This is a genomic window from Rhizobium changzhiense (assembly GCF_013087625.1).
GTDB lineage: Bacteria > Pseudomonadota > Alphaproteobacteria > Rhizobiales > Rhizobiaceae > Rhizobium > Rhizobium sophorae.
On the sequence record NZ_JABFCQ010000003.1, the window covers coordinates 55,713 to 286,398 of the forward strand.

Below are 230,686 nucleotides of genomic sequence, written 5' to 3' on the forward strand. Positions count from 1 at the left end.
AGCTGCTGACCGATCCGGACGAGGCGGTGAAGTTCGTGCGCGAAACCAAGGTCGATGCGCTCGCCATCGCGATGGGCACATCGCATGGCGCCTACAAGTTCACCCGCAAGCCGGACGGTTCGGTGCTGGCGATGAACGTCATCGAAGAAATTCACCGTAAACTCCCGAATACGCATCTCGTCATGCATGGCTCGTCCTCGGTCCCGATCGAGCTGCAGGAGATCATCAACAAGTATGGCGGCCAGATGAAGCCGACATGGGGAGTGCCGGTCGAGGAAATCCAGCGCGGCATCAAGAACGGCGTGCGTAAGGTCAACATCGACACCGATGGCAGAATGGCGATGACCGGTCAGATCCGTCGCGTGCTGCAGGAGGACCCAAGTGAGTTCGACCCGCGCAAATATCTGAAGCCGGCAATGACGGCGCTGACCAAGCTCTGCAAGGAGCGCTTCGAACAGTTCGGCACTGCCGGCATGGCCGGCCGCATCACGCCCCTTCCCGTTTCGGAAATGGCGAAGCGTTATAAATCCGGTTCCCTCGATCCGGCTTTCTCCTGAAACTGAGCTAGAGAATGATGCCGAAAACTGTAAGCGGTTTTCAGACGACATCATGCTCTAACTATTTAATGTAGAACACGATTCAGATTTTAGGCCGACCGGGCCTAAAATCATCCTGTCCTAGCCCAACGCCGGGCGGGGTGTCTTTTCCGGCTCGGTGGCGGCAGGCTTGCCCGTCAGCGTCTGGCCGTGGAAACGGCTCAGCTGGCTGACAACCTCCTGGATTTCGCTTGCCGTTCGTTCGGCACTCCAGCCGAGCGCCGCCTCGGCAACGCCGGCGATTTCCCGCAAGCCTTCCAGCGTCAACCGACCCTCGATCGCAAGCGTCGTGCGGCGCATCACGATGTCCGACAGATGGACGACGAGTTCGTTGCGGGCGATCCAATCGATCTCACGGAGACTGTAACGTGCAGCACCCGTCAGGCGCTGTTCGTCGGAATAGTTTGAAGGGGAGGAAAGCAGGGCCACAGCCGTCGTGCCATAGCGACCGAGCAGTTCGTCGGCACGCTCGGCAGCAACGCCGCCGCGCGCCGCGGTATCGCTGATCCAGGCGTTACGCTGCTCTGCATCAGCCGGAAAGGCCTTGCCGCCGCCGATCGCCAGATAGCGTGTCGACTGGCTGCGGCTGCGCTGTAGCCGGGAGAGAACGGTGTCGGCGACCTCTTCCGCAAAGCCGCGGAACGTCGTCCACTTGCCTCCGACCAGCGAAACGACCGGAAAAGGTCTACCGTCCTCGGGTTCCTTCATCGGCGCGGAGTGGTCGCGGCTGATCAGCCCCGGTGCGGTTGCATCCGATGCTGGCAGAGGGCGGATGCCGCTATAGCTGTAGACGATCTGGTCGCGATCGAAGCGAAGCGTCGGCAGCAGCGAGCGGATGCTTTCGAGGAAATACTCGGTTTCCGGCTCCTCGCAGGAAACATTGTCCGGATCACCTGCCGGAATGTCGGTCGACCCGACCAGTGCCAGCCCGAGATAGTCGTAGACCAGGCAGATGCGGCCGTCGTCGGCCTCGAAGTAGATCATGTGGCCGTTGAGGCTTCGCACCAATTCGGGATGGTCAAGCAGGATATGGGAACCCTTTGTGCCGCCGATCAGCCGCGATGGAGCGCCGAGCAAAGTGTTGACCTGATCGATCCAAGGACCTGCCGCATTGACGACCAGCTTGGGAGCGACGCTGAACTCGCGACCGTCGGGCTGCCGGAAGGTCAAACGCCCTTCTGAAACGGCAGTCAGTGTCGCAAAATTTGCCGCGAGGCTCCCCGTGTTCGCATCGAGACCATCACGCACGAGCTCATAGACGAGCCGCTCCGGCCTGCTGATCTTGGCATCGTAATAGATGCCGCCGGCGACGATGGCGGGGGTAATATGCGGCATCTCCCTGCGCGCCTGTTTCTTCAGGATCAGCCGGTGGCGCGGCATGACCTGGTCGCGCGAACCGAAGAAGTCGTAAAGCCGAAGCCCGATCTTGATCAGAACCGCGCCACGGCTGCGTGGCGCGGTCTTCGACCCAAGGAGCGTCCGGATCGCTGCCCAGATGCCGCGCGTCCAGGAAAAGACCGGAATGAAGGTCGGCAGCGGTTCGACGCAATGCGGCGCGTTTTTGAGCAGGAGGTTGCGCTCAAGCGTCGATTGCGCCACCAGTCCGAACTCACCCGTTTCCAGATATTTCAGGCCGCCGTGAATGAGCCGCGATGGTGCGGCGCTCGTGCCGGAAGCAAAGTCGGCCTTGTCGACGATCAGGCAATTGACACCCTGTAGCGAGAGGTCGCGGAACAGGCCGGCGCCGTTGATGCCTGCCCCGATGATCAAAACGTCGATATCCTTCTCGCCGAGGTTCGAGAAGCGCTGCTGCAAATCGGGGGTCATGCTCATCGTCCTAAATCGCCCGCCGCGGCGGGCATTTGTCTTTTCAATTTGCCGATTGCTCCGGCGCAAGCGCGGCAATCTTCGGCCAAAGGGGGATCATCGCGTCGGCAATGTCGCGGAATACCCGGTAACGCTTTTCATAATCCGCGCTACGCGCCGCATCCGGCCGGCAAGTTTTCGCGATGGAGGCCGTATCGCGCGGATCGCTCTGCGGATCGGCAAAGATACCCGCGCCCGACCCGGCACAAAGCGCAGCACCCCAGGCGGCCGCCTCATCCGTCTCGGTTACCGTGACCGGCATGCCAAGCACATCGGCAAACATCTGCACGACGGCAGGATTGCGCGAGACGCCACCGGCGAGCCGCGCCTGATCGAAGGCAAAGCCGTCGCGAAGCGCGTCGACATGGATGCGATGATTGAAGGCGATGCCTTCAAGCACGGCGCGCAGCATGTCGCCGCGGTCGTGCCATCCACCGAGCCCGAAGAAGCCGGCGCTGGCGGCTGCGCCATAAGGCGAGCCGAACAGATAGGGGTGGAAGAGCGCCGTCGAGGGGCGCTCGAAGGCGGCGTCGATCTCGGGCGCCAACAGGGCATGGATCGAGTTGCCTTGCAGCTCGCCATTCGTCCGTTCGGCAGCGCAGAGCGTGTCGAGAAACCAGTCGTAATTCGCTGTCGATGCAGGGGAGATCGACATGCTGTTCCAGATGCCGGGCGCAATCCCGTTGCGGCAGAACCAGCGCCGGTCGACACGCGGTTCTGACGAAAGCGTCTCGTTGATCGAATAGGTCCCGGCAATGACCGCGACAACGCCCTTGGCATAGCCCCCTGCCCCGAGCGCCGAGGCCGTGACGTCATGCAGACCGGCAACGACAGGCGTTCCTTCGGCAAGGCCCGTCTGCTGCGCGGCTTCACGGGTCACGCGTCCGACGATCTGGTCGGGGCGCGAGGCTGGCGGCAGGGCGTGGACCAGATCCTGCAAGCCAAACAGCCGCAGGGCGTCCTCACTGTAGTTCTGCGTTTTGACATTGGTGAAGGAAGTGCTGGCTTCGGTGCGGTCCGTACCGATGATCCCGGTCAGGCAGAACCGCAGCCAGTCCTTGCAGCTGCAGAAATGGCCAATGCGCTTGTAGCGCTCAGGCTCCATTTCGCGGATCCAGGCAAGCAATGCCGATGGCGCGGAGACATGCGGGATCTGCCCCGTCAGCTCGATCGCCAGGTCGGCGACATCGCTCTCCATCCACCGGTCGACGATCGCCCCTGCCCGGCTGTCCAGCGAGAGAATGGCTCGGCCGAGCGGTTTCCGGGCGTGATCGAGCAGGTAGATGCCGTCTCCATGCGCGGTAGCGGCAATGCCCTGTATGTCGCTTGCCGGTCGCCCGCTAAGGAAAATCGCTTCGCGGATGGCATCGGCCGTCGCGTTCCACAATTCATCCATGTCGCGCTCGATATGGCGGGCCTTCGGAATGAACTGCGTGACACGGCGCCGGGCGACCGCAAGCGGCGTGCCGTCGATATCGAAGATGACGGCCTTGGTGACTGTCAAACCACTATCGATCCCGAGCAGTGTCGGCATTCAGGTTTACCTCACGAGGGGCAACGGGCCGGCGCCGTCAGGAGCGCCCTCCGGCGCCCTTGGCGATGATCACGTTGATATCTCTGGACCGCATGCGGTCGATGTGCACCGGCTGGGTCTTGTCGTCGACGATGACGACGTCGAATTCATCCAGTGCTGCGAAACTGTGGAGTGCACGCCGTTCGAACTTGGTATGATCGGCAAGCAGGATGCGTTTTACGGAACAGTCGAACATGGCGCGCTTGGTATCGACTGTCTCAGGAGACTGGTGCAGCACCGTGCCGTCGCTGATCGCCGACATCGAGATGAACGCGACATCTGCCCTGAGAGCCTTGATCTCGTTGATGGTCATGCGGCCCATGAAGGCATTGCACCAATTGTAATACTGGCCGCCGAGGGCGAGCAGCGTCACGTCGTGCAGGCCCGTCAGCGCATTCATCAGCGTCAGGGAATTGGTGATCGCGGTGACCGGCACCTTCGACGGCAGATGCGCCGCCATCTGAAGAACCGTGGTCGAGTCATCGAAAAAGATCGCCTGCCCCGGTTCGACGAATTGCATTGCCGCCTCGGCGATCAGCTTCTTTTCGGCCGACTGACGGTTCGAGCGATAGACGTCGCTGGATTCGATGAGATTGGTCGCCGCCGCCGTGACGATGCCGCGCGTCTTCCTGAAGAGGCCGCGGCTGACGAGTTCATCGACATCGCGGTGAGCCGTCATCAGGCTGATCCCAAAGCGGTCGGTCAGGTCTTCAATCCGCATCGAGCCTTCACCCATCACGGCCTCTGCAATCATGCGGCGGCGCGCAATCTGGCGCGTCTGCCGGCTGTCGCTGGTGAGCTGGTCCAACAGATCGTCGTCCCGGCTGGTCTTCTGTGTCACGGGTCACCCCTGTCGCTGAATTATGGATCCCAGCTTCGTACAGTGATTGCCGCGCCAAGGCAAAAAGGCGAAGCGCAACCGAGGATTGAACCGCCGACCGTCGCTTCCAGCATGAAAATGAGGGCGCTCTTGCGAGCGCCCTCTTCCGTTTACTGCGCCAGAACGAACGGGCCGGTGTACTTGTCGATGTTGTCCTTGGTGATCAACAGGCAATCGAAGAGCTGTTTTTCGCTCTTGGCGCCCGTGTTACCCGTCTTGATCAGGTTGTCGGCCTGCTTGACGGCTTCTTCGGAGAAGACGGCAACCGGTTGGAGGACGGTGTATTGGAGTTCGCCCGCCTTGATGGCGGCAACGGCATCCGGCGAACCGTCGAAGCCGCCGACCTTCACATTGGCGAGCTTGCCAGCTTCCTTGAGCGCGGCGATCGCACCGAGCGCCATTTCGTCATTGCCCGAGATGACGCCGACGATATCCGGGTTGGCCTGCAGCATGGACTGCATCTTGTTGTGGCCCTGGGTGCGGTCCCAGTTGGCAACTTCCTTGGCGACCTTCTTCAGATCCGGATACTGCGAAAGGACAGTCTCGTAGCCATTCGAACGCGTTGCCGCGTTGTTGTCGGACGGAGCGCCGAAGAGTTCGGCATAGTTGCCCTTGTCGCCGATCGCTTCGACCCATTGCTGCGCGCCGAGGGCGGCACCCTGTGCGTTGTTGGAAACAAGCTGCGCCTTGGCCAGGCCTTCCTGGTTGATTTCGGCGTTGACGAGGATGACCGGGATGCCGGCAGCAACGGCCTTCTTGACCGCTCCGACGGAACCGTCGGCGTTTGCCGGGTCGAGGATGATCGCCACCGATTTGTTGGTGATCGCCGTATCGATCAGGTTGCTTTCGGTATTGGTGTCACCCTTGTGGGCGTTGACCGAGGCCGTGTAGCCCAGCTTTTCCGCGGTTGCCTTGGCGACATTGCCTTCCGTCAGCCAATAGGGATTCGACGGATCGTTGACGATGATCGTCATCATGCCCGCTGCCCAAGCCGAGCTTGCAAGAAGCGGTGCTACGGCCGCAGCGGCCAGAAGTATGCGCATGCCTTTCTTAAACATAGTCTCTCTCCCATTCGTGAGCTCAGTTATTGCCGGTGATCCGGCGTTGCTTTCCCCAATCGGCTTTCCTGGACTCCAGCCTGCCGTCGTGGATAAGTTTCGGTCTCAGCCGTCAGGACGATTTGACCCGGCGGCCGTATTGGATGCTGTTCATAAGGACGGCGAGAACGATCACAGCGCCGGTGAATACGGTCTGCCAGTAGGCCGAGACGCCAATGATCACGAGGCCGTCCGAAAGGAAGCCGATAACGAAGGCGCCGAGCATGGTGCCGCGGACCGTACCGCGGCCGCCGGTCAGCGCCGCGCCGCCGATGACCACGGCTGCGATCGCCGTCAGTTCGTAGGTTGTGCCTGCCGTCGGACCGGCGGAGGTCAGCTGCGAGGAGAGGACCAGGCCGGCGATCGCAGCGCAGACACCCGAAAGCACATAGACGATGATCTTCACGCGCTTGACCGGGACGCCGGAGAGGTCGGCGGCCCGCTCGTTACCGCCTGAGGCGTAGAGCCAGCGGCCGAAGGCGGTACGGCTCAGCACGATGCCGCAAATGATCGCGAGAACCGCAAGCACGATGACGCCGATCGGAATGCCTGCGAGCCGGTTGAAGCCGAGCCAGTCGAAGCCGGTATTGCCGAGTTCCGGACGGCCACCGAGATTGTTGTAGGTCAGGCCGTTGGTCATCAAGAGCGCGATACCGCGGGCCACGTAGAGCACGCCGAGCGAGGCGACGAAGGCCGGCACCTTGAGATAGGCGATCAGCACGCCATTGACCGCACCGACCAGCGCACCCAGCGCACATGTGATGACGACGACGGCCCAGACCGGCGGATAGAGGATGACGCCGAAATAGGTGAGCGTGACGCCCTGCATCAGGAAACCGGCGATGCAGCCTGCAAGCCCAAGCGTCGAGCCGACCGAAAGGTCGATGCCGCCATTCAGGATGACGAGCAGCATGCCGATCGCCAGAATGCCGAAGATCGCGACGTGCGACGCCATGATCAGGAAGTTGTTCAGCGTGAAGTAATAGGGCGACAGGAACGAGAAAACCGCGATGATGACAATCAGCGCGAAGAAGGCCCGGCCCTCCAGAATGAGACGCACGATATTGGTATTGCGCTTCTGCCCACTGGAAACTGATTTCTTTTCGGTGATGTTCGTGACTGACATAATCAGTGCTCCATAATCCAGGCTAGTGCGCGACCACGGCTTCGCCGGAGGCGGCCATGATCTTTTCCTTGGTGACATGCGAGCCGAACTCGGCCGATATCCTGCCGCGATGCATGACGATGATGCGGTGCGCGATGCTCAGGCATTCGTTGACTTCGGACGTCGAATAGATGACCGCCAATCCCTGCTTGGCGCGCTCCGCGAGCAATTTGAAAACTTCCGCCTTGGCGCCGATGTCGATGCCGCGGCTTGGCTCATCGAGCAGGATGACCTTCGGCTGGGTTGCCAGCATCTTGCCGATGACGACCTTCTGCTGGTTGCCGCCGGAGAGCGAGCCGATCGAAGCTGCACCGCCATCGGTTTTCACATGCACCCGCCGGATCGCATCATTGACGAGATCGCGCTCCCGATGGCCGGAGGTGAAAAGCCCTTTGGTGAAAGCGCGGATACTCGCAAGCGACAGATTGGAGCCGACCGTCATCGTCTGGACGAGACCGTCGCGCTGGCGATCTTCGGGCACGAGCACGAGACCGCTGGCAATGCGCCCGGCGATGCTGAGCCCACTGACGTCCTGTCCTTCGAGCAGAACCTGTCCGCCACTTGCGCGCAGACGTCCGGCAACACACTCGAGTAGTTCCGTGCGTCCGGCGCCCATCAGCCCGTAGATGCAGACGATCTCCCCGGCACGCACCTTGAGAGACAGACGATCGACTGCATTATAGGCAGCGCCGGAGGGGCCGGGGACACTGAGATTTTCGATGGAAAGCGACACGTTTCCGAACGGGTGACCTTCCGGCGGGCTGCCGAGGTCGAAATTCTCGCCGACCATGTTGCGGACGATCCACTCGAGATCGATATCCTTACGCTCGGCATAGGCCGTCATGTTTCCGTCGCGCAGAACGACGGCGTGATTGGTGATCTGCAGCGCCTCTTCCAGATGATGCGAGATGTAGACGATCGACACGCCTCGGCTCGTCAGGTCGTGGATGACCTTGAAGAGCACTTCCACCTCGGTCGCGCTCAGCGCCGAGGTCGGCTCGTCCATGATCAGGATGCGCGAATTGACGGAGAGCGCCCGTGCAATCTCGACGATCTGCTGCTGGCCGAGGCGAAGATCCTCGACGCGCGTCAGCGGATCGATGTCTTCCTCGAGTTCCTCCATCAGCGCGCGGGTCTGACGCGCCTCTTCAGCGAAGTCGACGACACCGCCCTTGATGATCTCCCGACCCATGAAAATATTGTCGCGCACACTGAGATTGGGGGCGAGGCTGAGCTCCTGGTGAATAATGGAGATCCCGCACTCGCGGGCATGGGTCGACGAGGTAAAGCTGATCGGCGAGCCGTCGAGAATGATCTCGCCGGAGCTTGGCTGCGCGACACCCGAAAGGATCTTCATCAAGGTCGACTTGCCCGCGCCATTCTCCCCGAACAGCGTTGTGACCTGGCCGCGATGGATGTCGAAGTTCACTCCCTTGAGGGCGTGAACGCTACCGTAGGATTTTGCGATATTGCGGGCCGCGAGGACGACCTCGCCTTTCACCCCGTTGCTGCGTTGCGGCTGGTTCATTTGAGCTCGACCTTCACCGGCGTGACGAGCCAGTTCTTCGGGTTGATGAGCTTGAAGACGCCGACGACGGTCGCCTGCTTTCCGTCCAGAGCGTCAGCATCCAGGCTCGCGAAAACCGCCTTCTTCATCTCGTTATTGATGGCCGAGCCGGCATCCTGATACTGGATCTGGTTGGTAAACTGGCCGAATTCGATGGTGCCGGTTGCATCGCGGAGGTCCGTGCCGTTGACCGCAGGGCCGGTCTGGACACGGACCACCGTCTCGGGAGGCAACCCATCGATCTTCATTTCGTTGGTGTTCGACTTGCGGGCGCCGAAAACGCCGGTCAGCGTGACGGGAATGACCGGTCCGGTGCTCGTCGCGGTACCGTATTTCTCGGCCGCCGCCTTCTTGTCGGCAGCAATGGCAGCCGCGAGATCGGCCGCCGCAACGGCCCGCTCCTCGACATTCGCCTTGATCTTCGGGAACTGCTCGGCGCCGAAGGTTTCCGGAGAGAATGCCTGCTGCCGGACATCGTTTTCGGAACCGATCCTGACGACCGTCGTATCGAACACGATCGCCGCAACGACGATGGCCGCCAACGCCGCGCTGACAAGGAGCGTGCGATTGCCGCTGCTCGGCTTTGATGCTGGATAATCGGGCGAGGTACTCATGTCCGGACGGCCTTTGGCTTGGAATGGCGAGGTGGAGAAGGCTAGCGCGATGATGATCGCAGGCGCGCTGAAGCATTGCGTCGCACCGGAACAGAAGCCGGCGGACCGCTCGCAAGAGCGCAACTCTGGACGAAAATTCGCATTGGAAGCCTCCTCAACAAGACCGGCGGCTGTCTCCTCCAACCGCCTGGGCCTGCATTCTCCATCAGGAAGCGCACTTCCGTGATAGAAGTATGTTATTTATGTCGTAAATGATGTTATATATTTTATAAGCTGTCAACGGCACTTTCGCGGTAACTCGACTGAAATGCACGACCTCACATCTTGTTTATCACGCTGCACTGCAGCAAAAAGGGGTAGAAAATGCAGACGCTTTCACACTTGTCATTCTACCGAGCGTTGGCGCCATCTGTCTGTTTTGAATGCAATATCTCACAGATTGAACATTGCGCACGCTGCGGCTTTTGATGCCGCCCGCTGATGGCGCGGTGGGGCGGAAGCAAACTCCTCACTCTTCTATTTTAAATGAAAAAAATTACATCGCTAGAAAAATCTTACTGGCAATATGGTATCTTTATGTTATCTTTTCGAGTGAAGCTAGGGAGGTTTCGGCTGCGCGCCAAATCTGGGATTTGCCAACGGCGGCGCGCTTGCCGTCATCCGTGAAAGGACCGACGTTGGCAGCCGGATGCATCATCCCAGAGAGTTTAGGGATCGGGAGGACTTCGGATGAATTTGTTGCGCGTATTGCCCGCCGCGGCGCTTGCGATGGTGGCGAGATAGGCCTGCGATGACATCGACCCAGAACATCATCATTGGGATAGACGCCGGCACCTCGGTCATCAAGGCTGTCGCCTTCGATCTGTCCGGACGCCAGATCGCCACGGCTTCCGTTCGCAACCGATACGCCACCGGAGACGATGGCTCGGCAACGCAGTCGCTGGATCAGACCTGGCTCGATTGCGCCAGCGCGTTGCGTGGCCTTGGCGAAAAAGTCCCTGATCTTGCGTCCCGCACCGCAGCCATCGCCGTCACCGGACAGGGCGACGGCACCTGGCTGGTCGGCCGCGGCAATAGGCCGGTTGCCGATGCCTGGCTGTGGCTCGACGCGCGCGCCGCGCCGACAGTCAACTCGCTCGCCGGCGGAACGCAGAATCGTGCCCGCTTCGAGGCAACAGGCACCGGCCTCAACACTTGCCAGCAGGGCGCGCAACTCGCCCATATGGACCGCTTCACGCCGGATCTTCTCGATCGGGCGGAGGCGGCGCTGCACTGCAAGGACTGGCTCTATCTCAACCTCACAGGCGCGCGAGCAACCGATCCATCGGAGGCAAGTTTCACCTTCGGCAATTTCAGAACACGCCAGTATGATGCCGTCGTGATCGACGCGCTCGGCCTTGACCACAGACGCGGGCTCCTGCCCGAAATCATCGACGGCAGCGAGATCAGCCACCCGCTGACATCGGAGGCGGCGAAGGCCTGCGGGCTTCTTGTCGGAACGCCGGTTTGTCTCGGCTATGTCGACATGGTGATGACGGCGCTTGGAGCAGGCGTGCGCAGCGGCGCTCGCAACGCCGCCTGCTCGACGATCGGCTCGACCGGCGTGCACTTGCGCGCCAAGTCCGTTGCCGACGTTCAGCTCAATCGTGAGGGCACCGGCTATGTGATCGCCCTGCCCATTCCCGGCATCGTCACTCAGGTCCAGACGAATATGGGCGCCACGATCAACATCGACTGGATCCTTGGTGTCGCCGCCTATCTGATGGCCGAGGCGGGCAAGCCTGCTTCGCATGCAGACCTCATTGCGCGCATCGACGGCTGGTTTGCAGAAAGCCGGCCGGGGTCGGTGCTTTACCATCCCTATATTTCCGAAGCGGGCGAACGCGGGCCTTTCGTCAACGCCAATGCGCGCGCGGGCTTCACCGGGCTTTCGATGCGTCACGGCTTCCCCGACCTGCTGCGCAGCGTGGTCGAAGGGTTGGGGCTTGCCACCCGCGACTGCTACGCGGCGATGGGCGCGATGCCCGAAGAGTTGCGGGTTACCGGCGGGGCAACACGCTCCGTCGCCCTTCGCCGTTCACTTTCGGCCGCCGTCAACGCACCGATCCGCCAGTCGCGCCGCGAGGAGACAGGGGCGGCCGGCGTGGCGATGATGGCCGCGGTGGCTGTCGGCGTCTATTCCAGCATGGACGATTGCATTGCCGACTGGGTGACGCCGCTGCTCGGCGATCCGGAAACACCGGATGCCAACGAGGCCCACCGGTTCGACCGGCTCTTTTCTGCCTATACCGATGTACGCCAGGCAATGGCGCCCGCCTGGGACAAGCTTGCCGAAGCCGCAACGACGTCGCCACCGGGCGCGTAATTCTGATGCAGCAGGCATCGAAGGAGCATGACATGACCGAACCCGAACTCCTGGATCTCTTCGTCATCGGCGGAGGCATCAACGGCGCCGGGATAGCACGCGATGCTGCGGGCCGCGGCCTGAAGGTCGTGCTGTGCGAAAAGGACGATCTGGCCCAGGGAACCTCGTCGCGCTCGGGCAAGCTGGTGCATGGCGGCCTGCGTTACCTCGAATATTACGAATTCCGCCTGGTGCGTGAGGCATTGATCGAGCGTGAAGTGCTGCTCAATGCCGCGCCGCATATCATCTGGCCGATGCGCTTCGTCCTGCCGCACAGCCCTGAGGATCGCCCCGCATGGCTCGTGCGGCTCGGCCTCTTTCTCTATGATCATCTCGGCGGCCGCAAGAAGCTGCCCGGGACCCGGACGCTCAACCTGCTCCGCGACCCGGAAGGCACGCCGATCCTCGATCAATACACACGCGGCTTTGAATATTCCGACTGCTGGGTCGACGACGCCCGCCTCGTGACCTTGAATGCGGTCAGCGCAGCGGAAAACGGCGCTCTGGTGCTGACCCGCTCGCCGGCCGTGTCGGCCCGTCGCCAGAATGGCGGTTGGACCGTGGTCACGAAAAGCAACGCCACGGGGGAGACGCGAACCTTCCGTGCCAAATGTCTGGTGAACTGCGCCGGCCCCTGGGTGATGGACATCATCAATCGCGTCGCTGGTTCGAACTCCGGCCGCAATGTCCGCCTCGTCAAGGGCAGCCACATCATCGTGCCGAAGTTCTGGGCGGGCGCCAATGCCTATCTGGTGCAGAACCACGACAAACGCGTCATTTTCATCAATCCCTATGAGGGCGACAAGGCGCTGATCGGGACGACCGATATCGCGTACGAAGGCCGGGCCGAGGATGTCGCCGCCGACGAGACGGAAATCGAGTATCTGCTCAAGGCGGTCAATCGCTATTTCAAGGAAAAGCTGCGTCGCCACGACGTGCTGCACAGCTTCTCCGGCGTGCGCCCGCTGTTTGACGATGGCAAGGGCAACCCGTCGGCCGTTACCCGCGACTATGTCTTCGATCTCGACGAGACTGGCGGCGCTCCGTTGCTCAATGTCTTCGGTGGCAAGATCACCACATTCCGCGAGCTCGCCGAACGCGGCATGCAGCGCCTCAAGCACATTTTCCCGAACATGGGAGGCGACTGGACTGAGAAAGCGCCGCTGCCCGGCGGCGAAATTCCGAATGCCGACTACGAGAGCTTCGCCAACAGCCTGCGCGATATCTATCCCTGGATGCCGCGCGAACTCGTGCATCACTACGGCCGTCTCTATGGCGCCCGCGCCAGGAATGTGGTTGCCGGCGCGACAGGCATGGAAGGGCTTGGGCGGCATTTCGGCGGACAGCTCTATGAGGCCGAGGCCCGCTATCTCGTCGCCACGGAATGGGCCGAGACGGCCGAGGACATCCTCTATCGCCGCACCAAACATTACCTCCATCTGAACGAAGCGGAACGCGCGGCCTTTGGCGAGTGGTTTGCTTCCACCCGCCTTGCCGCCGCCTGAAGGATGCCGCCATGCCGCTGACCCTTTCGCTCAATACCAATCCGCTGGTGAACCGCTTCGCCGACCCAGACGATCTGATCGACACGGTTGCGCGTGATTTGCGGATCCGCGACCTCCAGTTGACCCACGAGTTCATCAATCCGAGCTGGCAGGCGCCGGTCATCCGCCGCCTGACGCGCACGATGAGCGCCGCGCTGAAGCGCACCGGCGTGCGGGTTACCTCGGGCATGACCGGCCCCTATGGGCGCCTCAACCATTTCGGACATCCGGATGCCGAGGTGCGCCGCTACTACGTCGACTGGTTCAAGACCTTTGCCGACGTCACCGCCGATCTCGGCGGCCATTCGGTCGGCACGCAATTTGCGATCTTCACCTATAAGGACTTCGACGATCCGGTCAGACGCGAGGAACTGATCAAGATCGCCATCGACTGTTGGGCCGATGTCGCCGAGCATGCGCGCGCCGCAGGCCTCTCCTACATGTTCTGGGAGCCGATGAGCATCGGCCGCGAGTTCGGCGAGACGATCGGCGCCTGTCTGTCGCTGCAGGAGCGGCTGACATCCGCCGGAATGGCCATCCCGATGTGGATGATGGCGGATATCGATCATGGCGACATCACCTCCGCCGATCCCGACGACTACGACCCCTATGCCTGGGCACGCGCCGTCCCGTCGGTATCGCCGATCATCCACATCAAACAGAGCTTGATGGACAAGGGCGGGCACCGGCCCTTTACCGCCGAATTCAACGCCAAGGGCCGCATCCAGCCGGCACCTCTGCTGCAAGCGCTGGCCGAAGGTGGGGCGAAGGACAATGAAATCTGCCTGGAACTCTCCTTCAAGGAACGCGAGCCGAACGATCGCCAGGTCATTCCGCAGATCGCCGAAAGCGTCGCCTTCTGGGCGCCGCACATCGACACCGGCGTCGCCGACTTGAACATCTGAGGCGGAGATCTTTAAAAGGCAGCACTGCATACGGCGGAATCGCCGCATGACCTTCGAAAGGGAGCCGTGATGACGGACGCCGATGATACGCTTGCCGTGCGTGCTGCTTGGCTTCACTATGCCGGTGGCCTGACGCAGTCCGACGTTGCGCGCCGCCTCGGCGTGCCGTCGGTAAAGGCCCATCGCCTGATCGCCAGAGCGGTCGCCGATGGCGTCGTCAAAGTGACCATCGACGGGGATATCGTCGAATGCGTCGAGCTGGAGATGCGGCTTTCGGAACGGTTCGGGCTTCAATATTGCGAGGTCGCACCCGATCTCGGCGAGGAAGGCTTGCCGCTGCGCGCACTCGGCCATGCAGGCGCCGGCTATCTCAAGCGCGAGATCGAGCGCGGCGACAATACAGTCATCGGCCTTGGGCATGGCCGCACGCTTTCCGCCGCCGTCCAATATATGCCGAGGGTGAGCGCGAAGAACCTGCGCTTCGTCTCGTTGCTTGGCGGCCTGACACGAAACTACGGTGCCAATCCCTATGACGTGATGCATCGCATCGCCGAAAAGACCGGCACCCATGCTTATGTCATGCCGGTTCCCTTTTTCGCCAATACCGGCGAGGACCGCGAAGTGCTGAAGGCGCAGCGTGCCGTCAAGGAGGTCTTCGATCTTGCCAATAATGCCGATCTGAAGCTCGTCGGCCTGGGCACTGTCGATGCCGAGGCGCAGCTGGTTTTGTCCGGCATGGTCGAACCCGGTGAAATCGACGACATCGCTGCCGCCGGCGGCGTTGGCGAAATCCTCGGACATTTTTTCGACGCCGACGGCCATATCCTCGACACCGCGCTGACGGCGCGCACGCTGTCTGCGTCTTTTCCCAAAACCAAGAAAGAGCGGCTCGTGGCGCTGGCGGGCGGACAGTCGAAAGTGGCGGCCATCCGGGCAATTCTGAATAGCCGCCGCCTTTTCGGGCTGATCACTGACGAACGAACCGCGCAGGCGCTGCTGAAGTAGCTATGGAAACACAACAACATTTGATCGCAAAATAACATAATAAATGTTGATTATCACGCATATTCCGTTATCTTAACATCAAACGAGGGTGGAGATCGGGATGAGGCGGGAAGAGCGGCAGCAGTTGATCGTCAACCTGCTCGTCGAAAACAAGACCGTCGATCTTGACGACCTTGCCGATCGCTTCACCGTGTCAAAGATGACGATCCATCGCGATCTCGACGATCTCGAGCAGGCCGGCGTCCTGCGCAAGGTTCGCGGCGGTGCGACCATTGACGCCGGAACGCAGTTCGAAAGCGACTTTCGCATTCGCGAGCGCCAGGGCAACGAGGCCAAGCTGGCGATGGCTGAGACCGCGCTGGAACTGGTCGAGCCGGGGATGACGGTGATGGTAAATGACGGCTCCATGGCGGCCGTGCTCGGCGAAATGCTGCTGCAGAAGCGGCCGCTGACCTTGATCACCAACAACGCGGCGATCATGGAGCGGCTGAAAGGCGAAGCCGGCATCACGCTGATCGCGCTCGGCGGCATCTACTCGGCCAAATTCAACGCCTATCTCGGTGTTGTCACCGAGGAGGCACTGTCACGCCTGAGAGCCGACATCGCCTTTATTTCGACGCCTGCCGTCAGCGGCGGGCGCGCCTATCACATGGACGATAACGTCGTACGTGCCAAACGGGCGATGATCGCGTCGTCGACCAGAACCTGCCTTCTGGTCAACCATCAGCGCATCGGCCACACCGCGCTGCATGTTATGGCGGATCTGGCCGACTTCGACGCGATTATCACCGACAGCGCACCGGATGCCGCTGTCCTGGAGGAATTCGAGCAGGCGGGCATTACGCTCACCATCGCATCAACGCAGGATCCGACATGACCGAAAAGCCGCACTTCTGGATTGGCACCAGCTGGAAGATGAACAAGACGCTTGCTGAAGCCGAGCATTTCGCCCGCGGTCTCGAAGCTGCCGATGCCGCGCGCGACCCGCGTATCCAGCGCTTCGTGATTCCACCCTTCACGGCGGTGCGCGAGGTCAAGGCGATGCTTGCCAAGACCTCGGTGAAGGTCGGCGCCCAGAACATGCATTGGGCCGACCAGGGTGCCTGGACCGGCGAAGTCTCGCCGGTGATGCTGAAGGACTGCAATCTCGATCTCGTCGAGCTCGGTCATTCTGAGCGGCGCGAACATTTTGGAGAGACCGACGAGACTGTGGGTCTGAAGACCGAAGCGGCCGTTCGCCACGGCCTCATTCCGCTGATCTGCATTGGCGAGACGCTTTCCGACCGCGAAAGCGGAAAGGCTGCCGACATCCTCGCAACCCAGGTGCGCGGCGCGCTTTCGAAAGTTTCGGGCGCCCAGAAAAGCGCCGAAATCCTGCTCGCCTACGAACCGGTCTGGGCGATCGGCGAGAAGGGCATCCCGGCGACTGCGGATTATGCGGATGCCCGCCAGTCCGAAATCATCGCCGTTGCCGAAGCTGTGCTGGGCCGGAAGATCCCCTGCCTCTACGGCGGGTCGGTCAACCCGCAGAACTGCGAAGAACTGATTTCGAGCCCGCATATCGACGGGCTCTTCATCGGCCGTTCGGCCTGGAATGTCGAAGGTTACCTCGACATCCTGGCCAGATGCGCCGCCAAACTCTGAGGAGAAAGACAATGAAGCTTGCCATTGCAGGAGACAGCGCCGGCGAAGGCCTTGCCAAGATCCTGGCCGACCATCTGAAAGAGCGCTTCGACGTTTACGAAGTCTCGCGCACCAGCGCCGGTGCCGATCCTTTCTACGCCAACCTCTCGGACCGCGTCGCCTCAGGCGTCATCGACGGCACCTACGACAAGGCGATCCTCGTTTGCGGCACCGGCATCGGTGTGTGCATCTCGGCCAACAAGGTTCCGGGCATCCGCGCCGCCCTGACGCACGACACCTATTCGGCCGAGCGTGCCGCGCTTTCCAACAATGCGCAGATCATCACCATGGGAGCCCGCGTCATCGGAACGGAGCTTGCAAAGTCGATCGCTGACGCGTTTCTGGCCCAGACCTTCGACGAGAACGGCCGCTCTGCCGGTAACGTCAAGGCCATGGACGATCTTGACGCGAAGTACAGCGCCCGCTGAAGAATGCTGATGGTGATGCCGGGCCGGGGTGTGTTCAAGCCACTGAGGCCGCACCGGGAGGACCAGCGCGACGACTGCTCGGCCCGATCCACGGGAGGCATCTCCGCGTTAAGTCCTTGAATTGAGATTCGTTTCGACTCGGAACAATCGGCCGATTGATTCGGTTGAGTCGCGTTGTTGCCATCGAAGCGAAGAAGAACCAGATGAAAAAGCTGAGCAGGCCAAAGTCCAAGGCTGGGGAAAAGCAAGAGCCGGCATCGAGCAATATCATCAGAATCATGAGTGCTCGGCGCAAGTCGGTCGACGCCGAAAACCACCCGGGGAGGCGTCAGACCTACTCATGAAGCGCTCGCGCCGCCCCATTCTGCCCTTGCTCGACGAGTCCCGCTCAACGCTGCAGTCTCGTCCGATCCGCAAGCGCGACCCCGACCAACCCAGCCTGCCCTTCGATCCAATGCCGTCGCGCGTCGAGCCCTGCCTTGCACTGCTGAAGCCGACCGTGCCCGTGGGGCCGGATTGGCTCTATGAGGTGAAGTTGCATGGCTATCGATTGGCAATCCACATTGAGCCGAAGGGTGTGCGGGTCATCACCCGCGGCGGCCATGACTGGACCCATCGCTTCCCCACCATCGCCGCCGCAGCGAAAGAACTTGGCGTAACGACCGCCATTCTCGATGGCGAGGCCGTTGTACTCGATGATCATGGCCGATCGGATTTCGGCGCCCTGCAGCGCTCGCTCGGCGGGCGGGGCGGCAAGCGAGTATCGACCGAGTCGATCCTGGTCGCCTTCGACCTTCTCTATCTCGATGGACACGATCTGACCGGCACCGAGCTTGATGTACGCCGGCACCTGCTTGAAGACCTGATACCGGAAGGCGACGATCAGACGATCCGCATCTCCGAGGAGATAGAGCTGCCGGCGGAAGATCTCCTCGAGCACGCCTGCCATCGTCATCTGGAAGGCATCATCGCCAAGCATCGCGACCGGCCCTACGGCAGTGGCCGCACGGGCGACTGGCTGAAGATCAAATGCGTCCAGAGCGAGAGCTTCATGATCGTCGGTTATGAGCCCTCCGCATCCGCCCGCGGCGGCATCGGCAGGCTGCTGCTGGCCGGCAGACAAGGGCTGGACTGGATTTACGTTGGCTCCGTCGGAACTGGTTTCGGTGCCAGCGATGCTGAATACCTGAAAAAGACGCTGGACCGGTTGAAGACGAGCCGGCCGGTCGTTCCCCTGAAAGGCAAGCGCCTCGTCCTCGTGCAGCCGACGCTGATCGCCGAGATCGAGTTTCGCGGCTGGACGGATGACGGCAATCTCCGCCATGCCTCGTACAAGGGACTGCGCGAGGTTCAAGACAACGCCGCTGTCTTCGATATGACCTATATCTGATCGCTTTCAGCAGGTTAAAAAGCCGATCAGAGGCTCTCCAGATGAAGCCCAAAACTGGGCCGCCATTCGAATATATCGACGCTTGCGTAAACACCGGAACGGACGAAGGGGTCTCCTGCGCTGAACGCCTCGAACTCGGCGAGCGTTTCGACTTGCGCGATCACGATTGCGGTGGAACCCTTGCCCTCCGCCGGCGGTGCGGAAGGCCCGGACAGCAGGATGCGGATCGCCGCACCATGAAGATAGGCCTTGTGCTCATCGAGCAGCCGGGAGCGTTCGGCAGCCTTGCCGGGGTCGGATATCGCGTAGCGGGCGACGATCATTGTCTATTCTCCACCGGCGTCAGCACGAAATCGAAATCGGAGCGCCAGATCGTCGGATGATCGACACGCTCAAAAGGCGCGACCAGGCTGTTTTTGACACCAAACACCGTATCGGATTCCAGATAGGGATCGTCGCCGACAAACGTGTGGGTTACGAGCTTCTGATAACCTGAAGCCGTAATCAGGTAATGGGTATGGGCAGGACGATAGGGATGGCGGCCGAGGGACGTCAACATCTGGCCGACCGGGCCGTCATCCGGGATTGGGTAGGAAACCGGCTTTATGCCGACGAAGCTATAGGCGCCATCTGCGCCGGTGACGAAAATGCCCCGGTTGTTCCACTTCGGCTGGATATCCGGCTGCTGGACGTCGTAGAAGCCATCAGAATTATCCGACCATACGTCGATCCGGGCTCCCTCGATCGGATTGCCGTCAAGATCCAGCACCCGGCCGATGAAGAGACAGCTCTCGCCCTTGCCGTCGAGCGAGATGTTTTCTCCCATCTGCCGTACGGGCGCCTCTTCGACATGGAACGGTCCAAACACCGTATTTTCCGTGGCGCCTGGCGGACGCCGGTTGTTGATCGCATCCACCAGCATCGACAAACCCAGCGTATCGCTGAGCAGGATGAACTCCTGCCGCTCATCATGACAGAGATGGCCGGCTCGGGTCAGGAAGCCTATGGCCAGCTCCCATTCCGCCTGGGTCAGGCTGATATCCTTGGCAAAGGCATGCAGGTGCTTGACAAGCGACGCCATGACTTCGGCCAGGCGCGCATTAATGCCCTGCCCCATCCGCGAGTTGACGGCTTCCACGGATCTCTCTTCGGTGAAATATTCAGGCACGTGGCCATCCTCCTCAGCATTAACGCGGCCGCGCGCCCTCCCAGGCGCTCTGCAACAAAGCCCGGATTGCTTCCCGTTCGATCGGGCGCGGGTTCCAGTAGGGGTTCTGGGCGGCGAGTTCCGCCGCGTGGTCCAGATCGGCTTCCTTCATACCTAGATCGCGCAGCGCCAGCGGGGCGCCGATCGAAGCTGCAAAATCATAAAGACCGCTGCCCAGCGAGCCGCCGAAAAGATCGGCAGCGGGTTTTAGCGCATCCGCTGCGGCTGAGGCGTTGAAGGCAGCAGAATGGGGAAGAATGACCGCATGGGTTTCCGCATGCGGCAGATCGAAACTGCCGCCCAGCGTATGGCAAAGCTTGTGGTGCAGGGCCATGCCAACCGCTCCGAGCACCGTGCCGCACAGCCAGGAACCGTAAAGCGCTTCGCTTCGCGGCTCGATGTCCCCAGGGGCATTGACGATTTGAGGCAAAGCCTGCTTCAGCGCGCGCAAGCCCTCGACCGCCATCATTGACGAAATTGGATTGCGATCCTGTGCATAGAGACCTTCGACTGCATGCGCCATCGCATTGAGTCCGCTGCTGACGCTGATGTTGACCGGCAATCCCAATGTCAATTCCGGGTCGTAGATCACCACTTCGGGCAGGATGCCGGGCCCGCGGACCGTCGTCTTCTGCCCGTTCTCTGTCTGGCCGAGGATCGGTGTAACCTCCGACCCCGCATAGGTCGTCGCCACCACGATTTGTGGCGCGTCGTTGCGATAGGCGATTGCCTTGCCGAGACCGATCGTCGATCCGCCGCCGATCGCGACCACGCAATCGGCGCCGGCTGCGTTATATGCCGCCATCGCGCGCTCGGTCACATCGACCGGCGTATGCATCGTCGCATCGTGGAACAATCCCGCCGCAAGCGGGCCGAGGGATGCGGCGATCCGTTCAGCTTCCGCCTTCTGGTGCGGGGTCGAAAGGATCAGGGCGCGCTTGCCGCCCTGCCCTGCAATCGCCTCGGCGAGACGGTTCAACGAGCCGCTCCCGAAGAAGACCTGGGCCGCGCTGGCCGTGTATCTGAAAGGTGCAACCATGCTATCGATCGAGTTTAAAGAGTGAAACCGCGTTGGTGCGACCGATCTTCAGACGGTCGGCTTCGGAGATGGTCGTGCTGTCGAACCAGTTTGCAGCATGGTCGATGTTCTCGAATGGCCAGTCCGTCGAGAACAGAATTCGGTCTGCGCCGATTTCCAGCATAGCATCGATCAGCGATTGCGTGCGGAAGTTCCCCGACGTCGTGATGTAGAAATTCTCGTTGAAATAATCGGCAATCGGGCGTTTGGCCGGATAGTTCTTTTCCACCTTGACCCACGCATTCCGGTTGTCAATGCGCCACATCATGTATGGCAGTCCCTCGCCCATGTGACCAACGATGATTCGCAAAGCCGGATGTTCGTCAAACAGGCCGGATCCCATCAAGCGCAGGGCATGAACTGCGGTCTCCTGCGCGAACGCCCATGTCGGCCCCATCAGCCAGGAATGGCCAGCATAGATCCGGCTATCCTGCGGCAGCGGGTTGCGTGGATGCAGATAGAAGGGAACGTTGAGTTTTTCGACTTCGGCCCAGAACGGACGGTATTGCGGCAGGTCGTAGTAGAGCGGCGTCGTTCCGTCGCCTTCCTGCGAGAAGCCATTGACCAGTGCGCCGACAAAACCCATCGTTGTCACGCAGCGCTGCAATTCCTGCGCAGCCACATCCGGATCCTGCAGGGGCAAAGCGGCAAATCCCAGGAAACGGTTCGGGTTTTTGAGGCATTGCTCCGCCAGAAAGTCGTTGGCGCGTCGGGAAATCTCCAGGGCCTTTGCCTTGTCAGGGATCGCCTGCACAGCCGGAGCGTTCAGCGACAGGATCATTTTCTCGATGCCGTGGGAATCCATCAGCCGCAAACGCTTGTCCTGGATATCCAGAAGACGGGCGGACAGTTCCGTCCAGTAGTCGCCCGGCACGAATCCAGCCGAATCCTGCAGCGTCTCGGGAATGGCGAAATGTTCTTCAAGCGCGATCTTGCCTTGCACGATATGCTCACTTTCCTGTCTTAATCGAAATACTAAGGATGGCGGATCAGAATTGCCCCTTGGGCGGAAGACCGAGCAGCTGCTGGCCGACCATGGTGCCGACGGCATCCCAGTTCATAGAAATGTGGCGCCCGACGGCATTTGCATCTCGCCATGCCCGCTGGACGGGGTTGGACATCTGGAGGCCGAGGCCGCCTGTCGATGCATTGAGTGCTTCCACAGCCCGAAGAGCCAGGCTGACCGCAAAGGACTGGCTCCGCCGGGCAAGAATCCGATCTTCCTCGGTGATCTCGCCGGTGCCATCCTCGCGGGCCTGGGCCAGTTGTTGCGCCCGGGCAATATCGCGCAGCATGATTTCGCGGGCCGCATCCACGGAGGCCGAGGCTTCCGCCACGCGAAGCTGAATCGTCGGAAACTCGGCGATCTTGTTGTTGCCGCCGGCAACTGCACCACGTGTCACACGGGCCCCCATGTGGTCGATATAGCTCTCCAGAGCGCCCTTCGCCGCCCCGACGGCTGCGCTGCCGAGGCAGAACGGAACCCCCATGAGGAGCGGAATGTTGAAAAGGCCGATACCCTTGTAGCCACGTCCGCCCGGCGTTCTGCCCGAAGTCGCATCCGGAAAGCTCAGTATGCGGTATTCCGGAACGAAGACATCCTTGAGGATCAGGCTTTTTGAGCCGGTGCCCGCGAGGCCGACCACGTCCCAGGTCTCGGCGATGGTATAGTCGCTGGCGGGAACCAGAAGAAACGCCGGTACAGGACGCTCCCCCTCGCCGTTTGGCGGAATGATCGCCGCACAGAGCGCCCATTGGGCATTTTCGCATCCGCTCGCAAAGGCCCAATCGCCGGATAGCCGGAAACCACCCTCGACACGTTCAGCCATACGGACCGGCGCATAGGAACCGCAGAGCAGCGCATCCGGATTGCTGCCCCACACCTCCTGCTGAACCCTTTCATCGAACATGGCAAGGAGCCATTGATGCGCGGAAAGGAGGCCGGCAACCCAGCCGGTGGAGGCGCAGGCCGACGACAGCTCGATATTTGCATCGACAAGCTCGGCAAACGATCCTTCGTCGCCACCGAAACGGGCGGGCTTGACGATATCGAAATAGCCGGCGGAGCGCAGCAGATCGATATTGCGCGCCGGCACACGGCCGGATTTCTCGGTATCGCGCGCGCCCGCACGGATTTCGTCCAGCACCGGGGCGATGCGATCTTTAAGGCATGCGTTCTCAACCCGCGCCGCGGCGGGAAACAGGGCAGCTGTATTGTTCATGGAACTACTTTCAGTTCTGGGATGCAGGGAGCGCGTGTTGTGGTGCGCAATATTTGGAGTTCTCGTACATCAGCGCGACGGTGTCGTCGGAATGGCGTGTATCGACCACCTGCCCGATGAAGATCGTGTGCGTTCCATAGGGAACTGCGCCCATGCGTCGGCAGACAACCGAGGCATGAGCGGAGCCCAGCACCATCATGCCGCGCTCATGGCGAACCCAATCGGCAGCGTCGAATCGTCGCTCAGGCGCAATCTTGCCGCTGAAACCTTCCGATACGGCTGCCTGCCTGTCGGTCAGAACGCTGACGGCGAATTCCGGCACCTCGAGCAGCATGTCGTGCAGGTAGGTGCGATTGTTCAGGCAGATGATGAGAGATGGCGGATCCATCGAAAGTGATGTGACGGCGGTGGCCGTCATTCCATGATCCGCACCATTGCGACAGGCGGAAATGACCGTCACCGTCGCCGGGAAACGGCGCATGGTCGATCGAAACGCATCGCTGATCGGCGCGGGGGCCGGCGCTATGCCGAGGGCAGCAGTGGCAGACATGATTTCCTCCCGTGTCTCGTTGGCGTCAAAATTATTGCATTTGCAACTATTGTCAATGCAAATTTAGAAATTGGGCGGGAAAATGCTTGATCTACCCAGCCGTTCTCGGCGGTCGAAAGCCAATCATGTTGTCATCCCGGTCATTTAGGTGCATGTCGGAGAGAGCCCTCAGCAAGCCGAATCCCGCCAGCAGACAGAGACATGTACAAACTTACCGATTCCGTTCCCTATCTTCTCAATCGCGCCGGCGTGCGGATAGCCGAGGTCTTCGCGCAGAGAATCGCCGAAGACAATCTCAGCGTGGCGATGTACCGGGTTCTGGCCATGCTCAAGGAGCGCCGGGAGAGCACCCTGGGGGATCTCGCCGACGTCGTCTCTGTCGAGATTTCGACGCTTTCGCGCCTCGTTGGCACACTGGCCAAGCGCAAGCTGGTGTCGCGAACACGTCCGGAAGATAATGGCCGTATCGTCATCGTGAGACTGACCCCGCAGGGTGAGGCGCTGACGGAAAGGCTCATGCCGCTTGCCGTCGAGCTTGAGCGTACCGCGGTTCAGGACATGTCGGACGAGGAGGTCGCAGCACTGAAGAAGGCGCTGCGCCGCATGCACAGCAACCTGCCGGCAATGTCCGGAAAGGGAAAAGTTGCGGGCTGAAAAGTTTGCAGTTGCAAATATTTTATTCGCAAGTATTTAATAGCATGTCATCGTTGTCTTGACATAGCCCGTTTGCGGGTGAGTCTGGCGCTGGGAGGAACCACGCCGGCAACGATCCAGGAGGATTTGTACACGGATCGACGCGGACCTGCCGCTGGCAGGAGCGTACTTCCTGTACGCAAATGTATGGGGAGGGAAAATTGGCCATACAAGATCTCGCTATTATCAACGAACGTGTTCGCAGCCCGAATATCATCATCGCCCTTTGCGGTCTGCTGATCCTGTTCGACGGCTATGACCTGATCGTTTACGGCGCAGCCGCGCCGGCGTTGCTCGGTGAAGCCAGCTGGGGCTTGACGCCGGGCATGGTCGGACGCGCAGCCTCCATCACCCTGTTCGGTATGCTGCTGGGCGCTCTCGTTGCCGGAACACTTGCTGACAGGATAGGTCGTCGCAAGGTCATCATCGGCAGTCTGCTGAGCTTTTCCGTGATGATGATCGGCAGCGGTCTTGCGCCGGACTTTCTCGTTTTCGAAGGAACACGCTTTCTCGCCGGCCTGGGCCTTGGCGCTCTTTTTCCAACGGTAACCGCTTTGATCATCGAGTTTTCTCCGCCGAAGCGGAAGGCAATGGCCTACTCGATTGCTCTTCTGGGGTATCTGGCCGGCGGCATCATCTCGGGTATCCTCGGAATGCTGCTGGTACAGACATACGGATGGCGTCCACTGATGATCATCGGCGGCGCACCGATCCTGCTTCTGCCTTTCTTCATCCGCCTCATCCCCGAATCCCCCGAATGGCTGGCAACGAAGAACCGCCAGACCGAAGCCAACCAGATTGCAAACCAGTACGCGCTGCCCGATCCCGTAGCCAGGCCTGTTGCGTCCCGCCAAGTGGGCATCCGGGCGCTGTTTTCCGAAGGTCGCCTGCTGCCGACATTGAACGCATGGGGCATCCACTTCTGTTCGCTTCTGCTCACATTCGGCATGGTCAACTGGCTTCCGACCATCATGAACAAGATGGGCTATGACCTTGGTTCCGCCCTGCTCTTCTCCGTAACCCTCAATCTCGGAGCCGCAATCGGCCTCCTGATCGGCGCAAGGATTGCCGACCGCGGAAATGTCAAAATAGTCGTCGCAGGCATGTTTCTTCTCGGAGCCTGCTCGATCTGGTTGCTGACGCAGGTGGATCAGGGCCTCCAGGTCTATGGACTCGTCGCACTTGCCGGTACAGGAACGATCGGCACGCAGATCCTCGCCAACGTTCTCGTTGGAAACCTCTATCCGGTCGAGATCCGTGGAACTGGCCTTGGCTTCTCGCTCGGCATCGGCCGTATCGGAGGCATGATAGGACCGGCCATCGGCGGTGCGGTTCTGGGTGCAGGCCTGGCTCCGCAGTGGAACTTCTACATCTTCGCATCGGTCGGAGTCTTGGGATGCGTCCTCGCGCTCATGACGTTGCTGTATCGCAAAAAGGCTGATTGACGGCCAGATTGCCGGCAGGTTTGGCATCCAGAACCTGCCGGCAATGAAACTTTGTGAAGTCAATGCCTGATCATCGCCGACGGCTCTTGCGCGTTCACCGAGGCGAAAGACCGGAAGCGCAAGGACAAGTGGTTGCTGCCGGCGGCACGCTGGCGATCGAGCAGGTCGGCTAAATCCCCGTGTCGTAAAACAAGATAAATAGTCGACGAAGCGGCCGACATCCCGTATGCCGCTCATATGTCGCTCCGACAGGCAACAGAAAGTGACAACTATGGCAAACCCGCCCCGCAGATCTGTCAATCCAATGGATGCTGCCGAAGCGTTGTTCAAACCCGCGAAGAAGAAGCCGGAACAAGCTGTTGAGCGGCCGGCGCTGCCGAATACCAAGGAGCTTGTTTCGCTCAAGATCGACAGTGATGTGCTTGCCTTTTTCCAGGGAGATGGCCCCGGCTGGCAGGATCGGATCAACGATATATTGCGCGCCGCGATGAAGAACAGGCTCTGACCCTGTTGCGCCGTCTTGTACGCCACGGATGGTCGCTGTGATGCCGAATGCACTGCATCGGCTTCTCCGCAGCGGCGTCATCCATGTTCTCGTCGCCTTGTTGGCGATGGGCAGTTGGGCGGTTTTCGCCAATCGCGCGCACGCCATGCCATTGCCGCTCTATGCCGGCCTTGTGCAGGGTGCGATATCCGCCTGCCTGACGATTTTTCTGAAATCTGTGATCGACTGGCTTTCAAAGCGCTTCGTCGGATCTGCACGATTTTGGGCGCCGCCTCCCATTGCTTGTCTCGGCTCAGCCAGCATTCTCGTGGCAATCCATGCAGCAACCGGCACACCGGAAATACTCAAGACCATCGCATTTCCGCTGCTCGTATCGACGAGCTATGCGGCAATCTACAATTATTCGATCTCGGCAAGACGAGGTTTCGATACATGATGGGCAGGTACTTGATCCCATTTTGCGGACACTCCTCCCGCGCACGGTAACAAGCAGTTGCATGCTGAGGAAGCAAGGGCGTGTCCGCGGTAGACGGTCACTCCTTCACCGCCCCCGTCATCGATGAGACGTAGTAGTCCACGAAGAACGAGTAGAGGATGACCACCGGGAGCGAGCCGAACAATGCGCCCGCCATCAGTGCCCCCCATTCGAAGACGTCGCCGCGCACCAGTTCGGTCAGCACGCCGACCGGGATGGTTTTGTTTTCCGAGGACTGGATGAAAGTCAGCGCATAGATGAATTCGTTCCAGGATAGCGTGAAGGCGAAGATGCCAGCCGAAATCAACCCGGGCACGGCGAGCGGCAGAATGATCTTGGTGAGAATCTGCCATCTGTTGGCGCCGTCCACCAGCGCGCTTTCCTCCAGCTCGAATGGGATCGACCGGAAATAGCCCATCAGCAGCCAGGTGCAGAAGGGAATGAGGAAGGTCGGATAGGTGAAGATCAGCGCCAGCCGCGAGTCATAGATCCCGAGCTTGAAGACGATGAAGGCAAGCGGGATGAAAAGGATCGACGGCGGCACGAGATAGGCGAGGAAGATGACGAGGCCGACCGAACGGGAGCCGGTGAAGCGCACGCGCTCTATAGCATAGGCGCCGAAGACCGAGGCTACCAGCGAGAGAAAGGTGGAGCAGACTGCGATCAGCATCGTGTTCCACAGCCAGCCCGGATAGGAGGTCTCAAGGAACAGGTATTTGATGTGCGCAAGCGTCGGGCCCACCACCCAGAAGGGGCTGTAGTTGCTATAGTCGGTCAGCTGCTCGTTCGGCTTCACCGCGGTGATTGCCATCCAGTAGAACGGGAAGAGCAGCACGAAGACGAAGACGGCCATCGGCAGATAGAGCATCACGATCCGTCGCGGCAAGCGGTTCAGATAGCTCATGCCTTCGGCATTGTCGGTCACGACCTGATCGGCGGCGTTTGAATTTATCGACATCATCACTCTCCCTAACCCCAATTTGGCTCTAACCCTGGCCTTAATCCTGGCCGCCCTGTTGCCATTTGCGCCGCTGCAGACCGAAGAAGCTGAACATGATGGCGCCGAGCAGGAAGGGCACCATGGCGACCGCGATGGCCGCACCCTCGCCGAGCTGCCCCCCTGGAATGCCGCGCTGGAAGGATAGCGTCGCCATCAGATGCGTCGCGTTGACCGGCCCGCCCTTGGTCAGCACGTAGATGAGCTGGAAATCGGTGAAGGTGAAGAGCACCGAGAAGGTCATTACCACGGCGATGATCGGCGTCAGCATCGGCAGCGTCACATAGCGGAAACGCTGCCAGCTCGTGGCGCCGTCGAGCGAGGCGGCCTCCTGCAGCGACGCTGGAATCGTCTGCAGGCCCGCAAGCAGCGAGATCGCCACGAAGGGAATGCCGCGCCAGACATTGGCGATGATGACGGATATGCGCGCATTTATGGGATCGCCGAGAAAGTTGATCGGCCCGCTGATCAGCCCGAGCTGCATCAGCGACCAGGAGATGATCGAGAACTGGGAATCGTAGATCCACCAGAAGGCCAGCGCCGAAAGCACCGTCGGCACGACCCAGGGAAGCAGTATGATTGCCCGGAAGAAGGACTTGAACGGCAGATGCTGGTTGAGCAGCATGGCCAGCCAGAGGCCGAGCGCGAATTTCAGCACCGAGGCAACGGAGGTATAGAGAATGGTGTTGAAGACCGACAGCCAGAAGACGCTGTCGTCCATCAGGAACTGGTAGTTCTCCAGCCCGATGAAGATGCCGTCGCGGCCGATCCTCGTATCGGTGAAGCCGAGCCAGACGCCGAGCCCCAGCGGATAGGTGAGAAAGCAGACGAGGAACACCGCCGCCGGCAGCATGAACAGGAAGCCGAGCACGTTGTTGTTCTGCAGGAGCGAAGAGATCGGCCCGCGTCTATCCTCCGGATTCACCATCGACATTGCTTATCTCCAGATTGCGTTTTGAACTCGCAGAGTGCTTGCGGCATGCCGAAGCCGGCATGCCGCTTGCTTTGAAGCGCGGCTCAGACGCGATAGTAGCGGTTTGCCCGGCGTTCCGCTTCCTTCATCGCATCCTCGGGCGACATCTGGCCGGTGACGGCGGCCGCATACATGTCGACCAGAACGTAGTCGGCCATGGTCGCTGCCGAGGCATAACCGAGCGGGCCGGCATAGCCGTTCGGGCGCAGTTTTTCCGAGGCGCGCGCATAAGGCGCGTGGATCGGGTCGGAGGTCCAGATCGGGTTCTGGGCGAAAGCCTTGAGCGGCTGGCAGCAATAGGCGCTTGAGCCCTGGATCCAGGCATTCATCTGGTCGGCTTCCATCATGAACTTGAGGTAGGCCTTCGCCGCCTCCGGATACTTCGTATGCTTGAAGAGAAGCAGTGAGCTCGTCTGGAAAAGCTCGACGCTCTGGCCAACCGGGCCGACGGGGAAATTCGTCGTGCGGATGTCCTTGGCGATCTCGGCGAGCTTCGGGTCGTTCTTGGCCGTGTAATAGACCGAGACGCCGTTGGCGATCAGCGACACCTGGCCGGCGAGGAAGGCGCGGTTGTTGTTGACGTCCTGCCAGCTTTCCGTGCCCGGAATGAAGGTCGCATAGAGCTCCTTGGCATAGTTGATCGAATCAAGTGTTTCCGGGCTGTTGATCGTCACCTTGCCGCCTTCGTCGACCATCTTGCCGCCGTGGCTCCAAAGCAGCCAATGGGCGTAGTTGTTGCCGTCGCCGACGGCCTTGCCGTGCGGGAAGCCGGCCGGCGTGCCTTTGGCTTTCATCGCCTTGCAAAGCTCGAGGAAGCCTGCCGTGTCTTTCGGGAACTCGCTGAAGCCGGCTGCCTTCACGTGAGTGTCGCGATAGACCACCGCATTGCCGATTGCCGCCAGCGGCATGGCGATGAAGGTATCGCCGCGCGCGGCATAGCCCTTCACACCGTCATACCAGCCGCCATACTTGTTGCCGAGATAGTTGGCGAGCTCGGTCAGGTCGACCAGCTTGTCGGGATACTGATGAGCGTCGTCGAACCAGCACATGATGAGGTCCGGGCCGGAACCGACATTCGCCGCGACAGCAGCCTTCGGGCGGATATCTTCCCAGCTTTCCTTGTCGATGCGCACCTCGACGCCGGTCGCTTCGGTGAACTTCTTGGTGTTGGCAAGCCATGCCTCCTCGTCGCCCTTGACGAAAGGTGTCCAGCGCAGCAGCCGCAGGCTGGCGCCGCTTTCCGGTGTGTAGGTCGGTTCGGCCTGCGCGAAGGTCGGCCGGATGCCGAGGCCGGCGGCGCCGGCAACGGCAGCCGAGGCGGCAAGAAAGTCACGTCTCTTAAACCTCATGATATTCCTCCTCTTCAAAAAAAGCGGGTGCGAACTCCCCGCCATTCACCTCCCGCTTGGTGAACGACGGGCCTTGCATCCCTGAAACGGGGTGCTGCCGGCCTGCGGGCGACGGGGGCTCCTCCGCCCCGCGCAGCCGCCGGACGGCGTCAGTCGGTCAATCTCCGGCCGCTCTCGGCATCGAAGAGATGAACATGCGCGGCGTCGATCGCAACGCGCAGGGTCTCGCCCGGCCGCGCGCTGACGCGTTCGCGGAAGACGCAGCTGAGATCGCTGCCGCCGAGCCGGAGGATAAGATGCGTCTCGTAGCCGGTGGGCTCGATCACCACGATTTCACCGGGCAGGCCATTGGCATCGAGCAGGATGTATTCCGGGCGAAGCCCGTAGACGAGGTCGCGCCCCAGGGCGTCGGCAGGCGGATTGGAAACCGGGAGCGCCGTGCCGTCCGGCGCCTTGAAACTTTTAGGGTTTTCGGGGTCGAGCCTGCCCCTGATCATGTTCATCGCCGGCGAGCCGATGAACCCGCCAACGAAGAGATTGGCCGGTTTGTCATAAAGCTCGAGCGGAGTGCCGATCTGCTCGACGACGCCGTCATGCATAACGACGATCTTGTCGGCCATGGTCATGGCCTCGATCTGATCGTGGGTGACGTAGACCGTCGTCGTTTTCAGCCGCTGGTGCAGTTCCTTGATTTCGGCGCGCATGGCGACGCGCAGCTTCGCATCGAGGTTGGACAGCGGTTCGTCGAATAGGAAGACTTCCGGATCGCGGACGATGGCGCGGCCCATGGCGACGCGTTGACGCTGGCCGCCGGAAAGCTGGCGCGGATAACGGTCGAGCAATTTGTCGAGACCGAGGATGCCGGCGGCATATTTCACTCGCTTCTCGGCTTCCGCCTTCGGCGCCTTGTTCAGCATCAGCGAGAAACCCATGTTCTCCTGTACCGTCATATGCGGATAGAGCGCATAGTTCTGAAACACCATGGCGATGTCGCGGTCCTTGGGCGGCAGCGTGTTGACCACGCGTCCGCCGATCTTGATCTCACCGCCGGAAATATTCTCAAGTCCCGCCAGCATCCGCAGCAGCGTGGACTTTCCACAACCCGACGGGCCGACCAGGATCACGAACTCCCCGTCGGCAATGTCGATATCCACGCCTTTGATGACCGGAAATGACCCGAATGATTTCCGCACATCCGCGAATTGAACGCCTGCCATACCCACTCCTCCCAGAAATCGAGCGCTACATGCTATGTATTCGTATTTTCGTATATCTTGCCGGCGGCCTTATCTTCTCAAGTCCTTCTGCCGCCGCAATCCCGCATATGCGGGTGTGCCCTGGCGGTACTCTCCTCCTATGGGGCGGTTTTAGCCCAGCTCAATCTCATCCGGACGCACCCGGAGCGTCTTCCGCGAGGTAGACCTCGATCAGCTCGTCCACCGTTGTCTCGGCGACGAAACCTAGTTGCGTGGCGCGTTCGGGCGTAAAGGACTTCGGCCATCCGGCAACGATCCCTTCAATGACCTCGTCGCTGCGACGATCGATCAAGTCCGCCGCCTCGGGACCGGCAGCACGGCGCAAGGCGGCAATCTGGTCGGCAACGGTGGCGGCGACGCCCGGCATGGTGAGCGTGCGTCGGACACCCAGCGCCGCCGTGTCGAGCGTCGCAGCATGGATCAGGAACTTGATGGCGGAACGCGGGCTCGCCAGCCAGTGCTTGACCGTTTCCTCGACCGGAAGAACAGCCCGCTGGCCTGCGAGCGGTTCACGCAGGATTCCGGAAAAGAAGCCCGATGCGGCGGCATTCGGCGCACCCGGCCGGATCACGATGGTCGGCAACCGAATTCCGACGCCGTCGATAAAGCCGCGCCGCGAATAGTCGGCGAGCAGAAGCTCGGATATCGCCTTTTGAACTCCGTAGCTTGTGAGAGGTGCGAGCACGTAGTCGTCGGGAATCGGATCCGGAAACGGCGAGCCATAGACCGCGATCGATGAGGAGAATACGAACCGGGGAACATAGGCTTGCCGGCTTCCCTCCCGGCGGATCGCTTCCAACAGCGATCGCGTGCCATCGAGATTGACCCGATAGCCGAGTTCGAAATTGCGCTCGGCTTCGCCGGAAACGATCGCGGCGAGATGGAAGATCACGTCGGCCCGGCGAGCCGCCAGGGCTTCCGCCGCACCACTTTCGGAAATATCGGCAGCCAGGGCTTCCACCGGCCAGGAGACACCTGCGGGCACCGGCGGAGCCGCGACATCTGCGAGCGTCATGCGGGTGATTGCTTGATCGCCGAGGGAACCGCTGCGCCCCAGTGTGGCGGCGAGCTTCCGGCCGATCATTCCTCCCGCCCCGATAATGAGAATATGCATCGTGTTTCGCCTCCCTGCGAACTACGAGAAGAGTAACTTGGTCGTTGTATAAATACGGGTTTCGTGGATCGCGAAGGCAGCGGACGCGGCATCCGGATCCCGCGTCTCCAAACCGGCGAGGATCATCCGGTGATCGGCGATGCTCGTGGCGATCGTTCCGGGCTGCGATACGACGCGCCTTCGGTGGCTCAGCAGATAGGAATAGAGGTCGGCGGCCATGTCAGCCAGCACCGCGTTGCCGCTGGAACGGTAGATAAGGGTGTGAAATTCCCGGTCACATATCAAAAAACGAACAGGATCGTCACAGGCGGTTTCTTGTGCTGCGATCGACTTGCGGAGATAATCAAGAGTTGAAGGCTCCATCTTGAGCGCGGCAGCCCTGACGACCTGTGCTTCGATCAGCAGCCGCGCCTCGTGAACATGGTCGAGACTGTAGGCCGCAATGTCGCGATACCGCGCGGCCTGGACCGCCAATTCGCCGACATCCTCTGATGCCACCACCGTGCGCGTTCCCTGCACGACCGAGAGAATCCCGTGGGTGGAAAGAATAAGGATCGCGCCACGGACGGTCTCGCGGCTGACCGAGAGTGCGGAGGCGAGTTCACGTTCGCTGGGCAAGGGATCGCCCACTTTAAGGATGCCAGTGGCAATGAAGGTCGCAATCTTCTGGACGACGAAGTCTTTCATCGACTTCTTCGGCGCTCCACCGAGCGCTGCAACGTCGTCTTCGAGCATCGCTCGAACATCCATTGCCTGCCCCTCCCCGCTCAGGTCTACTGGTCCGGTAAGTGGACCAGTAGACCTGAGCAAAAGAGGATTGTCAACGCATGATGGCGCGCGATCTACCCAACCGTTATTTGGAGCAGTTTTGTGAATGGCAATATCAGCACGCCGCGAAAACCAGCTGATCACAGCGCCGGACGGAGTGTAGTCGCCGGAACATTCAGTTTGCGCTTCGATTAACCCTCCTCCACAAAGGAGGAACGATCATGGATCACACCAACCACGTACGCTTGACGACTTCAGAACTTACCCCTGCCGTCCTCGAAGGTGCCACCATCTATGGAGCCGACGATCACAAGGTCGGCAAGGTGGATCATATCCATGGCGCGGGCGCCGGCGGCTCCGCGGTCATCGACGTCGGAGGCTTTCTGGGTATCGGCACGAAGCCTGTTGCAGTTCCGATCTCGGATCTTGAGTTCATGCGCGATGAAGACGGTGACGTTCATGCCGTTACGAGCTGGACCAAGGACGAGCTCAAGCAGATGCCCGAGCACCGCGACTGAGCGGAATCAGATGATGCCTTCCGTCCTGGCGTAGTCGTTGACGCTGCAGAGCGGAAGGCCCATCTACTCGTACATGGCAAAACCCAAGACCACCGACGATGCGGAGCTGATCAAGGAGTGGCCCCTATCGACCGCAGCCACGCTCGGATCATCCGTTCGCGCGAAGGGGATTCTGCTGGAAATTCGCGCACGTCTGCCTTTGGCGGTGAGAAAGTCGCTCGAAATCGAGGCGGGTGCTCTGACGTTGGCGATGGCTGAAACGGCTAAGAGTGCGTTCCGTGCTGCTTCGTCAGTCGTTTCCAACGCGCTCGAAGACATCGAAAGCCTGCCTGTGATCCCCCGTGAAATCCAGGATATCCTGACGATCTCTATTACCGAGAGACATCGCTGGCTCAGTGATGGGCGCTTGCCCAGCGCAGGAACCCGCACGGTGAAGCTGCGTGGGCGGGCGAAGAAAATTACCTTCCACGTATTCGACCCGCGCGTGGTGGAGGACATCCTCGACCGAGACCTGGTGACAGTCTGGCGCGAAGAGGATGCTGAAGCTAGGGCCGAGAAACGACGACGGGCAGCCTTGAAAGCGAAGTTGACGCGTTCGCTGAAGACCAAGGCCAAGACCCCTTCGAAACCTGATGTCGACGCCGACGATGCGTCAGGTTCGAAACCTCTCGGCTGGGAAGAGTTCAGTCGCGATGGGTTGCTCCGCTAGGGCGGCGGAACCTCTGCAACGCAGTCTTCGATCCCTTCCTAATAGCCGCCGAAGGCATTTCGGCGACCTTGAAGATCGGGTCGGCATCACAGGCGTGGTGGCCTCCACCCCTCCACCGGCATGCTGCAATACAGCTCTCCGGAATTTCTCCTTCGCGAGGAGGACGAGACAGTTAAGACTGTCACCGAGGGACTTCCGTCTCATCGGCGACGTGCGGACGCCGATGAAGGATCTACATTCCCTGGATGAAAATCTTCGAATCCGGCGACAGCTCTCAGCGGTATTCGCTTCGTCAGGGTACTAAGGCTGGAGAAGCTTTTTGGCGGCGTCAATCCGCAACTCTGTCTAACGGTGTCGATCCACTGATCACTTCTCGCAAAGCTTGGCCAAGTTCTTCTCCAGACTTCGCCTGAGGGCGCCAGAGATTTCAGTCTCAAGTCCTTTGACGATGTCGCCGAACCGGCCACCGGTCTTCACGATCTCGATGGAGGTCTCGGTCATCTTGCAGGTCGTAAGGTCGACCTTCAGCCGAACCTCAGCGGTCGCTGAAAAACCCCCTTCGACCAGCGCTTCGTCCGAGGTCTTGCAAGCAAGCGTGCCGCGGGCGCTCGCCTCCGCGGTGTCGCCATTCACCGACAATTGCAGGTTTTCGATCTTCACGGAATCGAGCTTGTCGACCCCTACCTCCACACTGATTCCGAAGCTCGTTACCTTGGTCTTCAACGACCTGCATGGCTGCGCATCTCCGATGGCCCTCTCCAGGGCATTCGGTGCCTGTGCGTTGGCGAAGGAGCATGGCTGGAGGAGAAAGACTCCTGCCGCTAGCAGGCCTAAACAATTCTGCATCGCTTTCCCATCTCCCTGGATTTCATGCAGGCGCCTCTGAATGATAGGGCGGGATCGGTCTGCGGGAAAGGCAATGGCGGTTGACCGCAGCTCCGCGGATCGCTTTTAGTACACTGATCTGTTCGAAAGAAAGTGATGATTTTTCAGGTTGATATTGGCTTCATGAGCGGCGACTGTGTTCAGGAACCGGTCGAGCATCGAGTTGAAGCTCTCCGGCTTTTCCCAGAAAGGCGCGTGACCAGCACCTTCCATTACATGCGCTTTGCCTTCGAAGAGCAAATGGATGTTCAGGCCCGAAAAATAGCTGAGTTTGACAAAGGGGTCATAAAACCCATTCACAAAAGCAATGGGTATATCAGCCTGTTCGACGGTGCGGCGCTGATCCACCCCCTGCCCCCGCAACATTGCGCGAGAAAAAACGCTCCTTAGTCTTCCGTCTGCACGCGCTATAGCATCGCGAAAGGAGGGGTTGCTCGTGTCTCCAAAGCAAAGAGACTGAAACCGCTCCACGTCACGCGATGTAAAGTTCTCTTTTGATGCCAGAAGAATATCAAATGATGGATGGAATCCCCGCAGCATTCCGAGGAGACCGCTGGGGACCGGTGGCGTGCCGCATAACATCAGGCCCGAAATGCCGTTGCCGCTGCCCGCCATCTCAATCGCGACGTGACCGCCAAGCGACCATCCCAGCACGGGAAAGCGATGAAGCCCCAGGCGGGCTGCCACCTCTCCTATGCAGTCGGCAAGACCGGTGGCGGTGTAAGTTGACTGCGGATCTCGAGCGTCGCTCGATTCGCCATGTCCCGGAAGATCGATCGCAATCAGACGCCAATTCCGGGACAAATGGCTGTGTAGTTGCCGTGAAAAGACCGTCCGTGAGCTGCCCGAACCGTGTATCATAACGAGTGGTGCAGCGCCATCAATAGTGTCACTGATGCGCACAGCGCCGTGGCTGGTGTGGATTGTACAGTGAAATACGTCCATAAGCTGCGACCCCTAAAGCGCAGCCCAAATCTTGCACGAAAATATCTACGGCAGGTGCATGATCATCGTAAACCAGATCTAAACCAGATCGTGCAATCATGACTCGTTTCAGTGCGGTTGCGTATCATACATCAATCATTTGCCTTGGCGTTTTATACGGGTTAGGTCTGTCGCAGCAGCAATTGTAACCAACCTTTCAAGCTGGGTATCGAGATGCAATTTCTTCTGGACTTTATTATTTCGATCACCAGCCTGACTATCGTCGGGTCCTACGCGTGGTCGTTGCGAGGCCACTTCAACTCACCGAAGATGGAAGCCGGAGCAAAGCTGATCACCGTCGGCGTCATCGCGACGACGGCGTTTTTCCTGTACCTGGTTTGGTCCGGGACGCAGATGCTATGGGTACAGGTAGTAGGACTCGGATTTGAAATCGGGTCGGCGGGCTTGTTCTGGTGGGCTGTGTCGGCGTCGCGACAGGCCAGGTTGCGCTTTGTGTTCACCCTCGATCATCCAGATAGTCTTGTCACCGACGGTCCCTATCGCTACCTGCGGCACCCTTTTTACACGTCCTACCTGCTCTTCTGGTCGGGGTGGGCGCTGGCATCATGGTCGATATGGTCGATCCTGCCGGTCTTATTTTTTACGGTTGTCTACGTGATTGCAGCCCGCAATGAGGAGAGGAAGTTCTCCCTATCACCGCTGGCATCCGAATATGAAGCCTATCGGCGCAAGACGGGCTTGCTGACACCGTGGTTCGATTGGCGGTAAACCCGCCTCCGAGGGAAGGCACGCATGGCGGAACCGCGTCAGACGCGATGAAACTTACCACGAGGCGGCGGCCCGATAGACGACTGACCTCTCGACGATGCGATAAAGCAGTCAGCGTCGAAAGCCTCCGACCGATGGACTTTTCGGACTGCTCCACGGAAACTGTCGATCGTGGCCAGGCGAGTGTCGTTACCCGCAACAAATCCAACTTGAACACCGCGGCATTAATCCGACGCCTGGCCCGGCTGTCGCCACGGTGGACCGCCGGGCGCGAACTCCCAAAGCAATTCCGGTTCGGGCTAACTATCACCTCGAACCCGGTCCGCGGATAAGCCCTCAATCAAGCCGCCACCCGCGCCTTGGCGAGCCGCTTGATCGCCTGTTCCAGCGGACGCTTGCCATCACCGTAATCTTCCCAGGCAGAGGATTTCGACAACAGGGCCGGAACGGTGCGGATGGTGAAGCGCTTGGGGTCCAGATCTGATTTGACCTGCGTCCAGCTCAGCGGCATTGAGACGGTGGCTCCCGACCGGGCACGCGGCGACAAAGGTGCAACCGCCGTCGCCATGCGGTCATTGCGCAGATAGTCGAGGAAGATCCGACCGTTCCGCAGGCTCTTCGTCATCTTGATCAGATAGAGATCGGGATTGTCGCGCGCCATCTGCTGGCAGACATCGTGCGCAAAACCCTTCGCTTCGGCCCACGAAAGCGGCTTGCGCTTGTTGACCGCAAGCGGAGTGACGACGTGCAGACCCTTGCCGCCAGTCGTCTTGCAAAAGCTGATCAGGCCGAGCGCGTCGAGACGATCCCGCATTTCGCGCGCTGCCGAAACGATCGCGGAGAACGGCACGTCCGGACCTGGATCAAGGTCGAAGACGAGCCGGCCGGGCACCTCAGGCTGATGCGGTTCGCAATTCCAGGGATGCAGTTCGACGGCGCCGATCTGGGCGACGGCAGCCAAGCCTTCGACGCGGTCGATTTGCAGATAGGGCTTTTTATCGCCGAAGACCTTGACCAGTTCGACAAGGTTCGAGGTGCCGGGCATCGCATGGCGTTGGAAAAACTGCTCGCCGCCGATCCCGTCGGGCGCGCGGATGATGGAACATGGCCGTCCCTTGATGTGATCGATCAGCCAGGAGCCGACGGCTTCGTAGTAGCGGGCCAGCTCTTCCTTGATGACGGGTCTGCCGTCATTGGCATCCGGCCACAGCGGCTTGTCCGGGTTGGAGATCAGCACCCCCATGACCTCGGCCTTGGCGCCCTTTTTGCGGGTAGGTCTGGCCTTCGCCTCCACGGCCGGCTGCGGCACGTCAGTTTGCGCGGGCTTTGCCGGCCGTTCGGCCTTGACCTCTTCGGCCGGCTTGTCGTCCCGCAGTCCCTTGAAGGCCGCCTGCCGGACAATACCGTCGGCGGTCCAGCCTGCGAATTCGATTTCCGCCACGAGCTTGGGCTTCAGCCAGGTGACCTCGGCCTCCTTCTTCGGCGCGCCGATGCCGGTGAAAGGTGATTTTGCCGTCTCGAGCGCCTTCAACTTCGGAAGCAGCGTTTCAACCTTCTTCGCGCCATATCCTGTGCCGACTCGGCCGACATAGACGAAGTGGTCGCCGCGGTAGACGCCGACCAGCAGGGATCGGAATTTCCCGTTGGTCTTGGCATAGGCGCCGATCACCACCTCGTGGCCGGCGCGGCATTTCGACTTCGCCCAGCTTTCGGTACGGCCGGATTGATAGGGGGCATCCGCCTCTTTCGAGATGATGCCTTCCAGCGAGAGCTTGCAGGCAGACCGGAGAACTGCATCGCCGCCGGTGTCGAAATGCTCGACGAAACGGAGGCGCGGATCATTGCCGGCGTCGGACAGAAGGCTTTGAAGCCGCGTCTTGCGCTCGACAAGCGGCAGAGATCGCACGTCCTCGCCACCCTCATAGAGAAGATCGAAGGCGAAATAGACGAGCTCGCCGGTCTTGCCTTCCGAAAGGGCCGCCTGCAGGGCCGCGAAATCAGGAACGCCATTATCGTCGAGGGCGCAGATCTCGCCGTCGATGATCGCATCGGGCAGTATCGATGCCGCCTCGGCGATCTCGGGATATTTTGCCGTCCAGTCGAGCCCTTTCCTGGTCTTCAGCGTTGCCTCGCCATCCAGCACCCGCATCTGGATCCGGTAGCCGTCGAACTTGATCTCGTGAATCCAGCCGGTCCCGGCCGGCGGGCGTTCCAGGGTCCGGCAGAGCTGCGGCGCAATGAAATCCGGCAGATTGACCTTTGTGGCCGGTCTCGATTTTCGACCGCCTCCGGCGTCCTCTTTTCGCTCTTCGGCAGCCAGTCCGTGATTGCTATCCCAGACGGCATCAGCCTGAACGTCGCCACCCTCGACCATGAAAGGCTTGGGCTTTCGTCCCTTGCCGGCGGCAATCATCTCCATGGTTCGGCCGGAGGCGACAGAGGTGTCGTTCTCCTCGAGGATCGCTTCGCCATTGTTTTCGACAGAGAACTCATCATGGTGTTTGATGAGCAGCCAATTTGTCCGGTTGCCGCCGTTGCGATCATTGCGCATGCGCACCAGCACGAAGCTGCCGTGTAGGCGTTTGCCTTGCAGCGTAAACTTGAAATCGCCTTTTGCCAGCGCCTGCTCCGGGCTCTTCTTTCCTTCCGGTTCCCAATAGCCCCGATCCCATAGCATAACCGTGCCGCCGCCATACTGGCCTTTCGGAATAGTGCCTTCGAAATCACCGTAGTCCAGCGGGTGGTCCTCCACCTCGACGGCCAACCGCTTGTCGTGCGGATCAAGAGACGGGCCTTTGGTGACCGCCCAGGATTTGAAGACGCCATCCAGCTCAAGCCGCAGGTCGTAGTGCAGCCGGGTGGCATCATGTTTCTGAATCACGAAGCGACGGCGATTGCTGCGGGCGAGCTGCGTATCGCCGCTCGGCTCCCCCGTCTTTTGAAAGTCGCGCTTCGACCGATAGGTCGATAGTTTGTCACTGGCCATGGTCGTTCCCGAAAGCAACCCCGACAGCGAAATGCCGCCTGGCGGCTGGAAGTTCCATCAGGGTGTTCCTCCAGCGTTCAGCGGATGAAACGGCTGGGATAGACGAGAAAAAATTTCTCCGCCTCGCCGCATCGTTCTCTTGCTTGAAACGTTAATTGCTACCACCGGGATGCAAACATGCGCGCTGATCAATGGCTATCTCTTCTCATCATCGCCCTGATGATGGGCGCGTTCCTGTGGGGTCGTTATCGATACGATATAGTCGCCGTAAGCTCCCTTCTCGCTGCAATCATTGTCGGCATCGTCCCCGCCAAGAATGCTTTTTCCGGCTTTTCCGATGACATTGTTATCATCGTTGGCAGCGCACTTATCGTCAGTGCGGCGATATCCAGATCGGGGATCATGGATGTCGCCTTGCGCAGATTTTCTCCCGAACGACGCGGGCCACGGATGCAGTTGATCATTCTGGTTGCCATTGTCGCAGCCCTGTCGGCTTTCATCAAAAACATTGGTGCGCTGGCGATCATGATCCCGGTCGCTGTGCAAATGGCCCGGAAATCGCGCGTATCACCGTCGATGTTCCTGATGCCGATGTCTTTCGCCTCTCTGCTCGGAGGGCTTATGACGCAGATCGGCACGTCGCCAAACATCATCGTTTCCCGGGTGCGCGAGGAGATCACCGGGCAGCCGTTCATGATGTTTGACTACACGCCTGTCGGCCTGGCGCTCTCGGTCGCCGGCGTTATCTTTCTGGCGCTGTTCTACAAGCTGCTGCCTGAAAGATCACGGGTCGAAACGTCGATGGATGAGGCGGTGGCGATCAAAAACTACACGACCGAGGCCAAGGTCACCACGCCATCAGGGGCGATCGGGCGGTCCGTCAGCTGGCTGCAGAAGCCGGCGGGCGGCGATGCGATGGTGACTGCGATTATCGGTGGCAACGGCCAAAGACGAACGCCCCTTCCCGACACGGTGCTCAAGGATGGCGACCTTCTTATTATCGAGGGGGAGCAGGGCGCTCTCGATAAGATCGTCAGTGAAGCCAAGCTTCAACTGTCCGACCGTAAACACCAGCCTGAGACACGCCAAGACATCAGTTCTGTTGAAGCTATCGTTGGCGAACATTCCCGATTGATCGGCGTCAGCGCAAAAGACGTTTCTCTCTTCCACAATACCGGGCTCAACCTTCTTGCCGTCAGCCGCCGCGACAGGCGCTTCACCGAGCGTCTGGGCGAGATCAAGATCCGCAATGGCGACGTCGTGGTCTTGCAGGGCGACTTGCAGAAACTACCGGATCTTCTACGCGAATGGGGATGTTTGCCGCTGGTCGAACGAGATATGAAGCTCGGCAACGCCCGCAATGGCATGATCCCCGTCATCATCCTGATGGCAACGATGGGGGCGACAGCCTTCGGGGGCATTCCCGTTGCGACAGCGTTTTTCGCCGCCGCTTTTCTGATGGTGGTCACCGGATCCGTTCCTTTGCGGGAAGTCTATCAGCATCTCGATGCGCCCATTCTGATCATGCTGGCCGCTCTCATTCCGATCAGCGACTCGCTCAGGACCACAGGAACCACCGACATCATCGCGGACCTCCTCTCGCGAACTGCCGAAATGCTCCCGCCCTTCGGCGCTTTGGCTCTGATCCTGGTTGCGGCCATGGCGGTAACCCCGTTTTTGAACAACGCAGCGACGGTTCTGGTCATGGCCCCGATCGCCGCGACCTTTGCCGAGAAGCTGGGCTTCAGGCCCGATGCCTTTCTGATGGCGGTGGCAATTGGAGCCGGCTGTGACTTCCTCACGCCCATCGGACACCAATGCAACACGCTCGTGATGGGACCGGGCGGATATCGATTTGGTGACTACGCCCGACTGGGTCTGCCGCTCTCGCTCATTGTGGTAGTCGTCAGCGTGCCGATCCTGTTGTTGGTTTGGCCGATTTGATTAGAACCGACACCGGGCATTGCGGCGACCGATAAGAAGTTTCGAAGCAGAGATCTGTCCCTCACGCAGCGACGTCAGGAATAGGCAAGCCCAGGATCTCGGCATGTTTACAAAGCTTCTGCCAAGCTGCATCGCCGACCGGCACGCCCTCTTCTAACGCCAAGCGGCGCTTTCGCGCTGCGCTTTCGCCCGGCATGCGAACGGGGCCATCGTTCCAGGGCGCCGGTGGATTGCTGCGGCAGGCAGAGGCGAGAAAGTCAGACTGCGCCGTAAAGGCATCCAGCCCGGCAAAAAAGGCGGGATCGATGACCTGAAGGAAAGCGCTTTGCGAAAAGACACCGGACGGCGTGTTGGCCCGTCCCTTGCCGGAAAGCCCCTGCCCCAGCAATTCGACGATCAGCCCGAGCCCAAAACCCTTGTGCCCCTTCAACTGACCGCCAAGAGGCATCATTGTCCCGCCCCGTTCGGTCACCTCGCGCGGATCATCGGTCGGCTCGCCTGCGGCGGTGAAAGCCCAGGCCTCAGGAAATTTCTTGCCGGCCTTCGCCAGGTTTTGCGTCATGGTCGTGGTGGTGATCGAGGCAGAGACGTCGATCAGGATCGGATCCTTAGACGTCGGGAAGCCGGCCGCCATCGGATTGGGCGTCAGGAGCGGCTTCGTGCCGCCATAGGGCGCAACGCGGCTTGCAGCGGGATGCGAGACCGACAGCTGAACGATCAGGCCCCGGTCGGTTACCTGCCGCATGAAAGCCGAAAGAGCGCAGGTATGATGGCAGTTGCGGATTGCGGCGGTGACGACGCCATGATCGCCTACCCGTTCGCAGGCCTGCTCGATCGCCTTGGTCAGCAGCCATGCACCGGGCAAGGATTTGCCTTCCCAAACAAAGGCTGCGCCGCGGTCATTGACGACCTCATAGCTGCCGGACTTCGCCAACGAGCCATCTTCCAACGCCTCGACATACCAGTTCAAAAGGCTGACGCCATGAGTCTCGTGGCCGATCATGTCGCCCTCCACCAGGACGGCGGCGGTCGTATCGGCCTTGTCGGTCTCCATGCCGGCGCGGGTCAATATCTGCTTTGCGAATTGGGTCAGGGCGATGCGGTCAATCAGGGGCATAGGCATTCCTCCCTCACGTCATCGAAAACACGGGCCGCTATTTGCGGCGGCCCGTGCTCAAGTGCGGCATACCGGCTTACTTGAAGCGGATCTGCGACAGCTGCAGTTCGGAATTCGTCGCGATCGTCGGCTTGAAGTCGAGACGCGGCGAGACGCGGGTGAAACCGACCATATGAAACATCGGGATGTCGGCGATGATTTCGGTGTTCACCTTGGCGAATAGTTCCTTCCAGAGTTTTGTGCGCTCGTCGCCGGTGGCAGACGTCGCCTTGGCGATCAGTGCGTCGACGGCAGGATCGCGAACCATGGAGTGGGAGCCTTCGGTCGCGTATTTCACGAATGCGGTGAAGACGGGGTCGCCGGTCGCATTGTCGTGCTGCGACTGGGTCAGCGTCGGACCGGAGTCGGCGACAAAGGGTGCAACGAAGTAGCCGTTCCACACGGAAACGTCATACATGTCGAGCTTTACGTTCAAGCCGACTTCCTGAAGCATTGCCATCATCGCTTCCATTGCTTCGGTGGCATTGGGATATTGCCCATTGCGACCGATAATGCGGATCTCGCGATCGACCGGGACGCCGTCCGCTTTCGCTGCTGCGACCAGTTCCTTTGCTTTTTCGGGATCATAGGGCCAGGCGGGGATATCGGCATTGTAGCCGATCGTGGTCGGCACGACGAGCTGCGTCGCGATCTTTGCCTGTTCGGGGAACAGCGTTCCGAGCATCGCCTGACGATCGATGGCGAGGTTCATCGCTTCGCGGATGCGCCGGTCGTTAAGGGGTGCGGCGCGCGTATCGATGCGCAGCGATGTCGTCTCCGAATTCGGATAGGCGAAATCGGTTTCCTTGTTGGTGGCATCCTGTACGGATACGGCCGGAACGATATCGGCTTCGCCGGCATCGACCATGGCGGCAGCAACGGCGCTGTCGGAGCGGAACAGATAGGTCGCCTGTTCCACCTGCGGTTTCTCCCCCCAATATTCCGGATTGCGCTTCAGCACGATTGACTGGCCGATTTCCCATTTGTCGAACGTATAAGGGCCGGTGCCAATCGGCTTGCGGGTGAATTCGTCGGCTGGTGTCGCCTCGGCCGATTCCACCGCCATCACCGTCATCAGAAGCGGGAGAATCGGTTGTGCTGGTTTTGTCGTAATGCGGATAGTGTTGGCATCCGGCGTTTCGAAGCTGAACTCCGTGCCGCCGAAATATTTGCCGCCGGTCTCACAGCTGAGCTTCTTGTTCTTGTTGCGCTCGATGGTGAATTGGACATCTTTGGCGGTGAACGGCTTGCCATCGTGCCATTTGACATTCTGGCGCAGCTTGAACTCCCAGGTGTCGTCGTCGATCTTCGACCATTCCGTCGCCAGGCGGGGTTTGAGGCCGCCATTGACGTAGTCGAATTCCACGAGCATCTCGTTGACGTTTTCAGAAATGACCCGGCCGACGTCCTGGCGCGCCGCCATGCAGGGTTCGACGACATCGACGGTTTCGGCAAGCACGACAGTGACGTTGCTCTTGGCATCCTGCGCCTGAGCCGTGCCGCCGCTCAGCGCCAGCACCGTTGTTGAAAAGCAGGCAGCTAACAAATGCAGTTTCATTTCGTTCTCCTCCCATGCGCCTTTGGCGCTCCTCACAGTCAATCTGCGTCCCGTTTCCGGTGCTCCGGCATTCATCTCCTCATAGTTCTGCAAAGCACAAGTGCACTAATATACTAGTTGACGACACCCTTCAACCGTGGCGCTCCGAAGCGCGGAGCTCTCAACCGTGTCTGGAACGCCTTATTTTAGCTGGCCGAAGCAATCAGTTCGCGCATCATCTCGACTTCCTCATCGGTAAGATCCGTTAGCGGCGCCCGCACCGGACCGGCATCAAAGCCACGCAAACGCACGCCTGCCTTAACGGCGGATACCGCATAACCGGCCTTGCGATCACGAATACGGGCGAAGGGATAATAGAAGTCGCGCAGCATCTGTTCACAGGCCGTGTCGTCACCGCTAAGGAATGCCTTGTGGAACTTCAATGCCGTTTCAGGCACGAAATTGAAGACCGCCGAGGAATAGGTCGGCATGCCGGCTCCGCGATAGGCCTGAGCAAACAGTTCATGTGTCGGCATGCCGCCGATATAGGAAAGGCGGTCCCCAAGCGCGATCGTCACACGGCGCACCGTATCGATGTCACCGGTACCGTCCTTGAAGCCGATCAGATTTGGGCATTCGTCGGCAAGCTGGGCCAGCTGCTCGGCCGAAACCCGCGCCTGGCCGCGATTATAAACGATGACGCCCATATTGGTGGCCTTGCAAACGGCCCGTACACGCGCGGCAATGCCATCTGCCGGCGCCTCGGTGAGGTAATGCGGCAGCAGAAGAATGCCGTCGCCACCGGCCGCCTCGATCTCGCGCGCCATGTCGCAGGCAATCCGCGTGCCGTAGCCGCATCCGGAAATGACCGGCGCGTCGCCGGACACGGCGCGGGCGGCCTTTACCACCTCGACCACCTCACCCGGTGTCAGCGAAAACAGCTCACCGGTGCCGCCGGCAACGATCAGGCCGGCAACGGGATAGGATGACAGCCATTCCAGATGCGCTGAAAAAGGCCTGGCGGCAAACCGGTCCTCCGCATCGAAAGGAGTGACGGGAAAAGACAGCAGGCCGTTGCGAATGATCTCGCGAAGTTCCGTCGGGGCAATCAATTTGGTACTCCTCGGTTTCAGTTGCGCAGGTCTTGCGGCAACAGGTCGGCGGGGAAATTCTGATAAGCGACGGGGCGCAGAAACCTGCGGATCGACATGGTCCCGACGCTGGTCGCGCCGAAATTGGTCGAGGCCGGGTAGGGTCCGCCATGCACCATGGAATCGACAACCTCGACGCCGGTTGGGAAGCCATTGACCAGCAATCTGCCCGCCTTCCTTTCGAGGATCGGCAGCAGGTCGCGGGCAAGGCCCAGATCGGTGTCGTCCATATGGATCGTCGCGGTCAGTTGCCCCTGGAAGCTTTCGGCAAGGGCGAGCATCTTTTCAGGCGAGTCGACGCGTACGACGAGGCCGAGAGGACCGAACACCTCTTCGCTGAGCGAGTGATCGGCAAGCCAGGCCGAGCCGTTGGTCTCGAACAGGCTCGGCTCTGCGTCGCGGCCGGCACTCTCTGCAGCGAGAACCGGCGCGACGGCATTGCTTGCCCGCATGCGGTCGACACCTTCGTGATAGGCAGTGGCGATGCCTTTGGTCAGCATCGTCTGCGGCGCCACCTTTTCAAGAGCCGATTTGGCGGCACTGGTGAATTTGTCCGCCTCCGGCCCGTCGACGACGACGGCGATACCGGGTTTGGTGCAGAACTGGCCGGCACCAAGCGTCAGTGAACCGGCCCAGCCTGAACCGATTGCCTCCGCCCGGGCAGCGGTAGCGGCCGGAAGGAGGAACATCGGATTAACGCTGCCCAGTTCCCCGAAAAAGGGGATCGGCTCAGGGCGCTGGGCGCAAAGGTCAAAGAGCGCCCGTCCGCCGGCAAGCGAACCGGTAAAGCCGACGGCTTTGATTGCCGGATGCGTCACTAGAGCCGTTCCGACATCACGGCGGCCGCCCTGGATCAGGCTGAAGACGCCGGCCGGCATTCCAGTGCGCTCGATAGCGGCTGCAACCGCCTCGGCGATGATCTCACCGGTGCCGGGATGGGCTGAATGTCCCTTCACAACGACCGGGCAGCCCGCGGCAAGCGCCGCTGCCGTATCGCCGCCGGCCGTCGAAAATGCCAGCGGAAAATTCGAAGCGCCGAAGACGGCGACGGGGCCGATCGGCCGTTGCACCAGACGGATCTCGGGCCGCGGCGCCGGTTGCCGATCGGGTTGGGCCGCATCGATGCGGGCGTCAAGATGCGCGCCCTTGCGGATATGGTCGGCAAACAGTCTGAGTTGGCCGGTGGTGCGAGCACGTTCGCCGTTGAGCCGGCCCTCTGGAAGTCCGGTTTCCTGCGTTCCGATGAGGGTGACGGCCTCGCCGCGCTTGTCGATCTCCTCGGCGATTGCCTCGAGGAAAATGGCGCGTTCCTCGCGTGTCGTTGCCGAAAATGCTGCAAAGGCAGCTTCAGCAGCGCGGCAGGCGCGGTCGACCAATTCCGTTGTGCCGACAGCGAAGTCATGCGCCTGCCCATGCGCCGGCTCTGACCGAAATGTCGTCGTTCCGGCAATCCATTCGCCGGCGATGAAATGCTTGCCTGAAGGGGTCCAGCTCATTGTCATTCTCCTCGGCGGAGCTTTGCTCCGTCCTGATTCCGTTGTTCAAGATGCGCCGCCTTAGCGGCCATTCACCTTCCGCCATTCGGCAAAGAGCGTCAGATTGCTTTCGTCGGTGGCCGGGTAGAGGCCAATGATCGTATGACCTTGCTTGACGCGTTCCGTGACGAAATCCTCGTAAGCGGTCATCTCCACCGCTTCATCAGCGATCTCGTCGGCAATCTCTGCCGGGATGACGATCACGCTATCGTCGTCGCCAACCATGATGTCGCCCGGGAAAACCGCCACATCACCACAGCCTATCGGCACATTGATGTCGATTGCCTCGTGCAGCGTCAGGTTCGTCGGGCTGGAGGGGCGATGGTGATAGGCGGGGATATCGAGGCCGCCGATCGTCATGGCGTCCCGGAAGCCGCCATCGGTGACGACGCCGGCGCCGCCGCGCATCATCAGGCGGGTAATCAGGATGTCGCCGGCAGAGGCCGCGCGCGGATCCTTGCGGCTGTCCATCACCATAACAGAGCCTTCCGGGCACGTCTCGATGGCAAGCCGTTGCGGATGTTTCGGGTTCCGAAAGACGTTCATCGCGTTGCGGTCCTCGCGCGCCGGCATGTAGCGCAGCGTGAAGGCCGGTCCGACCATATTGCGGCCCTTCGGCTGGACCGGCCGAACATCCTGGATCGTCTGGTTTCTCAGGCCGCGCTTGAACAGGGCCGAGCAGAGCGTCGCGACGGAGACACCCATCAGTTTTTCACGGGTTGCGGGGTTCATTTTTCCTCCTCCTCGTTCTCGTTCACGCGCCGAAGCTGCGGGTTTCCGCAGTCCAGTCACGGGCTTTGCCTGTCAGGCTGCAGCCGAGCCCAGGACGAGCCGGCACGATCATCCGGCCGTCCTTGATGTCGAGTTGTTCGTTAAACAGGGGCGCCAGCCAATCGAAATGCTCGACCCATGGCTCATGCGCATAAGCGGCCGCCAGGTGCAGATGGATTTCCATGGCGAAGTGCGGGGCCAGGCGCATACGTTTCGCCTCGGCGTGCGTGCAGATGCGCAGAAAAGGGGTGATGCCGCCGACACGCGGCGCATCCGGCTGAATGAAGTCGACCGCATCGGCTCGGATCAGCGCCATGTGCTCGTCGGCGCTTGCCAGCATTTCGCCGGTGGCGATCGGCGTGGCGAGTTCGCGTGCCAGTGCCGCATGGCCTTCGGCGTCATAGGCATCGAGCGGCTCTTCGATCCATTCGAGATTGAGCGGCTCGACCAGCCGGCCGAAGCGCAAGGCCGTCGTGCGGTCCCATTGCTGGTTTGCATCGACCATCAGCGGAACACGGCCATCGATATGGCTGGTCACCGCGTCAAGCCTGCGAAGGTCGATCATCGGATCCGGCTGCCCGACCTTGATCTTGATGCCGCCGATCCCGGACGCGATCGAGTGGTCGATGGCATCGCGGATTTCCTCGACGCTCGATGACAGGAAGCCGCCGGAGGTGTTGTAGCAGGCGACACTGTCGCGATGGGCGCCAAGCAGTTTTGCGAGCGGCAGGCCGGCGCGTTTCGCCTTCAGATCCCAGAGGCAGATGTCGATGGCGGCGATCGCCTGGGTCGCGATGCCGGAGCGGCCGACCGAGGCCCCGGCCCAGCAGAGCTTGTCCCAGATGCGCGCGGTATCGTTGGGATCTTCGCCGATCAGGTTGTCGGCAAGCTCGCAGGCATGTGCATAAAGCGCAGGTCCACCTGCCCGCTTCGAGTAACTGAAACCGAGACCGCTGTGGCCAGCCTCGGAGACTATCTCGCAAAATAGAAAGGCCACCTGCGTCAGCGGCTTTTGCCGGCCTGTCAACACCTTGGCATCGCTGATCGGCCGCGCCAAAGGCAGGTAGACGAGCGATAGGGTGACCGATCGGATGGCGTCCAGCTTGGACGGACCGGCAGCGAAGCCAGCCTTGGGAGGCTGTGCGGGAATCGTACGTCGATCGGGATCAAACATCGTAGTGCCTCAGTTGATGGCCGGTTCCGGCGTCTTGCCACCGAATTGCGTCGTCAGGAAATCAAAGTCGCAGCCTTTGTCGGCCTGCTCGATATGGCCGGAGAACATAAAACCGTAACCGCGCTCGTAATGCCGCGTCGGCGCCACCCAGGCGGCCCGCCGTGCTGTGATCTCTTCTTCGGAAACCAGCATATTGAGGTTGCGTGCCGGAATGTCGAGCTCGACCATGTCCCCCGTTTTCAGCAGCGCCAGAGGCCCGCCAACATAAGATTCCGGTGCGACATGCAGCACGCAGGCGCCAAAACTGGTTCCGGACATGCGGGCGTCCGAGATCCGCACCATGTCGCGCAGGCCGAGCTTCAACAGCGCCTTCGGCATCGGGATCATGCCCCATTCCGGCATGCCCGGTCCACCCTGTGGGCCGGCATTGCGGAGCACGAGAACCGTGTCCGGCGTCAGCGGATAGTCTGGATCATCGATGATCTTCTTCATCTCCGCATAGCTGTCGGCGACCAGCGCCGGGCCGCAATGGCGATGAAATTTCGGGTCGCAGGCCGCCGGTTTGATGACCGCGCCGTCCGGACACAGGTTCCCCTTGAGCACGGCCAGCGAACCTTCGTGATAGACCGGGTTCGACAATGGCCGGATAACGTCGTCATTGTAGATCTTCACCTGGTCGAGACCGTCCACCAAGGGTTTTCCCGTCACGGTGATCGCGGTGGGATCCAGCTTGTCGCCGAGCTGCTTCATCAGGGCGCGCAAGCCGCCCGCATAAAAGAAATCCTCCATCAAGTAGGTCGAACCGGAAGGCCGGATGTTGGCGAGAACCGGCGTCGTGCGACCGATGCGATCGAGATCATCGAGCTCCAGCGGGACGCCGGCACGCCGCGCCATGGCGATCAGGTGAATGATCGCATTGGTGGAGCAGCCGGTCGCCATGGCGACCGTGACTGCGTTGTCGACGGCCGCGGACGTGATGATCTGGTCCGGCGTCAGATCCTCCCACACCATATCGACGATGCGGCGGCCGCAGGCCGCCGACATGCGCTGGTGATTGGCGTCGGCTGCCGGGATCGAGGATGCGCCCGGCAGCGTCAACCCCATAGCCTCGGCGATCGCCGTCATCGTCGACGCCGTGCCCATGGTCATGCAATGGCCGTAACTGCGGGCAATCCCGCCTTCGATGCCCTGCCATTCCTCCTGGGTGATCGTGCCGGCGCGGCGCTCGTCCCAATATTTGAAGCCGTCGGTACCAGAGCCCAGCGTCTTGCCGGCATAGTTGCCGCGAAGCATCGGGCCGGCCGGGAGATAAATGAAGGGAATGCCCATGCTGACCGCGCCCATGACAAGACCTGGTGTCGTCTTGTCGCAGCCACCCATCAGGACGGCGCCATCAACAGGATGGCTCCGCAACAGTTCCTCGGTCTCCATCGCCAGCATATTACGATAGAGCATGGTGGTCGGCTTGACGAAGTTTTCGGAAAGGGAAAGAGCGGGCAGTTCCATGGGAAACCCACCCGACTGAAGAATTCCGCGCTTTACCCATTCGGCGCGTTCGCGGAAATGCATGTGGCACGGCTGCGCATCGGACCAGGTGTTGATCACGGCAATGATCGGCTTTCCCTGCCAATCCTCCGGCGCGTAGCCCATCTGCATGGTCCTAGACCGGTGGCCGAATGAGCGCTGATCATCCGGCAACATCCATCGGGCGGACCGCAATTGCTCGTAGGTTTTCCTCGCGGTCACGGCTTCCTCCCACATTTTCGCTTGCTTCTCTCAGCGTTTACACCAACTGATATTTTAGTTTGACATATATATCAATGGAAAGTTTGCGTTCTTGTGCATTAGGTCGTGCAAAGCTATGAATGGAGTCGAAAAGGACGCCTCACATGAATTCCCAGTTCGCCTCTACATTTGGCCTGACCGCGCCCGGCTTTCCGGTCGTCGCCGGCAGTACGGTCCAGCGGGTCTATGATGATCTGCGAAAGCGCATCATCACTATTCAGCTGCCGCCGGACACCACGCTGTCGCGCACCGAACTCACCGAGACTTATGAAGTCAGCCAGACTCCCATCCGTGACGCATTGCAGCTTCTCAAACAGGAGGGTCTGGTTCGCATTTACCCGCAGTCCCGCACTGTGGTGACCAGGATCGACGTCCTGCAGATTTACGAGGCGCATTTCCTTCGCGTTGCACTGGAAACGGAAGTTTGCCGTCGCCTCGCAACCGATCCGGATCCGGATCCGAGCGTCATCACCCGCGCCCGGTCGATCATCAAGATGCAGTCGGCGGTCGCCGACGACGCCGATCAGATCGCGATCTTCCAGGAGCTCGACGAGCTCTTTCACCAGACATTGTTCGCAGGCGCCAAGCGCAGCAGTCTCCACCAATTGATACGCGAGCGGTCCGGCCATCTCGAGCGCATTCGTCGCCTGCATCTGCCCGAGAAGGGCAAGATCATCAGCATCCTCGATGGGCACCACGCCATCATCGATGCGATTGCCGCCCGCGACGAACAGGGTGCCGTCGACGCGATCCGTGAGCATCTCAGCCAGACCGTCGCAAAAGTCGAAGAGCTCAGGAAGGAGTTCCCGGATTACTTCGTCTGAACCGGCCGCGCGGGTTTCAGCCGGGATCAATTGACCGGCGTCAGCAGCGGCCGGCCTGCGAAGAAGGCGGCAAGGTTGTCGACCGTCAATTGCGCCATCCTGTCGCGCGTTTCCTCGGTACCGCTGGCATGATGGGGATAGAGCACAACATTGTCGAGCGCCGCGAAGCGCGGATCGGGATTGGGTTCGTTGAGGTAGACATCGATACCGGCCGACGCGATCCGCCTTTCCTGCAAGGCCTTGATCAAGGCCGGCTCGTCGACGACGGTGCCGCGAGCAATATTGATGAAGCTGCCCGTTGGTCCGAGCGCATTCAGCACGTCCGCCGAAATCAATCCTTCGGTCGAGGGGCCGCCCGGGGTCGCGACGATCAGGATATCGGCCCAGTCCGCCAGTTTTACCGGCGTGTCGAAATAGGCAAAATCGTTGCCGGCTTTCGTCGTCCTCCCATAATAGCCGACCGTCAGCCCGACAGCTTCGCATCGCTTGGCGATTGCCATCCCTATGCGGCCGAGGCCGACGATCCCGGCCTTCTTGCCCGACGTCGATGTCGTCAGCGGCATCATGCCCTTCTGCCCCCAATCGCCGGAGCGCACATAGCGATCGCCTTCCGGCAGGCGCCGGCGTGCCGCTAGCATCAGAAGCAGTGCCATGTCGGCAACGTCGTCGCACAGCACCTCGGATGTGTTGGTGAGCTTGATGCCGCGCCGTGTCATCGCCTCGACGTCCATCTGGTCGTAGCCAGCCGAGGAACAGGCGGCGAGCTTTAATGCCGGCAATTTTGAAAGCAGGGCTTCGTCGATCGTCACATGGCCGTTGCAGACCAGCGCGGAAGAGATCGGGCCGGCTTCCCGCAAGAGAGCATCCCGCTCTTCGCCTTTGACAAGATCCAGCCGGTGCAGCGTGTAGGTCTCCTCCAGCATTGCCATCTGATGGGGCCGGAGCGGATAGGCGACGATGACATCGGGCTTCATGCGGAAACGAGTCCTTCCTGTAATTGGCGGGCGGCGCGTCGGGTGGCCTGGATTTCCGGATCGGGATCGAGGCTCGCGGCAAGAAGCGCCTGCGTGTAAGGGTGGGAGGGCGCGTTGAAGATCTGTTCCACCGGCCCCTCCTCGACAATCTCGCCGGCCTTCATGACGATGACGCGATCGGCGAAATCGCGAACCACCGGCAGGTCGTGTGCGATGAAGAGGTAGGACAGGCCGAATTCACGACGCAGGCCCTCAAGCAGGGCAATCACCTGTGCCTGGATCGACACGTCGAGCGCCGACACCGCCTCGTCGCAGATAATCAGTTTCGGCTCCATCGCGAGCGCACGGGCAATCGCGATGCGCTGGCGCTGGCCGCCGGAAAACTGATGTGGATACCGGTCGGCCATATCCGGTTTCAGGCCGACTTTGACCAGCAACTCGGCCACTCTTTCCTTCCATCTTGCCTTCGGCAGGATATCCGGGTGAATGACCCAGGCCTCGGAAATCAAACGGAATACGCTCATCCGCGGGTTGAGTGACTGCGTCGGGTCCTGAAAGACCATCTGCAAATCGCGACGCAGCCCGAATATTTCCCTCGGAGCCATCGCAAGCAGATCGTTGCCGCGGTAGAGAACCTGGCCCTCCTGCGGATCATCGAGGCGAACGATCGCCCGGGCAAGGGTTGACTTGCCGGAACCGCTCTCGCCGACAACGGCAACCGTCTCGCCGGGCATGATGACGAAGTCCACGCCCTTCAGCGCGTGGAATGCACCAAAACTCTTTTTCAAGCCGATGGCGCGCAGCAGCGGTTCGCCCTGCCGGTCACGCTCCTGCGCCATCGCACCCTTCCCCGGTGCGGCGGCAATCAGCTTCTTCGTATAGGCGTTCTGCGGGTTGCGATAGACTTCGGCCGCATTGCCGGTTTCGACGACACAGCCGGAATTCATCACCACGACCCGGTCGGCGATCTCGGCAACAACGCCCAAATCGTGGGTGATCAGCAACAGGCCCATGCCGGTTTCCTGCTGCAACTCCTGCAGAAGTTCGAGCACCTGCGCCTGCACGGTAACATCAAGCGCGGTGGTGGGTTCATCCGCGATCAGGATATCGGGCTTGCAGGCTATTGCCATGGCGATCATCAGGCGCTGCCGCTGGCCGCCGGAGAACTGGAACGGATATTTTCGCATCGCCGCCGGCGGATCGCTTATGCCGACGCGCCCGATCAATTCGAGCGCTCTCGCGCCAGCGCGTTCCGCCGACTGACCATGCGTCGTCATCATCTCGGTGATTTGCCAGCCGACCGGATAGACCGGATTGAGGTGGGCGAGAGGGTCCTGAAAGATCATGGCGATCTTGGCGCCGTTGATCGAGCGCCGCTCCTCGGGCGTCATTTTCAGCATGTCGCGGCCGTTGAGGAGAATGGTGCCGCTGGTGATCTTGCCGGGTGGCATGTCGATCAAGTTCATGATCGCCGAGGCCGACACGGACTTGCCCGAACCGCTTTCCCCAAGGATCGCCAGCGTCTCGCCGCGATCGAGATGCCAGCTGACATCCTGTACCGCCTTGACGGTCCCGCTGGCGGTGTGAAACTCGACCGAGAGGTCACGCACTTCCAAAAGATGTTCAGCCATTTTTCCTGCCCCTCATTTCAAGGCGCCAGCGTTGTGTCGGATCGAGCGCGATGCGCAGCCAATTCGACAGAAGGTTCAGCGACAGCGTCGTCAGGATGATTGCAAGGCCCGGCCAGAAGGATAGCCACCAGGCATTGGTGAGATAGGGCCGTCCTTGAGCAACCATGAGACCCCAGGTGATCTCCGGCGCCTGAATGCCGATGCCCAGGAATGACAGGGAGGACTCCGCCAGCATGACGAAAGCGAAATCCAGCGTCGCGATGGTCACCAGCGTCGGGAAGATCACCGGCAGGATATGATGGAAGACAATGCGCCAATACGATGCTCCCATGACCTTCGCCGCCTGCACGAACATCCGCTCGCGCACTTCCAGCACTTCGGCGCGCGTGGTGCGCAGATAGATGGGAATGCGGGTGATCGCCAGGACGAGGACGATATTGGTGACCGAGGGCTCGAGCATGTAGAGCACGATCACCGCCAGAAGCAGCGACGGAAAGGACATGATGACGTCGCCGAAGCGCATGATCCATTGAGCCGCGGAGGAGCGGCTGTAACCTGCCACCAGACCGAGCGCCGTCCCGACGACGGATGATGCGAACACGGCTGCCGCGGCAACCAGGATGGTGTTTTGCGACGCCACGATGACGCGGGCAAGAAGCGGCCTGCCCAGCGCATCGGCGCCGAGGACATAAAGCATTCCGCGGGTGATATCGAACGGCGGCGCGTTCCGGCCCCGCAGGTTCTGCTTGGTGGCGATGGCCTCCAGCAGGAACGGGCCAAACAGCGCACAGAGCAGAACGATCAAGAGGAACAAAGCCGCGAAAAAAGCGAGCTTGTCCGCCCACAGCATCGTCAGCCAACGCCCGATCGGGCCGCTTGGTTTTTTCTCGGCGAGGATTTGTGTGTCGGCCATCGTCATCGCTCAATACCGGATGCGCGGATCGAGCAGCGCATAGGCGATGTCGATCAACAGGTTCATGATAAAGATCGCCAGTGCCGAGACCATGATGACGGCCAGTACGACGGCGAAATCGCGAAGCAAAATGGAATCGATCATCAGCTTGCCGATGCCCGGAAAACCAAACACCGTCTCGACGACAACGGCACCGTTCAAGATGGCGGCCGCCTGGTCGCCGATGACTGTGATCACCGGCAGCATGGCGTTGCGCAGTCCATGAATGAAGATGATCGAGTTCGAGCGGACCCCCTTGGCGCGGGCCGTCTTCACATAGGCGGAAGACAGAACACTGATCATCGAGCCGCGGACCACCTGCAGGATCAGGCCGAAGGGCCGGATGAACAGCACGCTGACCGGCAGGACCCAGTGCCAGAAAGTTCCCGTTCCCGATGTCGGCAGGACATGCAGTTTGACGGCGAAAATGACGATCGCCACGATGGCCAGCCAGAAATCCGGCGCCGCAGCGCCGATCAGCGAGAAGAAAGTGGCAAGACGGTCGAAGACGCCGCCGACGCGAAAGGCCGCCAGCGAACCGATGACGATCGCGGCGACCGTGACCAGCGCCATGGTGATGGCAGCCAGCCAGAAGGTCCAGACGAAGGCCTCCAACACGACATTCATGGCCGGACGGGCCTGTCGCAGTGACTGACCGAAATTGCCTTGGGCAAGATCCGAGACATAACGGCCGAACTGGATGATCAACGGATCGTTGAAACCGTTCATCTCACGGAATTGCTGGCGCATTTCCGTAGTCGCATCGATCGGCAGATAGAGGTCGGTCGGATCGCCCGTCAGCCGGGACAGGAAGAACACGATGACGATAAGCACCACGAGCGATACGCCACTGGCGATCGCGCGCTTGCCGATGAAACTCTTCATGCCACTCCTCCCGAGTGACCCCCATAGGGGCCGTGATGTCCGGTTTCGTCTTCGTCTGTGCTGCCTGTCATACCCCTCCGGCAACAGGCACGGCTCGACGAACGTCGCTATAACTGAAATATTAGTGCATCTAAAATTTTTGTGAACCCCAAAAATCGTCAGGGCTTATCAACCGGCGGCTTGCGTCGCCATGTCATGCCGCGGGTTCCAATAATGGCCGCCCCGATGATCACCGCCGCGCCGATCCAAGTCTGTGCGGCCGGAACTTCCGCGAAAAATGAGAAGGCCATCAGGGCCACGACGGGCAGTCGGAGAAAGTCGAGCGGTGCCAGAACGCTTGCGGCCGCCATACCGAAGGCGCGTGTGATCAGCGTCATGTTGAGTGCGCCGAGTGCCCCTTGCATGGCAAGCAGTCCGAGTTGGCTCCAGGTTGGCATTGACCAGACCGGCAGCATGACGATCAGGCCAAGCGGCACCGTCGCTATCAGATTCCATGCAACCAGCCGGTCGGCACTATCCTTCAATGCCATCCGCCGCAGCATCAATTGGCTGGCCGCCGTCAAGACCGCTCCTGCCAGCGCAAAGAGCAGCCATTGGTCGAAACCGGACGCTCCAGGGCGAATGATGATCATGACGCCGACAAAACCTGCGACAATGCCAGCCACACTGGAGATGCCGACATGTTCCTTGAGCACTAGCCACGCACCGAGAACGAGAAACATCGGCATGGTGAAATTGATCGCCGTGGCATCGGCGAGTGGCGCGTGCGCAAAAGCAACGAACAAAGCAACCAGTGAGGCAAGCTTCAGACCCGCACGCACGACATGCAGAACACGATAGGGAGAGGCTTTCAGGTCGACCCGTGACACGATCCAGGGCGTGACGACAAGAAGTCCGAAAAACGACCGGAAAAACCCGATCATCAATGGATGCACGTCACCGGCCAGCAAACGCACGATGACTGCGTCGAGACTATTTAAAAAAGCGGCGGCCACCATCATGCCTACCGCAAGGCCTGTGCGACCAGGCTGCATCACGCTTCTCCTGATCGAACAAAGGTGAACCCTGCTATATCGGCCATTCGATACGGCTGCGCGTTGAACCGGCACTCCATTGGAAATAAAGCCTTCCTGGCGTGTCTGCTAATCTCCGGGCTCCCAACGGTTTGCCGCGGCTGAGACCGCTCGTTCTCATCAGGGGCCGGCAGCATCCGTTATGCCGGCGCGGATTAACGGCTTTATCTCCATCCATCAGCCGCCGTCCACACTGACAGAGCGCATTGCTGACAGGGTCGCCTCGCCCCCGCTAGTGGATCACTCCGTTCGTTTTCGCCCGGTTCGAAAACTGGTGAACGAGCATGATGCCCTGCTCAAGGAGCAACTCCGCTGCCTGCAGATCGCGCGGCGTGAGATCGCCGGATAGTCCGCGAATCGTATTGGCGACGCAGATAGAGTTGGCGACGAAGCGGGCGTCGCCCTCACCTTCCGCCTCCTCGGCCGTTGCTTCCAAGGCGTCGGCAACGGTGTCGAGCAGGCTCGAGCGTTCGACAAGCGTCATGTCGTTCAGGGTTTTGGAAATGCCGTTCATGATTGTCTCCTCGCGCGTGCCCAAGGTGGATCGCAGCTCCAATTTCTCGATTTCAGTCACATGGCGGTGACTGTCAGATAGGATGGCTGTGTTCAGAAGCAACTCATGGCTGCCGCGCACCTGACGCATAGTACAGCCAGATGGGACGGCTCAATCAATAACTTCGGCCCGATTGTTCCAGCTGCGTCAGGAGGCCGGCAAGCATTGGTCGCTGCCCTTTCAAGAGCTTTACGGCTGCGTCGGGCAGGGAAAACCACCCCGCGCGATCAACCTCCGGAAAGCTCTTTACCCGGCCTGACCGTGGCGGCCATTCCATTTGAAATTCGGAACTCTGTATCGCATTCACGTCCAGTACCGGATCGGCTTCGATCGACCACGCGACAACTATCTTTCCGCCAGATTGTCGGTATTCGCCCAACGGTGTGAACCTGCCATCGACTGCTACACCCAGCTCTTCGGCAGTCTCCCTTATTGCCGCCGCGAGCTCATCTTCTCCAGACTCGATCAATCCCTTCGGGATCGACCACGCAGCCTCGTCTTTCCCAGCCCAGAAAGGACCGCCCGGATGGACGAGAAGCACTTCGATGTCCCTGGAAACACGCCGGTAGAGCAGAAGTCCGGCGCTACGGATTGCCATCGCGTTGTGCCCTTCTTGTGTGTCGATCACGAGGCTAGGCATTCCTCACAGATGCCGCAGCCGTCATCGTCCATCCACTGACGCCGGCGCTTACAGCAAAGGCAAGCACGACTATCGGGTTGTTCCTTTGTGTCTTCCGGTGGAATAATCTCGATCGTCGTGTCGATTAGAGTGTCGGCCACAAGTTCCGCCATCTCGTTTCTCCATCAGTCTATTCTAAATAAGATAGGAGCGGCGATCGATACCGGCAAGCTCTCGACGCCGGTCGGAGGGCCAAATGGCATGCCGAACCACATTCGGCGGTCTCAACATCGAGCGCTGGGCCTTCTTGCGACAAGTGATATAGTTGAATTTCGGTCGTCCACCTGGACGATACGACAAAGGAATCATTCCATGGGAGACCAGAATCGCCCGCTGCAACCAGGAGAAACCGCCCCCGCCTTCGCACTAGCCACGGCCAACTTCGACGGAACGGTCTCATTTGCCGATTTGAGCGGTCGCCCGTTCGTGATCGGGTTCTTTCGCGGGCTGCACTGCCCGTTCTGTCGGCGCCAGGTCGAACAGCTTGCTGGCATACAGCCCACCCTGCGCGCCTCCGGAGTGGAGACCGTGGCTGTTATCAACACTCCGGTGGAACGCGCTCGCCTGTATTTCCGCCACCGTCCGACGCCAGTAACGCTGCTATGCGATCCCGACTGCCACACACATCGGGCCTATGGTGTGCCCCATGCTGAGTTCCTGCCCGATGGGAGCAGCAAGCAGCCCGAATGGCCTTATAGCGCGACGATGGCGCAGTTCCAGGCGGCGCGCATCAACCCCACGGGCGAGTTGCCGGAATTGCTACAGCCGATGGAAGCCAATACGATACTCAACGCCAAGGACCGCTTCGAGCTTGATGAAGCCGATTTGGCGATCTTCTCGAACCACGCTACCCAGCTCGTCGGGCACTTCCTGGTCAATGCGAACGGCACCATCGCCTGGTCGCAAATTGAGGCGCTGGACGGACCGAACAGCCTTTGCATCTTCCCGACTGCGGCGGAGATAATCGCCGCCGCCGGCAGCCTTGAACGCTGACCTCCAGCGAACCATTCGCCAGCGTTGGCGAACTCGTCTCCGACCTGTCATCAGCTTGACCTCCACATTCCGCCAGTCCGAAAAAATTGTCACGTTAGACAGACTTCAACCGTTGTTCGGTTTTTGCGTCGAACAGATGCAGTTTGCTAAGGTCTGGGGCAATGACGATTTGGTCGCCGGCGCGCAGATCAAGGCGCTCTCTTACCGTCGCAACGAGATGATCCTCACCAAACTTCGTGGTGACCTGGATCTCAGCACCGGTAGGCTCAACGAGCACGACCTCAGCGGCAACAGGACCTTGTCCGATTGCGAGATGTTCAGGGCGAATGCCGTAGATAAGCTGCGCGCCGCGTTCCAGTGACGCTGCTTCCGGCAGCGGCAACCTGCCTCCGCCGTCCGCGATCAACTCCAGCGGCCCCGAAGTGCTGACCTGGCCTCGAATAAGGTTCATCGCCGGCGAACCGATGAAGCCCGCCACGAAAAGGTTTGCAGGCCGGTCGTAGAGATCGAGCGGCGAGCCTATCTGCTCGACGAAGCCGTCCCGCATCACAACAATCCGATCGGCCATCGTCATGGCCTCGATCTGGTCGTGGGTGACGTAAATGGTCGTTGTCTTCAGTCGCTGATGCAGTTGCTTGATTTCCGACCGCATCTGGACACGCAGCTTTGCGTCCAGGTTCGACAATGGTTCGTCAAACAGGAAGACCTGCGGATTTCTGACGATGGCACGGCCCATCGCCACACGTTGGCGTTGGCCACCCGACAGGTTTTTCGGATATCGATCGAGCAGATGCTCGAGCCCCAGAATTTCAGCGGCTGCTCGAACACGCTGCCTGGTCTGTTCCTTGGGTGCTTTCGCCAGCTTCAGCGAAAAACCCATATTCGCCTCCACTGTCAGATGGGGGTAGAGCGCATAGGACTGGAAAACCATCGCGATATCGCGTTCTTTTGGCGCGACATTGTTCACGACCTTGCTGCCGATCGATATCCGGCCAGCTGAAATCTCTTCGAGGCCGGCGATCATCCGCAACAATGTCGACTTCCCGCACCCGGACGGACCGACGAGGATAACGAATTCGCCGTCTTGGATATCAATATCCACCCCATGCAGAACTTCGAAGTGACCGTAGCTCTTGCGGGCATTCGCCACGCTTACTGACGCCATAATTTTCTCCGGCTGAATGTTGGTATCTTCGGATGCAGCCGCTCGTCTGACACGGCTGTCGATTGCTCATCGGATTGCCGTGGCGGCTGAATAGGGTGCCAATACCGCGTCGATCGCAGCAAGGCAGAGTTCGCGGGCCTTCGGAGCGACCCGCTTTGACGCCACGTCAGAATACAGTCGGCCGAGATATTGGCTGATCAGAGTTTCGGGAATTTCATCGGGGAGCCGGGTGAACAATTCGCCGACCGCGGCGGATGCGCGAGGATCCGGCCAGTAATATCGAATTCGATCACTATAGCTGAAATGCCGTTGCAGTCGCTCCTCATCGGGACTGCCGCCATAGTGGCCCGCCCAGCTTGCCGGTTGCTCGACCATGATTTTTTCCATGGTCGTCACCAGTCCGGTTCCTGGCGTCCTCCCCGCAAGCACGTCAGCGATCGCATCGAGACCGTAGAGCGCTTCGCGCAGCGCGAAAGTCAGCCCTGGTCCGACCTTGAGGATCGCAAAGCCGCCGTCAACGAGAGCAGACAAGGCTTCGGCCGGTTGGTAGTCGGTGGAATGTGCCTCGAAAACCAAGCCCGGCATGTCGCTCAGCGAACGAATGAGGCTCTTGGCTCGTTCAGGCTTGTAGAGCGCCACGTCCGTGTTGCCAAATTCCACCCCCGGCTGAACCACGATTCCAATGACCCGCTCCATCGCCGACGCCAAGCCGGCTTCGGCAAACGACGCCCGGTGAACTGCCAGCGTTTTCATCGCCGCATCGGCCCGCGTAATTTCGATTTCTTCGAGTGCGTGCGTTGCACCACCTGGAGGCGGCACTTCGGTTCCGATGATATAGACCGGCGGACGGCGGCCTGAACGAAGAGCGGCCTCTTCAGCGGCCTTTGCCAATCGAGCGGCCCGCGCCGCGGTCAATTCGTCATCGAGCGCGGTTGGTTCACCGGCACAGCCCATTGACGTGTCCAGGTGAATCTTTTCAAACCCTGCCTCGACATAGGCCGTCACCATAGCCGCGGCGCGCAGCATTGCCTCCTCGGCCGCCAATTTTTTCCATGGGTTGGGGCCGAGGTGATCACCTCCCAGGATGACGCGTTCAGTTGGGAAGTCAGTCGCTGCGGCGATGGCCTCGATGAACCTGCGAAAGTCCGCCGGCGTCATCGCGGTATAGCCGCCCTCCTGATTGACCTGATTGCAGGTGGCTTCGATGACTACTGCCCGGTGCTCTATGCCGGCACGCCGAAGCGCTGCCTCGATGACCAGCGGATGAGCCGAGCAGACCGAAGTGACGCCATGGGGAAAAGGCAGGTTTCGGGCATCGAAAAGCTTTCGCAGCGCGATCTGCCGGTTCTCTTCGATCGGCGTCATGCGAGCGTTACAACCTTCGTCAGGTGACGGGGAGAGACCGTGTCGATTTGCCGAGCCTGCGCGGCGCGTTCGCCGAGGACCTGCAGCGCCGGAAGGACAACGAGACCCGCAAGCGACAGATCGACATCAACGGCGAGTTCCAGATCGCCTGGACCACCCACACCGATGACGACCGCGCCTTTTTCTCTCAGTTCTCGCACCAGTTTCGTCTCCGCCTCCCTCTGGTCGGAGCTGTACAGCATGACCGCAACCGTCTTCCCGTCAACGAGGCTGATCGGACCGTGGCGGTATTCCAGCGGGTGGAAGGCCTGGGTCATGATCTGGCTCATTTCCATGAGCTTGAGCGCTCCTTCCAGGGCGACGCCGAAGAGAGGCCCCCCACCGAGAAAGACGAAGTGCGACCGGTCGGCGATAAGTCCAGGAAGTGCCGCATCGAGAGCGCTCGCGAGCTGGCGGGCCGAATTCACGACAGAGGCAGGAACCTTCTGCCCGATCATCTGCAAACCGAGAAGGACCATGAGACTCGCCGAGACCGTCATGACGATACCTTCGTCCGGATGGGTTTCGGCCGTGACCATCCGATCGCAATTTTTCGCCAGAGAGCTTTCCGGTTCGACGGTTATCGCCGTCACGAAGGCGCCGGCGGCGCGGCTTGCCTTTGCTGCAGCGACTGTTTCTGTCGTCTCGCCGCTCCGGGAAAGCGCAACGACGTGTGTGTTGCGCCACTCCGGCCAGAAGGCCGAGGGTCGGTTCTGCCATTCGGCACCAGGGACCGCGATTGCCTTGCGTCCGGCCATATTGGCATAGGCTGCCAGCGAGAGTGCAAGATTGAAGGATGTGCCGCAACCGACGAAGACGAGCAGCTCCGCGCGGTCGTCGGCTGAATTCAATTCAATGGCCTTCTCCCAATAGGGAAATTGCTCGAAAATAACCTTTTCGGTCGTGCTCATGAAGTCTCCGATTATTTGACAGAACCAGCCAACAGGCCGCTGACGAGGTAACGGTTGAGAAAAATGACGACGAGGGCGGGGATGACGATGGCGATCGAGCCGCTCGCTGTGATGAGGCCGTAGTCGATGAAGTTCTTCGTTACGAATTCCGGAATCAGAACCGTTAGCGGCTTCGTCGCCTGCGGCGAAAAAATGAGCGGTACGAGATACTGCCCCCAAGCACCCAGAAAGGTAAGGATTGCCGCTGCCGTCAGACCCGGTCCCGCCAGCGGCAGGACGATGTTGAAGAAGATGTAGAGCCGGCCCGCTCCGTCGAGTTGCGCCGCCTCTTCCAGTGCAATCGGAAGAGCTTCGAACACGCTCCGCAACAGCCAGAGCGACAGCGGCAGGAAGGCCGAGACATAGATCAGCGAAACACCCACATAGGTATCGACGAGATGCAGCTTGATCATGATCTGATAGAGCGGGATCAAGACAGCGTAGGCGGGAATGGCCAGGGTCGCGACCACAGCGACAAAAAGCGCTTTGCGGCCGGGAAACTGCAGCCTGGTGAAGGCGTAAGCCCCAAGAGAGGATATTGCGACGCAAAGCAGCGTGGCGGCGATTGATGTCACCACGCTGTTGAGCAATGCGGCACGGAACTGTTTGAACACCTCCACACCCCCGATCCGCGCGATATCGATGCCGAGCAGCCGCGAGTAGTGATCGAGCGTAAAGTGCTTCGGAAAGAAGTTGATCGGTCGGGTCGAAAAGTCTTCGCTGGGCGTAACCGAACTCGCGATGGTCCAGTAGATCGGCCCCAAAGACCAGATCAACAGGACGACGACACCGGTCCAAATCATCATTCGATAGGCAATAGTGGATCTCATCAGTCGAACCGTGTGTTGCGATAGACACGAAGGACGTAGACGAGCGAAATCAGCAGAGACACGAGAGTGATCACGACCGATAGCGCCATGCCATACGAGAAGCGGAGATTCTGGAAGGTTTCGAGGTAGATTTGGACGAGCACCGGTCGGGTCTCGAGGCTGGCACCCGCCAGAACCCAGGCCTCGTCGAAGAGATTGAAGGCGTTCACGGTTGCGTTCGTCATGGCGACCGCAATCGCACTGCGAACCAGCGGAAGGGTTACCCATCCGAACATCTGAACGCGGGTGGCCCCATCGATCCGCGCAGCCTCATAGAGATGCGCAGGGATGCTCTGCATCGCGGCAAGGACGATGACGATCGTCAAAGGCATCATGCGCCAGACATGGACGATCGTTACGGCGACGATGGCGCTGGTGCGATCGTTGAACCAGACGTGATTTTCGAAGGGGAGCCCGAGTGCGGAAAGAATGCCGTTCAACAGACCCGCACCCGGTTGATAAATCCAAAGCCAAATGACCGAATTCACAACGCCGGGCAGCGCCCAGGGCAAGATCACCGCTGCGAGCACCCACTGCCGCCCGACCTTGATCTGATTGATGAGAGCGGCGGCAAGAACGCCGAACACAGTTTCGGCGACGACGGCCAGAACAACGTACATGAGCGTGTTGCTCCAGGTCGTCGCGAGCTGGCCATCCGACAGCATTCGGCTGTAGTTCTCAAGACCGACGAATGGCGTGCCGGCCTGCATGGGGTTGACCCTGTGCAGGCTGTCCCAGACGGTTCTTCCCATCGGGTAGAAGACCAAAGCTGCCATCGTGATAATGATGGGCGACACCAACAGCAAGCCGAGTGTGGCGTCGGCGTTGAAGCCGACCCCACGGTTGCTCGTGGCCCCTTCGGACGCCAAAGCGGTCATTGCGCCATTGCCTGCTTTGCGGCGTAAGCGATGGCCTCCATCGCCTGATCGACACTCATCTGTCCCTTGGCAGCGCTGTTGATCGCCGTGTTTACGCCGCTGGAAAATTGCGGGTACCAAGGCGGCGTGCCTTGCGGGAACAGGGGCTCGACCGTCTTCGACTGCGCCACCAGAGCGTCGCCGCTGTTCAGCTTTCCGGATTCGTTGAGTTCGGAAAGGGCTGAAGTGCGTGTCGGCAGGAAGCCGTTCACGGCATTCTTCTTCTGGAAGTCCTTGCTGGTAAACCATTTGACGAAGGCGATCGCCGCCTCCTTGTTGGGAGAGACGTTTGGAATAGCCAGCGCTTCCGGAAGGCCGAAACTGCGCGTTTCACCGCTTGCCGTCGGCACGAGGATCGCTTCAACCTGGCCCGCGACTTTCGACTGCTTGGGGTCGTTCATCTGGCCAAGACGACCAGGCTCACCGGAGATCATAATGCTGGTGATGCCCTGCCCGAACATGCTCTCGTTGATCTGGCTGTCCTTCAGGCCGGTAGACGCTGGATCGACCAGCCCTTCCTTGAGGAGCATCAATTCGAAAGCAAGCGCCTTGTAACCAGCCGAATCCGGCGAGGTGAACAGCGGATTGAAGTCCTTGTCGAAGAGTTCGCCACCGAAGGCCTTGGTCAGCAAGTACCAGCTCGTTGACGCGCCTTCCGTCGCTGAAACCGGCAGGCCGATCGGATACTCGACGATGCCCTTTTCCTTGATCTTCTTGGCTGCAACGACAAGGGCGTCCAATGTTTTCGGCATCTCGGTGATGCCAGCATCCGCGAAATGCTTCTTGTTGACGAGCATCACCCGGAAGTCGTTGGTGTAGGGAATTCCCAGTAACTTGCCGTCAACCGTGAAGATCTTGGCGACGCCGATATCTTTCACCGTATCGGCATCGATCACGTCGTTGAGCGGCATATACCAACCGGCCGCGCTGAACTGACCGGTCCAGGACCAATCGAATTCGGTCACATCCGCTGGTGCTGTCCCGGCAACCAAAGCTGTCACCAGCTTCGGGCGGATGTCGTCCCACGACAGCGTCTGCAGGTCGACGTGAATGCCGGTTTCGGCTTCGAAGTCAGAGGCGATGTTCGGTCCCTGCGGCGATGGCATGAGCACCGTGATCGACTGACCGGCAAGCGGCTTGGCGTCCTGGCCAAGAGCCGGTGCGGCGATTGCCAAGGCCACCGATGCAAGTAGAGGCAAGATCAATTTATGCATGTTCCCATCCTTCATTATTCTTGAGCTCAATTCACTGGGGTGCGCGGTCACCACCTTCGGCCGTGGCCGCGATTTGCCCGAACCAGCCGTCGTCCAACGGCCAGTCGAGAAGTTGGGCGGCAGCCAGGAGCGCGCCGCCAATGGGGGGAAGTTTCGGCAAAGCCGGAGGCCTGCCAATTCGCCGTTCAAGCGCCTCCAAAAGAAGCCGGCTCGAAAAAGTACCGCCGGCATAGGTCCAGTCGGCATCCGGATCACAGTGGCCGGCAATTGCCTTATGATGCTTCGCGAGTTCATCGGCGGCCTGCTCGATCAACCCGACCGCCCCTTTATCGCCGCCAAGTGCGACCTGATCGACAAGGATCGAAATTGCTGCAATGTCCGCCCGTTCATTCGCCAGGGAGCTGGCCCAATCGCCGAGCCCATTCATGGGATTGTTCAAGTCGATGCGAAGGTGGTCAAACAGCGCCTTTGCGAGAGCCGTTGCCGGAGCACGCCCGTCCAAGCTTTGGCTGACGAGATTGAGCGCCCTCTGCCCGATCCAATGGCTGCTGCCCTCGTCACCGATGAGATCTCCCCATCCGCCGGTGCGCGCCGACTGGCCTTTGGAATTACGCGCCCATGCCATTGAACCCGTGCCGGAAAGAATAAGGATACCCGGCTCGCCCGCAAAAGCACCGAGGTGCGCCGCGTCGACGTCGTTGAGGACGCGACGGTGGACGTTCGGGAACAGGCGCTCGATCGCATCGCGCTGTAGAGCCGACAGGCGCTCAACCTCGCCGTAGGCGGGCAGCGCTGCGGCGACGGCCGCCAGATTTCCTTCATCGCGAAAGGGAAGGAGATACTGCTCCAGCTCCTGGAGCCAATTCGGATTGTCCATGGGATTGACGCCATGGCCGCGGGAACGCCGCAATATCCGCCCACGCTTGTCCGCGAGGGCAACCAGCACCTTGCTTCCGCCACCGTCGATGCCGAGGATCAGCGCGTCGCTCACTCTTTCGCCCTCACATCCGCGATCGTTGCGTCGACGCCGAAGTTGACGAGCTCCTCGCGCCAATGCCGCGAAAGCCCGGAATCGGTAATGACTTTCGCAGTGTCCAGCGGCGCGACCTTGTAGGTCGCCATGGTTCCGAATTTCGAGGAATCGGCCAGGACGAAACGGTTGGCCGACCGAGCCAGCATGCGCCGGTTGAGGCTCGCTTCCGCACTGTCCACGCTGTAGATCGCACCGTCGGAGCTGATGGCGCTGGCGCCAAGAAAGAGCTGGTCGAACCATAATGTTTCCAGCATTGTCTCCGCCTGAGGTCCGACAAGCGACGCATTCTCGCTGCGCAGCTGACCGCCGAGAAGCACCACTTCCAAATTCGGAATGTTCAGGAATTCCTGCGCTACCGTCAGGCCGTTGGTGAATATCCTGAGCGGCATGGGGTTGATGCGAACGAGGCGCGCAAGCTGCAGGACGGTGGTTCCCGCGTCGAGAAAGATTGCCGTACGCGGATGAAGCAGGTCGTAGGCCGCGGTGGCAATCGCCCGTTTGGCCGATAAATGGCGCTTTTCGCGCTCCTGAAAGGCAACCTCAACGGACGATCCTTCGGCAATGCGCGCTCCACCATGCACGCGATCAATGGCGCCCTCCTGCTCAAGGATCTGCAGGTCTCTACGAACCGTGGCAAGCGATGCTCCGATCGCATCGGCTAGCGCCTGGATGGTCGAAAAGCCGTTCGCGTAAAGGTGGCTGCGAATGGCATCCAGCCGATCGACCTTCACTCCGACTGCCTGGCTCAACGAAAACCTCCCTCGCGATCGATCTCAATTTCGGTCACATTTTCATTTCAAATGATCAGTGTCAATCAATTTTCTGACGTTTTTTGATTTATTGGAGTGAAGGCTGGAATGAAAAAGACGCGCCGTGAATTCACGGCGCGCCTAAACGAACGAACTGCCATGCGCTTGTGGCTAGTTTATCCGCGGGATCTCACTGATATCTCGGCAACAAATCGCCGTGCGCGTCGATCAGGTCGTCGACAAGGTCCCAGATTTGGTCTGGAGACAATTCCGCAGACGTATGCGGATCGAGCAGAGCGGCCTGGTAGATGCGCTCGCGGTTTCTTGTAAGAGCCGCCTCGACCGTCAACTGCTGAACGGAAACGCTCAAGTTCATGACGGCGGAAAGCTGAGAGGGGATCCGACCGACCCGGACCGGCTGAATTCCGTTTCTGTCGACATGGCAAGGCACTTCCACGATGCATTCATCGGGCAGATTCTCGATCAGGCTGTTGTTTGGAACATTGCCGTATATCAGCGCCGGGTTGCCAGTGACCGCGGCATGAATGATGCCGGCCGCGTATTCGTTGCTGCGGCAAACCTCGATCGGCTTGTCGCCTTCCAGTTCCTTGCGCAGGGCATGCCACTCTTCGATCTGCACCTCGCAGCGCCGGATGTATTCGTCCAGCGGAATATTGAGCTGATCGATCAGATCCCCTCGTCCCTCCTTGATGTACCAGGAGGTATATTCGGAGAAATGCTCGCTGGATTCGGTAACGAAGTGGCCGAGCCGTTTGAGAACATCGAACCGCACCCGATCGTCCGGCGGAATGCGGCCATCGGCGGCGAGAGCCTTCAGTCTCGGGTAAAGGTCTTCCCGCCGCCCGTCGCCATGAACTTTCTCATATTTCAGGAAGAAGGCGATGTGATTGATCCCAGCCGAAACGTAGTTCACGTCGGCAATATCCTCGCCGAGGCATTGCGCGAGATGCCCGGCTGTGTGCTGCACACTGTGACACAAGCCGACGGTGCGGATTTCCGGGGCCAGATCCTTGATCGCCCAGCAGTTGATGGCCATCGGGTTGACGTACTGCATCAGAAGAGCCTGCGGGCAAACCTCCTGCATGTCTCGGCAGATCGCCTCAAGGACTGGTATCGTCCGCAAACCGCGGAAAATGCCGCCGATGCCAAGGGTGTCGGCGATCGTCTGACGCAAGCCATATTTTTTTGGAATGTCGAAGTCCGTGACGGTCGCCGGTTTGTAGCCACCGACCTGCATCATGAGGATGACGAAATCAGACCCGCGCAGCGCTTCTCGCCGGTCGAGCGTGGCGTCGATCCTGACGTTTGAAAGCTTAAGCGACTCGCAGATCCGGCGAGCGACGATCTCTGACGTCTTCAGTCGCTCTGGATCGATATCGAAGAGGCTGATGACGTAATCGCCGCCTCTCTGCGAGGACAGGACATCTCCCAGAATGTTCTGTGCAAAAACGGTGCTACCAGCGCCTACCAGGCAAATCTTCGGCATTGCAATCTCCCTATCGGTTGTGATTGCTTATTGCTCCTTCTGGATCAGAATTTCTTCCTGACATCGGCCTATTAAATCCGGAATTCGAGTCTCAGACACATGAAACATCCCCAAAGCCGTGGCGAATGGATTGGATCCCGAGGGGAGTTCCTGATCGAGCGTCACATCGCTGATGCGATGGCCGCACCGCATTGGCACGACCACGTTGAAATAAACCTGCTCATGGCAGGCCAGATGACCTACCTTTTTAATGGAAGGCAGGAACAGGTGGAGGCCGGCCGCCTGGTTTTATTCTGGGCGGCAATTCCGCATCAGACGATCGCTGTTAGCGAAAACGCCCCGCTGGTATGCGTCTACCTTCCCCTTATCGATTTCCTAGGTCTGCCGGTGGACAGGAAAGCAAGGCAGTCGATCATGCAGGGGAGATTTCTGGCGCAGGCAAATCAGGAAACGATGGATGCGTCGACCCTCCCACGGTGGGAAAAGGAATGGCAGTGCGGCAGTGCGGCAAGACGGAAATTGGTCGTGGAGGAAGCACGACTGCGAATAAGACGTCTGATCTTGGACAATGCTGAAAGCGACAATTCGCCAACCCATGTCTCTCCGACATCGTTGGCCGGCCAGGCAGTGCGACACGTCGAGCTGCTGATCGACCTCATCAATTCCCGCTACGCAGATCCGGTAAGCGTACCTCATCTCGCAAAACTCGCGGGCATGCATCCAAGCACCGCCAACAGCGCTTTCCGAAAGGTTCTGGGAATATCAGTCAACGAATACCTGACCCGACATCGGATTGCCCGGGCGATGCAGCTTCTGACAGATACGGACGATCCGGTCCTCCAGATCGGCTTTGACTGCGGGTTTGGTTCCAGCAGTCGCTTCTACGAGATTTTCAAGGAGCGAACGGGGACGACCCCCCGTCATTTCCGGGAAGCGGTGAACTCCAAGAACACTCCAGCGCCTTGACGGGATATGACCAACGACCTGTTATTCCATGTCTGTCCTCCCTCACAGTTTCAATTGCCAGACGCAGGCCTCGGCGACGCCGCCGGTGAGCGCTGCCGAACGTGCGGCGGCAAAGCCCGGAATGCGTTTGGACCCCGTCCAGCGGCCGTTGTCAGCGAAGACCTCGATGGAGCCGGCATCGAGGAAGACGCGCAGGCTCGACGGTTTCGCGCCGGTGGCGACGTAACGTGGCGGCGTCACACCGGTGCGAGCGTCGAAGACAATCGCCAGACCATCGGCATCGAGTTTCACGCCTAGATCGACATCCGGATGATCGAAGGTGAGATCAAAGGCGGCACCCGGCTCGGTGAGATCAAGGACGATCTCGACGGCGCCGGTGCCGAGCGGCACGGTCTTGCCGGCGGCAAGCGCGGTGTCATCCAGCAACTGATGGCGCAGGCTTTCGACGGCTACGACCGGCGGGGTCAGCACGGTGTCGCCGTCGAGAAGCACGCGGCGCGGCAGGGTCATGGTCGTCGGGAAATCGTCCTTCTTGGAAAAGTCCGTCCAGTTGGCGAGCCAGGCAATGCCGACCGGCTCGTCGCCATCAACGAAGGCCTGGAAGGCATAGGCATCCGAACCGAAATCCAACTCCTGCACGAACTCCGCAGTGAAGGTGCGGCCATCGAAACCGCCGACGGTGACGGAGGTGAGGTTGCGGCGGCCAGTGGCCGGGTCGCGGCTGGTGAGCAGACCGAAGATCAGCGCCCAGCGGGTTTCTGCGTTTTTTCCGGAAAGCGGCACCATGCAGGGGCATTCCGCCGCCGTCATGCCGAAACCGTCCTCGCGATGGATGATGCCGAGGAAGGTCCATCCATCGGCGCCTTGCGCGTCTGCGGTTTCATAGAGCAGTACGACGCCGCCCTGCCTGTCGCGGCTGCCGAGCAGCATCTTCCAGCGGCCGTCCGGGCCTTTGAAGACATAGGGGTCACGGAAATCGGTGGTGAGGTTCAAGCCTTCCGGGCGCAGCGGCATCACGGTTTCCGACGGGCCGGCGACGATGCCGTCGCGGCTGACGGCGGAAAGCTGGATTTGCTCTTCCGGTTGCCGATCACGCACATGCTCGGTGTAGAAGACGCGGATTTCCTCGCCTTCCGGGCCGGTGCCGGGGATCGCCGAGCCGGAAAAGGCGCCGCCGCGCCCATCGTCCTTTTCCGACAGATGCGCCGCCGGGAAGAGGAACATGGGCAGATGTGTCCAGTGGACGAAATCCTTCGAGACGGCATGGCCCCAGTGCATAGTGTTCCAGCGCGGCTCATGAGGATAATGCTGGTAGAAGAGGTGAGCATTTCCGCCAAACCGTCCAAAACCGTTCGGATCGTTCATCCAGCCGAAGGGCGGGCGGAAGTGGTAGCTGTCGGGCACGTCGGGGGCGGCGGTGCGGGCATCGCTGTGCAGGACGCGGATGCCCTCCTTCATCACGGTGTCCGGCCGGAAGGCGTAAGCGACGGAGAGCGCTGTGGTTGTCGCATCATAGGACAGCGTGGCACGACCGCCCTTCGCCAGCGTCACAGCGAAGAACTCAAATTCCCCGGTGCGGCGGGTCGAGGGCTCGCCGATGTCGTTGCCATCAACGGCGACGAAGAGCTTCGCCTCGCCGCCGGCATGGCGCGCCTTCAGCCAAAGATGCAGCACCGTGCCTTCGGGCAGTTCCGCTTCAATGGTTTCAGGTGCTGACGTTTCGGACTTTGCCTGCAGAGACATGATCAACCTTTCACGGCGGAGCCGACGAATGAACTGACGAACCAGCGCTGGAAAGCCAGATAGAGAATGAGGACGGGGATCATCATCAGCACCGAGGCGGCCATGGCGCGGTCCCAGTAGATGCTGTCCTGTCCGAAGAAGGTGGCGATGGCGACGGCAATCGGCCGAGCATAGTCGGTCTGGGTGACCAGCGTCGGCCAGAGATACTGGTTCCAGCTTTCAATGCCCATGAGGATCGAGACCGTGGCGAGCGCCGGCAGGCTGAGCGGCATGTAGATCGACCGGTAGATGCGGAAGACCGATGCGCCATCCATTTCCGCCGCTTCATAGAGTTCCTTCGGCAGCTGCGCGAAGAACTGGTAGAAGAGGAAGACATAGAGCGGGCTTGCCACCCAGGGCAGGATCTGCACCGCGAAGGTATCCGTCAGCCCCGCCCGCGACATCATGACGACGAGCGGCATGATGATGCTTTCCTGCGGGATGACATAGAGCGCGACGACCAGCGCCAAGAGCGCCGCCTTGCCGCGCAGCGAGCCCCAGGCCAGAACGAAGCCCGCCATGGAATTGACGACCAGACCCGAGACGACCGTGGCGACAAGGATCACCAGCGAATTGAAGAGATATCGGCCATAGGCCAGCTCGCCGGAAAAATGGGCGATCTCTTGGTAGTTCGACAGCGTCGGGTCGCTGACCCAGAAGGCGCGGAAGCTGCCCATGTCGGCGAGGATGCGGAAGCGGTCGTCCTTCAGGCTGGCGATCAACAGCATGAACAGCGGCGAGATCATCACCAGCGCGATGACCAGGATGCAGAGGCTCTGCACGATGCGCAGGCTTCTCTTGCCGTTGCCCCTTGCGATTGCCAGCGGGGCGGGCCGGCTCAAAGCGATATCAGACATCGAAGCGCCTCAGGAGTTTGCGTTGCAGGAGCGCGATCAGAAGAACGATGACGAAGAGGATGACGGAAACGGCCGATGCGTAGCCGAGTTTCTGCTCCTCGAAGCCGGCGCGCACCATGTAGTGGACAACGGTTTCGGTGCTTTCCTTCGGGCCGCCCTGGGTGAGGATCGCCACCTGCGTATAGAGCTTGAAGGCCTGGATGGTCGTGATAACCAGCACGAAGACATGGGTCGGGCGAAGGCCGGGCATGGTGACGTGCCAGAAGCGGCGCAGTGCGCTCGCCCCGTCGATGCGGGCGGCATCGTATAGTTCTTCGGGAATGCCCTGCAGGCCGGCGAGATAGATGATCATCTGAAAGCCATAGGCCTGCCAGGCTGAAAGCAACACGATGGAGAACATCGCCCAGTTGGGGTCGCCGAGCCAGTCGATCGGCTGGATCGTGCCGCCAGAAAGGAAACCGACGATCTGGTTGAGCGGGCCGCTTGGATACTGGAACAGCGTGCCCCAGATGACGCAGACCACCACCATGGAGGTGATCGCCGGCAGGAAGAACAGGCCGCGCAGCAGGTTTTGCATGGGCAGCTTCTGATGCAGGAGTAGCGCGGTCAGGAAGGCGAGGCCGCACTGCACCGGCAGCACCAAGATGGTGAAGCGCGCAACGTTCCACAGCGAGGTCCAGAACAGCGGATCGGTGAAGACGCGCTCGAAATTCAGGAGGCCGACGAAGCGCACCGGCGTCGGGCGCGGCACGAGCGGCTGGTTGGTCATCGCCGTCCAGAAGGACAAGAGGAATGGCGTGATCAGGAAGATCGTCAGAAGCAGAACGGCAGGCGCGATCATCGCTATTTCCTGCCACAGCCGCTGCTTGTCGCGGCGTTTCGCCGGACGCCGCAAAGCGCGTGTGGAGGTCTGTTGCAAAGTCATTGTTTCCTCCTCATCGGTCATCCTCCGAGATAGTCCGGGGCCGGCGGAGAACCGGCCCCGTCAAAACCCTTACTGCTGCTCGTCGAAGGGCGGGTAGCCGGCGTTGTCCTCGATATCCTCGTCGATCTTCTTGGCAGCGGCCGTCAGCGCTTCCTGCGCGTCACCACCGTTGAAGATCTTGTCGACGGCCTGCATGAAGGCCGAGGTGATCGTCGGATAGGCTGGGTGCGGCGGACGAGCGACCGCGGTCTTGGAAGCCTGCTCAAAGGCGATGGCGAGCGGGCCACCTTGCGCATAGAGCGGGGATTCGGCGGCGAAACTCTTCAGGCCCGGATAGGCGGACTGGGTCTTGGCGTACTCCCGGTACTCCTTGTCCTTAAGCAGGAAGCTCAGGAACTTGCCGGCGATCTCAGGGTTTTCCGAGGTCGCGGAAATGCCCCAGATCCAGGTGCCGTTCGGGCTCACGCCCTTGTCGCCGATCTTCGGCAGCGGCATGACGACGATATTATCCTTCATCGCTGCCGACGCCTCCGCGTAGAACCAGTGGCCGCCCATGGCGAGCGCGGCCGGCTGTCCCTCGGCGTAGAACTGGTTGGTGCCCGACGACGTCGGTACGATCCAGCCCTTCTTTACCCAGTCCTGCATCATCGTCAGCGCCTTGACGCAGGCCTCGCCATCGAGCGTGCCGCTGGCCTTCCAAGTCTTCCGGTCGATCAGATCGCAGCCGGCGCTTTCGAGCAGGGGGCCGTAGGCATAGGTGATCCACTCGGTCTTGATGCCGTAACCCCGGAAAGTGTCGATCGGCCACTTCACGCCTTCGAGCTTGGAAAGCTTTTCGAGATAGCCTTCGAATTCCTCGCGGGTCCAGGCATCGTCGACCGATTTCGGAATGCGGGCGCCGATGGCTTCAAGATATTTCTTGTTGCCGTAGAGCACGACCGAGGAGTCGGTGAGGCCGATCGCATAGAGATCCTTGTCGATCGGATAGGTGCCCTGGGCGATATTCGAATCCGTCATGTCATCGAGCAGGTCCTTGTCAATGAGCGGCTTGACGGGCTTGAGATAGCCGGACCAAACATAATTGGCGAGGAAGGGAGCATCGAGTTCCATGATATCGGGCAGCTGCTTGGCCATGACGGCGGCGCTGAACTTCTCGTTATAGGCATCGTGCGGCGCGTAGATCATCTCGATGTCGACATCGGGATTGGCGGCCTCAAAGCGGGTGGCAACGTCGCCATAGGCCTTCACCCAGCCGGGATCGCCCTGGTGCATAACGTGGATGACGGTCTTCGCCTCGGCAAGACCGGCGGTCGCAGCCAGCGCTGCGGACGCTAGGAGTGCGGAAGGTAAACGATTACCCATTGAAATCTTCATTAGTATTCTCCTCCTGTTGGACTCTATCGATGTTCAGACGGATGCCCGTTCGACCAGATGGAACGGCAGTTTCCGCAGATGCGGCGGTTCGGGCTGCTCGGCCAGGAGGATCTCCATGGCAAGGCGGCCCAGGGCGCGGTGCGGCAGGGCCATCGTTGTCAATGGCGGGTCCAGCCGCGAGGCAAGCTCGACCTGGTTGTCGAAGCTTGCCACCGCGATATCATCCGGAATGCGAAGGCCGGCGCGGGCAAGCGCCGCATAGACTTCCATCGCCACGCGATCGTTGCCGCACAGGATGGCGTCCGGCCGTTGACCGGATTTCAGAAGCGCCTCCACATGAGAGGCAACAAGGCTTGGCGCGCGGTCGCTGTAGACGCTGCGGCGCACCGCCGGCAACACGCCGACGGGCTCGATGCCCCCCTCCTCGAGCGCCGCACGAAACCCCGTCTCGCGCAGCGTGCCGGCGAGAATGCCCGGCAGGTTGATGAAGGCGATGCGGCGGCGGCCGGCGACGAGGAGATAACGCACGATCTCCCGCGCACCGCCCTCTTCGTCCGGCACCAGCGCGGTGACGCGGCCGGCAGCCTCGCGGCAGTTGATCATGACGCCGACGGCGCCCGCCAACTTGTCCGACAGGGCGACATCCTTGTGGTACATGGCGGCATAAGCAACGGCGCGCGGCCGGAACTGCTGTACCTCGTCGAGCACCGAGCCGATAGACTGGCCGCTGCTGTGGTTGACCGCAAAGACCGCCATGCCGGCGGCGCGGGCCGCCCCGTCGAGGCCACGCACGATCTCGGTGGCGAAGGGCGAAGTGATGAGGCCGTCGGAGACGACGCCGACCAGCGGCAGCCAGCCCTGACGCACGCCACGCGCCGCAAGGTTGGTCACATAGCCGAGTTCTTCCGCAATGGCTTTGACCTTCTGGCGCGTATCGTCCGACATGCGGGCGGAGCCGCCGTGCAGTGCGCCGGAAACCGTCTTTACCGAGACGCCCGCACGTTCCGCGATGTCAGAAAGAGATGCTGCCACGATCTTCGCCATCCCCTTGGGTGATCGATTACCCAATAGTGGCAGCGGACGCGTTTTGTCAAGCGGCTTTACGCGCACGGCTCGGCGTTTCCGAACACCTATCTGTCAATAGGCGCACAAAACTGCCCCCTGTCGGCGCGCAATCTTTACCCCTGTAGACGATCAGCGCTTGGCCTGCCCGGCGCTGGCCGGGGGTTGCCTCTGCTGCCGAAATGACCGCCGATCCGGAGCGGACTTGCAATTGACGTTGGCCGGTACGACGCGCCGTCCGGTAAATGATGGCTCTAGTGGAGCGTGCCGCTGATCACCATTTTTGACACGAATGCGGAAAGAAGCTGGCTATCGAAATGGCCGGGCGAATTCATCATCATGTTGATCGCCTCCGCTTGCGAGAAGGCGCGCTTATACGGCCTGATTGTGGTCAGCGCTTCATAAACGTCACAAATCGCCGCAAGCCGGGCGACGTAAGGGATCTTCTTTCCGGCGAGCCGACCAGGATAGCCGGAGCCATCGAACTTTTCGTGGTGGTAGCGACAAATGTCGAGCACCGGCTTCGGGATATGCGCGACATGAGAAACCAGCTCATATCCCCGCTCAGGATGCCCGCGGACAAGATCCATTTCCTCGGCAGTCAGCTTACCGGGTTTCGTCAAAATTTCGTCCGGGAGTGCCATTTTTCCCAGATCGTGAACCAGTCCGCCCAGCCCCAAGACCCGCACATCCTCTTCTCCATGACCGAGGCTGCGCCCTAGGGTGATCATCAACGCGCTAACCGCCAGCGAGTGGAGGAACGTCAGCTCATCTTTTTCCTTCAGCTTTGCGACTGCGATCAGCGCTCCGGCGTTGTCGAAGGCTGCCGACATGATCCGCTCCACAGCTGCGCTTGCCGCATCACTGGCAAAAGAGGCTTTGATCCTGGCGTGGGCAAGCATTTGACGGATCTGCGGTCTCGTATCCTCGACGCATTCCCTCGCCTGCTTGATATCATTTGCCGAAAACACGGCACGAAGCTGGGCGTCAAACGCAGCCCGGTCGATGTCCTGTGCCCCGCCCGGATCGACATCCGCGCCTTTTCCGACGTCGATAACGACTGTCATCAGGCGGTTTGCCATCAAACTCTCGACCTGACCGGCGGCCGAGATCAGGAACGGCTTGAACCGGCGTGTCCTGTCTTCCCCCTCGATTTCGACGTCCTCGACATACATTCCGACCCGCAATTGGCTGACATGTATCCGTTTTCGCATCTCTGATCCGTTCAAAATAATCTTGGTACTCAAGCGTTGTCTGAGGTATCCGGGGCTGGCCCGAGCGCGAAAACCTCGCTCAGGCTATAGGGCTCCGGCACGGGTCTTGTCTTGGCTGAGCCGTTGTCCATGCTGCTCTAAAATGGCCGCGGCAACCGTTCGATCGACTGCTTTCGAGAACAGATAGCCCTGTCCGAGCTTGCAGCCGAGCTGGCTCAATTGAGCAGCTTGGGGTTCTGTTTCAATCCCTTCTGCGACGACCCGAATTCCCAGCTTGTGAGCTATTCCGATCAGGCCCTCAACGATGAAGGTCCCAGCGTCGCCCGGCACCATGCGGTCGATGAAGGACTTGTCGATCTTGATGATGTCGACCGGCACCGTCAGCAGGTGGGTCAAAGACGCGTAACCCGTGCCGAAATCGTCGAGGGCAACCCGCAAGCCCTTGGACCGAAGAGCCTTTATCTCGTCCGCCACGACATAGTCCCGTTGTCCGAGATAAACCGATTCCGTCACTTCGAGGATGATGTGCTTGAGAGGAACCTCCGCTTCCCCGAAAATTCGGCACAGCCTGTCTTGCAGGTTACCGCCACGAAAATCTGCGGCGGACAGGTTGATGCCGACATGCTGGAGAGGAAGGCCCCGGGCGAGCCAACTGCGGATGTCTGTCGCAACCCTCAGCAACATCCGTTGGGTTAGCTCAGCAGCAATATGCGCGTCTTTCGTCGCCTCATGGAAATGCGCTGCAGCTATGATTTCGCCGGAAGGCGTGGTCATTCGACACAAGGCTTCGAAACCTACGATTTCCCGCGTATCCAGGCGCAAGATCGGTTGGTAATGCGCATCGATCCGATTGTCTTCCAGGGCGACGCCCACGTCCCGAACCGCCCTGAAGCGTCTGGTGAGGGCGGTGCCCAGGCCGGGATAGTGTTGCACGTACCGGCCGCGGTTGTGTTCCTTCGCATGATAGAGCGCCACATCGGCGTTCTGGCGGGTCTGGTCGGGGTTTGTTTCCGTCTCCGCCAACGCGCCGCCAATCGTCGCGGCGGGAAAGACGACATGACCGTCGCACGTTGCAGGAGAGGACAGTGCTTCGAGGATGTCGGTTGCCCTCGCACTCAGATCAAGCTCTTTGTCGTCCGATACAATGACAGCAAACTCATCTCCACCAAGCCTGAACGTGTCTTTGGCGCCTGCTGTCGCGGAGATCCGGTCTGCAACCACTTGAATCAATGCGTCGCCGGCTGCGTGCCCGAACGTGTCATTCACGAGTTTCAAGTTGTCGATGTCCACCAGCAAGATGCCCCAGGCGCGCCGGGATCGAGCCAGCTCTTCGGCGAGAAGCTGGTTGAAACGAGCGCGATTCGACAGTCCCGTCATAGCGTCGCTGTATGTCAGCCGCTGACGTTCCATCACCCGTTCTTCGCGATCGATAGCGATTGTGCAGAGATGGACACAAGCCTCGACGAGGTCCCGTTCGACGGCCTTCGGACCGCTCCGGTCTCGATAGTAGAAGGCGAAGGTGCCGATCACCCGCTCGCCGCTCTTGATCGGGCTCGACCAGCAAGCCCGTAACCCTAACGGAAGGATCAGGGACTTGAAGTCCTGCCAACGAGGATCGGTCTCGATATCGGTTACAACGACCGCTTCTCCGAAATAGGCAGCAGCGCCACAGGAGCCCGCAAGAGGACCGGCTTCAAGATTGTCGACAGCCGCTGAATAGTCAGGCGGAAGGGAGGGGCCAGCAAGCGTGTGAAGACGGCTCCCGTCGAACGTCAGCACCGAAGCGATGATCCCGGGAACGGCGGCCTCAACCTTGAGGCAAAGTTGCTCGATCGTTGCTGCCAGCGGTTCCCCTTTGGCAATCATTTCCAGAATGGCATTCTGCAACTCAAGGATCATAACGTCACTTCCCGGAAGGAGACCCTCCGTACCAAACCGACTTTCAAATCAGGTTACGCCGTTGATTAGATTTTGATCGAATAGACGCACTCGCGAGCCATCAACGGCCGAGCCCCCAAGCGGGTGGAAGGTCCAGACCCGAGGCCGGGTCGATCGGCTCACGCAGACCTTGAATAATCGATTGTGGGACTCATCTCCTTTTGCTCGTGGAGCAGACGTTCCAGGCTGTGAACGGGTAATGCCCGGATTGGGTGCATGCCCTGCGCATAATCGCTTCTGATCGGCGCGGCTTGGTGCCCTGTTCCACGATGCCCATGCCGTTTGAGGCAGACGTCCTCGGCCGTCGGCTTGCTTCATTCAAATGTCACGGAGAGCAGAACATGACGAAAGTTCCAACTATCGCCCGTATCTGGCGCGGTCGCACGAAGCCGGAATTTGCTGATGAATACGAAGTTTACAATCGCGCTGAGGGAGTTCCGCCACTGCTAAAGACGGCACTCGGCGTCCAATTGCTGCGCGAAGATCGAAAGGATGAAACCTGGTTCACGACGATCTCCTACTGGGCCGACATGCAATCGATGACAGCGTTTACGAAAGGTGATCCGGAGCAGGTTCATCATCTGGCGCGAGATGCAGAACTGCTGTGCGAACTTCCGGAGCGTATCCAGATACACAAGATAGTGGTCCCGCCAAACCTGCGTTGAGTGTCCCGAGCTGTCTCCTACAGCTCCCGCGCTTTTACCCCGGCCAGAGATAATCGTTCCAAAACGTTTTGGCTTGACTCCCAAAACGTTTTGGAGAATCTTTTCTCACTTCGGGAGGAAGGTCTTGGCCAATCTCAAACAACTCGCGCAATCGCTGGGACTGTCGATCACCACGGTGTCGCGTGCGCTCGACGGTTATGCCGATGTGTCGACCACCACGCGCGAGCGGGTTCGCGAGGCTGCCGACAAGGTCGGCTATCGGCCGAATGCTTCGGCCCGCCGCCTCCGCAAGCAGCGCGCCGAGCTCGTTGCCGTCACGCTGCCGAGCGATCCTGGTCATATCGGCCCTCCGCATTTCCTCGATATGTTGTCGGGTTGCGCCGAACATCTCGCTGCTGCCGGCCTCAATCTGGTGATTGCGCCGGTGCCGCGCGGCGAGAGCGAACTCGACATCTGCCGCCGCTTCGTCGATGGCCGCCGCGTCGATGCCATGCTTCTCGTTCGCACCAAGCGGAAGGACGAGCGCGTCGAATTCCTGCAGTCGCGGGGCATCCCCTTCGTGACCAACGGCCGCACAGAAAGCCTGCTGCCTCACCCCTCCATCGATGGCGACGGCTTTGCCGGGTTCCGTGCCGCGACGCTGCGCTTCCATGCCGCCGGCCACCGCCGCATCGGCCATATCGCCGGCCCCCAGGAATATTACTTCGCACATGACCGCTGCCGCGGCTGGCGGGCGGCAATGGAGGAATGCGGCCTGGCCACCGATCTCTGCGCCGAAGGTGCGCCGTTGGAACAGGGCGGTTATCTGGCAGCACTCGAACTTCTGCGCCAGCCGTCACGTCCGACGGCACTCGTCTGCGCCACCGACGAAATGGCGATCGGAGCGCTCCGGGCACTGCGCGAGGTCGATGGCGGCAACCAGATCAGCATTGTCGGCCATGACGACCTGCCGATGGGCGCCTTCACCAGCCCGCCGCTCTCGACCATGCGCATGACCGGCGAACACCTCGGCGCGAGCTTCGCCTCGCTGCTGCTGCGCGCCATTGCCGGCGAACCCGCCGAAGAACTCCAGGAGCTTCACGCGATCGAATTCGTTGATCGCGACAGCCACCGCCGTCCGCTTCGAGCGGCATAGACAGCAGTGCATCTCAAACAAAGAACAATGAAGGAGGAGAAGATGAAACATATCATGTCATTTGGGATTCTGGCTTCCACCGTGCTGGCCTTCGCCTCGCCGGTGCTCGCCCAGACGGTTTTCGTGTCCACCCAGCTTCGTCCGATCGAGGAGGCGACGGTCGTGCGCGAGGAACTCCTGAAGGACGTCGGCTCGGTCGATTACGTGGTCGAGGAGCCGCCGCAGTTTGCCGTCCGCATGGAAGCCGAACGCCAAGCCGGCAAGCATACCGTCAGCCTCGTCGGAGCGCTGCATGGCGAGCTTTCGCCGCTTGCCGACAAGGACACGCTCGAACCGCTCGACGATCTCGCCAAGAAGCTGGCAGCGAGCGGCATGCCGCAGTCGCTGCTCGACCTCGGTAAGCTCGGCAAGTCGACCCAGCAATATATCCCGTGGATGCAGGCGACCTATGTGATGGCTGCCAAGAAGGAAGCCCTGCAATACCTGCCTGACGGCGCCGACGTGAACGCGCTGAACTACGATCAACTGATCGAGTGGGGCAAGAACATGCAGGAGGCGACGGGCCAGCCGCAGATCGGTTTCCCGGCCGGCCCGAAGGGGCTGATGGCGCGTTACTTCCAGGGCTATTTCTATCCGTCGTTTACGGGAGGTGTCGTGCGCACCTTCCAGAGTGCGGATGCGGCCGCCGGCTGGGAGAAGCTGAAGGCGCTATGGGCCTATGTGACACCGAACTCGACCAGCTACGACTTCATGCAGGAGCCGCTGGCCGCCGGCGAAGTCATGGTCGCCTGGGATCATATCGCCCGCCTGAAGAATGCCATTTCCGCAGCACCGGATGATTATGTGGTCTTCCCGGCTCCCGCGGGTCCCAAGGGTCGCGGCTACATGCCGGTCGTTGCCGGTCTCGCCATTCCGAAGGGGGCGCCCGACAAGGCCGGCGCCGAAAAGGTCATCGAGCACCTTTCCATGCCGGAGACGCAACTCCTGACCGCCTCTAAGGTCGGCTTCTTCCCGACCCTCAATGTCAAGCTGCCGCCGGATCTCGACGCCGGCGTCGCCCTTCTCGCCGGTGCGGTCACCGCCACCCAGGCTTCCAAGGACGCCGTCATCTCGCTGCTCCCGGTCGGCCTTGGCGACAAGGGCGGCGAGTTCAACAAGGTCTACATGGACAGTTTTCAGCGCATCGTGCTGCAGAACGAGCCCATTGCGGACGTGCTGAAGGCCCAGGGCGCCACGATGGCCAAGCTGATGACCGACACGAAAGCTGCCTGCTGGGCGCCCGATGCTAAGAGCGACGGCCCCTGCCCGGTCGAATAAATCCGCTTAGCAAGCGTCCGGGCGAAATACCCGGGCGCTCCTTTACCACTCTGCTCGTCAAGGCGGGAGCCGATGACCAATAGCCGACCCTGGATCCCCTATCTGCTGATCCTGCCATCCGTCGCCTTCCTGGCGCTGTTGTTCGTCGTGCCGCTGGTGCAGACGATCTGGCTGGCGGTTTCGGACAATGGCGCGCCATCGCTCGCAAATGCTGAGCGCATGATAACCGATATCAATTTCACCCGCTCGGTGAAGAACACCTTCCTGCTGACGATCGCGGTCGTGCCGGTGCAGATCGCCATTGCGCTTGCCATGGGCACGATGGTCGCCAAGGTCGGCCGCGGGCGCGAGACGATCCTGTGGATATGGACTATCCCGCTCGGCATTTCCGATCTCGCCGCCGGTCTCGTCTGGCTGTCGATCCTGCAGAATACCGGCTATCTGAATTCGCTGCTCTTCGGCCTCGGCATCATCGGCAGGCAGGCAAGCTGGCTCTCCTACCAGACGCCGGTCGCGCTCTTCATCGCGATTGCGGTTGCGGAAGTCTGGCGCGGCACGGCGATCGTCATGGTCATCATCGTCGCCGGTCTCAACCAGGTGCCGAAGGAATTTAAGGAAGCCGCCGAAATCTTCGGTGCTGGTCCGTGGACGCGCTTCTGGCGCATCACCCTGCCGCTGATCCGCCCGGCCCTGCAATCGGCGCTGATCCTGCGCACCGTGCTCGCCTTCGAGGTCTTCGCGGTGGTCTATGCGCTCGGCGGGCGCAATTTTCCGGTCCTCGTCGGCGAGGCCTACAACTGGCAGAACCAGAACCAGAACTACAGCGTCGCTGCTGCCTACGCGGTGCTGATCATGATCATCTCGCTTGCCGCCACGCTCATCTATCTGAAGGCCCTGAAAGTCGATCCGGAGCGCCTGCCATGACCACGGACACCATCAGCACGGCCGCAGACACACCCAAAGCCGCCGGCTTCGTCTCTTCACGCCGATGGCTGCTCTGGAGCGGCATTGCCGCACTCTGTGCCTGGGTGCTGGTGCCGATCTATCTGGTGGCACTCGGCGCACTCGGTGGTCGCCAGGGCGTCTACGTCTGGCCGAAAACCGGCCTTCCCACCGGCATTTCACTGGAGCCCTTTTTTCTCTTCCTGAAGACCGAAGGCGTCCTCCAGTCCTTTCTCAATTCGCTGGGGGCAGCCGGCATCACGGTGGCGCTTTCGATCCTGCTCGGCGCGCCGGCCGGTTATGCGCTCGCCCGCTACGATTTCCGCGGCAAGGACAGCTACCGCCTCCTGGTGCTGCTGACCCGCGCTTTCCCGCTGGCGATCCTGGCGCTGCCGCTGACGGTCTCCTTCATCCGGCTCGGCCTCTACGACACGATCCTCGGCGTCGGCCTCATCCATACGGTTCTGGCGCTGCCGTTTGCCGCACTGGTCACACAAGGGATTTTCCTCGGCGTTCCGAAGGAATTGGAGGAAGCCGCCTGGGTGTTCGGCTGCACCCGCATCCAGGCCTTCTTCAAGGTGGTGGCACCCTTGGCGCTTCCCGGCATCGTCGCAACCGCGGTCTTTGCCTTCGTCATCTCATGGAACGAGGTCTTTGCCGCCTCGGTGCTGACGGTGCGCAACCGCACGCTGACCGCCTACCTGCTGACCGTGCTTTCGGAAAGCCCGATGCACTACCGCTTTGCCGGGGGCCTGATGCTCATCCTTCCCTCGGTTGTCTTCATCTTCGCGGTCAGGCGCTACCTCTTCGCGATCTGGGGCATTTCCTCCAAATAACGGGACCAGAGATATGGCCAATATTGTCATCGACCGCATCCGCAAGAGCTTCGGAGCCTTCCAGGCGCTGAACGAGGTCTCGCTGACGATCAATGACGGCGAATTCGTCTCGCTGCTCGGTCCATCCGGCTGCGGCAAGACCACGCTGCTGCGCATCATCGCCGGCCTCGAGACGGCAACATCGGGAGATATTCGCATCGGCGACAGGTCGGTAATCGGCCTGCCGCCTAAGGATCGCGGCCTTGCAATGGTGTTCCAGAACTACGCCGTCTTTCCGCATATGACTGTTTACGAGAACGTCGCCTTTGGGCTGCGGATGCAGAAGGCCGACGACCCACGCGTGAAGGCGCAGGTCGAAAAGGCCGCCGGCCTGTTGCATATCGAACAATATCTCGACCGCTACCCGAACAAGCTTTCCGGCGGCCAGCGCCAGCGCGTGGCGGTCGCTCGCGCCCTTGCCGTCGAACCGAAGGTTCTCCTCATGGACGAGCCCCTTTCGAACCTCGACGCATTGCTTCGCTTGGAAATGCGCACCGAACTCAAGACCGTGCTGCAATCGGCAGGCACCACGACGATCTATGTCACCCACGACCAGACGGAAGCGATGGGCCTTTCCGACCGCATCGCCGTCATGCATGGCGGCGTGGTCGAGCAGGTCGGCCATCCGGTCGAGATCTACAATCACCCGGCGACACGTTTCGTCGGCGGCTTCATCGGCAATCCGCCGATGAACTTCATCCAACTGCCGGTTTCGAACGGTCAGGTGGCGGCCGGTACAGAACGGCTTGTGGCGCCGCAGGAATCCGGCAATCAAATCATCCTCGGCCTGCGCGGCGAGGCCGTCGAACTCGCGCCATTGCCGCAGGGTCTCGAAATGCGGGTGCGGGTTGCCGAGCCGATGGGCTCGCACCTGCTTTTGACCGGTTCGATCCACGACCAGCCCGTCCGCGTCATCCTGCCGGCCTCGGAGACCGTGAAGAGCGGCGAGACGATCGGTTTGAAGCTTGACCAGAAGCGCATCACCTGGCTTTCGCCCGAAAGCGGCAAATCCTTTCCGGCCGTCCTGGCCTAAGAATACCGGAGCATTCAGAATGAACACGCATATCGACCAGGCGAAGCGCATCCTCGCCGCCAACGATCGCGGCGGCTATACCGTGCCGACCGACCGGCTCTACCCCTTCCAGTGGAACTGGGATTCCGCCTTCGTCGCCATGGGCTTTGCGCTCTACGATATCGATCGCGCCTATCGGGAGCTGGAGCGGCTGGTCGAGGGCCAGTGGGCGGACGGGATGATCCCGCATATCGTCTTCCACGCGCCCAGCGATACCTATTTTCCGGGGCCGAACGTCTGGCGCACTGAGCATACGATTCCGACCTCCGGCATAACCCAGCCGCCGGTCTTCGCAATCGCACTGCGCAAGCTGCATGAAGCCGCCGGCAAGCTTGGCGAAGCGCGCACACTGCCCCTCTACGAGGCGGCGCTGAAATGGCACCGCTGGTGGTATTCCGCCCGCGATCCTGATGGCACCGGGCTCGTCGCGCTGCTGCATCCCTGGGAAAGCGGCAGCGACAATTCTCCCGCCTGGGACATCGCGCTCGCCCGCGTGCCCGTTACCACGGATACGCCTGTTATACGCAAGGATACCGGCCATGTGGATGCCGACATGCGCCCTCGCGACGAGGATTACCGCCGCTTCATCCATCTCGTCGATACCTATGCCGCTTGCGGCTGGGAGCCGGCGCGGCAATGGGAAAAGGCACCCTTCAAGGTCGCCGAGATCCAGACGACCGCAATCCTCCTCAAGGCGGGCGAAGATCTGGAACACCTCGCCCGCCTGTTTGGGCGCACGGAGGACGCGATCGAGATCGCGGCCTTCAACAACCGCACTCGCAAGGCGATGATGGCCCAGTGGCGACCGGAGCTTTCGCGCTTCGTCTCGCGAGACCTGATCTCTGGCAAAGATGTCGAAGCCGCAACGCAGGCGGGCTTCATCCCCCTCCTCTCGCTGGACCTCGACAAGCAGGTTGCCAATGCTCTGGTTTCGGAAATGAAGGCCTGGTCCAAGGATCTCAAGGTCGCCTTCCCGACGACCAAACCCGGCATCGCCGGCTGGGAGCCGAAGCGATACTGGCGCGGCCCCGCTTGGGCGATCATCAACTGGCTGCTGATCGACGGACTGAAGCGTAACGGCCATGCGGATGTCGCCGAAGAGCTGCGGAAAACCACCATCGCGGCGATTGAGACGGAAGGTTTCGCCGAATATTTCGACCCGGTCACCGGCGAAGGCTGCGGCGGCCTCGGCTTTTCCTGGACGGCTGCAGCCTATCTGTGGCTTGAGCGTGGCAGAGTGCTGGCCTGAGCATCGATCCTCATCAATCCGGCTGCCATGGCTGCATGGTGAGCACGTTGCCGCCAAGCTTGGCGAAGGCGCGCTGGCGGCAGGAGAAGACGAGGATCTGCTGGTCGCGTGATTGGCGGTGCAGCGCGTCGAACATCCGCTCGATCCTGTCGTCGTCGGAATAAACAAGCGCATCGTCGAGGATGACCGGCGCCGGCCGGCCGTCGCGGGCAAGCAGCCTTGCGAATGCGAGGCGGGTCAGCACCGAGAGCTGCTCGCGCATGCCGCCGCTCAGCCGGTCGACATCCTCGTCCAGGCCGTTGCGGCGCACGATCTGCGGCAGCAAGGTGTCGCCGTCGAAGGTAATCGAGATGTCGTCGAACAGCAGGCCGACCAGCGGGGCGAGTTCGTTCATGACGGGCTTGAGATAGAGGTCGCGCGCGGCTGCCCGCGTCGCCGTCAGCGCCTTGCGCAGGCGATCCAGGACGGCGACCTCGGTCTCGAAACGCTTCACCTGCTCCCGCGCCGCGTCAAGCAAACCGCGAGTTTCCAACCAGTTTTCTTCCACCGCACTGTCTGAGCGGGTGCGGATCTGACCGCCGAGGTCGGCAAGCTCCTCGCGTAACCTGGCAATTTCACGTGCTGCGGCGTCGGCGACCGAACGTGCCCTGGCAAGGGCGGCTTCCGCGCCGGCGAGGTCCCGCCCGGCTCTGCGCAAAGGCCCGGCCCGGAGCTCAACCGCATCGCATTGTTCTTTGGCGCTGGAAAGCCTTGCGGCAAGGTCCCGTTGCAATTCCGGTCGGCCGGCTTCAGGACCGATGATCGCCGCGATGGCCTCGAGGTCCTGGCCAAGTTTGGCGTGCTCCGTCTGCGCTCGCAATATTGCCTCGCCGGCCTCCATGCGCATCACCGACGCTTCCCGCGCCCGGTTTCGCGCCAGTTCGATACGCTGCGTCGCATCCGCGAGACGGGCGCGCACTTCTTCCGGGTCGGCGTCGAGTTCGACTGGACCCTGACTGAGTTCCGCAAAGCGTGCGGCATCGAAGTGAAGCTGGTCGATGCCATTCGGCGCCACGTCGGCGAACCGCTGGCGTGCCCGCACCAGTTCCTCTTGCTTGTTCCGGGCGGCAATATCGCGCTGTCGCGCCGCTCGCAAACTGTCGACACCGAGCCTGGCAAGCAATGTTTGGCGCGTCGCTTCCGCGGTTTCGAGCGCGCCGTCCTGTTCTGCCTGCCGGCTGGAATGGATGGTCAGGGTGCCGACGCCTGCTATGTCGAGCCTCGCCACCCCGGCAAAACTCCTATCTTCGCCGCCCGGCAAAGGCTGGCGGTCCATGCTCACCGATCCGGAGGCGTCCTTCAGATAGTCGATCCTGAGCCTGGGAAGACCGACTTCGGCTGCTGCACGCAAGCCAACGATCTTGAGATCCAACGCTTCGAGCCGTTCGATCGCATCGGCTGGAATGGCGAGCAATGCATGCGCGGCCTCCGCGTCCTCGATCTGCCGCCGCGCCGCTTCCGCCTGTTCGAGATGCAGACGAACCTCCGCCAGCCGCTCTGCGGCATGGCGCGAACGGAGTGCTGCCTCCAGCCGGGCCAGCAATTCGCGGTTAACCCGCTCTTCCTCTTCGGCCGCCTGAACCTCCGCTGTTGCGGCCTCGCTTTCGGCCAGCGATGCCGCGCGTCGCTCGGCTGCATTTGAAAGCTCTTTTTCCGTTACGGTGAAACGCCGCGCGAGTTCGTCACTGCGGTTCAATGCCGCGTGGAAGCGGTCGAATGCCTGCTGCGCCTCATCGCGGCGACTGGCGGCCAGGGCAGCTTCGGCATCGAGTGCCTTGAGCTCCCTATCGTGCAGTTTAGCGGCCTCGAGCACCGACTCGGCATTGGCAATCGCCGCCTTCCGGCCGGCCTCTTCGTCCGAATTTTCCAGTTCGCTGAGTCTCGCCTGCACTGAGCGGCGGCGGTCGAGCGCGCCGTGCAGCATCTCCACCTCCTTGGCCAGCCGCGCCTCTTCCTCCTGCAGCCGGTCACGATCGTCGAGTGCGGCGGCAAAACGGCCTCCGGCCTTTGGCCGGAGCGTCGCGGTGACCAGGCGATTGAGTTCTTCCTCGCAAGCTTCGAGCACCGCCGACATGCGCCGTCCGCCCGTCAGCGCCTCCACCTCGCCCTGCACCGAAGACAGCAGGCTTTCGCGCACCCGCTTGTCGTTTTCTTCCTCGCTCTTGCTGCGATTTTCGATGCCGGTGATGCCCTGGCGCACCCAGAGCAGACCTGCCGGGCCGGCAGTTCCGCCGGAAATGAGATCGCCGATGAAAGCCTCGGCCTCGTCGGCCTGGGCGACGAGGCGGCCGCTGGCGAGATCGGTGACGCTGGCGCGCCGTCCGCCATAGAACTGCTTGGTCAGGCGGTAGCGGCCGGCTTCGATCGTGATATCGGCCTCGACGATCGGATTGCCGCCGCTATAGGGGCGCAGCATCTGCACGCTCTTTGGCGTGCCGCCGTGCGGCTGGAAGAACAGCGCATGCAGCGCCTCGAAACAGGTCGATTTGCCGTGCTCGTTGGCGGCGCTCAGCACATTGACGCCGTCGGCGATTCCTTCGACGGATATGCCGCGGCCGGCGAAGCGTTTGACATTGTGAAGGCGAAGAGCGTTGAGTTTCATCGATCGATCGCCTCGCAATAGGAAAACAGGCGGATCAACGCCTCGCGCGCCACGCCCCTGTCATCGCCCGAGCGGGATTGGTCGAGGCTTTCGGCAAGCAGCAACTCCGCTGTATCGCGCAGCGCACCGGCTCGGTCGATGATCTCGAGATCATCGCTCTCACAATCGGTCCCCAGCAGTTCCGTATCGATCTCCAGATGCGCAAATTCCGGCGCGACCTGTTGCAGCAGGCTGGTCATTGCTGTGCGTCCGTTCAATCGGGCACGGCCGGACAGCGTGACGCGCAACAGGGTTTGTCGCCGCGCGAACGGTTCCGGCAGTGCGGCCTTCAGCGCTTCAACACCGTCTTCAGATGCCAGCAGCGGAAGCTGCAATGTCTGCCAAGAAAAGCTGGCGGTCACTACTGCCGTGGTCGTCGGCATCGCTCCCTGCCCGGCAATGGAAACGACCATCGCCTGTCCCGGCCGGTCATGTTTGAAACGGTCCGGCTCGGGAGCGCCGCTGTAATATGTTCTGGCGTCGACCGCGACCGATCCGTGCCAATCGCCGAGCGCCATATAGTCGAGGCCGGCCAGCGCCGCGCGGTTCGGCGCAATCACGTTGGTGGCCGTGGCATCCTCCGAAAATTCCTGGATCGGGCCATGGGCGAGGCCGATGCGGATCGAGCCGTCCGGTGTCCCGGCACCGGTCATCCATTCGGTCAGGTCGCGGCCCGGCCGCCTGGTCGTGCAAGGCGCCGGCAGCAGGTTGATATCAGGTCCAAGCGAAAGAGGCGCCGCTTCCGTCGCCAGGATGACATTGTCGGGCAGCACGCCACGCGCAGCACTCCAGAGCTGGTCTGCCAGCAGCGAATCGTGGTTGCCCGGAAGCAGAACCCAGCGCAGCGGCGTATTCCGGGCCATTTCGCCAAGCGCCTGGCGAAGCACGGCAGGCGTTGGCGTCTCGGTATCGAACGTGTCGCCCGCAAGCAGGATGACACCAGCCCCATGCTCTCGTGCCGCACCGGCAAGCCTGGCGATCACGCCATGCCGCGCCTCGCGCAGGCGCCCTCTCAAATCCTCCGGAAGATTGCCAAAACGCTTGCCAATATGAAGGTCCGAACTGTGCAGGAAGGAAAACATTAACCAGCCATGTTTGCGATGCGCCGCGAGCTTTCGAGCATGGTCTACAGCGCCGCGCGTCATTCAGATGCGCGGCAGTAGGCCTCGTCCGCAGCCTCGTGATTCCGCTGTTCCGGGACAGACCATGCCTCCCGGCAACAGGCGAGGCAAGCCTATCCTGGCCGAACAAGCCGTTATCCAATACTTGTCTAATTTTGAGTGATGTTTGACACCGTATCCACACCCGTTCACGGATGAGGACCGCTGCTGATACCGCCCCAGAACCTCCGGGCGGAATGCCGCCTGATCCTAGATAACTCCGTTGAGTACCATCATCGTGTCGTCGCCCATCTCTTCCATCGTGCCGCGTCTCGCAGTCGAACGCCTATGGACCTTCATGGCAGGCGGCATCCTCAGGCCTCCAATATCGCGGGGAGCCGTTCGCGAAGCTCCTTTACCAGCACGCGTTCATTTTCCGAGTAGTCGACCGGGACGTTCACCAGATGGACGCCACCTCCTGAGAATGCCTCTTCGAGAACCTGTTTGAACTGGCCGATATCGTCGACCCTGGTTCCCCTGGCGCCGTAGGATTCGGCATATTTCACGAAGTCGGGATTGCCGAAGGTCATCCCGAAATCCGGGAACTCGTCCACCGCCTGCTTCCAGCGGATCATGCCGTAAGCATTGTCCTCGATGACAAGAACGACGAGGTTGAGCTTCAACCGGACGGCGGTTTCGAGTTCCTGGGAGTTCATCATGAAGCCGCCGTCGCCGCAGATCGCCATAACCCGCCGCGCCGGATAGAGCATCGAGGCAACCATCGCCGAAGGCAGCCCTGCTCCCATCGTTGCAAGGGCATTGTCGAGCAGCAGCGTGTTCGCCATCCGCGTCCGGTAGTTGCGGGCAAACCAGATCTTGTACATGCCGTTGTCGAGCGCCAGGATGCCGTCATGCGGCATCACCTCTCTTATGTCGTGGACCAGCCGCTGTGGCGTAAAGCGATCTTCTGTTGCCCGCGCGGCAATGCGCTCGAGAATGCGCTCCCGGAGATGGAGAAGCGCCTGCGCGTTTGGCAGCTTGCCGTCGAGGCGATCCGCCAGCGCCTTCAGCGAAGGGCCGATGTCGCCGATGACCTCCGACTGCGGGAAGTAGACCTGCTCGACGGTCGCCGGCTGATATCCGACATGAACGACCTTCGGGCCGCCCTTGCCCATGATGAACGGTGGCTTCTCGATCGTGTCGTGCCCGATCGTGATGATAAGGTCTGCCTGTTCGATGGCCTCGTGGACATAATCTCGCTCCGACAGCGCCGCGGTGCCCATATAAAGTTCGGTTCCACCGGGAACCGTTCCCTTCCCCATCTGAGTGGTAAAGAACGGAATGCGCGTACGGATCACAAACTGCGCGATGTCGGAGGTCGAGCGGGGGCGCGAGGCCGCTGCCCCGAACATCAGAAGCGGACGTTTGGCTGCGGCGATGAGGGCGGCAGCGCGATCGAGGGCCGCATCGCTTGCCGTCGGCAGTTCGAGTTGATGCGGCGCAATCAGCGCGACCTCCTGGCACTCTTCAGCCGCGATATCTTCCGGAAGCTCGAGATGCACCGGCCCCGGTCTTTCCTCCTGGGCGATGCGGAACGCCTCCCTGACCGTCGTCGGGATCATCTGCGGCGAAACGATCTGCCTTGCGAGCTTGGTCAGCGGCTTCATCGACGCGACGACGTCGACCACCTGGAAACGCGCCTGGCGGGACGAGAGGATCCCCTTCTGACCGGTTATCATCACCATCGGCATCGCGCCGAGCAAGGCGTAGGCGGCACCCGTCGAAAGGTTCAGAGCACCGGGCCCGAGCGTCGTCAGGCACACGCCCGGCTTACCAGTCAGGCGGCCATAGGTCGCGGCCATGAAGGCCGCCGCTTGTTCATGCCGGGTGAGCACGAGCTCAATCGACGACTTGCGGATGGATTCGACAACGTCGAGATTCTCTTCGCCGGGAATGCCGAAGATGCGGTCGACACCTTCGTTCTCAAGCGCTGCCACTAGAAGATCGGAGCCTTTGGTCATGGATCGTTGCCCCTGCTGTTTGGTTGGAGGCTTTCAGAAAGGAAGGCCCCTCGAAGATATGTTCTTTTCCTGGCCTGTCCATGCGTTCGGCGGCATCGGCGGCTTTTCGGTGGTCGCACGATGAAATCGTCGACGTTCAGCCACAGTTCCAGCTTGATTTTGGACTGTGACGGGTACTTGCGACGTCATTGAGCGCAATTGGCTGATATGGACGTCCCCAAGCGCTCCCTGAGAATGAAGTTCGCAGGAGTACTGCGGGCATTCGTAGCCAGCGCTCAGTCGAAAAATACGTCTTGGTCTTCACCTGCGAACTTGAAGTCGCCTTAAGACCAAGAACAAAATTAAAGATATTTGCGCTGCCTGCTTCGCGCGTGAAGCTGAGATAGGACCCGAATCGTTCGTATTCGACATTTCGAAGGTTTTGGATCGAGGCAAGAGTATCTTCGAAATCACGCCAGCAGGCCTGCTTCACAATGATCTCGAAAATGCGCAAAACGGCCGGGGCGAGACGTCCCTGAGCGTCGGTCGTCGGCCCAATGATCTTGGCGCGGATCTCAACAATATCGCCCATTTCATCTCCACGAACCTTAAGGAAGGTTGAGCTGAGGGGACGCACCTCGTCCCGTTCGTAGATGCGCTGAAAATAACATTCATAGCTGCGATTTCGCATCGATGCGGCTTTCCATTCGCTCATCTCGATGCCGGCCCCTCGAAGAGCACCGCAAATATTCGGCCCCGAGATGCGCCACATGCGCAGAAACTGACTTGCCAATTCCAGCTTCGGGACCTCGATCAGCTGCAGCGATATCGACGTCGGCGGGAGGGAAGAAGGAGCTTCCGGATCGGGGCGGGCGGCTATGCCAGAAGATCGGGCAGCCTTATTGAGAGCTCGATTTTCAAAGACCCCGACCGGATCTTCGAGGTGGTAGACTTGACGATAAAAAACAACCATGCCTGCAAGAAGCAAAACAGATATCAAAAGCCCCGCCCAAAGCAGAGACCGGCCGTTTCTCGGCAATGGGAAATTCCGGTTCCAAAGTGGGCTGTCGCGAGGAGGATCGACTGCTGATAGCACTTTATCCACGGCGCGACCTCACAAGCAAAATAGGAGCGGCTGCGAGTTCGAACTCAATCAACCTCGATCCTATTTGCGACCCACCCGCGTCGGTCGGCGCTTGGACCGATCAGCCCCTGCTGGCGACTCCTTCTAAGGTGAGCGACGGATGTGAAAAACGGTATAGTCTGTCCGACTCACCTTCGATACTGTAAGTGTGAAGTTGCGGTTGTCGAGCGTCAAGCGGCAATCCCAGTGGACGGCGTTCGCCCTCTAAAATTGGTGCGGAAGAGCGCACGGGCGGCCGACAAGTGCACTGGCCCAGCATTGTGATCCAGCCCGTCAAGGAAGTGCTCGCCCGCCCGATGATTATTTTCCGTCCGTGTTTCCCGATTGTTTTGCGGCTGCCTTGAGCACGCCTTCCTGCAGATCCGCCTCGTCTGCAAGAATGGCGGCGGCCTCGTTCAGCAAGACGTCTTTTGCATTCTTGCGGGCATTCTCGATGGCAATATCGGCACTCAGGCTGCGCTCGCCTGCCTCCAGGCCATCATCACTAAGATTCTCGCCATCCCCTGCTTCCGCTCGATCCTTGAACCGTTTCTCGCGAGCAGCTGCTTCTTTGCGACGTTCGGCTTCATTGAGGGAGATAACCCCTTTTTCGCGCTGCACCTTGAGGTCGGCAATGTCTTGTAACAAGCGTTGGAAGTCCGGATCGCTTTCAACACGCGCATCATGGCGGCTTTGCAATGTCGGCAGCAACGTCGTGACCGTGTCGACAGCCGTGTACTTCGCAGGTTTGATCTGCGCCCACGGCAGGGCATTGTCATAACTGGTCTCGCCGAAGCTCGCCGGATCGAAAAGTCCTGGCAAGCTGATATCGGGCGTCACGCCGTGCAGCTGCGTCGTACCGCCGTTGACCCGGAAAAACTGGGCAATCGTCACCTTTAGCTCCCCGAACTCGGGTTTGCTGTTGCGGACGATCCGGTCAAGATCGACGACGGTCTGAACGGTGCCCTTCCCGAAACTGGATTCGCCGACGATCACGCCTCGGCCGTAATCCTGGATTGCCGCGGCAAAAATCTCCGAAGCCGACGCCGACCCGCGATTGATCAGGACACCCACCGGGCCAGTCCAGACAGGCGCTGCAAGATCCGAGCTCCTGACCTCGACCTTGCCATCGCTGCCGCGTTGCTGAACGACCGGACCATTGCCGATGAACAGGCCAGTCAAATCAATTGCCTCGTCCAATGAACCGCCGCCATTGTTGCGCAGGTCGATGAGAACGCTGTCGACTTTTTCTTCCTTCAGTTCGTCGAGAAGCTTGGCGACATCGCGGCTTGCGCTTTTGTAGTCCTCATCCCCTTTGCGCTTGGCTTCAAAATCCTCATAGAATACCGGCAGGGTAATGATCCCGACTTTACGCGTAGCGTCGCCCGCTTTTACGGATAACACAGTCTTCCGGGCGGCCTGCTTGTCGAGACTGATCTTATCGCGCACCAGGCTGATGACGCGATGCGTGGCATCAGCTCCGGCATCTGCCGGCAGGATGTCCAGCCGCACGACGGAACCCTTTTTGCCTCGTATCATCTGCACGACTTCATCAAGGCGCGTGCCCACCACGTCCTTGATCGCGCCGTCCTTGCCTTGACCAACGCCGGTAATTCGGTCTCCGACCGAGAGCTTGCCGGACAGCTGTGCCGGTCCGCCCGGCACGAGCTCGCGGATCGTCGTGTAGTCATCGCGCTCCTGCAGGACCGCACCGATACCAAACAGTGAAAGCTTCATCGAGACATTGAAGTCGGCTGAAGCGGCCGTACCGAAATAGTCCGTGTGCGGATCGATCGACGTTGCGTAGGCATCCATGAACGATTGGAAAACGTCGTCGCTTTTAAACTTGTAGACGCGCTCGAGCGTGTTTTCATAGCGTTTGTCGAGCGTTTCGCGAATGGCCGCGTCATTTTGGTTGCCCAGTTTCAACCGCAACCAGTCGCTCTTGACGCGCTTGCGCCAAAGCTCATTGCTCTCGGCTTCCGACTGCGGCCACGGCGCTTTATCGCGCAGCAGAGAATAATCTTCCTGCGCGCTGAAATCGAAGCCCTGCTTAAGCAGGTTGCGCGCATAGTTCATGCGGTCGACAACGCGCTGCTGATACGCTTTGAAGATCGCAAACGGGATCTTCAAGTCTTTCCTCTCGATGGCATCATCGATTTCGCTGCGGTCGGACATGAATCCGTCGATGTCGGCTTGCAGGAAGAGCATGCGGTCCGGATCAAGTGACTTGATGAACCCATCCATGATCCTGGCCGACAAGGCGTCGTCGAGTGGGACAGGCTTGTAGCTATACCGCGAAAGAAATTGCGCGCTCAACTCGGCGGCTTGCGCCTGTCGCTTTAGAGGCGCCAGTGCAGGCGGTGATGCAACTTCAGCATATGCGGACTGTGCAATTGCAAGAAATGCACCAAGGAAAAAGTAGGCTATGCGCATTCAGCGTTGATCCAATTCTTCATGCCGAGTGTCGATGTGCGATCTATGTGACGCAATCATGGTTTTTTGGCAACCAAATGGCAAACGACAAGACTTGCAAAGCCGCGGAAACATATCCGGCGCGTGATCGGCGTCGCCGCAGCCGGCGCTCAATCCGCCTGCATGTCTTGCCAGGAATCGAATGTCGCAGCTTGACCGCGACGGCATCCGCTGCGGTCGACAAGATCCCAGACGATGGCTTTCTCGATATAGAAACGCCGCCGTGATTTGGCGATGCGAAGTCCGCGGTAGTCGGCGATAAAGCCGTTGGCCGCCACGGCACTCAACAACCTGTCACGTTCCGCGCGATCGGGCGCCTCCGCCGAAAGACGCGATGGCAAAGTGATGAACTCGTCCCACGAATATTCAAAGCAGGCCTGGGCAGCGCGGTTTGCGTAGATGAAGCGCGGATCAGCGTCGGTATTGTGGGCAAGGACAACTGCCGGCGACTGGTCGTAAAGCCATTCAGCACCCTGGCCTTCCGGCGTCAGGCTGCGCCCCACGCTTCGTTCGAAGCTTTCCGCTATCAGTGCGTAAAATTCGAGATCGTAAGCCAAGTCGAGGCCGGCGTCGTTATAGTTGGCAATCATGCTGTGCATCCTGGATTGCGGCGAGAGATGTTGACGTGATGGTCTCGTTACAAAATCCTTTGCGCTACAGAAAGTGCAAGCTCCAAATGCGACGCGTCAAGCTGGGCGATCGGGACTTCAGGCGTCATCCTGGAGGTAGCGTTCCGCGAGCCTTGCCCACATGGCTGCGCCAACCGTCAGGCTGGCATCGGCGAAATCATATTTGGCGCTATGCAGGATGGCGGAATTCATGCCGTTGCCGAGACGCAGAAAGCTGCCCGGCTTGTGCTCGAGAAAGTGCGAGAAATCCTCGCTACCGGGAATGAGCGGGCAGGTCGCGACCTTGTCTTCGCCGACGAGTTCTGCGGCGACGATCCGGGCAAAATCCGTCTCGGCAGGCGAGTTGACGACGACAGGATTGCCGCGATCGTAGTCGATCTCGATGGAAGCATTGTGCCCTTCTGCCACCGAGCGGGCGAGCTTGGTAATGCGTTCCTGCAGGAGGTCGCGAATGCCAGGCTCGAAGGAGCGCACGCTCAATGCGAGCTTGGCATATTCCGGAATGACGTTGACGGCATCGCCGGCATGGATCGTGCCGACGGTGATGACCGCCGTCTGGGTCGGATCGAGGTTGCGCGAGATGATGGTCTGCAGCGAGACGACGAGGTTGCACGCCACGACCACGGGATCGACGGTCAGGTGCGGCCGCGACGCATGGCCGCCTTTGCCCTTGATCGTAAGCTCGACGGTGTCCGACGCCGCCATCATCGGGCCGGATCGCAGCAGGATGGTGCCTTCGGGAGCGCCGGGGTGGTTATGGAGGCCAAAGATCGCGTCGAACGGAAAGCGTTCGAACAGACCGTCGGCGATCATCGCCTGGGCGCCGCTATTCTTGCTTGCCTCTTCCGCCGGCTGGAAGATCAGCGTCACTGTGCCGTTGAAGCGGCGGGTGCGGGCGAGATATTCGGCTGCGCCGAGCAGCACGGTCGTGTGGCCGTCATGGCCGCAGGCATGCATCTTGCCGGGGGTGCCGCTGGCATAGACAAGTCCGGTTTCCTCGACGATCGGCAGCGCATCCATATCGGCGCGGATGGCGATGCCCTTGCTGCCCTTGCCGGCGCTGAGCCGGGCGACAACGCCATGACCGCCGACATTGCGGGTCACGTCATACCCCCAGCCTTCCAGCTTTTCCGCGACGTAGCGCGCCGTTTCCGCTTCCTCGAAAGAGAGTTCCGGATGGGCATGCAGATACTGGCGGGTCGCCTTCAACTCCGCCTCCATGGCTTCGAAATCGGAAACGCGGGCATAGGCATTGTCGAGCGTGGGCATGAAAACATCCAGTCTTGATCGAAAAGGGCATTGCTCCGGCCCAAGGGTCGAAGCAGAAGCTGACATCAGTTAGAGAAAACGGGCGAGAAAAGCCTGAGTCCGGGGATGTTGCGGATTGCCGATGACATCCTCGGGTTTGCCCATCTCGACGACATTGCCGCCGTCCATGAACACCACCCGATCGGCCGCTTCACGGGCGAAACCGATCTCATGGGTCACGACGATCATCGTCAGGCCCTGTTTGGCCAGATCGCGCATGGTGGAGAGAACTTCACCCACCAGTTCCGGGTCGAGCGCAGAGGTGGGCTCATCGAACAGCATCAGCTTGGGTTTGATCGCAAGGGCGCGGGCGATGGCGACGCGCTGCTGCTGCCCGCCGGAAAGCTGACGGGGATAGCTACTTGCCTTTTCCGACAGGCCCACTCGCTCCAAAAGCCGCAGGGCGTTCTCGGTCGCGGCCTTGCGGCTTTCGCCGTGCACGCCGATCGGGGCCTCGACGATATTTTGCAGCACCGTCATATGCGGATACAGATTGAACTGCTGGAACACCATGCCGATCTTGCGCCGCTGGCTGGCGATTCCGTTGCTGGACAGCTTTTCCAGCCGGTCCTTGCGAAGGCGATAGCCGATCTGCTCGCCATCGACTTCGATGAACCCCTTATTGATCGCTTCGAGATGGTTGATGCAGCGCAGGAAGGTCGATTTTCCCGACCCGGACGGGCCGAGCACCACGACGACTTCCCCCGGCATGACATCGAGGTCGATCCCCTTCAGCACTTCGAGCTGGTCGAAGGACTTGTGGACGTTGCGGGCTCTGACGAGAGGCTTTGCAATTTCGGCACCGGTCAATGGCTTGCCTCCTCGGCAAGGGTCTCGGATTTGGCGGCAGCGGCATTGTTGCGCCGTTCGCTGCGGCCGTAATAGGCCTCGATATAGCTCTGGCCGAGATTGAGGATGGAGGTGATAAGCAAGTACCAGAGGACCGCGACCAGCAGCATCGGCACGATCTCGAAGGTGCGATTGTAGATCGACTGGACGGAATAGAGCAGATCGGCCATGGCGATGACGCTGACGAGCGACGTTGCCTTGATCATGCTGATCAGCTGGTTGCCCGTTGGCGGCACGATCGAGCGCATCGCCTGCGGAATGATGATCCGCCACAGCGCCCTCGCCTTGGTCATGCCGAAGGCTTCCGCCGTCTCGAACTGGCCGCGATCGACCGAGAGCAGGCCGCCACGAATGATCTCGGCCATGTAGGCCGCTTCGTTCAAGGCAAGGCCGACGATTGCCGCCGTCATCGGCGTGATCACCGAATTGGTCTCCCAGCTGGCGAGCGTCGGGCCGAACGGAATGGTGATAGAAAGTTCGGGAAAGAGGGTCGAGAGATTGTACCAGAAGATCAGCTGCACCAGCAGCGGCGTGCCGCGAAAGAACCAAATGAACAGCGATGCCAGCGAACGTGCGAGCCGGTCATTCGACAACCGGGCGATCGCCAGTCCGAGGCCGAGAACGATGCCGATGGCCATCGCCACCACTGTCAGGCCCAGGCTGACATAAAGGCCACTGATGACAGTCGGATCGAAGAAATAGGCCGCGACGACCGGCCAGCCGAAATTCTCGTTATGGGCGACGATCCACAGGAAGTTCGCGGCAATCAGGAGCACCACTACCCACAGGACGAGCCGGCCCGTTTGAAAGGGCTTGTGGGCGTGGGCAACATCCCGGAAGTCCGCACCGCCCGAAGGCGGTGCGGCAGTCGTGCGGTCATTGCTCATTTCGGCAGGACTCCACCAAGATTGAGACCGGGCTGCTTGATCATGTTGTTCTCAAGACCCCACTTCTTCATGATGGCGGCATAGGCGCCGTTATCCATCAACGCCTTGATCGAGTCGAGCAGAACGGGGCCGAGCGGCGAGCCCTTCGGGACGACGGCGCCCTGATAGAGATCCTCGAACCCGTTTTTCTGGCCGACGCCGCTCAATTCCAGCTGGCCGTTTGCCTGAGACACGAAATAGGTCAGCGGTGCCTGCGAGGAGAAGAAGGCATCGGCACGTTTGGAGCGGACTGCCAGGATCGAGCTCGGCTGATCGGTATAGGACTGCACTTCGGGCGCAGGCTTGCCGTCCGTCTTGCACTTTTCAACCTGGGCCTGGATCACCTTTTCGGCGGAGCCGCCGGCCATGACGGCGATGCGATTGCCGCAGGCGCTGTCGAGCGAGGTGATGGCCTTCGGATTGCCCTTCTGGACGGAGAAGACCACGTATTCCTGAACCCAGTCGACGAAATCATTGGCCTCTTCACGGCTCTTGAAGTCACCGATCGGGCCGAAGGCGAACTGGTATCGGCCGGAATTGATGCCGGCGAGCAACGCGCTCAACCCGCTGACGGTTTCGTGCTCGATCTCGACGCCGAGCATCTGGCCGATTGCATCGGTCAGATCGGCGCTGGCGCCGGTCAATTTCGTACCGGTGACGATCTCATAGGGAGGAAAGGAACCGTTGTTGACGGAGATCATCTTGCCGTCCGTGCGGATCTTCTCCGGCAGGCGGGCGCGAAGAGCGTCGTTGACGGTCTGCTTTGGCACGGCCGCCTCCTGGGCGAAGACTGACGTCGTCATCATCAGACCCAGCAGAGCGGCGGAAGCGATCAGTTTCGAATGCATGTCATTCCCCTTTTTGGTTTTGCGAAAATGGTAATTCCACGATGATGCTTGCGAAGGGTTTCCCTAGGCCTTGTTCATCGCGCTTTGGCGTGCCACGGAAACAGATCGGCGGGCGTCAAAAGGCGCGGCATGATCTTCTGTTCGTAGAGTTCCTCGGCAAAGTCGGCGATCATTGCCTCGTTCTCAGCAAGCCCGCTGGCTCTCCAGGTCGGCGGCAGATCAGCCGCGCAGCGGCGCAGTTCGTCGATCATCCAGGGCGTGGTGTCGGCGTATTTCTCACGCTTTTCCAGCCAGATACGCTGGGACTCGTCGATCAATTCGCTGAGTTCATCCATGATCCAGGGATGCTCCTGGACGATGTCAGCCTTGAAGCCGATCAGATGCATGCCCGGGATGTAGCCGACCTCATGGAAGTAGGCGACTTCAGCGGCGCGGAAATCATCCAGCACCTGGCGGAGCGGCGATTCCTGATCAAAGAAACCTTTCGGCATGAAAGGCGTGAACACAGCATCGAGCCCGCCATCCAGCAAAAGATCGACCATCGGGCGCTCGCCGCGAGCAGCCTCGATGCGGCCAGGCCGTCCAAAACCATCGAGACGGTCGACGATCGGATGAGCCTCCGTCAGGCGCCCGGCATACCACATGGCATCCTCAACCCCGACGCCTTCCCGGCGCAGAGCGGCACGGGTCCAGGTATTTCCGGAATCACGCCAGCCGGTCACGCCGATGTTCTTACCGGCCAAATCGGACAGCTTGCGGATCGGGCTGGCCTTGGCGGTGATAATGCAGCGATGGCGGAAGCCGCGCATGATGAAGTTCGGCATGCCAATGACCCGATCATCGCCGTCATGACGCATCTGCGAATAGCGGCTGAACGACATTTCCGCGGCGTCATGCGCTATGTCATCGGCAAGGCTGGAGACCAGCGTGCCCACACGATCCGCTTTAATATCGAGACGGGAAGAGCTGACATCACCGAGCACAAGCGGTGTCATGTAATCCCAGTCTCTAAGGGCGATGCGAAGCGTCACAGGCATGCAAAAACTCACTGAAATGGCTCGACGAGGGGCAAATTAAATGTTCAAAATGGTGAGTACAAATGTTATTACGTTATTGAACATTTAAAGTGAGAAAAAAATGGGCGACGCCGTCGAAGCCTCCTGGTTTGCCGAAAAAATAGCCGACCGGAGCATCAGGGGGATCGCTCTCGAAACGAGCGCGCTGATCCGTGCCGGTGTCCTGCCCATTGGGACGCGCCTGCCGGCGATCCGCGATATCGCTTACGAATTGCAGGTTAGTCCGGCAACGATCTCCGAAGCCTGGAGCGAATTGCGGCGGCAGAAGATCATCAGCGGCCGGGGGCGCAACGGCACCTGGGTCAGCGGCGACCGCTTTGTCGCCAAGCCGGAGCGTCTCGCCAGCTCGGGAAATTATGCGGCAGGTGTGCTCGACCTTACCTTAGCGGGACCGGATGCAGCACTTCTTCCTCGTCTCGCCGAAGCAATGGCCTATGGCGCGTCCGTTGATGACCTCAACAGCTATGAGCGCAGCCGGATCGTCCCTGAGTTGAAGGACGCCGTTTCAGCGCGATGGCCTTATGAGGCGGAAGCCTTTCTGGCTACCAATGGCGGTTACAACGCCGTCTATACGATATTGCATGCACTGGTTTCCTCGGGTTCGTCGGTCGCGATCGAACATCCGACCGCGATGCGGCTGCTCGATATTCTGGAAGACCTCGGCGTAAAAATCATCCCTGTCGCCTGCGACGGCGAAGGCCCCTTGCCGGATTCGCTACACGAAGTGTTGCAGCAACGTCCAGCGGCTTTTCTATTCCAGCCGCGGCTGCATTCCGTGACCGGCGTTGCGGTCAGTTCCTCCCGCCTCGGTCAGCTCGGAGATGTGCTGGAAGACAGCGATACGCTTATTATCGAGGATGACGGCGTCGGCGACGTGTCGGCGGCACCTCCGCAGTCGCTGGGCGGCCGATTTGCAGAGCGGACGATCCATATCCTCTCACTTTCGAAAAGCCTCGGCCCGGATCTGCGTCTTGCGGTTTTGTCGAGTTCCGCGCCGATCGTCGATCAGATCCAGTCTTACCGCTCCTTCAGCGCCGGCTGGACCAGCCGTATCCTGCAAGGTGCCACCGCCTGGCTACTGCGCGATCCGGCAACCTGGCGGCTCATCGCCGAGGCGCGCGAGATCTATCAGCAGAGGCGGGACGCTCTTGCCGTTGCGCTCGGCGAACGGGGCATAGCGATACCGCCAGGCCAAGGCCTGTGCCTCTGGGTGCCCGTCGTCTCCGAACCATTTGCGATGGTGACGCTCGCCGCACGCAATATCGCTGTCAACCCGGGCAACAAATTCTCCGTCTTGCCCAGCAGTCATATTCGAGTGGCGACCAGCACGCTTAGCGATCGCTGCGAGGAAACCGCCGATGCGATCGCTCTGGCTCATGCGCCGTGAAGGTAGCGGCCTGCACCTCGCGTACTTACTTTCCCTCGAGCCATTCCTGCAGCTCTGCCTCCGCCCGCTCCAGAGCGCTGTAGTTCAAAAGTTTGCGCAGGAACGCGACCGTGACGGCGCGGGCGCGCAGATTGAAGCGGCCGTCCTCGTGGTCGTCGCCGGCGCTCTGGTAGACGTCGAGCTTGTCGTAGAGCTGCTGCAGGCGGTTCTGCACGCTGCGCAGCGAGAGACTCCGGCGTTTGGCGATGGCCCGGTCTGTGAGGCCGAGCGCGATATCGACGAGGATCTCGTATTCGGAATCGGTAAAGCCGTTCGTCTGGCCGAGGCTCTTCTGCTGCAGGCCCCGCACCTCGCGGTCGATGACGCACTGGCTCTCGATGAAGATCGAGCGCAGCGCAAGCTTCAGCCGCTCGTCGGAAGCGGATTTCAGCACGTAGCCATAGGCGGCGCCATCCGGCACGATGCGGGAGACGCCGCGCACATAGGCCTCGTCCGAGTAATTCGACCAGAACAGGATGCGGGTTTCCGGCCGCTCCTTCCAGATGGTGCGCGCCGCCTCGATGCCGTTGCGGTTGGCCATCTGCAGGTCCATGACGATATGCGCCGACTTGTGGTCGCGGGCGAGCTTCTCGCCGGCGGTTCCGTTCTCCGCCTCGATCACCGTGTCGCATTCCGGCAGGGCCGCGTTGACCGCCTCGTGCAGATAGGACCGGTGTAGCGGGTCGTCCTCGACGATCAGAACCTTCATGGTGCCCTTCTCCTCAGTTTGGCCCGCTCGGCGGGTCGTGCGGTGCGAGCGGTAGCACGACGCGCACCACAGTCCCGCGATTGTTGTGGCCGGGCCCGGTCGTGAAGCGCGCCGAAATCAGCCGCGCACGGGTCTTCATATTGTCGATGCCGCCGCCGATCCGTCCCCGCGCCTTGGCGAGCCCGGTCCCGTCGTCGGAGATTTCGATCGACAGCCGATCGTCGTCGGCCTCGAGCCGCACCATGACGGCCAGCGGCGCGGCATGGCGCACCGCATTGTTGATCGCCTCCTGCGCGATCCGGAACAGCGCGACACTGACGGTCGGTTCCAGTCGCTCCAGCGCGCCGTGCGTCTCGTCGACAAGGCCCCATTCGATGCCCGATCCGGTGTCGCGGGTCGATCGGTCCAGATGATGCTCGATCGCCTGGGCGAGGCCGAAGAGCTGGAGCACGGAGGGTTTTGCCTGTTCGATGATCTGCCGCAGATCCTGCATGCAGTGCTGCAGGGAGCGGGAGATCGGTTCCAGCGTCTCGGGCGCCAGCTCGCCGTTGCGCGACAGCCGATCGATCCGGCGGGCGAGCCGCGTCAGGTCGGCGAGCGTCTGATCGTGCAGGTCCATGCCGATGCGCTGGCGTTCCTGCTCCAGCGCTTCGGTAAGTTTCAGCGCACCTTGCCGTAAGCCCTCCTCGCGGGCGCGGGCCTCCGCCTCGACGATCGCCGAGCGTTGCGCCTGCTCGGCCGCCTGCAGCGCGAAGAAATAGGGCGTCAGCAGGTCGGCGATGATGCGGGCGCGTTCGATATCCTCCATCGTATAGACACCCGCCCTGTGCGACGAACAGGAAAGCGCTGCGATGATCGTGCCCTGCACCTTCATGGGCACATGCAAGCGGCTTCTCAGCGACTGTTCGACGATCGGCCGCTTGAATGCGCCCTCGAAGTGGAAACGCGGATCGGTCATGGCGTCGTCCGCCAGCAGAAAATCAACCTCGCCCCGGAGCAGCGAGCGGATTGGGCTGTTGACAACAGGCGCGCCGGCCAGGCCGCCCCAGGCAGTCTCGATGCCCGTCTCATAGGCGGTGTGGTAGTTGCCGCCCTCGAGCAGCACGCAGACATCGAGATGGTCGTGCGGGATGATATGGGCGACCTCTGCCGCGACGGAACGGATAGCCGAGCGAAAGTCGAGCTGGCCCGCGAGCAGCCGGGAAATGCCGAGATAATGGTCGAACATGGCTGCGGGTACGAGATGCAGCATCGTCAGTTCCTCCCGAGACGGCGCCGGGCTCCTCAACCCGCCGCGACTCCTTCCCAGTAAGCGCCTGCGGGAGCGCCGCCGTCTTGCGTAAACCCGCAGCTTGTTGCGCAAAACCCGCAAACGGATTGCCGCCTTGCCCCTGTACAGGCCGATCGATCTCCCGCATCCTGCCCTTACTGAGAGGAGGAAGCTCAGTGCAAGAACAATTTTCACTCGGACCCGATTTGGCCGGCAGGAGTGAAGCGATCCGCCGACCGGCGCGATCATCAGGGAGGAAGACATGACAATCCGCAAGATGCTTCTGGCATCGGCCGCTATTGCTTGCGCCGCGATGCCCGTTTCCGCCTTTGCCGACACGTCGGCCAAGAAAATTGCCCTATCAAACAATTATGCCGGAAACTCCTGGCGCCAGGCCATGCTGACGAGCTGGGGCAAGGTGACGGGCGAAGCCGTGAAGGCCGGCACCGTTGCCGCAGCCGATCCTTTCACCACCGCCGAGAACCAGGCGACGGAACAGGCCGCGCAGATTCAGAACATGATCCTGCAGGGCTATGATGCGATCGTGCTCAACGCCGCCTCGCCGACGGCGCTGAACGGCGCGGTCAAGGAGGCCTGCGACGCCGGCATCACCGTTGTTTCCTTCGACGGCATCGTGACCGAACCCTGCGCCTGGCGCATCGCCGTCAACTTCAAGGAAATGGGTCGCAGTGAGGTCGAGTACTTGTCGAAGAAGATTCCGGACGGCGGCAACCTGCTCGAGATCCGCGGCCTTGCCGGTGTCTTCGTGGACGACGAGATCTCTGCCGGCATTCACGAGGGCGTCAAGCAGTTCCCGCAGTTCAAGATTGTCGGCTCCGTTCACGGAGACTGGGCGCAGGACGTGGCGCAGAAGGCTGTTGCCGGCATCCTGCCGAGCCTGCCCGACATCGTCGGCGTGGTGACGCAGGGCGGCGACGGTTACGGCGCCGCACAGGCGATTGCCGCGACCGACCGGAAGATGCCGATCATCATCATGGGCAACCGCGAAGACGAACTGAAGTGGTGGAAGGAGCAGAAGGACGCGAAGGGTTACGAGACCATGTCCGTCTCCATCGCGCCTGGCGTTTCCACGCTCGCTTTCTGGGTGGCCCAGCAGATCCTCGACGGCAAGGAAGTCAAGAAGGACCTCGTCGTGCCCTTCCTGCGCATCGACCAGGACAATCTCGAAACCAACCTCGCCAATACCCAGGCCGGCGGCGTCGCCAACGTGGAATACACGCAGGCAGACGCAATCAAGGTCATCGAGCAGGCAAAGTAATTCTCCCGGCGACTGCCGCGCGACCGCAGAAGGTCGCGCGGCATTTTTTGCAAGCAGGCATGGCGGGCAGCATGGATGACGTTTTGAATGCGGTGATCGCCGTCGATGGCGCCAAGGTGAGTTTCGGCGCAGTCAGGGCACTCGATGGCGTGACCCTTCGCGTCATGCCGGGAGAATGCGTCGGGCTTGTCGGGCACAATGGAGCCGGCAAATCCACCATCGTCAGCGTGATTAACGGCGGTCTCACACCGCACGAAGGAAGTGTGGCGAGCGACGGCGAACGGCTGGAGCGCTATGGCATCAACGCTGCGCGTGCCCGCGGTGTGCGCTGCGTCTTCCAGGAGCTTTCGCTCTGCCCCAACCTTTCGATCGTCGAGAACACGCGCATCATGCATCGCCATCTCGGTGGCTTCGGTTGGCGGAAGCGCGCCGCGAAAATCATCGAGACGAGTCTCGACGCCGTCTTTCCCGGCCACGGCATCGACAGCAGCCGGACCGTGGGAGATCTTTCTATCGCCGAACGGCAGATGGTCGAAATCGCCATGGCCTTTTCCGACGCCGGCATTGCGCCGAGGCTGGTGATCCTCGACGAACCGACCTCGTCGCTCGATGCAAGCCTTGCCCGGCAGATGCTCGACCATGTCCGCCGCTTCATCGCCACGGGCGGGTCCGTTATCTTCATCTCGCATATCCTGCACGAGATCCTCGAAACCGCCGACCGCATCATCGTCATGAAGGACGGTCGCGTCGTCGCCGAACGTCCGGCGCAGCGCTTCGACCATTACGGCCTCGTGGAAGCGATGGGCACCGTTGCGAAGGAGGAGACCAAGCAGCGCTCGGGCCGTCAACAATCCACCGCTCCGCTCATTCTGTCCCATCAGGTGAAGGGCCTTTCCTTTGCGGCCCGCAAGGGGGAGATCATCGGACTGGCGGGTCTGGCGGGCCATGGGCAGACCGAGCTCCTGCTCGCGCTGCATGCCGCCCAGTCCGGCAATTGGCTGCCGGAGCGCGATCCGCGCGTCACCTTCGTCGCCGGCGACCGCCGTCTCAACGGTGTCTTCGAGCTGTGGAGCATCCTACGCAACTTCTCCATCGCCTCGCTCGGTGACCTGTCCCGGCGCGGCCTCATCCTCGCGGACGAAGAGCAGACGAAAGGCGCCGACTGGAAGCGGCGGATCGAGATTCGCACCCCCGATATGGACAACCGCATTCTGTCGCTTTCCGGCGGCAACCAACAGAAGGTGCTATTTGCCCGCGCGCTTGCGACGCGCGCACCTGTCGTGCTGATGGACGATCCGATGCGCGGCGTCGACGTCGGCACCAAGCAGGAGGTCTACGCGATCATCCGCGAGGAAGCGGCGCGCGGCCGCACCTTCATCTGGTACTCGACGGAGATGGACGAGGTCCGCCTCTGCGACCGCGTCTACGTCTTCCGCGAAGGCCGCATCACGACCGAACTCGCCGGTGATGCCGTCAACGAGACGAATATCATCGCCGCCTCCTTCGAAGGGGTCGCCGCATGACGTTTCGGCTGTCGTCCGACGCCATGCGTCTTGCTATTCCCGCCCTGTCGCTGACGTTGCTGCTCGCCGCCGTCTTCTGGCTGCAGCCGCGCGCCATGAGCTATGTCGGGCTCAACCTGCTGTTCAACCTGGCTGTGCCGATCGCGCTTGCGACGATCGCTCAGATGATCGTGATGGCGGTGAACGATCTCGATCTCTCGATGGGCGCCTTCGTCAGCTTCGTCGCCTGCGTCACCGCGACCTTTCTGCGGGATGCTCCCGTGATCGGCGTGCTGATCCTTGCCGGCGCGATCGCCACCTATGCGGCGCTCGGCGTCGTCATCTATCTGCGCAACCTGCCCTCCATTGTCGTGACCCTCGGCATGAGCTTCGTCTGGGGCGGCCTTGCCGTATTGCTGCTGCCGGCACCGGGCGGGCAGGCGCCGGACTGGGTTCGCTGGCTGATGACAGTCAAGCCGCCGCTGGCGCCGATGGCGATCGTCGCCAGCATCGTCATCGCCGCCGTAGCCCATCTTCTCGTCATGCGCTCCTCGCTCGGCGTGCTGATGCGTGGCATCGGCGGCAACCAACGCTCGGTCGAGCGCGCCGGTTGGTCGATCGTCGGGGCGCGCGCGAGCGCCTATGGTCTTGCCGGCCTCTTTGCGGTGCTCGCCGGCATTGCCCTCGTCGGCCTGACCACCTCGGCTGATGCCAATATCGCGCTGCGCTACACGCTGCTGTCGATCGCCGGCGTGATCCTTGGCGGCGGCGAGTTCATCGGCGGCCGCGTCTCCCCGATCGGCGCCGTCATCGGCGCGCTGACACTGACGCTCGCCGGTTCGTTCCTGTCCTTCCTGCGCATCTCGCCGGACTGGCAGATCGGGGCTCAGGGCGCAATCCTGATCATCGTGCTGGCACTTCGCCTGATGCTGAATCGCCTGGAGAAGCGGGAGAAACGCCGATGACCCCACTCCTGCGCCTTTTCGGCAAACCCTGGATCTGGTCGTGGCTTGCCGCCTTCGTCGTCTGGTTCCTGACGATCATGGTGACGCTCGGCGCCAGCACGCTTGGCCTGTCGCAGGCAGCGCTGACCTTCGCGGCCTTCTCGGTCATCGTCGGCATCGGCCAGATGTTCGTCATCACGCTCGGCCCCGGCAACATCGATCTCTCGGTTCCCGCCACCATGACGCTTGCCGGCACGGTGGCGCTGAAGCTGATGAATGTCGAAAACGGTATGATCCTGCCGGGCCTTCTCGTCGCCATCGTCATCGGCCTTGTCGTCGGCCTCGGCAATTATGCACTCATCAAGGCGCTGCGCATTCCGCCGATCATCGCCACACTGTCCATGAGCTTCATCGTGCAGTCTGCGGCGATCTGGACGAACCGGGGATTGCGTATCAAGCCTCCGAGCGTGCTGGCGGAGTTCACCACGTCGAACACGCTCGGCGTGCCGAACGTGGCAATCGTCGCACTCCTCATCTCGCTGCTTGCCTGGTTCCTGCTCGAGAAGTCGATCTACGGGCGCTGGATCTCGGCGATCGGCCAGAGCATGCCGGCCGCGCGCATGGCGGGCATACCGGTCGACGGCACGCGTTTTGTCACCTACCTTTTCTGCGCCGTGCTCGCCTCGGTCGCCGGCTATCTGCTCGCCTGCTTCTCGGGCGGCGCCGCACTCAACATGGGCTCGGAATATCTCTTGATGTCGATCGCCGTCGTCGTGATCGGCGGCACGGCGGTTGCCGGCGGCGATTCCAACGTGCCGGGCATCTGGGGCGCATCGCTCTTCATGTTCCTGGTCGTCTCCATGCTCAACACGTACGGGCTCGGCGCGGGTATCCGCCTGATCATGACCGGCCTCATCATCATCAGCGTCATCATGCTCGCCGGCGGTCGCCGAGCCGGCATGCGATAATTAGGAAGACAGCCATGGCCGAGGCCAGCATTTATGAAATCCACGACCCGCGCTTCCGGCAGATGATCGTAACCAGCGCCGGCCTCGACGAACTCTATTCCGGCTGCCGCTGGGCGGAGGGTCCCGTCTGGTTCAACGACGCGAACCAGCTGCTCTGGAGCGATATTCCCAACCAGCGCATGCTGCGTTGGACGCCCGAGAGCGGCGTTTCCGTCTATCGCCAACCGTCGAACTTCACCAACGGCCATACGCGCGACCGGCAGGGACGGCTGATCTCCTGCGAACATGGAACGCGCCGCGTCACCCGCACCGAGGTCGACGGCTCGATCACCGTGCTCGCCGACCGCTTCGAGGGCGCCAGGCTTAATTCGCCGAACGATGTGGTGGTGAAATCAGACGGCATGATCTGGTTCACCGATCCGACCTACGGCATCATGTCAGACTATGAAGGCTATCGCGCCGAGCCGGAGCAGGCGACCCGCAACGTCTACCGGCTCGATCCGATGACCGGCGCGCTTGCGGCGGTCGTCACGGATTTCACCCAACCGAACGGTCTCGCCTTTTCGCCCGACGAGACAATCCTCTATGTGGCGGATTCGGCCGCCAGCCATGACGAAAGCCTGCCGCGTCACATCCGCGCTTTCGACGTGGTCGATGGCAACAGGCTGACGAACGGCCGCGTCTTCTGCCTCATCGACAATGGCATCCCGGACGGCATCCGCACCGACGTCAACGGGAACCTATGGTCGAGTGCCGCCGATGGCGTGCATTGCTTCGACCCGGCAGGCAAACTGATCGGCAAGATCCGCGTACCCCAGACCGTCGCCAACCTCACCTTCGGCGGGCCTCAACGCAACCGGCTGTTTATCGCGGCGACGCGGTCGGTTTATTCGGTTTACGTTGCTGTGAGCGGGGCTCAGGTGCCGTGAGGTTGGTCGCCTTGAACAGGTTCGAACGAGCGGCACCTTGGGGACAATAGAGCTGTTGAAAAGCCGGGGCCGTCGGGTGCAGCAATATCCGTTTCGAAAACCTTTAAAAACAAACCCGGTTCATTCGATTGCCGAAAAAAACGCCGGGATCTGTTGCTCGAAGAACTTTGAGAACGAGGCGATACGCGGCGGTAGTGCCTGATACGGGGGGTAATAGAGTGTCAGCCACAAGTCCGGCGGCGACCAGTCCGGCAGGACGTGGACAAGCCGTCCGGTCCGAAGATGCTCGGCCACATGGAACTTGGGTAGCATGGCGACCCCGGCGCCGTCGGCGGCCATGCTCGCCAGCACCTCTCCGCTATTGGCGCTGAATGCCCGGCCCGCAGAAAACGTGGCGCTACCACTGCCGTCCGACAGCGCCCAGGTTTCCCGCTTGCTGTCACCGCTGTAGGCCAGGCAATCGTCGGGAATGAGCTCGTTCGGATGCTTCATGTCGGCAAACCGGCTGCCCGGCGCTGCGACGAGGATACGGCGCACGACACTGATCTTGCGCCAGATCGTGAACTTGTCCGAGGGTGCCGCGGAAATGCGGATTGCCAGATCATAGTCGTCATCGATGATGTCAACGAGTCCATCCGCAAGCGAGATCTCGAAGCTGATCTTCGGGTAGCGTTCCTTGAATGCCGAAAGGATGGGCGGCAGGACCTGCCGGCCGAACCAGGTCGGCGCGCTGATTCGCAGGCGGCCATGATCCGCCTTGTGGGTATTCATCACGTCCTTGCGTGCGTTGTCCAACGCCTGCACCGCCGGCTGTATCTGGGCGGCGAAGATCGCGCCGTCGGTCGTCAGCGATACCTGGCGCGTGGTCCGCACGAAGAGTTGCACGCCCAGGTCTTCTTCCAGGGCCGCGATCGCCCGCGTGACGGCTGCGGGGGTCATGTCGAGTTCGCGCGCGACCTGCGCGAAGTTCCGTTTCTCGGCGGCCAGCAGAAAGGTTCGCAGCAGCTTGTAGTCGTTCATTGATTATTTCATCCATGGCAATTCACTAACAATTATTATTGCAATTCTGACCGATGATCAACGGGCGTAGGTTTTCAATCACACCAGACAAACCAACGCCGCCGCGGAAGGGCAAGCATCATGATCAAGGATATCAAGGGACTGCATCATATCACGTCGATGGCATCGGATGCCCGCCAGAACAACGCATTCTTCACAGACACGCTCGGCCTGCGCCGCGTCAAGAAGACCGTGAATTTCGACGACCCCAACGTCTACCACCTCTATTACGGTGACGAGGCCGGCACCCCCGGCTCCGTCATGACCTACTTCCCTTTTCCCGACGTGATGCGCGGCCGCCCGGGCGTCGGCGAAGTCAGCGAAACACAGTTCGCGGTGCCTAAGGGCTCACTCTCCTTCTGGCAGGATCGCCTGTCGGTAAAGGGAGCCGGTGACCTGCATACCGACACTGCCTTCGGCGCTGCCCGCCTCCTGTTCAAAGGGCCGGACGGCGAAGGGTTTGCCCTTGTCGAAACGGAAAACGATGGCCGCAAGGCCTGGAATGGCGCCGGCATCGACGAAAGCGTCGGCATCCGCGGCTTCACCGGTGCCAAGTTCCGCCTGCATGACGCCGCTGCCACGTCCGAACTGCTCGGTTTCATGGGCTACCAGCGCGCTGAGACGGATGGCGATGTGACCCGCTTCATCATGCCCGGCGGCAATGGTGCCGATACGATCGACCTCGAGGTTCTTGCGAAAACGCCTTTCGCAAGGCAGGGCGCGGGTTCGGTGCATCACATCGCCTTCGCCGTCGAGAACCGCGCAAAGCAGCTCGAAGTTCGCAAGGCCCTGATGGATACAGGATACCAGGTGACACCTGTCATCGACCGCGATTACTTCTGGGCTATCTACTTCCGCACACCCGGCGGCGTCCTGTTCGAAATCGCCACGAACGAACCCGGTTTCGACCGCGACGAAGACACGGCACACCTCGGCGAGGCTTTGAAACTGCCGGCTCGTTACGAGCCCTATCGTGACCAGATCGAAGCCGGGCTAACACCGCTCGCCGCCTGAGGTCGCTTTCCAACAATAAGGCGGCATAACTTTCAAGACGTGCCGCCTTCCCTGCCCCATTACCTACCTTCAACCCAGTCAAAGGAAGACACGAGATGTCCAGCAAGCTTCAGGTCCTCACCCCGCAGAACAGTCAGATCATCTTTATCGATCAGCAGCCGCAGATGGCCTTCGGCGTCCAATCGATCGACCGCCAGGTCTTGAAGAACAACGTGGTCGCTCTTGCCAAGGCAGCCAGGATCTTCAACATCCCGACCACCATCACCACCGTCGAGACCGACAGCTTCTCGGGCAACACTTTCCCGGAACTGCTCGCTGTCGTCCCGGACAATGATATCCTTGAGCGCACGTCGATGAATTCCTGGGACGACCAGAACGTCCGCGACGCGCTTGCCAAGCAGGCTGCCGATGGCCGCAAGAAGATTGTCGTCGCCGGCCTCTGGACGGAGGTTTGCAACACGACCTTCGCACTCTCCTGCATGAACGACACCGACTATGAGATCTACATGGTTGCGGATGCTTCCGGCGGCACGTCCGTCGATGCGCACAAATATGCGATGGACCGCATGGTGCAGGCCGGCGTCGTTCCGGTCACCTGGCAGCAGGTCCTGCTCGAATGGCAGCGCGATTGGGCTCGCAAGGAAACCTACGATGCGGTCACGTCGCTGGTGAAGGAGCATTCCGGCGCCTACGGCATGGGCATCGATTATGCTGTTACGCATGTCCACGGTGGTGCCGAACGCGTCAAGCACGGCAAGCGGATCGGCCCGAACCCTGCCAAGTAAGCCGTCAATCACTCCGGCCGGCTGCGTCCTGCCGGAGTGATTTTCTTTCACCACGCGAGGTTCCCCCATGAAACTCTATCTTCTTTCACTTGGTGCCGGCCTGCTGGTGGGCGTGATCTACAGCCTGCTCAATGTCCGCTCGCCTGCCCCGCCTGTCGTCGCGCTCATCGGGCTGCTCGGCATCCTTGTCGGCGAGCAGCTCGTACCGCTGGCAAAGAGCATCTGGGCTCGAGAGGCTGTCGCCGTCTCCTGGTTTCATCAGGTCAAGCCGCACATGTTCGGTCACCTGCCGAAAGGTGGGGAAACCGTGGTGGCGGTGAACCCACCCCATGAAGATTTAACATCGGGGAAAAGCTGATGACGACGCGCCGCACATTCCTGGGCGCAGCATCGAGCCTCGCCTTTTCAAACTTGTTTTCACAGGCCGATGCCGCCGATCCCATCAAGACCGGAGACGCTTCCATGTATGCAGATATCGTTCTTCACAATGGATTGATCACGACGCTTGATCGCGCAAATCCGAACGCCACCGCAGTCGCCGTCAAGGACGGCCTATTCATGGACGTGGGTACCGACCGCGACGTCATGGTGCTCGCCGGACCGGATACGAAGATCGTCGATCTCAAGGGCAAGCGTGTACTGCCTGGTCTGATCGACAATCACACCCACGTTGTGCGGGGCGGTCTCAACTTCAACATGGAGCTCCGCTGGGACGGCGTCCGCTCGCTCGCCGATGCGATGGACATGCTCAGACGGCAAGTCGCCATCACGCCTGCCCCACAATGGGTGCGTGTCGTCGGCGGCTTCACCGAACACCAGTTCGCCGAAAAACGCCTGCCGACGATCGACGAGATCAATGCTATTGCACCCGATACGCCTGTCTTCCTGTTGCATCTCTATGACCGCGCACTACTCAACGGTGCCGCCCTTCGCGCCGTCGGCTATACCAAGGACACGCCGAACCCTCCGGGCGGCGAGATCACGCGCGACGCCAAAGGCAATCCGACGGGACTTTTGCTTGCCAAGCCGAATGCGGGCATTCTCTATTCGACTTTGTCGAAGGGCCCCAAGCTTCCGTTCGAATATCAAGTCAATTCCACCCGCCATTTCATGCGCGAACTCAACCGGCTGGGCATCACCGGCGTCATTGATGCCGGCGGCGGATTTCAGAATTACCCGGACGACTATGCGGTGATCCAGAAGCTTTCGGACGAGGACCAGCTTACGGTACGTCTGGCCTACAATCTCTTCACGCAGAAGCCGAAGGAAGAGAAGCAGGATTTCCTCAACTGGACGCAGTCGGTCAAATACAAGCAGGGTAACGACTATTTCCGCCACAACGGTGCGGGGGAGATGTTGGTCTTTTCCGCCGCCGACTTCGAAGACTTCCGTCAGCCCCGCCCGGACATGCCGCCGGAAATGGAAGGCGAACTGGAGGACGTCGTTCGGGTGTTGGCCGAAAACCGCTGGCCTTGGCGGCTTCACGCCACCTATGACGAAACGATCAGCCGCTCGCTCGATGTGTTCGAGAAGGTCAACAAGGATATCCCGCTCGAGGGCCTCAACTGGTTCTTCGACCATGCCGAGACGATTTCCGATCGCTCGATCGACCGGATCGCAGCGCTCGGTGGCGGCATCGCCACGCAGCACCGCATGGCCTATCAGGGCGAATATTTCGTCGAGCGATACGGCCACGGCGTTGCAGAAGCGACACCGCCGATCAGGCGCATGCTTGATAAGGGCATCAACGTCTCCGCCGGCACCGATGCGACGCGCGTCGCCTCCTATAACCCCTGGGTCTCGCTTTCATGGATGGTGACCGGCAAGACCGTTGGCGGCATGCAGCTCTATCCACGTGCCAACTGCCTCGACCGCGAGACGGCGCTGCGCATGTGGACCGAGAAGGTCACCTGGTTTTCCAACGAAGAAGGCAAGAAGGGCCGGATCGAAAAGGGCCAGTTCGCCGATCTCGTCGTGCCGGACAGGGACTTCTTCACCTGCGCAGAGGACGAGATCTCGTTTCTCACCTCGCAGTTGACCATGGTCGGCGGCAAGATCGTCTTCGGTGCGGGCGACTTCAAGTCTCTCGACGAGAACGACGTGCCTCCCGCCATGCCGGACTGGTCTCCCGTGCGCACGTTCGGCGGCTACGCGGCATGGGGCGAACCGCAGGGCGCAGGCATGAACTCGTTGCGCCGTACCGCGATCTCAACGTGCGGTTGCGCCAGTTCCTGCAACGTTCATGGTCACGACCACGCCGGTGCCTGGACATCGAAGCTGCCGATTGCCGATCTCAAGGGCTTCTTCGGTGCGCTTGGTTGTGCCTGCTGGGCCGTCTGACCCCGCGCGGTTAGCGATCACATTGAGTGGGCAGCGGCCTCCGCTGCCCAATTTGCTCTACCAGATCGTTTATTGCGATAATCGCAACTAAATCGAAATAATTAATGTAATTGTTGGCGGTAATCTTTCTGGCCAATATCGCTCCACTAACGGCAAACAAAGCCGCTTGTTTCGATCGACTACACGACAGGAGCAGACATGATTGATCATTTTTCGTCCACCCGCCACCGGGACTCGCTTCTTGCGCGGATCATCGCTGCACCAGCGACACGGTTCATCGCGCTCCTTGCTCTCTGTGCGGCCTATATCCAGGGGCCGCTCACCAAGCTCTTCGATTTCCAGGGCGCAATCGCTGAAATGAACCATTTCGGCCTGCGTCCCGCGGCACTCTTCGCAGTCACCGTTATCGCCTTCGAATTGGCGGCCTCGGCCATGGTGGCGTCGGGGATCCTTCGCTGGGCAGGAGCGCTGGCGCTCGCCGGGTTCACGCTCTTTGCCACCTTTATCGCCCTTCGTTTCTGGGAGCTGCCCCCAGGCATGGACCGCATGATGGCAACCAACGCTTTCTTCGAACATCTCGGGCTCGCTGGCGCTTTCATCATTGTCGCCGCAAATGATCTGACCAAGGGAGCTGGCAAATGAGCGCTACCAAATCCTCCGGGGGCAGCTTTGCTCCCCTTGCCCAGCCAGTCTTCGCAGTACTTTGGGCTGCAACCGTCCTCGGAAATACCGGCAGCTTCATGCGCGATGTCGCCAGTTCCTGGCTGATGACCGATCTATCGGCCTCCCCGGCCGCCGTCGCGCTGGTGCAGGCGGCCGGAACCCTGCCGATCTTCCTCCTGGCAATACCTGCGGGCGTGCTCACCGATATTCTTGATCGTCGCAAGTTTCTGATTGCCGTGCAGATTTTGCTCGCGTCAGTCAGTGTAAGCCTGATGATCCTGGCAAATACCGGCATGCTTTCGGTCAGCGCGCTGATCGGCCTGACCTTCCTTGGCGGGATCGGCGCCGCGCTAATGGGGCCGACCTGGCAGGCGATCGTGCCGGAGCTGGTGAAGAGAGAGGACGTCAAGAGCGCCGTCGCGCTCAACTCGCTCGGCATCAATATCGCGCGGTCGATCGGACCGGCCGCCGGGGGACTTCTCCTTGCAGCCTTCGGTGCAGGCGTCACCTATGGCGCGGATGTTGCAAGCTATCTCGTCGTCATTGCGGCGCTCGTCTGGTGGCCGCGGGCAAAGAATGCAAATGATACGTTGGCTGAAGGCTTCTTCGGCGCGTTCCGTGCAGGCCTGCGCTACACCCGCGCCAGCAAGCCCTTGCATGTCGTACTTTTGCGCGCTGCGATCTTCTTTGCCTTCGCCAGTGCCATCTGGGCACTCCTGCCGCTCGTCGCCCGACAATTGCTCGGTGGTGACGCAGGCTTCTACGGTATCCTGCTTGGCGCCGTCGGCGCTGGCGCAATCGGCGGCGCATTGCTCATGCCTAAACTGCGCGAACGTTTTAATGCCGATGGCCTGCTGCTCGGTGCCGCTGTTATCACAGCACTCGTCATGGGCGCTTTGTCGCTCGCGCCGCCGAAATGGGTCGCCATCATTGTTCTGCTCTTTCTCGGAGCTGCGTGGATCACGGCCCTGACCACGCTGAATGGGGCAGCGCAGGCCGTGCTACCGAACTGGGTCCGCGGTCGCGGTCTGGCGGTCTATCTCACCGTCTTCAATGGCGCGATGACGGCAGGTAGTCTTGGCTGGGGTGCCGTTGGTGAAGCTGCTGGAGTGCCGGGAGCGCTGCTGATCGGCGCGGCGGGACTGCTCATCGCGGGCTTCATCATGCATCGCTTAAAGCTGCCGGCCGGCGACGCGGATATGGTGCCATCCAATCACTGGCCAGAACCCTTGGTCGCCGAGCCGGTAGCCCATGACCGTGGCCCTGTCCTGATCCTCATCGAATACCATGTCGAAAAACATCATCGCACAGCCTTCCTGCATGCGCTGGATGAGATGTCCCACGAGCGGCGGCGGGACGGGGCCTATGGATGGGGGGTGACCGAAGACTCCGCCGATCCGCAAAAGATCGTCGAATGGTTCATGGTCGAATCCTGGGCCGAGCATCTTCGCCAGCACAAACGGGTTTCAAATGCCGATGCTGATCTGCAAGGCCAGGTCCTCGCCTATCACTCGGGAACGGACAAACCGGTCGTGCGGCATTTCCTGACAATCAACCGGCCGGGAGCCGCCTAACAACGCGGGATAGTAGCATCCCCCCTACCCTCGAATCATAGCCACTAAAGGATCACGGTACCCGAAAATGACCGAGAACATCCCCTCCATCACCCGCCGCAGCGCATTGCTTTCCGGAGCTGCCGCCGCAGCCACCATGGTACTTCCCACATCGTTTGGCCTAGCGGCCAACGCTGCTTCCACCACCACCACCTCAATCAAAGGAGACAATAGAATGGGCTATATCACCACCAAGGACGGCGTCGAAATCTTCTACAAGGATTGGGGTCCGAAGGATGCCCAGCCGATCGTCTTCCACCATGGCTGGCCGCTCTCCTCGGACGATTGGGATGCGCAGATGCTGTTCTTCCTGGCAAGGGGCTTCCGCGTCGTGGCACATGACCGCCGTGGCCACGGCCGCTCTGCTCAAGTTTCTGACGGTCACGACATGGACCACTATGCCGCCGATGCCTTCGCGGTCGTAGAGGCGCTCGATCTGAAGAACGCCGTTCATATCGGCCATTCGACTGGCGGCGGCGAAGTTGCTCGTTATGTTGCAAAATTTGGCCAGCCTGCCGGCCGCGTCGCCAAGGCCGTTCTGGTCTCCGCCGTTCCGCCGCTGATGCTGAAGACCCCAACAAATCCGGGCGGCCTGCCGATCGAAGTGTTCGATGGCATCCGCAAGGGCGTCGCCGAGAACCGCGCACAGCTCTTCGTCGATTTCCCCACGGGTCCGTTCTATGGTTTCAACCGTCCTGACGCCAAGGTCTATCCGGGCGTTATCCAGAATTGGTGGCGGCAGGGCATGATGGGCAGTGCGAAGGCCCATTACGATGGGATCAAGGCCTTTTCCGAGACGGACCAGACGGAAGACCTGAAGGCAATCGCCGTTCCGACCCTCGTCATGCACGGCGACGACGACCAGGTCGTGCCGATCGACAACGCGGGCAGGCTGTCCGTGAAGCTGGTCCAGAACGGCACTCTGAAAGTCTACAAGGGTTATCCGCACGGCATGCTGACAACCCACGCTGACGTCCTGAACGCCGACCTCTTGGCATTTATCCAAGCTTGATTGGACTGTCCGGGTGTGACTGCCTTCGCCGCACCCGGATCCGGCCGAACAAACCCGACGAAGCTGGCTGTCACCAGGACAGTCCTGAGCGATCTGTTCCGAAGTTGAGCTCAAAGCCGAGCGGCGCTGCTTGACGGTTTTCTGTTAGTGTCGGTTACGCAAGCGCCAGTCTGCGGGAGGCACTCCGACGGCCTTCGTGAAGGTTGCGACGAATTCATTTTCCTCCGGAAACCCACACTCTGCAGCGATCCGGGCAATAGTTTCACCGGTTCTGCTCAGTTGCGATTGGGCTTTGCTCATTCGATATGATGCAATCCATTCCGAAACAGACTGCCCGGTCGTGCTCAAAAATCCGGAACAGAGCTCATCGACTGAAAACCCGCATGCTTCGGCGATCTTATCGACCGGAGTGCCGCCTGACAGGTTGGCAGCTATGTACGCCTTGATGCGCTTTTCCTGCAGCGGAGACAACTGACCGGTGCCCGAAAGGTGCTGGATGGGGGACCGCCCGTAACGATGCGCAAGATGGGCGCTTAACGCTAATCCGATATGAGGAAGCAGTGTGTCCCTGACCTCTTCCGGCATGTCGAACATCGGTATCAGCGCACCGCCGATATTGCGGACCACCTGATCGCTTATCCCGCGGCAGGTTGTCAGGTCATCAATACGCGGCTCGCCTGCTTCCTCAAAGAGCTCGATAAAAAGCGCGCTTGGGATATGAAACACGAGTGCTTCGAAGCAGCCACGAATCGAAATTGCGGCGCCATTCCTCAGACTGATGAGACACATAGAGCCTCTGGAATAGGTCTTCAGAGGTGTCCGTGTTCCGTCGGGCAGAATGTCGCGATGATCAACGTCGACGAGATAGAGCATGAGCAGAAAAGCGTCATCAGCCGGCAGGACGATTGTATGTTCGCCATTGCCATAGGAATGCTCGAGATGGACGACAGCCAGCTTGGCTTCGCAAAGGGGCCTGATTACCAGCGCCCTTGCGGCCGTAATCTCAAAACATGCCGCAATTCTCTCACTGACCGTCAACGCTTCACTCACATGTGTCTCGATCATCCTGGCTGGGGACTATATAGCCGTACCGACGAGATGCCGCGCTTCCAAATTTCCTACACAGGTTTCAAACGGCAATCTTGAACAAAAGGATCCTTGCGGAGCCGATTGGACAAATTGTCGTGAGGCAAGCATAGCGTGGGAAAGCTACCAAAACCGGTAGGTCCCGTGTTCGAGTGTCTAAAAATGAAAGAACTGCGTCGTGGTCCAAGTTCTCCCCCTCCGCCACCAATCTTCCACTCGAAACTCGATCGACGGGTTCGGGTGCTCGTTGAAGCAGTTGTCGATCAACCAAAGCCTGCCTGGTTCAGACATTGATATCTTTCGGAAGGCGACAGCCAAAACTGAACTTGATCAGGTCACGACGCCGGCAAGCGATCGAGGTTTTGTCGTCGGGGTTTCCTCGCTCGGTGGCCACACGCGGCGCATCTTCCACGAACATCACGCGACAACCCACGACTTTGCCGAAAACTCGATTTATATCCGTGATCTCTCGGAACCGTACAAGGCAGACCTGGGCGGGCCCTTCGATTTCGTTTTATTTGAAATCTCGCCAGCGTCTCTCATCAAAATTGCCGATGATGCAGAGACACCACGCGTGACCTCCCTGTCAGCCGAAACCGCATCGAAAGATGTCGTGCTTGCCAATCTTGCTCGGGCGCTCATTCCGGCACTCGAAAAACCGGAAGAAGCCAACGCGCTGTTCGTCGACCAGATGACGACAGCCATCGGCACCTATCTGCTCCAGCGCTACGGCGGCCAGCCCGTTAAAGTTTCCGATAGGTCGCAAAAGCTTTCCCGCTCACATGAGGATTTGGCGAAAAGTCTGCTTCTCGAAAACCTAGATGGCAACGTGTCAATTTCCGAGGTTGCGCAGCTCTGTGACCTTTCACGCGGATATTTCATTCGCGCATTTCGCGACACAACCGGCATGACGCCTTACCAGTGGCTTCTTCGTGAGCGAATAGACCGAGCCCGTGACCTCTTGCGGACCTCAAATGCTCCGCTCGCCGAAGTGGCCATCGCCTGCGGTTTTGCGGACCAAAGCCATTTCACGCGCGTCTTTGCAGGTATAGTCGGCACTACGCCTGGCAATTGGCGCCGTAACGCCTGATCCAGACAAGCCCTTGGTAGGGTTCTGCCCAATAGAGGGTCTTGACCCAATACGAACCGTCGTCCCGGCACTGTGCAAAAAAAGCTCGGCGGCCCGCGTATGCTGGCCGCTGAGCTCCACGTAAATCTCTTCATCAAGTGGGCTGAGTGAGTCCTCCGCTCAGGTCTGGCAGGCTATGCATCTTTCGGATCAGATCAGCCGCCCGCTCTCCAATGACAACGCAGGGCGCCATTGTATTACCGGTGGTGATCCTCGGCATGATCGAGGAGTCTGCGATGCGCAGGCCATCGACGCCGTACACCTTGAGTTCGTTGTCGACCACCGACATGCTGTCGCGTCCCATTTTGGCTGTGCAGGATTGATGCCAGTAGGTGACCGCCGAACGCCGGATAAAGTCGATCATCCCTGACTTGTAGCGCGCGCCCGGAGCCGCCTCGCCTGTCACCAGTGGCGTGAAGGCATCGCTGTTTCCGAGTTCGCGACACAACTCGACCGCAGCCAAGGCGGCCGCCATGTCTTCCGGCGCGCTGAGAGAATTCGGTTCGATCAGGATAGGGTCATTCGTATTGGGGCCGGAGAGCCGCAATCGACCACGGCTTTTTGGCTGGGCGAGACCGTTAAACATCGTCCACCCATGTTGCGGGGTTTCGAGGCCCGTCTCGATCGGTGACGGCACAGCGAACTCCAACTGGCACTGAAGAATGTCCGGCTGCGCAAGACGCGAGTCGCTTTTCCAGTAGAGTTTTGCCTCGCAGCCGCTACCACCGACGGCTTCTGGTTTTCGATATGCCCAGGTGCACCCGAATGCGAGATGATCCTGATGATTGCGCCCAACGCCAGGTAAGTGTTGAACCACGGGAATGCCGTGGGCTTGCAGCTCATCTTCTGGACCTATGCCCGACTGCATCAACACTTTCGGAGTATTGATCGCGCCTAGCGACAGTACCGTTTCGCAACGCGCAGTGAATTGACGCAACTGATCATCGACGAGAACCTCGATCCCCGTCACGCGCTTGCCATCGAAGATGAGGCGCGTGACCAGTGCGTCGGTCAGCACAGTCAAGTTTGGGCGCGACATGAGCGGGCTGACATAGGATCCAAAGACAGACTCCCGCTTGCCATCCCGGATCCGCAGTTCAGCGATAGATGCGCCGCCCGGGCCCTCCATCATTTCACCGTTCGGGCTATCGTAGACGGGAATGCCGATAGTGGATGCCGCACTCAACAAGGCCTCTGCGATCGGTTGGGGCGCCTGCGGCTGCGCTACGTAGGCCGGTCCTCCCATGCCGCGACGCGTTGGGTCCGGAGCGCCCTGCCAATCTTCGATCCGGCGATAGTAGCCGAGGATAGACTGATAGCCCCACGCGTCATCGCCGGCTTCAGCGGCAAAGTGGTCCCAATCCCCCTTGTGTCCTCTGGCCCACACCATGACATTGATGCTCGAACCGCCGCCGAGCCCCTTGCCCATGCTGAGAGGAAGACGTCGGCCGTCCAGGCCAGGTGCCGGTTGTCCGATAAAACCCCAGTCCCGGCTCGAGCCGAGATTGAGCGGCCACTGCGCAGGGTTTGTAACGGTCTCGGCCGCATCGTCACCGCCTGCCTCGAGCAGTAGGACGCTTGCATTTCCATCCTCTGCCAGTCGTGCGGCAACGACGGAGCCGCTGGACCCGGCGCCGCAGACGATGAAGTCGAAAACACCACCGACCTCGCTCTGAGGAACGGGCGGATTTTCGGGTGCATTCTGGTCATGACTATTCAGCTTCACGTGGTTACCTCCGTGAATGTATTGAGAAAAAAGTGCTGGGATCCCGGTGCCAAGCCACGCGATGGAGGTCATTTAGAAATCGAGCGATCTTTTACGTGTTCGCTTCGGCCCTACCGCGCCTGGTTCGACGGACTCTGTTTGTTGTCATGGGACAGTGCGGGCTGTCCCGATGACCTTGCATCAGTCATTGTTTCTTCGCCGAGACAGCCTTGGCAGCCTGATCAATGGTATCTGCGACCACCTTCGGTTGCGTCATGAACACGGCGTGGCTTGCCGAAACCTTGGTGATCTTCGCCTTGATGCGCTCTGCCATGTGGATCAGCATCGCCTGATCGAATGCCTTGTCTTCGGTAGCGATGACGGCCCAGCTCGGCTTGGTGCGCCATGCAGCATTTTCCAACTTCGTGCCGAACGCCGACATGTTGATCGGGACCTGCGCATCCCTCATGAATGCAACATCCGCATCGCTGACGTCATGAGCAAAGCCAGCCTTAAACTTTTCCGGGCTGACATATCCAAAGCCATCTTTCGTGGTCTCAATGACGAATTCCGATGCAGGAGCAAATCCTTGGTATTGCTGTGCCGTTGTCTCGCCGGCATCGGGGGACAGAGCAGAAACATAGACGAGGCCAGCAACCTTTGCGTCGACGCCCGCTTCCGTGATGACCGTGCCGCCCCAGGAATGTCCAACGAGAATGACCGGACCATCCTGCCGTTCCAGCGCACGTTTGGTGGCGGCAACGTCGTCTTCGAGGGAGGTCAGCGGGTTCTGGACGATCGTAACGCGATAGCCGCGCTTGGTGAGATTGTCGTAAACACCCTTCCAGCCAGAACCGTCTGCAAAGGCGCCGTGGACAAGCACAACGTTTCTGACGGACTGGTCTTGAGAGATGGTGTCCGCTGCGTTCGCCGGCAATGCGGCAGCGGACAGTGAGGCTGCAGCAACAATTGCGGCTACGGTGGTCGTGGTCTTGCGTGTCATGGCTATCTCCTCGTTAACTGCGATAATTGTTATCGCGATAAATATAAGCTCGCAGACTTTAGATTACTCGTCAAGATAATTCTTATCGCGATATTTAATTTTGCTATTGCATAGGCTATATGGAGGTCTACAGGAGCTCAGAATGACCGACCGCCACAACGACCCGCCCGCTCTGCACGACCAATTGTGCTACGCAATTTATACAGCTGGTATTGCCATCCAGCGTGCTTACAAGCCCCTTCTCGATGAGCTGGGCCTGACATACCCGCAGTATCTCGTGCTCAACGTGTTATGGAGCGAAGATGGACAAACGGTGGGTGCCATTGCCAACGCCCTTGCCCTGGAATCCAGCACGCTGACGCCGCTTCTAAAGCGCCTCGAGGTATCCGGCCTCCTGCGTAGGACCAGAAACCTGAGCAACGAGCGCCAGGTGTTGATTGCATTGACCGACGAAGGCCGGGCATTGCAGCACAAGGCAGGCTGTCTCAGCGATACCTTGCTTGCTGCCTCGACCCAGAAACCGCAGGACTTGGCCGCTCTGAACCGCGACGTGCGTTATCTCCGCAACGCGATCTATTCCCACATCGGCGGATGGGACGCGCCGACCTGATTTGCCGTGCATGCCGGCGCCTAGGCTGTTGGCACTGTCCCTCCATCGATCGTATATTCGGTACCAGTGATTGAAGCAGCCCGGTCGGAGGCGAGGAAGGCAATCAGGTTTGCGACCTCTTCCGGTTTTGCCGGACGACCGAGCGGAATGCCGCCCAGCCCGTCCATGATGATCTTTTTGCCGCCCTCGAGGTCAGTACCGGCCTGCTTCGCCAAGCGCTCTGCAAGGTGGACCGAAGCTTCCGTTTCGATCCAGCCTGGCGACACCCGAACGACCCGGACACCTTTGGGCGAAACTTCCTTCGAAATTGCCTTGCTGTAAGTGGAAAGCGCTGCCTTCGCCGCAGCATAGGCCGTCGTCGATTCCGGAAGCGGCAGGACTCTCTGGATGGATGTCACATGCACCACCACACCGTTTCCTTGAGCGACCATGTCCGGAACCAGTTGCCGATCCAGGCGAACGGCTGGAAAAAGGTTGAGCGACAGCTCCTTATGCCAGTCGTCTTCCGACAGTGCAGAAAATCCACCGCCGGCCGCTGACGAACCGCCTAGCATGTGCAAGATGATGTCAACGCCGCCGAGACGTTGGCGCGCGGCATCCGCGACGATTGCACAGCCTTCCTCGGTGGTCAGGTCCGCTTCAACGAACAATTCATCCGGCAAGGCTTCCGGACGCGCCCGCGCTGTCGTCAGCACCTTCGCGCCGAGTTCCCGAAACAAACTGACGGTCGCAGCGCCGGCGCCCTTGGTCCCAGCCGTAATGAGGACGCGTTTGCCTTCCAAATTGAGAAAGTCAGTCATTATTGGATCTCCAGCCTGACGATCTTGCCGTCTTTGATGGCAAACTCGTAAGCGAGGGTCACCGGACTACCGGGAAACTGGCCGCTCACTTTGGCTCGGATGAGCGCTTTGTCACCGTCGACCGTGCATTCCAAAGGTTCAGCAACGTACTGAGCCGACTTCTTCGCAGCCACCCACCATTCTCGGATTGCGGCGACGCCTTGATGGCGCGCTCGTTCGTCTTCGACGACGGCTTCGACCGCAAAGGTGTCCAGCAGCGCATTCGCGTCATTGCGACGATCTGCTTCAAAGTACGTGTCAATGATACCGGGCATATCCATTGTGTTCTCCTCATAACCTAACCGATACTTATCCCTCGACCATTGCATAAATAAGTGGGATAAACCGGCATGCGATGATGAACAGATCGGGACAATGGAACTAGCCAGCCTGAAGGAACTTGAAGCGGCCATTGCAATTGCCAGGCGCGGGACTTTTCGAGCAGCGGCCATTGATCTCGGCATGTCCACGACCGCGTTGAGCCACACGATTAGCAGGCTCGAGGCGGGACTTGGCGTGCGGTTGTTCAACCGCACCACCCGCAGCGTGTCGCTGACGGACGCCGGCCGGTTGTTTGTGCAGCAGGTCAGGCCCTCGCTGCAGGATCTCCATGCTGCTCTGGATCTGGTACGCTCCCACCGCGAGACTCCTTCCGGAACCATACGGATCAACGCAGCGCCGTTTGCGGCGCGCGCCATCATCTCACCGCTCGTGCTGGAGTTCCTGCGCCGCTATCCGGACATGAATGTCGATATCGTTACCGAGGGTAAGATGGTCGATATCGTCAAGGAGGGGTTCGATCTAGGCGTCAGGGTTGAAGGCCTCGTTCCCAGCGATATGATTGCCGTTTCGCTCGGCCGGCCTCAGCGACACGCAGTGGTTGGGTCTCCCGAGTATTTCGGGAAACATGGTAAGCCCATGGTCCCTCCGGATCTTCTCAATCACAGGTGCATTCGTGTGCGCCTGCCAGACGGCTCCTTGTTTCGATGGCGGTTCGAAAAAGACGGCGAGCCGGTGCAGATAGACGTGCGGGGGCCAATCGCACTCGATGAGGCCAGCCTTACGCGGACAGCCGTGCTCGAAAGCGCCGGCGTGGGCTATCTCTTCGAACAGGACATTCTCTCGGACATAGAGGCGGGGCGCGTTGTTCGTGTTCTCGAAGATTGGACGCCGCCGTATCCAGGGTTGTGCCTATACTATCCTGGACGCCGAAATCTGTCGGCCGGCGTCAGAGCATTCCTCGACTTAGCTCGTGAGTTCTCCCGAAATGCGACTTGACCCACTGCCTTCACCTTGAACGGTTTCGAACCGTTCAAGGTGAATCCTCCTGCATCGCTCCTGTCTACCGCCCGCCCTGTTACTGCGCTGGCTCCAGCATGGCGCAATCTTCACCGCCGGTGCACTCGCCCGACAGGGTGCGCTGACCAAGGGCAATGATAAGGACGGTCGCGGCCCCGGCCGCCGCAGACACCCAGAATCCGCTCTGGGGACCGTAGGTGTCGACGACCCAGCCCGAGACGAAGGCGCCAAGCGCCATGCCGATGCCGATGCCGGTCATCACCCAGGTGACACCTTCCGTCAGCACCGATTCCGGCACGCGACGCTCAATCAGTCCGAAGGCCGTTATAAAGGTCGGCGAGATCGCGATGCCGCTGACGAAGACGGCGATAGCAAGCAGGGTTACCGAGCTGCCGGCGACGAGCAGCGGCAGCGAGGTCAGTGCGAGAATAGCAACAGCGATCAGCAATTGACGATGCAAGGGGATGCGCAGATTGAGCGCGCCGAGAGTCAAACCCAATAGGAAGGAACCGAGGGCATAGACACCGATGACCAGGCTTGCCGCATTCGGCTGACCAAGCTCCTTGGTAATGGCGACAACACTCACTTCAGCGGTTGCGAAGATCGAGCCGACGAAGATCAGCGCGAGTGTGATGATCTGCACCGGACGCTGCCGGATCGCCGAGCCAACCGAAGCCGCGCCGGCGACATAACGCACCTTCGGCTCGGTGCCGCGCTGCACGATGAAGGCGGCCGTCCCGAGCGCTAGAAAAGCTGTGCTCACCATCATGCCGGCTTCCGGGAAAAGTGACACGGCGAGCCCCACCGACAGCGAAGCGCCGGCGATATAGACCAGTTCGTCCGCGGCACTTTCGAACGCGAAGGCCGTGTTGAGCTCAGGCTGGTTGCGAAACAGTTCCGTCCAGCGCGCCCGCATCAGCGCCGGGATGCTTGGCATGGCTGCCGCGAGGAAGGCTGAGGCAAACAGCGTCCACACCGGCCAGTTCTGGTTGGCCGCCGCGATCAGCGCGATGAACGCCAATACCGATACGATGGTTGTGGGAACGACCACTGCCGTCTGGCCCAGCCGGTCGACCGCTCGCGAAATCTGCGGCGAGATCACCGCATTGGTGAGCGCATAGGTCGCCGACACGGCGCCTGCCAGCCAATATTCACCATGTGCCTGGGAGAGCATGGCGACGATGCCGATCGGTGCCATGGCGATGGGAAGGCGTGCGAAAAAGCCGGCTGCGGAGAAGCCCTTGGCCCCAGGTGCCGCGAATATTTGTTTATACGGATTTGACATGCGACGATCCTTCCAGCTATCGGATAGAACACTTATATACGGAGCGTATGTGTTTAGATAATGCATACGTCCCGTATGTCAATGAAAAAGATACGCGGCGTATGCCAATGGAGAAGCCATGCGCAAACCGCGCCAGGAGATGATCGCAGAGACCCGCGGCAAACTTATCGCGGCCGGGCGGCGTGCCTTTGGCACGATCGGCTATGCGGAAGCCTCGATGGACGATTTCACCGGCGAAGCGGGATTGACGCGAGGGGCACTCTATCACCACTTCGGTGACAAGAGGGGCCTGCTCCAAGCCGTCATCATGGAAATCGACGCGGAGATGACTGAACGGCTGAACGAGGTCTCGGCCGCCGCTCCCACGCGCTGGCAGGGCTTTGTCGACGAGTGCTCAGCCTATATCGAAATGGCGCTTGAGCCCGAAATCCAGCGTATCATGTTTCGCGATGGTCCGGCGGTACTTGGCGATATCTCGCAATGGCAGAACGCCCCCGGCTGCATCGCCGCCCTCTCCCGCAGCCTCGACCGTCTCAAGGCCGATGGCGAGATCATCGACATCGACACCGAAACCGCCGCTCGCCTCATCAATGGCGCCAGCAGCCATATGGCGCTTTGGATCGCCAATGCCGAGGATCCGGAGGCGGTTTCGAAGCGAGCGGTCGCGGGATTCAAGGCTATGCTGGGCAGCCTCCGCAGGCAGCATTGAAGTGTTTGATTTCCTATTCAGGCTTCGATAGCGGCGCGACACCGGGGCTGCGCGCTGTCTTCCGCGCGTCAGTTCATTGCGCCGCCGGCGGCCAATACCTCGTCCGGCGTGTCGACGTCGAGCAAGGCCGCGTCGCCAACATCCACATCGAGCACAAGCAAGCCTGACGTCGCAATGATATCGCGCGCGCCGACATCGCCTTCAAGTCTCAGGACTGCCGGATTGAGAGAACGTGGCAGGATAACGGGATTGCCGGGCTTGCCCTGCGAAACGGCGCGCACGATGGCCTCGCCGCCCGCGTTGCGGAAGGCGGAAATCAGGGCATCGAGATGCGTCTTGGAAATGCCGGGCATATCGGCGAGCATGACGAGAATGCCTTCGGCGCTGTCAGCGTCCCTCGATGAGAATCCGGCTATGAGTGAGCTCGCCATGCCGCTGGCGTAATCGGGATTATCGATGAAAGTCAGAGCGAGCCCATCGAGCGCGGCCTCGATCTCGCTCCTGCGATGACCCGTGACGACAATAACGGACGCTGCATCCGCAGCGAGCGCGGTCAATGCCGACCGGCGCACGAGCGGCACGCCGTCGAACTCGGCCAGCAGCTTGTGCTTCCCGCCCTCACCCATCCGGCTTGCCTTGCCGGCAGCGAGAATGACGATCGCGACTGACGCCTTACGCATAAGCCACCAGTCTTGCCGCAGCGATATCGGCCAGAACCGACAGGGCGAGCGAGGTTGCATCCCGCGTCGGGCCGAACATCCCGATGGGCGCCTTGATACGACCGATGTCGTTCTTTCTGAAAGCCATGGCTGTCAACCGCTCGACACGCCGATGATGCGTCCGGGTGCTGCCGAGTGCGCCGATGTAAAAGGCAGGCGAGTGAAGCGCGGTCTCGAGAATGGCGGCTTCGGCGTCGAGGTCATGATGCAGGAGCACGACGGCCGTGAAGGGGTCGATGATGTCGGCTGCAACCCTGCTCCCCTCGCTTTGTCCCCTGACGATCACGTCGTAGCCGGAAGCTTCGGCCAGCCGTGCGACGGCCTGCGCTTCGATCGTCTGCCCGGAAAGGACGACGCGGGTGCGGGGACGGTAGACGGTCAGGAAATCTCGCTCGAGCCAGCACGCCCGTGGCAGGGGATCTACCGGTTCGATCGTCTGCCGCTCTGGCGAATAGGCAAGGCCGGCTGCCTGCCGCCGTCGGAGACGATCCAGAACATGCTGCAAAGCTCCAACATCTTTCAGGACATGGATTGCGACCGAGATCCCGCCGCCGCAGGGAAGGACAATGTCGAAGAAGGGAGAGCCGTCGCCGAACTTGACCGTGCGGTCCTGTCCTTGCGCCATTGCCAGAAGCGCTTCGGAAGCGACGGCGGCTTCGACGCATCCGCCGGAGACATAGCCGCAGAACCGCCCATCTGCGGCAACCGCCATATGAGCGCCGAGCGCCCGCGCGGCCCCGCCGCGGATGTCGACGAGGGTTGCGAGCGCCGCCGCGCCAAGACGATGGGCGTCGATCGCGAAGCGAAGCAGATCCGCAGGATCGTCGGTGGAAGAGGCCCTGACGGGAATTGGCGCCGTGATGGGCGCAAGTGTCTGATCCATCGGAAATCCTACAGGAAGTGACGGCGGTCCGCTTTCGAGACCGCCGCTAAAATAATCACGCCACGTCCGGCAAGCCGCCGATCAGCTTGTCAAGCGTCAGCGGATAGTGCCGAACCCTGACGCCGGTCGCGTTGTAGACGGCGTTAGCGATTGCTGCCGCGACGCCGCAAAGGCCAAGCTCGCCGACGCCTTTGGCCTTCATCGGTGAGGACATCGGATCGGTCTCGTCCATGAAGATCACCTCCTGGTGCGGAATGTCGGCATGCACCGCCACTTCGTAGCTGGCGAGATCGTGGTTGACGAAGAAGCCGCGGCGGGTGTCGACCGCCAATTCCTCGGATAGCGCGCCGCCGGCCCCCATCGTCATCGCGCCGATGACCTGGCTGCGGGCCGTAATCGGGTTGAGGATCCGACCTGCCGCGCAGACTGCGAGCATCCTGCGAATACGGCTTTCTCCCGTGGCAATGTCGACGCCAACCTCCACGAAGTGCGCGCCGAATGTCGATTGCTGATGCGTCTCGGTAAGCTCACCCCACTTGATGGTGTCCTCGCCGACGAGACCATCCGGACCGGCAGCCTCGGCAAGAGGCACCGAACGATTGCCCGAGCGGACCTCGCCATTCTCGAAGACGATGTCTTCGGAGTTGAAGCCGAGCTTCTTGGCGATGGCCTCACGCAGCTTGACACAGGCTGCATAGACACCGGACGTGGAAGAGTTCGCACCGAACTGTCCGCCGGAACCCGCAGAAACCGGAAAACGCGAGTCGCCGAGTTGGACGGCGACCTTGTCGATCGTCACTCCCATCATCTCGGCGGCCGTCTGGGCGATGATCGTGTAGCTGCCCGTCCCGATGTCGGTCATGTCGGTTTCGACAGTCACGACGCCTTCCCGGTCGAGCTTTACCCGTGCGCCGGAGGGAAGGACGAGGTTGTTGCGGAAGGCAACGGCGACGCCCATGCCGACCAGCCAGCTGCCATCCCGTCTGGAACCCGGCTTTCCTCTTTCACGCCAGCCAAACCGCTCCGCACCGAGCGTCAGGCACCCGACGAGATTGCGCTGGGAAAAAGGCCGCTGCGGCTTCTCCGGATCGACCTGCGTGTCGTTGACGATCCGAAACTGCACAGGATCGATCCCAACTTTTTCGGCAATCTCGTCGATGGCGATTTCGAGCGCCATCAGTCCGGGGGCTTCGCCCGGAGCGCGCATGGCATTGCCCTCCGGGAGATGAAGCGTCGCCAGCCGCATCGCGGTCATCCGGTTTGCACCGGCATAGAGAAGCCGCGTCTGGTTGACGGCGGTCTCCAGTCCGCCGCCCGGAAGGTCGCCGGACCAGCTTTCGTGCGCAATGGCGGTGATCTTGCCGTCACGCTCGGCTCCAATACGAATCCGCTGGATCGTCGCCGGCCGGTGGGTGGTGTTGTTCATCATGAACGGTCGCGGCAAGGCGACCTTGACGGGCCGCTTGACCGCACGCGCGCCGAGAACGGCCAGCACGGCATCCGCCCGCAGGAACAACTTGCCGCCGAAGCCGCCGCCGATGAAGGGCGACATGAGATGGATCTTCTCCTTGTCGATGTCGAGCGTCGTCGCAAGGTCGGACCGCCACCAGTCGATCATCTGGCTTGAGGTCCAGACGGTCACCTCGTCGCCGTTCCAGGCAGCGATCGATGCGTGCGGTTCCATCATCGCATGCGACTGGTCGGGCGTCGTGTAAGATGCGTCAACAGTGACGGGAGCTGACCTGAAGGCAGAATCGAAGTCGCCGACCGCGGTATCGGGCTGCTGCGATTCATCCGGCTTGACGGCCGAATCCTTTGCCTGGCCGAGGTCGAATGCACCCTTTTCTTCGGCATAGTCGACCTTGACCAGGGAGGCTGCGGCGCGTGCCTGCTCGAAGGTCTCGGCGACGACGACCGCGATTGCCTGGTGATAGTGCTGAACCTCGTCGCCACCGAAAAGCTTGGCGGTGTTGAACCTGCCCTTCTTCCGCTCGCCGATGTCGAGCGTCGTCACAACGGCAAGCACACCTGCAGCCTTTTTGGCGGCGGAAACGTCCATGGACGTGATGCGGCCCTTGGCGATGGCCGCGCCGACGGGATAACCATAGGCGTAGGACATGTTCGGATCGTGCCATTCATAGGCGTACATCGCGCGGCCGGTCGTCTTGAGCTGGCCGTCGATGCGGTGGATCGGCTGGCCGACGACCTTCAGATTGTCTATCGGGTTGGTTGTCGCTGGCGTATCGAACTGCATGGCTCAACCCCTTGCTTCGGCAATGACCGCGCCGAGCGTGCGCTCGACCAGTTCCACCTTGAAACGGTTCTGTTCGGTCGGACGGGCGCCGGCAAGAAGGACGCCCGCCGCCGCGCGCGCACCTTTCGGCAGTTCGGCTTCGGCTGCCTCGACGCGCCACGGCTTGTGGGCGACGCCGCCGACGGCGACCCGTCCTGTGCCGTCCGGCTGGATCACAGCTCCGACCGAGACGAGTGCGAAGGCGTAGGAGGCGCGGTCTCGGACCTTGCGATAGATGTGCTTGCCGCCGATCGGCGGCGGCAGCAGGACCGCCGTGATGAACTCGCCGCGCTCAAGAACGGTTTCGATGTGGGGCGTGTCGCCGGGCAACCGATGAAAGTCGGCGATCGCAATCGCGCGGCGACTGCCGTCGGCTTTGACCGTTTCCACAACAGCATCGAGCGCCCGCATGGCGATGGCCATGTCACTCGGATGCGTGGCGATGCAGCTCTCGCTTACCCCGACCACTGCATGCTGGCGGCTGAAGCCGCCGATGGCGGAACAGCCGCTGCCCGGCTGCCGCTTGTTGCACGGTTGGTTCGGGTCATAGAAATAAGGACAGCGCGTGCGCTGCAGGAGGTTGCCGGCCGTCGTCGCCTTGTTGCGCAGTTGCCCGGAGGCGCCCGCGACAAGCGCCCTGGAGATCAGGCCGTAGTCACGGCGAACGGTTTCATGAGCTGCAAGATCGGTATTGCGGACCAAGGCGCCGATGCGCAGCCCGCCCTCCGGCGTGGGTTCGATCTTGTCGAGGCCGAGACCGTTGACATCGATCAGATGCGCTGGCGTTTCGATCTCGAGCTTCATCAGGTCGAGGAGATTGGTGCCGCCGGCGATGAACTTGGTTTCAGGATTGGAGGCTGCCGCCTTGGCCGCGGCCTCGACGGATGAGGCGCGTTCGTAAGTGAAGGCTCTCATGCTTTTATCCCCGCGACTTCCGAAATGGCATCGACAATGTTGGAATAAGCGCCGCATCGACAGATATTGCCGCTCATGCGTTCGCGGATCTCGGCCGCAGTGACTGCCGCCTCAGCCGTAAGATCGCCGGTGACGTGGCTCGGTATGTTCGCCTTGATCTCTTCGAGCACCGCCACGGAGGAACAGATCTGTCCCGGCGTGCAGTAGCCGCATTGGAACCCGTCATGCTTGACGAAGGCCGTCTGCATCGGATGAAGGTTTCCTGGCTGGCCGAGGCCTTCGATCGTGGTGATTTGATCGCCTTCGTGCATGACCGCCAGCGTCAGGCAGGAATTGATGCGGTGGCCGTCGACAATGACGGTGCATGCACCGCATTGGCCGTGGTCGCATCCCTTTTTCGTGCCGGTCAGATGCAGGTGTTCGCGCAGTGCGTCGAGCAGCGACGTTCTATTGTCGACCTCGAGATCGCGTTTCTCACCGTTCACCGCGAAGGAAACTTTGGATGTATAGGCCATGTCATTTCCTGGGGACTGCGCCGCCGCGGGCGCGACGGCTCCGGTGACCGCAATCGTTGCGGCCGACGAGATAAGTAGATCTCGACGGGAAAGTTCCAGTTGTATCTGACTTGGCATGAACTGTTCCACCTTGCTCGTTGGACATAGGCGCGCGTCAACGCCGTCTGCTGAGGTAGTGCAACTCCACCTTCTGATTAGACCCTATCCGTTGCATACGGTTATCGATCTGGCTCATGAATTCCCCGAGCCGCGGTCGCGAGATGCCGCGAGCCACAACTTCGATGAAGTTGCCTCGGACTCGGAAAGCCAGCGGAGTAACGCCCGCCGATGCGCGCGAAAAAAAGCAGCGCCATGCGCAAAAAATGATGCTTTTCGGGCCCATCATTATTCCCTACTCCCTGTCGAAGCAGGTGACGAAAGGGGAAGACAGCATGCCCACGCCGTTTTACTGGAACGAGCTCAATACATATGATTTTGCCGGCCTCTCCCCCGAGACAACGATTGTTATTCTGCCCATCGCCTCGACGGAACAGCACGGCCCGCATCTGCCGATCGCAACGGATGTCGCCATCGCGACCGGCATGCTGGCGGAGCTGAAGAGGCAGCGGCCGGAGGATCTGGACATCCTGGTGCTGCCGACACAGGAGATCGGCAAGGCCAACGAACATATCTATGGGCCCGGCACGCTATCGCTCAGCGCCGAGCTGCTCATCCCCGTCTGGACGGCAATCGGCGCAAAGGTTGCCGAAGCTGGCTTGCGAAAAATGGTGATCGTCAATTCCCACGGCGGCAATGTCGACATCATGAGCATCGTCGCGCGTGAACTGCGCGTGCACCATCAAATGGCGGTGGTCTCCACGCAATGGGGCCGTTTCGGCCATCCGGAAGGCATGGTCAGCGATCACGAGAGCAAATACGGCATCCACGGCGGCGATGTCGAGACGTCGTTGATGCTGCACTTCCGCCCCGAGCTGGTGCGGATGGACAAGGCCCAAAACTTTGCCTCGAAGGCCGAAGGGATGCGGGAGCAATCCAAATTTCTTCAGCCTCTGCCGCCGCATTCGCTGGCCTGGATCGCGCATGACCTCAATCCCTTCGGCGTGGTCGGCGATGCCTCGATTGCCACTGCCGAAAAGGGCGAGGCGATCTGCCGCCATCAGGTCAGGGGGTTCGTCGAGCTGCTCCGGGACCTCAAGGTCTATCCGCTTTCGAATCTCTATGTGAAATAGGCTCAGCCGCGGGTTTCACATCCGCTGGGATATGACCCTTGGCCTGCAATTCCTGCACCAGGCCGAGCAGTTCGGCGAGCAGATATTCAACGAAAAGGCTGGTGGCTGCGTCGAGGGGCGCGCGGGCGCGGGCAAACAGCTTCATCTGCTGGTAACGCGCGTGCGGCTCGGCGATCGGCCGGAAGACGAGTTCACCACGCCGGCATTCGGTGATGACGTCGAGCGGATTGAGCAGCGTCAGCCCGGTGCCGCATTTGACGAGCTGTTTCAGCATCTCCGATGCATTGGTTTCCAGCACCGGCTCGACCGAGATGGGCAGACGCGCAAAAGCAAGGTTGATCACTTCGCGCAGGCTGGTGCCCGGCTGCGCCAGAACCAGTTTTTCCTGAGTGACATCGGCGAGGTTGATCGGCCCGGGACCGATCAGGTGATGCCCCGGCGGCAGCACGACACCGATCGGGATATCGAAGTTTCCGAGCGTGCGGATGCCGGGCATGGCGGGGATGTTGAAGCCGAGACCAATATCCACCTCGCCTGATACAACCGGGCTGGCCGTCGTGCCGCCGGTATCGTTGCGCAGTTGGACGAAGACGCGCGGATGCTCTGAAAGAAAGCGCGCGATGATTTCGGGCAGCGGCCCGGCGGCAAGCCCGACCGTCGTCACCATGCGCACCTTGCCCGCCTGCTGCATCTTGAGGCTGCGGATGCGCCCCTCCAGCCGCTCGTAGTTCTTCAGCACGTCCCGAATATGCTCGATGCAGAGTTCGCCGGCAGCCGTCAGCCGCAAGCCACGCGGCAGCCGCTCGAAAAGCGGCGCTCCGATTTCCTCCTCCAGCGCCAAAATCTGCCTGTTGACCGCCGACGACGCCACGTTGAGGCGCGCGGCCGCCTTGCGGATCGAACCGCAACGGGCGATCTCGTTGATGTAAAGAAGGCGTCTGGAGTGCAACATGATCTCTCCGATGCATAAATCTTGCGCAGGGCGCACAAATTATCTTCAGCTTTCCCAGAGATGCCGAAAAGGCATCAATGTGCACGAATTTTGATGCTTTTCAAAGCGCATGGCAATGGCTCAAATTCCCTCAAAAGGGAGCCGAGCAAGGCCTCCCTCGGCCACAAAAGGGGAACTGCCGACCATGTTGAAAGCACAGACGAAGACCCAATTCCTGAGCTGCTTCGGCCTCGCCTCGATGCTTGCCGCCGCCTCGCCGGCGCTTGCCCTCGACAAGGTGAGCTACGGGACGAACTGGCTTGCCCAAGCGGAACATGGCGGCTTCTACCAAGCCGTCGCCGACGGCACCTATGCGAAATACGGCCTCGATGTCACCATCGTCCAGGGCGGCCCGAATGCTGCAAACAGCGCGCTCTTGATCTCCGGCAAGCTGGATTTCTACATGGGTGGTCCTCAGGGAGAGATATCCGCCGTCGAGCAGGGCATTCCGCTGGTCGATGTCGCCGCGATCTTCCAAAAGGATCCACAGGTACTGATCGCCCATCCGGACAATGGTGTCGACAAGTTCGAGGACCTCGCCAAACTGAAAACGCTGTTCCTAAGCAAGGACGGCTACCTCACCTATTTCGAATGGATGAAGGCCAACTTCAAGGGCTTCAAGGACGAACAGTACAAGCCCTATAACTTCAGTCCCGCCCCCTTCCTCGCAGATAAGGACTCTGCCCAGCAGGGGTACCTGACCTCCGAACCCTATGAGATCCAGAAGCAGGCAGGCTTCGAGCCAAAGGTCTTCCTGCTCGCCGACAACGGCTATTCGCCCTATTCGACGATGATCACGACGACGCAGGCGATGATCGACGGCAAGTCCGACGTCGTGCAGCGCTTCGTCGATGCCTCGATCGAGGGCTGGTACAACTACCTTTATGGCGACAACGCCAAGGCGAACGCGCTGATCAAGAAGGACAATCCTGAAATAACGGACGGCCAGATCGCCTATTCGATCGCCAAGATGAAGGAATACGGCATCATCGAATCCGGCGACAGCCTCGACAAGGGCATCGGCTGCATCACTGACGCTCATTACAAGAAGTTCTTCGACGAGATGACGGCCATCAAGGTGTTCAAGGCCGATACCGACTACACCAAGGCCTTCACGACGAAGTTCGTCTGCAAGGGCACCGGAATGTCGCTGAAGAAATAAGCCTCCCAGGCTCGGTCCGCCGCCCGGTGGCGGACCGCATCCCTTTCGATAAATGAGCGAGAAAATGTCCCTAGCCGAAACCAAGGCGGCGCCTTCGAAGGAAACGAAAAAGCGGCCACTGGTCGTCATGCAGGCGGTTTCGAAGGTCTTTTCCAGCGGCACTGTCGCCCTTTCGAAGATGTCGCTCACCGTTGAAAGCGGCGAGTTCGTCAGCCTGCTCGGCCCTTCCGGCTGCGGCAAGTCGACGGCGCTGCGCATCATCGCCGGTCTCGGCGATGTCACCTCGGGAACGATCGACTGGCCGAGTTCGCGCATCAATTCCAGAGGTCTGCCGGAGGGCGATATCGGCTTTGTCTTCCAGGAACCAACGTTGATGCCCTGGAAGAACGTGTTCGACAATGTCCATCTGCCGCTGAGGTTGAGGCGCGTTTCGAAGGCAGCCGCGCATGATCAGATCATGGAAGTGCTGACCACCGTCGGCCTTCAGGATTTTGCCAAGGCCTATCCGCGCGAACTTTCCGGCGGTATGAAGATGCGCGTCTCGATCCCCCGTGCACTGGTGACGAAGCCGAAGCTGCTGCTGATGGACGAGCCTTTCGCCGCGCTCGATGAGATTACCCGCCAGAAGCTCAACGACGACGTGCTGCGGCTGTGGAAGGCGACCGGCATTACGGTGATTTTCGTGACGCATTCGGTCTTCGAGTCCGCCTATCTCTCGAACCGCATCGTCGTGATGAAGGCAAGGCCCGGGCGCGTGCATGCCGACGTCCCGCTGATCACCAGCCTCGAACGCGACGCGCACTACCGCACCTCGGAAGAATACCGCAAGGCCTGCGAAACGGTATCGTATTCGCTGATCGGGGCGATCAATTCGGCAGGGGATCATTGATGAGTGACGAAACAGACACATCGCCGCTGCTCGTTAAGGGTACCGCAAGCGCAAGGCGCCGCAATCTTGCGCTGCGCATCGCCATCCCCTTTCTCGTCATCGCCCTGTTGATCCTTGTCTGGTACGCCTATGTGAAACTGTCCGGCGTGCCACCCTATATCCTGCCAGGACCGGCCGCTGTGGCAAACGCCTTCGTGACGGATTGGGGTACGCTCGCCCCTGCCCTCTGGGTCACGACCAAGATCACCTTCATGTCGCTGATGCTGGCGCTTGTCGGCGGCGTCGGCTTTGCGATCTTTCTCGTGCAGTCGCGCTGGGTCGAGCTTGCCTTCTATCCGCTCGCCGTCATCCTGCAGGTGACGCCGATCGTCGCCATCTCGCCGCTGATCCTGATCTACGCTCCCTCCACTCAGGTCGCGCTGCTGATCTGCGCCTTCCTCGTCGCATTCTTCCCGATCCTGTCGAACATGGTGCAGGGCCTGAAGAGCGTCGACCATAACCTCATCAACCTCTTCGAGCTCTATGGCGCCTCGCGCTGGCAGACGCTGATCCATCTGAAGATCCCGGCCGCCCAGCCCTACTTCATGACCGGTCTTCGCATCGGCGGCGGGCTTGCGCTGATCGCTGCCGTCGTCGCCGAATTTGCCGCGGGCTCGGCCGGCGCCGGCTCCGGCCTCGCCTTCCGCCTGCTCGAAGCGCAGTACCGGATGAACATCCCGCGGCTCTTCGCGGCGCTGTTGATGCTCTCCATGCTCGGCGTAGCGATCTTCGGCCTTACCACCCTCCTCGCCTGGCTCAGCCTCCATCGCTGGCATGAAAGCAGCATCAAACGGGAAAACTGATGACCTATTCCTTCATATCCCCGCCGAATGCGGCCCGCTTCGTGCTGAGCAACGCGACAGTGCCCGCCGTCACCGTCGAGCCTATCGGCCTGCCGGTGACGGAAGGGTTGGCCACGGTCGATATCGTCATCAGCGACGGTACGATTGCCGCCATCCGGCCGGCCGGCGCCGCACCCGCCGACTATGCCAGGATCGATCTCAAGGACGGTATGGTGTGGCCGTGTTTTGCCGATATTCACACCCATCTCGACAAAGGCCATATCTGGCCGCGCCAGGCCAATCCCGACGGCAGCTTCATGGGCGCACTCGATGCCGTCAGGGCAGACCGGGAAGCCAACTGGTCGGCCGCAGACGTCAAACGGCGCATGGAATTCTCGCTCCGCTCCGCCTATGCCCATGGCACCAGCCTGATCCGCACGCACCTGGATTCGCTTGCACCCCAGCATCGCATCTCCTTCGAGGTTTTTGCCGAAATCCGGGATGCCTGGAAGGACAGGATCGCGCTGCAGGCGGTCGCCCTCTTCCCGCTGGATGCCATGGCAGACAGCATCTTCTATGCCGATCTCGTCACGGTCATCCGGCAGAACGGCGGCCTGCTTGGCGGTGTCACCCGGATGGGGCCGGAGCTTGTCTGGCAGCTCGACACGCTCTTCAGGACTGCCGCGGAGCATGGCCTGGATGTCGATCTGCATGTCGACGAGACGGATGATCGCGGCGCCGAGACGCTGAAGGCAATTGCCGAGGCTGTGCTGCGCAACAGGTTCGAAGGCAAGGCGACCGCCGGCCATTGCTGCTCGCTCGCCCGCCAGGACGAAGACACCGCCGCGCGCACCGTCGAATTGGTCGCCAAGGCAGGCATCGCGGTCATCGCGCTGCCGATGTGCAACATGTATCTGCAGGATCGCTATCCCGGCCGCACCCCGCGCTGGCGCGGCGTCACCCTGTTCAAGGAACTGGCCGACGCCGGTGTCGCGACCGCGGTCGCATCCGACAATACCCGCGACCCCTTCTATGCCTATGGTGATCTCGATCCGGTGGAGGTCTTCCGTGAGGCCGTGCGGATTCTGCATCTCGACCATCCGCTCGATACCGCCGCCCGCGTCGTCACCACCTCGCCCGCCGCTATCGTCGGACGGCCGGACAAGGGTCGTATCGCCGCCGGCGATCCGGCCGATCTCGTCCTCTTCAGCGCGCGGCGCTGGAGTGAATTCCTGTCCCGTCCGCAGTCTGACCGCGTCGTGCTTCGCCGCGGCAAGGTGATCGACCGCAGCCTGCCGGATTACCGTGAACTCGATAGCGTCGTTGGAGCCTGACATGGCCGATTATCAGAAGATCAAAAAGGAACTCGAAGGCATCGCCGTTGAGGACAATCCGGCGCTGGTGCGCCAGAAGAGCCGGGATTTCTATTGGTACTCGCCGATTCTCAAGGCGCAGCTCGACAATGTGACGGCCGATCTCGTCGTCACGCCGAAGACCGAGGGCGAGGTCATCCGGACGCTGAAGGTCGCCTATGCCCATGGCGTGCCGGTCACGCCGCGTGGCGCCGGCACCGGCAATTACGGCCAGGCCATGCCGCTTTCCGGCGGCATCGTCCTGAACCTTGCGGCGATGGACAAGATCAAGGAGATCCACCCCGGCCGCGTCATCTGCGAACCGGGTATCGTGCTTGCCCAGCTCGACAAGCAGACCAAGGCCCATTCCGGCCAGGAGCTGCGTTTCCACCCCTCCACCGCCCAGATGGCGACAGTCGGCGGTTTCATCGCCGGCGGTTCCGGCGGCGTCGGCTCGATCACCTGGGGTGGCTTGCGCGACCTCGGCAATATATTGCGCCTGCGCGTCGTCACCATGGAAGCCGAGCCGCGCGTGCTCGATCTCACCGGCTGGGATCTGCAAAAGGTGAGCCACGCCTATGGCACCAACGGCATCATCACCGAGATCGAGATGCCGCTTGCACCTGCCTATGACTGGGTCGATGTGCTGGTCGGCTATGACGACTTCATGGAAGCGGTGCGCTTCTCCGACGCGCTGGCGAAATGCAACGGCATCCTCGTCAAAGAGATCGCGCCGATCGCCGCTCCCATTCCTTACGACTATTTCACCCGCCACAAGCCCTACATCCGTCAGGGCCAGTCGATCGTCGTGCTGATGATCGCGCCGCACTCCATGGATGCCTTTCTGGCTTTCACTGCGGCGCAGAAGGGCGAGATCATGTTCCGCTCCGACACGGTGGAAAGCATGCGCGGCATCCCGCATGCCTACGAGCTGGCCTGGAACCACACGACATTGCGCGCCCTCAAGGTCGATCCGAATTTCACCTATCTGCAGGTGCAATATCCCGGACCCGATCATGTCGCCAAGGTTCGGAAGATGGTCGAAATCTTTGGTGACGAAGTGCCGGGGCATCTCGAATTCATCAAATTCGACGGCCAGATCCAGTGCTCCGGCCTGCCGCTGGTGCGCTATACCACCGAAGAGCGGCTGGAGGAGATCATCAAGATCCACCAGGACAATGGATGCCCGATCTTCAACCCGCACCGCTATACGCTTGAAGAAGGCGGCATGAAGCGCACCGACACGGTGCAGCTCGCCTTCAAGCAGGAAACCGATCCGAAGGGCCTGCTCAATCCCGGCAAGATGATCGCGTGGGAAAATCCCGATTTCGATTTCAACGCCGGCAAGAACTATCTCTTTCCTGGTCTCGCGGCCCTGATGGAGGCCTCATGAGGGTTCTCGTCCTCCACGCTCACCCGGTCGAGGAAAGTTACGGCAAGGCGCTTTACCGGCAGACGGTCGAGAGCCTGCAGAAGGCCGGGCATATGGTGGACGCTTGCGACCTCTATGCAGAGCAGTTCGATCCGGTGCTCTCGCGTCACGACCGGCTCGTCTATCACGACTATCCGGAAAACCTGAAGCTGGTGGGATCGCATGTCGAAAGGTTGAAGGCGGCCGAGGGGCTTGTCATCTGCACTCCGATCTGGAACTTCGGCTTTCCGGCGATCCTGAAGGGATATTTCGACCGCGTATGGCTGCCGGGCGTTTCCTTCGAACTGGTCAATGGCAAGGTGGAATCGCGGCTGCGCCACATCCGCAAGCTCGCAGCCGTCCTGACTTATGGCGCAACGCCCTTCCGGGCGTTTGCCGCCGGCAACCCGCCGAAGAAAATCGTCAAGCGCGTGCTGAGGGCGCAGATCAATCCGGTAAGGCCGGTGACGTTCCTCGCCCATTACGACATGAACAATTGCACGCCGGAGACGCGGGCAAAATTCCTCGCCCGTGTCGGAGGGGCAATGGAGCGCTTTTAAAAGATCTTCGCAGCCGTCACCTCGACCTCAACGAGGAATTCCGGGCGTGTAAAGCCGCCGACGACGATCAGGGTGGAAACCGGCTTCGGATCGAGCGTATAGCGATCCCGCACGGCCATATAGGCCGGGAAATCCTCACGGCGGGTGACGAACCCCGAAATGCGGATCACATCGGCAAAACTCATCTCCGCCTCTTCGAGGATCGCTTTGATCGCCTCGAAGCACAGTTCCGCCTGAGCAGTGATATCGCTCGGAACAATATCGTCGAGACCGATACCAAGCTGGCCCGACGTGACCAGCAGCGATGCCCCGGGCGGCGCCAGCAGGCCGTGATTGTAATTTCCAAAAGGCCGGCGCACCGAGGGAGGATTGAAGGTCTTCTTCATCGATTTGAAATTTCCCATAGATCTGCAATGCCGACCCTACAAGATGCAGCGGAATATGAGAATATCGCGTTGCCCATGCTGTCTTGTGACAAAAGGCAGGATGACCGCCTTGAAAGGAAATGAACCGGCGACCCTCCCGGTCCCTGCGCGACCGCCGTCCTAAGCCACTGGGAAAGCTGACTTTTGAGGCGTAAGCCTATTTATGGAGCTTAGTCGTTAGGCTCGCGCGGCATGTCGACGGATCGCTTCAAGTCGATACCGACCAGCCGGAGAAACCAAGCGAGCAACCGAGACTACATTCCGGTTTGAAGTGAGGCGCAGGTGGATGGACAAACACGGCTTGGTCGGAAGGATCGCAAGGAGCGTCTGTTCCCATCCCTCTGGCGAAACCGCTCTTATGGAATATTCGTTTCTGGCACCCCGCGCGGCCTCTAGGAGATAAGAAGTAGGCGTGCGCTCCGTGAAATCCTGCGCGAGGTAAGCAGGAACGGCGCTCGGAAGTACGAAGCGATCTTCCAACTGCACCGGAACGTTGTCTTTGTGATGCAGGATCACGGAATGAAAAACTGTGGAGCCGACCTCAACCCCGAGTTCATTGCCAATCTCGAAACTGGCTGGATTTTCAGACAATGTGATAACATTGGCCGTATGAATTTTCCCACGCTGGCGAATATCTTCAGCAATATCGAGCATATCGAAGACCGCCGGGAAGCATTTTGGTTTGGCTACGAACGAACCGATTCCGGGTATCCGCCGCAGTACGCCTTCGCTGGCAAGTTCGTACAGCGCGCGCTCAGCGGTGGTCTTGCTGACTCCATACGATACCACGAGTTGATTTTCGGACGGCACACGGTGGTGTGGCGGCCATTTTCCGGTACGGATGCAGGCAAGAATAAATTGTTTAACGTCCTTGTAGGTTCGTAACCTTCCTGCCGGAGTTGGACCGCTTATGTGGTGGTTATCCTGCCCGCGCGGCGTCTCCACGGCTTACCGTCCCTTGAACTGCGGCCGTTCCTTTGCGGCAAAGGCACGCATCCCCTCCGCCCGGTCGTCGCTTGCCGCAATCAATGCGGACAGCGAACGCTCGTAACGAATGCCCGCGGACAGCGGAGTCTCGAAACTTTCGAGAACAGCGGCCTTGGCCATGGTGACTGCGATGGGGGCAGCTTGAGCGATACGCTCGGCGATCGCGCAGGCTAGATCGTCCACCGTCTCGCCATCGACGGCGATGCTGCTGATCAGACCGCAGGCCCTTGCCTCTTCCGCGTCGAGCTTTCGCCCCGCCAGGACCATCTCCATCGCCATAGACTTGCCGACGGCGCGCACGAGGCGCTGGGTTCCGCCGGCGCCGGGTATGGTGCCGATCGCGGTTTCCGGAAGGCCGAGCACCGCCGTGCGATCGGCGACGACGATGTCGCAGATCAGCGCCAGCTCAAGACCGCCGCCAAGGGCATAGCTCGAGATCGCAGCGATGAGCGGCTTGGTGATGGCCGCCACCTCGTCCCATTTCTCGCTGAAGCCGCTAGTATAAAGCTCGATGGGACTGGCGGCGGAAAGCGATCCGATATCGGCGCCGGCGGCAAAGCCGCGCTCGCTGCCGCTGATGACGATCGCCCGTATCGCCGGATCCGCCTGACAGTCGCGAAGCGCATCGACAAGCCCGGTCAGCATCTCGATATTGAGCGCGTTTCGCTTGGCCGGACGGTCGAGGATGACGCGCGCGAAGCCGCTTTGCTTCTCGGTTTTGACGAGAGATGATGTCATGGCTTGCGCCTTTCCGTCAGCAGGCGGACGGTATCGTCGCGGCGCGCGATTGCAGCCGCGATCTCTTCAGCCGTCCAGTCGTAAAAGCCACGACCACTCTTCGTTCCGAAAGCACCCTCCTCGCATAGGCGGCTCACCAGGGAGGGTATGGCTTCGTTGCGGTCCAGTGCCGGCATCAGAATACTCGACACTTTCTCGACTGTGTCGAGACCGGCCAGATCCATCAGCCGCAGCGGCCCCGCCGCAGACCAGCGCGGCGCAAGCGTCGTTTCGACCGCCCGGTCGACATCCTCAATCGAGGCGGCACCCACTTCGACGAGATGAAGTGCTTCTCGCAGGATCGCATATTGCAGCCGGTTGACGACGAAGCCCGCTATATCGGTCTTCACCTCGATCACTTCCTTGCCGATATCGGCGCAGAGTTCGCGGGCGCGTTGGACGACCTCATCCGAGGTTTTCTCGCCGCGCACGATTTCGACAAGCGGCATGACGGCCGGCGGATTGAACCAGTGAATGCCGACAACCCGCTCCGGTCGGGCAAGCCCCGCCGCGATCAGGGTGATCGGAACGCTGGAAGTATTCGTCGTCAAAAGGCAATCGACCGGCGCCATGGCTTCGATCTCGCCGAAGACGCGCTGCTTCAGCGTAACGTCTTCCGCGAGATTCTCACTGACGATGCCGGCGCCGGCAACGCAATCCTCCATCGAGGTCGTGTACGTGACCGCCGCTTCGCCAGCGATGGCGACGATCCGGCTCCGCGCCTTATCGAGCGTCTCCGCGCTGCGGGAATAAATGGCGACGGGATAGCCTTTTGCTGCAAATACGCCGGCGATGCCGGCACCCATCGTGCCCGCACCGAGGACGGCGACCTTCGGCCGGATGCGGTTCTTGTGATTGATGTCCTGCGCCATGGTCAGATGACTCCTCGCAACCTGAGATTTTCGATATCGGGGCCAGCCAGCCCCAACTCATCGCTCAAGACTGCATCAGTATGTTGACCCAAGGTCGGCGCGGCATAATCTCTGCCCGAGGCAATGCCGCTGAAACGGACCGGCTGGGGCATAACCTGAAATTCACCGGCATTGCGATGCTGCACGGTATGCAATAGCTGGCGGTGCTGCGCATGCGGCGTAGCGAGCGCCTGGGCGAGATCATAGATCGGCGCGGCCGGGACGCCCGCCTCATCGAGCAGCTGCGTCACCTCCTCCGTCGAGCGGCAGCGCGTCCAAGCCTCGATGAGGGCTCGCAGCTCCTCCTGATGGCCCTGCCGATCCGGATCCGTCTTGAAGCGGGGATCCGCGGTCAGGCCCGGATTGCCGAGCGCGCGGGCCAGTCGGGCAAAGAGCGCGTCGTTGGCAACGGCGATGACCACATAGCCATCGGCCGCCTGATAGGAATCCATCGGCGCACTGATCGGATGTGCGTTGCCGACGCGGCCGGGAGCGCCCTTGCCGCCTGTGATCTGTGACAGCGAGACCATTTGCAGGGACATGATGGAATCGAGCATGGCGACATCGACATGCTGACCCTTGCCGGTCCGATCGCGCTGAAACAGCGCCGCAAGCGCGCCCCAGGAGCCGTAGATGCCGGCAACAACATCGCCGACCGCATCGCCCACGCGGGTCGGCGGCCCATCCGGCCAGCCGGTGACGGTCATGATGCCGCCCATCGCCTGGACGACATGATCGTAGGCGGCACGGTGGGCAAGCGGCCCGTCCTGGCCGAAGCCGGAAATACTGACATAGATGAGGCGCGGATTGAGCGCTTTTACGGCCTCGTAGTCGATGCCCAAACGCGCTGTGACGCCCGGCCGGAAATTTTCGACGAGAATATCGGCCTGCTTGATCAGTCCGAGCAGCAGTTCGCGGCCCTCATCCGATTTCAGATCGAGCGTAACGCTCTTCTTGCCGCGATTGACCAGCATGAAATAGCTGCTCTCGCCGGCGATATGCGGAGAGAAGGCGCGGGAATCGTCGCCATGATCGGGGATTTCGATTTTAGTCACCGTCGCGCCGAGATCGCCGAGCATGGCGGAGCACAGAGGCCCCGCAAGCACGCGCGCCAGATCCAGCACCTTTATTCCATCGAGCGGCCGCACGGCCCGCGTTGCTTCGGTCACGGAAGTCTCCAAGCTATTAAACGTTGATTGCGAGGGCACGGTCGACGGCCCCGGCGATAGTGCCGTTGTCGATAAGGTCGCGGACGGCCTGCAATTCCGGATACATGGCGCGGTCGCTGTCGCGCGGCGGAACGACCTGCCGGATCGCGTCATAGGCGGCACCCGTGCCCCTGCCAGGCCGCAAAGGCCGGTGAAATTCCAGCCCCTGGGCGGCACAGATGAGCTCGATCGTCAGGATATCTGCGAGATTGTCGGCCGCTGTGCGCGCCTGCATTGCGGCGGAGACGCCCATGCTCACATGGTCCTCCTGGTTGGCGCAGGTGGTCACCGTATGGACCGAAGCCGGTGCCGCAAGGCTGCGATTGTCGCCGGCAATGGCAGCGGCCGCATAAGGCGGGATCATGAAGCCGGAATTGGCGCCGCTCGCGCCCATGAGGAAAGGCGGCAGCTCGCTGATATGGCCATTGGTCAGGCGGTCCGATCTTGCCTGCGACATGGTGCTCACATGCGCGATTGCGATCGCCAGCACATCCAGCGCGAGCGCCGTTGGCGCGCCATGGCCGTTGCCGCCGGGCAGAGGTACAAGCTCCTCGTCTTCGATGACGAAAACGGGGTTGTCGGTCACGGAGTTGATCTCGATGGTCAGGACATCACGGCAATAGGCGAGCGCGTCGCGCACACCGCCATGAACCTGCGGAATGCAGCGCAGGCTGAGCGCATCCTGAAGGCGATGATCGCGGTGCTTCGCCAGTACCTGGCTATCCGACAACAGGCTTCGCAGCCGGCTCGCCGTCTCGGCCTGTCCGGGATGCGGCCGCATCCGCTGAAGGCGCTCGTCATAGCCCCGGCTGTTGCCTTTCATCGCTTCCAGGCTCATGGCGCCGGCGACATCGGCAATCGCCACCAACTGCTCAGCCTGATGGACGGCGAGTGCGCCGATGCCGGTAATTTCATAGGTGCCGCTGATCAGCGCATGCCCTTCGCGCGGACCGGGCGCTTCGATGGCAATGCCGGCGCGGGTCATCGCCTCGCGTCCCGAAAGCAGCTCGCCTTCGTACCAGGCGCGTCCCTCGCCGAAAATGACGAGACCGATATGCGAGGTGGCGATCAGATAGCCGACCGAACCTTTCGCAGGCGACCAGGGGATGACGCCGCGGTTGAGCATCTCGCTCATGGTCTCCACCAGCCCGGCGCTGACGCCGCTGCAGCCCTGCAAGAGCGCCTTGATCATCGTCGCCATGATGGCGCGCACGGCTGGCGGATCAAGCGGCGTGCCCATGCCGCTCGCGTGGCTGAGCAGCATATTGAGCTGCGTACGGGAAATATCCTCGGGCTGAAGCTTCACGGTGTAGAGGTCGCCGACTCCCGTCGTCAGGCCATATATCGGCCTGTTTGCCTCAATGGCTTGGAGCAGAAGAGTCTGAACTTTGCGCATGCCGTCTACTGCATCGGGGCAAAGGGTTACTCTTGCTCCGGCGGCGATGTCCGCGATATCCTGGATCGTGGTCGGCGACGCGCCGAGCCGAACGGTCGCGGAGCTCTGTGAACGTTTGTTGCTGTGCGGCATTTCCGGTTTCCTTGGGCGGACGCCGGCTTTCCCCGTCTGGAGAAAGCGGCATCTCTACTTCCCTCTGTCCAGGTGCCGGCGGCCGAACACGGGCTCGGCCGCCGTGATATCGATTAGTTCAGCTTGTTCTTCGCCAACCAGTCGCCGGCAACGGTGTCGAAGCTTTCCTGATTGGCGAGGCGGCCGTTCATCTCGATCAGATCCTCGGTCGTCAGCGCGGCGGAGACGGCGTTGAGCGTCGCGGTGACCTTGTCGCTGACCTTGCTGGTAGCGATGATCGGCAGGATGTTCTGCGCCGGGAATAGGTTCTTCGTATCCTTCAGCGCGACGAGCTTGCTCGCCTTCATCGCCGGATCGGTCGAGGTCATGTCAGCGGCATGAACCTGACCGTTGATCAGAGCCGAAAGGGTCAGCGGACCGGCCACGTCAAGGGTTTTGAAATCCTTGAATACCAGGCCATAGACGTCCTTCAGACCGACGACGCCTTCCTTGCGGGTCTTCCATTCCGGCGGACCGCCGAGGATGAATTCGCCGGCGACCGGCTTCAGATCCTCGATCGATGTCAGGGAGTATTTCTTGGCGGTCTCCTCGGTGACGGCAAGCACGTCCGAATCCTGGGCATCGGATGCGGTCAGCATCGACACGCCCTTCGGCAGCACCTTGCCGAGCGCCTCGACGACATCCTTCGGGGCATGCGCGGTCGCGCTCTTGTCGAGGTAGCTCAGCGTCGCGCCGGCATATTCGGGAAGAAGATCGATCGAGCCGTCGAGCAGCGCCGGCATGTAGACTTCACGGCTGCCGATATTGAGCTTCGTGTCCACCTTCATGCCCTTGGCAGCGAGCGCCAGGGCATAGATCTTGGCAAGAAGCTGGCTTTCCGGGAAGTCCGCGGATCCGATGATGATCGTATCCACATCCGAGCGTGGCGTGCTCGAGGACAAGGGGTCTTCAGCCCGCGCGAGCGGAGCGACCGCAAGAAGGGCAGAAATGGCAATAGCGCCGATTGCAAGCATGTTTCGCTTTATCATCATCGTTCTTCCTAGCTGTTCCGTTGTTTTTCGTTTGCAAGCTGGCGCCGGATGGCGACGCCTTTCACAGTCCGGCGCGTCAAGCCGGGCGAGACTGCGATCCTGGATGCGAGGCCGAAGAACAGGTCGACGATCAGGGCGAGAACACCCACGAGAACGGCGCCAGCGGCCATCTGCATGTAGTCGTTTTGGGCGCGGCCATCGATGATGAGCCGGCCGAGGCCACCAAGCGAGACATAGGCAGCGATTGTCGCTGTCGAAATCACCTGCAAGGCCGCACTGCGGAAGCCCGAAAAGATCAGCGGCAATGCACAGGGAAACTCGACGGTGAGCAGCAAGGCGAGTGGTCTGTATCCCATGCCTCGGGCCGCATCGACAGCCGCGGGATCCACCGAGGTGATCCCGGAATAGGCGCCCATCATGATCGGCGGCACCGCAATCAGCACCAGGACAGCGATGCTTGGCACCAGATAGGCCAGGTCCGTTTTGAAATAGGGTCCGACGAGGATGACGAGCAGGACGATCAGGCCGAGGCTCGGCAAGGCGCGCGTGGCGTTCGCAAGCCCGGCGATCAGGAATGTCCCCTTGCCGGTATGCCCGACATAGAGGCCGGCAGGCAGGCCGATGAGCGCCGCGATGAAAAGAGAGATGAAACTGTATTCCAGATGCTGGGCGAGAAGGTTCGGGATGCCCTCCGAACCGTGCCACTGCGCTGGGTTGAGAAACCATTCGATCATCAGCTCACACCTTTCTCGGCCGCCAGGGCGTCAGCCAACGATTGAGCAGGATCACCAGACCGTCGAGGACGACGGCAAGCAACAGGCAAAGCACGACGCCGGCGATCAGCGGCGTGACGAACCGAAGCTGAAGACCTTGCGTGAACAGCAGCCCGAGCTGCGGCGTCCCGATCAATGCCGCGACGGAGACGATGCTGACATTGGACACGAGCGCGACGCGCAGGCCCGCCGCGATGACAGGCACAGCAATGGGTAACTCGACCATGAAAAACCGCTGGAAAGACCGGTATCCCATGGCGGTGGCTGCTTGCAGCGTATCCGGGGGCACGGCGCCAAGGCCGTCGCTGACGGTGCGGACAAGCAGGGCAAGGGAGTAGACCGTCAGCGCCACGACCACGTTGAGCGGATCGAGGATCTTCGTGTGGAGCACCAGAGGCAGAAGAACGAAGAGCGCGAGCGACGGGATGGTGTAGAGCAGACCGGCAACGCCAAGGATCGCCGATTTGAACAACCCGCTCTTATGCGCCAGCCATCCAAGCGGCAGCGAAAGAATGAGGGCGGCGATGACGGGAATGACAGAAAGGCCGACATGCCACCAGAACAGGTTGGCAATGTTCCCGGACTCACGCAGCAGCCAGTCAAACCGCATGGTCCACTCCCTTCACCGGAGCCGCCGGATCTTCCGATCCGTCGAGCAGCGCAACCAAATCCGCAACCCCGATGGAGCCCATCAGCTGGCCCTTGTCGTCGACGACGACACCGCGGCGGCTGGGCGAGCTCAAAGCCGCGTCGAGAAGCTGTCGCAGCGACCCATCAGCCGAGGCGAGCGTGCCGCTGAGATTGAGGTCGCCCATCCGGATTGGCCCCTGCAGGCTGGCCGGTTCCGTCCAGCCAAGCGGCTCTCCGCGCTCGTTGGTCACCAGCAGCCACCGATCCTTGGTGGCGCCTCGCGCCACTTCCGGCGCGTCGCCGATGCGCCCGGTCGGCTCGGTCTTGACAGCCAGCCGTCCATTGGCGCCGACGAAACCCAGGAAACGATAGCCTCGGTCGCGGCCGACGAAATTGGCGACGAAGGCATCGGCCGGTTTCGTCAGCAGCTCCTGCGGCGTCGCGATCTGCGCGAGCTCGCCGCCGACGCGCAGGACGGCGACCTGGTCGCCGAGCTTCAGCGCCTCGTCGATATCATGGGTGACCATGATGATGGTCTTGCCCATCTCTCGCTGAAGACGCAGGAATTCGTCCTGTAGCTGCGTCCGGACGATGGGATCGACCGCGCTGAAGGGCTCATCCATCAGCATGAATTTGGGATTGGAGGCGAGCGCGCGCGCCACGCCGACGCGCTGCTGCTGGCCGCCCGAAAGCTGCCAGGGGTAACGATCCGCAAAGCTTTCCGAGAGACCGACACGCTCGAGCAGCTCCAGCGCGATCGCCCGGGCCTGCTTCTTCGGCGTGCCGTTCAGGCGGGCGGTCGTCGCGACATTGTCGATGATCGTCCGGTGTGGGAAGAGACCGGCATGCTGAATGACATAGCCGATCCGCCGCCGAAGCAGCGCCTCATCCATCCGCGATGTCGGCTCGTCGCCCAGCCGGATCGTGCCGGAGCTCGGAGCCACGAGACGATTGATCATGCGCAGCGATGTCGTCTTGCCGCATCCGGACGGCCCGACAAGCACCGTCAATTTACCGGTCGGCGCCGTGAACGACAGGTCGTTCACCGCCACAACATCGCCGTGATAGCGCTTCGTCACATTTTCGAAAGTGATCAACCTAGCTCACCATACATATATGTACCTGTATATATAGGTTACACAAAAGTGAGGGGCGCGCAACCGGGCAAGGCCAGTTTTTAGCCTTTATGCCGCACTGCACATAAAATGTGCGATTGGAGGAGGGGCCGTTTAAAGACGCGCCAGACGCTGCATCAAATGCGCCACCACGAACGCCAGGTCTCTCCCGGTCGATGCGCCAATGCTTGGATTTGGATGGCCAGCAGCGCTCGTTTCAAGATCAAAGCTGCCGCCTTCGCGCCGCTCATCAGCGGCTATCTTGAGTGATGAAGGTATGGCGGGTCCCCGGATGGATGAAACGTGTGAATGTTGTGACATCATCACCGACCCAAGTCTTTCTCGTGACAACAAGGCAAGGATCACTCTCGTTGAGTTCGAGAAGCTGTGCTTCTCTGGCAGTTGGAAGGACGGCCTGAATTTCGTTCTCCGTGCGCGTTGGAAGCGCAATCGACTGAAGATAATCTGTCGTGGAATAACTGGTGAAGTTCTGGTTGAGATAGCCGGGAGCGAAGCCAGGAGATACAAATCGGTCTTCTAGCTGCACCGGGCTGCCGTTTGCACAGTAGACGATAAGCGAGTGGAAGACGGGAACGCGAGCTCTTGTTCCCATTCGCTGCGCAATGTCGGGCGGGACACTTGTCTGCTCGACGGCGTGCACGCGAATCGATAGAACTTCTCCGCGGTTTCGTATGTCGTCCGCAATGTTGTGCAACAACACGAAAGTAGACGAAGCCCTGGGCGGAGCAACAAACGTTCCAACGCCGGCAATCCTCTGCAGCACACCGCTGACGGTCAGCTCACGCAGCGCGCGATTGGCGGTCAATCGAGATGATCCCAACTCGGCGGCAAGCTGGTTTTCGCTTGGTATTTTCGCGCCGGGGCGGAATGTGCCATCCGCGATTCTTTCTAGCACATGGAGTTTGATTTGTTCGTATAAAGGCTGCGGCTGCGAGAGCATGCAATCTCCATGTAAAAATTCAAGGCGAGCGCTTACGCCAGCGAGTTCTTTTCTTTTTCGCTGACATTGCGAACTTATAGCACGTGAACTTGTATAGGCGATGGCTCTTGGAGAACGACCCAATGACGACCACCCCTCGATTGTTGAAGGCTAGCCTTGGGTGGAACGTGTGGATTCATGGCCCAGCCATAGCGAAGTCACGGTGCTGTCTACGCAGGAAACCGACATGCTCGTGTCGGTTCGGCGCTTAAATTGCCAAGCAGGCAGCCTTTTGTGAATACCGCTTCTCTGAATGCCTCTATCCGCTCATCGAAATAAGCTTCCAGTTTGACGGGGCGCGACATCTTGATCGCACAGAAGTCACGCAACTTGCCCTCGTTGCGATCGAAACAGGCGTCCATCACTTCCGCCCCAAAAGCCTCCTTGCTTGCGAAGTGATTGTAGAAAGAAGCTTTCGGCACGGCTGCGCCATCCAGATTCCCTGGATGCCTGTAGCGGCATAACCATCGACATGGATCATTCGCACCTCACGCCTTGAACGATGGTACGTCGCGGCGAGATGATGCTGCCGCTCTGATACATCACGACGAATGATGGATGGCGGTCGTCCAGGCGCTAGTTCAACATCTTCAGTACCTGATCTGACGTCAGCCGCGTTTCATCTTTGCGTCACGCGCCGCGAAACGACCAAGTGGATTGGCCTGTTGCCTTCAAAGGCCGGTCCGCTGCGCTGCCTGTCCGCAGCACTTTTGTCGCCGTCCAATTGAAACTGATTGACCAGATCCCGCAGGCGGCCTGCCTCGGAGGACAGTGAGGCAACGGCAGCCGTCGACTGCTCGACCATCGCCGCATTTTGCTGGGTCGCTTGGTCCATCTGATTGACGGCCGTATTGATCTCGGCAAGTCCAGTCGACTGCTCGCGCGCCGATGTGGCAATGGCATCCATGAGTTGGTTGATCTGGACGACGTACTCACCGATCGACTTCAGCGACGTTCCGGTTTCGAGAACCAGTTTCACGCCATTTTCGACGTCAGTTGACGATTTTTGAATAAAGCCCTTGATCTCCTTGGCCGCTTGAGCGGCGCGCTGGGCAAGCTCACGGACTTCCTGGGCGACGACGGCAAAACCTTTGCCAGCCTCACCCGCACGGGCAGCCTCAACGCCGGCATTCAGTGCCAAGAGGTTTGTCTGGAAGGCGATTTCATCAATTGCACTAATGATGTTCGAAATCTGCTGTGAACTGTCCTCGATGCGGCGCATCGCCCCTTCCGCCTCCGAGACGACCTTTGCCGATCGCTGGGCGCTGATATCGGCTTCTTTGGCGACATTGCGCGCCTCGTCGGTGCGTTTGGTCGCCGTCGTCACATTCGACGTGATCTCGTCCAGGGCTGCGGCCGTCTCCTCGAGGGAGGCGGCTTGTTGTTCGGTACGTTTGGAAAGATCCTGCGCGGCAGATGCAATTTCACCCGTACCATTATCGATGCTGTGCACCGTCTCGAGCACGGCGCCGATCGTCGCGCCCAATTGCCGGAGCGAAGCGTTGAAGTCTTCGCGCAAGACTTCGTATTCGGCCGCAAATTGCTCCGAAAGCTGGAAGGATATGTCGCCTGATGCAAGCCGCCGGAGACCTTCGCCCAATGTCGTGGTCGCGAAGCGCAACTGTTCCGCCTCGCGTTCGGCGCGCTGCTGGGCTGCGGCACGCGCTGCCTCGGTCTCGCTGCGGGATTCGGCGGCTTCCTTTTCGAGCCTGACGACGTTGAGGGCATTCTGACGAAAGATTTCAACCGCACCGGCCATTTCGCCGACTTCGTCGGCGCGACCGGCATAAGGAATATCACTGTCAAGATCGCCATCCGACAAACGCCTCATGGCGGAGGCGATGCTTCGGATTGGATTGGCGATACCCGATATCGCAAATAAGATGCCGGCTACGGCAAGAAGCACGGCCAGTGCTGCGATCATGGCCGTCAGCGTGAAAGCGGATTGCGCGGAAGCACCGCTTGCGGCCACAAAGCCTTCGGCCTGGCCGAGAATGAAAGCGACAAGGTCCGCCACCGCCTTGTTGACCAGTTCTGCTTGTGGCTCCATCTTTTCCTTGAAGAGGCGGATTGCTTCAGGCGTCTTCCCATCATTTTCAAGCGCGATCATTTGTTCTGCCAGCGCGCGATATTTGGCGAGTTCCGGCTTCATCTGATTGATCAGTTGGCGTCCACGCTCCGTACGAACGCTTTTTTCGTATTCGCCAACAACCGTGTCCAGCGCAACACCAGCGGCGTCGATCTGTTCCTGTCCGACATTCCGCTCCTGCGCTGTATCCTCCAGGAGGTACTGGGCATAGACCAATTTCAGGTCGAGGAAGTCATCCTTGATCTCGCGAGCCGTCACAAGCCGCTGCATCCAGAAGGTCCCGATCTGCTCGGTATTGGCGCGAAGTGTCGAAATCGTGCTCAACGAGACATAGGACAGGCTAACCATGAACAGAGTGATGATCGACAGCTTTAAGATCAGGGCTTGCTTGATGCTCGGGCGCTTCATGCGGGTCTCCTCGAAGGTACCTGGGACGACCGGCGTGCCGGCTGATATAAGATCTCGCACCGGATTCCATAATTTAGTATTAACTAAACAATGTTCCCGCCGCATTTGCGATGATCTTCTGAGTTGACCAATACTTCCGCGATCAATTAAACGCGCTGCGACCCAGAGTTCTTGAAAATTCAGGGAAATAGCAGCCACGGCGAGCGAAAATGCACCAACCTGAAGATCAAGCTGCCGGCATTGAAATCGCGCTCTGGCCGTATTCCGAGAATGAGGGTGACTGGAGCCGCTGGATGCAGTCGCTTTCACCGGATGAACGGGAGCGCGCCGCGACCTACCGGTTTGACCAGGATCGGGCCTCGTTCATTGCCGGTCGCTATCTCTTGCGGCGGCTGTTGAGCGAGCATATCGGCACACCGCCGAACAAGGTCCCGTTGTCCCCGGACAACCGCGGCAAGCTGAGGCTTGAGGGGCGTGAGAGGCCGCAATTCAGCCTCGCCAATGCCGACGGGCTTGTGGCGGTCGCTGTCGCTTCAGGATGTGATCACGTGGGAATAGACTGCGAACGCGTCGATACCGAAATCGAAGCGGCGGCAGTGGATACCTATTGCAGTGCAGACGAACGGCGCTGGCTCGCGGAATTGCCTGCGCCCGAACGCGCGCGCGCGGCCGTTGCACTCTGGACGCTGAAGGAGAGCCATCTGAAGGCACTCGGCGTCGGGCTGCGCGAGGATCCCCGCAACGTCGCCTTTTCCTGGAAGGATGGCATCCCCGACATGGTCGATGGCGGCGATCGCGATCGGCGCTGGCATCACCGTCTGGTCGAAAGCGGCAGCCAGCACGTCGTCGCGCTGGCTGCCTGCTCTCGATCCGGGTTCCCCCGTATTTCGACACGCCTATTTCAGGACGATAACATGCCGTCCGAATAGCCGGCTCGGAGCTGATGAGGCATTGCGGAAGAGGTCTCCGTCGCCCAGGCGAGTTGCCCGTTGTCGGGTTCCGCATCGAAGTGCGGCCGGCCGAGAAGCGTATTGACGATGGTTGCGCTGCGCCAGGCCATGAGGCTGAGCTGAGAGTCGGCGATACCGTGCGAATAGCGCCCTGCATTCTGCGCAAACAGCCGGTTGGTCCGCGGACCCGTCCACTGCATCGTGTAGTCGTCATTGAGCAGAGGATAGCCGTTTCTGTCGAGCGTTATCCTGTCGCCCAGCGAGCCGAGAGCGTCCGGCAATCGGAACCGGTAGCCGGTTGCCAGAACCACTGCATCCGCATGAAGCACCTCGATCCCGCCGTCGAACTGGTTCCTGACGATGAGCCGATAGGCATTGCCGTTCCGCTCCATCTGGATCACATCGCGATTTGGCGCCAGGGAGGCGTTGAGCGTGCTCGGTTCGAGATAGCGCAACGCATAGAGGCGGCGATAGATCGCGTGAATCGTCGAAATCGACAAGCCGTCGCTGGTCAGGATCGAGTTCTTCAAAGCGGCCTGCTTCTGCTCGCCGCCGAGCTTCAAATAGGCCTGCACGTATTCGGGTGAGAAGACCTGGTTCGAAAACGGCGTATCGTTGATCGGCTCGAAATTATGACGCCGGCTGATCCATGTCAGCTCCGTCATGGAACCAGGATCGGCAAGCAGGGCTTCGACGACCTCGCCGCCGCTTTGACCGCCGCCGACCACGACGATGCGGGCGGCGCCGAGATCGCTGAGACGTGATTTGGCCTCGCTGTTATGAAAGCAATCGGCGCCTAGAAACGGTTTTGCCCAGTCGGGCACAAAGGGTGAAGACCCTGTGCCGATCACCAGGTTTCGCGCCTCCTCCTGCCCGTTGTCGAACCGCAGGAAGAAGCGGTCGTCGCGATGCTCGACGTCACGAATCTCCGTTGCGAAGCGCAGGCCGTCCACACCATTGGCGACCCAGGCCAGATAGCGCGCAAACTCCTGCCGGGGAACGGCGTCATAATTGGCGTTCAGGAAGGCGTAGAGCCTCTTATGGGCAACCAGGTAGGAGACGAATGACCAGCGGCTGGTCGGCAGGACCGGGGTGACGAGGTCCTTCAAAAAGGACGATTGCAGCTCGACGCCAGGCATCATCATGCCGGGGTGCCAGTCGAACGATGGGCGCCGCTCGAAGAAACGGCTTCTGATCTCGGGCACCGACTCAAACAGGCAGGCGAGGCTCAGATTGGAGGGGCCGATGCCGATGCCGGCAATATCCAGCGGCTCGGCATCCCTGCGGGCAAAAGCGACGGTCATGCGATATCCTTCTCTGTTTCCTTGAGACGCAGGGCGAGCCTTGAGTGGAAGGCGGGAGACCCGATCATGTGCAGATGGTTGGTGCCGGTGATGATTTCGGCCGCCCGCGCCCGCGGCGACAGCCGGCGCCAGTCGATCAGGTTGAGGCCGCGGTTGAGGCTGTCGTCGGCAGCCCAGGGATAGATCGGCACATCGTGGGGAACGAGCCGGTGTTTGCGGAAGATCAGGGCATTGTCGATGAGCACCCAAAACGTATGCTCGCGACTGCTGATATCGGGCCCGTCGTCTGGAAGCGGGTCCTTTTCGTCGCCGACAAAGCGCAGGAACTGATCGTAAGTATCCGCGTCCATCGTCGACAGCAGCCGGTCCCATTCAGGACGCATAGCCGTTCTTCCAAGCCATGCCTTTACGTCTCGATGAAGCTCATCGCGCTCGCCCGGCCGGAACCTCGGCTTTGCGCCGATCGCGAATTCCGATCCGAGATCGCAAACGTCGACCATCGCCATCATCCTGACGTCGACCTGGTCACCGAGGGCGCGGGCAGCCTCATAGGCCAGAAGCCCGCCCCACGACCAGCCGAGGAAATAGCAGGGCGCTCCCTGGCTATGCGTCCTGATATAATCGACATAGCTCTCGATGATCTCTTCGACCGGAGCGCCGACTGCCTTTTTCTCGGAAAGCGAGTGGCAAATGAAGCCGGTCGCCGGCTGATCGGCTCCGAGATAATCGACGAGCTTGACGTATTCGCGGGTGCTGACGAGAAGGCCCGGGAAGCAATAGAGCCGCGGCTTGGCGCCGGAAGCGCGCAGCACGATCACCTCAGACAGATCCCGCTGGTCACCCTGCTCGATCACGCCGGCAAACGAACGCACGGTCGGATTGTTGAAGATATCGGCGACGGTGAGCGGGGTTTTCGGCCGGCGCTGCCGCAACTGCGACAGGATGCGGATCGCGCCCAGCGAATTGCCGCCGATCGCGAAGAAATTGTCCTCGACGCTGATTGCTTCCAGCTTGAGAACCTGCCGCCAGACATCCAGCACCTCCTCTTCGAGCACGGTCGCCGGCTCGACGATTGTGCGTTTGACCGGTTGTGGCGCCGGCAGCGCGAAGCGATCGAGCTTGCTGTTCGGGTTGGTCGGCATTTTTTCCAGTTCGACCACGGCAGACGGCACCATGTAGGATGGCAGGCTGCGTTCGAGGCCGGCGCGGATCGCCTCGACGTCCAACGTCTCGTCTTTCTTCGGAACGACATAGGCAACGAGCGCCTTGTCGCCACCGGCATCGTCATCGCGCAGGACCACCAGGGCTTCGCCGACGCCGGGCTGCTGGAGCAGTGCCGCTTCGATCTCGCCGAGTTCGATCCGGTAGCCGCGAAGCTTCACCTGATGGTCGACACGGCCGACGAATTCGACGGTTCCGTCATCACGCCAACGCGTCAGATCGCCGGAGCGATAAAGCCGGCCGCCGTCATTTGAGAACGGATCGGGGATGAAGCGGTCCGCCGTCGTGTCCGGCTTGCCGAGATAGCCGCGTGCGATACCCTCGCCGCCGATATAGAGCTCGCCCGTCACGCCGATCGGGCACGGATTGAGATCGGGGTCGAGCACATAGACGCGCCTTAACCCGACAGCGCGGCCCAGCGGAGCATAGACCCCCTGGAATTTCGTGCCGGCCCTCACCTTCCAGACCATCGGCGTCATGATCGTTTCGGTCGGACCGTAGCCGTTGATCAGCCATTCCGATTTCAGCGCCCGCGACAGAAGATCGAAGGTCGGCTGCGCCAGCCCCTCGCCGCCGAAGGAGTAAAGCCGCATCGGCGGCGCGCCGTCCGTCACATCTGCCCATTCCGCCAGTTGCTGCAGATAGGTAGTCGGGATACTCGCATTGTTGGCGCCGTGCTTGCGCATCGCCGTCAATGTCTCTTCCGGTGTCCAGAGCGGCTGATCGGGAAGGATGATGCTGCCCCCCTCCATCAGCGGGTTCATCCATCGCTCATGGCCGCCGTCGGAACTGAAGGGAAGGAACGGCAGCTCGCGGGAGTCAGAGCTCATGCCATAGACACGCGAGGTGTTTTGCAGATGGTGCGTCAGCGGCCCGTGCTCGACAGCCACGCCCTTCGGCAATCCTGTCGATCCGGAGGTATACATGACGTAGGCAAGCTGGTCCTTGTGCGTGGGAATATACAGCGGCGTATCCGGCTCGCTTTCGAGATCGATCTTGTCGAGATCGAGAACGATCGCGTCGAGTTTTTCCGGCAGGCGATGGCGCAGCCAACTGTGCGTGAGGACGATCTTGACGCCGCCATCGCGCAGAATGTGGTGGTTGCGCACCGGCGGATGGTCGGGTTCGACCGGAATATAGGCGCCGCCAGCCTTCAGGGTCGCGAGGATGCCGACGATGGCCTCCGGCGAGCGCTTGATGAAGATTGCGACCGTCACTTCGGCGCGAACGCCGAGCTGCCGCAGCCGATGGCCGAGGCGGTTGGTGCTCGTCTCCAGCCAGCCATGGGTCCACTCTTCGTCACCATAGACGATCGCTGTTTTCTCGGGCGTCCGGCGCGAATGGGCCGAGATCAGCTCGTGCACCGGCCTGTCGTCGTTGACGACGTCGTCCTCGTAGGGTGCAGACAACCAGTCGAGCTCGTCGCTGCCCATGAGTTGGATATCCTTGATCCGGAGATCCGGCTGCGCGACGATCTGCTCGAGTACCAGGCTAAAATGCCTGGCGACACGGGCAATCAGGGCGCCGTCATAAAGATCCTGCGCATAATCGATCAGCCCGGCTGCGGCACCATTCAGATCTGCCTCGATCACCAGGGAAAGCTCGCTGTCGGCGCGCGCGCTCAGAGGTTCCAGATTGGTTGCGTGCCTGGGGACCGGATACGGCTCGCGGAATTCGAACAGCGCCTTGACCACAGCTTCCTGGGCAGCCGCTTCGTCGACGACCAGTTCCTGGGTGATGCGCTCCAGCGGCACGAGCCGGGCAAGCCCCTCCTCGGTCGCCGATGAGATCGCTGCGATGACATCGTCGAGAGAGCTTCTTGATGTCAGCGACAGGATGAGGGGAAGGACCTGTTCGGCACGGCCGCGGTTCGCAAGATGCTCCTTCTGCGGCCGCGCGATCAGCAGCCCGGTCAGCAAAGCATAGTTGCCGCTGTAGCGCGCCAGCAGCGCGCAAAAGGCGGCGTGAAGCACGCGCTCGACCTGATACCCCTTATGCTGCGCATGTCGACCGAGCTTTTCCCAGAGCTCGGGCTCGATCGAAAATCGATGCTGCGCGCGCGCCACACCTGCCAGCCCGCCGCTGTTGAAGCGGGTGGGAAAGGTCGAGGCCGAATAATCGAGACCGATCGTGTTCCGCCAATAGGAGAGGGATTCCTGGGCCAGCTTCGTCTGCAGCCACTCAGCCTCCCGCGTTCCGGCCAAGATTTCGGCCGGCTGCGTGTCGCCGGCAGGTGCGCCATCGAGAATTCGCGTCAGGGAGCCGGCGAGAACAGACTTCTCGCGATCGTCCGAGATCACAGGATGAAGCAGGATCGTCAGAAGCGACTGCCCATCGGCAAGCAAGATAATCTGAACACGCGTCGGCGGACCAGCAAGGAGGTCGAAGCGCCGGTCGCGGAAGGCTTTCTTGGCGGCCAACGCATCCGGCTCCGCAAGAGCGATACCTTCGCCGACAATCTCGATCGGTACTGCGTTCAAAGCGCCGCAGTATTGCTCGACGCGGCCGCCTGCCAGCCGGCGGAACCGGGTGGCAAGGAAGGGATGTTGCGCCACGAGCGTCCGGCAGGCGCCGGCAATCGTCTTGATGTCGACCGCCGGGCTCAATCGCAGCGAAATGACCTGGTCGGGAAACACCGTGTCGTTGCCGATCTGCTCCAGCGACCAAATACGCTTCTGCGCGATCGTCAGCGGGAAGCTCTCGAAGACCGTGTCCGTTGCCACATCGGTCGGGGTGGCATCTGCGAAGTTTGTGATCTGTTTGTTCATCCGTGCCATCCAGCCGTTTTCAGAGACGCGCATCGCCGGCGATTGCCGAGCGCAAAGAGAGGGGGCGCGGATCCGCCCAGACGTCAGCGATATGCGCCAGGCATTGCTGGCGCGAACCGGCAAAACCCGCCGGCTCCCAGCCCAGTGGAATCCGCTTGTCCCGCGGCCAGACCGAGTAGCGATGCTCGGTGTCGATGACGGCGATCCAGAGATCGTCGTGAGGTTCAAGATTATCCATTCGCAGCTCCTGCGGTGATGATGGTCATGCGCAAGTGACGGATCCGGCAGGCTGCAGTTTAGAAAATTGATGAGAATTTTTTTCTTCGCTTATCCCTAAATCCGACGGGAGATGGATCGTCATTCTACTAAATCGGCGCAAGAGTACGCTTCATGCTCGCCGCGCCAAAAGCCCGGCCGGTCCTCGACCGGCCAAGGAGAACGTCATGGATTTCGACGCAGTCAAACAAAGGCGCGCTCTGCAGTCGCGTAGCTACGTCAGCCTCGCCCCCAATCTCATCCACCTCAAGACCGCTTACGGCCACCACGAAGCCGCATTCGAGGTCGAGGCCAGCATCGCGTCGGTGACCTTTTACCATGGCGATCCCGTGCAATCGGCAGAGCTTCTCATGGCGGCCGCCGAAGCCGTAACGGCAGAAGATCGCTCGATCACCTCAGTCGTCTTCGAAGGGCATCAGACAAGCCTCCCGCCGCACATTGCGGATGCAGGCGGAAGGCTCAATTCGGCGATCCTGTGGCAATGGCCCTCGCTCTGGCTGCCGCAGCTGTCCTATCCGCTGCCGCCCGTGCAGGAGATGACCGCGGGCCGGTATCATCCGCGTCGACCCGCAAAGCCGAAGGGTACGATCTACAGGCGTTTCATCCCTTGGCTGGAACGGGAAATCACCTTCACGGTGGCCGATCCCGAGACCGATCTTGCAGCATTTCATCGCTGGATGAACGACGAACAGGTCAACACGATCTGGGAGGATGCGGGTTCGATCGACAAGCACCGGGTGATCCTGGAAAAAAGGATCGCAGATCCGCATGTCCTGCCGCTGATAGGCAGTTTCGCGGACATTCCCTTCGGCTATTTCGAAGTCTATTGGGCAAAGGAGGACCGGCTCGGCCCCTTTTACGATGCCGACGACTATGATCGCGGATGGCATGTGGCGATCGGCGAGCCCGGCTATCGCGGCAAGAAATGGATCAGCGCATGGCTTCCCTCGCTGATGCATTTCATCTTCCTCGACGATCCACGCACGAAGCGCATCGTCGGCGAGCCGCGCGCCAGTCACGAACAGCAGATCCGCAACCTCGACCGTTCGGGTTTTGCCAAGGTCAAGCACTTCGATTTTCCGCATAAGCGGGCGCTCCTGGTGATGCTCGGCCGCGAGCGTTTCTTCGGCGATCGTCTCTGGGTGCCTGCGTCATGAACGATATGAGCGACGCGAGCGGCAGCTTTCGGAGACGGCAGCGTCTCGCACCGGAAGACCTTGCCAGTCCTGAGCTTCTCAGGCTGCTGCTTCGGCTCGGACTGCCAGCCATGTTCGGCCTGTCGATCAATGCCGCCCATCATACGATCAACATGATCTTCGTCGGGATGATCGGTGAAGACCAGATCGCGGCGATCATGATCGTCCTGCCGGTCCTCATGCTCATCGCTGCCTTCGGCGAGGGGATCGGCGTCGGTGTCGCAACGGAGGTCGGACGCACGCTCGGAGCCGGCAACCGATCCCGGGCCGGCGCCATTGCCTCGATCAGTCTTGCTGCCGGCGTCGTTTTCGGCGCGGCAAGTACCATCGCAATCATCGCATTTCCAGATTTGCTGCTGTTCGGCGCCACACCTGCCCTTCAGCCGCTCGCGCAACATTATCTGATGATCATTGCGGTCTCGGTGCCGCTGACGATGGCGCAGATCATTCTCGATTTCCTGGCGATCGCAGAGGGCAATGCCCGCTTCAGCATGTGGACGCTGGTCGTCTGCTTTGCGCTGAACATGATCCTCGACCCGATCATGATCTTTGGCTTCGGCCTCGGGCTGCAGGGCGTTGCAATCGCAACCATCCTGTCCCAACTGGTCGCGCTTTGCATCTATGCTGCCTACCACGCCAGGCGACTTGGGACGGTCCGGCTGACATTTGGCTGGCGGTGGCGAGATATCGGCTATCTCAGGCCTGTCCTTGCTGTGGGCGCACCGACGACGCTGACCAGCCTCGCAACCGCAGGCGCGATTGCGGCCGTGGTATCGCTCGCCGGCACCTATCACGGAGAAGCCGGCATCGCCGGCGTCGGGATTGCCTTGCGGCTGCTCGCTGTCGGAACCCTCCCCGTCATCGGCATCTCACTCGGAGCCCAGTCGATCCTGAGCTTTGCCTGGGGTCGGGGCGATACAGCCCGGATGCTATCGGCAGCCCACATCCTCACAGTGGTCACGACTGCCGTGAGTGGCGCCTATGGATTGGCCGCGCTGGTTTTCTCCGAAGAACTTGCCTCATTCTTCACCGACGATTCGTTGGTGATCGGGATAGCAGGGCAAGCGATCATCGCGACCCATCTTCCGCTTCTGCTTTTCGGCCTACGGCAAACGGTGCTGATCCTCTTTCAGGCTCAGGGCAGAGCGAAAGCGGCGGTTGCCATCGGTCTGGCGCAGAATGGCTATGTTCTCTTTCCGCTGCTTGCTCTTCTGCCGCCGTTCTTCGGCTTTTCAGGCTTACTGGCAGCAATATTCCTGGCCTCGGCGTTGACCGGCCTGCTGTCGGCCGTCTGCCTGGCGAGGACGCTCAGCGCGCTCCGGCAGCGCTCTGCCGACCATCTGACCTCCATCCGTTCATATCCCAGCTTTTGTCCATGAGAGGATGACCATGAACCAGTCGATCAACCCGCACGACCTTGGCGCCCATGCGGTCGCTGACGATCTCTTTACGCCTGTCGATCCGGCGGCATTCAACGCTGTGTCTCCGCCGATCTTCCAAACGTCGCTCTTCACTTACGACAGTTACGAGGCGATGGAGGATGTTTTCGCCGGCCGCACGCGCAACTACATTTATTCGCGCGGCGACAATCCGACGGTCCGCGAATTCGAACTCCTGGTTGCCCGCCTCGAGGGCGCAGAGGACGGACGTGCTTTCTCCAGCGGAACGGCCGCCATTACATCGACAATTCTGAGCCTCGTTGAGGCGGGAGACCGGGTCGTTGCGGTCCGCCATCTCTACAACGATGTCTACCGCCTTCTGGTGAAACTGCTTGCCAGGCTCGGCGTCGCGGTGGATTTCGTCGATCCCGCCGACCACGACGAGGTCCGCAAGGCGCTGTCAGGCGCCAAGCTGCTCTACCTTGAAAACCCCACATCCTTCGTCTTCGAGCTTCAGGACATTGCGGCGCTGTCGGCCATGGCAAAGGAGGCCGGGGTTACCACAATCATCGACAATTCCTGGGCAACGCCGCTGTTTCAAAAACCGATCCAGCATGGCGTCGATATCGTCATTCACGCCGCCTCGAAATATCTCGGCGGTCACAGCGATACGGTCGCCGGAGTCGTCGTCGGCTCGAAGGAGGCCATCGCCAGGATCAATTCAATATCCTACCCGTATGTCGGCGCCAAACTGTCACCGTTCGAGGCCTGGCTGCTGCTGCGCGGCATGCGCACGCTGCGTGTCCGTCTCAAGGAGCATGAGCGCAGCGGGCTTTTGCTGGCCGGGCGGCTGAAGGAGCACTCTGCGATTGGACGCGTTCGTCACCCGGCATTCCAGGCCCATCCCGGACGGGCAACGCTGACGGGTTATGCCGGGCTGTTTGCCTTCGACCTCAATCCCGATATCGATGTCGCACGCTTCGTAAACAGCCTTCGCGACATCCGCCTCGGCGTCAGCTGGGGGGGACCGGAAACGTTGGTGGTCCCCGCCAAGGTCGCGCTGCAGATCCCCGATCGGATGACCTCCTTCATCCGGTTCGGCGTGAGCGAGCAGACGGTTCGTTTCGCCGTTGGCCTGGAAGAGCCGGAACTGATGTGGAGCGATTTGCAGCAGGCGCTGCACGCAGCGAAACGGTAGGGTCCGGTCGGTGCGCATGATCGGGGCGGGAAGCAGGTTCGGCGATCGCCAGATGGCAATGTTCCTCTGCCGCTTTGATCATGAAGTTGACGAGGGTCCTTGAGACGCCAAGTTCGGCTGCAATATCCTTCTGCGGCACGCCGTTGAGGCGATGGCGAATGAAGGCATCGTTGGTTCGCTTCGGCAGCGCCTCGAGCGAGGCAAGCACATTGCGCAGGGTCTCGGCAGCGACGAGCTGGTCGAGCACCGTGGGGACAGGCGCCGTGATCTCCTGAATCTGGTCTATCGACCTATGGTTGTTCATCTTCTGGCGTCGCCGGCGGCTCTCATCGAGTGCGAGATTGTAGACCATCCGGAAGGCGTAGCCGATCGGGCAACGAATGTCGTCGGTTTTGACCCCATAGGCTTTAATGACTCCATCTTGAAAGATATCCTCGGAATATGACTTTGATTTGACAACGCTTTCAATCGTTTTAAGGAGCTTGTCCTTGTTTTCGATCATGGCGTTGACCACGGCATTTCCGTTCACATCACGATGCAATGCGTGCATTGTCCTGTACCTTTTTACAAATGGAAAATCAGGCTCTGTCGTTGCTGGCCGGTTCGGTCTCGGGCTCCTTTTTTGAGCTGAAGTACACGATTTGATTGCAGTGTCTATTTTAAGGTGATAACAGGAGTCAAGTTTAAATCGACCGAGCGGAGGCGAGAAAAAATGGGAAGAACAGTTGAGATCCAGACCGGCAAGGCGGACCTCTGCCGATCGATCATGGGGGCTTTGCCCGACTGGTTTTCAGAACCCGAGGTCATCGAAGCGAGCGCCCAGGCGATCGAAGACCTGCCGGTGTTCGGCTATGTCGAAGCGGATGTCGTAACCGCGTTGATGGCCTTGAAGCCGCACCCGCCCGGCGCCGTCGAGATCGCGCTGATCGCGACACGACCCGAACATCACGGTCGCGGCGCCGGACGCCATCTCATCGATGCGGCCGAACGTTTCGGCCATGAATCGGGTGCGCGGCTGCTGACGGTCAAGACGCTCGCCCCGCGCGGCCTCGACGAACCCCAGTTCGAGGCGACGCGGCGCTTCTATGACCGGGCCGGATTTGTGCGGGCGGAGGTCTTTGCAAAGCTCTGGCACGAGGACCACCCATGCCTGTTTATGGTCAAGCCACTCGCCGGCGTCCAGGCAGGTGAGACTACGCTTTGAGACGAGGGAACTTTCTGCTTGGCGCGCATTGGCAATAACTGGTGCGCAGGGTACCCGTCTCTGCGCGCGGTGGACGATAGGAGCTAGTGGCGCCCCTCCGGCAGCGGGCAGGCTTCGCCGCAGCCACCGACGCCCGGCAGGTTATAGCGCAGGCAGCAGACTTTCCGGCGCACGAATTCGAGCCCGCATTGCTGGCGCGCAATGCGGATCATGCCGAACATCGGGTTACGCCCGCCGCCCGGCCATTGAGCTTCTTCCAGCAGCGCCAGGCCGCCTTCGACGAGGACAGGCTCATGGCGATGAGCGATCTCTTTCAGAATCCAGGAGAGATAGGCCGCAACATTGTTCCAGAGAAGCTTCGGTGCGACGCCGGCGTTGGCGGCGATCGCCGCGATGACGGGCTCGGCGTGACCGAGCATCAGCCGGTGAAGCTCGCCGGCCGGGTCAGTCGTCACCCCCGGCCTGCCGGACAACACGAATGCTTCCGGCTCGCCCGTATGCTCATTGCAGACGAGCGAAAGCCGGTCGATCTCCAACGACAGCCCGATCCGGTGCACGAACATATGGACGCTGGGGGCAATCGTCAGCATGCTAAAATAGTAGAGCGTCCACATCGAGACGATCGCGCGACGGTCGCTCCCCGGAAATTTTTGCGCATATCGGCCAATGATCTCGTCGAAGATCGCTCGGTCGCAAAGATCCCTGCAGGAAACGACGATGCCCGTCTGCGGGAGAGCGCTGAGCAGCTTGCCGCGGCAATAGGAGAACGGGCTGTCGCCCACCAAGCCGTCGAGGTCGACGGCCTGGTGGGCGACAGGATGGTCAGCGATCAAGGTCGAGCGCTGGAACGCCCCATTTGTCTCCATTGCCGAGCTTACCACCGGTATTTCAGGGTGCCGGTCATGTTGCGGCCCTGGCCGAGATAGCAAAAGCCCTCTTCGCAAACTGTTTCGCGCTCATCGGCGATGTTGCGGATGGCAAAGGCTGCCGTCAGGCCCTCGTATTTCTTGTCGACCGCGCCGAAATCATAGGAGGCGGATGCATCGACATAGAAAGTCGCAGGATTCTTCGAGGTGTTGGCCACATCCGTCCAGGTCTCACCGATGTAGCGCACGCCCGCGCCGACCGACAGACCGTTGAAGGGATTGCTTTCCTGGAAAGTGTAGTTCGCCCATAGGCTCGCAATATGGGTCGGGGTGATGGCCGGAGTATTTCCGACGTTGTTGCCGCCGGTCACTTCGGAGTCGTTGTAGGTATAGGCCGCAATAATATCGAGACCGTCGGCGATCGCCGCGCGGGCTTCAAGCTCGATACCCTTTCCGGTCACCTCTCCCTGAGAATCGTAGGCAAATGTCAACGGGTCGGCGAGCCTCGGTTTATTCTGCTCGACGATGTGATAGGCGACGGCCGACAGCAGGATATCCGAGCCGGGAGGCTGGTACTTCACGCCGACTTCGTATTGCTCGCCCTTCGTCGGCGGAAGAATTGTGTTGGTAGCCGATCGGTTGGTGACCGGATCGAAGGAGGTCGCGTAGGAAACGAATGGCGCGATGCCGTTGTCGAAGAGGTAAAGCGCGCCTGCCTGTACGGAGAAGGCATTCTTGTCGACCTCCTCCGAGCTGACCGAGGGCAAGGTCGCATCTCGCGTCTGGTTCACCCAGGTCTGCCGGCCGCCGAGGTTGAAGCGCCAATTTCCGACCTCGATTTGGTCCATGGCGTAGATGCCGACCTGCCGCATGTCGGCATCGGAAGCCAAGACATTATAATCCGGCGTAGCGCCTGAGACTCCATAGGTCGGATTGGTGATATCGAAGTCGAATGCCGGATCGGCAACTCCGGCGCCATAGCCAAAGCTCGACTGGAGATTCGTGTAGTCGAGCCCGAACAGCATCGTATGCGCAAGCGGGCCTGTGTCGAATTTCGCCTCCAGTTGATTATCGACCTGGAAAACATTCATGTCGTCCCGGATCGCATTCGTGCCACGATGCGCGACTGTCCCGGTCCAGCTGGTAACGCCGAGGTAGCGAGCCTCCAGATCGAGGTGCGAATAGCGCAGGTTCTGCCGGAAGGTCAGGCCGTTGTCGAATTCATGCTCGAACTGATAGCCGACCTGCTGCTGCTTGACCTTCTGGTAATCATAGTCGGGATCGCTCGCCCTGATATCGAGGATCCTGCCATCCAAGGTCGTGATGGCGCCGACATTGGAGTCGGTCTCATCTGCCTGCGCCAAGCCGTAAACCGTGAAGGATGTGCCCTCGTCAGGCTTCCAGGTAAACGACGGCGCTAGCAAATAGCGGTCGTCGGCAATATCGAAGTTGGTGTCGCCGCGGCGGGCGACGCCGACGATGCGATAGAGAAAATCCTCGTTGTCTTCGCTGATCGGTCCGCCGAAATCGAACATCCCCTGCACCCGATCCTCGGTGCCGTAGTTAATGCCGACTTCGCGGATCGGCTCCTCGGTCGGAAGCTTCGATATCTTGTTAACGAGGCCGCCCGGCGAACCAGAACCGTAAAGAACGGAAACCGGTCCCTTTATCACTTCGACCCGCTGCAACTGATAGGGTTCGGTGCGGAACATGCCGTAATTGATATAGGGCTGGCGCAATCCGTCGCGATAGTCACCGACCGTCGTGGCGTTGTAGCCGCGAATGTAGACCTGGTCGAAACGCGGATCGAAGCCGCTCGTTCCTGTCGTCACGCCGGCCGAATAGCGCACAGCCTCGATGACCGTCTGCGCGCCGCGCTGCTCGATTTCCTTCTCCGTCGTCACCGAGATCGAACGCGGCGTCTCGACGAGCGGCGTGTTGATCTTGGTTGCAGCCGAACTGTTCTTGGCAGCAACGGACGTCCGGTCAGTCTTGCTATCAGAGGATGCGCCTTGAATGACGATCGGTTCCAACGCCGTCGCGCCGGCATCTGTGGACGCGCTCTGGGCTGAGGCCGGCGATGCTGCAATGCCGATCAGGACGATCGCTGTCGTGAGAAACAGGCTATCTCTATAAATTCGCGATACATTATTAGAAACATTCAAAAAAACACGCGCCATTGCTTGGTCCCTACGTCACGGATGCGGGCGGAACCTATGGAGCGAAATTGGCCTTGTCAACATAAGATGATTATTTTAGTCACCTTTTAATCGATAAAATCCGCATCTGCGATACTCCCGAACAGGTTGCACGTAGGATCGAGGCCTCGTAACGTTCTCAGCGGGTTGCCAGCGGAGGCGGTTCTGTGTGCGAGAGAGCAACTGCGGACCGAGGAGGTCTGTATGGGGATCGAACTGACGATCTGTATATTTTGAACCACGGCCCGCGGTCAGCAGTATCAACTGACTGAGTAGGATGGGTATTTCGACCGCAGATGCCGCTGAAGTGCCTCGCCGGATAGGTCGGCCGGCGGACTTGCGCAAAAACCATCGCCCTCACATTAGAGCCGCCGGCCAATTACGGGATGAGACCCGTGGTCCGATAGGCCCGAATCGTCCGGTCATAGATGCCGATGTCCCGGCAACCGCGCGCGACCAGCTGCGCGCCTTCGATAGCAGCAAAGATCGCCATCGCGCACTCCTGCAGATCTTGCTCACCCGTCGAGGGCCTTGCGCGTGAGAGGATCTGGGTGAGCCATCCGACGTTCATCTCCGCGAATCTATCGACCTCGGTTCTGACCTCCGCAGGCAGGTCGTCGAGTTCCGCGCTCATGATGCCGCACAGGCACATGCGATTATCGTTGGCCAGGGCGGCGCGAAAGATCGCCGCGTATCTGTCCATACACCAACTCGCATCGTTGGAAGTGGCCAGCAGTTCCGCCAGGTAGGCTGCGCCCTCCTCGGTATAGCGACGCGCCAACGCGGCGCCGAGATCGCCCTTGGTTGGGAAATGATAATGCACGCTGGCGCTTTTGATCCCGACCTCTTTCGCGAGTTCACGAAAGCTCAGCGCGTTGTAGCCATGCGACTGCACCGTCGCTTTTGCGGCGGTCATGACCGCCTCGCGCATATCCGTTTTGGTTTTTGCCATCATCGATCCATACCTATCACTCGATAGATAGTTGTTGACGGTCGAAAAGGGAAGAGATATCTCTGAACTGTGATCTATCTATCGATAGACAGATAAGGAAGTCTCTCATGAAAATCTTCGATCGCCCCGGCTTTCCCAATCCGGCCCGCATCCGCATCGTGCTTGCCGAAAAAGGGCTCGAACCGCAGGTCGAGTTCGTCTCCGTCGACCTCATCGGCGCCGAACATAAGCAACCCGCCTTCCTCGAAAAGAACCCTTCGGGCGTGCTGCCGGTGCTCCAGCTTGAGGACGGAACCTACATCAGTGAGGCGACCGCCATCACCGAATATCTCGACAATCTCGACGGCGATCCGCGGCTCACCGGCAAGACGCCGAAGGAAAAGGCTGTCATCCACATGATGCACAAGCGGGCCGAGACCGAGCTGCTCGATGCGATCGGCAACTACTTCCATCACGCGACGCCCGGCCTCGGCGCCGAGCTGAAAGTGTTCAAGAGCCCGGAATGGGCTGGCCGTCAGGACTGGGGCAACCGCCAGCGCGATAAGGCGCTAGCCGGCATGAAGTATTTCGACACGGTGCTGCAGGATCGTTCGTTCGTCGCCGGCGATGCATTCTCGATGGCCGACATCACGGTGTTTGCCGGGCTGATGTTCGCGGACGCCGCCGGCATTTCCATCCCTGACGATCATTCCGCGCTGAAGTCCTGGCGCGCGAAGGTCTCTGAGCTCCCGAGCGTCAAGAATCGCAGCGGCCAGATGTTCGTCACCGAGGATCTGCGCAGGCTCGGCTTCTAATCCTCCACACGAAAGCGGTTAGAACACCGCACCGATGCACCCAACCACATTCGCCAATCACGCCGCTCTCCATGTGGCATCATTCTCACGGAGTTTCCTCATGTCTACAATCTCAACACCCGATAGCGCTTCCCGCCGAAACCTGCTGAAAGGCGCCGCCATCGCCGGGGTCGGACTTGCAGCGGCTGGTGCCGGCGCAACCCCCGCCGATGCAAAGACCCCCGCGCCTGTCCGCGCCGGCAAGGCCACAGGCGACCGCCTCGTCACGAAAGACGGCACCAGCCTCTATTTCAAGGACTGGGGCACCGGGCCGGCCGTGGTGTTCAGCCATGGCTATCCGCTCTCGTCCGACGCCTGGGAAGACCAGATGTTCTTCCTGCTGCAGAACGGCTACCGCGTCATCGCCCACGACCGTCGGGGTTTTGGGCGGTCGAGCCAGCCGTCCGGCGGCTACGACTACGACACCTTCGCCGATGATCTGGCACAACTGGTCGAGGCGCTCGATCTGCGCGAGGCGACCCTCGTCGGTCATTCGATGGGCGGTGGCGAGGTCGCACGCTATATCGCCCGCCATGGCCAGAGCCGCGTCGCCAGGGTCGCTTTCGTTTCCTCGGTGACACCCTTCCTGCTCAAGACCGCGACCAATCCGAACGGCGCTCCCAAGGAGCTGTTCGATACATTTCGCGCCGCCGTGCAGGCAAACCGGTCGCAGTGGAATCTCGACGTGACCACGCCGTACTACAGCTTCAATCGTCCGGGCGCGCATGTGTCGGAAGGCCTGCGGGAGAGTTACTGGCGTCAGGGACAGGCAACCGGGTTTCTTGCCGCCTATCATGCGCTTGGCGCCTTCTCGGAAACCGATTTCCGCGACGACCTCAAGAAGATCACGGTTCCCGCCCTGGTGGTCCACGGCAGCGACGATCAGATCGTGCCGCTGGAGATATCTGCGAAGTTGACCGCCGGGCTCGTTCCGCATGCCAAGCTTATCGTCTACGACGGCGGCTCCCATGGATTGCTGCACGTCGATAAGGACCGCTTAAACGCCGACCTGCTGGCGTTCCTTCGCGGCTGACGCTACCGTGTTCAAAAGGCCGGGGGGGCGGGGTGTAGCCCTGCCCCCCGGTCTTTGAGAGCCCTCAGCGTGCGAGGATCGGTTCAGAGGTTCGGGACGTTGCGGGTCTGTGACCCTGTCAATCGAGCGGAGAGGTTCGCGCTTGACGCTGTGCAATTACACAGTTAAGTGTACGCCATGCCGACGCCAACTGGTCCCCATCTCTGTTACGCCCTCGCTGCCCGCCAAAACGCGCGGCATCTGAGCCGTCTTTACGACAATCATCTGGCGCCCGCCGGTCTGTCCGTCTCGCAGTTCTCGATCCTGTCGCTGCTGGAAGCCTACGAGACTCTCAAGATCACCAAATTGGCGCAGATGCTGAGCATGGAACGCACGACGCTGGTCCGCGCGCTGAAGCCGCTTCAGGCGGCCGGGTGGGTTGTGGCCGGTAGAGCGGATAGCAGCCGCTCCTTCGATGTCGGGCTCTCCCGCTCCGGCCTGGACAAGGTGGCGGAGGCCGTGCCCCTTTGGAAAGAGGCCCAAGCCGCATTTGAACGGGAGGTCGGACAGGACCGCGCCGTGCGCATGCGCGATGAAATCCTGGAGCTCAACCTCGGCGGGTAGTTCCCTTTTTTTACCCAAAAGTGTGTAATTACACACATAATGACGCAGCCACACACAAGGAGATAGAAATGACTGACACGTTCCTCGTTGCCGGCGCGACCGGTGAGACCGGCCGCTACACCGTCCAACGTCTGCTCGAAAATGGTCATGCCGTCAGGGCTATGGTCCACAAGGAGGACCAGCGGGCCGAGGCGCTTCGCTGTGACGGCGCGGAGGTCGTGGTCGGCGACCTCTTCGAGCATGACGACGTTATCCGCGCCGTCGCCGGCACCGCCGCCGCCTATTTCTGCTACCCCGTCCGTCCCGGCATCATTCAGACGACGGCATATTTCGCCGATGCGGCCAGGCGCGCCGGCCTCAAGGCCGTGATCAACATGTCGCAGATCTCCGCGCGCGAAGACTCAAAGAGCCATGCGGCGCGCGATCACTGGATCGCCGAGCGGATCTTTGACTGGTCGGGCGTTCCGACCGTGCATCTGCGCCCGACCTTCTTCTCGCAATGGCTGCTCTACCCGTTTGCACGCAAGACCATCGTCGAACAGAGCATCATCGATCTGCCCTATGGCGCCGGCCGTCATGCTCCGATCGCTGCTGAGGATCAGGCCCGGCTGATCGCCGCGCTCCTGGTAGAGCCGGCCGCCCATATCGGCAGAACCTACACGCTCCATGGACCGACCGAGCTCGACCAGCCGGGCATCGCCGCGGCGATCGGCGAGGTGCTCGGCCGCAAGATCAGCTACCGGCCGCTGACCATCCCCGCCTATCGCGTGCGCCTCGAAAAGTTCGGCTTGCCCGAGTTTCTGATCCAGCACTTCTGCGCGATCGCCCTCGATTACCAGAACGGCATCTTCTCGGGCGCCGACAAGATCATCGCCGAAGTGACGGGCGTGCCGCCGATGACCGTTCAGGACTTCGTCGCGTCGCACCGGGCCGCCTTCAATACTCTGGACGCGGCGGCGTAAGCCGCTCCGGTGCGTTGCCCAACGGAAATCACTGGGTCGGAAGCCGGCTCCGTCCAAGACGCTGGTGGCGGCGCGATGAACGCGCCGCCCGGCCAATCTTTCCAGGAGAAGCAAGTTGAACATCGACCTTTCAGGTAAAGTCGCCCTCGTCACAGGGTCCACCGAAGGCATCGGATTTGCCATTGCCCGTGGGCTCCATGAGGCGGGCGCAGCAGTCATTATCAACGGCCGCACCCAGCCGAAGGTCGATGCAGCGCCTCGGTAGCCGTGCGCGCGGTCATGCGCTCGACCTCGCCAGCGCTGAGGGCTGTGACGCCATGATTCGGGCCGAACCTGCGCTGGACATCGTCGTCAGCAACCTCGGCATTTTTCAGCCGCTGGATTTCTTCGAGACCGACGATGTGATCTGGGACCGCCACTGGCAGGTCAACGTCATGGTAGGCGTGCGGCTGGCTCGCGCCTACCTTCCGAAAATGGCTGCCAAGTCGTGGGGGCGCTTCATCTTCCTCGGTTCGGAATCCGCCTTCAATATTCCCATTGAGATGATCCACTACGGCGTCAGCAAGACCGCCGACGTTGCGGTTGCGCGCGGTCTTGCCAAGCGCATGGCTGGAACGGGAGTGACGGTGAACTCGGTGCTACCGGGCCCGACCATGTCCGAAGGCGCCGCCGAGCTGCTCAAGGGGCATGTCACCGCCGAGCGGTCCTTCGAGCAAGCCGGCATCGACTTCGTCAAGACACATCGCCCGACCTCCATCATCGAGCGGCCGGCAACTGTCGAGGAGGTTGCGAACATGGTGGTCTACGTCGCGTCCCCCCAGGCGTCCGCGACGACGGGTGCGGCGCTGAGAGTCGATGGCGGCGTCGTGGACTCGCTCGTCTAGCGCCCGATCGAAACGCGCGCCCCGCCGGTCCTCCGATCAACCGAGCGTCTGGCGCGGGCCGGAAGTCTCGCCGCGAGTGGTCTGTCCGGGCAACGCAAGTCGGATCGGCTGCAGCGATGCGCGTTCGGAAAGCATTCCAGCCGGTGGGTGCTAACGCGTGACTTTTCTCGATGGCGGTGACGAGACAGGCTGGAAGGGTGTACGGACCGTGGGCATGGTTTCGACCTGGCTGCGATCATGTGGTCTCGAAACGCGGGCTGGTTCCCTGGTCGCATGCCCGTCCTGATATAGACTTTGTGAGGTGCCGATGCGGGTGACGGTCTTGATGAGGATCGAACCGAGGGCAGCATGCTTCTTATTCCACGGTCGGCGGAGATTAAGGTGGCCGTAAAACGTCCAGATTCCAAACTATTTTCTACGAAATGAAGAGAAAGAGAACGACCTGTCTTTCTTCAATCCATTTGCGTGCCTATGCTTCCAACGTGGGTTTGTCGACCTCCACACATCAGTCCGCATTGGTCATAAATCAGATTTGAGAAGAGAGATGACACGATACGTTATCGTGGGGGCAGGCGCGGTTGGTGCGAGCCTCGCTGCGCAGTTCGAACTTTCCGGCATCCCATATGCGCTCGTCGGACGCGGCGCGCAGATCGGCCATATAAAGAAGCATGGTCTGAACTACCAGCGTCCCTCCGGCAAGCGACAGATCGGGCTTAACGCTTTCGACGTCAGCGACCCGCCCGAACTGACCCTCGATGATATCCTGTTGTTGACGGTCAAAACTCAGGACGCGGCAAACTCCCTGGCCTCCTGGTCATGGCGTCAAGTGTCGGATTCAGCGGGTGGAACGGCTGCCGGTCTCCCGGTCGTCACCTTTCAAAATGGCTTGGCGACAGAAGCAATTGCCCTCAGAACTTTCGCCAGGGTGTATGGGGTTAGTATTCTGACGCCAGCGCGGTTTACCGAAACGGGCTCCGTTGCAGTGGCGGGTGATCCGCAGGTCGGCGTGGTCACCATAGGGCGTTTCCCATCGGGTTCTGATGAAACAGCCGAGCAGATTGCGGCGGACCTCAACCGCGCTCATTATCTGGCGGAAACCAGCAATGATATCCGCCGTTGGAAATCAGCCAAACTTCTACACAACGTTCGAAACGTCTTGGAATTGTTCGTTGGGGCCGAGGATGTCCGCGTCTCAATCGCCGATGCGCTGGTCAATGAAGCTCGCCAAGTTCTAGAGGCTGCCGGTTACAACCTCGCCTCACCGTCTGAGCGGACCATAGATCTTTCAGGATGGCGCATAGCTCAGGACAGTGGCATCCGTCCCGGTCAACAATCGACTTGGCAGAGTTTTACCACAGGCGCTTCGAGTGAAGTCGATTTTCTCAACGGCGAAATCGTCCTGCTTGGTCGTTTGCACAATATTCCGACACCCTACAATGAGGTCGTCCAGAATCTTGCAGGCAGATTGGAGCATCAGGGCGGCTTCACGGAAGCACTGGCGCTTGACGCAATTCAATCACTTGTCGACAGGCCCTATCAAGGCAGCAATACCGGTCTCGCCGCAACGACCTTATGTGTCGCCTTCCAATTGTTCAACGATGCAACCACCAACCTGAAGCGATCCAATGAGAGAACCCATATCAGATCAGATCCTCACCGCAGCCGGCGGGCTATTTTACAGCGAAGGTATTCGGGCTGTTGGGATAGATCGCATTATCGAAGAAGCGAAAGTTGCAAAAGCAACGCTATATCGACACTTCCCGTCCAAAGATCATCTTGTTGCGGCCTATCTCCAGGATCGCCACGAACGTGTTGTTCGCTCCTTGCAGGAGGCCTTGGACGCGACCGGTGCTCCGAGAGACCAGCTCAGAGTTATTTTCGAGCGCCTGTATGAAAAGGCTGACAGCCCGGAGTTCCGGGGCTGCGCATTTGCTCTTGCGGTGGCCGAGCATGGCGACTCAGAACGCGTCGTATCCGTCGCCCGAACGCATAAGAAGGCCGTGAGCGACATCTTCCGCGCCATTATCTCCAAAGCCGAATTGGGGCCTGACCATACTGCTGCTCATCTATCGCTTCTTTATGAAGGCGCGCTTGCGACGGTGGCAGTCGGACGTGATCCAACAGCGGTTCTCGTCGCCCGAGACTGCGCACTTTCTGTATTCGACGCCGCGATCCCACACGACCGGACATCCTGAGAGCACCAGAATATGACAAAGATCATTGACTATTTCTTCGGCATTGGCTCGCCATGGGCCTTCATCGGTCTGGAGCCATTCGCGGCACTCGCTTCCGAACAAAACGCGACGATCCGCCCCTATGTCATCCCCCTGATTGAGGATAACGGCGCCATCTATTCTCGTAACCGGCCGGAGGCCCGTCGCGCTTATTGGACGAAGGATCTCAAGCGTTGGGCGGCCGTCCGGGGCAAAACGCTGAACTTCGAAAACCGTGCAGCCCTTTCGGACCCGACGCCGGCAGGTTTCATGATCCTTGCCGCCATCGATGCGGGAGAAGACTGGCTCAGGCTGACGAAAGCGCTACAGGAGGCCTTCTGGTTGCGCGGAGAAAATATCGGTGACGCAGAGGTCCGTCGCGCGATCGCGGATGCCGCGGGCTTCGATGGTACAGCGTTGGATGAGCGTGCCCAGAGCGACACCGTGTTGTCGATATGGAAGGCCAATTACGAGATCGCCAAGGACGCCGGTGTGTTTGGGCTGCCGACATTCCGTTATGAGGACGAGCTTTACTGGGGCCAAGACAGTCTGCCCTTCCTCGAACGTCATCTCAAGGGCGCAAAACTGGTCGCCTGATCCTGTCGTAAAATCGGGGTGCGCCCGCGCGAACGCAGCCGGGGGCCGCAAACCTCAGATCGCAATTCCGGGGTTTCTCATGTCTCTTTGCTTACCGGGTTCCCTGGTCTCCACCGAATGGCTGGCGATGCATCTCGATCATCCTGGCCGCGTCATTCTTGACCGCTCGTTCAAGACACCGATATCGCGTGGAGCCGACAAGTGAGCGCGCTCTCCCCTGCCCTTACCGAGGCGCTGCACGACCGTTTCGGTGATCGCTTCTCCACATCGCAGCCCTTGCGGGAACAGCATGGCCGCGGTGAATCCCACCACGTCGCCGCGATTCCGGATGCGGTCGTCTTTGCGGAAAACACGGAGGAGGTCGCGGCAACTGTGCGGCTCTGCTCGGTTGAAGGCGTGCCGGTCATCGCATTCGGCGCCGGTACCTCGCTCGAGGGCCATCTGACCGCGGTACGGGGCGGTGTTTCCATCGATCTCTCCCGTATGTCGCAGGTCGTCCGCATCAGCGCCGAGGATCTCGATTGCACGGTTGAGGCTGGCGTGACCCGCGAGCAGTTGAACACGCACCTGCGTGACATGGGCCTGTTCTTCCCTATCGATCCGGGCGCCAATGCCTCGATCGGCGGCATGGCATCGACCCGCGCATCAGGCACGAATGCCGTGCGCTACGGAACCATGCGCGAAAACGTCTTGTCTCTAACCGTCGTTCTGCCGAGCGGTCAGATCATCCGAACCGGTGGGCGGGCACGAAAGTCGTCGGCCGGATACGATCTGACGCGGCTCTTCGTGGGCTCGGAAGGAACCCTCGGCATCATCACTGAGGTGACGCTTCGGCTTTATGGCATTCCGGAAACGACCTCGGCCGCGCTCTGCTCGTTCGAGAATGTCGAACAGGCGGTTGCTGCGGCCATCGCGGTCGTGCAGCTCGGCATTCCGGTCGCGCGGATGGAGCTGATGGATCGCGGTCTGATTGCAGCCGTCAACGCTTATTCGAACCTATCCTTGAAGATCGAGGACACATTGGCCTTCGAGTTTCACGGCTCTCCGGCCAGCGTGCAGGAACAGATAGAGATGGTCGCCGGCATCGTCGGGGACAACGGTGGCAAGGACTTCGAGTGGGCTACTACGCCGGAAGAACGCAACCGCCTCTGGAAGGCGCGTCACAATGCGTTTTATGCCGTCGTGTCCCAGCGTTCGAATGCCAAAGGCTGGTCTTCCGACGTCTGCGTGCCGGTATCGCAGCTCAGCGCCTGCATTCTCGATACACGCGAACTGCTGCGGAGCTGCAGCGTGCCGGCCGCGATTCTCGGCCATGTCGGCGACGGCAACTACCATGTTGTCTTCGCTGTCGATCCGACGAACCAGGCAGAACTCGATGAGGTCGCCGCCATCAACAAGAGGATGGTGGAATATGCGATTTCAGTCGATGGCACATCGACGGGCGAACATGGGGTGGGCACGGGCAAGATCAAATATTTGCGTCAGGAACACGGAGATGCCGTGGATCTCATGGCGGTCATCAAAAATGCCATCGATCCGAAAGGCATCATGAATCCCGGCAAAATTCTTCCGGACCATGGTTCACCGGCTACTGCATAATTCCTTAAATCGGGAATCGATTTAGGGATAAAATTATGCAGCATTTCAAAGTGTTACAGCATCCTTGGCACGTCTTGAAAGACGTACGGCGCTGTACTCTGAAAACGGCTTGATCACCGAGGATATCGTCAGATGAAAAGCTTCAAGACCCACAGTTCCCATTGGGGCGTGTTTTCAGGCCGATACGAAAACGGAAGACTTGAAGTCCGGCCTCATCCGGGCGATCCGGATCCTTCGCCATTGCTGGGCAACATTCCGGCGATCGCCCATAGCCCTATGCGGATCAAGCGGCCGGCGATCCGGCGCGGCTGGCTCGAAGGCACGCCGGATCACGCGCAGAATCGCGGAGCGGACGGCTATGTCGAGGTCAGCTGGCCGCGCGCAGCCGAGCTTGTCGCAAAAGAACTGCAGCGCGTTTACGGAAACTTTGGCCCGCAAGCGGTGTTCGGGGGATCTTACGGCTGGTCGAGTGCCGGACGCTTCCATCATGCACAAAGCCAGATCCACCGGTTTCTCAATGTGCTGGGTGGTTATGTCAGTTCCGTCAACACCTACAGCTCCGGTGCTGCAATGGTCATCCTCCCGCACGTGTTGGGACCATACGATCATTTCGACCGCAAGAGCGTCACCTGGGATGCTATCGAACGGAGCAGCGAACTGATCGTCGCCTTCGGCGGAATGGCGACCAAGAATGCGGATGTCCATGGTGGGGGCATCAGCGCGCATATCGTGCGCCAAAAGTTGAACGGCGCGGGCGTCCGCGGCGCCCGCTTCATTCTCGTCAGCCCGCTGAAAGACGATTTCCCCGCTGAGGTGAATGCGGAATGGCTGTCGATCATACCGGGCACAGATGTCGCGCTGATGCTCGGCCTTGCGCATGCGCTCGTCAGTGCAGGACTGCACGACCGCGGATTTCTCGAGAACTATACGATTGGCTACGAGCGTTTCGAGGACTATCTGCTCGGTCGGACCGACGGTGTCGAAAAAAGCCCGGAATGGGCTTCCGGCATCTGCGGAATCGGCGCCGACCTGATCATTGATCTAGCGCGGAGTATGGCAAGCGCCAGAACGTTGATTACCGTCAGCCATTCCCTCCAGCGAGCTGACCATGGCGAGCAGCCGGTCTGGATGGGCGTCGTGTTGGCCGCAATGCTCGGGCAGATCGGACTGGATGGCGGCGGCTATTCGTATTCCCTCGGCGCCTTGGGGAATATCGGCAAGGGCCAACTTGGCGTTCCATTGCCGACGCTGAGCCAGTTCAAAAATCCTGTGGCGGATCTCATTCCCGTCGCGCGTATCGCCGATATGCTCCTCAATCCGGGCGACGCATTCAACTATAACGGCCAGGCGATGCGCTATCCCGACATCCGTCTCGTCTATTGGGCCGGAGGCAATCCGTTCCATCACCACCAGGATCTCAACAGGTTGCGGGCGGCGTTCAAGAGACCGGAGACCATCATCGTGCATGAGACGGCCTGGACGTCGTCTGCGCGTCACGCGGACATCGTGCTGCCGGCGACGACCACACTCGAGCGTGACGATATCGGTGCGGCGGACCGCGATCCGCTGATGGTCGCCATGAAGAAGCTGATCGAGCCGGTCGGCGAAGCGCGGGATGATTATGAGATCTTCTCCGAGATAGCGCGCCGTCTCGGCAAATTCGAGGAGTTCACCGAAAATCGCACCAGCCGGGAATGGCTGTCCGCCTTGTTCGAGACTACGCGCGCGGCACTCATAGCCGGTGGACATGATGCTCCGGACTTCGAGACGTTCTGGGATCGGGGCGAGCTGAGCCTTCCGCTCAAGACCGACGACGGCGGTCCGGCGCGCGCCTTCAGGCAGGATCCGGCGGCATTTCCTCTTAGGACGCCATCCGGAAAGATCGAGATCTTTTCGCAGACGATCGAAAGCTTCGGTTACGACGATTGCCGCGGCCATCCGCGATGGTATCCTCCCGGCGCGAAGGCTGGGGCCGACGAGAGCCGATACCCGCTCCATCTGGTCTGCAACCAGCCGCATCAGCGGCTGCACAGTCAGTTGGACTACGGCGATTTCAGCCGTTCCACCAAGATCAAGGGCCGGGAACCGGTTCGCATCAACCCAGCCGACGCGGCCGAGCGCGGTATTTCGGATGGCGACATCGTCAGGCTGTTCAACGCCCGCGGCAGCTGCCTTGCGGCAGCGGTGATCAGCGAGGAGGCCCGAAGGGGCGTGATGCAGCTTGCGACGGGCGCATGGTTCGAGCCGGACGACCCGACCGCCGAGAAGTCCATGTGCGTCCACGGCAACCCGAATATCCTCACTCGCGACGTCGGAACCTCACAATTGGCCCAAGGCTCGACCGGACAGCTTACCAGGGTGGAGGCGGAGCGGTTCGCCGGCGAAGCGCCTCCGGTGCGGATATTCGAGGGAATGAGCTTCGCAGACAATGCTGACAGCTCCGGCACGAGGGCCGGCGACCGATAGATTGGCTTTCACCAAACATCGGCGCGGCCTATCGAGGGGTCCTCGGCTCCGGCGGCTATGATCGACGGGCCGGCCGAAAAACGCCTCGCCGCCAAGGATCGCGACAAGCCCGGAAAAGCTGATCCTCACACACCTAGAAACTGGACAAAATAATCCATAAATTTAGTAGAAAAAGAACAACTGGTCTTTCTCCCTCCTGTTGCCCTGCTTAGGCTAAGCGTCGTGATCTCCTCGGCAAACAATACAGGACCGCATTATGATCGAACGCTTTTCCCCGTTGTCCCTTCCCCGGCGTCGTCTGCTGATCGCCACCTCTGCGCTGGCAATCGCCGCCCTGGTGGGAACGGCGGAGTTCAATCCGGCTCTTAGTGCCGATAGCCCACATAATGGCGGTGACATCACCTTCCTTATCGACTCGCTGGGCGATACCTGGATCCCGAACAACAGCGCGATTTCTAGCTTCCAGGGCCACATCTGGGGCCATGTGACCGACAAGCTCCTTTACGTCGATGCAGACGGCAAGGTCAGCCCCTGGATCGCCGAACGTTGGGAGCAGAACGACACGGCCACCGAGTTTACTCTGCACTTGAAGAGCGACGTGACTTTCTCCGACGGCACCGCGCTCGATGCGTCGGCCGTCGTCGCCAACCTCGACATCTGGTACGCCGGCCGCAAGAGCGAAGGCATCAACCCGATTGGTCTCTTCCCGAAGACCTACGACCATGCCGAGGCGGTGGACGCGACCACAGTGAAGGTCTTCTTCAAGGCGCCGACGCTCGGCTTCATCCCGACCCTCGGCTATCACGGCTCGATCCTCATCTCCCCGAAGACCCTCGCGCAGCCCGCCGCCCAGCAGGCCGACCTCAGCAAGACTTCCGGCAGCGGCCCCTACGTGGTCGACTCGTGGAAGGAGGGCGACTTCGTCAAGCTGGTCAAGCGCAAGGATTACAACTGGGGTCCTCCCGCCGTCGGCCACACTGGCCCGGCTTTTCTTGACTCGATAACCTACAAGCTGGTGTCCGAGCCCTCGCTGCGTGTTGCCGCTGTTCAGTCGGATCAAGCCGACGTCGCTTATAACGCTTCGCCGCAGGAGTTGGAGTCTCTCAAGTCAGAGGGCTTCACCATCGCGACACCACGCTATCTCGGCTTTGTGAACGGCTGGGCTGTTAACACCAAGCTTGCGCCATATGATGACGTAAAAGTCCGCCAGGCCCTACAGGCAGGTATCAATCGCCAGGAGATCATCGACACCGTCTATACGCCAGACTGGAAGCTCGCGACCTCGTTCATCCAGAGCAACGTGCCGGGTGCGACCGACCAAAGCGATCTGCTGGCGTATAATCCCGAAAAGGCCGAGAGGCTGTTAGATGAGGCTGGCTGGACCAAGGGCGCCGACGGCATCCGCACGAAGAACGGCCAGCCGCTGGTGCTGACGCTGCATTCCAACCCCTACCTCGCAACCTCGAAATCGGTCGACGAGCTCATCGCCCAGCAACTCGGTAAGATCGGCTGGAAAGTCGCTATCCGTGCCTACGATGTCGTCACCTTCGGCCAAAAGGTCAAATATGGCGGTCCGGCTGTGCCGGCCTACGAGGTGACGCGCAGCTTCATCGACGCCGGCACTGTCGCCAGTATCCTGACGAACGCCAACAACGGCGAGAACTGGTTCGCCCTCGACGAGAGCGACAAGACGCTCAACGAGTTACGCGACAAGATCGCCGGCGCCGGTTCCATCGAAAGCCGCAAACCGCTGCTCGACGAATTGCAGAAATACATCCTCGAGCAGGGCTACTTCATCCCACGCACGCAGATCGTCCAACGCATCTACGTGCAGTCTCCGAAGCTCAAGGGCGAAGTCTACAACGGCGTCGCCTACGCCAGCTACTACACGGCCACGAAAAGCGAATAACCCGCAATTCAACCGAGCAAGGTAAGAAGGTGACGGTATGAGCAAAGCCTACCTAAACTACGCCGCAAAACGCCTCGTGCAGGCGATCGTCGTGATCCTGCTGGCTTATGTCTTCACCTTCGTCGTTGTCAGCATCCTGCCCGGCGACCCGATCACCAATGTCCTGAACAATCCGCAGAATGGGTTCACGCAGGAGGAGATCAAGGAGATCATCGCCGCCCAGGGCCTGGATAAGCCGATCCCGGTCCAGCTATGGACATCCTTTTCTGGCTTCGTGACCGGCGATCTGGGCCTGTCGATGCGGACCAACCGGCCCGTGTCGACCCTGATCGCCGAGGTGCTGCCGTCGACATTGGTCCTTGCTTCCGCAGGCCTCGCAGTAGCACTGCTGCTCGCGGCGGTGATCGCCTATGGCACGCAGTTTCTTCCAAAACACTTTGGCCAAGGCTTGCTGCGGGGCTTCCCGTCATTGTTCCTGTCGGTGCCAAACTTCGTGATCGGCCTGGTGCTGATCCACCTCTTCGGTTTCCAGCTCGGCGTCTTTCGGGTGATCGAGCCCGACAGCTTCTGGGCGACTCTTTTCGCTGCCATCGCGCTCGGCATCCCCATCTCTGCGCAAATCGCCGAAGTGCTCATCGCCAACCTCGATCATGAGTCCGGCCAGGAATACGCCGCCGTCGCGCGGGGTCGTGGCCTCGGGCAAATGCGCCTGTTCGCCAAACACCTGCTCAAGCCATCGTCGCTGCCGGTCATCACCGTCATCGCGCTTACCATCGGCGAACTGCTTGGCGGCTCGCTGATCACGGAGACGGTATTCGGACGCACCGGTCTCGGCAGCCTGGTGCAGCGGTCGGTGAGCACTCAGGACCTGCCCGTGCTTCAAGCGGTCGTCTCGCTGGCAGCGGTGGTCTTCGTGGTCGTCAACCTGATTGCCGATCTTGCCTACCCGCTGCTCGATCCGCGCGTCAAACTCCTCGGCACTCGCGAGCGTCGTCCAACCACGGCTGATGAAAGTTCCGTCGGCATTTCCAAGGCGGTGACCTCATGACCCTCGCCTCCACCTACTCTACCTCGCGCGTCACCGCGATCGGGCGGCTGACAGCCTTCCGCGTGCCGCCGGTCGTCGCGCTCTCTTTCGCAATCGTCGCGCTGGCGATCGCCTGGTCGCTCGCCCCGAGCCTGTTCACGAGCTATGACCCGGTCAACGGCGTTCCCGCTCAGAAGCTGCTAGGCCCCAGTGCGGCGCACTGGTTCGGCACCGATCACCTCGGCCGCGACCTTTATACCCGCGTGGTCTATGGCACAGCCTCTTCGGTCGCCAGTGCACTGATCGCCGTGGTCATCGGCGTTTTCGCCGGTGGCCTCATCGGCCTTTTGGCCGGCTTCTTCGGCGGCTGGGTGGACACCCTGTTTGCGCGCCTGGTCGACGTGCTGCTTGCGATTCCAAAATTCTTGCTCGCCGTCATCGTCGTCACCGCGATCGGCTTCGACACCACGAACGCCGCCATCGCAACCGGCGTTTCGGCGGTGGCCCTCTTCGCCCGGGTGATGCGCTCGGAGGTCATCAAGACCCGGCAGGCGACATTCGTCGAATCGTCCTTTCTGCTCGGCGGATCGCGCTGGCACATCCTGTGGCGCCACGTGCTGCCGAACGCGTCGCGCTCGGTGCTGCCGCTTGCTGTGCTGCAGTTCGGCGACTCGATCCTGGTGATCGCCAGCCTTGCTTTCCTCGGCTACGGCGACCCGCCGCCCGCCTCCGACTGGGGCCTGCTGATCTCAATCGGCAAGGATTACCTCAAATGGCCGTGGCTCGTTTACGCGCCCGCATTCGTTACGATCGCAACCGTCCTCTCCGTGAACAGGATCAGCCGATGGCTTCGCAAGACAGACTGACTGAGCTTTTCGCCCGTATTGACGCCACCGGATCGGCGCTCCCGCAATCGGCCCCCCTGCTTCGGATCGACGGGCTATCGGTTTCCTACGGACAGCAGGAAGTCGTCAGCGACGTCGGGTTTGAACTCGGCCGCGGCAAGAGCCTTGCCCTCATCGGAGAGTCGGGGTCGGGCAAATCAACGATCGCTCGCGCGGTGTTGCGACTGCTCCCCACGGGTGGACGCGCGACCGGCTGCGTCGAGTTCGACGGCCAGGAGGTGCTGGGGCTCTCGGAACGTCGTTTCCGGCCGCTGCGAGGACGCGCTATCGGGTTCGTGCCGCAAGACCCCGGCAATTCGCTCAACCCCGTCCGGACGATCGGCGCCCAGGCGATGGAGGCGGCCGCGCTCATCGACGAGCCCAACAAGGCAATCCGCAAAACGCTCATCCTGGAAACCTTCGCCCAGGTCGGGCTCGACAACCCCCAACGCGTTTACGACTCCTACCCGCACCAACTGTCCGGCGGCATGCTGCAGCGCGTGTTGATCGGCCTTGCGGTTCTTCCACGCCCGTTGCTGCTGGTCGCGGACGAGCCGACCTCCGCGCTCGACGTCACGATCCAGAAACGCATCCTCGACCTGCTTTCCAAGTTACAGCACGAGCTGGATATCAGCTTGCTTCTCATCACCCACGATCTGGCGATCGCCGCCGAGCGGGCCGATGCACTGGTGGTCCTCAAGGACGGCGTCGTCCAGGAAGCCGGCAGCACCGCTTCCGTCTTCTCCGCGCCCGCCTCGGCATATGCCAGGAAGCTGCACGCCGATGTCCCCGCCCTCAACCCCGATCGCTACCGTGCACTGCGCGACCCCGCCTTCCGTTTTCTGGGGACCAAAGCCGACAAGGCACCGAAGATCGAGGTTAGCGGCGTCACCAAGACTTTCACGGTGGACGGCAAAGTTCTGACGGCCGTCAACGACGTGTCGTTTGCCGTCCAGGCTGGCACCACGCACGCGCTGGTCGGCGAATCCGGTTCGGGCAAGACGACGGCAATCCGGCTGCTGCTTGGGCTCGAACAACCCGACATCGGCACGATCGCGGTCGCCGGCGAGCAGCTCCACGGTCGTTCGCACGAGTCGCTGCGCGCGGTATGGCGCCACCTTCAGCTCGTCTATCAGAATCCGTTCACCTCACTGGACCCAACCTGGAAAGTCGAGCAGCTGGTGCGCGAACCGCTCGACCGGTTCAAGATCGGAACCCGCGAAGAGCGGACCGCACGAGTCCGCGAAGCGCTTGATAATGTCGGACTCGGCGAGCACCTGCTTTTGCGCAAGCCGGAAGCCTTGTCCGGTGGCCAGCGCCAGCGCGTCGCAATCGCCCGAGCGCTGGTCCTCAAGCCTGATGTGATCGTGCTGGATGAGCCCACTTCCGCGCTCGACGTCAGCGTCCAGGCCGATATCGTCGAGGTGCTGCTTTCGCTGCAGGCCAAGCTTGGCTTGACCTATGTATTCGTCTCCCACGATCTGGCCCTGGTTCGCCAGCTCGCCCACACCGTCTCGGTGATGCAGCGCGGACGCATCGTCGAACATGGGACCGTCACCGACATCTTCGGAAACCCCCAGCAGCCCTATACTCGGTCGCTGCTGGAATCGATCCCATCGGGCGCCGCTGGTATCGCCCGCGCGCCACACCCGCAACCTCGGCGGATTTTCAACGAGGAAAGGATCGCATGACCATCGCTGCGCCTGTAAATCCTCAGCCCGCGTCGTTCCGCCCAAAGCAGCGGCTCGGTTTCAACACCAGGGTATCGTTCAACGACGAGACCGGACCGGCGCAAGGTCTGCGCGACGGGATCGAGTTGTTCAAGGAAGCAGAGCGGCTGGGTTACCAGTCGGGATGGGCCTATCAGCGACACTTCGACCATTACCTCTCCTCACCGCTTCCGTTCTTCGCCGCGGCCGGTCAGCACACCAAGCGTATCAATCTGGGGTCGGCGGTCATCCCAATGCGCTATCAGGATCCGATCCTGCTCGCCGAAGCGGCCGGTACGACGGACTTGCTAATCGATGGCCGGCTGGAGCTTGCCATCTCGACCGGTGCCAACGCGGCGTTCGACGCTGTGTTCGGTACGGTCGACACCGACGCCCGGACGGAAGCCAAACGCCGCCAGGCACGCTTCCTCTCAGCGATCGCAGGCGAAGTCCTCCATACTGTCGTTTCGCCGGGCCAGGGCGCTCCGCAAGGTGCGGAATTGCGTGTGACGCCGCATAGCCCGACCCTGCGCTCCCGCATTCGACAAGGTTCGGCCAGCCTGAGCTCGGCGGTGCAGGCAGCCGAACTCGGGATCGGGCTTATCTCGGGAACCGTGCAGCACGACCAGGCCGAGGGCGAGACTTTCGGGCAGTACCAGGCTCGCATTATCAAGGCGTTCCGCGCCACCTGGCGCAGGACGTGGGCAACGGAACCGCCACCGGTCGCCGTCGCCGCATCCATCCTGGTTGGGACCACCGCCGAACTTCGAGAGAAATACGCTGCCTATGACCTCGAACGTCGCACTCAGGGAATTGCCGCGTCGCGTCCCAAAGGTGCCCTCGCACCTGCCAGCCAGCCAGCCGGCGTTCAGATTTCGCCTGTCTTCCAAGGCACGCCCGATCAAGTGATCGAGGCCGTATTCAATGATCCGGGCATCGCCGCCGCGGACGAGGTCGTGCTCTTTCTGCCACCCGGCTTCGGCCTCGCCGAGAACATAAGGTTGCTGACCGATCTGGCCGAGACAGTCGCTCCAGGACTTGGCTGGTCGCCGGCCTCGTAACCCATGCACAGGCGGCTCGATACCAGCACCGTTGGAGACGGCCTGCGTCAACGCCATGACGGGGAGCGGGTCCTACTCCATCCGTCGCGATAGCGAATATTTTCTATAAAATCGATAGAAAGAGAATGACCTGTCTTCCTCGCGGCGCTGCCGCGCCTTAACGTCAATGCAATGGTCTGCAACCTGAAGGAGCTCACATGTCCGCGGAATTCATTAGCGTCAGCTTTCCCAACGAGTCGAACGACCTCAATCCCATTCCCGACGCGCCAGTGGATCCTCGTTTCCTGGAGCGCTATGCACGCGCCCTCGATGACTATGGTTTCAACTACACGCTGATCCCCTATTCCTCCTCCTCCTTCGATCCCTTCACGCTCGGCGCCACGGTCCTGGCACACACGAAGCATATCAAGATCATCGTGGCTTTGCGCCCGAACACCGTCTACCCGACGGTCGCAGCCAAATCGCTTGCAACACTCGATCAGTTGAGCGGCGGGCGGGTCGTCGTTCACTTCATTGCAGGCGGCAGCGACGAAGAGCAGGCCCGCGAAGGCGACTTCCTCGACAAAGAGGAGCGCTACGAGCGGCAGGAAGAATACATCCGGATCCTGCGTCTGGCCTGGACGTCCAAAGAACCTTTCGATTTCGACGGCAAATACTACCAGTTCAAGCAATTTCGCAGCGCAGTGCGTCCCACCAACGGCCTGATCCCGATTTCGGTCGGCGGTTCTTCGGATGCCGCGTATCGCATCGGGGGGGCACTGGGCGACATTTTCGGGCTCTGGGGCGAGCCGCTTGCAGAAACAAAGCAGCAGATCGAACGGATCTACGCGGAAGCGGCAAAGGCAGGTCGGGCGGATCGCCCGCGCATATGGGTTACCTTCCGGCCGATCGTGGCGGAAACCGACGAGTTGGCATGGCAGAAGGCGCATAGAGTGCTCGACCAGCTGAACGAAAACCGCCAGAAAGGCTTGGCACGTGCGCCGCTCAATGCGGCACGTCCGGCTAATGTCGGCTCGCAGCGGCTGCTGGACATCGCGGCACGCGGTGACGTGCATGACCGCGCTCTATGGTATCCGACGGTGACCGCGACCAATGCCAGCGGCGCCACCACCGCGCTGGTGGGTTCGCCGCGCACCATTGCAGATTCCATCCTCGACTACATCGATCTTGGCTGCGATCTGATCTCGATCCGCGGCTATGACAATTACAATGATGCGGTCGACTACGGCCGCTACATCCTTCCGCTCGTGCGTGAAGGCATTCGCGAACGGGAAGAGGCGAATAAGAAGAAGAGTGCTGCGTGATGCATGCAGTCCGGCCCGAGCGCCGGACTGCACGTCCCCTTTTTCTCAACGCAGCCGGATCTGCTCGTCCTTTGCCTAGGGATAGGACTGCCTTAACAGCCAGAAAGCGTCGACCCGCATGTCCCATGATACAATCGTTCCAGATGAAACCGTGCGCGTTATCGCGGACGCCGCACCGGATGCGGATCGAACCGGTCAATTTCCCTGGACCGGTATCCGGGCCGTTCATCAGAGCGGCCTCCTAGAGAGCACCGTTGCAACCCGCTATGGCGGTCAAGGCGCGACGCTGGCTGATGCGGCCCACATTCTGGCGGCGCTGGGACGGGGTGATCCCTCGGTAGCGCTGATCAGCGCCATGACGATCTTCAATCATCTCGGCCAAGCCGCAAAGAACCATTGGCCTGATGATCTGTACCGGCACCTGCTGGCAGAGGCAAAGCAGAAACCGCTGTTGCTCAACGCCGCACGCGTCGAGCCGGAACTGGGGTCCCCTGCGCGCGGCGGCCTCCCCGCGACGATCGCCCGCCGCACCGCAAGCGGCTGGTCGATCACCGGGCGCAAGCGCTTCGTCACCGGCGCATACGGTCTTACGCATTTCCTTGTCTGGGCGCATACCGATGAAACGCCTGCTCGCGTCGGAACATTCGTCGTGCCGAATGGATTGCCCGGCATCCACGTGATCGAGAACTGGAACAGCCTGGGCATGCGCGCCACAGGTTCGCACGACGTCGAATATACCGACGTCGAGATCCCAGCCGAAAACGTGCTGGAACTCGTCGATCCGTCGGTTGCCCAGCAGGACAATCGCGCCCACGCGGCGATGACCTTGGCACTGACCGCGATCTATCTCGGCGCGGCCGAGGCCGCGCAAGCGGCCTTCATCCGCTTCGCGCATGAGCGCGTGCCTGCCAATTTGGGCCATCCCATTGCTCGCACGGAGCGGTTCGTGACGCTCTCGGGTGAAATCGACCTACTCGTTTCCAGCGCCCGGCAGATCATTTTCGGCGCGCTCGAGGCCAACCATGGCGATGCGGAAAAGATGATAAGGGCTCGGCTGATCGCAGGCCGGCAACTGCGCGAAGCCGTGCAGATCGCGGTGCGTTGCATCGGCAATCCGGGTCTTAGCGCCGACCTGGGGCTTGAACGGCATTTCAGGGATATCCAATCCGTGCTTGTCCACGCGCCGCAGGAAGATACATCCATTTCGATCTTGGGCCGTGCCGCCTTTGATCGATGGAACCGAGAGGAAACTGCCCGCTCGAGCTATCCGGCAGGGCTGACGGTCCTCAAAACTGCATAGCAAAACAGAGCGCCTCGCCCGATGACCTCCCTCCTCCCTCGCATGATCGAGGCGAACTCGCGAAAGGAATTTAGATGAGCAACGATCTGATCGTCGGCTTTTCGGGCAATCTCTCCCGCCCGTCCAGCACCAGGCGCTTCGTGGAGAGTGTTACGGAATCGCTGGCGAAACAGGCCGGCCTGCAGCATGCGGTGTTCGACGTCGAAGACCTCGGCACCTCGCTGGCGGCCGCAAGATCGGTCGCGGACCTCGATTCTGCCGCGAGAAAGGTGATCCAAACAATCATCGAGGCAGAAGCGCTCGTCATCGGCTCGCCAACCTACAAAGGGAGCTATACGGGCCTGTTCAAGCATGTCTTCGATCTACTCGATCCGGCAGACTTGCGCGGCAAACCCGTCATCCTGACGGCAACCGGCGGGGGCGATCGACACTCTCTCGTTGTCGAGCATCAACTTCGCCCGCTGTTTGCTTTTTTCGAGGCCTTTGTTCTGCCGACGGCAATCTACGCCTCGAGCCGCGATTTCACCGATGGCATTCCGTCAACGGCTATTCTCGGTCGCGTAAACCAGGCGCTGGCAGAAGCCTCCGTTCTTGTGAAGGCGCGCTCGACTGCAGACGCGATTGCCGCGGAATAAGCAGTCGGTCGGCAAAAAATGACTGCACCAAAAAAATACGTCGTCGGCATCACCGATCACATGTTCGGCGCCCCCGATCTCGAGGCCGAAGTGCTCGGCGACGATGTCGAGATCGAGTTCTTCGCCAGCACCGACGAAGCATCTTTCGATCCAGATCGATTAGCGAGGCTCGATGCCCTGATGGTCTGGGGCGCGCGCCTCGGGTCGCGCAGCATCGCCCATCTTTCACGCTGCAGGGGCGTCGTGCGCTATGGTGTCGGCTATGAGAAGATCGACCTTTCGGCACTGGCTGATGCAGGCATCCCGTTCGCCAACAATCCCGATTACGGCACCGAGGAAGTCGCCGACCACGCCGTGGCGATGATCCTGTCGCTGCACCGGCGACTCTGGGAGCATGATGCCCGCGCCCGTGGCTATACATCCGGATGGCAGGTCCATAGCCTCAAGCCGCTCAGCCGCTCGAACCGGACCGCGGTGGGTGTTGTCGGCGTCGGGCGGATCGGCACAGCGGTGGTGAACCGCCTGAAGCCGTTTGGATTCCGCATCCTGGGTTATGATCCGGGCCAGCCGCCCGGCCATGAGAAGGCGATCGGCTATGAACGCGCCAACCGGCTTGATGACCTCTTCGCCCAGGCGGATATCGTCACCTTGCATTGCCCGGCAAACGACCAGACGCGCGGCATTCTAAACGCGGATGGACTTTCCCGGCTCAAGCGCGGAGCCATCCTGGTCAACACCGCGCGCGGAGAGCTGCTCGACGATCTCGATGCGCTCGAAGCCACACTGCGAAATGGCCATCTCGCAGCGGCGGCAATCGACACACTGGCGCAGGAGCCGCCGCGCGAGCATCCGCTGCTGACGGCATGGCGCGATAGGAGTGACTGGCTTGAGGGGCGGCTGGTGATAACGCCGCACAATGCCTTCTACTCCGATCATGCGGCCATCGAGATGCGCCACAACGCGGCGCAGACGGTCAAGATCCTGCTCGACGAGGGCCGGCTGCGAAATCAGGTCACGGCGTGAGCGGCGGTCACTCGGAAACGAGACGTCACGTCGAGCGCTTGCTATCCGGCTCTGACCGGAGGGCAAATCACGCGTCGGTCTACCGACCGAAAGGTGATCGCCATGAAAAATCGAGCCGAGAATTCGGCCTGGCGCGAGCGAGACTTTGGCCCGATATGACACGTTAACGACATACTGTCGTCCCCTGGTACAAAATCATTAGGGCAAGCATATCGTCTTTGGGGGCGGAATTCGCGGCTCGCCTTGTCTCCGGTCGTCTGCTCCCTAGATCCGACACATGGATACCGAGCGAACCACAGCTCCTATCAAACCGGTAAGGGCGTCTTCGCGGAAACCTCTCCAGAGGTTGAGCCCGGCCATCGTCGAGCAAGTCGAGCGCCTGCTCGGTGGACGTACGCGTGATATCCGCCTCAATGGGGAACTGGCCCGGCTTTTTGGCGAACGCTCCTGGCCGCGGACTGCCAAGATCATCCGCGCCTGGATGGTTTGGGTTATCGTGCTCGACGTCCTGACGTTGGGCCTCAACGCGATCTTGCTTCCGACCGAAACCGTGATGTCGATGCTTTGGCCAGCATCTATCCTTCCCCCCGCGGCTCTTGTCGCCGCGATAGCCTTCCTGCGGCCGCATGCTTTGTGGGTGCAGGGAGTTTTCCTCCTCTCGGCTGTTTTTCTCATCCTCCTGTCGGTCGCCTTGGTGGGCGTTAACACCGGTGGCGAGTTTTATGAGCGGCATTTGACCATCATGCTTTTTGTGGCCGTCACTGCCATTATCATATTTCCGATTCCACTCGGTTGGGCGATGGCGATCGGTGCTGCTGCCCTCGGTATTTACCTTGTGTTTCAACTGCGCAATCCGGGCATCGAAGCGGGGAGTGCTCTGGCCGGGACGCTGTTTTTCGCAAGCGGCGTGGCTGCAACCGTCGTTGCCCGACGCACCGCAACCATCTTCGCTCAGAAGACTTTCTTGCTTGAGTTGCGAGATCGAAGTCGCCTCGCGGAGCTTACCGACGCCAACTCACAGCTGGAATTGCTGGCGCGGACCGACCCGTTGACCGGTGTCGCCAACCGGCGTTCGATGATGGAAACGCTAAATCATTTCTGGAACGAGGACCTTAAACGAACGAGCGGCGCGGCGATGCTGATGTGCGATGTCGACGACTTCAAACATCTCAACGATAATCTCGGACATGCCGAAGGCGACCGCTGCCTGGTGAAAGTTGCCGGCATCATTCAGAGCTGCATGAGAGACGAGCGGGACCAGGTCGCCCGGTACGGAGGCGAAGAGTTTCTTGTCTTTCTCCCTGGCTCTGATGAACAAGAGGCCGGGGTGGTCGCTGAGAGAATTCGCAGCCGAGTGGAAGCGGCGTCTCTTCCCAATCCTACCTCCCGCGTCGGCCCCTGGGTCACTGTCAGCATCGGAATAGCGATATTGATGCAAAACAGTGAACTCGTGTCGGCAGAGCATATGCAGCGCCAAGCGGATGCGGCGCTCTACCTTGCCAAAAAGACCGGCCGCAACTGCGTTATGTTCCATAGTCCATAGTCCAGAGGCCGATGAAGCCTCCGACTAGCTGTTGCCCGTTTTACTGACCCCAAAAACGAGCGCCTCAACCGGCTGCAAGCCGGCTCGACGTCAGTTATCCCAACCTGACCATTTGACAGATATCCTACAAGTCGATATGTAAGGAGTATCTTATCGGCGATGCGGGAAAGTGACCGGGCATGACATTGAAATCGATGAAGCCGCTGACGCGCGCTCCGCTCTTGCATGTCTCCGTACAGGAAAGTCTGCGCGCCTATATCGACGACAATGGTCTTGCGCCGGGAACCTTGCTTCCGGCGGAAGGAGAGCTTGCCACCCAGCTCGGGGTAAGCCGCAATTCGCTGAGGGAAGGCATCAAGGCTTTGGAATCGCTCGGCGTGCTGGAGACGCGACGCGGCGTCGGCATCTTCGTGAAGGCCTTTTCCTTCGAGCCGCTTCTCGACAACCTCGCTTACGGCCTCGGCGGCGCCCTGCGACAGATCGAGGAGGTGCTTGAAATCCGGCGCACGCTGGAAGTGGGATTGATCGGCAAAACGATCGACGTGATCGGCGAGGAGGACATTGCCGAATTGCACTCCACCGTCAATCGAATGCGCGCCCATGCCGAGCGGGGCGAAACCTTCGCGGAAGACGACCAGCTGTTCCATCGACTGCTGTTTCGCTGCCAGGACAATGAAACGCTCGTGCGGCTGATCGATGTCTTCTGGCTCGCCTTCTACAAGGCATCCGACTTCGTCAATCTTGAAAATGCCGATCCGATGGCGACGTGGCGCGACCATGCCGCGATCGTCGATGCGATCGAGGCAAAAGATCCGGAGGAGGCGCGCAGACGCCTGGATCGTCACTACGAGGGCATTGCCCGAGTGATTGCCAACAACAAGACAAGTTCAAACGTGGGAGGAACACATGAAAAGACTGTCTAGATTATCCGTTATTGCGCTTGGCGCCCTGCTGTCGACGGCTGCCGTTCCGGCTCTTGTCGTTTCCGGCGTTGCAAACCAGGCGCAGGCAGCCACGCTGTCGGGCGGCTTCGATGTCGGCCCCGGAGGCTTCCAGGGGAACTTCAATCCGCTCGCCGCGACCGCCGGCTTCACCTGGCTCAGCGTCTACTACGAACCGCTGATCACCTATGACGAGAAGCTGCAGAAGGTCGTCGGCGCGCTGGCAAGCTCCTACGAGGTCAGCTCCGACCAGATGATCTACACGTTCAAGCTGGCGGACGCCAAATGGCATGACGGCAAACCGTTCACCGCCAAGGACGCGAAGTTCACCATGGGCCTTGCTATGGATGCGAAAACCGGCTCGGTGCTCGCTGCCCGGCTGAAAGGCATATCGTCCGTCGAGACGCCGGATGAGCACACGGTTGTCATCAAGCTCAGCGCCCCGAGCAGCAGTTTTCCCGACACGATGACCAAGGTGATGATGCTGCCCGAGCATGCGCTCTCCTCGATTCCGGCCGACCAGCTGGCGAAGAACACCTGGTGGTCGACCGCTCCTATCGGCACCGGTCCGTTCAAATTCACCAAATACGTCTCGGATCAATATGTCGAACTTGCCGCAAACACCGATTATCGCGGCGGCAAACCCGCACTGGAACGCGTGATCAATCGCTATTTCGCCAACCCGGCCGCGGCGATCGCGGCGCTGAGATCCGGCGAAATCCAGTTCACCTATGTCGATTCCAATGACGTGCCGACCTTCAAGGACAACAAGGACTTCCAGGTCATCGAAGGCAACTCTTTCGTCGTCAACTATCTCGGCTTCAACCACGAATCCCCGCTCTGGAAGGATGTGCGCGTCCGCCAGGCGGTTATGTACGCGATCAATCGCGATGCCATCATCCAGAGCCTCTATGGCGGTGCGGCCAAGCCTGCCAACTGCGCGTATGTCGCCGAACAGCTGATACCTCAGGGCATCGACAGCTATGCCTATGATCCTGAGAAGGCCAAGCAGCTGCTGACGGAAGCCGGCTGGGACCAGATCAACGGCGGCAAGCCGATCACGCTTCTGACCTATTACACCACGCCGCTGGCCACCAACGTCCTTGCCGCCGTCCAGGCGATGCTTGCCCAGGTCGGCATCAACATCGTCCCGCGCGCCGTCGATGCGCCGACCTATAACAGCATCGTGCTCAATGCGGCGCCGGATATTGCCCAGTTCCAGTTGGTTTATGCCGGGCTGCAGAACGGGCCGGATGCCGGAAGCATCAATGTCGGCCTCAACGAGAAGCAGATCCCTCCGGCCGGACCGAATGTCGCCAGGGTTCGCATGCCTGACCTCACCAAGGCGCTCGATAGTGCCTTGGCCGAGCCGGATAGCGCCAAGCGGGATGCCGCCTATCAGGATGTCTGCAAGGTGATGAACACGAACCTGCCCTGGGCGACGCTCTGGGTGGCGAACCGCTACGGCATCGTCTCGACCAAGGTCAAAGATTTCGTCTGGACGCCGGCGCCGGGCGGCGGCCCCTACCTAGCCAACCCGCAGAAATGGTCGATCGCCGAATAGGCGTTTTCCGGGAAAGCCTTGGGGTGGCTTCGGCCACCCTGACAGGATGGCCTGACAAGACGGCCCGACAAGACGGATTGCCGATGCTCCAATACAGTCTCAGACGCCTGATCATAGGAATAGGCATGCTCGTCGCCCTGAGTGTGCTGATCTTCCTGCTGCTGCGCCTGACACCGGGCGATCCGATCGATGCCTATATCGATCCGAACCTGCCGATGTCGCCGTCAGACCTTGCCGATCTGCGCAGCAGCCTCGGGCTCGATCAGCCCTTGCCGGTGCAGTATCTGGGCTGGTTGCAGCAGGCGCTGGCCGGCAATCTCGGCTATTCGATCAAGCGTCTCGATCAGCCGGTTCTCAGTCTGGTGCTGTCACGGATTGGCCCGACAGTGCTCTTGATGGGCACCGCACTTGCCTTCGCCATCGTCGCCGGCATCACCTTCGGGGTGATCGGCGCCGTCCGACGCAATTCGCTGGCCGATCTCTCCTTGTCGGTGGCGGCACTTGCCGGCATTTCGAGCCCGGCCTTCCTCAGCGCGCTGATCGGCCTCTATATTTTCTCCGTCCGCCTGCACTGGATGCCATCAGGCGGCATGCTGACGCCGGGCGAGGAATTCTCGGTGGGCGATCTCCTCCACCATCTGATCCTGCCGGCGGCACTTCTGTCTGTCGCGCAAGCCGCATTGATCATGCGTTACATGCGCGCTTCGCTGCTCGAGGTCCTGAACCAGGATTACGTGCGCACAGCCCGCGCCAAGGGCGTTCGCGAATTCTGGGTCATCAGCAAGCATGCCTTGCGCAATGCGCTTCTGCCGATCGTCACGCTGATCGGCTCCACCATCGGGCTTGCAATCGGCGGCGCCATCTTCATCGAGAGCGTCTTCAACTGGCCGGGCATGGGTCTGTTGCTCGTCGATGCCGTACAGACCCGCGACTACCCCGTCATCATGGGCGCGACGCTCGTCATCGGTACTTGCGTTATCGTCGTCAATCTTCTGACCGATATCACCTATGCGGTCGTCGACCCGCGCATCAAGGTGGGCTGATCATGCTGGCACGCTCTTCCGAACGCCGGAGCCCGGGACCACTGGCCCGCGCCTTCAGTCGGTTTCTGCTCAACCGCGCAGCCGTTGCCGGCGTCTGCATTGCCATTCCAATGCTGCTGCTGATCCTTTCCTATCCGCTATGGTGGGCTTTCCGGCCGAACGACATCGATCTTCTGGCCATGAATAGCGGCCCGACGGCAACGCACTGGTTCGGAGCCGACGGCGTCGGTCGCGACGTCTTCGCCCGCGTGCTCGAAGGCGGCCGGATTTCGCTGTTGGTCGCCGTCGCATCGACCGCGCTTTCGGCAGTCATCGGGTTTCTTTTCGGGGCAATCTCGGCGCTTGCCGGACGCTGGACGGACGCCGTCTCGATGCGCTTCGTCGATCTGGTGATGACCCTGCCGCCCGTCATCTTCCTGCTTGTGCTCGCCTCCATCGCCGGCACCGGCATCTGGCCGACGGTGCTGGTCATCTCGCTGCTCTCATGGCCGCTGCTTGCGCGCATGATCCGCTCGCGGCTGCTGGAATTGCGTGAACGCGACTTCGTCATGGCCGCCCGCGGCATGGGCGCCGGCATCGGCCATCTGCTCTTTCGCCACGGCCTGCCGAACTCGATCGATATCCTCGTGGTCTATGCAACGCTGCAGATCGCCAATGCCATCCTGCTCGAGGCCGGGCTGTCCTTTCTCGGTCTCGGCATCGCCCCACCGGCGGCAAGCTGGGGCAACATGCTGAACGCGGCCCGCTCGACCGCCGTGCTCGAACAATATCCCTGGCAATGGCTCTTCCCCGGCGCCGCATTGATCCTTGCCGTGCTTGCAATCAACTTCATTGGCGACGGCCTCAGAGATGCCTTCGACCCGCGTGCCGAACTGAACTGACAATCGAAAGAAGCGAAAATGACCAAATTCAAGGGTGTCGTCCCTCCCGTCGTAACCCCGCTCAATCCGGATCTCACCATCGACTACCCATCTTATACACGCGTGCTCGAGCATCTGGTCGATGCCGGCTGCCATGGCGTATTCGTGCTCGGTTCGACGAGCGAGGTGATCTTCCATGACGAAAAGACCCGGCGGGAAATCATCGAACATTCGGCCAAGGTGGTGAATGGCCGGGTGCCGCTGATCGTCGGCGTCATCGATCCGACCACGGATCGTGTCATCGCCCATGCGAAGGTCGCAAAGGCGGCCGGCGCCGATGCGGTCGTGGTGACGGCACCATTCTACACGGTCACCAGCCAGTCCGAGATCCTCGACCACTTCCGCTATATCCGCGACGCGGTGGACATTCCCCTGATCGCCTATGACATTCCCGTCTGCGTTCACGTCAAGCTGCAGCGCCAGACCGTGGTCACGCTTGCCAGGGAAGGCGCGATTATCGGCCTCAAGGATTCCAGCGGCGACGACGGCAACTTCCGCTATGCGCTCCTCGATCTTGCCGAACAAAAAGACGTCTTCCTGATGACGGGCTCCGAGATCGTCGTCGACACCGCCCTGCTGATGGGTGCTCACGGCGTCGTTCCTGGTATCGCCAATGTCGATCCGCATGGCTATGTCCGCCTTTGGGATGCTGCCCAGCGCGGCGACTGGGTCGCAGCCAGGAATGAGCAGGAGCGCCTCTGCCGCCTGTTCGAAATCGTTTGGGTCGCGCAGGGCCGGGTCAGCGGCGGGGCCGCAGGTATCGGCGCCTTCAAGACCGCCATGCGCAGCCTCGGCATCATCGATTCCACCGTCATGCCGCGACCGCGTGCCTCTCTCAACGATGCCGAAACGGCGCAGATCGACGAGATCCTGCGTGCAACCGGTCTGCTGAACTGAGCCAGTTGATGGAACAGACCGCCGAACCCGTACTCGACATCAGAGGATTGCGAACGATCTTCCGCATCCGCGGCGGCGAGATCACGGCGGTCAACGATATCGACCTCAGCGTTGCCGCCGGCGAGACGCTCGCGCTCGTCGGCGAATCCGGCTCCGGCAAATCGGTCACCAGCCTGTCCGTCATGCGGCTGCTCACCCGCAACATCGGCGTGATCGCCGCAGGCAGCATCCGCCTTGCTACGGGGGACGGCGTGGTCCGCGATCTCGTCTCCCTCGATGAAGAGAGCATGCGCCGGATCAGGGGCGACGACATCGGCATGGTCTTCCAGGAGCCGATGTCGAGCCTCAATCCCGTCTTCACCATCGGCGACCAGATCGCCGAGCCGATCCGCATCCATCGCGGTAGCGACCGCAAGGCGGCGATGAACGCAGCCGTCTCGCTGCTTGAAAGTGTCGGCATACCGGACGCCCGGCGCCGCGCCGGCCAATATCCGCACGAACTTTCGGGCGGCATGCGCCAGCGCGCCACGATCGCCATGGCACTCGCCTGCGATCCGGCGCTGCTGATCGCCGACGAGCCGACGACGGCGCTCGACGTGACGATCCAGGCGCAGATTCTCGACCTGCTCCTCAAACTGCAGCGCGAGCGCGGCATGGCCATGCTCTTCGTCACCCACAATCTCGGCGTCGTCGCCGAAATCGCCCATCGCGTCGCGGTGATGTATGCCGGGCGGATCGTCGAAGAAGGGCCGGTCGGCGAGGTGTTCCGCAATCCCAAACATCCCTACACGATGGGCCTTCTCGCCTCCATGCCACGCCTTGGCGATGCCGCGCGGATGAAGCAGGCCGGCGAAAAGCTTGCCGCCATTCCCGGCATGGTCCCGAGCCTGATGAACATGCCGAGCGGCTGCGCCTTTTCCCCACGCTGCAAATTCGCGATCGAAGCCTGTCGCGCTGCCGTTCCGGTGCTCGAACAGGTCAATCCGCAGCATCGCAGCCGCTGCATCAGATGGCAGGAGATCTAGATGAGCGCACCGCTGCTCTCCGTCCGCGACCTTTCGAAACATTATACTTCCCGTGGCACGCGGCTGAACATTCTCCAGGGCGTCTCCTTCGATATCGGCAAGGGTGAAGTCGTCGGGCTTGTCGGCGAATCCGGCAGCGGAAAGACCACGATCGGGCGTTCCGTTCTTCGCCTCGTCGAGCCATCGTCCGGCAGCGTCCGTTTCGACGGGACGGAACTCACGGCACTTTCCGCCTCGGCGCTCAGACGGCAACGGCCGCGCATGCAGTATATTTTCCAGGACCCCTTCGCCAGCCTGTCGCCGCGCATGACGATCGGCGAGATCCTGACAGAAGGCCTGAAGATCCAGGGGATCGGCACCGCCCGCGACAGGCTCGAACGGGCGCGGTCTGCCTTGGCAAAGGTCGACCTGCCCGCCGATGCCATCAATCGATACGCACATGAATTTTCCGGTGGCCAGCGCCAGCGCATCGGGATTGCCCGTGCGCTGACCTTGTCGCCCGAATTCATCGTCGCCGACGAGCCGGTCTCGGCGCTCGACGTGTCGATCCAGGCGCAGGTGATCAACCTGTTGCGCGACCTGCAGCAACAGCTTGGCCTGACCATGCTGTTCATCTCGCATGACCTTGCCGTCGTCGAATATATCTGCGACCGGGTGATCGTGCTCTATCTCGGCCGCATCATGGAAATCGCACCCAGTGCCGATCTCTATGCGAGACCGCAGCATCCCTATACGCGCGCGCTTCTCTCGGCGATTCCGTCGCCCGATCCGGATGCCCGCCGTAACAGGCAGATCCTGAAAGGCGATATTCCAAGTCCGGCCAATCCACCGAGCGGATGTGTTTTTCGCACGCGCTGTCCGAGCGCGCTCGAGGCCTGCGCCGGCGCCGTTCCGCAATTGCGGGAAATCGCGCCCGGCCACTTCAAGGCCTGCATCCGCGACGACCTCAACTGATCCGTCATCCATCGGAGAAACAAGAGATGAATGCAAAGACGCCGCGTCCCGCCATCGGCGGAAATTGGGCGAGCCTGCTTCTGCCGATCCCAGCCGATGACAGCATCGAATTCGACAAGCTCAGGGAAGAGATCGACATCCTCATCGATGCCGGCGTCGACGGTATCTATTCGAACGGCACGGCCGGCGAATTCCACAATCAGACGGAGAAGGAGTTCGACAGGATCCAGGCAATGCTGGCCGAACGCTGCAAGGCGTCTTCAACCCCATTCGTCATCGGCGCCTGCCAGCCCGACCCGCTGATCATGCTCAATCGCGTCCGCCGCGCCGCCGCGCTCGATCCCCTCGCCATTCAGGTCATATTGCCGGACTGGTGGCCGCTCAACGATGCCGAAGCGGTCGACTTCCTGAAACGCGCGGCCGAGGCCGCCGACGGAATTGCGCTCATCCTCTACAACCCGCCGCATGCAAAACGGGTGCTGGCACCAAAGGAACTCGGCATGGTCTGCGCGGCAGTACCTGAGGTGATCGGCATCAAGTTCGCCGATGGTGACGCCTCGTGGTATGCCGAGGCACGCCGGCATCTGTCCGGGCTTTCGCTCTTCGTCCCCGGCCATCATCTCGCAACCGGCACCAAGGAAGGTGTGGCAGCAGGCTCTTTTTCCAATGTGGCCTGCCTCAGTCCCCGCGGTGCTCAGGCCTGGACGGTCTCGATGCGAAACGATATCGACGCCGCACTCGATCTGGAGCGACGCATATGCGCGTTTATGGACGCGCATATCGTCCCGTTTCGCCAGGAATTCGGCTATTCGAACGCCGCTCTCGACAAACTTTTAAGTGCGATCGGCAATTGGGGACCCGTGGGCACCCGTTTGCGCTTTCCCTATCGCTCGATAGACATGGCAGAAGCGGTCAGATTGCGACGCATCGCACGCGCCGAACTCCCCGATCTTTTCCCCTGAGTTTGCTCAAAAAGCGGGCCCGTCACGAAACAAGCTGCGTTGGCTCGCCTTGGTGGGCGTCGAGCCGAAGAGAAAGGTCCGATATGGCGCAGGACGAAAAGCTCTACCAGCCCAGCCGGGCCGATATCTTGCTGGAGGCCTCTTTCAGCAGAACGATGAAGCGGTCGACGTCGCTTTTCTGCGTGCGGAAGGCCGGTGCGCCGACATTCACGGCGGCGATCACGGATCCGTCGAATGCCAGAACCGGCACTGAGACGGAGACGAGTTGCTCGCTGACTTCACCATAACTCACACAAAATCCCTGGCGGCGGATTTTATCCAATTCGGCAACCAACTTGCCACGATCCGTGATCGTGCGCTTGGTCAGCCGCGGCAAAGTCTCGGGGATCATTTGCAGCTGCACCTGGGGGTGGAGATAGGCGAGGAGCACCTTGTACGAGCCGGCCGTGAGCGGCCGCCTTCGACCGATCATCGCCTGAACCCGCAAGTCGCGCATCGGCTCGAACTTTGCAATGCACAGGGATTCCCCATTGTCGATGATCCTGAGCTGGGTCGTTTCGTTCGCCTTCTGACCGACCTCTTCAAGAATAGGATTGGCTATTCGCACCAGATCAACCTGTGTCGAGGCAGCAGTCCCGAGAATGATCGCAGTCGTTCCCAGCCGATAAGTGCCTGTATCGCTCTTCCGCACCAGGCCGCGCCGTTCCAGTGTGCGTAACATGCGCAAAATTCTCGGCTTGGTTTCCCCAAGGTTCTGCGCCACCTCAGTCAGTCTGATATCCGGGTTTTTGGCGACATTCAGCAATACGTCGATGCAGACATCAACAGATTGCACAATATCGCTTTTTGATGGTTGTCTTTTGTCCATGGGACCAGGATTTTCTCCGCGACCAAGGCTGAAGGATTGGCATAGTTTCAGGTTACGCCTATCGTAACGCGCTTGTTTTCTGTTTGACAGCCCCCTTGAGGCCCCCTTACCAATTTATGTCAAGAGTGGACGGGAACCCGCTCGTACCGACCAAGCAAGGTCGGCCCAAAAACGCTAAACCGGGATGGAAGAAATGGCCGCAAAAATATTGACGCGGGCAGCGATCGGGCTGCTCGGAACGATCGCTATTCCTGCAATGGTCGCCGCACAGGAAACCCCGCTGACGATCGGGATGTCGACGACGCCAACGACGCTGGATCCCCATGAAGACAGTTCGGCGCCAAACAATGCGACCTCGCGCCATATCTGGGACAGCCTCATAAACCTCACGGGAACGTCGGCAAATGCCCCGGAACTCGCCACCGAATGGAAGGTCGTCGACCCGACCCACTGGGAATTCAAGCTGCGGAAGGGCGTGAAATTCCATGACGGCAGCGAGTTCAACGCCGATGACGTCATCGCTTCGCTTCTGCGTGCCCGCGACAAGCCCAGCCAGAGCTTTGCTTCCTACACCCGCAATATTGTCAATGTCACGGCCACGGATCCCTATACCATCGTCGTCGAGAGCAAGGTTCCGGATCCGATCCTGCTGAATTCCGTCAGCCGAATTCGCATTATCAGCGCCGATTGCAAGGAGGCGCCGGTCCAGGATTTCGACAACGGCAAGTGTGCAATCGGAACCGGGGCCTATTCCTTCGTCTCCTATTCGCCAGGCAGCAATCTGACCTTGAAGCGCAATGACAGCTATTTCGCTGGCCCCTCGCACTGGTCGAATGTCACGCTCCGCTTCCTGCCCGATGACGGCGCCCGCCTGGCATCGCTTCTTTCCAACGAGATCGACATTGTCGAGACCCTTCCTGCCGATGGAATGGCACGCGTGGAAGCGAGCGATAATCTGCAAGTCATCAACGGCCTGTCTTCCCGCTTCGTTTATCTTGGCCTCGATGTCAGCCGCGATGTTTCGCCTTTCGTGAAGGCTGCGGATGGCGCCGATCTCGACAGGAACCCGCTCAAGGATGAACGGGTGCGTCGCGCAATGCTGATGTCGATCAACCGGCCGGCAATCGTCGACCGCGTCATGCAGAAGAACGGCACGGTGGCCGACCAATTCGTCACCCAAGGCTATGCGGGCTATTCCGACAAAGTCGAGAAGGTGGGCTATGATCCCGCCGCCGCCAAGACGCTTCTGGCCGAGGCCGGTTATCCCGATGGCTTCAGCCTGACCCTGCATGGCCCCTCTGGCCGTTACGTCAAGGATGCCGAAGTTCTGCAGGCGGTCGGCCAGATGTTCACGCGCATCGGCATCAAATCGAAAGTCGAGGTCCTGCCCTGGTCGATGTATTCTGAAGCCTATTCAAAAGGCACCTACAGCACCTATTTCGGCTCCTGGGGTGTGAACACCGGCGAAACCACCAATCCGACTGTTGCGCTGGTCGCCACGCGCGACGAGAAAAAGGGGACCGGCAGATATAATGGCGGCGGCGTATCCGATCCGAAGATCGACGAGGTGCTGGCCACGGCAAGTTCGACGCTCGATGAAGCTGCACGTGCGCCCCTTCTCGAGGAACTGTCGACCGAGACCTTCAACAACCTCTGGCTTCTCCCGATGCATTACGAAAACGTCGTGCTGGGTGCAAAGAAGACCGTGTCCTACACCCCGCGCGGTGACAAATATACGCTCGCTTACGACGTGAAGCCGGCGGACTAATGCACGTCGCAGCGGTTTTGGGACAAATAAAGATTTGAAGTGCGTCGCATCGATCCAATCGATGCGGCGCGGTTTAAAACAGCAGCATGGGGCCGCACCAGGGCCGTCCCTTTCTTCATCTCCCAGGAGACATTCATGCAGGAACTTGGAACGGGCGAAGCCGTCGCCCGGGCGAAGGCCATCTATGACTATGGCCAGACGGCCATCTTCGCCTCTCAGGCCGATCCCCGCCTCCATATGGTGCTTTATGTGCCGCCGACGGCGGCAGACGGCCGCAAGCTTGACCTCCTGGTCGCGGTCCACGGCACCGGGCGCACGTCGGCCATCGACTTCCGCGACGGTTTTGCCGAATTCGGGCTCTACAATGACTGTGCCATCCTTTGCCCGATCTTCCCGGTTGGCGTTCTCGGCGATGGGGCGCGTTCCGGCTACAAGTTTCTTGAGGAAGGCGACATCCGCTACGATCAGGTCGTCCTTGCGATGGTCGCGGAGATGGCCGACAAATACCGCCAGGACTGGTCCAAATTCGCCATGTTCGGCTTCTCCGGCGGCGGGCATTTCGTGCACCGTTTCACCATCCTGCATCCGGAAAAGCTCTGGGCGGCATCGATCGGCGCACCTGGTTCCGTCACCCTTCTGGATCCGACGCGTGACTGGTGGGTCGGCATTCGGGATCTGGAGGCGCGCTTCGGCAAGTCCTTCCGGCCCGAAGATCTCGCCAAGGTGCCGGTGCACATGATCGTCGGCGATGCCGATCTGGAGACCTGGGAAATCACCCATAAACCGGGCGGCAAATATTATATGGATGGCGCCAACGACGCCGGCAAAACGCGGCCCGAGCGCCTTGCCGCCTTGGCGAGCTCATTCCGCAAAGCGGGTGTCGATGTGACGTTCGATCGTGTTCCGGGCGTCTCTCACGACCGGATGAAAGTTCTGGGCTACGTCAAAACCTTCCTGGCAAAGGTGCTCGAGGAGCGGCGCGCGAAATGAGAAATGCAACGATCGTGGCGCCCCAGCCGGAGGCAGTTGAAGCCGGCGCGGAAGTTCTCGAACGCGGCGGCAATGCCATCGACGCAGCACTCGCCTGTGCTTTCGTCCAGGGCGTGGTCGACCCGCAGATGGCCGGCATTGGCGGCTTCGGCTCCATGCATGTCTACATGCCGAAAAAGGGCGTGCACGAGATCCTCGAATTTTATGCGCGCGCGCCGTTGAAGGCTGCGCCGGACATGTGGCTCGACAAGATCAAGCACCAGAGCCGCGACGGCTTCGGCTACGTGCTTGAAGGCAATATTTCCGATATCGGCTACCTTGCCGTCTGCACCCCCGGCTCGCTCAAGGGCTATGAGACCGCGCTGCGCCACTACGGCACCTTCGACTGGGCCGATCTCATCAAGCCGGCCATCCGTCTTGCCCGTAACGGTTTCATGATCCGAAACCATATGCACTGGTATTGGGCCAAGGACCAGTCGAATGACGGTTTTGCCAACACGCTCGACAAGCTGCGCTTTTCTGAAACGGGCCGGAAAGTCTATTTCCACGATGACGGCACGCTCAAGAATGTCGGCGACCTGCTCGTCAACAAGGATATGGCACAGACCCTCGAACGTATCGCGCGAAGCGGCGGCTCGGACATTTTCTATCACGGCGAACTGGCCGAACAGATCGCCGGCGATTTCAAGGCAAATGGCGGCTTGATCGATCGGGAGGATCTGGCGCGCTACGAATTGTCGATGGTAGAGCCGGTTTGGGGCGGCTACCGCGACAACCGCATCGCCACCTCACCTCCGCCAGGCTCGGGCTTCCCGATGCTGGAACTCCTGCATATCATGGAGCAGTTCGACGTCGGCTCGCTGCAGCATGGCAGCGCCGATCACGTCCGCATCCTGTTTGAGGCCATGAAGCGGATGACGATCGACAAGGACGCGCATATGGGCGATCCCGCCTATGTCGACGTGCCCTATGAAAAGCTGCTGTCGAAAGAGCATGCAAAGGCGCATGCCGGCGCGATCAAGGCGGGCGAGATCGCCAGTGTTTCGCGTCTTGATAGCTCGCAGCGCGACACCACCCACATCTCGGTGATCGACAAGGACGGCAATGCCGTCGCGATGACCCACACTCTCGGCAGTCCCTCGGGTGCGATCACCGACGGACTTGGCTTCATGTATAATGGCACGATGAGCCGCTTTAATCCGCTTCCGGGCAAGCCCGGCTCCATCGCGCCCGGCAAGCGGCGTCCCAGCTCGGCGGCACCGACGATCGTCTTCAAGGGCGACGAGCCCAGCGTCGTCATCGGAGCGCCAGGCGGCAGCTATATCGCGCCGGCCGTTGCGCAATGCTTGATGAACATGATCGATTTCGACATGTCCGTGCTCGAAGCCGTCTCGGCGCCGAGGATCGTAGGGGTGTCAAACACGATCGACATCTGCAATCGCATTCGACACTCTGTCGAAGACGAGTTGCGGACGCAGGGCTACCAGGTGGCGCGGTCGCCACAGACATATGCGTTCGCCGCAGTCCACGCGATTAAGATTGACGGCGGCATCTCGAAAGGCGCGGCCGATCCGCAGCGCGACGGGATGGCGATCTCCGTCGCCTAAAGCATGTCGCGCAAAAGTGCGCAGCGGTTTTGCGACAACGACATGCGTAAAACAAAGACGTCGATTCAAAATTACAGCGTCCTTTGCGGCTCTCGAAAAGACGCGCGGCGCTGTAGGGAGAGGTTCAATGGTCACATCCATTATCAGGCGGTTGATACAGGCGCTGTTCGTCGTTGTCGCGATGACGATCATTGTCTTCATCGGCGTCAATGTGATTGGTAACCCGGTCGACATCCTCATCAACCCGGACGCCAATCAGGCGGAGCGGGCACTCGTTATCGCCCATTACGGCCTGGATCAGCCGCTGTGGAAACAATATCTGCTGTTTCTCCAGGGACTTCTGCGCGGGGACTTCGGCAACAGCTTCGTTTATGGGCGGCCGGCGCTGGGTCTGATCCTTGAACGTCTCCCGGCGACACTCGAACTGGCGATCACGGCTCTCGGCATCGCGCTGCTGTTCGGCTTGCCGCTTGGGCTGTATGCAGGGCTCTACCCCAATCGGATTTCCTCCAAGCTGATCATGAGCGGCTCGATTCTGGGCTTCTCGCTTCCGACCTTCTGGGTCGGCCTTATGCTGATCATGGTATTTTCCGTCGAGCTCGGCTGGTTGCCGACGAATGGCCGCGGCCCGACGCAGGAACTGCTCGGCGCACAATGGTCGTTTCTGACCGCAGACGGCATCAGGCACCTTTTATTGCCGGCCTTCAACCTGGCTCTGTTCAAGACGTCGCTCATTCTTCGGCTGACCCGCGCCGGCGTGCAGGAGGTCCTTCCTCAGGACTATGTGAAGTTTGCCCGCGCCAAGGGATTGCGAGAGCGGCGGATCATTTCCGTGCACGTTCTCAAGAACCTGATGATCCCGGTGGTGACCATCATCGGTCTCGAGTTCGGCTCACTGATCGCCTTTTCGGTCGTCACCGAAAGCATCTTTGCGTGGCCCGGCATGGGCAAGCTCATCATCGACTCGATCAACCTTCTCGATCGCCCGGTCATCGTCGCCTACCTGATGATGATGGTGCTGCTCTTCGTCGTCCTCAATTTCATCATCGATATCTGTTATACCCTTCTGGATCCGCGGGTCCGGCTGGAAGGAAAGGCTTGACCCTCATGGCCGAACCACAAACGCAAGACACAAGCGCTCCAACGCCCGAACCCAGTCGTCTGTCGAAAGGGATCGCGGATTTCTTCAGCTCTCCAGCAGCCGCGATCGCCTTCCTCACGCTGGTGATCATCTGTTGCCTGGCGCTCTTCGCGCCATGGATCTCTCCGCAAAATCCCTATGATTTGATGCAGCTCGACATCATGGACGGACGACTGCCGCCGGGGTCCGAATCCATTACCGGGCTCGTCTATCACCTCGGTACCGACAGCCAGGGCCGCGATATCCTGTCCGGCATCCTTTATGGCCTGCGTACCTCGTTGCTGGTGGGCGTTCTGTCGGCTTTCGCTGCTGCCATCATCGGAACCTCAGCCGGATTGTTTGCCGCTTACGTGGGAGGGCGCACGGAAACCGCGATGATGCGGCTCGTCGACCTGCAGCTGTCGTTTCCCACCATATTGATGGCGCTCATGATGCTCGCCGTGCTCGGCAAGGGCGTGCCCAACGTCGTGATCGCACTGATCATCGCCGAGTGGGCGACCTATGCCCGAACGGTCCGCGGCACCGCTCTGGTCGAGCGCGAGAAGGAATATATCGAGGCAGCCCGGATGCTGCGCCTGCCCGGATGGCGCATCCTCTTCAGGCACCTGCTGCCGAACTGTCTTGCGCCGGTCATCGTCATCGCCACGATGCAGATCGCCCGGGCAATCGGCCTCGAAGCAACCTTGTCCTTCCTCGGTCTCGGTGCATCCGTGACCGAACCCTCGCTCGGCATGCTGATCTCGACGGGCTACCAGTATCTTCTGACGGGCCTCTACTGGATCAGCTTCTTTCCCGGCATTGCCCTTCTGGTCACGATCGCGGCGATCAATCTCGTCGGCGACCGGCTGCGCGATGTCCTCAACCCGAGGAACATGTCATGACCCCATTGCTGCAAGTGAGCAATCTCGTCACCGAATTCGGCGGCGGCAGGGGACGCCCCAGCCTTTGCGCCGTCAATGATGTGTCGTTCACGGTGGAACGCGGCAAGGTCCTTGGTCTTGTCGGAGAATCCGGATCCGGAAAGTCGGTGACCGGCTTCTCGATCATGCGGCTCCTCGATAAGCCCGGCCGGGTTGTAGGCGGCAGGGTCATCTTTGACGGCGCCGACATCGCGAGATATTCGGATGAAGAGATGCGGCAGCTGCGCGGCAAGCGGATCGCCATGGTATTCCAGGATCCGATGATGACGCTCAACCCGGTCCTGACGGTCGGGACGCAGATGGTGGAAGCCGTCCAGGCACACGACAGGGTCTCGAAGGATGCCGCCCGACAGCGGGCGCGGGATGCTTTGGCGCTGGTCGGAATACCAAGCCCTGAAGAAAGGCTTGCCGCCTATCCGCATCAGTTTTCCGGCGGAATGCGCCAGCGCGTGGCGATTGCCATCGCGCTTCTTCACAAGCCGGACCTTATTATCGCCGATGAACCGACAACGGCGCTGGATGTGACGATCCAGAGCCAGATTATTTCCGAATTCCAGAAGCTCACCGAAGAGGGAAATACGGCGGTGATCTGGATCACCCACGATCTGGCGATCGTCTCAAGATTGGCCGACGAGATCGCCGTCATGTATGCCGGCCGCCTTGTCGAGACCGGACCGGTGGGCAAGGTTCTGACCAATCCTCACCATCCCTACACCGCCGGTCTGATCGCGTCCGTTCCTTCGCAAAACAGACGCGGAGAGCCTCTTCACCAGATCCGCGGCATGACGCCGGCCATCAACCGCCTCCCACAGGGATGCAGTTTTCGTACGCGCTGTGATCGGGCAACCGACGGCTGTCTGGTCATGCCGGCGCTCATGCCGGAAGGCAATCGCTCGTTCCGCTGCATTCATCCCGTAACGAAAGAGGTAGCATGATGACGGCGACCGCCGCGCCCCTGATCGAAGCGAGGAACGTGTCGCAGCGCTTCGGAGCCAAGCCCGACCTAGCCGCTAAGATCGCGCTCAAGCTCAAACTGGCCAAACCGGCGCCTGTCGTTCACGCGCTTGACAATGTCAGCCTCAGCATTCGGCCCGGAGAGGTTGTCGGCCTTGTCGGCGAAAGCGGCTGCGGGAAGTCGACGCTTGGCCGCGCCATTGCAGGGATCACCTCGCCAAGCCAGGGCCAGATTCTCTGGAAGGGGACGGACCGAAGCGCCATGTCGACAGGCGAGCAGCATCAGTTCGGTCTCGCCAGCCAGATGATTTTCCAGAATCCGATGGCGGCTCTCAATCCGCGCATGACCGTCGAGCAGCTTATCTGGGAGGCGCCCCGAACGCATGGGCTTGCCCGCTCGGCGGAACGCGACGCCTATGTCGACAGATATTTGATGCTGGCCGGTTTCGACCCGGCCATGAAAAAGCGATACCCGCACCAGTTTTCCGGTGGCCAGCGGCAGCGCGTCAATATTGCCCGCGCGCTCGCCGTGCAGCCGAAATTCCTCGTCTGTGACGAAAGCGTCGCGGCGCTCGACGTTTCCATCCAGGCCCAGGTTATCAACCTGTTCATGGAACTTCGTGACAAGCTCGACCTGACCTATTTGTTCGTCAGCCATGATCTCGGCGTTGTGGAACATATTTCCGACCGCGTTGCGATCATGTATCTCGGCCGCATCGTCGAAGAGGCGCCCGTCGAGGAGGTTTTCAGGCGGCCCAATCATCCTTACACGAAAGCGCTTTTGGCCGAGGTGCCGCGCATCGAAACCGGCAAGCGGCAGTTCAAGCCCGTCGATGGCGAACTCCCCAGCCCGATAAACCCGCCGAAAGGCTGTCACTTTCATCCGAGATGCCCGTTTGCGATGGACCGCTGTCATATAGAACCGCCGGTGAAAAAGGAAATTGCACCGGGGCACCTGTCGGCTTGCCACCTCAATGATGAATGATCTCAAACGATAGGATCGCTGATTGCTTCAGGCCTAAATCATCCCTATTCTAATGTGCATGAGCGCCGCCCGGGCGGGACACTTTTGTCAACCCGGCTCCCGCTGCAGCGGTGTCCGCCAGGGACGCATCGCCGAGCGAGATGACGCCGGTAAGGCGTTTGTCACGATTGACGACGGGAAGGCGGCGGACCTGGACCTGCCCCATGTTGCGGGTCACGTCGTCGACATCTTCGTCTTCGAAACAATATTTGACATCGCGCGACATGACGTCTCGCACTTTTGCATCGCCCCCTAGTCCGTCGGCAAGCCCGCGCACGACGAGATCGCGGTCCGTGATAGTTCCGACGAGTCGGTCGTTGTCGCCGACCGGCAGGAAGCCGATCTGCCTGTCGGCCATGCACCTCGCGATTTCGGCTATCGTCTGATTAGGGTTGGCGATTTCTACATCGCGCGACATGATCTCTGACACTTTCATGGTCTTTCCTCCTGCTTGTGCGGTTAGCGGAACGTCAAACGTTGCGGTGAGAGTCGTTCCGAAAGGAGGCGGCTCCATTTATGTCCGCTCCTCCTGGTCACTCCTCGACCCATCTTCAACGGGGCTTATCAGGATCCGACCAGAGGGTCTGGACTTCTGCCGGCAGTCCGTGGCGCACTTTCCGCACCTTGCTCGGATCACTATAGTAACATGGGCCCCGAAAACCGACGTTGCGGTTGGCGTCGATTGGACATGATGATGGCTCGAATCTATCAAACCAGCCAGGGAGACGAAAGTTCCGGAAGCCCTCGCTAATTGCTCCGGCCGCATCGTCAGGAATCCGCCGTGCCCTCCTCCTCCACGAATATCCCCCAAGCGGCGATGAAGAGAGCGGCTATCAGCGGCCCGATCACGAAACCATTGATGCCTAGTAGAGAAATGCCGCCAATGGTGGAAATGAGGACAACATAGTCGGGAAGCTTGGTTTCCCTGCCGACCAGGCGCGGCCGCAGAAGATTATCGACAAGACCGATGACGAGGGCGCCGACCGCAACCAGCACAATCGCCTTCACCCAAAAGCCGGCCAGGGCCAGGTAAATGGCCGTGGGCACCCAGATCAATGCGGCGCCGACCGCAGGCAGCAGCGACAGGAAGCTCATCAGTACGCCCCACAGAAGGGCTGGCTCGACGCCGAGGCCCCAAAAGGCGATCCCGCCGATCGAACCCTGGATGATGGCGATGATAATATTGCCTCGCACGGTCGCGTGAACGACCGAAGTGAATTTGGAGGTGAAGCGAAGGGTATGGGCATCGCTGAGAGGCAGCGCTCTTCTGATGGCGCGGGCAACGGCGCGCCCATCCCGGAACATGAAGAACAGGAGATAGAGCATCACGCCGAAGGTGACGAAGAACCGCAGGGTGTTCTGACCGAGGCTCAAGGCGCGTCCGGCAAAAAAACCGCCGCCCTGCATCAATGCCGAGGAAACGCGGTCCTGAAACGTATCGACGCCATTCAGCTCGATGCTCCGGAGCCAGTCGCGGAGGAACAAGGGCAATGCTTCCTGCAGATTATGAATAAAGCTCCGGACGTCGATCTCGCCGCTGTCCATACGTTGATAGAGATGGTTGCCCTGCTGAACGAGTGAACTGAGGACGATCAGCCCGGGAATGATCACGACGCAGAGACAGATCAACACAGAGAGCGCTGCAGCAAGGTTTCCCCGCCCACCCAGCCGAGCCTCCATACGGGCGTGAAGCGGGAAGAAGATGATAGCGAGGACGACTGCCCAGAAGATCGCCGAATAGAACGGTAGCACGACGGCGACAAACGCAATGGTCACGAGGACCAGAAGCACATAGAAACTGACACGCTGAAGTAGCATTCGATCTTTCCGCTTCGAAACCGCGATGATGGTAGCACAGATGCGGCGGCAGCGCTGGGCCTCCCCTTCCACCCTATTCTAACGGCTCGATAACGCAGGCGCCGTCTCGCAACCGGCCGGAACTTCTGCTTGCGATTTTCGTTATGCGGCTCATGTTAATGAAGCAATCAGACCAGCCGACGCTCGGAACAACAATTCACGTTGAAGATCAGGATGTTCACATCATTGACGGTGGCAACCCACATGGCATTCCAGTCCTCCTCCTGCATGGCTGCGGCAGCCTAGCGCAGGAAATTTTGTTTCCCTTCGACAACAGCGACTTCCGGATTATTGCACCCGACCGCCCCGGCTATGGACTGAGCACGCCGCTTGCACCGGCTGAGCGTGGACCTGAGGGACAGTCCTTCTGGCTTGAACGCCTTCTCGCCTCTCTTGACCTGCCGGAGGTCACGATCGTCGCGCACTCGATCGGCAGCGCAGCCGCGCTACACCTTGTGGCAAGAAGACCAGACCTCGTCAGGGGACTTTTTCTCATCTCTCCATGTTGCGGGCCGGTGCCGCCGAAGCCGTTGATTGTGCTTAGATCGGCGGTCGCTCCGGTGGTCGGACCGTTGATCCGCCAGCACGTCATCGGCCGGTGGCCCGCATTCTTTCTCGATCGAGGCCTGAGGTCGTCCTCTTTCCCCAATCCCCTGCCTTCTCATCTCTCGAACCTGCCGGCCTCTCACGTGGTCAATCCCATTACCATCTGCACGATGGCCGACGAGTTACGCGCCTTCAACCGAGACATGGAGCGACTTCCAGATCTGCCTGGCGATCTTCCCCTGCACGTTCTCTTCGGGATGGCGGACTGCGTGATTTCACCAAACTGGCATATCGATTGGCTTTGCAGGAAGCATCCGGGGCCGATCGTCAGATTGCTGGAAGGTGTCGGGCATTTGCCCCATCATGTGGTCCCCGGCGTGGCGCGACGGATGCTTGATGATCTTGTGGAGGCATCCGCACAAGAAACGGAACTCCCGCGTGTGAGGAGCATCGGCTCGCAGACGGTTGCGGAAGCGCCATCTCGCAAAGAGTACATGCCGGTCTTCAGAGGAGATGAATCCCCGGCCCTTTAATTCGAAGCGCTGCGGCATTCCAGGGTAACGATGGGCAATACCAGACACAGGAGGCCCGCGACCCGATCTCCGCCTTTAGGGTGGAGATGATTTTTCTATTGTGGCAAATGAAAAATCTGATTTACTGACGCTTCGCTGCTTGGCTCTAAGGGGGATATTGCCGATGCCGTGGACTCGCAGAAATATTGTGCTTAGTGGATTGGCGTTACTTGGCGCCGGTGCAATCCGGAAACCGGTCTTTGCCGCGGCGTCCTCCTTTTTCGACGGCACCACCGTCGACAACGGCGTGACGTTCCGAAGAACCAACTTCGCCAAGATCGACAGGAAGTGGCACCGCCAGGTCGTCAAATATTTCAGCAGCGAGCCGATCGGCACCGTCGTCGTCGATACCAGGCACCATTTCCTCTACGTGATCATGGAGAACAAGACGGCCATCCGCTACGGCGTCGGCGTCGGCCGCGAGGGCTTCAAATGGTTTGGCCGCGCCACGATCGACGCCAAATCGCTTTGGCCGCGCTGGACGCCGCCACCGGAGATGCGCAAGCGCCATCCCGAACTGCCCGAATTCGTGGCGGGAGGCTCACCGAAGAACCCACTCGGTCCCCGCGCCATGTACCTGCATCGCGACGGCGTCGACACCGGCTATCGCTTCCACGGCACGTTGGAGCCGTGGAGCATCGGCAAGGATGCCTCCAGCGGCTGTATCCGCATGTTCAACGAAGACGCCATCGATCTTTACCAGCGTTGCCCGATCGGGACGGCTGTGCAGGTTTTGCCGCATATTGCCGACCAGGCTGAAAGCGCCACTCAGGTCAGCCAAACAACCCCGGTCGAATAAGGAATATTCCCTGATGTCTGCTACAACAGGATACGCGAGGCGCCTTCTCGCCGTGGCCATGCTCTTGGCGCTCACCGCCTGCTCCACCACTGAAATCGCCTCTTTGGAAGAACCCGCGGCTGCGCCGATGACCGGGCAAACCAACGATCCCGCCCCCGGTTTCGAGAATGTAGGGGCTGGCAGTGAAGAGGATTTCATCCTCAATGTGGGCCGACGGATCTACTTCAAGCAGGACTCCGCCACGCTCGATTCTGTCGCCATGGCAACATTGGATAACCAGGCCATCTGGCTGAACAAGAACCCGACTTGGCTGCTCAAGCTGCAGGGATTTGCCGACGATTCCGGTTCCGCATCCCAAATGGAGGCGTTGTCGCAGAAGCGCGCCGATGCCGCCATGGCCTATCTTGCCTCCAAGGGCGTGGACGCGAAGCGGATGTGGGCGAGGGGCTACGGGAACGAGCGCGAAGTCCGAGACTGCACAGATCGCTCCTGCAGGGTGCAGAACCGGCGCGTCGTCACCAATCTCCGCACCCAGCCCGACGCCGTCTGATCTCTTCGCGAATGCCCTCCGTGCAAAAGGGGATGAAGCCACGTAATTCGCGGCAAGACGACGTCGCGTAGGAGCATTTGCGGGGGATGCGGCGAAGCCGGTATGGTGGTCCGCCGGACAAAGGGCCGGCCACCCCAGCCGGCCCTCCTGCATCCAACTCAATTCAGGATCGCGCTACCGGAACCGCGGCTCCGGAGCGGAGCTTATCAAGAAACTTCGAGAGCACACGCTTTCCCGCATCCTTTGCGTTTGCCCCACGGCGTTTCCTGATTTCGACCGTGAACGGCTTTTTCCGGGACTTCATCGAGAAGCCCTCCTTAAGCCACCTGGCGCTCGGCTTCGATCTGAAGAGGCGCCTGCTGAAAGGAGCCATCTCCAATGGCGATTTTGCGCGGCTTCATGGCTTCCGGCACCTCACGCTTCAGCGAGATCGAGAGAATACCGTTCGTCAGCGACGCATTCTCGACCCTGACGTGGTCGGCGAGTTCGAAGCGACGTTCAAACGCGCGCCCGGCAATGCCGCGATGCAGATATTCGCCATCCTTCCCCTCGGTCTTCTGGCCTTTCACCACGAGCACGTTCCGCTCCTGGGTGATATCAAGGTCGGCCTCGGCGAAACCGGCGACTGCCATCTGGATGCGATAGTCGTCTTCGCTCGTCTTGACGATGTCATAGGGTGGCCAGGTCTCGATCGCCTGCAGCCGCTGCGCATTGTTCAAGAGGCTGAAGACCCGATCGAAGCCGATGCTGGACCGGTAAAGGGGTGCGAAGTCAAGTTCGTTTCTCATAGCCATATCCTCCGTAAAGCAACATGGAATGGAGACGCGTCGAAAACACGTCCCCGGTCTGGTCGACCCGCCTTTGCGCTGCCGACGAAAATGATCTGGTTTCGAGCGTTTTTCGATTCAAGAGGACATCTAAAAAAATTTTTGGTCGAAGCTTCAGCCAGACCGCAAACCTCTTGAACGCTGTTTTCCTTCACCTAAATCGAATGGTGCCTGAAGATGTTCTTCGCTTGTGTGGAAATTTTTGGGAGAAGTTCATGACCAGCAAAAGCATCAGCACGACCACTCCGGATGGCGTCATCGAGGCGATCTCCGCCTCGTACATTCTTCATCCCCATCGCCATTTCAGCTCTCCGAACGAAGTTCTCGCCGCCGACATCTCTGCGCAGGAGAAGAGAGCGATACTGGCATCCTGGGCTTCGGACCTCTACGCGGTGGAGTCCGTTCCGGAGCTGCGGCAGCCGCCAGGCGTGCAGTGTCCGGTTCGCTATGCCGACATCCTCGCCGCGCTCAAAGCCCTGGATGGCGGGGGCGGCACGGCAAGCCTCGTCGGGAAAGGGCTACGACGCTCGCGTCCTTGGATGACTTCGCGGATCCGGGCTCGGTGAACATGAGTGGAGCAATTGTTCGCGCTGGGATTGCGAGCGCGAACCTTGTGAATCGGATGGGGCCGGAACAGCGAACGTGGCGGTTTATCCGATGAGGCTGGTCGCTTGGTGCGAAGGCGGCAGCAGGGTGTCGAGTGGTGACGGCAGATCGACCACGAACCTGATATCCGCGGCATTGGCCGCCACGACCAGCTGGTAGTCGCCGGGCTCAGTGCGGAAGGCGCCGGCCTCGACGTCGAAATAAGCGAGATCACGCGGCAGGATCTTCATCACGGCTGTCCCTGTTTCACCGGGCAGCAGCGAAAGCTTTGCGAAGGCGCGCAGTTCCTTGTCCGGCCGCTCCACCCTGGACTTTGGCGAGCGCACATAGAGCTGGACCAGTTCCGATCCGGCGCGGTCGCCGATATTGGTCAGATCGAGGCTGACGGTCACGCCTTCGGGACCCATTTCACTCGCCGACAGCCGCGGCTCGCTCCAGCTGAAGCGGGTATAGCCAAGGCCGAAACCAAAGGGGAAGAGCGGCTCGACAGCGCGTGTATCGTGGTGACGGTAGCCGACGAATACGCCTTCGGCATAGCGCACATGCCCATCCTTACCCGGATAGACGGCTCGATCGCCCGTCATGGCGGAATTGTCGGCAAGCGCTTTCGGGAATGTCTGCGGCAGGCGCCCGCCGGGCTCGACGTCGCCGAAGAGGACATCGGCGACGGCATTGCCCAGTTCCTGCCCGGGATACCAGATCTGCAGCACGGCGCGAACCTTGTCGAGCCAGGGCATTTCCACCGGTCCGCCGGTCTGCAGCACGACCACGGTGTTGGCGTTGACGGCCGCAACCCGCTCGATCAGTTCCTCCTGCTTACCCGGAAGCCGCATATCGGGCAGGTCCAAGCCTTCGGTATCCCATTCGCCGTCGCGGCCGACAAAGAGAAGCGCCACATCGGCATTCAGCGCCGTCTCGACGGCGTCCTCGATATCGGCCTCGCCCAAAGGCTTTTCGACGCCGAAGCGAATGGCCGTGAGGTTGATCCCCTCCCCGGTCGCCACCGGCGTGTCATACTCGACGGTGACGACATGGGCCTTGCCCGCATCGAGCGCTACCGTGCCGCGCTGTTCATCATTGGCCGTGCCGAAATAGTTCTCGCCGCGCGTCCAGCCGTCATGGCCATCGACCATAAGCCTGCCATCGACGAAGAGCCGCGCCAGTCCAGCATTGGTCATGCCGAAGACATGATCGCCGCTCTCCTCCGGTACGAATTGCATCGTCATCCGCGCCGAAAAATCGGCGGGGTCGAGCTCGCCTGACGGCAGCTCGAACCAGAAGAACTCGCCCTTGTCGACGGTCTCGACATGAAGCGGAGTGCCCCGGCAGCCGCGCCCCTTGAAATATTCGACGGTGATCTTTCCCTTGGCCACTTCGATCAGACGGTTATGGCGGCAGCCGACGGCGTGGCTGACGCTGTTGGCATTGGAAAGGGCGGCTCGAATCCCTTCGAGCGGACTGACAGTGTAATGCGCCGCGATCTGGGCGCTGCCACCGCCCATGACGCGTGCGGTGGCGGCGTTGGGTCCGATGACGGCGATCCGGTCGAGCGAGGTCTTGGCAAGTGGCAGGATGCCGTCGTTCTTCAGCAGAACTGCGCCTTCCGCGCCGATGCGCCGGATCAGCGTCCGGTGTTCCGGCAGGTCGATCGCCTGCTCCGTGAGATCAGGCTTCTTCTCGAACGCGCCGACCCGCTCGAGCAGAAGTAGGATCCGCCGTGCCGCCGCCCGCACGGTGGCGGCTTCGACCTTCCCTTCACGAACGGCCGCAACCAGTTTCTCGCCGCGATCGCGCGCCGGGCCGGGCATTTCGAGATCGAGACCGGCATTGATCGTCTCGGCCGTCGAATGCGAACCGAACCAGTCGGACATGACGATACCGTCGAATCCCCATTCCTGGCGCAGCACCTTGGTCAGCAGCCACGCATGCTCGCTCGTATAGGTGCCGTTGAGGCGATTATAGGAGGACATGACAGCCATCACGCCGGCACGCCGGACAGCCTGTTCGAAGGGCGGAAAGTAGATTTCGCGCAGCGTCCGTTCGTCGATATCGGAAGACATGGTCTGCCGCTCGATCTCGGATTCGTTGCCGGCGAAGTGCTTGATCGTCGCCGCGATCCCCTGACTCTGCACGCCCTTGATATAGGCGACGGCGAGGTCCGCGGTCAGCATCGGATCCTCGGAATAACATTCGAAATTTCGCCCGTTGAGGCCGGAACGATGAATGTTCACCGTGGGCGCGAGCAGCACGGCGGCACCCTTGCTCTTTGCCTGGTGGGCAAGCGCCACGCCCATGCGCTCGACCAGATCGGGATTCCAGGTGGCGCCGAGCGCGATGGCGACAGGAAAGCAGGTCGCTTTGACGCCGCCGACCAGCGAACCGGCGCCGCGCGCGCCGTTCGGTCCGTCCGTCACCTTGATCTTCGGCACATCAAGACGCTCGACGGGAACCGTCGTCCAGAAGTCGGCGCCGGACAGCAGGGAGACCTGCTCCTCGAGCGTCATCTTGTCGAGAATGGAATCGATCATGCAAACCTCCCTTTCAATGGAATTGGGGCATTGCGAAGTGCTGCCTTCCGCACGGGCGCAAATCCATCCACCCTTCGCAGGCAGCTCTTAAACCTACCGATTACTCGGTATTTTTAAGATGTCAACTGACGAAGCCTGATATAGGAATAGAGAGCGTCGGAGAAATCGGTGGGGGATTGATTGGTGGCTTACCGCTAGAAGAAGCCGACGGGAGAGACGATGGCAGAGTTATTCGAATCGAAGACCGGACAGGACGAAAAGCGACGGCGCAGATCCCGCAAGGGTGAAGCGCGCCGCGCGGAGATCCTGACAGCCGCGATGCGGCGCTTCGCCGAAGACGGCTACCGGAATGCTGCCATCGCGGATGTTGCCCGCGACGTCGGCCTGTCGCTGCCCGGCTTGCTGCACCATTTCCCGACCAAAGTCGATCTGCTGCTCGCCATTCTGGACAAGCGCGATCTCGAAAGCGAAAGCTTCATCGGGCCTCATCGTTCCGATCTCCGCGGCCTGCTCAATGGCATGGTCGAGGTCTTCCGCCGCAACGCCGATATGATCGAAGTCATCAGGGCCTTCGCCATCCTGAATGCCGAGAGCCTGATGAAGGATCACCCGGCCAAGGCATGGTTTCTCGATCGTGCCAAGCAGCTGCAGAACGACATCGCCGCCACCTTCGACCAAGCCGTCACCGATGGCTCGATCGACGGCAAGATCGATGGCAGGGCGATGGCAGCCGAGCTCATCGCCGTGATGGACGGCCTTCAGATGCTCTGGCTGCGCGATCCCACCCGCTTCGACATGGTCGGCGGGTTGGAAGCCTATGTTGGCCGGCTGCTGGCGAGCCTCGGTTTGGAGGATTGAGCGTCAGCTTGGAGCTCGGCGCTCGGAGGCCGGTAGAGGATGCGCCCTATCTTCCATCAAAACGTGCCAACCAGACCATGATGCGGCTTACGGCTTTGTCATATCTTTGCCCGACAAGCAGACCTGTGTGTGTCGCGCCTGGGAGACCTAGATACTCACCACCGATGTGGCGTGCCGTCGCCCTGCCTCGATGCTCGTCGGATTCGTCGTTGACGGCGCAAATGACGAGGCTGGGGCACGTGATCTTCTCGCCTTCGATGGAGATTCCCTCCGCCCCGAAATGAAAGGAAAATGCGCTGAATGCCTTTGCAGATTCCATGGACAGGTACTTCCGCTGGAATTCGATATCCTCGCGTGTTTCATCCGCACTGATTTGCTCGTCGCGCGCGGGAGCAGGCACGACGAGGCCGGGCATTCGCAACGCAAGATCGCGATAGGGCACTTCGGCATGCACTTCCTTGCAAATGCTGGAATCGATCAGCACCAGCCCGGCAATCTCCACGTTTTCCGCCAGCTTCTGGCTCAGGATTCCGCCCATGCTGAATCCGATCACGATGGGAGGGGCTCCACATTCTTCGACGATTTCGGAGATCACCAGCCGGATGTCTTCCAGGTAATCTTCAAACAGGATTTTTGTGAAATCCACAGACCTGCTTTTGTAATGCCCTCGCAGGTTGATGCAATAAGAGCTCCATCCCGCCGATATGAAATGCGGAATGTACTTGCTCCACATCCAACTGCCGGTAAAGGCACCATGAACGAAGAGCAAAGGCGCCCGACCGGATTGCCCTGGACCGCCCTGCCCGTGAAATATTTCCAGAAATAAGTCATTCTCTCCAATGTATTTTCCCGTGTGCTCGGGTCGATTTTTTGCATAGTCCCGCATGCCGCTCACTCCTTTGATTGGCCGGCCGTTCATCCGGAACAGAAGATATTTCCTACGCAATATTGATCAATCGAGGATCCTGGACATACATAAAGGATAAAATGTCTCCAATTGGGTGCTGATATGGAAGGGCCTGCAAGCCTTGTCGCCTTCGTTTACGCCGCCGAACAGCAGAGCTATGTCGCTGCCGCCAGGGTTGCCGGAGTTTCGCCATCCGCGATCGGAAAAGCCGTGGCGCGCCTCGAAATCCGACTGGGCGTGCGGCTCTTCAACCGGACGACGCGCAGTATCAGCCTGACGGAGGAAGGAGCGGTCCTCTACGAACGCTACAAACGCATCCTCGATGACATGGATGACGCAGAGGCCACAGTCTCACGAAGCCGGGAACGCCCGAGGGGACGCCTCCGCGTCAGCGTGCCGCATATCGTTGGGCATCACCTTCTCATGCCGATCCTGCCCATTTTTACCGAGCGATTTTCGGAGATCGAACTGGACATCGATTTCGAAGACAAGGTCATAGACCTGGTTGCAGAGGGCCTCGATGTCGTCGTGCGGAGTGGTGAGCTTGCCGATGCACGATTGATTGCCCGCCATATCGGCGATCAGCATTTCGTCGTTTGCGGAAGTCCCGATTATTTCAAGCGCCATGGGCGACCGGAGACCCCGGATGACCTCTCCCGGCATGCCTGCATTCACTTCAAATACCCATCCAGCGGCCGGCTCGCGCCATGGGCATTCCGCCCGCCATACGAGCGGCAACTTTTGCCGAGAAGCCTGACATTCAACAATACGGATGCAGGGCTGTGGGCAGCACGGGACGGTTTGGGCCTCGCACATCTGCCCGTCTACGTCGCAGAGCCCCATATGCGAGCCGGAAGTCTGGCTCCCGTGTTGACCTCCTTCATGGTGCCCTACGGCTCGCTCTCGCTCGTCTGGCCATCCAATCGTCAGCTTTCACCCAAAGTCCGCGCTTTCGTGGATTTTGTGGTTGCGAACTTTGCCGCCCGACCCGACGCTTTTCGACCGCTGGATGCGGCTGGCGGCTCATCCAATTCTGGGGGATAGCGGCCGCTTTCAGGAGCGCCCGCCAGTTCTTCAAATCATGGTGCGACATGCTTGCCATAGGCCATTTGATTCCCGGCACGTATGGGGCGATTAGGCGTCAGGCTTTCTGCAGCTTCCAGGTCCGGATTTCGAACGGCATGATGTCGGCAGGTCCCTTTCGCTCCATCGGCTCTTCGAGAATGTTCAGCGGCTGCGATGCTGCCCATCCGGAAGGCAAGTTGAGGGCGAGCCTGCCGCGCCGGCCGGCCGGTTCGTAAAGGCGCAGGATGAGGCCGTCGCCCTCTTCCGCCGGCTTCAGGCCTGAGAACGCGACAGGGATGCCGGTGACCGCAAGCGGCGCGAAAGTGCCGGCGGAGAGGCCGCTGGCCTCAGCCGCGACGAGCGGTTGATTAAGATCGATCGCCTCGTCGAGAACGCCGCCTTCATGCCAGGCGCCTTCATGCGGCATCAGCGCATAGGTGAAGCTCTGCTCTCCTTCGTCGGCCAGCGGATCCGGATAGATCGGCCCGCGCACGAGGCTTATGCCGATCACATTGCCGCGGGCGCTATGGCCATATTTGGCATTGTTGAGCAGCGCGACCCCGAAGTCCGGCTCGCTGATATCGACGAAGCGGTGCGCGACGGCCTCGAACATCGCCTGCTCCCAGGACGTATTCGTGTGCGTTGCCCGCTCGACGATGCCGAAGGCGCATTCGAACGTTGCGTTGCGGGCCTGCGCGGCGACCGGGTTCAAGGTTCGCAGCAGCGTGCGGCGTTCATGCCAGTCGATCGTGGTTTCGATGTCGAGCCGCCTGGCGTTGGCCGTCAGCACATAGGTCTGCGTGACGCTCGAATTCCGGTAGCGGTAAACGACGCGGATCGCCGCGCGGTGCGGGCCTTCTTCAACGAGGGTGATGCTATCAGGCGTATCGAGGCGGACGGCCTTTTCGGCATAATCCGCATCGATGTCCCAGGCGTCCCAGTTGCGCGGCTTGTCGGCCGGATAGACCCAGAGCTGGTTTGCCGAGCCGTCGATCGCTTCCCGGCCCGTGGCCTTGTGAATGAGGCTTACAACCGCTCCGTCCTTGCCGATAGCGACCGAGAGGTGGTCGTTTTCGAGACGGTCGGGGCCAGCCTTCAGCCCGCCCGCCGGCTTGAGCGAGCCCTTGTCGAAGACCGCAACGGACAAGGGGGCGACGAGATCGGCGGCCGCGACGACCGTACCGTCGGAGAGTGTCGCGCTGAGCGGTCTGGCCGCAAGAGACGGATTGACGACGACGAGGGCATCGCCAACCCCGCCCTTCGGCAGCTTGGTCGACAGCGCCTGCAACGACTTTGCCTGCTCGGCCTTGGCATGGTCGATGACGCCGCCCAGTTCCTGCTCTGCATCCTGATAGACTTCGCGGATGCTCGACCCCGGCAGAATGTCGTGAAACTCGTTCTTCAGCACAATGCGCCAATCCGCTTCGAGGCTTCGGGGCCTGTCTGCTCCGAGCATATGCGCCAGCGAAGCGATGATTTCGGCGGTGATCAGCGCCCGTTCGGCCTGGCGATGCTTGCGCTTGACGCCGCTTTGCGACGTCAGCGTGGCGCGGTGCAGTTCGAGATAGATTTCACCGTCCCACACGGGAAGGTTTTTTTCCCCCGCGGTGCGGTGCGCCTGCTCATAATAGCTTTTGACGGTGCCCCAGCGGGCCTGCGGGATAGCCGGGAAATCGCGCAGCTGCACCTCGCGCTCGACCATTTCCGGCGTGACGCCGCCGCCGCCGTCGCCATAGCCGACGGCCAGAAGCGAGGTATCGTGCTGCGTCTTGCCGCGGAAATTCTTCCATGTCGGCACGTAGCAATCGGGTTGCACAAAGCCGTTATAACCCTGCATCGGATTGTCGAACGTATGGGTCAGCACCCGGCTGCCGTCGAGGCCCTTCCACCAGAAGAGGTCGGAGGGGATATGGTTGGTCTCGCTCCAATTGACCTTGATCGTGAAGAAGCTGTCGATGCCGCCCTGTCTCAGAATTTGCGGCAGCGCGCCTGAGAAACCGAAGCAATCCGGCAGCCAGCAGACCGTATGACGGGTGCCGAAGGTCTTTTCGAAATAGCGCTGGCCATAGAGAACCTGGCGGGCGAGACTTTCGCCGGTCGGCATGTTCGTGTCGGGCTCCACCCACATGCCGCCGACGGTTTCCCACTTTCCGTCCGCGACCTTCTGCTTGATGCGCTCGAGAAGCTCCGGGTCTTCCTCTTCTATCTGCGCGTAATAATGGGCGGTCGATTGATTGAAGCGGAAATCCTCGGAGCGCTCCATCAGCGACAGCGCCGTATTGAAGGTGCGCCGCATTTTCCGCCGTGTCTCGCGATAAGGCCAAAGCCAGGCAAGATCGATATGCGCATGGCCCGTCAGCAGCAGTTCTCCATTCGGGGGAAAGCGCTTCTGCAGTTTCTTCAGCTTTGCCATCAGGGCATCGAAGGCTGCTGCTGCCGAAGCGCTTTCCTCGTTCGTGAGACCCGCCGGATTTTCCTGGAGCTCCGGCAGTTCCCAGATCTTCTGCTGCATGACCGCGCCAGACGTGCGGGAGATATAAGCCGCCGTATCCGATGGCCAATCGAGACTGCGCAATGCATGCTCGGCGGCATCCATCAGATGCGGCACGACTTCATGTTCACCCAGCGCATCGATCGCCTCGGCCACCTGCTTCAACAGAAGATGCAGGCGGTGAGCGGGACCGTCGAGCCAGATAAAGCGGGCCTTGTTGAGCCTCGGAGCGCGATTGGGCTCGCCGAACGGAAACCGGGCGACGGTTTCCGTTGCGATCGAAAAGCTGCGGCCCTTCACCGGGAATTCCTGATGATAGGGATCGAGACCGAATGTTTCCGTTTCTCCATCGGGATAGCTCAGCGTAATCAGGCTCTCGCCGCCGAGATCGAGCTGCAGGCGAATGTCCGCGAGCGGCCACGTCTGCGGCGCTTCAGCGGTCGCGGCAAAATGCACTACCCCCTGGCGGTGCGGCCAATTCTGGTGATGTGCGATCGGCTCGCCGTCAAAAGTCCAGCCGTCGATCACGGCACTTTGTCGATCTCGCCAATGCGCCAACTCGGCAATGCGAACTTTCAGACGATCGAGGCGCTGGGCAATGGTCAGAGGCATGGCTTATCCTGTTGAAAATCGACGGCTGACAATCTTGTCGTCATGCTTTTGGGGTCGTGGACATGGTTTTGGGGGAGATGAAGATGGCGCGATCGACATCGCGATTGCCCGGCCCCTCCTCCAAGCGGGCTTGCAGAGTCTTAGATTAAGTAACTTTGATTTGGCGTCAAGCCCGGAAGAAGTAAACCGCTCCGGGTTTACCGGATGTCGCCGTTACGTTCTTGCGAGAGCCGCTTGCTCGCCCAGACGCTCTCGTGCATGAGGTTAGACTACAAGGAGGACACCGAAAGTCGCTCCACCAAATTACAAGACATAACCCGACTGCTCGGGTAAACTTCGCTTCCCGCCACCACGTTATTCAACAATTCCGCCCCTTGCAGACCGAGATCGTAATATGGCAAAGCGGCAGTGGTCAGCTCCGGCTTCAGCGCCAGGGAAACCGTCCGGAAATCGTCAAAGCCGACAATACTGACATCCTCAGGAATCCGGAAACCCAATGCCATGGCCGCGATGTAGATTTGGATCGCCATTTCGTCGTTGCCGCTGATGATTGCGGTCGGTCGATCTCTTTGCTGAAGCATCTCGGTGGCGGCGGCAAAAACGTAATTCTTCTCTGCTCCAACGGGTCCTTCCATTCCAAGGCGGATCGTGAGGTCACTGTCCGCAAGGCCAAAGTCGCTGGTGGTTTTGCGGAAAGCGTCGAGGCGCAGTTCCGCTCCCAACAAAATGGGATTGAGCCGGATGTAGCCGATCTTTCGATGCCCTTTTTCGAGCAGGTAGCGGGTGAGATCTCGCGAGCCCTGGTAATCATCTGGCTCGATTGACGGCAACAATTCGCTCGTTTTTGGTCGGCAGTTGATCATCACTGTGGGGATACCGACGTCGCCGGTTTCGGGATCAATGATGCGATGGTACATCGTTACGTAGAGAACGCCGTCAATGCGGTGCGATTGGAACATTTTCCAAATTTTAACTTCCTGTTCGGACGCACCGCCGGTGTTTGCCATCAGAATGGTCTTGCCGTTAGCATTGGCCCAATCCTGGATCCCGCGAACGATGTCCACTGAGTAAGGCGTCGTCGACACGTAGTCAGCGATGATGCCAAATGTGTTGGAGCGACTTGAGCGTATTTGGCGCGCGGCCATATTCGGCACATATCCGAGGTCTCGAATTGCCCTTTCGACCCTCTCCCTCGTTTCCTCGGTCACATATGGTTCGCCGTTAATGACCCGAGACACAGTTTTGTTGGAAACTCCGGCCACTTTCGCGACGCTGACTATGCTGACCATGTACGCCAATCTCCTTGCCCGGATTCGTTTTAAACCAGCCGCATGACAACGTCGACATATTTTTCTGACAACGTCGTCATTCCATATTGACAACGTCGTCATACGAGGACTACCTTCGCAAGAAGAAGGAGGGCTCAGTGCAAGTGCAGCGAGCCAAATGGGAGGAATCAATGAAGAAATTGCTTGGTGCCAGCGCACTCGCGCTTGTTTTCATAGCCGCCACTGCCAATGCCGAAGCCATCAATATCTTGGTCGAAGGCGGCGGGGAAATGTTGCAGAAGGCGGTCGCCGAGAAGTTTACTGCCGAAACCGGCATCAAGGTGAACTTCACGACCGTTCCCTATCAGGGTGTCTTTGACAAATTCTCAGCTGAAATCGCGTCTGGCTCTTCCGCGTTCGATGTCGTGACGATCGACGTCGTATGGAATGCGAAGTTTGCCGGCCACGTCGAGGATCTTTCGGCTCTTTTCACCGATGCGGTTCGCGCGGATCTGCCGCCTGTCTTGCTTGCCGATGCGAAGGTCGGCGACAAGCTGATCGGTATGCCCGCCTGGGCCAATGCCGAGATCGTGTTCTATCGCAAGGATCTATTTGATAATGCGGAGGAAAAGGAGGCTTTTCAAGCCAAGTATGGCTATCCTCTCGCGCCGCCCAAAACCTGGCAGCAGTGGCGCGACATCGCGAAATTCTTCACGCGTGACACTGACGGCGATGGAAAGACTGACTTGTGGGGCACCGACACCATCGGCACGTTTTCAGAGGAATGGATGGCGCATGTGCTGCAGGAGGGTTCGCCAGGGGTGATCCTCGATAAGGACGGGCAGGTCATTATCGACAATGAGGCGCACAAAAAGGCGCTTGAATTCTACATCGCGCCACACTGCGTTGATCATTCCGTTCCTGAAAATGTGAACGAAATCGGCTGGGGCGAGGCGCAGAACCTATTCTACCAGGGCAAAACAGCCATGATGAAGTTCTGGGCGCATGCCTACAAGATGACGCCTGCGGATTCAAAGGTCAGCGGCAAGGTCGGCGTGGTGCCGATGCTGGCCGGCGACGCCGGGATCGCAGCTGTTCCCGGTCCTTGGTACAACGTCGTTCCCTCGACATCCCAGCACAAGGACGCAGCGAAAAAATTCATCTCGTTTGCCATCGCCAATAATGCCCTGGGTATCGAAGCTCCGCTCGGCCTTGCAGCGACGAATTCCGCCTATCGCAGCTATTCAGGCAAGACCGGCTATGAGCACTTCCCGCCACTTCTTGAGACGCTCAGCGCGCCTGCCACCCAGGGCCGGCCGATCAATGAAAAATATCAGGAAATAGTCGATGAAGCTGTGCTGCCGGCTATCCAGCAGGCACTCACCTGCAAGGCAGATATCGGGGAGGTCCTGACGGAAGCCAAGGAAACGATCGAGGACATTCTCAACTAGCCTCGTACATTCCTCAACATCGTGGGGCAAAATATGCCCCACCCTTAGCTTTCGGAGACGGACATGTCGGGTGAAGACCGATTTGTGCTTTGCATGCTCGCGCCTGCAGTCGCCATCCTCGGCGTGCTGGTCGCTTACCCGGTGGGGCTCTTAGTATTCGATTCCTTTTTCAAGGTTGATACGATCACGCCCCATATTCGCGAATGGGTCGGTCTGCAGAACTATGTCGATGCCTTGACGTCGAAACGTGTCATGGAAAGCGCTCTGCGGACCGTTCAGTATTCGCTGTTCGCGCTGTTTTTCGAGTTCACGTTCGGCTTCTGTGCGGCGCTGCTTTTTTCGGCGCTTGCCGGTCAATCGCGGTGGCATCGCACGATCTTCGCTCTGCCGCTGATGGTTCCACCCATCGTCGCGGGTCTACTCTGGCGGTTTCTGCTCGTCGGCAATATCGGCATTCTGAACTACGGGCTCGTCCGTTTGGGTCTGATAAGCGATCCAGAAGCGATCGCATGGTTGTCCAGCGAAGATATCGTCATCTATTCTGTTTCTTTTGCCGACATCTGGCTGACGACTTCCTTTGTCGCCCTTGTGTCCTATGCCGGGCTGACGAACATCCCGAAAGACCTGCTGGAGGCAGCGCGGATCGACGGGGCGAATGCGCTCAAGCGCTTTTGGCATGTCACCCTTCCCCTCATGCGGCCGGTGATCGCGGTCGTGGTGATCGTGCGGGGCGTGGATGCTGCAAAGACATTCGACCTGATCTGGATACAGACGCAGGGTGGTCCCAGTCATGCTTCTGAAGTGTTCTCGATGAACATCTACCAGCGCATGGTTCGGTTCGGCGATCTTGGCGAGGCTTCCGCGTCCGGAACGTTGTTTCTCATCGTCATGATGCTTTTGGCGGCGGTCGCCTATTGGAAGATATGGAGGCCGGTACATGCGTAGAGCTCCCAGCCTCAATCTCAGCGGAATCCTGATCAACGCGGCAGCTCTCGTGTTGGTGCTATCCTACGCGCTGCCTTACATCTATCTCCTCATGACCTCCATCAAGCCGGCGGCGGATGTCCAGCAGATCCCGCCAAGCTTCTTTCCGGCCGTTGTATCGTTCCAGAACTTCCGCGAAGTGCTGCGATCCTCCACTTTGCCGAGAGCCTTCGTCAATTCCCTCACCGTCGCGGTGCTGACGACTGCTCTCTCGCTTTCGGTGGCCGTGCCTGCCGCTTACGTTGCCACGCAGTACCGGCGCCGGATCACCACCATTTTCCTGCTCTTCGCCCTGGTGACGCGCATGGTGCCGTCGGT

The 230,686-nt window shown here is 60.6% G+C and carries 204 protein-coding genes and 2 pseudogenes (2 of these 206 only partly in view); 100 read left to right on the plus strand and 106 right to left on the minus strand.

Annotated elements, in window-relative coordinates; translation table 11 throughout:
* A protein-coding gene (gene fba / locus G9X68_RS15415) for a class II fructose-bisphosphate aldolase (RefSeq protein WP_011648981.1) crosses the window boundary here: on the plus strand, positions 1-557 show its 3' portion. The gene continues 508 nt to the left of window position 1, outside the view; only the last 557 of its 1,065 coding nucleotides appear in the window; the start codon falls outside the window, past its left edge; its stop codon occupies positions 555-557.
* A 120-nt stretch (positions 558-677) separates the two neighbouring features.
* Here the strand turns inward: fba and G9X68_RS15420 are convergent, their stop codons facing one another.
* The 7 genes from G9X68_RS15420 to G9X68_RS15450 form a co-directional block, all read right to left on the minus strand.
* Positions 678-2,429 (minus strand): glycerol-3-phosphate dehydrogenase/oxidase, encoded by a 1,752-nt coding sequence (locus tag G9X68_RS15420; RefSeq protein ID WP_171603130.1) that lies wholly within the window; start codon positions 2,427-2,429, stop codon positions 678-680.
* 37 nt (positions 2,430-2,466) lie between these two features.
* Entirely contained in the window at positions 2,467-3,996 is a 1,530-nt protein-coding gene (locus G9X68_RS15425; protein WP_171603131.1) for an FGGY-family carbohydrate kinase, read from the minus strand.
* 37 nt (positions 3,997-4,033) lie between these two features.
* Entirely contained in the window at positions 4,034-4,876 is an 843-nt protein-coding gene (locus tag G9X68_RS15430) for a DeoR family transcriptional regulator (RefSeq protein WP_171603132.1), read from the minus strand.
* 149 nt (positions 4,877-5,025) lie between these two features.
* A complete protein-coding gene (locus tag G9X68_RS15435; RefSeq protein WP_003550839.1) occupies positions 5,026-5,973 on the minus strand; it encodes a D-ribose ABC transporter substrate-binding protein in 948 nt (315 codons plus the stop codon).
* 112 nt (positions 5,974-6,085) lie between these two features.
* Positions 6,086-7,138 carry an ABC transporter permease gene (locus G9X68_RS15440; protein WP_138388934.1) on the minus strand — a complete coding sequence of 351 codons (1,053 nt, stop codon included), beginning with the start codon at positions 7,136-7,138 and terminating at the stop codon, positions 6,086-6,088.
* A 22-nt stretch (positions 7,139-7,160) separates the two neighbouring features.
* A complete protein-coding gene (locus G9X68_RS15445; protein ID WP_171603133.1) occupies positions 7,161-8,705 on the minus strand; it encodes a sugar ABC transporter ATP-binding protein in 1,545 nt (514 codons plus the stop codon).
* Positions 8,702-9,358, minus strand: a complete 657-nt coding sequence (locus G9X68_RS15450; protein WP_171603134.1) for a DUF2291 domain-containing protein — start codon at positions 9,356-9,358, stop codon at positions 8,702-8,704. The genes G9X68_RS15445 and G9X68_RS15450 overlap by 4 nt, the downstream gene beginning before the upstream one ends.
* A 790-nt stretch (positions 9,359-10,148) precedes the next feature.
* Between G9X68_RS15450 and G9X68_RS15455 the strand changes: the two genes are divergently transcribed.
* The 8 genes from G9X68_RS15455 to ligD (G9X68_RS15490) all read left to right on the plus strand — a co-directional run bounded on the left by G9X68_RS15455 (position 10,149) and on the right by ligD (G9X68_RS15490) (position 18,717).
* Complete coding sequence (locus G9X68_RS15455) at positions 10,149-11,723, plus strand: FGGY-family carbohydrate kinase (protein ID WP_171603135.1); 1,575 nt, start codon at positions 10,149-10,151, stop codon at positions 11,721-11,723.
* A 32-nt stretch (positions 11,724-11,755) separates the two neighbouring features.
* On the plus strand, positions 11,756-13,267 hold the full coding sequence (locus G9X68_RS15460; RefSeq protein WP_171603136.1) for a glycerol-3-phosphate dehydrogenase: 1,512 nt from the start codon (positions 11,756-11,758) through the stop codon (positions 13,265-13,267).
* A gap of 11 nt (positions 13,268-13,278) precedes the next feature.
* The gene (locus tag G9X68_RS15465; RefSeq protein WP_171603137.1) at positions 13,279-14,211 is read left to right on the plus strand and encodes a sugar phosphate isomerase/epimerase family protein; all 933 of its coding nucleotides are present in this window, start codon (positions 13,279-13,281) and stop codon (positions 14,209-14,211) included.
* 69 nt (positions 14,212-14,280) lie between these two features.
* Positions 14,281-15,216: a sugar-binding transcriptional regulator gene (locus tag G9X68_RS15470; RefSeq protein ID WP_007637081.1), complete on the plus strand. Its 936-nt coding sequence runs from the start codon at positions 14,281-14,283 to the stop codon at positions 15,214-15,216.
* A 100-nt stretch (positions 15,217-15,316) separates the two neighbouring features.
* Positions 15,317-16,093, plus strand: coding sequence for a DeoR/GlpR family DNA-binding transcription regulator (locus G9X68_RS15475; RefSeq protein ID WP_003562480.1), 777 nt, complete (start codon positions 15,317-15,319; stop codon positions 16,091-16,093).
* Positions 16,090-16,860 carry a triose-phosphate isomerase gene (locus G9X68_RS15480; protein ID WP_171603138.1) on the plus strand — a complete coding sequence of 257 codons (771 nt, stop codon included), beginning with the start codon at positions 16,090-16,092 and terminating at the stop codon, positions 16,858-16,860. Before G9X68_RS15475 ends, G9X68_RS15480 begins: the two co-directional genes overlap by 4 nt.
* A gap of 11 nt (positions 16,861-16,871) precedes the next feature.
* Complete coding sequence (derI, locus tag G9X68_RS15485) at positions 16,872-17,327, plus strand: D-erythrulose-4-phosphate isomerase (protein ID WP_017996196.1); 456 nt, start codon at positions 16,872-16,874, stop codon at positions 17,325-17,327.
* A 340-nt stretch (positions 17,328-17,667) separates the two neighbouring features.
* Positions 17,668-18,717, plus strand: a complete 1,050-nt coding sequence (ligD, locus tag G9X68_RS15490; RefSeq protein WP_171603139.1) for a non-homologous end-joining DNA ligase — start codon at positions 17,668-17,670, stop codon at positions 18,715-18,717.
* Between the two features lie 26 nt (positions 18,718-18,743).
* Here ligD (G9X68_RS15490) and G9X68_RS15495 read toward each other — a convergent pair whose 3' ends face one another.
* The 6 genes from G9X68_RS15495 to G9X68_RS15520 are packed head-to-tail and all read right to left on the minus strand — an operon-like array spanning position 18,744 to position 23,774.
* A complete protein-coding gene (locus G9X68_RS15495; protein ID WP_171603140.1) occupies positions 18,744-19,040 on the minus strand; it encodes a YciI family protein in 297 nt (98 codons plus the stop codon).
* On the minus strand, positions 19,037-19,885 hold the full coding sequence (locus G9X68_RS15500) for a dioxygenase family protein (RefSeq protein ID WP_171603141.1): 849 nt from the start codon (positions 19,883-19,885) through the stop codon (positions 19,037-19,039). Before G9X68_RS15500 ends, G9X68_RS15495 begins: the two co-directional genes overlap by 4 nt.
* 19 nt (positions 19,886-19,904) lie before the next feature.
* A complete protein-coding gene (locus tag G9X68_RS15505; RefSeq protein WP_171603142.1) occupies positions 19,905-20,963 on the minus strand; it encodes a maleylacetate reductase in 1,059 nt (352 codons plus the stop codon).
* 1 nt (position 20,964) lies between these two features.
* Entirely contained in the window at positions 20,965-21,945 is a 981-nt protein-coding gene (gene tsdA / locus G9X68_RS15510) for a gamma-resorcylate decarboxylase (RefSeq protein WP_171603143.1), read from the minus strand.
* 46 nt (positions 21,946-21,991) lie between these two features.
* Positions 21,992-23,224: a flavin-dependent monooxygenase gene (locus G9X68_RS15515; RefSeq protein ID WP_171603144.1), complete on the minus strand. Its 1,233-nt coding sequence runs from the start codon at positions 23,222-23,224 to the stop codon at positions 21,992-21,994.
* A gap of 10 nt (positions 23,225-23,234) precedes the next feature.
* Positions 23,235-23,774 carry a flavin reductase family protein gene (locus G9X68_RS15520; RefSeq protein ID WP_171603145.1) on the minus strand — a complete coding sequence of 180 codons (540 nt, stop codon included), beginning with the start codon at positions 23,772-23,774 and terminating at the stop codon, positions 23,235-23,237.
* A gap of 201 nt (positions 23,775-23,975) precedes the next feature.
* Between G9X68_RS15520 and G9X68_RS15525 the strand changes: the two genes are divergently transcribed.
* The 4 genes from G9X68_RS15525 to G9X68_RS15540 all read left to right on the plus strand — a co-directional run bounded on the left by G9X68_RS15525 (position 23,976) and on the right by G9X68_RS15540 (position 26,853).
* On the plus strand, positions 23,976-24,428 hold the full coding sequence (locus tag G9X68_RS15525) for a MarR family winged helix-turn-helix transcriptional regulator (protein ID WP_029871602.1): 453 nt from the start codon (positions 23,976-23,978) through the stop codon (positions 24,426-24,428).
* Between the two features lie 182 nt (positions 24,429-24,610).
* Positions 24,611-25,912 carry an MFS transporter gene (locus G9X68_RS15530; RefSeq protein ID WP_171603146.1) on the plus strand — a complete coding sequence of 434 codons (1,302 nt, stop codon included), beginning with the start codon at positions 24,611-24,613 and terminating at the stop codon, positions 25,910-25,912.
* A gap of 271 nt (positions 25,913-26,183) precedes the next feature.
* Positions 26,184-26,417, plus strand: coding sequence for a BrnA antitoxin family protein (locus G9X68_RS15535; protein ID WP_171603147.1), 234 nt, complete (start codon positions 26,184-26,186; stop codon positions 26,415-26,417).
* A gap of 28 nt (positions 26,418-26,445) precedes the next feature.
* Entirely contained in the window at positions 26,446-26,853 is a 408-nt protein-coding gene (locus tag G9X68_RS15540; RefSeq protein WP_171603148.1) for a hypothetical protein, read from the plus strand.
* A 97-nt stretch (positions 26,854-26,950) separates the two neighbouring features.
* On the opposite strand, the gene G9X68_RS15545 is transcribed toward G9X68_RS15540, so the two are convergent.
* The 6 genes from G9X68_RS15545 to G9X68_RS15570 form a co-directional block, all read right to left on the minus strand.
* Positions 26,951-27,850 (minus strand): carbohydrate ABC transporter permease, encoded by a 900-nt coding sequence (locus G9X68_RS15545; protein WP_168315755.1) that lies wholly within the window; start codon positions 27,848-27,850, stop codon positions 26,951-26,953.
* Positions 27,851-27,890: 40 nt separating this feature from the next.
* Positions 27,891-28,823 carry a carbohydrate ABC transporter permease gene (locus tag G9X68_RS15550; RefSeq protein WP_171603149.1) on the minus strand — a complete coding sequence of 311 codons (933 nt, stop codon included), beginning with the start codon at positions 28,821-28,823 and terminating at the stop codon, positions 27,891-27,893.
* Positions 28,824-28,906: 83 nt separating this feature from the next.
* Positions 28,907-30,211 carry an ABC transporter substrate-binding protein gene (locus G9X68_RS15555; RefSeq protein WP_171603150.1) on the minus strand — a complete coding sequence of 435 codons (1,305 nt, stop codon included), beginning with the start codon at positions 30,209-30,211 and terminating at the stop codon, positions 28,907-28,909.
* Positions 30,212-30,360: 149 nt separating this feature from the next.
* Positions 30,361-31,428, minus strand: coding sequence for an ABC transporter ATP-binding protein (locus G9X68_RS15560; RefSeq protein ID WP_171603151.1), 1,068 nt, complete (start codon positions 31,426-31,428; stop codon positions 30,361-30,363).
* 166 nt (positions 31,429-31,594) lie between these two features.
* On the minus strand, positions 31,595-32,581 hold the full coding sequence (gene denD / locus G9X68_RS15565) for a D-erythronate dehydrogenase (RefSeq protein WP_171603152.1): 987 nt from the start codon (positions 32,579-32,581) through the stop codon (positions 31,595-31,597).
* 21 nt (positions 32,582-32,602) lie between these two features.
* A complete protein-coding gene (locus G9X68_RS15570) occupies positions 32,603-33,331 on the minus strand; it encodes a FadR/GntR family transcriptional regulator (protein WP_171603153.1) in 729 nt (242 codons plus the stop codon).
* Positions 33,332-33,570: 239 nt separating this feature from the next.
* Between G9X68_RS15570 and G9X68_RS15575 the strand changes: the two genes are divergently transcribed.
* Together G9X68_RS15575 and G9X68_RS15580 are read left to right on the plus strand one after the other, a co-directional pair.
* Positions 33,571-33,867, plus strand: a complete 297-nt coding sequence (locus G9X68_RS15575) for a PRC-barrel domain-containing protein (RefSeq protein ID WP_171603154.1) — start codon at positions 33,571-33,573, stop codon at positions 33,865-33,867.
* 73 nt (positions 33,868-33,940) lie between these two features.
* The gene (locus tag G9X68_RS15580) at positions 33,941-34,576 is read left to right on the plus strand and encodes a hypothetical protein (protein ID WP_171603886.1); all 636 of its coding nucleotides are present in this window, start codon (positions 33,941-33,943) and stop codon (positions 34,574-34,576) included.
* Positions 34,577-34,942: 366 nt separating this feature from the next.
* Here the strand turns inward: G9X68_RS15580 and G9X68_RS15585 are convergent, their stop codons facing one another.
* Positions 34,943-35,422 (minus strand): LBP/BPI/CETP family protein, encoded by a 480-nt coding sequence (locus G9X68_RS15585; RefSeq protein ID WP_171603155.1) that lies wholly within the window; start codon positions 35,420-35,422, stop codon positions 34,943-34,945.
* A gap of 105 nt (positions 35,423-35,527) precedes the next feature.
* Positions 35,528-36,406 (minus strand): alpha/beta fold hydrolase, encoded by an 879-nt coding sequence (locus tag G9X68_RS15590; protein ID WP_171603156.1) that lies wholly within the window; start codon positions 36,404-36,406, stop codon positions 35,528-35,530.
* A gap of 213 nt (positions 36,407-36,619) precedes the next feature.
* Between G9X68_RS15590 and G9X68_RS15595 the strand changes: the two genes are divergently transcribed.
* Positions 36,620-37,174, plus strand: coding sequence for a methyltransferase family protein (locus G9X68_RS15595; protein WP_131641142.1), 555 nt, complete (start codon positions 36,620-36,622; stop codon positions 37,172-37,174).
* Between the two features lie 340 nt (positions 37,175-37,514).
* Here the strand turns inward: G9X68_RS15595 and ligD (G9X68_RS15600) are convergent, their stop codons facing one another.
* Complete coding sequence (gene ligD, locus G9X68_RS15600) at positions 37,515-40,160, minus strand: DNA ligase D (RefSeq protein ID WP_171603157.1); 2,646 nt, start codon at positions 40,158-40,160, stop codon at positions 37,515-37,517.
* 177 nt (positions 40,161-40,337) lie between these two features.
* Here ligD (G9X68_RS15600) and G9X68_RS15605 point away from each other — a divergent pair, with 177 nt between their 5' ends.
* Positions 40,338-42,104, plus strand: coding sequence for an SLC13 family permease (locus G9X68_RS15605; protein ID WP_171603158.1), 1,767 nt, complete (start codon positions 40,338-40,340; stop codon positions 42,102-42,104).
* A gap of 61 nt (positions 42,105-42,165) precedes the next feature.
* On the opposite strand, the gene G9X68_RS15610 is transcribed toward G9X68_RS15605, so the two are convergent.
* The 7 genes from G9X68_RS15610 to araD form a co-directional block, all read right to left on the minus strand.
* On the minus strand, positions 42,166-43,227 hold the full coding sequence (locus G9X68_RS15610) for an Ldh family oxidoreductase (protein WP_171603159.1): 1,062 nt from the start codon (positions 43,225-43,227) through the stop codon (positions 42,166-42,168).
* A gap of 70 nt (positions 43,228-43,297) precedes the next feature.
* Positions 43,298-44,818: an ABC transporter substrate-binding protein gene (locus G9X68_RS15615; protein ID WP_171603160.1), complete on the minus strand. Its 1,521-nt coding sequence runs from the start codon at positions 44,816-44,818 to the stop codon at positions 43,298-43,300.
* A 185-nt stretch (positions 44,819-45,003) separates the two neighbouring features.
* Complete coding sequence (locus tag G9X68_RS15620; protein WP_171603161.1) at positions 45,004-45,909, minus strand: 5-dehydro-4-deoxyglucarate dehydratase; 906 nt, start codon at positions 45,907-45,909, stop codon at positions 45,004-45,006.
* 17 nt (positions 45,910-45,926) lie between these two features.
* The gene (locus G9X68_RS15625; protein WP_171603162.1) at positions 45,927-47,444 is read right to left on the minus strand and encodes an aldehyde dehydrogenase (NADP(+)); all 1,518 of its coding nucleotides are present in this window, start codon (positions 47,442-47,444) and stop codon (positions 45,927-45,929) included.
* Positions 47,445-47,504: 60 nt separating this feature from the next.
* On the minus strand, positions 47,505-48,215 hold the full coding sequence (locus G9X68_RS15630) for a ribonuclease activity regulator RraA (RefSeq protein WP_171603163.1): 711 nt from the start codon (positions 48,213-48,215) through the stop codon (positions 47,505-47,507).
* A 22-nt stretch (positions 48,216-48,237) separates the two neighbouring features.
* On the minus strand, positions 48,238-49,428 hold the full coding sequence (locus G9X68_RS15635) for an L-talarate/galactarate dehydratase (RefSeq protein ID WP_171603164.1): 1,191 nt from the start codon (positions 49,426-49,428) through the stop codon (positions 48,238-48,240).
* 9 nt (positions 49,429-49,437) lie between these two features.
* Positions 49,438-51,174: an L-arabinonate dehydratase gene (gene araD / locus G9X68_RS15640; protein ID WP_171603165.1), complete on the minus strand. Its 1,737-nt coding sequence runs from the start codon at positions 51,172-51,174 to the stop codon at positions 49,438-49,440.
* A gap of 143 nt (positions 51,175-51,317) precedes the next feature.
* Between araD and G9X68_RS15645 the strand changes: the two genes are divergently transcribed.
* Complete coding sequence (locus tag G9X68_RS15645; protein ID WP_171603166.1) at positions 51,318-52,037, plus strand: GntR family transcriptional regulator; 720 nt, start codon at positions 51,318-51,320, stop codon at positions 52,035-52,037.
* Between the two features lie 26 nt (positions 52,038-52,063).
* Here the strand turns inward: G9X68_RS15645 and G9X68_RS15650 are convergent, their stop codons facing one another.
* The 7 genes from G9X68_RS15650 to G9X68_RS15680 form a co-directional block, all read right to left on the minus strand.
* Positions 52,064-53,011 (minus strand): 2-hydroxyacid dehydrogenase, encoded by a 948-nt coding sequence (locus G9X68_RS15650; protein ID WP_171603167.1) that lies wholly within the window; start codon positions 53,009-53,011, stop codon positions 52,064-52,066.
* Positions 53,008-54,642, minus strand: a complete 1,635-nt coding sequence (locus G9X68_RS15655) for an ABC transporter ATP-binding protein (RefSeq protein ID WP_171603168.1) — start codon at positions 54,640-54,642, stop codon at positions 53,008-53,010. Before G9X68_RS15655 ends, G9X68_RS15650 begins: the two co-directional genes overlap by 4 nt.
* Positions 54,635-55,561 (minus strand): ABC transporter permease, encoded by a 927-nt coding sequence (locus G9X68_RS15660; protein ID WP_171603169.1) that lies wholly within the window; start codon positions 55,559-55,561, stop codon positions 54,635-54,637. The genes G9X68_RS15655 and G9X68_RS15660 overlap by 8 nt, the downstream gene beginning before the upstream one ends.
* 3 nt (positions 55,562-55,564) lie before the next feature.
* Positions 55,565-56,479, minus strand: a complete 915-nt coding sequence (locus G9X68_RS15665) for an ABC transporter permease (RefSeq protein WP_129417459.1) — start codon at positions 56,477-56,479, stop codon at positions 55,565-55,567.
* A 158-nt stretch (positions 56,480-56,637) separates the two neighbouring features.
* Positions 56,638-57,513 (minus strand): DMT family transporter, encoded by an 876-nt coding sequence (locus G9X68_RS15670; RefSeq protein ID WP_129417458.1) that lies wholly within the window; start codon positions 57,511-57,513, stop codon positions 56,638-56,640.
* Positions 57,514-57,784: 271 nt separating this feature from the next.
* Complete coding sequence (locus G9X68_RS15675) at positions 57,785-58,066, minus strand: hypothetical protein (protein WP_020487077.1); 282 nt, start codon at positions 58,064-58,066, stop codon at positions 57,785-57,787.
* Positions 58,067-58,220: 154 nt separating this feature from the next.
* Entirely contained in the window at positions 58,221-58,703 is a 483-nt protein-coding gene (locus G9X68_RS15680) for an NUDIX hydrolase (RefSeq protein ID WP_129417457.1), read from the minus strand.
* Between the two features lie 393 nt (positions 58,704-59,096).
* On the opposite strand from G9X68_RS15680, the gene G9X68_RS15685 reads away from it, so the two are divergent.
* Positions 59,097-59,777: a redoxin domain-containing protein gene (locus G9X68_RS15685; RefSeq protein WP_171603170.1), complete on the plus strand. Its 681-nt coding sequence runs from the start codon at positions 59,097-59,099 to the stop codon at positions 59,775-59,777.
* 94 nt (positions 59,778-59,871) lie between these two features.
* Here G9X68_RS15685 and G9X68_RS15690 read toward each other — a convergent pair whose 3' ends face one another.
* The 9 genes from G9X68_RS15690 to melA all read right to left on the minus strand — a co-directional run bounded on the left by G9X68_RS15690 (position 59,872) and on the right by melA (position 69,585).
* Positions 59,872-60,942: an ABC transporter ATP-binding protein gene (locus G9X68_RS15690; protein WP_129417455.1), complete on the minus strand. Its 1,071-nt coding sequence runs from the start codon at positions 60,940-60,942 to the stop codon at positions 59,872-59,874.
* 66 nt (positions 60,943-61,008) lie between these two features.
* A complete protein-coding gene (locus G9X68_RS15695) occupies positions 61,009-62,307 on the minus strand; it encodes a D-tagatose-bisphosphate aldolase, class II, non-catalytic subunit (protein WP_171603171.1) in 1,299 nt (432 codons plus the stop codon).
* Complete coding sequence (locus tag G9X68_RS15700) at positions 62,304-63,257, minus strand: SIS domain-containing protein (protein ID WP_129417453.1); 954 nt, start codon at positions 63,255-63,257, stop codon at positions 62,304-62,306. The genes G9X68_RS15695 and G9X68_RS15700 overlap by 4 nt, the downstream gene beginning before the upstream one ends.
* 11 nt (positions 63,258-63,268) lie before the next feature.
* A complete protein-coding gene (locus G9X68_RS15705; protein ID WP_171603887.1) occupies positions 63,269-64,102 on the minus strand; it encodes a carbohydrate ABC transporter permease in 834 nt (277 codons plus the stop codon).
* A gap of 23 nt (positions 64,103-64,125) precedes the next feature.
* Positions 64,126-65,043, minus strand: coding sequence for a carbohydrate ABC transporter permease (locus tag G9X68_RS15710; protein WP_171603172.1), 918 nt, complete (start codon positions 65,041-65,043; stop codon positions 64,126-64,128).
* Positions 65,040-66,296: an ABC transporter substrate-binding protein gene (locus G9X68_RS15715; protein WP_171603173.1), complete on the minus strand. Its 1,257-nt coding sequence runs from the start codon at positions 66,294-66,296 to the stop codon at positions 65,040-65,042. Before G9X68_RS15715 ends, G9X68_RS15710 begins: the two co-directional genes overlap by 4 nt.
* 31 nt (positions 66,297-66,327) lie before the next feature.
* Positions 66,328-67,287, minus strand: coding sequence for a BadF/BadG/BcrA/BcrD ATPase family protein (locus G9X68_RS15720; protein WP_171603174.1), 960 nt, complete (start codon positions 67,285-67,287; stop codon positions 66,328-66,330).
* Positions 67,284-68,078 carry a DeoR/GlpR family DNA-binding transcription regulator gene (locus tag G9X68_RS15725; protein WP_171603175.1) on the minus strand — a complete coding sequence of 265 codons (795 nt, stop codon included), beginning with the start codon at positions 68,076-68,078 and terminating at the stop codon, positions 67,284-67,286. Before G9X68_RS15725 ends, G9X68_RS15720 begins: the two co-directional genes overlap by 4 nt.
* Positions 68,079-68,268: 190 nt before the next feature.
* Positions 68,269-69,585 (minus strand): alpha-glucosidase/alpha-galactosidase, encoded by a 1,317-nt coding sequence (melA, locus tag G9X68_RS15730; protein WP_171603176.1) that lies wholly within the window; start codon positions 69,583-69,585, stop codon positions 68,269-68,271.
* A 99-nt stretch (positions 69,586-69,684) separates the two neighbouring features.
* Here melA and G9X68_RS15735 point away from each other — a divergent pair, with 99 nt between their 5' ends.
* Entirely contained in the window at positions 69,685-70,551 is an 867-nt protein-coding gene (locus G9X68_RS15735; protein WP_171603177.1) for a helix-turn-helix domain-containing protein, read from the plus strand.
* 42 nt (positions 70,552-70,593) lie between these two features.
* Here G9X68_RS15735 and G9X68_RS15740 read toward each other — a convergent pair whose 3' ends face one another.
* The 7 genes from G9X68_RS15740 to G9X68_RS15770 all read right to left on the minus strand — a co-directional run bounded on the left by G9X68_RS15740 (position 70,594) and on the right by G9X68_RS15770 (position 79,664).
* Positions 70,594-72,294: a glycoside hydrolase family 32 protein gene (locus G9X68_RS15740; protein ID WP_171603178.1), complete on the minus strand. Its 1,701-nt coding sequence runs from the start codon at positions 72,292-72,294 to the stop codon at positions 70,594-70,596.
* A gap of 2 nt (positions 72,295-72,296) precedes the next feature.
* The gene (locus G9X68_RS15745) at positions 72,297-73,190 is read right to left on the minus strand and encodes a carbohydrate ABC transporter permease (RefSeq protein ID WP_171603179.1); all 894 of its coding nucleotides are present in this window, start codon (positions 73,188-73,190) and stop codon (positions 72,297-72,299) included.
* A complete protein-coding gene (locus G9X68_RS15750) occupies positions 73,183-74,115 on the minus strand; it encodes a carbohydrate ABC transporter permease (protein ID WP_171603180.1) in 933 nt (310 codons plus the stop codon). Before G9X68_RS15750 ends, G9X68_RS15745 begins: the two co-directional genes overlap by 8 nt.
* A 69-nt stretch (positions 74,116-74,184) precedes the next feature.
* Positions 74,185-75,477, minus strand: a complete 1,293-nt coding sequence (locus G9X68_RS15755) for an ABC transporter substrate-binding protein (RefSeq protein ID WP_171603888.1) — start codon at positions 75,475-75,477, stop codon at positions 74,185-74,187.
* 45 nt (positions 75,478-75,522) lie between these two features.
* The gene (locus tag G9X68_RS15760) at positions 75,523-76,533 is read right to left on the minus strand and encodes a LacI family DNA-binding transcriptional regulator (protein ID WP_171603181.1); all 1,011 of its coding nucleotides are present in this window, start codon (positions 76,531-76,533) and stop codon (positions 75,523-75,525) included.
* 272 nt (positions 76,534-76,805) lie between these two features.
* Entirely contained in the window at positions 76,806-77,765 is a 960-nt protein-coding gene (locus G9X68_RS15765) for an HD-GYP domain-containing protein (protein WP_171603889.1), read from the minus strand.
* Positions 77,766-77,849: 84 nt separating this feature from the next.
* Positions 77,850-79,664 (minus strand): putative bifunctional diguanylate cyclase/phosphodiesterase, encoded by a 1,815-nt coding sequence (locus tag G9X68_RS15770; protein ID WP_171603182.1) that lies wholly within the window; start codon positions 79,662-79,664, stop codon positions 77,850-77,852.
* Between the two features lie 380 nt (positions 79,665-80,044).
* On the opposite strand from G9X68_RS15770, the gene G9X68_RS15775 reads away from it, so the two are divergent.
* The 7 genes from G9X68_RS15775 (at position 80,045) to G9X68_RS15805 (ending at position 86,958) form a co-directional block, all read left to right on the plus strand.
* Complete coding sequence (locus G9X68_RS15775; protein WP_171603183.1) at positions 80,045-80,368, plus strand: antibiotic biosynthesis monooxygenase family protein; 324 nt, start codon at positions 80,045-80,047, stop codon at positions 80,366-80,368.
* A 124-nt stretch (positions 80,369-80,492) separates the two neighbouring features.
* Positions 80,493-81,503 carry a LacI family DNA-binding transcriptional regulator gene (locus tag G9X68_RS15780; protein ID WP_171603184.1) on the plus strand — a complete coding sequence of 337 codons (1,011 nt, stop codon included), beginning with the start codon at positions 80,493-80,495 and terminating at the stop codon, positions 81,501-81,503.
* Positions 81,504-81,545: 42 nt separating this feature from the next.
* Positions 81,546-82,820, plus strand: coding sequence for an ABC transporter substrate-binding protein (locus tag G9X68_RS15785; RefSeq protein WP_171603185.1), 1,275 nt, complete (start codon positions 81,546-81,548; stop codon positions 82,818-82,820).
* A gap of 72 nt (positions 82,821-82,892) precedes the next feature.
* Positions 82,893-83,744 (plus strand): carbohydrate ABC transporter permease, encoded by an 852-nt coding sequence (locus G9X68_RS15790; protein WP_171603186.1) that lies wholly within the window; start codon positions 82,893-82,895, stop codon positions 83,742-83,744.
* Complete coding sequence (locus G9X68_RS15795; RefSeq protein WP_171603187.1) at positions 83,741-84,598, plus strand: carbohydrate ABC transporter permease; 858 nt, start codon at positions 83,741-83,743, stop codon at positions 84,596-84,598. The genes G9X68_RS15790 and G9X68_RS15795 overlap by 4 nt, the downstream gene beginning before the upstream one ends.
* 13 nt (positions 84,599-84,611) lie before the next feature.
* Entirely contained in the window at positions 84,612-85,670 is a 1,059-nt protein-coding gene (locus G9X68_RS15800; protein ID WP_171603188.1) for an ABC transporter ATP-binding protein, read from the plus strand.
* A 19-nt stretch (positions 85,671-85,689) separates the two neighbouring features.
* On the plus strand, positions 85,690-86,958 hold the full coding sequence (locus G9X68_RS15805) for an MGH1-like glycoside hydrolase domain-containing protein (protein ID WP_171603189.1): 1,269 nt from the start codon (positions 85,690-85,692) through the stop codon (positions 86,956-86,958).
* Positions 86,959-86,971: 13 nt separating this feature from the next.
* On the opposite strand, the gene G9X68_RS15810 is transcribed toward G9X68_RS15805, so the two are convergent.
* The 11 genes from G9X68_RS15810 to G9X68_RS15860 form a co-directional block, all read right to left on the minus strand.
* Positions 86,972-89,599 (minus strand): AAA family ATPase, encoded by a 2,628-nt coding sequence (locus tag G9X68_RS15810; protein ID WP_171603190.1) that lies wholly within the window; start codon positions 89,597-89,599, stop codon positions 86,972-86,974.
* The gene (locus G9X68_RS15815) at positions 89,596-90,720 is read right to left on the minus strand and encodes a metallophosphoesterase family protein (RefSeq protein ID WP_171603191.1); all 1,125 of its coding nucleotides are present in this window, start codon (positions 90,718-90,720) and stop codon (positions 89,596-89,598) included. Before G9X68_RS15815 ends, G9X68_RS15810 begins: the two co-directional genes overlap by 4 nt.
* 392 nt (positions 90,721-91,112) lie before the next feature.
* On the minus strand, positions 91,113-92,759 hold the full coding sequence (locus tag G9X68_RS15820) for an acetolactate synthase large subunit (protein ID WP_171603192.1): 1,647 nt from the start codon (positions 92,757-92,759) through the stop codon (positions 91,113-91,115).
* A 136-nt stretch (positions 92,760-92,895) separates the two neighbouring features.
* Complete coding sequence (locus G9X68_RS15825) at positions 92,896-93,777, minus strand: DUF6030 family protein (protein WP_171603890.1); 882 nt, start codon at positions 93,775-93,777, stop codon at positions 92,896-92,898.
* A gap of 405 nt (positions 93,778-94,182) precedes the next feature.
* Complete coding sequence (locus G9X68_RS15830) at positions 94,183-96,297, minus strand: carboxy terminal-processing peptidase (protein ID WP_171603193.1); 2,115 nt, start codon at positions 96,295-96,297, stop codon at positions 94,183-94,185.
* 149 nt (positions 96,298-96,446) lie between these two features.
* Positions 96,447-96,926, minus strand: coding sequence for an MEKHLA domain-containing protein (locus G9X68_RS15835; protein ID WP_171603194.1), 480 nt, complete (start codon positions 96,924-96,926; stop codon positions 96,447-96,449).
* A 117-nt stretch (positions 96,927-97,043) separates the two neighbouring features.
* Positions 97,044-98,234 carry a M20 aminoacylase family protein gene (locus G9X68_RS15840; protein WP_171603195.1) on the minus strand — a complete coding sequence of 397 codons (1,191 nt, stop codon included), beginning with the start codon at positions 98,232-98,234 and terminating at the stop codon, positions 97,044-97,046.
* Between the two features lie 69 nt (positions 98,235-98,303).
* Complete coding sequence (locus tag G9X68_RS15845; RefSeq protein WP_171603196.1) at positions 98,304-99,083, minus strand: amino acid ABC transporter ATP-binding protein; 780 nt, start codon at positions 99,081-99,083, stop codon at positions 98,304-98,306.
* Positions 99,080-100,009, minus strand: a complete 930-nt coding sequence (locus tag G9X68_RS15850) for an amino acid ABC transporter permease (protein ID WP_171603197.1) — start codon at positions 100,007-100,009, stop codon at positions 99,080-99,082. The genes G9X68_RS15845 and G9X68_RS15850 overlap by 4 nt, the downstream gene beginning before the upstream one ends.
* The gene (locus tag G9X68_RS15855; RefSeq protein ID WP_171603198.1) at positions 100,006-100,896 is read right to left on the minus strand and encodes an ABC transporter substrate-binding protein; all 891 of its coding nucleotides are present in this window, start codon (positions 100,894-100,896) and stop codon (positions 100,006-100,008) included. Before G9X68_RS15855 ends, G9X68_RS15850 begins: the two co-directional genes overlap by 4 nt.
* Positions 100,897-100,970: 74 nt before the next feature.
* Positions 100,971-101,933 carry a substrate-binding domain-containing protein gene (locus G9X68_RS15860; protein WP_171603199.1) on the minus strand — a complete coding sequence of 321 codons (963 nt, stop codon included), beginning with the start codon at positions 101,931-101,933 and terminating at the stop codon, positions 100,971-100,973.
* A gap of 100 nt (positions 101,934-102,033) precedes the next feature.
* On the opposite strand from G9X68_RS15860, the gene G9X68_RS15865 reads away from it, so the two are divergent.
* Positions 102,034-103,359 (plus strand): aminotransferase-like domain-containing protein, encoded by a 1,326-nt coding sequence (locus G9X68_RS15865; RefSeq protein WP_171603200.1) that lies wholly within the window; start codon positions 102,034-102,036, stop codon positions 103,357-103,359.
* A 25-nt stretch (positions 103,360-103,384) separates the two neighbouring features.
* Here the strand turns inward: G9X68_RS15865 and G9X68_RS15870 are convergent, their stop codons facing one another.
* Positions 103,385-104,107, minus strand: coding sequence for a response regulator transcription factor (locus G9X68_RS15870; protein WP_094088061.1), 723 nt, complete (start codon positions 104,105-104,107; stop codon positions 103,385-103,387).
* A gap of 13 nt (positions 104,108-104,120) precedes the next feature.
* The gene (locus tag G9X68_RS15875) at positions 104,121-105,359 is read right to left on the minus strand and encodes a GAF domain-containing sensor histidine kinase (protein WP_171603201.1); all 1,239 of its coding nucleotides are present in this window, start codon (positions 105,357-105,359) and stop codon (positions 104,121-104,123) included.
* Positions 105,360-105,639: 280 nt separating this feature from the next.
* Here G9X68_RS15875 and G9X68_RS15880 point away from each other — a divergent pair, with 280 nt between their 5' ends.
* The 5 genes from G9X68_RS15880 to G9X68_RS15900 all read left to right on the plus strand — a co-directional run bounded on the left by G9X68_RS15880 (position 105,640) and on the right by G9X68_RS15900 (position 110,999).
* Positions 105,640-106,656 (plus strand): ABC transporter substrate-binding protein, encoded by a 1,017-nt coding sequence (locus G9X68_RS15880; protein WP_171603202.1) that lies wholly within the window; start codon positions 105,640-105,642, stop codon positions 106,654-106,656.
* Between the two features lie 71 nt (positions 106,657-106,727).
* Positions 106,728-108,179 (plus strand): sugar ABC transporter ATP-binding protein, encoded by a 1,452-nt coding sequence (locus G9X68_RS15885; protein ID WP_171603203.1) that lies wholly within the window; start codon positions 106,728-106,730, stop codon positions 108,177-108,179.
* A complete protein-coding gene (locus G9X68_RS15890) occupies positions 108,176-109,123 on the plus strand; it encodes an ABC transporter permease (protein WP_168308995.1) in 948 nt (315 codons plus the stop codon). Before G9X68_RS15885 ends, G9X68_RS15890 begins: the two co-directional genes overlap by 4 nt.
* A complete protein-coding gene (locus tag G9X68_RS15895) occupies positions 109,120-110,070 on the plus strand; it encodes an ABC transporter permease (protein ID WP_171603204.1) in 951 nt (316 codons plus the stop codon). Before G9X68_RS15890 ends, G9X68_RS15895 begins: the two co-directional genes overlap by 4 nt.
* Positions 110,071-110,084: 14 nt before the next feature.
* Positions 110,085-110,999 carry an SMP-30/gluconolactonase/LRE family protein gene (locus G9X68_RS15900; protein WP_171603205.1) on the plus strand — a complete coding sequence of 305 codons (915 nt, stop codon included), beginning with the start codon at positions 110,085-110,087 and terminating at the stop codon, positions 110,997-110,999.
* Positions 111,000-111,119: 120 nt separating this feature from the next.
* Here the strand turns inward: G9X68_RS15900 and G9X68_RS15905 are convergent, their stop codons facing one another.
* Positions 111,120-112,019, minus strand: a complete 900-nt coding sequence (locus G9X68_RS15905; protein WP_171603206.1) for a LysR family transcriptional regulator — start codon at positions 112,017-112,019, stop codon at positions 111,120-111,122.
* Between the two features lie 120 nt (positions 112,020-112,139).
* Between G9X68_RS15905 and G9X68_RS15910 the strand changes: the two genes are divergently transcribed.
* The 7 genes from G9X68_RS15910 to G9X68_RS15940 all read left to right on the plus strand — a co-directional run bounded on the left by G9X68_RS15910 (position 112,140) and on the right by G9X68_RS15940 (position 119,485).
* On the plus strand, positions 112,140-113,072 hold the full coding sequence (locus G9X68_RS15910; protein WP_171603207.1) for a VOC family protein: 933 nt from the start codon (positions 112,140-112,142) through the stop codon (positions 113,070-113,072).
* A 95-nt stretch (positions 113,073-113,167) separates the two neighbouring features.
* Positions 113,168-113,857, plus strand: coding sequence for a hydrolase (locus G9X68_RS15915; protein WP_168308990.1), 690 nt, complete (start codon positions 113,168-113,170; stop codon positions 113,855-113,857).
* Between the two features lie 67 nt (positions 113,858-113,924).
* Positions 113,925-114,215, plus strand: coding sequence for a XapX domain-containing protein (locus G9X68_RS15920; RefSeq protein ID WP_171603208.1), 291 nt, complete (start codon positions 113,925-113,927; stop codon positions 114,213-114,215).
* Positions 114,215-116,197, plus strand: a complete 1,983-nt coding sequence (locus G9X68_RS15925; protein ID WP_171603209.1) for an amidohydrolase — start codon at positions 114,215-114,217, stop codon at positions 116,195-116,197. The genes G9X68_RS15920 and G9X68_RS15925 overlap by 1 nt, the downstream gene beginning before the upstream one ends.
* Before the next feature lie 198 nt (positions 116,198-116,395).
* Positions 116,396-116,839 (plus strand): DoxX family protein, encoded by a 444-nt coding sequence (locus G9X68_RS15930; protein ID WP_171603210.1) that lies wholly within the window; start codon positions 116,396-116,398, stop codon positions 116,837-116,839.
* Entirely contained in the window at positions 116,836-118,434 is a 1,599-nt protein-coding gene (locus G9X68_RS15935) for an MFS transporter (protein WP_171603211.1), read from the plus strand. The genes G9X68_RS15930 and G9X68_RS15935 overlap by 4 nt, the downstream gene beginning before the upstream one ends.
* A 214-nt stretch (positions 118,435-118,648) precedes the next feature.
* The gene (locus G9X68_RS15940; protein ID WP_425328643.1) at positions 118,649-119,485 is read left to right on the plus strand and encodes an alpha/beta fold hydrolase; all 837 of its coding nucleotides are present in this window, start codon (positions 118,649-118,651) and stop codon (positions 119,483-119,485) included.
* Between the two features lie 144 nt (positions 119,486-119,629).
* Here G9X68_RS15940 and G9X68_RS15945 read toward each other — a convergent pair whose 3' ends face one another.
* On the minus strand, positions 119,630-120,535 hold the full coding sequence (locus G9X68_RS15945; protein ID WP_342355336.1) for a helix-turn-helix transcriptional regulator: 906 nt from the start codon (positions 120,533-120,535) through the stop codon (positions 119,630-119,632).
* 292 nt (positions 120,536-120,827) lie between these two features.
* Here G9X68_RS15945 and G9X68_RS15950 point away from each other — a divergent pair, with 292 nt between their 5' ends.
* Positions 120,828-121,661 carry a helix-turn-helix domain-containing protein gene (locus G9X68_RS15950; RefSeq protein WP_171603892.1) on the plus strand — a complete coding sequence of 278 codons (834 nt, stop codon included), beginning with the start codon at positions 120,828-120,830 and terminating at the stop codon, positions 121,659-121,661.
* 133 nt (positions 121,662-121,794) lie between these two features.
* Here the strand turns inward: G9X68_RS15950 and G9X68_RS15955 are convergent, their stop codons facing one another.
* On the minus strand, positions 121,795-123,426 hold the full coding sequence (locus tag G9X68_RS15955; protein ID WP_171603893.1) for a GMC family oxidoreductase N-terminal domain-containing protein: 1,632 nt from the start codon (positions 123,424-123,426) through the stop codon (positions 121,795-121,797).
* 184 nt (positions 123,427-123,610) lie between these two features.
* Positions 123,611-124,408 carry an alpha/beta fold hydrolase gene (locus G9X68_RS15960; protein WP_171603213.1) on the minus strand — a complete coding sequence of 266 codons (798 nt, stop codon included), beginning with the start codon at positions 124,406-124,408 and terminating at the stop codon, positions 123,611-123,613.
* Positions 124,409-124,550: 142 nt separating this feature from the next.
* On the opposite strand from G9X68_RS15960, the gene G9X68_RS15965 reads away from it, so the two are divergent.
* The gene (locus tag G9X68_RS15965) at positions 124,551-125,018 is read left to right on the plus strand and encodes a MarR family winged helix-turn-helix transcriptional regulator (RefSeq protein ID WP_171603214.1); all 468 of its coding nucleotides are present in this window, start codon (positions 124,551-124,553) and stop codon (positions 125,016-125,018) included.
* Positions 125,019-125,038: 20 nt separating this feature from the next.
* Here the strand turns inward: G9X68_RS15965 and G9X68_RS15970 are convergent, their stop codons facing one another.
* Positions 125,039-125,818 (minus strand): SDR family oxidoreductase, encoded by a 780-nt coding sequence (locus G9X68_RS15970; RefSeq protein WP_171603215.1) that lies wholly within the window; start codon positions 125,816-125,818, stop codon positions 125,039-125,041.
* The gene (locus G9X68_RS15975; RefSeq protein ID WP_171603216.1) at positions 125,818-126,138 is read right to left on the minus strand and encodes a nuclear transport factor 2 family protein; all 321 of its coding nucleotides are present in this window, start codon (positions 126,136-126,138) and stop codon (positions 125,818-125,820) included. The genes G9X68_RS15970 and G9X68_RS15975 overlap by 1 nt, the downstream gene beginning before the upstream one ends.
* Before the next feature lie 94 nt (positions 126,139-126,232).
* Here G9X68_RS15975 and G9X68_RS15980 point away from each other — a divergent pair, with 94 nt between their 5' ends.
* Positions 126,233-127,135: a LysR family transcriptional regulator gene (locus G9X68_RS15980; protein ID WP_171603217.1), complete on the plus strand. Its 903-nt coding sequence runs from the start codon at positions 126,233-126,235 to the stop codon at positions 127,133-127,135.
* Between the two features lie 79 nt (positions 127,136-127,214).
* On the opposite strand, the gene G9X68_RS15985 is transcribed toward G9X68_RS15980, so the two are convergent.
* Positions 127,215-128,441 carry an MFS transporter gene (locus G9X68_RS15985; RefSeq protein ID WP_171603218.1) on the minus strand — a complete coding sequence of 409 codons (1,227 nt, stop codon included), beginning with the start codon at positions 128,439-128,441 and terminating at the stop codon, positions 127,215-127,217.
* Between the two features lie 118 nt (positions 128,442-128,559).
* Between G9X68_RS15985 and G9X68_RS15990 the strand changes: the two genes are divergently transcribed.
* Positions 128,560-129,150, plus strand: coding sequence for a TetR/AcrR family transcriptional regulator (locus G9X68_RS15990; protein WP_171603219.1), 591 nt, complete (start codon positions 128,560-128,562; stop codon positions 129,148-129,150).
* Between the two features lie 68 nt (positions 129,151-129,218).
* On the opposite strand, the gene G9X68_RS15995 is transcribed toward G9X68_RS15990, so the two are convergent.
* Genes G9X68_RS15995 through paoA form a run of 5 tightly spaced genes read right to left on the minus strand, consistent with a single transcriptional unit; the run spans position 129,219 to position 134,604 of the window.
* Complete coding sequence (locus tag G9X68_RS15995; RefSeq protein ID WP_171603220.1) at positions 129,219-129,830, minus strand: nucleotidyltransferase family protein; 612 nt, start codon at positions 129,828-129,830, stop codon at positions 129,219-129,221.
* The gene (locus G9X68_RS16000; protein WP_171603221.1) at positions 129,823-130,752 is read right to left on the minus strand and encodes an XdhC family protein; all 930 of its coding nucleotides are present in this window, start codon (positions 130,750-130,752) and stop codon (positions 129,823-129,825) included. Before G9X68_RS16000 ends, G9X68_RS15995 begins: the two co-directional genes overlap by 8 nt.
* Before the next feature lie 55 nt (positions 130,753-130,807).
* Positions 130,808-133,006, minus strand: coding sequence for an aldehyde oxidoreductase molybdenum-binding subunit PaoC (gene paoC, locus G9X68_RS16005; RefSeq protein ID WP_171603222.1), 2,199 nt, complete (start codon positions 133,004-133,006; stop codon positions 130,808-130,810).
* A gap of 3 nt (positions 133,007-133,009) precedes the next feature.
* Entirely contained in the window at positions 133,010-133,960 is a 951-nt protein-coding gene (locus G9X68_RS16010) for an FAD binding domain-containing protein (protein ID WP_171603223.1), read from the minus strand.
* Complete coding sequence (gene paoA, locus G9X68_RS16015) at positions 133,957-134,604, minus strand: aldehyde dehydrogenase iron-sulfur subunit PaoA (protein ID WP_171603224.1); 648 nt, start codon at positions 134,602-134,604, stop codon at positions 133,957-133,959. The genes G9X68_RS16010 and paoA overlap by 4 nt, the downstream gene beginning before the upstream one ends.
* 233 nt (positions 134,605-134,837) lie before the next feature.
* Between paoA and G9X68_RS16020 the strand changes: the two genes are divergently transcribed.
* Entirely contained in the window at positions 134,838-135,704 is an 867-nt protein-coding gene (locus G9X68_RS16020; protein ID WP_171603225.1) for a creatininase family protein, read from the plus strand.
* On the opposite strand, the gene G9X68_RS16025 is transcribed toward G9X68_RS16020, so the two are convergent.
* Positions 135,667-136,656 carry a LysR family transcriptional regulator gene (locus G9X68_RS16025; protein WP_168308971.1) on the minus strand — a complete coding sequence of 330 codons (990 nt, stop codon included), beginning with the start codon at positions 136,654-136,656 and terminating at the stop codon, positions 135,667-135,669. The genes G9X68_RS16020 and G9X68_RS16025 overlap by 38 nt on opposite strands.
* Before the next feature lie 184 nt (positions 136,657-136,840).
* Between G9X68_RS16025 and G9X68_RS16030 the strand changes: the two genes are divergently transcribed.
* The 6 genes from G9X68_RS16030 (at position 136,841) to G9X68_RS16055 (ending at position 142,890) form a co-directional block, all read left to right on the plus strand.
* On the plus strand, positions 136,841-137,857 hold the full coding sequence (locus G9X68_RS16030; protein WP_171603226.1) for an ABC transporter substrate-binding protein: 1,017 nt from the start codon (positions 136,841-136,843) through the stop codon (positions 137,855-137,857).
* A gap of 64 nt (positions 137,858-137,921) precedes the next feature.
* The gene (locus G9X68_RS16035; protein ID WP_171603227.1) at positions 137,922-138,746 is read left to right on the plus strand and encodes an ABC transporter ATP-binding protein; all 825 of its coding nucleotides are present in this window, start codon (positions 137,922-137,924) and stop codon (positions 138,744-138,746) included.
* Positions 138,746-139,588, plus strand: a complete 843-nt coding sequence (locus G9X68_RS16040) for an ABC transporter permease (RefSeq protein ID WP_171603228.1) — start codon at positions 138,746-138,748, stop codon at positions 139,586-139,588. Before G9X68_RS16035 ends, G9X68_RS16040 begins: the two co-directional genes overlap by 1 nt.
* The gene (locus G9X68_RS16045) at positions 139,588-140,901 is read left to right on the plus strand and encodes a cytosine deaminase (RefSeq protein WP_171603229.1); all 1,314 of its coding nucleotides are present in this window, start codon (positions 139,588-139,590) and stop codon (positions 140,899-140,901) included. Before G9X68_RS16040 ends, G9X68_RS16045 begins: the two co-directional genes overlap by 1 nt.
* 1 nt (position 140,902) lies before the next feature.
* On the plus strand, positions 140,903-142,312 hold the full coding sequence (locus G9X68_RS16050; protein WP_171603230.1) for an FAD-binding oxidoreductase: 1,410 nt from the start codon (positions 140,903-140,905) through the stop codon (positions 142,310-142,312).
* A complete protein-coding gene (locus G9X68_RS16055) occupies positions 142,309-142,890 on the plus strand; it encodes an NAD(P)H-dependent oxidoreductase (RefSeq protein WP_171603231.1) in 582 nt (193 codons plus the stop codon). The genes G9X68_RS16050 and G9X68_RS16055 overlap by 4 nt, the downstream gene beginning before the upstream one ends.
* Here G9X68_RS16055 and G9X68_RS16060 read toward each other — a convergent pair.
* The 13 genes from G9X68_RS16060 to G9X68_RS16120 all read right to left on the minus strand — a co-directional run bounded on the left by G9X68_RS16060 (position 142,887) and on the right by G9X68_RS16120 (position 155,772).
* Complete coding sequence (locus tag G9X68_RS16060) at positions 142,887-143,276, minus strand: RidA family protein (protein ID WP_171603232.1); 390 nt, start codon at positions 143,274-143,276, stop codon at positions 142,887-142,889. The genes G9X68_RS16055 and G9X68_RS16060 overlap by 4 nt on opposite strands.
* A 216-nt stretch (positions 143,277-143,492) precedes the next feature.
* Complete coding sequence (locus G9X68_RS32320; protein WP_171603894.1) at positions 143,493-144,227, minus strand: histidine utilization transcriptional repressor HutC; 735 nt, start codon at positions 144,225-144,227, stop codon at positions 143,493-143,495.
* A gap of 36 nt (positions 144,228-144,263) precedes the next feature.
* Positions 144,264-145,040, minus strand: coding sequence for an enoyl-CoA hydratase-related protein (locus tag G9X68_RS16070; protein WP_171603233.1), 777 nt, complete (start codon positions 145,038-145,040; stop codon positions 144,264-144,266).
* Positions 145,037-145,951, minus strand: coding sequence for a 3-hydroxyacyl-CoA dehydrogenase family protein (locus G9X68_RS16075; protein WP_171603234.1), 915 nt, complete (start codon positions 145,949-145,951; stop codon positions 145,037-145,039). Before G9X68_RS16075 ends, G9X68_RS16070 begins: the two co-directional genes overlap by 4 nt.
* Before the next feature lie 2 nt (positions 145,952-145,953).
* Entirely contained in the window at positions 145,954-147,159 is a 1,206-nt protein-coding gene (locus tag G9X68_RS16080; protein WP_171603235.1) for a CoA transferase, read from the minus strand.
* A 16-nt stretch (positions 147,160-147,175) separates the two neighbouring features.
* Positions 147,176-148,726 (minus strand): HAL/PAL/TAL family ammonia-lyase, encoded by a 1,551-nt coding sequence (locus G9X68_RS16085; protein ID WP_171603236.1) that lies wholly within the window; start codon positions 148,724-148,726, stop codon positions 147,176-147,178.
* Between the two features lie 113 nt (positions 148,727-148,839).
* Positions 148,840-149,757, minus strand: coding sequence for an ABC transporter substrate-binding protein (locus G9X68_RS16090; protein ID WP_244956174.1), 918 nt, complete (start codon positions 149,755-149,757; stop codon positions 148,840-148,842).
* Between the two features lie 8 nt (positions 149,758-149,765).
* A complete protein-coding gene (locus G9X68_RS16095; RefSeq protein ID WP_128404971.1) occupies positions 149,766-150,491 on the minus strand; it encodes an ABC transporter permease in 726 nt (241 codons plus the stop codon).
* 4 nt (positions 150,492-150,495) lie between these two features.
* On the minus strand, positions 150,496-151,140 hold the full coding sequence (locus tag G9X68_RS16100; RefSeq protein WP_171603238.1) for an ABC transporter permease: 645 nt from the start codon (positions 151,138-151,140) through the stop codon (positions 150,496-150,498).
* Positions 151,130-152,257 (minus strand): ABC transporter ATP-binding protein, encoded by a 1,128-nt coding sequence (locus G9X68_RS16105; protein ID WP_171603239.1) that lies wholly within the window; start codon positions 152,255-152,257, stop codon positions 151,130-151,132. The genes G9X68_RS16100 and G9X68_RS16105 overlap by 11 nt, the downstream gene beginning before the upstream one ends.
* 268 nt (positions 152,258-152,525) lie before the next feature.
* Complete coding sequence (locus tag G9X68_RS16110) at positions 152,526-153,236, minus strand: histidine utilization transcriptional repressor HutC (protein WP_171603240.1); 711 nt, start codon at positions 153,234-153,236, stop codon at positions 152,526-152,528.
* 209 nt (positions 153,237-153,445) lie between these two features.
* Positions 153,446-153,697 (minus strand): TetR/AcrR family transcriptional regulator, encoded by a 252-nt coding sequence (locus tag G9X68_RS16115; RefSeq protein ID WP_171603241.1) that lies wholly within the window; start codon positions 153,695-153,697, stop codon positions 153,446-153,448.
* Positions 153,698-153,894: 197 nt separating this feature from the next.
* Entirely contained in the window at positions 153,895-155,772 is a 1,878-nt protein-coding gene (locus G9X68_RS16120; protein WP_171603895.1) for a HAMP domain-containing methyl-accepting chemotaxis protein, read from the minus strand.
* A 209-nt stretch (positions 155,773-155,981) separates the two neighbouring features.
* Between G9X68_RS16120 and G9X68_RS16125 the strand changes: the two genes are divergently transcribed.
* Complete coding sequence (locus tag G9X68_RS16125; protein WP_171603242.1) at positions 155,982-156,701, plus strand: 4'-phosphopantetheinyl transferase family protein; 720 nt, start codon at positions 155,982-155,984, stop codon at positions 156,699-156,701.
* Here G9X68_RS16125 and G9X68_RS16130 read toward each other — a convergent pair.
* The 3 genes from G9X68_RS16130 to G9X68_RS16140 are packed head-to-tail and all read right to left on the minus strand — an operon-like array spanning position 156,674 to position 162,253.
* Positions 156,674-158,026 (minus strand): lysine N(6)-hydroxylase/L-ornithine N(5)-oxygenase family protein, encoded by a 1,353-nt coding sequence (locus tag G9X68_RS16130; RefSeq protein WP_171603243.1) that lies wholly within the window; start codon positions 158,024-158,026, stop codon positions 156,674-156,676. The genes G9X68_RS16125 and G9X68_RS16130 overlap by 28 nt on opposite strands.
* Positions 158,023-162,015 carry a non-ribosomal peptide synthetase gene (locus G9X68_RS16135; protein WP_171603244.1) on the minus strand — a complete coding sequence of 1,331 codons (3,993 nt, stop codon included), beginning with the start codon at positions 162,013-162,015 and terminating at the stop codon, positions 158,023-158,025. The genes G9X68_RS16130 and G9X68_RS16135 overlap by 4 nt, the downstream gene beginning before the upstream one ends.
* Before the next feature lie 19 nt (positions 162,016-162,034).
* A complete protein-coding gene (locus G9X68_RS16140) occupies positions 162,035-162,253 on the minus strand; it encodes an MbtH family protein (RefSeq protein WP_130728235.1) in 219 nt (72 codons plus the stop codon).
* A gap of 205 nt (positions 162,254-162,458) precedes the next feature.
* Here G9X68_RS16140 and G9X68_RS16145 point away from each other — a divergent pair, with 205 nt between their 5' ends.
* The 3 genes from G9X68_RS16145 to G9X68_RS16155 are packed head-to-tail and all read left to right on the plus strand — an operon-like array spanning position 162,459 to position 166,064.
* The gene (locus tag G9X68_RS16145) at positions 162,459-163,448 is read left to right on the plus strand and encodes a GNAT family N-acetyltransferase (RefSeq protein ID WP_171603245.1); all 990 of its coding nucleotides are present in this window, start codon (positions 162,459-162,461) and stop codon (positions 163,446-163,448) included.
* Entirely contained in the window at positions 163,445-164,866 is a 1,422-nt protein-coding gene (locus G9X68_RS16150) for an MATE family efflux transporter (RefSeq protein WP_171603246.1), read from the plus strand. The genes G9X68_RS16145 and G9X68_RS16150 overlap by 4 nt, the downstream gene beginning before the upstream one ends.
* Positions 164,867-164,876: 10 nt before the next feature.
* Positions 164,877-166,064, plus strand: a complete 1,188-nt coding sequence (locus G9X68_RS16155; protein WP_171603247.1) for a PLP-dependent transferase — start codon at positions 164,877-164,879, stop codon at positions 166,062-166,064.
* Here G9X68_RS16155 and G9X68_RS16160 read toward each other — a convergent pair.
* Positions 165,955-166,614, minus strand: coding sequence for a sigma-70 family RNA polymerase sigma factor (locus G9X68_RS16160; protein WP_171603248.1), 660 nt, complete (start codon positions 166,612-166,614; stop codon positions 165,955-165,957). The genes G9X68_RS16155 and G9X68_RS16160 overlap by 110 nt on opposite strands.
* 162 nt (positions 166,615-166,776) lie before the next feature.
* Between G9X68_RS16160 and G9X68_RS16165 the strand changes: the two genes are divergently transcribed.
* The gene (locus G9X68_RS16165) at positions 166,777-167,268 is read left to right on the plus strand and encodes a GNAT family N-acetyltransferase (RefSeq protein ID WP_171603249.1); all 492 of its coding nucleotides are present in this window, start codon (positions 166,777-166,779) and stop codon (positions 167,266-167,268) included.
* A gap of 83 nt (positions 167,269-167,351) precedes the next feature.
* Here G9X68_RS16165 and fhuF read toward each other — a convergent pair whose 3' ends face one another.
* The 3 genes from fhuF to G9X68_RS16180 all read right to left on the minus strand — a co-directional run bounded on the left by fhuF (position 167,352) and on the right by G9X68_RS16180 (position 171,287).
* Positions 167,352-168,134, minus strand: a complete 783-nt coding sequence (gene fhuF, locus G9X68_RS16170; protein WP_171603250.1) for a siderophore-iron reductase FhuF — start codon at positions 168,132-168,134, stop codon at positions 167,352-167,354.
* An 8-nt stretch (positions 168,135-168,142) separates the two neighbouring features.
* The gene (locus tag G9X68_RS16175; protein ID WP_171603251.1) at positions 168,143-170,314 is read right to left on the minus strand and encodes a TonB-dependent siderophore receptor; all 2,172 of its coding nucleotides are present in this window, start codon (positions 170,312-170,314) and stop codon (positions 168,143-168,145) included.
* Between the two features lie 397 nt (positions 170,315-170,711).
* Positions 170,712-171,287 carry a TetR/AcrR family transcriptional regulator gene (locus G9X68_RS16180; RefSeq protein ID WP_171603252.1) on the minus strand — a complete coding sequence of 192 codons (576 nt, stop codon included), beginning with the start codon at positions 171,285-171,287 and terminating at the stop codon, positions 170,712-170,714.
* A 104-nt stretch (positions 171,288-171,391) separates the two neighbouring features.
* On the opposite strand from G9X68_RS16180, the gene G9X68_RS16185 reads away from it, so the two are divergent.
* The 28 genes and pseudogenes from G9X68_RS16185 (at position 171,392) to G9X68_RS16320 (ending at position 203,175) form a co-directional block, all read left to right on the plus strand.
* Positions 171,392-172,078 (plus strand): glutathione S-transferase family protein, encoded by a 687-nt coding sequence (locus G9X68_RS16185; protein ID WP_171603253.1) that lies wholly within the window; start codon positions 171,392-171,394, stop codon positions 172,076-172,078.
* Positions 172,079-172,178: 100 nt separating this feature from the next.
* The gene (locus G9X68_RS16190) at positions 172,179-173,150 is read left to right on the plus strand and encodes an alpha/beta fold hydrolase (protein ID WP_171603254.1); all 972 of its coding nucleotides are present in this window, start codon (positions 172,179-172,181) and stop codon (positions 173,148-173,150) included.
* Positions 173,151-173,327: 177 nt separating this feature from the next.
* Positions 173,328-173,753: a MarR family winged helix-turn-helix transcriptional regulator gene (locus G9X68_RS16195; protein ID WP_171603255.1), complete on the plus strand. Its 426-nt coding sequence runs from the start codon at positions 173,328-173,330 to the stop codon at positions 173,751-173,753.
* Positions 173,754-173,821: 68 nt separating this feature from the next.
* On the plus strand, positions 173,822-174,715 hold the full coding sequence (locus G9X68_RS16200; RefSeq protein ID WP_171603256.1) for an NAD(P)H-binding protein: 894 nt from the start codon (positions 173,822-173,824) through the stop codon (positions 174,713-174,715).
* Between the two features lie 115 nt (positions 174,716-174,830).
* Positions 174,831-175,599, plus strand: a pseudogene (locus G9X68_RS16205) (SDR family NAD(P)-dependent oxidoreductase).
* 544 nt (positions 175,600-176,143) lie between these two features.
* Positions 176,144-177,166: pseudogene (locus tag G9X68_RS16210) on the plus strand (ketopantoate reductase family protein); the annotation flags it as partial.
* Between the two features lie 58 nt (positions 177,167-177,224).
* Positions 177,225-177,794 (plus strand): TetR/AcrR family transcriptional regulator, encoded by a 570-nt coding sequence (locus G9X68_RS16215; protein WP_171603257.1) that lies wholly within the window; start codon positions 177,225-177,227, stop codon positions 177,792-177,794.
* Between the two features lie 12 nt (positions 177,795-177,806).
* On the plus strand, positions 177,807-178,409 hold the full coding sequence (locus G9X68_RS16220; RefSeq protein ID WP_171603258.1) for a 2-hydroxychromene-2-carboxylate isomerase: 603 nt from the start codon (positions 177,807-177,809) through the stop codon (positions 178,407-178,409).
* Positions 178,410-178,610: 201 nt separating this feature from the next.
* Positions 178,611-180,008, plus strand: a complete 1,398-nt coding sequence (locus G9X68_RS16225; protein ID WP_171603259.1) for an FAD-linked oxidase C-terminal domain-containing protein — start codon at positions 178,611-178,613, stop codon at positions 180,006-180,008.
* Positions 180,009-180,140: 132 nt separating this feature from the next.
* Positions 180,141-182,474: a molybdopterin guanine dinucleotide-containing S/N-oxide reductase gene (locus G9X68_RS16230; protein WP_171603260.1), complete on the plus strand. Its 2,334-nt coding sequence runs from the start codon at positions 180,141-180,143 to the stop codon at positions 182,472-182,474.
* 256 nt (positions 182,475-182,730) lie between these two features.
* Positions 182,731-184,383, plus strand: coding sequence for an ABC transporter substrate-binding protein (locus G9X68_RS16235; protein ID WP_171603261.1), 1,653 nt, complete (start codon positions 182,731-182,733; stop codon positions 184,381-184,383).
* A gap of 37 nt (positions 184,384-184,420) precedes the next feature.
* Entirely contained in the window at positions 184,421-185,431 is a 1,011-nt protein-coding gene (locus tag G9X68_RS16240) for an ABC transporter permease (RefSeq protein WP_171603262.1), read from the plus strand.
* Positions 185,428-186,276 carry an ABC transporter permease gene (locus G9X68_RS16245; RefSeq protein WP_171603263.1) on the plus strand — a complete coding sequence of 283 codons (849 nt, stop codon included), beginning with the start codon at positions 185,428-185,430 and terminating at the stop codon, positions 186,274-186,276. Before G9X68_RS16240 ends, G9X68_RS16245 begins: the two co-directional genes overlap by 4 nt.
* Positions 186,255-187,985, plus strand: coding sequence for a dipeptide ABC transporter ATP-binding protein (locus G9X68_RS16250; protein ID WP_171603264.1), 1,731 nt, complete (start codon positions 186,255-186,257; stop codon positions 187,983-187,985). The genes G9X68_RS16245 and G9X68_RS16250 overlap by 22 nt, the downstream gene beginning before the upstream one ends.
* On the plus strand, positions 187,982-189,064 hold the full coding sequence (locus tag G9X68_RS16255) for an LLM class flavin-dependent oxidoreductase (protein ID WP_171603265.1): 1,083 nt from the start codon (positions 187,982-187,984) through the stop codon (positions 189,062-189,064). The genes G9X68_RS16250 and G9X68_RS16255 overlap by 4 nt, the downstream gene beginning before the upstream one ends.
* A 197-nt stretch (positions 189,065-189,261) precedes the next feature.
* Positions 189,262-190,368 carry an LLM class flavin-dependent oxidoreductase gene (locus G9X68_RS16260; RefSeq protein WP_171603266.1) on the plus strand — a complete coding sequence of 369 codons (1,107 nt, stop codon included), beginning with the start codon at positions 189,262-189,264 and terminating at the stop codon, positions 190,366-190,368.
* 118 nt (positions 190,369-190,486) lie between these two features.
* Positions 190,487-191,668 carry an acyl-CoA dehydrogenase family protein gene (locus tag G9X68_RS16265; protein ID WP_171603267.1) on the plus strand — a complete coding sequence of 394 codons (1,182 nt, stop codon included), beginning with the start codon at positions 190,487-190,489 and terminating at the stop codon, positions 191,666-191,668.
* Positions 191,669-191,742: 74 nt separating this feature from the next.
* Entirely contained in the window at positions 191,743-192,303 is a 561-nt protein-coding gene (gene msuE / locus G9X68_RS16270) for an FMN reductase (protein WP_171603268.1), read from the plus strand.
* Between the two features lie 18 nt (positions 192,304-192,321).
* Positions 192,322-193,326 carry a C-terminal binding protein gene (locus G9X68_RS16275; protein WP_171603269.1) on the plus strand — a complete coding sequence of 335 codons (1,005 nt, stop codon included), beginning with the start codon at positions 192,322-192,324 and terminating at the stop codon, positions 193,324-193,326.
* 277 nt (positions 193,327-193,603) lie between these two features.
* Positions 193,604-194,869 (plus strand): GGDEF domain-containing protein, encoded by a 1,266-nt coding sequence (locus G9X68_RS16280; protein ID WP_171603270.1) that lies wholly within the window; start codon positions 193,604-193,606, stop codon positions 194,867-194,869.
* 179 nt (positions 194,870-195,048) lie between these two features.
* Entirely contained in the window at positions 195,049-195,792 is a 744-nt protein-coding gene (locus tag G9X68_RS16285) for a FadR/GntR family transcriptional regulator (protein WP_171603271.1), read from the plus strand.
* The gene (locus tag G9X68_RS16290; RefSeq protein WP_171603272.1) at positions 195,776-197,374 is read left to right on the plus strand and encodes an ABC transporter substrate-binding protein; all 1,599 of its coding nucleotides are present in this window, start codon (positions 195,776-195,778) and stop codon (positions 197,372-197,374) included. Before G9X68_RS16285 ends, G9X68_RS16290 begins: the two co-directional genes overlap by 17 nt.
* A gap of 83 nt (positions 197,375-197,457) precedes the next feature.
* Positions 197,458-198,417, plus strand: a complete 960-nt coding sequence (locus G9X68_RS16295; protein WP_171603273.1) for an ABC transporter permease — start codon at positions 197,458-197,460, stop codon at positions 198,415-198,417.
* A gap of 2 nt (positions 198,418-198,419) precedes the next feature.
* Positions 198,420-199,298: an ABC transporter permease gene (locus tag G9X68_RS16300; protein WP_003550548.1), complete on the plus strand. Its 879-nt coding sequence runs from the start codon at positions 198,420-198,422 to the stop codon at positions 199,296-199,298.
* Positions 199,299-199,316: 18 nt separating this feature from the next.
* Positions 199,317-200,234 carry a dihydrodipicolinate synthase family protein gene (locus tag G9X68_RS16305; RefSeq protein WP_171603274.1) on the plus strand — a complete coding sequence of 306 codons (918 nt, stop codon included), beginning with the start codon at positions 199,317-199,319 and terminating at the stop codon, positions 200,232-200,234.
* Between the two features lie 8 nt (positions 200,235-200,242).
* Positions 200,243-201,259 carry an ABC transporter ATP-binding protein gene (locus G9X68_RS16310; RefSeq protein ID WP_171603275.1) on the plus strand — a complete coding sequence of 339 codons (1,017 nt, stop codon included), beginning with the start codon at positions 200,243-200,245 and terminating at the stop codon, positions 201,257-201,259.
* Positions 201,260-202,213 carry an ABC transporter ATP-binding protein gene (locus G9X68_RS16315; RefSeq protein WP_171603276.1) on the plus strand — a complete coding sequence of 318 codons (954 nt, stop codon included), beginning with the start codon at positions 201,260-201,262 and terminating at the stop codon, positions 202,211-202,213.
* A 26-nt stretch (positions 202,214-202,239) separates the two neighbouring features.
* The gene (locus G9X68_RS16320) at positions 202,240-203,175 is read left to right on the plus strand and encodes a dihydrodipicolinate synthase family protein (protein WP_171603277.1); all 936 of its coding nucleotides are present in this window, start codon (positions 202,240-202,242) and stop codon (positions 203,173-203,175) included.
* A 103-nt stretch (positions 203,176-203,278) separates the two neighbouring features.
* Here the strand turns inward: G9X68_RS16320 and G9X68_RS16325 are convergent, their stop codons facing one another.
* Positions 203,279-204,043 carry an IclR family transcriptional regulator gene (locus G9X68_RS16325; protein ID WP_003550543.1) on the minus strand — a complete coding sequence of 255 codons (765 nt, stop codon included), beginning with the start codon at positions 204,041-204,043 and terminating at the stop codon, positions 203,279-203,281.
* A 193-nt stretch (positions 204,044-204,236) separates the two neighbouring features.
* Between G9X68_RS16325 and G9X68_RS16330 the strand changes: the two genes are divergently transcribed.
* From G9X68_RS16330 to G9X68_RS16360, 7 genes are all read left to right on the plus strand, one after another.
* Positions 204,237-205,811, plus strand: coding sequence for an ABC transporter substrate-binding protein (locus tag G9X68_RS16330; protein ID WP_171603278.1), 1,575 nt, complete (start codon positions 204,237-204,239; stop codon positions 205,809-205,811).
* A 135-nt stretch (positions 205,812-205,946) separates the two neighbouring features.
* A complete protein-coding gene (locus G9X68_RS16335) occupies positions 205,947-206,801 on the plus strand; it encodes an alpha/beta hydrolase (protein WP_171603279.1) in 855 nt (284 codons plus the stop codon).
* Positions 206,798-208,408 (plus strand): gamma-glutamyltransferase, encoded by a 1,611-nt coding sequence (ggt, locus tag G9X68_RS16340; RefSeq protein ID WP_097581161.1) that lies wholly within the window; start codon positions 206,798-206,800, stop codon positions 208,406-208,408. The genes G9X68_RS16335 and ggt overlap by 4 nt, the downstream gene beginning before the upstream one ends.
* Before the next feature lie 127 nt (positions 208,409-208,535).
* Positions 208,536-209,510, plus strand: coding sequence for an ABC transporter permease (locus tag G9X68_RS16345; RefSeq protein ID WP_171603280.1), 975 nt, complete (start codon positions 208,536-208,538; stop codon positions 209,508-209,510).
* A gap of 5 nt (positions 209,511-209,515) precedes the next feature.
* On the plus strand, positions 209,516-210,430 hold the full coding sequence (locus tag G9X68_RS16350; RefSeq protein WP_171603281.1) for an ABC transporter permease: 915 nt from the start codon (positions 209,516-209,518) through the stop codon (positions 210,428-210,430).
* Positions 210,427-211,404 (plus strand): ABC transporter ATP-binding protein, encoded by a 978-nt coding sequence (locus G9X68_RS16355; RefSeq protein WP_171603282.1) that lies wholly within the window; start codon positions 210,427-210,429, stop codon positions 211,402-211,404. The genes G9X68_RS16350 and G9X68_RS16355 overlap by 4 nt, the downstream gene beginning before the upstream one ends.
* Positions 211,404-212,408, plus strand: a complete 1,005-nt coding sequence (locus G9X68_RS16360; RefSeq protein ID WP_244956201.1) for an ABC transporter ATP-binding protein — start codon at positions 211,404-211,406, stop codon at positions 212,406-212,408. Before G9X68_RS16355 ends, G9X68_RS16360 begins: the two co-directional genes overlap by 1 nt.
* 49 nt (positions 212,409-212,457) lie before the next feature.
* Here the strand turns inward: G9X68_RS16360 and G9X68_RS16365 are convergent, their stop codons facing one another.
* Complete coding sequence (locus tag G9X68_RS16365) at positions 212,458-212,883, minus strand: CBS domain-containing protein (RefSeq protein ID WP_171603284.1); 426 nt, start codon at positions 212,881-212,883, stop codon at positions 212,458-212,460.
* Positions 212,884-213,215: 332 nt separating this feature from the next.
* Entirely contained in the window at positions 213,216-214,265 is a 1,050-nt protein-coding gene (locus G9X68_RS16370) for an AI-2E family transporter (RefSeq protein ID WP_171603285.1), read from the minus strand.
* Between the two features lie 143 nt (positions 214,266-214,408).
* On the opposite strand from G9X68_RS16370, the gene G9X68_RS16375 reads away from it, so the two are divergent.
* The 3 genes from G9X68_RS16375 to G9X68_RS16385 all read left to right on the plus strand — a co-directional run bounded on the left by G9X68_RS16375 (position 214,409) and on the right by G9X68_RS16385 (position 216,771).
* The gene (locus G9X68_RS16375) at positions 214,409-215,383 is read left to right on the plus strand and encodes an alpha/beta fold hydrolase (RefSeq protein WP_171603286.1); all 975 of its coding nucleotides are present in this window, start codon (positions 214,409-214,411) and stop codon (positions 215,381-215,383) included.
* Positions 215,384-215,546: 163 nt separating this feature from the next.
* Positions 215,547-216,221 (plus strand): L,D-transpeptidase, encoded by a 675-nt coding sequence (locus G9X68_RS16380; RefSeq protein WP_171603287.1) that lies wholly within the window; start codon positions 215,547-215,549, stop codon positions 216,219-216,221.
* Positions 216,222-216,234: 13 nt separating this feature from the next.
* Entirely contained in the window at positions 216,235-216,771 is a 537-nt protein-coding gene (locus G9X68_RS16385) for an OmpA family protein (protein WP_171603288.1), read from the plus strand.
* A gap of 317 nt (positions 216,772-217,088) precedes the next feature.
* Here the strand turns inward: G9X68_RS16385 and G9X68_RS16390 are convergent, their stop codons facing one another.
* Positions 217,089-217,559 (minus strand): Hsp20 family protein, encoded by a 471-nt coding sequence (locus G9X68_RS16390; protein WP_171603289.1) that lies wholly within the window; start codon positions 217,557-217,559, stop codon positions 217,089-217,091.
* A gap of 254 nt (positions 217,560-217,813) precedes the next feature.
* On the opposite strand from G9X68_RS16390, the gene G9X68_RS16395 reads away from it, so the two are divergent.
* On the plus strand, positions 217,814-218,164 hold the full coding sequence (locus tag G9X68_RS16395; protein ID WP_171603290.1) for a hypothetical protein: 351 nt from the start codon (positions 217,814-217,816) through the stop codon (positions 218,162-218,164).
* 84 nt (positions 218,165-218,248) lie between these two features.
* Here the strand turns inward: G9X68_RS16395 and G9X68_RS16400 are convergent, their stop codons facing one another.
* The gene (locus G9X68_RS16400; RefSeq protein WP_171603291.1) at positions 218,249-220,732 is read right to left on the minus strand and encodes a glycoside hydrolase family 3 C-terminal domain-containing protein; all 2,484 of its coding nucleotides are present in this window, start codon (positions 220,730-220,732) and stop codon (positions 218,249-218,251) included.
* 219 nt (positions 220,733-220,951) lie between these two features.
* Between G9X68_RS16400 and G9X68_RS16405 the strand changes: the two genes are divergently transcribed.
* Positions 220,952-221,590 (plus strand): TetR/AcrR family transcriptional regulator, encoded by a 639-nt coding sequence (locus tag G9X68_RS16405; RefSeq protein WP_171603292.1) that lies wholly within the window; start codon positions 220,952-220,954, stop codon positions 221,588-221,590.
* Between the two features lie 46 nt (positions 221,591-221,636).
* On the opposite strand, the gene G9X68_RS16410 is transcribed toward G9X68_RS16405, so the two are convergent.
* The gene (locus tag G9X68_RS16410; protein ID WP_171603293.1) at positions 221,637-222,476 is read right to left on the minus strand and encodes an alpha/beta hydrolase; all 840 of its coding nucleotides are present in this window, start codon (positions 222,474-222,476) and stop codon (positions 221,637-221,639) included.
* Between the two features lie 123 nt (positions 222,477-222,599).
* Between G9X68_RS16410 and G9X68_RS16415 the strand changes: the two genes are divergently transcribed.
* The gene (locus G9X68_RS16415) at positions 222,600-223,541 is read left to right on the plus strand and encodes a LysR family transcriptional regulator (protein ID WP_171603294.1); all 942 of its coding nucleotides are present in this window, start codon (positions 222,600-222,602) and stop codon (positions 223,539-223,541) included.
* Between the two features lie 97 nt (positions 223,542-223,638).
* On the opposite strand, the gene G9X68_RS16420 is transcribed toward G9X68_RS16415, so the two are convergent.
* Positions 223,639-226,665 carry an alpha-mannosidase gene (locus G9X68_RS16420; protein WP_171603295.1) on the minus strand — a complete coding sequence of 1,009 codons (3,027 nt, stop codon included), beginning with the start codon at positions 226,663-226,665 and terminating at the stop codon, positions 223,639-223,641.
* A 269-nt stretch (positions 226,666-226,934) separates the two neighbouring features.
* Positions 226,935-227,954 carry a LacI family DNA-binding transcriptional regulator gene (locus G9X68_RS16425; RefSeq protein WP_171603296.1) on the minus strand — a complete coding sequence of 340 codons (1,020 nt, stop codon included), beginning with the start codon at positions 227,952-227,954 and terminating at the stop codon, positions 226,935-226,937.
* 170 nt (positions 227,955-228,124) lie between these two features.
* Between G9X68_RS16425 and G9X68_RS16430 the strand changes: the two genes are divergently transcribed.
* The 3 genes from G9X68_RS16430 to G9X68_RS16440 all read left to right on the plus strand — a co-directional run.
* Positions 228,125-229,384 (plus strand): ABC transporter substrate-binding protein, encoded by a 1,260-nt coding sequence (locus G9X68_RS16430; RefSeq protein ID WP_171603297.1) that lies wholly within the window; start codon positions 228,125-228,127, stop codon positions 229,382-229,384.
* A 63-nt stretch (positions 229,385-229,447) separates the two neighbouring features.
* Positions 229,448-230,329: a carbohydrate ABC transporter permease gene (locus tag G9X68_RS16435; RefSeq protein WP_020047465.1), complete on the plus strand. Its 882-nt coding sequence runs from the start codon at positions 229,448-229,450 to the stop codon at positions 230,327-230,329.
* Positions 230,322-230,686, plus strand: partial view of a carbohydrate ABC transporter permease gene (locus G9X68_RS16440; protein ID WP_171603298.1) — the 5' end (the start) only. Its footprint extends 472 nt past the window's final position; 365 of the gene's 837 nt are visible here — the first part of the coding sequence; its start codon is at positions 230,322-230,324; the stop codon falls past the right edge of the window. The genes G9X68_RS16435 and G9X68_RS16440 overlap by 8 nt, the downstream gene beginning before the upstream one ends.

Bases quoted from the DNA above. Each gene is read 5' to 3' on its own strand.
- G9X68_RS15420 (WP_171603130.1), bottom strand. From the start codon at position 2,429: ATGAGCATGACCCCCGATTTGCAGCAGCGCTTCTCGAACCTCGGCGAG.
- G9X68_RS15425 (WP_171603131.1), bottom strand. From the start codon at position 3,996: ATGCCGACACTGCTCGGGATCGATAGTGGTTTGACAGTCACCAAGGCC.
- G9X68_RS15435 (WP_003550839.1), bottom strand. From the start codon at position 5,973: ATGTTTAAGAAAGGCATGCGCATACTTCTGGCCGCTGCGGCCGTAGCA.
- G9X68_RS15440 (WP_138388934.1), bottom strand. From the start codon at position 7,138: ATGTCAGTCACGAACATCACCGAAAAGAAATCAGTTTCCAGTGGGCAG.
- G9X68_RS15445 (WP_171603133.1), bottom strand. From the start codon at position 8,705: ATGAACCAGCCGCAACGCAGCAACGGGGTGAAAGGCGAGGTCGTCCTC.
- G9X68_RS15450 (WP_171603134.1), bottom strand. From the start codon at position 9,358: ATGAGTACCTCGCCCGATTATCCAGCATCAAAGCCGAGCAGCGGCAAT.
- G9X68_RS15455 (WP_171603135.1), top strand. From the start codon at position 10,149: ATGACATCGACCCAGAACATCATCATTGGGATAGACGCCGGCACCTCG.
- G9X68_RS15460 (WP_171603136.1), top strand. From the start codon at position 11,756: ATGACCGAACCCGAACTCCTGGATCTCTTCGTCATCGGCGGAGGCATC.
- G9X68_RS15465 (WP_171603137.1), top strand. From the start codon at position 13,279: ATGCCGCTGACCCTTTCGCTCAATACCAATCCGCTGGTGAACCGCTTC.
- G9X68_RS15470 (WP_007637081.1), top strand. From the start codon at position 14,281: ATGACGGACGCCGATGATACGCTTGCCGTGCGTGCTGCTTGGCTTCAC.
- G9X68_RS15475 (WP_003562480.1), top strand. From the start codon at position 15,317: ATGAGGCGGGAAGAGCGGCAGCAGTTGATCGTCAACCTGCTCGTCGAA.
- G9X68_RS15480 (WP_171603138.1), top strand. From the start codon at position 16,090: ATGACCGAAAAGCCGCACTTCTGGATTGGCACCAGCTGGAAGATGAAC.
- derI (WP_017996196.1), top strand. From the start codon at position 16,872: ATGAAGCTTGCCATTGCAGGAGACAGCGCCGGCGAAGGCCTTGCCAAG.
- ligD (WP_171603139.1), top strand. From the start codon at position 17,668: ATGAAGCGCTCGCGCCGCCCCATTCTGCCCTTGCTCGACGAGTCCCGC.
- G9X68_RS15495 (WP_171603140.1), bottom strand. From the start codon at position 19,040: ATGATCGTCGCCCGCTACGCGATATCCGACCCCGGCAAGGCTGCCGAA.
- G9X68_RS15505 (WP_171603142.1), bottom strand. From the start codon at position 20,963: ATGGTTGCACCTTTCAGATACACGGCCAGCGCGGCCCAGGTCTTCTTC.
- G9X68_RS15515 (WP_171603144.1), bottom strand. From the start codon at position 23,224: ATGAACAATACAGCTGCCCTGTTTCCCGCCGCGGCGCGGGTTGAGAAC.
- G9X68_RS15520 (WP_171603145.1), bottom strand. From the start codon at position 23,774: ATGTCTGCCACTGCTGCCCTCGGCATAGCGCCGGCCCCCGCGCCGATC.
- G9X68_RS15525 (WP_029871602.1), top strand. From the start codon at position 23,976: ATGTACAAACTTACCGATTCCGTTCCCTATCTTCTCAATCGCGCCGGC.
- G9X68_RS15530 (WP_171603146.1), top strand. From the start codon at position 24,611: ATGTATGGGGAGGGAAAATTGGCCATACAAGATCTCGCTATTATCAAC.
- G9X68_RS15535 (WP_171603147.1), top strand. From the start codon at position 26,184: ATGGCAAACCCGCCCCGCAGATCTGTCAATCCAATGGATGCTGCCGAA.
- G9X68_RS15540 (WP_171603148.1), top strand. From the start codon at position 26,446: ATGGTCGCTGTGATGCCGAATGCACTGCATCGGCTTCTCCGCAGCGGC.
- G9X68_RS15545 (WP_168315755.1), bottom strand. From the start codon at position 27,850: ATGTCGATAAATTCAAACGCCGCCGATCAGGTCGTGACCGACAATGCC.
- G9X68_RS15550 (WP_171603149.1), bottom strand. From the start codon at position 28,823: ATGTCGATGGTGAATCCGGAGGATAGACGCGGGCCGATCTCTTCGCTC.
- G9X68_RS15555 (WP_171603150.1), bottom strand. From the start codon at position 30,211: ATGAGGTTTAAGAGACGTGACTTTCTTGCCGCCTCGGCTGCCGTTGCC.
- G9X68_RS15560 (WP_171603151.1), bottom strand. From the start codon at position 31,428: ATGGCAGGCGTTCAATTCGCGGATGTGCGGAAATCATTCGGGTCATTT.
- denD (WP_171603152.1), bottom strand. From the start codon at position 32,581: ATGCATATTCTCATTATCGGGGCGGGAGGAATGATCGGCCGGAAGCTC.
- G9X68_RS15570 (WP_171603153.1), bottom strand. From the start codon at position 33,331: ATGGATGTTCGAGCGATGCTCGAAGACGACGTTGCAGCGCTCGGTGGA.
- G9X68_RS15575 (WP_171603154.1), top strand. From the start codon at position 33,571: ATGGATCACACCAACCACGTACGCTTGACGACTTCAGAACTTACCCCT.
- G9X68_RS15580 (WP_171603886.1), top strand. From the start codon at position 33,941: ATGGCAAAACCCAAGACCACCGACGATGCGGAGCTGATCAAGGAGTGG.
- G9X68_RS15585 (WP_171603155.1), bottom strand. From the start codon at position 35,422: ATGCAGAATTGTTTAGGCCTGCTAGCGGCAGGAGTCTTTCTCCTCCAG.
- G9X68_RS15590 (WP_171603156.1), bottom strand. From the start codon at position 36,406: ATGGACGTATTTCACTGTACAATCCACACCAGCCACGGCGCTGTGCGC.
- G9X68_RS15595 (WP_131641142.1), top strand. From the start codon at position 36,620: ATGCAATTTCTTCTGGACTTTATTATTTCGATCACCAGCCTGACTATC.
- ligD (WP_171603157.1), bottom strand. From the start codon at position 40,160: ATGGCCAGTGACAAACTATCGACCTATCGGTCGAAGCGCGACTTTCAA.
- G9X68_RS15605 (WP_171603158.1), top strand. From the start codon at position 40,338: ATGCGCGCTGATCAATGGCTATCTCTTCTCATCATCGCCCTGATGATG.
- G9X68_RS15610 (WP_171603159.1), bottom strand. From the start codon at position 43,227: ATGCCTATGCCCCTGATTGACCGCATCGCCCTGACCCAATTCGCAAAG.
- G9X68_RS15615 (WP_171603160.1), bottom strand. From the start codon at position 44,818: ATGAAACTGCATTTGTTAGCTGCCTGCTTTTCAACAACGGTGCTGGCG.
- G9X68_RS15625 (WP_171603162.1), bottom strand. From the start codon at position 47,444: ATGAGCTGGACCCCTTCAGGCAAGCATTTCATCGCCGGCGAATGGATT.
- G9X68_RS15630 (WP_171603163.1), bottom strand. From the start codon at position 48,215: ATGAACCCCGCAACCCGTGAAAAACTGATGGGTGTCTCCGTCGCGACG.
- G9X68_RS15635 (WP_171603164.1), bottom strand. From the start codon at position 49,428: ATGTTTGATCCCGATCGACGTACGATTCCCGCACAGCCTCCCAAGGCT.
- G9X68_RS15645 (WP_171603166.1), top strand. From the start codon at position 51,318: ATGAATTCCCAGTTCGCCTCTACATTTGGCCTGACCGCGCCCGGCTTT.
- G9X68_RS15650 (WP_171603167.1), bottom strand. From the start codon at position 53,011: ATGAAGCCCGATGTCATCGTCGCCTATCCGCTCCGGCCCCATCAGATG.
- G9X68_RS15655 (WP_171603168.1), bottom strand. From the start codon at position 54,642: ATGGCTGAACATCTTTTGGAAGTGCGTGACCTCTCGGTCGAGTTTCAC.
- G9X68_RS15660 (WP_171603169.1), bottom strand. From the start codon at position 55,561: ATGACGATGGCCGACACACAAATCCTCGCCGAGAAAAAACCAAGCGGC.
- G9X68_RS15665 (WP_129417459.1), bottom strand. From the start codon at position 56,479: ATGAAGAGTTTCATCGGCAAGCGCGCGATCGCCAGTGGCGTATCGCTC.
- G9X68_RS15670 (WP_129417458.1), bottom strand. From the start codon at position 57,513: ATGCAGCCTGGTCGCACAGGCCTTGCGGTAGGCATGATGGTGGCCGCC.
- G9X68_RS15675 (WP_020487077.1), bottom strand. From the start codon at position 58,066: ATGAACGGCATTTCCAAAACCCTGAACGACATGACGCTTGTCGAACGC.
- G9X68_RS15680 (WP_129417457.1), bottom strand. From the start codon at position 58,703: ATGGCAATCCGTAGCGCCGGACTTCTGCTCTACCGGCGTGTTTCCAGG.
- G9X68_RS15685 (WP_171603170.1), top strand. From the start codon at position 59,097: ATGGGAGACCAGAATCGCCCGCTGCAACCAGGAGAAACCGCCCCCGCC.
- G9X68_RS15690 (WP_129417455.1), bottom strand. From the start codon at position 60,942: ATGGCGTCAGTAAGCGTGGCGAATGCCCGCAAGAGCTACGGTCACTTC.
- G9X68_RS15695 (WP_171603171.1), bottom strand. From the start codon at position 62,307: ATGACGCCGATCGAAGAGAACCGGCAGATCGCGCTGCGAAAGCTTTTC.
- G9X68_RS15700 (WP_129417453.1), bottom strand. From the start codon at position 63,257: ATGAGCACGACCGAAAAGGTTATTTTCGAGCAATTTCCCTATTGGGAG.
- G9X68_RS15705 (WP_171603887.1), bottom strand. From the start codon at position 64,102: ATGATGATTTGGACCGGTGTCGTCGTCCTGTTGATCTGGTCTTTGGGG.
- G9X68_RS15710 (WP_171603172.1), bottom strand. From the start codon at position 65,043: ATGACCGCTTTGGCGTCCGAAGGGGCCACGAGCAACCGTGGGGTCGGC.
- G9X68_RS15715 (WP_171603173.1), bottom strand. From the start codon at position 66,296: ATGCATAAATTGATCTTGCCTCTACTTGCATCGGTGGCCTTGGCAATC.
- melA (WP_171603176.1), bottom strand. From the start codon at position 69,585: ATGCCGAAGATTTGCCTGGTAGGCGCTGGTAGCACCGTTTTTGCACAG.
- G9X68_RS15735 (WP_171603177.1), top strand. From the start codon at position 69,685: ATGAAACATCCCCAAAGCCGTGGCGAATGGATTGGATCCCGAGGGGAG.
- G9X68_RS15740 (WP_171603178.1), bottom strand. From the start codon at position 72,294: ATGTCTCTGCAGGCAAAGTCCGAAACGTCAGCACCTGAAACCATTGAA.
- G9X68_RS15745 (WP_171603179.1), bottom strand. From the start codon at position 73,190: ATGTCTGATATCGCTTTGAGCCGGCCCGCCCCGCTGGCAATCGCAAGG.
- G9X68_RS15750 (WP_171603180.1), bottom strand. From the start codon at position 74,115: ATGACTTTGCAACAGACCTCCACACGCGCTTTGCGGCGTCCGGCGAAA.
- G9X68_RS15755 (WP_171603888.1), bottom strand. From the start codon at position 75,477: ATGGGTAATCGTTTACCTTCCGCACTCCTAGCGTCCGCAGCGCTGGCT.
- G9X68_RS15760 (WP_171603181.1), bottom strand. From the start codon at position 76,533: ATGGCGAAGATCGTGGCAGCATCTCTTTCTGACATCGCGGAACGTGCG.
- G9X68_RS15765 (WP_171603889.1), bottom strand. From the start codon at position 77,765: ATGCGAAAACGGATACATGTCAGCCAATTGCGGGTCGGAATGTATGTC.
- G9X68_RS15770 (WP_171603182.1), bottom strand. From the start codon at position 79,664: ATGATCCTTGAGTTGCAGAATGCCATTCTGGAAATGATTGCCAAAGGG.
- G9X68_RS15775 (WP_171603183.1), top strand. From the start codon at position 80,045: ATGACGAAAGTTCCAACTATCGCCCGTATCTGGCGCGGTCGCACGAAG.
- G9X68_RS15785 (WP_171603185.1), top strand. From the start codon at position 81,546: ATGAAACATATCATGTCATTTGGGATTCTGGCTTCCACCGTGCTGGCC.
- G9X68_RS15790 (WP_171603186.1), top strand. From the start codon at position 82,893: ATGACCAATAGCCGACCCTGGATCCCCTATCTGCTGATCCTGCCATCC.
- G9X68_RS15795 (WP_171603187.1), top strand. From the start codon at position 83,741: ATGACCACGGACACCATCAGCACGGCCGCAGACACACCCAAAGCCGCC.
- G9X68_RS15800 (WP_171603188.1), top strand. From the start codon at position 84,612: ATGGCCAATATTGTCATCGACCGCATCCGCAAGAGCTTCGGAGCCTTC.
- G9X68_RS15805 (WP_171603189.1), top strand. From the start codon at position 85,690: ATGAACACGCATATCGACCAGGCGAAGCGCATCCTCGCCGCCAACGAT.
- G9X68_RS15810 (WP_171603190.1), bottom strand. From the start codon at position 89,599: ATGAAACTCAACGCTCTTCGCCTTCACAATGTCAAACGCTTCGCCGGC.
- G9X68_RS15815 (WP_171603191.1), bottom strand. From the start codon at position 90,720: ATGTTTTCCTTCCTGCACAGTTCGGACCTTCATATTGGCAAGCGTTTT.
- G9X68_RS15820 (WP_171603192.1), bottom strand. From the start codon at position 92,759: ATGACCAAAGGCTCCGATCTTCTAGTGGCAGCGCTTGAGAACGAAGGT.
- G9X68_RS15830 (WP_171603193.1), bottom strand. From the start codon at position 96,297: ATGCGCATAGCCTACTTTTTCCTTGGTGCATTTCTTGCAATTGCACAG.
- G9X68_RS15835 (WP_171603194.1), bottom strand. From the start codon at position 96,926: ATGATTGCCAACTATAACGACGCCGGCCTCGACTTGGCTTACGATCTC.
- G9X68_RS15840 (WP_171603195.1), bottom strand. From the start codon at position 98,234: ATGCCCACGCTCGACAATGCCTATGCCCGCGTTTCCGATTTCGAAGCC.
- G9X68_RS15850 (WP_171603197.1), bottom strand. From the start codon at position 100,009: ATGAGCAATGACCGCACGACTGCCGCACCGCCTTCGGGCGGTGCGGAC.
- G9X68_RS15855 (WP_171603198.1), bottom strand. From the start codon at position 100,896: ATGCATTCGAAACTGATCGCTTCCGCCGCTCTGCTGGGTCTGATGATG.
- G9X68_RS15860 (WP_171603199.1), bottom strand. From the start codon at position 101,933: ATGCCTGTGACGCTTCGCATCGCCCTTAGAGACTGGGATTACATGACA.
- G9X68_RS15865 (WP_171603200.1), top strand. From the start codon at position 102,034: ATGGGCGACGCCGTCGAAGCCTCCTGGTTTGCCGAAAAAATAGCCGAC.
- G9X68_RS15870 (WP_094088061.1), bottom strand. From the start codon at position 104,107: ATGAAGGTTCTGATCGTCGAGGACGACCCGCTACACCGGTCCTATCTG.
- G9X68_RS15875 (WP_171603201.1), bottom strand. From the start codon at position 105,359: ATGCTGCATCTCGTACCCGCAGCCATGTTCGACCATTATCTCGGCATT.
- G9X68_RS15880 (WP_171603202.1), top strand. From the start codon at position 105,640: ATGACAATCCGCAAGATGCTTCTGGCATCGGCCGCTATTGCTTGCGCC.
- G9X68_RS15885 (WP_171603203.1), top strand. From the start codon at position 106,728: ATGGATGACGTTTTGAATGCGGTGATCGCCGTCGATGGCGCCAAGGTG.
- G9X68_RS15890 (WP_168308995.1), top strand. From the start codon at position 108,176: ATGACGTTTCGGCTGTCGTCCGACGCCATGCGTCTTGCTATTCCCGCC.
- G9X68_RS15895 (WP_171603204.1), top strand. From the start codon at position 109,120: ATGACCCCACTCCTGCGCCTTTTCGGCAAACCCTGGATCTGGTCGTGG.
- G9X68_RS15900 (WP_171603205.1), top strand. From the start codon at position 110,085: ATGGCCGAGGCCAGCATTTATGAAATCCACGACCCGCGCTTCCGGCAG.
- G9X68_RS15905 (WP_171603206.1), bottom strand. From the start codon at position 112,019: ATGAACGACTACAAGCTGCTGCGAACCTTTCTGCTGGCCGCCGAGAAA.
- G9X68_RS15910 (WP_171603207.1), top strand. From the start codon at position 112,140: ATGATCAAGGATATCAAGGGACTGCATCATATCACGTCGATGGCATCG.
- G9X68_RS15915 (WP_168308990.1), top strand. From the start codon at position 113,168: ATGTCCAGCAAGCTTCAGGTCCTCACCCCGCAGAACAGTCAGATCATC.
- G9X68_RS15920 (WP_171603208.1), top strand. From the start codon at position 113,925: ATGAAACTCTATCTTCTTTCACTTGGTGCCGGCCTGCTGGTGGGCGTG.
- G9X68_RS15925 (WP_171603209.1), top strand. From the start codon at position 114,215: ATGACGACGCGCCGCACATTCCTGGGCGCAGCATCGAGCCTCGCCTTT.
- G9X68_RS15930 (WP_171603210.1), top strand. From the start codon at position 116,396: ATGATTGATCATTTTTCGTCCACCCGCCACCGGGACTCGCTTCTTGCG.
- G9X68_RS15935 (WP_171603211.1), top strand. From the start codon at position 116,836: ATGAGCGCTACCAAATCCTCCGGGGGCAGCTTTGCTCCCCTTGCCCAG.
- G9X68_RS15940 (WP_425328643.1), top strand. From the start codon at position 118,649: ATGGGCTATATCACCACCAAGGACGGCGTCGAAATCTTCTACAAGGAT.
- G9X68_RS15960 (WP_171603213.1), bottom strand. From the start codon at position 124,408: ATGACACGCAAGACCACGACCACCGTAGCCGCAATTGTTGCTGCAGCC.
- G9X68_RS15965 (WP_171603214.1), top strand. From the start codon at position 124,551: ATGACCGACCGCCACAACGACCCGCCCGCTCTGCACGACCAATTGTGC.
- G9X68_RS15970 (WP_171603215.1), bottom strand. From the start codon at position 125,818: ATGACTGACTTTCTCAATTTGGAAGGCAAACGCGTCCTCATTACGGCT.
- G9X68_RS15975 (WP_171603216.1), bottom strand. From the start codon at position 126,138: ATGGATATGCCCGGTATCATTGACACGTACTTTGAAGCAGATCGTCGC.
- G9X68_RS15980 (WP_171603217.1), top strand. From the start codon at position 126,233: ATGGAACTAGCCAGCCTGAAGGAACTTGAAGCGGCCATTGCAATTGCC.
- G9X68_RS15985 (WP_171603218.1), bottom strand. From the start codon at position 128,441: ATGTCAAATCCGTATAAACAAATATTCGCGGCACCTGGGGCCAAGGGC.
- G9X68_RS15990 (WP_171603219.1), top strand. From the start codon at position 128,560: ATGCGCAAACCGCGCCAGGAGATGATCGCAGAGACCCGCGGCAAACTT.
- G9X68_RS15995 (WP_171603220.1), bottom strand. From the start codon at position 129,830: ATGCGTAAGGCGTCAGTCGCGATCGTCATTCTCGCTGCCGGCAAGGCA.
- G9X68_RS16000 (WP_171603221.1), bottom strand. From the start codon at position 130,752: ATGGATCAGACACTTGCGCCCATCACGGCGCCAATTCCCGTCAGGGCC.
- paoC (WP_171603222.1), bottom strand. From the start codon at position 133,006: ATGCAGTTCGATACGCCAGCGACAACCAACCCGATAGACAATCTGAAG.
- G9X68_RS16010 (WP_171603223.1), bottom strand. From the start codon at position 133,960: ATGAGAGCCTTCACTTACGAACGCGCCTCATCCGTCGAGGCCGCGGCC.
- G9X68_RS16020 (WP_171603225.1), top strand. From the start codon at position 134,838: ATGATGCTTTTCGGGCCCATCATTATTCCCTACTCCCTGTCGAAGCAG.
- G9X68_RS16025 (WP_168308971.1), bottom strand. From the start codon at position 136,656: ATGTTGCACTCCAGACGCCTTCTTTACATCAACGAGATCGCCCGTTGC.
- G9X68_RS16030 (WP_171603226.1), top strand. From the start codon at position 136,841: ATGTTGAAAGCACAGACGAAGACCCAATTCCTGAGCTGCTTCGGCCTC.
- G9X68_RS16035 (WP_171603227.1), top strand. From the start codon at position 137,922: ATGTCCCTAGCCGAAACCAAGGCGGCGCCTTCGAAGGAAACGAAAAAG.
- G9X68_RS16040 (WP_171603228.1), top strand. From the start codon at position 138,746: ATGAGTGACGAAACAGACACATCGCCGCTGCTCGTTAAGGGTACCGCA.
- G9X68_RS16045 (WP_171603229.1), top strand. From the start codon at position 139,588: ATGACCTATTCCTTCATATCCCCGCCGAATGCGGCCCGCTTCGTGCTG.
- G9X68_RS16050 (WP_171603230.1), top strand. From the start codon at position 140,903: ATGGCCGATTATCAGAAGATCAAAAAGGAACTCGAAGGCATCGCCGTT.
- G9X68_RS16055 (WP_171603231.1), top strand. From the start codon at position 142,309: ATGAGGGTTCTCGTCCTCCACGCTCACCCGGTCGAGGAAAGTTACGGC.
- G9X68_RS16060 (WP_171603232.1), bottom strand. From the start codon at position 143,276: ATGAAGAAGACCTTCAATCCTCCCTCGGTGCGCCGGCCTTTTGGAAAT.
- G9X68_RS16070 (WP_171603233.1), bottom strand. From the start codon at position 145,040: ATGACATCATCTCTCGTCAAAACCGAGAAGCAAAGCGGCTTCGCGCGC.
- G9X68_RS16075 (WP_171603234.1), bottom strand. From the start codon at position 145,951: ATGGCGCAGGACATCAATCACAAGAACCGCATCCGGCCGAAGGTCGCC.
- G9X68_RS16085 (WP_171603236.1), bottom strand. From the start codon at position 148,726: ATGCCGCACAGCAACAAACGTTCACAGAGCTCCGCGACCGTTCGGCTC.
- G9X68_RS16090 (WP_244956174.1), bottom strand. From the start codon at position 149,757: ATGATGATAAAGCGAAACATGCTTGCAATCGGCGCTATTGCCATTTCT.
- G9X68_RS16095 (WP_128404971.1), bottom strand. From the start codon at position 150,491: ATGATCGAATGGTTTCTCAACCCAGCGCAGTGGCACGGTTCGGAGGGC.
- G9X68_RS16100 (WP_171603238.1), bottom strand. From the start codon at position 151,140: ATGCGGTTTGACTGGCTGCTGCGTGAGTCCGGGAACATTGCCAACCTG.
- G9X68_RS16110 (WP_171603240.1), bottom strand. From the start codon at position 153,236: ATGCTCTCGCAGCCGCAGCCTTTATACGAACAAATCAAACTCCATGTG.
- G9X68_RS16120 (WP_171603895.1), bottom strand. From the start codon at position 155,772: ATGAAGCGCCCGAGCATCAAGCAAGCCCTGATCTTAAAGCTGTCGATC.
- G9X68_RS16125 (WP_171603242.1), top strand. From the start codon at position 155,982: ATGCACCAACCTGAAGATCAAGCTGCCGGCATTGAAATCGCGCTCTGG.
- G9X68_RS16130 (WP_171603243.1), bottom strand. From the start codon at position 158,026: ATGACCGTCGCTTTTGCCCGCAGGGATGCCGAGCCGCTGGATATTGCC.
- G9X68_RS16135 (WP_171603244.1), bottom strand. From the start codon at position 162,015: ATGAACAAACAGATCACAAACTTCGCAGATGCCACCCCGACCGATGTG.
- G9X68_RS16140 (WP_130728235.1), bottom strand. From the start codon at position 162,253: ATGGATAATCTTGAACCTCACGACGATCTCTGGATCGCCGTCATCGAC.
- G9X68_RS16145 (WP_171603245.1), top strand. From the start codon at position 162,459: ATGGATTTCGACGCAGTCAAACAAAGGCGCGCTCTGCAGTCGCGTAGC.
- G9X68_RS16150 (WP_171603246.1), top strand. From the start codon at position 163,445: ATGAACGATATGAGCGACGCGAGCGGCAGCTTTCGGAGACGGCAGCGT.
- G9X68_RS16155 (WP_171603247.1), top strand. From the start codon at position 164,877: ATGAACCAGTCGATCAACCCGCACGACCTTGGCGCCCATGCGGTCGCT.
- G9X68_RS16160 (WP_171603248.1), bottom strand. From the start codon at position 166,614: ATGCACGCATTGCATCGTGATGTGAACGGAAATGCCGTGGTCAACGCC.
- G9X68_RS16165 (WP_171603249.1), top strand. From the start codon at position 166,777: ATGGGAAGAACAGTTGAGATCCAGACCGGCAAGGCGGACCTCTGCCGA.
- fhuF (WP_171603250.1), bottom strand. From the start codon at position 168,134: ATGGAGACAAATGGGGCGTTCCAGCGCTCGACCTTGATCGCTGACCAT.
- G9X68_RS16175 (WP_171603251.1), bottom strand. From the start codon at position 170,314: ATGGCGCGTGTTTTTTTGAATGTTTCTAATAATGTATCGCGAATTTAT.
- G9X68_RS16180 (WP_171603252.1), bottom strand. From the start codon at position 171,287: ATGATGGCAAAAACCAAAACGGATATGCGCGAGGCGGTCATGACCGCC.
- G9X68_RS16185 (WP_171603253.1), top strand. From the start codon at position 171,392: ATGAAAATCTTCGATCGCCCCGGCTTTCCCAATCCGGCCCGCATCCGC.
- G9X68_RS16190 (WP_171603254.1), top strand. From the start codon at position 172,179: ATGTCTACAATCTCAACACCCGATAGCGCTTCCCGCCGAAACCTGCTG.
- G9X68_RS16195 (WP_171603255.1), top strand. From the start codon at position 173,328: ATGCCGACGCCAACTGGTCCCCATCTCTGTTACGCCCTCGCTGCCCGC.
- G9X68_RS16200 (WP_171603256.1), top strand. From the start codon at position 173,822: ATGACTGACACGTTCCTCGTTGCCGGCGCGACCGGTGAGACCGGCCGC.
- G9X68_RS16215 (WP_171603257.1), top strand. From the start codon at position 177,225: ATGAGAGAACCCATATCAGATCAGATCCTCACCGCAGCCGGCGGGCTA.
- G9X68_RS16220 (WP_171603258.1), top strand. From the start codon at position 177,807: ATGACAAAGATCATTGACTATTTCTTCGGCATTGGCTCGCCATGGGCC.
- G9X68_RS16230 (WP_171603260.1), top strand. From the start codon at position 180,141: ATGAAAAGCTTCAAGACCCACAGTTCCCATTGGGGCGTGTTTTCAGGC.
- G9X68_RS16235 (WP_171603261.1), top strand. From the start codon at position 182,731: ATGATCGAACGCTTTTCCCCGTTGTCCCTTCCCCGGCGTCGTCTGCTG.
- G9X68_RS16240 (WP_171603262.1), top strand. From the start codon at position 184,421: ATGAGCAAAGCCTACCTAAACTACGCCGCAAAACGCCTCGTGCAGGCG.
- G9X68_RS16245 (WP_171603263.1), top strand. From the start codon at position 185,428: ATGACCCTCGCCTCCACCTACTCTACCTCGCGCGTCACCGCGATCGGG.
- G9X68_RS16250 (WP_171603264.1), top strand. From the start codon at position 186,255: ATGGCTTCGCAAGACAGACTGACTGAGCTTTTCGCCCGTATTGACGCC.
- G9X68_RS16255 (WP_171603265.1), top strand. From the start codon at position 187,982: ATGACCATCGCTGCGCCTGTAAATCCTCAGCCCGCGTCGTTCCGCCCA.
- G9X68_RS16260 (WP_171603266.1), top strand. From the start codon at position 189,262: ATGTCCGCGGAATTCATTAGCGTCAGCTTTCCCAACGAGTCGAACGAC.
- G9X68_RS16265 (WP_171603267.1), top strand. From the start codon at position 190,487: ATGTCCCATGATACAATCGTTCCAGATGAAACCGTGCGCGTTATCGCG.
- msuE (WP_171603268.1), top strand. From the start codon at position 191,743: ATGAGCAACGATCTGATCGTCGGCTTTTCGGGCAATCTCTCCCGCCCG.
- G9X68_RS16275 (WP_171603269.1), top strand. From the start codon at position 192,322: ATGACTGCACCAAAAAAATACGTCGTCGGCATCACCGATCACATGTTC.
- G9X68_RS16280 (WP_171603270.1), top strand. From the start codon at position 193,604: ATGGATACCGAGCGAACCACAGCTCCTATCAAACCGGTAAGGGCGTCT.
- G9X68_RS16285 (WP_171603271.1), top strand. From the start codon at position 195,049: ATGACATTGAAATCGATGAAGCCGCTGACGCGCGCTCCGCTCTTGCAT.
- G9X68_RS16290 (WP_171603272.1), top strand. From the start codon at position 195,776: ATGAAAAGACTGTCTAGATTATCCGTTATTGCGCTTGGCGCCCTGCTG.
- G9X68_RS16295 (WP_171603273.1), top strand. From the start codon at position 197,458: ATGCTCCAATACAGTCTCAGACGCCTGATCATAGGAATAGGCATGCTC.
- G9X68_RS16300 (WP_003550548.1), top strand. From the start codon at position 198,420: ATGCTGGCACGCTCTTCCGAACGCCGGAGCCCGGGACCACTGGCCCGC.
- G9X68_RS16305 (WP_171603274.1), top strand. From the start codon at position 199,317: ATGACCAAATTCAAGGGTGTCGTCCCTCCCGTCGTAACCCCGCTCAAT.
- G9X68_RS16310 (WP_171603275.1), top strand. From the start codon at position 200,243: ATGGAACAGACCGCCGAACCCGTACTCGACATCAGAGGATTGCGAACG.
- G9X68_RS16315 (WP_171603276.1), top strand. From the start codon at position 201,260: ATGAGCGCACCGCTGCTCTCCGTCCGCGACCTTTCGAAACATTATACT.
- G9X68_RS16320 (WP_171603277.1), top strand. From the start codon at position 202,240: ATGAATGCAAAGACGCCGCGTCCCGCCATCGGCGGAAATTGGGCGAGC.
- G9X68_RS16325 (WP_003550543.1), bottom strand. From the start codon at position 204,043: ATGGACAAAAGACAACCATCAAAAAGCGATATTGTGCAATCTGTTGAT.
- G9X68_RS16330 (WP_171603278.1), top strand. From the start codon at position 204,237: ATGGCCGCAAAAATATTGACGCGGGCAGCGATCGGGCTGCTCGGAACG.
- G9X68_RS16335 (WP_171603279.1), top strand. From the start codon at position 205,947: ATGCAGGAACTTGGAACGGGCGAAGCCGTCGCCCGGGCGAAGGCCATC.
- ggt (WP_097581161.1), top strand. From the start codon at position 206,798: ATGAGAAATGCAACGATCGTGGCGCCCCAGCCGGAGGCAGTTGAAGCC.
- G9X68_RS16345 (WP_171603280.1), top strand. From the start codon at position 208,536: ATGGTCACATCCATTATCAGGCGGTTGATACAGGCGCTGTTCGTCGTT.
- G9X68_RS16350 (WP_171603281.1), top strand. From the start codon at position 209,516: ATGGCCGAACCACAAACGCAAGACACAAGCGCTCCAACGCCCGAACCC.
- G9X68_RS16355 (WP_171603282.1), top strand. From the start codon at position 210,427: ATGACCCCATTGCTGCAAGTGAGCAATCTCGTCACCGAATTCGGCGGC.
- G9X68_RS16360 (WP_244956201.1), top strand. From the start codon at position 211,404: ATGACGGCGACCGCCGCGCCCCTGATCGAAGCGAGGAACGTGTCGCAG.
- G9X68_RS16365 (WP_171603284.1), bottom strand. From the start codon at position 212,883: ATGAAAGTGTCAGAGATCATGTCGCGCGATGTAGAAATCGCCAACCCT.
- G9X68_RS16370 (WP_171603285.1), bottom strand. From the start codon at position 214,265: ATGCTACTTCAGCGTGTCAGTTTCTATGTGCTTCTGGTCCTCGTGACC.
- G9X68_RS16375 (WP_171603286.1), top strand. From the start codon at position 214,409: ATGCGGCTCATGTTAATGAAGCAATCAGACCAGCCGACGCTCGGAACA.
- G9X68_RS16380 (WP_171603287.1), top strand. From the start codon at position 215,547: ATGCCGTGGACTCGCAGAAATATTGTGCTTAGTGGATTGGCGTTACTT.
- G9X68_RS16385 (WP_171603288.1), top strand. From the start codon at position 216,235: ATGTCTGCTACAACAGGATACGCGAGGCGCCTTCTCGCCGTGGCCATG.
- G9X68_RS16390 (WP_171603289.1), bottom strand. From the start codon at position 217,559: ATGAGAAACGAACTTGACTTCGCACCCCTTTACCGGTCCAGCATCGGC.
- G9X68_RS16395 (WP_171603290.1), top strand. From the start codon at position 217,814: ATGACCAGCAAAAGCATCAGCACGACCACTCCGGATGGCGTCATCGAG.
- G9X68_RS16400 (WP_171603291.1), bottom strand. From the start codon at position 220,732: ATGATCGATTCCATTCTCGACAAGATGACGCTCGAGGAGCAGGTCTCC.
- G9X68_RS16405 (WP_171603292.1), top strand. From the start codon at position 220,952: ATGGCAGAGTTATTCGAATCGAAGACCGGACAGGACGAAAAGCGACGG.
- G9X68_RS16410 (WP_171603293.1), bottom strand. From the start codon at position 222,476: ATGCGGGACTATGCAAAAAATCGACCCGAGCACACGGGAAAATACATT.
- G9X68_RS16415 (WP_171603294.1), top strand. From the start codon at position 222,600: ATGGAAGGGCCTGCAAGCCTTGTCGCCTTCGTTTACGCCGCCGAACAG.
- G9X68_RS16420 (WP_171603295.1), bottom strand. From the start codon at position 226,665: ATGCCTCTGACCATTGCCCAGCGCCTCGATCGTCTGAAAGTTCGCATT.
- G9X68_RS16425 (WP_171603296.1), bottom strand. From the start codon at position 227,954: ATGGTCAGCATAGTCAGCGTCGCGAAAGTGGCCGGAGTTTCCAACAAA.
- G9X68_RS16430 (WP_171603297.1), top strand. From the start codon at position 228,125: ATGAAGAAATTGCTTGGTGCCAGCGCACTCGCGCTTGTTTTCATAGCC.
- G9X68_RS16435 (WP_020047465.1), top strand. From the start codon at position 229,448: ATGTCGGGTGAAGACCGATTTGTGCTTTGCATGCTCGCGCCTGCAGTC.